This is a genomic window from Streptomyces sp. Y20 (assembly GCF_043195475.1).
Classification (GTDB): Bacteria; Actinomycetota; Actinomycetes; order Streptomycetales; family Streptomycetaceae; genus Streptomyces.
This window is the reverse complement of record NZ_JBIDDP010000010.1, coordinates 1-230,686: the sequence shown is the minus strand read 5'-3', so window position 1 is coordinate 230,686 and position 230,686 is coordinate 1. Positions and strand designations below refer to the sequence as shown.

Here is a 230,686-nt window from a genome sequence, read left to right as displayed (position 1 = left end):
CTGGGCCTGGCCATCGCGGGCGTGTGGGAGGCCCGCAACGCCGCCCAGGACTACGTGCAGTCCGAGGCCCAGGCACTGCACGAGACCTCGGAGCGGGTCCGGGTCTACCCGCCGGACGTCCGTGACGGCATCCGCCGCGACATCGACGCCTACGTCGGCTACGTCGTGCACACGGAGTGGACGGCGATGGCCGACGACGAACAGGTGACCGCCCGCGGCACCGCCCTGCTGCACAAGGTCCGCGCGGACGTCACCGACTACCGGCCGGGGAACGACTTCGAGGCCCAGACCTACCAGCCGCTGCTGGACCAGCTCGCCGCGGCCGACCAGGCGCGCAACGCGCGTGCCGACTCCACCGGGGCCACCATGCCCTCGGTCGTGTGGTGGGGGCTGATCACCGGGGGCCTGATCACGATCGGCATGGTGTTCGCGCTCCAGATCCGCCGGACCGGGCGCGAGCTGGTCCTGGCCGGACTGTTCTCGGCCACCATCGCCTTCATGCTGTTCCTCATCTGGGACCTCGACGCCCCGTACAGCCGGGGCATCGCGGTCACCGCGGAACCGTTCCTCAACCTCTTCCCGAACATCACCGGATAGCGCGACGCGCCTTCGCCCCCGCTCCCGCGAGGGACCGGGGCGAGGGCCTGTCGATGTGCGCCGTGGCCGGCCGCCGGGACGGACCCGTGGCTCGGCGGGCCGGGGGGCTCAGACGCGCTTCTCGTGCCGGCGGCGCAGCCAGAAGGCACCGCCGCCGATCAGGGCCGTTGCCACCAGGCCGCCGCCGATGGCCATGTCGGTGGGTGTCGCGCCGCTGGACCGGCTGCCGCCGATACCGCCCTGCACACCGCCGATCACGGTGAAGGCGGCCGGGCGGGTCAGGGTGCGGCCGTCGCAGCGGACGGTGATGTCGTACCGGCCGGGACGGGCGTCGCGGTCGATGGTGGCCACACCGCGCGCCGTGTCGTCGCGGAACGACGTCAGCGGGGCGGTGCCGAAGGCCCGGGAGGTCATGGTGCCGCCCCGGCAGCCGTTCACGGTGACGGTGAGACGGCCCCCGGCGGCGATGACACCGGGCGTGGCGACGATGTTGCGCGGGCCGAAGTCGCCCCCATGGCCGTTCCCGTTCCCGAAACCGCCGTCACCACGGCCGTTGCCGTTCCCGTTCCCGAAACCGCCGTCCCCACGGCCGTTCCCGTTCCCGAACCCGTTATTGAACCCGTCGCCTCCACGGCCGTTCCCGTTGCCGTTCCCGAAACCGCCGTCCCCACGGCCGTTCCCGTTCCCGAACCCGTTATTGAACCCGTCGCCTCCACGGCCGTTCCCGTTGCCGTTCCCGAAGCCGCCGTCCCCACGGCCGTTCCCGTTCCCGAACCCGTTATTGAACCCGTCGCCTCCATGGCCGTTCCCGTTCCCGAAGCCGCCGTCCCCGCGGCCGTTCCCGTTCCCGTTGCCGAATCCGTTCCCGTTCCCGTTCCCGTTACCGTTACCGAATCCGTTCCCGTTCCCGTTCCCGAATCCGTTGCCGTTACCGAAGCCGCCGTCCCCGCGGCCATTCCCGTTCCCGTTCCCGTTCCCATTGCCGTTCACGTTCCAGTTGCCGGTGCCGGTGCCGGTGCCCGGGACGATGACGGTGGTGTCGGTGCTGCTCGGCCCGCCCCCATTGCCCATGCCGTCCGCGACGGCCACGGGGGCGGCGAGCCCGAGCGCGGCGACCGCGGCGCACGCCGCCGCGAGGGCACGTTGGTTTCGCATGTGATCCTCCGCGGAAGGCGCCCCGGGTCCCGTTCCCGGTGGATCGGCGAGAAAGCACCTCCCGGACCGACCCTCCGACGTGCGGAACACGCCCGCATGTCGAGAATGGTCCGTCCTGGTGAGCCGACACGCCGACAGATATCCACACAATCTGATATTGCCGCAGGTCACGGACCATCAGAGAAATCCTCGGAACGGCAACTCGGATGGCGCACCGGAAAGCCCGCGGGCCACCCGTTCGCCTCCCGCCCCGTCGCCTCCCGCGCGCGCGGGACTTAGCGTTTTCCCATGCGCGAGGGACGTGGTACCGGCAGCGTGGAGAGGGGTTGGCGAATGTCTGCGTCCAGGCTGTCCGAGCTGGCCGAGGAGGAGGAACGGCGCAAGAAGCGCGCACCCTGGGGGGTGATAGCGCTTGTCCTGCTGACCGGCCTGGCCCTCATGCGCAACGGTTCCGGTGAGTTCGACGTCGGCCCTCCGCAGCCGGCGTCCGCGGCGGCCCCGGACACCAGCGCCGCCCCGGACACCTTCGCCGCCGCGCCCGTCACGCTGCCGTTCTCCGCCGCCGACCGGGTCCGGATCCCCGCCATCCAGGTCGACGCGCCGGTCATGCCGGTCGGTCTCGACGCGGACGGCTGGGTGGCCGCGCCGCCGCCGGAGAACCCCGGCACGGCCGGCTGGTTCACCGGCGCGGTGTCCCCCGGCGAGAAGGGCACCGCCGTCGTCGTCGGCCATGTCGACAACAAGCAGGGCCCCGCCGTGTTCTACGGTCTCGGGGCCCTGAAGAAGGGGAACCGCGTCGAGGTCGTACGGCAGGACGGACGGACCGCGGTCTTCGAGGTCTACGGGGTCGAGGTCTTCGAGAAGAACAACTTCCCCGGCGACCGCGTGTACGGCTCCAAGGGGAGGCCGGAACTGCGCGTCATCACCTGCGGCGGCGGTTTCTCCAAGCAGAACGGCTACGACGGCAACGTGGTCGTCTTCGCCCGCCTGGCCTCGGTCGGCTGAACCACCGGGCCCGGCGGGCGACGGGCGTGCGTCCCGCGTCCTCTGGCGTGTCACACGCGCCGGGGGGGCACCGTGAGGTGGTATCCGGAGTCCAGCAGATAGGGCAGGTACTCGCGGATCGCGCGGACACTTTGCGAACGGTCGCCGCCGGCGTCGTGGGAGAGCACGACGACACCGGGAGCGGCACCCTCCACCACCTGGTCGACGATGGTTTCCGTGCCGGGCACCGTCCAGTCGGTGGTGTCCACGGTCCAGGCCATCGGTTCCATGCCCATCTCGGCGCCCAGCTGGAAGGCGGCCCGGTTCCAGGCACCGTAGGGAGCGCGGAACCACTGGGGGCGCTCGCCGTAGGTGTCCTCGATGACGTCGCTGGTGCGTTCCATCTCGGAGCGGATCTCCCTGCGGCCGAGGGTGGTCAGCAGCGGGTGCGTCCAGGTGTGGTTGCCCACGACGTGGCCCTCGTCGGCCATCCGGGCCAGCAGTTCCCTGTTCTCGACGACGCATTCGCCGCACACGAAGAACATGGCCCGGACGCCGTACTTGGCGAGGGTGTCCAGGATGTGCGGGGTGTAGTTCGGGTTGGGGCCGTCGTCGAAGGTCAGCATCATGCGCCGGCCGTGTCCGGAGATCCGCACGAAGGGCTCCTTGCGCACCTTGAGCTTGCGGGGCGCGGCGCGCGGCGGGCCGTATCCGGTGAGCGGCTGGAGCCGGAAGGCGGAGGGCTTGAGCACCTGGCGGGCCTGCGGGCCGGCGACGGGGGCCGCGGCCGTTCCGGCCGACTCGCCGCCGCCTCCCGCCAGCACGGCGCCGACGGCGCCCGCGGCACCCGCGGCGCCCAGAGCGGCGGCGCCTGCGAACAGCATCCGGCGCCGTGTGGGCAACTGATCCTTCTGCATGACTCATCAGTCGCCCCGCCGGGCTCCGGCGCACCCCAACGCCACCGGTGTGGCGGCCGCATTGCACCCGAACAGCCGAACTGACGGTGCGGTCAGCGGTGCCGGACGAGCGGGAAGGGCAGCGTCTCGCGGATGGTCAGGCCGGTGAGGAACATGACGAGCCGGTCGACGCCGAGGCCGAGGCCGCCGGTCGGTGGCATCGCGTACTCCAGGGCCTGGAGGAAGTCCTCGTCCAGTTCCATGGCCTCCGGATCGCCGCCGGCGGCCAGCAGGGACTGCTCGGTGAGCCGGCGGCGCTGTTCGACGGGGTCGGTCAGCTCCGAGTAGGCGGTGCCGAGTTCCGTGCCGAAGGCGACGAGGTCCCAGCGTTCGGCGAGCCGCGGGTCGGTGCGGTGCTGCCGGGTCAGCGGGGAGACGTCGGTCGGGAAGTCCTTGTAGAAGGTGGGCTGCTCGGTGCGGTATTCGACCAGTCGCTCGTACATCTCCAGGACGATGTCACCGGGCCCGTCGTCGGGGGTGTACGGCACCCCGGCGCGGTCGCACAGCCGGTGCAGCCGCAGCAGTTCGGTGCCGGGGCCGATGTCCTCCCCGAGTGCCTCGCAGAGCGCCCCGAACACCGTCTTCACGGGCCACTCCCCGGAGATGTCGTACTCCCTGCCGTCCCTGCGAGCCACCGGGGAGCCGAAGGCGGCGGTCGCGGCGCCCTGGATCAGCTCGCGGGTGAGGTCGAGCATGACGTCGTAGTCGGCGTGGGCCTGATAGGCCTCCAGCATCGTGAACTCGGGGTTGTGCTTGTGGGAGACGCCCTCGTTGCGGAAGGTGCGGCCCAGCTCGAAGACCCTTTCCAGGCCGCCGACGCACAGCCGCTTCAGGTACAGCTCGGGGGCGATGCGCAGGTACAGGTCGAGGTCGTAGGCGTTGATGTGGGTGGTGAAGGGGCGGGCGTTGGCGCCGCCGTGGACCTGCTGGAGCATCGGGGTCTCGACCTCCAGGTAGCCGCGCTCCAGCAGGCCCTGCCGCAGCGCCTGGACGGCGGCGGAGCGGGCGCGGACGACGGCGCGGGCGTCGGGGCTGGTGAGGAGGTCGAGGTAGCGGCGGCGGACCTTGGCCTCGGGGTCGGTGAGGCCGCGCCGTTTGTCGGGCAGCGGGCGCAGGCATTTGCCGGTGAGCCGCCATGTGGTGACGAAGACGGTGGGTTCGCCGCGGTCGCTGGGCCGGGCCTGGCCGGTGGCGGTGATGTGGTCGCCGAGGTCGGCGTCGGCGGTGAAGCGGTCGAGTTCGGGACCCGAGCCGTCGCGGGTGAGCGCGATCTGGTGGTCGCCGGACCAGTCGCGCAGCACGGCGAAGACGATACCTCCGAGGTCCCGGAGCAGCATGACGCGTCCGGCGACGGTGACGTCCGTGCCGGGCGGTACGTCGGCGAGGGCGTGGGTGGGCGCGGCGGTGGCGACCGGGTAGGGGTCGGTGCCGGCGGCGCGCAGCCGGTCGAGTGTGTGGTGCCGGACGCGGACCTGGTCGGGCAGGCCCGCGTCCGGGGTCGCGGGCCCGGCCCGGTCCCCTCCGTCCGGGCCGAGCGCCGTCAGGGACGGCAGCCCCTCGATGGTGGCGGGCCGCTGCCCGGTGTTCGGGTGCCCCTTTCCCCAGAGTTTGCGCAGGGACGGTACGGACACGAATCCCTCGGCGATGCCGGAGGCGAGGCCGATGCGGGCGAGGGAGGCGGTGTCGGCGTAACAGATGAAGCGCGGGTACCACTCGGGGCGGTACTTGGCGTTGGAGCGGTACAGCGCCTCCAGTTGCCACCAGCGGGAGAAGAACAGCAGCAGGCGGCGCCAGAGCCTGAGGACGGGGCCGGCGCCGATCCGGGCGCCTTCCTCGAAGACGGACCGGAAGACGGCGAAGTTCAGGGAGATCCGGCGCACGCCCAGCTTCGGGGCGGCGGCGCACAGTTCGGCGACCATGAACTCCATCACGCCGTTGGGGGCGGTGCGGTCACGGCGCATCAGGTCCAGGGAGACGCCGTCGCGCCCCCAGGGCACGAAGGAGAGCAGGGCGAGGAGCCGGCCGTCGTCGCCGAGGGCCTCCACGAGCAGGCAGTCGCCGTCGGCCGGGTCGCCGAGCCGGTCCAGGGCCATGGAGAAGCCGCGTTCGGTCTCGGTGTCGCGCCAGGCGTCGGCCTTGCGGACGATCTCCACCATCTCCACCGGGGTGAGGACGGCGTGTCGGCGGACCCGGCAGGTGGCGCCGGTACGGCGGACCCGGTTCACGGCCTGCCGGGTGACCCGCATGTCGCGGCCGTCGAGGTCGAAGCCGGGGATGTGCAGGATCGCCTCGTCGCCCAGCTGGAGGGCGCCGAGGCCGGCGCGGGCGTAGGCGCGGGCGCCGTCCTCGGAGGCGCCCATCACGGCGGGCGCCCAGGCGTACCGGCGGGCCAGGTCCAGCCAGGCGGCGATGGCCGGCGGCCAGGCCTCCGGGTCGCCGACGGGGTCGCCGCTGGCCAGGCAGACGCCGGCTTCGACGCGGTAGGTGACGGCGGCCTTGCCGCTGGGCGAGAAGACGACGGCCTTGTCGCGCCGGGTGGCGAAGTAGCCGAGGGAGTCCCGGTCGCCGTACGCGATCAGCAGGGCGCGGATGCGGGCCTCCTCGTCGCCGTGCAGGGCGGCTTCCAGGCGCTGGGAGCGGAACAGGGTGGCCGCCGCGTTGAGCAGCGCGAGGGCGCCGAACAGGCCGAGCGCGAAGGTGACCCGGTGCGGGGGCCGGCCGTCGAAGGAGCTGTTGGCGACCAGCCCGCCGCACACCCGGTCGGCCGCCCAGGCGAGGTGCTGGCTCGCCGGGAGGGTGCCTGGGAACAGCAGCACCAGCCCCCAGCCGAGCAGGATCGCGACGACCAGCCCGGCCAGCAGCACGGCGAGCGCCCGGCGCACGGCACCGCGGCGGGAGGCGGCGTAGAACTCGCGGCGGGCCGACAGCAGCAGCAGGAGCAGCAGCGCGCACAGCACGAGGGAGGGCAGTGACTCGGCGTACAGGCCGACGGCCGCGCCGAGCGCGTCGGTGAGGACGAGCAGCCCGAGGTAGACGACGACCAGCCACCAGGCGACCTTCTTGCGGGCGGCGGTGGCACCGGCCAGCAGGAACAGGAAGACGGCGTACGCCAGGTTGGCGCTGATGGGGACGAGGAGCAGGTCGAGGGCGCGGACGGCCGGGTGGAGCAGGCGGCGCAGGGGCGGGATGAACGCGAGCACGGCGCACAGCAGGCCGAGGGCGGCGAAGAGGGCGCCGAAGGCCTCCGGGACCCAGCCGAGGCGCCCGCCGGCGAGCGGGTGGACCGGGGCGGGGGCGCCCCTTGGTGCGGCGGGCTCCGCGCTGGCAGTCATGGTTCCGACTGTAGGAAGGGGCGGCACGCCCCGCGCGTCGAGCGGCCGGCGCCGTCCGGCGGTGCGGTCCGGGCGCGGGGCCCCGCGTCTCGGTGGGAGGGAATGGTTCCGATAGCCTCACGGCCGTGACGGAACAGCACGAACAGCGCTCGCACCGGTTCGAGCGGGGCACGGACGGGCCGAAGGTCGTCCTGGTCGGCGTGGACGGCTCGGAGTCCTCGATGCGCGCCGCCGCGTACGCGGGCGGACTGGCCCGGCGCCAGCACGCGCTGCTCGCGGTGGTGTACGTGCAGCCGGTGCTCGCGGCCGGCGCGGCGCTGGGGGCGCCGGTGGCGGAGACCACCGACGAGATCGCCGACGATCTGGTGGCGCAGATCCGGGAGGCCGCCGAGCGGCTCAAGGGGATATTCGAGGTGCGTTGGGAGTTCCACACCTTCCGCGGCGACCCTTACAACGGGCTGGTGACCGCGGCCGACGAGCTGAAGGCGGACGCGGTGGTGGTGGGTGCCTCGGAGCAGGCCGGGCACCGGATCGTCGGTTCGGTGGCGGTCCGGCTGGTGAAGGCGGGACGCTGGCCGGTGACGGTCGTACCGTAACCGCGCGGGAGGGGGCCGGCGGGAGGGGGGCGGCGGCCGTCGACGGGCTGGCCTCCCGCCGCACGCCCGCGGGCTGCCGCCGGCCGGTCCGGCACGCGGGCTCCGTTTCGGGAGGTGCGCGGGCTCCGTTTCGGGAGGTGCGCGGGCTCCGTCCGCGGCTGCGAGTGGACTCGGTCCTGGGACGTGCGTGGCGTCTTCCCTGCGGGGCGGCCCTGAGCCATCATGATCCGCCGTCAGCCGTTTGCCGTCGGCGAAGAGGTGAGGCGCATGGACAGGCTCCGCGCGGGTGAGGGCATTCTCCGCCGCAAACCCATCGAGCACATCGAGGACACCGAGGTCACCGAGGGCCCCCGGCTGGAGAGGACGCTCGGGCTGTGGCAGCTCACGGCGATCGGGGTCGGCGGCATCATCGGCGCGGGCATCTTCACCCTCGCCGGTACGGTGGCCAACGGCACGGCCGGGCCGGCCGTGGTGATCTCCTTCCTCATCGCCGGTCTCGCGAGCGCCTGCGCGGCCCTGTCGTACGCCGAGTTCGCCGGGATGATCCCGAAGGCCGGTTCGGCGTACACGTACGGCTACGCGGTGCTGGGTGAGTTCGCCGGCTGGTTCATCGGCTGGGACCTGCTGCTGGAGTACACCGCGATCGTGGCGGTGGTGGCGATCGGCATCTCCGGCTACTTCGGTTTCCTGGTGACGGACATGGGCGCGCAGCTGCCGGCCTGGATGCTGGGCGCGCCCGGCACCGGGCAGGGGCACCGCGTCGACCTGTTCGCGGTGGTGCTGTGCCTGCTCATCGCCTGGCTGCTGAACCTGGGCATGCGCAGCGCGGCCCGCTTCGAGACCTTCGTGGTGGCCCTGAAGGTGCTGGTGGTGCTTCTGGTGATCGGCGTGGGCGTGTTCCACATCGACAGCGGGAACTACCACCCGTTCTTCCCGTACGGCCTCGGCGGCGCGTTCGACGGCGCGGCGCTGGTGTTCTTCGCGGTGTTCGGTTACGACGCGATGTCCACGGCGGCCGAGGAGTCGAAGGACGCGCAGCGGCACATGCCGAGGGCGATCATCTACTCGCTGGCGATCTCGATGGTGCTGTACGTGGCGGCCTGCCTGGTCCTGACGGGCATGCAGAATTACCAGGACATCGACAAGGAGAGCGGCTTCTCCACGGCGTTCAAGTCGGTCGGGCTCGGCGCGCTCGCGGACGTGATCGCGGTGGGCGCGATCATCGGCATCCTCACGGTGATGTTCACGTTCATGCTGGGCGTGACCCGTGTCTGGTTCTCCATGTCCCGGGACGGACTGCTGCCGCGCTGGTTCGCCAAGACACACCCCACCCGGCACGTGCCGACCCGGGTCACCTGGATCGTCGGTGCGGCCTCGGCGGCCATCGCCGGGTTCCTCCCGATCGCCGAGGTGGCCGAACTCACCAACATCGGCATCCTGCTGGCGTTCGTGGTGGTGTGCGCGGCGGTGATCGTGCTGCGCTACCGGCGACCGGAGCTGCCGCGCGCCTTCCGCACCCCGTGGATGCCGTTCCTGCCCGCCCTGGGCATCCTCTTCTCCATCTGGCTGGTCACGCGCCTCCAGTGGCAGACCTGGGTCCGGTTCGTGGTGTGGTTCGTGATCGGCTGCGCGATCTACTTCGGCTACTCCTACCGGCATTCGGCGCTCGCCGCGCGGCGGCCCGCCGAGTGATCACTCGGCCATGACCAGGCCGTCCTGGCCGGCCCCGCGGCTGAGCACCACGTCCCGGATCCGGTCGCGCACCCCTTCGAGATCGGCGCCCTGGGCGACGGCCCGGCCGAGGTCGACGACCCGGCCGGCGTCGAGGTCGTACAGCTGGGGGACGAACTCGGCCTTGGCGACCCGCCAGGCCCCGCCCGGCCGGTCGGGCGGGACGAAGGTGAAGCGGCCGAGTGTGGACTCGTTGCCGCGCGGGTCCTGGGCCCCCTCGCGGTTGTACATCTCGCCGGCGATCTGGTCGCCCATGCCGTAGATCACCCAGGTGCCGTTGACCTTCTCGTACGCCTGTGGGACGTGGGCGTGGGTGCCCAGGATGAGGTCGATGTCGGGGCGCCCGGCGGTGGCGGAGGCGGTGAGCCGCTGGGCGAGGGTGAGCTGGAGCCGGTCGGGTTCGTCCTGCCATTCCGTGCCCCAGTTGACGGACAGGACGACCACGTCGGCGCCGGCCCGCCGGGCGACGCGGGCGTCGGCGATGATCCGGTCCGCGTCGATCAGGTTGACCGCCCAGGGCGCGCCGTGCGGCGGCGGGTTGCCGTTGGTGCCGAGTGTGTACGACAGGTGGGCGACCTTGGCCGGTCCCGCCCGCAGGAGCGTCACCGAGCGGGCCTCGGCCTCGCTGCGGGCGGTTCCGGCGTGCCGCAGGCCGGCCGCGTCCAGGGCGTCCAGGGTGCGGCGGATGCCGGCGGTGCCGTCGTCCAGGGCGTGGTCGGAGGCGGTGGAGCAGCCGTCGTAGCCGGTGGCGGCCAGACCCTTGGCGATCTGCGGCGGGGACCTGAAGGCCGGGTAGCCGCTGTAGGCGCCCTCGACGCCGTAGACGGTCTCGATGTGACACAGCGCCAGGTCGGCGTGGGAGACGAGTGGTGCGACGCCGGAGAGCATCGGGCGGAAGTCGTGGCCGCTGCCGCCGGCGTCGTAGGAGGCCCGCTCGATCACGGAGGTGTGCGGCAGCACGTCCCCGGAGGCGACGAGGGTGAACCCGCGGGCCGCGGCGGGCGCAGGGCGCCCCTGCTGCGAGCCGGAGTCCTGCCGGTTGTGGTTCTGGCAGGCGGCCGCCGCCGTGAGAACGGCGGTCAGGGCCAGGGCCACCTGCTGTCTGCGTCCGATCATCAACTCACCCCAGGTTGTCGTATATACAGACAAGGCCGTGACGGCATATGGGTATGAATCTGACGTGCCGGATAAACGGGCCAGGGGCTCTGATTAGCCCGTCCGGTGCCGGAAGGACCGCTCGTCCGACCGTTCGCCGACCCGATCGACCGTCCGCCGCACGGCCGGGCCCACCCCCTGTCCGCCGGCCGCGCCCTGCGCTGCCATACGGCCATGACGGCCGGAACCTCACTCACCCACGGGACGACGACCGCCGGGGACGAGCTGGCCGCGCTCCAGCGCGAGCACGGCGGTCCCCTGTTCGCCCTGCTGCTCAGGCTCTGCGACGGGGACCGGCAGCGCGCCGAGGACCTCGTCCAGGAGACCCTGGTACGGGCCTGGCAGCATCCCGAGGCACTCCACGCCGACGGCTTCGACTCCGTACGGCCCTGGCTGCTGACCGTCGCGCGGCGGCTCGCCATCGACGCGCGGCGGGCCCGGCGGGCCCGGCCCCGGGAGGTCGGCGACGCGGTTCCCGAGGACGCGCGGGTGACCGCCGACCACGCCGAACGGGCCGCCGCGATGCTCGACGTCCGGGAGGCTGTGAAGACACTCACGCCGGAACACCGTGACGTCCTGGTACTCGTGTACTTCCTCGGGGCCAGTGTGGCGGAAGCGGCGCAGACCCTGGGGATCCCACCCGGTACCGTGAAGTCCCGCGCGTTCTACGCGCTGCGCGCCCTGCGCCGGGTCCTCCCCGGTTACACGGCCGACCTGCGGTGAAACCGAGTGCCGGGCCAAGACTCGGCAAAGCGCCTTGCCGCCGGACCCCCAGCGGGCATGGGCTGTCCTCATCCGCGTTCCGAGCGGGGGCCGGGCCGGGGGGCCGGGCCCGGAGGTCGGGTGGCGCGCACGCACCGGAGGAAGGGCAGGAAGGGATGCAGCACAGAGGTCACGAGAGCAAGGACGGTACCGACGACGGTGAACTGACCGTCCCGATGGCCTGGTTGTACGCCGAGTACATCGCCGACGAGCTGCTGCGCACCGGCGATCTGATGCCGCCGACGTCCTTCGAGTTCCGGGCCGGCCGGGACGCGCTGGCGCTGACCGTGTTCCTGTCCGACACCGACGGCGAACTCTCCGGCATCCGGGTGATCTCCCAGCTGGAGAACTGGCTGTCGCTGACCGCCTACGACCAGCCGTGGCAGGACTGGGTGCGGGCCCGCATGGCCGAGCTGGCCGAGGGGGCGGCCGGCTCCGGCGCCCCCTCCCCCGACCTGGCGCTGGCGGCGGACGCCTGGCGGTGGCTGGAGGAGACCGAGCTGCTCGCGCCGGACCTGGACGCCGTGCCGGGCGGTGGCGCGGTGTCCGGCGAGGACGACGGGCCGAAGGTGTGGACGCCGGCCTGGCGGCTCGGACTGCCCCTCGGGCACCTCGCGATCCACCTGTTCTGAACCGACCGGAATTCACACCAATCCGCGGGCCGTACCGCTCCGAATCCCTGTCCGCGATTCTGCGCGCGGCTTGAGTGATTCGGCGGTGGGCTGCGTACGGGTGGGAGCAAGGAGTAACCCCACCCGCACCCATAGGCACGAGGATTCGGCATGAGGTCCCTGGAAAGGCATCGCGACGTCGGCGCGTACGCGCTCGGCGTGCTGGACGAGGCGGAGGCCTTCCGCTTCGAGGACCACCTCATGGAGTGCCCCCGGTGCGCGGCACAGGTGACCGGGTTCGGGCCCACGGCCCGGCAGCTGATGCTGTACCGGCGGGCCACACCGCGCTTCGTGCACCCCATGACGCGGCCCGGCCCGCGGCTGCTGGATCGGCTGCTGGGCGAGCTGGCGCAGCGGCGGCGGGCGCGGCGCCGCCGGCTGCTGTACGGCCTGGCCGCCTCGGTGGCGCTGGCCGTGGCCGGCCCGGGGATCGTGGCCTTCGCCGGCCACGCGGAGCCGGCCGCGCACGTCATGGCGGCGACCGATCCGGACACCGGGGTGTGGGCGCGGGTCACCTCGGCGGACGCGGACTGGGGCAGCGATCTGCGGCTGGAGATCAGGGACGGCTCGGGGCGGCACACCTGCCGGCTGGTCGCGGTCGGCCGCGACGGCACCGAACAGGTCGTCGCCGGCTGGACCAGCCCCGCCGACGGCAGCCGCCCCACCCGCGCGATGGGCGCCGCCGCGCTGCACCCGGGCCAGATCGCCCGGTACGAGGTCCGCACGGACGACGGCAAGCGGCTGGTCACCGTCGACGCCCCGTAAGGGCACCGGGCCCCGGCCGACGGCCCGAGCGGGTCCGGCGGGGCGCGGCGGCCAGCCGGGCAGGGGCGGCCGGGACTGGCAGGAGCGGCGGGGCAGCAGGGGGCTCGAAAGGCCCGGGCAGGGGCAGCGCGGGCCAGCAGGAGGCCGGGGCCGGCAGGAGCGGGACCAGCACGGTCCGGGCCCGCTTCGGCAGCCGGTCCGGGCTCGCTTCGGCGACTGGCCGGGACCCGCTTCGGTGGCTGGCCCGGGCTCGGTTTCGCGCTTCAGGAGTGGGGCCGCCAAGGCCGGACAGGGGCGCGCGGGCCGGCAGGGGGCTGGCAAGGTCGGCAAGGGCGCGTCAGGGTCGGCACGGGCGGGGCCGGCACGGTCCGGGCTCGCTCCGGTGGCCGGTGCGGGCTCAGGTCCGGTGGCCCGTGCGGGCTCAGGTCCGGTGGCCGGTGCGGGCTCAGGTCCGCGGTGGGGCGGGGGTCACTTCAGGAGTCTGGACAGGCGGCGGTCGGCGAGGGGTTTGCCGCCCGTCTGGCAGGTGGGGCAGTACTGGAGCGAGGAGTCGCTGAAGGACACCTCGCGGATGGTGTCGCCGCACACCGGGCAGGCTTCGCCCGTGCGGCCGTGCACGCGCAGGCCGCTCCTCTTCTCCGACTTCAGGCGCCCGGCGGCCACACCGCGGGAGCGCTCGACCGCCTCGGTGAGCGTGCCGCGCAGGGCCTCGTACAGCCGGTGGGTCTCCTCCGGAGTGAGGGACGCGGCGAGCTTGAACGGGGACATCCTCGCGGCGTGCAGGACCTCGTCGCTGTAGGCGTTGCCGACGCCGGCGATCAGCGACTGGTCGCGCAGGGCACCCTTCAGCTGACGCCGTTCGTCCCCCAGCAGCGCCGCGAACCGGTCCTCGTCGAAGTCGTCGGCGAGCGGGTCCGGGCCGAGGCGGGCGATGCCCTCCACCTCCCGCGGGTCGCGGACGACGTACACGGCGAGTCGCTTCTGGGTACCGGCCTCGGTGAGGTCGAAGCCCTCACCCGTCTCCAGCGCCACGCGCAGCGCGAGCGGACCCTTGCCGGGCTTCGGCGGGCCGTCCGGCAGCCGGTCCCGCCAGTGCAGCCAGCCGGCGCGGGCCAGATGGGTGACCAGGTGCAGCCCGGTGTCCGTCCCGATGTCCAGGAACTTGCCGTGCCGCCGCACGGCCGTCACCTCGGCGCCCTCGACGGCGGTGACCGCAGGGTCGTACGTCTTCAGGACGCTGACGGCGACCGGCAGCACCCGCACCACCCGCAGGCCGACCAGGTGCTCGGTGAGGAAGTCCGTCAGCGCTTCTACCTCGGGCAGTTCCGGCATACGTCCAGAGTGCCATCCGGTGCCGACAACGCCCTGCGCTGCGCCGGGCCGGCCGCTACGGCATCCGGAACTCGCACCACACCGCCTTGCCGCCGCCGCGCGCCTCCACCCCCCACACGTCGGCGAGCCGGTCCACCAGGAGCAGACCGCGGCCGGAGACGCCCTGCTCCCCCGCCTCCCGGCGGCGCGGCAGGGCGCTGGAGGAGTCCTCGACCTCGATGCGCACCCTGCGGTCGCTGCCGTCCAGGGCCCGCAGGGTGACGATCGCGGAGCCCTCGGTGTGCATCAGCGCGTTGGTGATCAGCTCGTCGGCGACCAGTTCGATCTCGTCGGCGCGGTCACGGGCGCCCCAGGCGCGGACCGCGGCCCGGATCATGTGCCGCGCCTGCATGAGGGCCTCCGCGTCGCCGGGCGCCACATGCTGCCGGAGCCGGCCGCGGGCGCGGGCGGCCTCGGGGGCGCGGCGGCGCAGCAGGAGCAGGGCCACGTCGTCGTCGCCGCCCTGCTCCTCGGCCAGCCGGATCAGCCGGTCGGCGAGGTCGCGCACCTCGTCCGGGCCGTTCCCGATGAGCGTGGCGAGGCCGCGCATGCTGTCGTCGAGATCGGTGCCGGGCTGTTCGACGAGTCCGTCGGTGCACAGCAGCAGGGTGTGCCCGGGGTCCAGTTCGAGGGTGGAGACGGGGTACTCAAGCCGCCCGAACTCGGCGGACAGGCCGAGCGGCAGCCCGCCCTCGACGGGGACCCGGCCGCAGGTGCCGTCGTTGCGCCGGACCAGCGGGTCGATGTGTCCGGCGCGGACCATCTGGACGACGCCGGTGGCCAGGTCGGCCTCGGCGTACAGGCAGGTGGCGAAGCGGTCGGTGTCGAGTTCGTGGAGGAAGACGGAGGCGCGGGCCATCACGGTGGGCGGGGTGTGGCCCTCGGCGGCGTAGGCGCGCAGTACGATCCGCAGCTGGCCCATGACGGCGGCGGCGTGCGTGTCGTGGCCCTGGACGTCACCGATGACCGCGCCGACCCGGCCTCCGGGCAGCGGGATGACGTCGTACCAGTCGCCGCCGATGTCCCGGCCGAGGGCGGCCGAGCGGTAGCGGACGGCGATGTCGGCGCCGCGGACGCGGGGGATGGTGCGGGGCAGCATGGCCTGCTGGAGGCCCTGGGCGAGGTCCTTCTCCTGCTCGTAGAGCCTGGCCCGCATGAGGCTCTGCGCGATGCTGCTGCCGAGCGCGACGAGGACGGCGCGCTCCTCGGTGGAGAAGCCCCGCCGGTCGTCGTAGAGCAGGCCCATGGCGCCGATCGGCCGGGCCTGGGCGATCAGGGGCAGGTAGGCGGCCGAGGTGATGTGCAGGTCGGTGAGGTGCGGCCAGAGGATCGGGTAGTCCTCGGCGAACTCCTCCGGGGACTCGATGAACCGGGGGGTGAGCGTGCGGACGACCTCGCTCATCGGGTACGGCTCGTCGACGCGGGTGACACGGGTGCCGGGGACGAAGCTGCCCGCGGGGCCCTCGGCGACCAACCGGATACGGCCGGCCTCCACCAGGCCCATCACCAGGCTGGCCGCGCCGAGGTGGCGTACGCCGTGGGTGTCCTTGAGGACGTCGATGACGTCCTGGACGCTGCGGGCGTGGGCGAGGGCGGCGGAGATGACCTGGACGACTCCGGTCTGCTGCCGGAAGGCCTCGTCCTGGGCGGCACGGTGGCTGCGGGCCTCACTGTCGGCGAGTTCCTCGGTGGCGTCCCGGACGATGCCGACGACTCGGCGGGGGCGGCCCGAGTCGTCACGCCGGATGTAGCCCTGGGTGTGCGTCCAGCGCATGGAGCCGTCGCGGCAGCGGATGCGGAAGTAGGCGCCGTAGTTCTCGCTGCCGTCCTTGATGGCCCGGGAGACCACCGCGTCGAGCCGGGCGGCCTCCGGCGGCGGCACCCGGACTGCCAGGGTCTCCGGACGGCCGTCGTACTCCTCGGGCAGCAGGTCGAACACCTCGAAGGCCTGGGCGTCCATGTGGAAAAGACCGGCGTCCAGGTCCCAGTCGAAGCTGCCCATGCGGTTGAGCGCCAGGATCGGGTCCGGGTGGGCGGGCCAGTCCTGCGGGAGTGACAGGGCGCTCGCTCCCCGATCAGCCATGGGGCCACCTTGCCAGCATTTGTCCGATTCTTCGACTGCGGTCCAGGTCCGGGTCCAGCCACCGGGCACCGCGGCCGGACCGCTGCCGCCACCGCGACCGCCGCCGGGGCGGTGATGATCGGGGGGCACGGGAGGTGCGCCGACCGGGGCGCGGGAGGTACGCCTACCGGGTTCAGGCGCCGCCGTCCGGCGGGCCGGTGGCGGCGGGTCCGCTCCTGGCCGGCCCGGAGCGCCCTGTGGAGGGCGGCGCGGCGGGAGCGGGGCCGGTGCGCGGGAGACCTGCCGGGGCGGGGCCGGTGGGCGCGGGGCCCGACGGAAGCGGACCGCCGGTGGGCGCGAGGCCGTTGCGGTCCGGGCCGGGCCCGGGGCGGGCGGTCGCCGGTGGGGGTGGGGGTGGGGACACGACCCGGTCCCGGCCGACGTCCTGGCCGGTCCGCCGTTCTATCCAGACGCGGGCGTCGACGTCGACGATCGTGAGGGTGGTCACGGCCCTGGGTGCCGGGGTCACCGCGATCACCTGGTTCGGCCGGTACCCGGTCCAGGCGGCACCACGGGCGTCCACGCCGTCGTGGGCCGCCGTGGGCGCCTTCAGCGGGTTGCCGCAGGCGCAGCGCACCCGGGGCATACCGCGGTCGTCGACCAGGACGGCGGTGCCGGCCTGGAGCACGGCCTGGTATCCGGCCGCCCGCCGGTCGCGGTAGGCGTGACTGGTGACCCGGGTGTCCCGGCGCAGCGTGACCGGGGTCAGGCCACGCAGATAGCCGGGGAGGGCCGGCACGGGGACGCCCACCGCGTGGGCGAAGGCGTGCGCCTTGACCCGGTCCGCCGTGAGCGAGCCGATGTGCCGCTCGACGTCGCAGCCGGCGACGTGCGGGCTGCCCCGGTACAGGCCGGGGGTCGCCCCTGACAGGCTGTGCGCCGGGGGCAGCGGGGCCCAGGGCCGCCCGCCGCTCGGCAGGGCGGACGGGGTCGGTACGGAAGGGTGCGGGGAGGGCGCGGACGGGGGCGGCATCGTGGTCCCGGCCCGGTCCGGTGCCGGGCCCGTGGTGCCGGCGGCCAGGGGGTCGTCGCGGGCGGCGGGGCCGGAAGCGGTGCCGGGGGCAGTGGGCCCGGTCCCGGACCCCGTGTCGGTGAAGGGCTCGGGGCCGCGTTCGCCGGCGGCCTGGAGGAAGACCGCCTCGCCCACCCGGTCCTCCTTGACGCCGGTGCCCGCGCAGCCCGCGGCGAGGAGCGCGGCCGGGAGCACGCAGGCCGTGACGATGGATCGGGAAGGTATCCGCACCGTGCGCTCCGCATCACTCCGGGTAGTTCCTCCCTATTGTTGGCATTGCCCGTGTTGGGCTGGCAACTCGGGGAAGGTCATCTGAGAGCGGTGCCGATGTCGCCGCACGGGAGGGCGCGCACGACCGTGGACTGGTTCTCCGCACCCGGCTACTGGCTGAGCCGGCTGGTCCTCCAGCGGGCTCTGGCCGCCGTGTACCTGGTCGCGTTCCTGACGGCGGCCCTCCAGTTCCGGGCCCTGCTGGGAGAGCGCGGCATGCTGCCGATCCCCCGCTTCACGGCCCGGGTCCGGTTCCGGCGCGCCCCGAGCCTGTTCCAGCTGCACTACTCCGACCGGTTCTTCGCGGCCTGCGCGTGGGCGGGCTGCGCGGTGTCGGCGGCTCTGTTCGCCGGGGCGGACTCCGCGCTGCCGCTGTGGGCGGGGATCCTGCTGTGGCTGGTGCCGTGGGCGCTGTACCTGTCGATCGTCAACGTGGGCCAGACGTGGTACGCGTTCGGCTGGGAGTCGCTGCTGCTGGAGACGGGTTTCCTGGCCGCGTTCCTCGGCAACGGCGAGGTGGCGCCGCCCGTCGTCGTGCTGTTCCTGCTGCGCTGGATCCTGTTCCGGGTGGAGTTCGGCGCCGGGCTGATCAAGCTGCGCGGCGACGCGTGCTGGCGGGATCTGACCTGCCTGTACTACCACCACGAGACCCAGCCGATGCCGGGCCCGCTGAGCTGGTTCTTCCACCGACTGCCGGGGCCCCTGCACCGGGCGGAGGCGGCCGCCAACCACGTCACCCAACTGGTCGTGCCGTTTCTGCTCTTCGCCCCGCAGCCGGTCGCCTCGGGCGCGGCGGCCCTGATGGTCGTCACGCAGCTGTGGCTGGTGCTCTCCGGCAACTTCGCCTGGCTGAACTGGATCACCATCGTGCTGGCCCTGTCCGCGCTGCGGCTGCCGGGGTCCGTGCCGTCCGTGGGGCCGGCACCGCTGTGGTACGAGGTGCTCGTGCTCGCGATCGCCGCGCTGCTGTTGTTCCTGAGCCACCGCCCGGTGGTGAACATGGTCTCCCGCCGCCAGGTCATGAACCGCTCGTTCGACCCGCTGCACCTGGTGAACACGTACGGGGCGTTCGGCAGTGTCAGCCGGGTCCGCTACGAGGTGGTGGTGGAGGGGACGCTGGACGGCAGCCCGCGCGAGGACTCGGACTGGCGGGAGTACGCGTTCCGGGGCAAGCCCGGCGATCCGCGGCGCTGGCCGCGCCAGTTCGCCCCCTACCATCTGCGGCTGGACTGGCTGATGTGGTTCGCGGCGCTGTCGCCCGGCTACGCCGGGGAGTGGTTCGGCGGCCTGGTGGAACGGCTGCTGGAGAACGACCGTGACACGCTGAGGCTGCTCCGCCGCTCCCCGTTCCCGCCGGACACCCCGCCCCGCTACGTCCGGGCCCGGCTGTTCCGGTACCGCTACACGAGCCCGCGGGAGTGGCGGGAGACGGGGGCGTGCTGGGAGCGGACGTACGTGCGGGAGTACCTGCCGCCCACGCGGCTGGCCGGGGCGGTTCACAGGCCGTAGACGCGCCGCGCGGTGCCCTCGAAGAGCGCCGTGCGCTCCGCCTCCTCCAGATCCGCGGTCAACTCGCGGGCGAGGTGGTGCACTTCGCCGTACGACATCACGAGCGTGCACACCGGCCAGTCCGAGCCGTACATGAGCCGGCCGGGGCCGAAGGCGTCCAGGGCCGTGTCGGTGTACGGGCGCAGCGCGGCCGGGGTCCGGGCGACCGGGCCGGCCTCGGTGACCAGGCCGGAGAGTTTGGCCACCGTGTTGGGCAGCGCGGCGAGGGCGCGCAGGTCAGCCGCCCACCCCTCGTGGCCCCCGGAGGCGATGGGCGGCTTGCCCAGATGGTCGAGGACGAAGGTGAGCCGGGGCACGGCAGCCGCCGCCCGGACGCAGGCCGGGAGCTGGTGGGGCAGGACCACGAGGTCGTGGACCAGGCCTGCGTCGGCCACGGCGGCCAGGCCGCGCCGGACGTCGGGGCGCAGCAGCCACCCGGGGTCGGGTTCGTTCTGGACCTGGTGCCGGACGCCCCTGAGACAGGCGCCGCCCGGGAGGGCGCGCAACCGGGCCAGTTCGTCGGCGATGTCGGGGCGGGTGAGGTCGGTCCAGCCGACGACCCCGGCGATCAGCTCGTGCCGGTCGGCGAGGGCGAGGAGTTCGGGGGTCTCCTCGGGCACGGTGACCGTCTGGACGAGGACGGTACGGTCGACGCCGGCGGCCCGCGCCTCGGGTGCGAGGTCGGCTATGCCGAAGTTCCGCCGCAGCGGCCGGAGTCCGGGGCCGTGGAGCCACTCCTGGTCGCGGACGGACAGGTCCCAGACGTGGTGGTGCGCGTCGACGGTCACGGCGGCTCCCGGAGGTCGGACGGTTACGGGCCGGTGCTCGGTGCTGCGCGTGCGGTCCACGGGGCGGCTGTCATGCCGGCTCCCCGGGGGGCAGCAGGCCGCTCTCGCGCAGTTCCTGCCAGAAGGCGTCCGGTACCGGGGCGGCGAACCGGTCGGCGCAGTCGTGGACCTCGGCCGGCGACCGGGCACCGGCCAGCACGCTCGCCACGGCCGGGTGCGCCGCGCAGAAGGCCAGGGCGGCGGCGCGCAGGGTGGTGCCGTGCCGGTCCGCCACCGCCTTCAGCCGCAGGGCCCGGTCCAGCAAGTCCCCCGGTGCGCGCGTGTAGTCGTACGTCGACTCCGGGGTGGGATCGGCCAGCAGACCGGAGTTGAAGGGGCCACCGATGACGACGGACACCCCGCGCCGGGCGGCCTCGGGCAACAGCTCGGCCGCCGCGCTCTGGTCGAGCAGGGTGTACCGGCCCGCGCAGAGCACCACGTCCACGTCGGTGTCGCGGACGAACCGGGTGAGCATCTCCGCCTGGTTCATGCCGGCGCCGATGGCGCCCACCACGCCCTGGGAGCGGAGCCGTTCCAGGGCGGGGTAGCCCTCGCGGAACGCCTGCTCGGCATGGTCGTCGGGGTCGTGCAGGTAGACGACGTCGACGCGGTCGAGGCCGAGGCGCTCCAGGCTCGCCTCCAGGGTGCGGCGCACACCGTCGGCGGTGAAGTCCCGGACGCGGCGGTGGGTCGCGGGGACGGCGAAGCCGTGGGCGAGGTCGTCGCCGGTCCCGTCGGCCGGTTCCAGGCGGCGGCCGACCTTCGTGGACACCGTGAAGCGGTCACGGTCGTACTCGCGCAGGGCGGCCCCCAGGCGGCGTTCGGACAGTCCGAGCCCGTAGTGGGGCGCGGTGTCGAAGTAGCGGATGCCGCGCTGCCAGGCGGCCCGCACCGTCGCGTACGCCTGCTCGTCGTCCACCGCGGTGTAGAGGTTGCCGAGGGCGGCGGCGCCCAGGCCCAGGGGACCGACCTCGACGCCGCTGCGGCCCAGGGATGTCACCGGTCCACCGCCGGCCGCGGCCGCAGGCCCTGCATGCCGCCGTCCACGGCGAGGGCCGTGCCGGTGGTGGCGCCGGACAGGGGGCTGGCCAGATAGGCGACGGCGCCCGCGACCTCGGCGGCGGTGACGAGCCGCCCGGTGGGCTGACGGGCCTCCAGCGCGGCGCGTTCGGCGGCCGGGTCGGGGGCCGCGTCCAGCAGGCGGCCGACCCACGGGGTGTCCGCCGTACCGGGGTTGACGCAGTTGACGCGGATGCCCTCGCCGACGTGGTCGGCGGCCATCGCGAGGGTCAGCGAGTACACGGCGCCCTTGGTCGCGCTGTACAGGGCGCGCCGGGGAAGGCCCGCGGTGGCGGCGATGGAGCAGGTGTTGACGATGGCCGGGTGACGGGAGCGGCGCAGATACGGCAGGGCGGCGCGGGCGGTGCGGACCATGCCGAGGACGTTGACGTCGAAGACGTGCCGCCACTCGGCGTCGTCGTTGTCCTCGACGGTGCCCTGGGCGCCGATGCCCGCGTTGTTCACCAGGACGTCCAGCCCGCCCAGCGCTTCGGCGGCCTCCTGTACGGCCGTACGCACCGAGCCGTCGTCGGTGACGTCGGCGCGCAGCGCGAGAATCGGCGGCCCCACCCCGGCCGGGTCCAGGTCGAGCACGGCGACCCGGGCGCCACGGGCGGCGAGGAGGTCGGCGGTGGCCCGCCCGATGCCGGACGCGCCGCCGGTGACCAGGGCCCGCAGGCCCGTGAAGTCGCTCATTGCGCCCGTCCTCGCGGGGTGTCGGGGCCGGCGGCCCAGTAGGCGCCGCCGGGGAAGGCGTACCGCGCGAGGGACTCGGGGCGCAGGGCCGCGGAGAAGCCGGGCGCGGTGGGTGCCGTGTAGTGGCCGTCGCGGATGACGACCGGGGTGACGAAGTGCTCGTGGAGGTGGTCGACGTACTCGATGACGCGGTCCTCGGTACTGCCGGAGAGGGCCAGGTAGTCGAACATCGACAGGTGCTGGACGAGTTCGCACAGGCCGACCCCGCCCGCGTGCGGGCACACCGGGACGCCGAACTTCGCCGCGAGCAGCAGGATGGCGAGGTTCTCGTTGACCCCGGCGACGCGTGCCGCGTCGATCTGCACGATGTCGAGGGCGCCGGCCTGGAGCAGCTGCTTGAACATGACCCGGTTGTGGGCGTGCTCGCCGGTGGCGACCTTCACCGGGCTGACCGCGCGGCGGATCGCCGCGTGGCCGAGGATGTCGTCGGGGCTGGTGGGTTCCTCGATCCAGTGCAGGCCGGCCCCGGCCAGTGCCCTGGTCCAGCGGATCGCCTCGTCGACGTCCCAGCGCTGGTTGGCGTCGACGGCCAGGCGGATCTCCGGTCCGACGGCGGCGCGGGCCACCCGGCAGCGCCGGATGTCGTCGGCGAGGTCGGCGCCGACCTTCAGTTTGATCTGCCGGAAGCCGTCGGCGACGGCCCGCGCCGCGAGCCGGCGGAGCTTGTCGTCGTCGTAGCCGAGCCAGCCCGGGGAGGTGGTGTAGGCGGGGAAGCCGCGCTCCAGCAGCCGCGCCCGGCGCTCCCCGGCCCCCTGCCTGCCCCGTCTCAGCAGGGCGAGGGCCTCCTCGCGGGTGAGCGCGTCGGTGAGGTACCGGTAGTCGATCTGCCCGGCCAGCCACTCGGGTCCGGCGTCGGCGAGCAGCTGCCACAGCGGCTTGCCGGCCCGCCGGGCGGCGAGGTCCCAGACGGCGTTGACGACGGCCCCGGCCGCCATGTGCGTCACTCCCTTCTCGGGCCCGAGCCAGCGCAGCTGGCTGTCGCCGGTCAGGTCCCGCAGCAGCGAGCCGGGGTCCGCGCAGAGGTCCTCGACGGCGCGGCCGAGGACATGGCCCCGCAGTGCGTCGATCGCGGCGACCTGGAGGTCGTTGCCCCGCCCGATGGTGAACGCGAACCCGTGTCCCTCCAGCCCGTCGGCGGCATCGGTGCGCAGGACGACGTAGGCCATCGAGTAGTCGGGGTCCGGGTTCATCGCGTCGGAGCCGTCCAGCTCGCGCGAGGTGGGGAAACGGATGTCGTGGGTGTCGACCGCGGTGATGCGTGCAGGGGCGTGGGACACGGAGGCCCTTTCCGGTGACGGTGGGGGCGGTGCGGTGGCTGGCGGTTCTCCGGGGGGTGAGGCGGGTGGACGTCCGCATATTTATCAGACCACTGCGGCGACGGAACAGTCTTCCGTCCGTAAAAACCGAGGCTTCGTCGCATAGTGGTCGGACCACTGGGCTGGCTAGACTGCGACGCACCCGGCGACTGGAGGACTGGCGTGGACGAGGCGGCCCCGCGGAAGGGCACCGTGACCCAGCGCGCCATCGAGGAGATCAAGACGATGATCGCCGAGGGCCGGCTGGAGCCGGGCCAGCGGCTGCCGACCGAGCGCGAACTCGCCGTCCTGCTGGGGATGTCCCGCAGCTCCACACGGGAGGCGATCCGCGCGCTGACGGTCCTCGGCGTGCTGGAGGCCCGGCACGGCTCCGGGATCTACGTCACCGCCCTGGAAGCGGGTGACCTGCTGGAGACCTTCGGGGTGGTCGCCGGTCTGTCCCGGGGGCCGCGGCTGGTGGAGCTGCTGGAGGTGCGCCGGAGCCTGGAGTCGACGGCGGCCGCGCTGGCCGCCGCGCGCATCACCGACGCGCAACTCGCCGCTGTGGAACAGCACTTGGCGGCGATGAACGCCACCGAGGATCCCGATGAGGTCCTCACCCACGATCTCGCCTTCCACCGTGAGATCGCCCTGGCCGCGGGCAACGCGACCATGGCCGCCATCCTGGACGGCCTGTCCTCGCGGACCTTCCGCACCCGCGTCCGGCGTGGTCACCAGGAGGACGGCGCCCTCGCCCGCACCCGACGCGAGCACGCCGTCATCCACCGCGCCCTCGCCGCCCGCGACCCGGAGGCGGCACGGGCGGCGGCCGCGATCCACGTCGGCGGGGTGGAGCAGTGGCTGCGTTCGCAGCTCGACGGCTGACCCCGCTCCGGGCCGCGCCGCACACCGGCCGGCGCCCGGCTCACGCGCGTCCGTCTCCGGTCAGCTCCTGCGCAGCCGCAGCGTCATCAGCTCGAACGGCCGCAACCGTACGGTGATCCGCCCGTCCTCGCGCACCGGCGGCCGTCCGTCGCCGCCCGGCCGTTCCAGCAGGTCCGTCACCGAGACGTCCGCGACCGCGAAGTCCGCGGTGAGGGTGGCGCGGGCCCGGCCGCCGTGGGCCTCGTGGAAGCGGACGACGACGTCCCCGCTGCCGTCGTCGGCGAGTTTCACGGCCGTGAGGACCACCGCGTCGTCGTCCACCGTGACCAGCGGGGCGACCGCACGGGCACCGGTGGTGTGCCGTTCCGGCAGGTTGATCCGCCAGCCCTCGCGGACCGCGTCGGCGATCGAGGCGCCGGGGACCAGGGCGTGCCGGAAGCGGTGGACGCCCTGGTCGGTCTCCGGGTCGGGGAAGCGCGGGGCGCGCAGCAGCGACACCCGGACCGTCGTCGTCGTACCGCGGTCACCGTCGGCGCGGACCGTACGGGTCACGTCATGGCCGTACGTGGAGTCGTTGACGACCGCCACGCCCCAGCCGGGCTCCTCCAGGTGGACGAAGCGGTGGTTGCAGGCCTCGAACCTGGCCGCCTCCCAGGAGGTATTGGTGTGCGTGGGGCGGTGGACGTGCCCGAACTGGGTCTCGGAGGCGTACCGTTCGGCGTGCACGTCGAGCGGGAAGGCCAGCTTGAGGAACTTCTCCGTCTCGTGCCAGTCGACCTCGGTGCCGATGAGCAGCCGCCGCTCCCCCGGCGGCAGGGACAGCACCTGGGTGACGCGGGACGCACCGAAGGCACGCACGATCCGCACCGACGTACCGTCCTCGCCGGCCGTGACCGACTCGGCGCCGGTGAGGTCGGTGACGGTGTTGCGGTAGAAGGCGTCGACGTCCCAGGCGTCCCACATGTTCGGGAAGTCCGGGTGGAGCTGGAGGAGGTTCGCGGCGGCCCCGGGGGCGATCGACTCGCGGTCGGACGCGGGGTCGTGGACGGAGACGACCAGGCCCCGGGCGTCGACGCCGATCCGCAGCAGGCCGTTGTCCAGGGTGAACCCGCCCCCCGCGCGGGCCGCCACCGTCGTGGTGCCGCCGCTGACGGCCGGGGTGGCGGCGCCGCCCGCCGGGACGCCGTGGCGGGCGTGCGGGGCCGCGTTGAAGAGCAGCGGGAGGGCGCCGTCACCGGCCAGCGCACGCTGGGCGGACTCGATGACCGCGGTCAGTTCGGCGGCCACCCGCTCATACGTCGCGCGGGCCTCCCGGTGCACCCAGGCGATGGACGAGCCGGGCAGGATGTCGTGGAACTGGTGCAGCAGGACGGTCTTCCAGATCCGGTCCAACTCCTCGTACGGGTACGGGAACCCGACACGTACCGCCGCGGTCGCCGCCCAGAGTTCGGCCTCGCGCAGCAGGTGTTCGCCGCGCCGGTTGCCCTGCTTGGTGCGGGCCTGGCTGGTGAGGGTGGCGCGGTGCAGTTCGAGGTACAGCTCGCCCACCCAGACGGGCGGTTGGGGGTACTCGGCCTCGGCCTGCTCGAAGAACGCGCGCGGAGTCTCCCACGTGACGGTCGGGGAACCTTCGAGGTCGCGCAGCCGGGCCGCCCTGGCGACCATCTCGCGGGTCGTGCCGCCTCCTCCGTCGCCCCAGCCGGTGAGCGCGAGGGAGTGCCGGGCCCTGCCCTTCTCCTTGAAGTTGCGGGCCGCATGGGCGATCTCGCCGCCCGTCATCGAGCAGGTGTAGGTGTCGACGGGCGGGAAGTGGGTGAAGATCCGGGTGCCGTCGATGCCCTCCCACCAGAACGTGTGATGGGGGAAGCTGTTCGTCTGCGACCAGGAGATCTTCTGCGTCAGCAGCCACCGGGAGCCGGCCGCCCTGATGATCTGCGGCAGTCCCGCCGCGAAGCCGAAGGTGTCCGGCAGCCAGGCCTCCTGGTTCTCGATGCCGAACTCGTCGAGGAAGAACCGCTTGCCGTGCACGAACTGCCGGGCCATCGCCTCCGAGCCGGGCATGTTGGTGTCCGACTCCACCCACATTCCGCCGGCCGGCACGAACCGCCCCTGAGCCACCGCCTTCTTCACCAGCGCCCACACCTCGGGCCGGTGCTCCTTCACCCAGGCCCACTGCTGTGCCTGCGACATGGCGAACACGAACTCCGGCTCGTCCTCGACGAGCGCGGTCATGTTCGCCGTCGTACGGGCCACCTTGCGGACGGTCTCCCGCAGCGGCCACAGCCACGCCGAGTCGATGTGCGCGTGCCCGACGGCGCTGATCCGGTGCGCGGACGGCACGGCGGGCGCGGACAGCACCCCGGTCAGCCGCGCCCGCGCCCGGCCGGCGGTGCCGTTCACGTCCTGGAGGTCGACGGTGTCCAGGGCGCGTTCGACCGCGCGCAGGACCTCCCAGCGGCGCGCGGAGTCCACGGGCAGCTCGGCCATCAGCTCGCCGAGCACCTCCAGGTCGTGCACCAGCTGCCACACGGTCTCGTCGAAGACGGCGAGATCCATGCGGGTGAGCGTGTACTGCGGCTCCCGCCCGGCGGTGTCCTTGTCGCCGAGCGGGGTGGGCCGGAAGGCGTGGTGGCCCAGGATGACCGGGTTGGAGGCGGCCTCGATGTGCAGTCGCACCCGCTCGCCGCCCGCGACGGGGGCGCCGACGCGCACCCACTGGTTGCGCGGGTTGAGGCCCTTCACCGGGGTGCCGTCGGGCCGGTACACCAGGCCCTCGCACTGGAACCCGGGCAGGTTGTCGTCGAAGCCGAGGTCCAGCAGCGCCTCGACGGTCCTGCCGGCCCACGCCGCGGGCACGGTTCCGGTCACCCGGAACCAGCTGGTGCCCCACGGCACGCCCCACCGGGTGCCCACCGTGATCGGTTCGGGCTCGGCGGCGAGGCCTTCCGCGACCGGCACGGGTTCGCCGGGCGCGTGCCACACCGCGACCTGGAGCGGCACGGACTCGGGGTACACGGCGGGGCGGATGCGTTCGGCGAGGACGCGCCCGAGGCGGGCCTCCACCAGAGCGCGGTCGTCATGCATGCGGGTTCCTCCGTTGCTGCGCCGGGGGCCGGAGCCGCGCGGCTGACCGGGGGTGCGTGACGGCCGCGGGGGCCGACGAGATGTACAGCTCCCCCACGGCGCGCACTTCGAACCGTGCCGTCCGCCCGCTGGGCGCGCGGGACGGCCGTCCGGGCTCTCGACGTACGGCACCCCGAACGGGCAGAGTTCTCCGTGCCCGTCTTCCGTACCGATCAGTAACGAGGAGCGCCCGTGAGCAGCTGGGCCGGCCGGACCGCCGTCGAGATCGCCGCCGCCGTCCGCGAGAAGCGGGTCACGCCCCGCGAGGTGGTGGCCGACCACCTCGCCCGGATCGACCGGCTCGACCGGCGGGTCGGCGCCTTCCGGAAGGTCCGGGCAAAGGCGGCGCTCGCGGAGGCCGACGAGGTGGCCGCCCGCGGCGACCTGGGCGAACTGCCGCTGGCGGGTGTGCCGTTGGCGGTCAAGGACAACCTGTCGGTGCGGGGCGAGTCGCACCGCGACGGCTCCTCCGCCACCCCGGACACCCCGGCCGCCGAGGACCACGTCACGGTGGCCCGGCTGCGGGCGGCCGGCGCGGTGGTGGTGGGCCTGACGAACGTGCCGGAGCTGTGCGTGTTCGGCACCACGGAAGGCCCGTTCGGCACCGCCCGCAATCCGTGGGACCTCTCGCGTACGGCGGGCGGGTCCTCCGGAGGCAGCGCGGCGGCGGTCGCCGCGGGCCTGGTGCCGCTGGCGCTCGGCAACGACGGGATGGGCTCGCTGCGCATTCCGGCCGCCAACTGCGGGCTGGTCACGCTGAAGCCGGGGCACGGCGTGGTCCCGGCGGGGATCGGCAACGGCGACTGGTTCGGCATGTCGGAGAACGGCCCGCTGGCCACGACGGTCGGGGATCTGCGGCTGATGCTGGCGGTCCTCGCGGACGCGGGGTTCGAGCGCCGGGCGGAGCGGACGCCCCGGAGGGTCGCCGCCGCCGTGCGCAGCCCGCTCGCCGGGGTGAGCGTCACCCGGCCGTACCGTACCGCGGTCCGGGAGGCCGCCGGCGTGCTGGCGCGGGCCGGGCACCAGGTCCGGCGGGCGGAGCCGCCCTACCCGCTGTCGCTGGGGGTGACGGCGTTGCAGCACTGGACGGCCGGGACGGCGGTGGACGCCGAGGGCCTGGACCGGGGGCGGCTGGCCCGCCGGACCCGGGTGCACGCGACCGTGGGCCGCCGTTTCGTCGGCCCGGTCCGCACCGGTGACGCCCGCGAGCGGCTGCGCGCCCGGCTGACCCCCTTCCTCACCGCGTACGACGTCCTGCTCACCCCGGCGCTGGCCCGCCGTTCCCCGCAGGCCGGACCGTGGCACGAGCGCGGCTGGCTGCGCAACGTCCTTGTCAACACGGCGTATTCGCCGTTCACGCCGGCGTGGAACCTGACGGGCTGGCCCGCGATGTCCGTCCCGTTCGGCACCCTGCCCTCCGGCGCGCCGTGCGCCGTCCAGCTCGTGGGCCGGCCGGGCACGGAGGCCGTCCTGCTGGAGCTGGCGCAGGAACTGGAGGAGCTGAGCCCATGGCAGCGGACGGCACCCGTACCGGACCGGCCGTAGCGTTCAGTCCAGGGCCCGGTACATGATGTGCAGGCCGACCCGGCCGTGCCGGGGGTGTTCGTAGGCCTCCGGGACGGTGCCGAGGATGGTGAAGCCGAGGGAGGTCCACAGCCCGACGGCCGGGTTCGTCTCGACCACGGCGTTGAAGACCATCGCACGGTAGCCGTGGGTCCGGGCCTCGGCCAGGACGTGCTCGGCGAGGGCGCGGCCGATGCCCCGGCCGGCGTGGTCCGGGTCGACCATGAAGCCGGCGTTGGCCACGCGGGCGGCGGGGCCGCCGTAGTTGGGGGTGAGGTAGGCGGAGCCGACCACGGTGTCGGCCGGGTCCTCGGCGACGTAGACCCGCTTAACCGGGTCCATCCACAGGGCGCGGGCGGCTTCCTCGGTGGTGTCCGGGTCCCAGGTGTAGGTCTCCGCGCCGGCGACGATCCGGTGCCAGAAGGGCCAGATGCGCGGCCAGTCCGCGGCCACGGCTTCTCTGATCGGCATGGGCGTGAGTCTGCCACGCCCACGCGTGCGGCGATCGCGACGGGTCCGGCCCGGGGGTCAGTCCACGCTCGGCAGGATGTGGGGCTCGGCGAGGTCGTCCTCGTAACCCGCGAGGCGGATCGGGGCGGACCGGGCCCACACGTCCAGGCTGCCGAGTTCTCCGGGCCGGCGGCCCGCGCGCTCCGAGCGTTCCTTGGGGCGCTGTTCGCGATTCGTCTTCTCCGGTGTCACCGCGCACTCCTTATGTGTCGGTCACCCTCGGGGCGTACCGGGCGGTCTGCGCTCCGGCGTTCGACGCCCGTTCGGGTCTGGATGGAAGGCCAGTTCGGACGCGGTGGCGCCGGTATCCCAAGACGGAGCAGGCCGTTGTCGACCGGCTCACCCCAGGACGGACGATGGGTGTGGGTGGGACCCCGTGCTGCTGTCCGTCCACCCCAGATTAACCAAATGAGCAGCCATCCGCTCGATAGGGAGTGGAAACATGGTGTAACCAATACGCTTCACGCGGCTACCAATACCCCTCAATATGAGGCTTCTTGGCACAAAGCGCATCACTCGTGCGACGCAGTCAATCACCCACTCGGCCTACATCGGCGAACGCGTCGCCGGGTCGGCCCGTGTCCGCCCGAGCGGACCCGGCGCAGTTCAGGCGCCGTTGGCCGGGTGGCAAGCTCCTCATGCTCTGCTTGCGCGGCAACGGCTGACTCGCGAGAGGACTGACGCATGGAGCTGCGCAGCGTCGAGAAGCTGATGGATCTGCTGTACGCCGGCCCGCACCGGCACGCGCTGCGGACCGCGGCGCTGCTGCGCCGCGGCCGTCCCGCCGACAAGGAGCTTCAGGTGGCGGCCCTGGTGCACGGCATCGGGCCGTTGCTGGGCCCGGGAGACGAGGCGGCGCGCGCCCGCAGGGCGGCCGGGTCGGTGCGCTCCCTGCTCGGGGAGCGGGTGTACCGGCTGGTGCGCGGGGAGGCGTTCCCCGCCGACGAGGACGTGCCGCGGCTGCGGCAGGCGGCCGAGGAGGCCCGGACGGCGGGCTTCGACGCGGGCGTGCTGGAGGACTGGCGCACGGTGCTGGAGCTGGTGGCGGCCCGGCACGCACGGCTCGGCGCGGTGGACTGACGGCCGTCCGCGCGACGGCCGTACGGGTGACCGCCGTCGGGGTGACCGCCGTCAGGGCGACGGCCGTCAGGGTGATGACCGACGCGACGACGGCCGTCCGGGTGACGGCCGTCGGGGTGGCGCCCGTCCGGGTGGCGTGTCCCGGTGCCGGGCACGGCGCCCGCGCCGGTCACCACTTGCCGGGTGCGTAGTCCTTCATGAAGACGCCGTACAGGTCCTCGCCCGCCTCGCCGCGCACGATCGGGTCGTAGACGCGGGCGGCGCCGTCGACCAGGTCGAGGGGGGCGTGGAAGCCGGCCTCGGCGAGGCGTACCTTGTCCGGGTGCGGGCGCTCGTCGGTGATCCAGCCGGTGTCCACGGCCGTCATCAGGATGCCGTCCTTCTCGAACATCTCCTGGGCGCTGGTGCGCGTGAGCATGTTCAGCGCGGCCTTGGCCATGTTGGTGTGCGGGTGGCCGGCGCCCTTGTAACCGCGGTCGAAGACGCCCTCCATGGCGGAGACGTTCACGATGTAGGTGCGGGGGGACTCGGCCGCGGCCATAGCCGGGCGCAGCCGGCTGATGAGGATGAACGGGGCCGTGGAGTTGCAGAGCTGGACCTCGAGCAGCTCGACCGGGGTCACCTCCTCCACCGTCTGCACCCAGCTGTTGGTGTCGTGCAGGTCGGGCACCAGGCCGCCGGCGTCGATCGCCGTACCGGCCGCGATGCGCTCCAGCGACGCCGAGCCGGAGACCAGCGCGAGACCGGTGACGTCCTGGGCGGTCAGCGCGCCGCCGCCGGCGACCGGCAGCTGGGCGACCGCGCCGGAACCGAAGGTGCCGATCACCTCGGCGGCCGGGAGTTCACCGGCGGGCAGCGGGGCGGACTCGGCGCCGAGCAGTTCGCTGTACGCCTGCGGGGAGCGCCGTACGGTCTGGGCCGCGTTGTTGATCAGGATGTCGAGCGGGCCCTCGGCGGTGACGGAGTCGGCGAGGGCGACGACCTGGGCGGGGTCGCGCAGGTCGATGCCGACGATCTTCAGCCGGTGGATCCACTCGTCGCTGTCGGGCTGGGCCTTGAACCGGCGGATGGCGTCGTTCGGGAAGCGCGTCGTGATCGTGGTGTGGGCGCCGTCGCGCAGCAGGCGCAGCGCGATGTACATGCCGATCTTGGCCCGGCCGCCGGTGAGCAGGGCGCGCTTGCCCGTGAGGTCGGCTCGGGCGTCGCGCCGGGCGCGGTTCTCGTCGGCGCACCGCTGGCAGAGCTGGTGGTAGAAGTAGTCGACCTCGACGTAGCGCTGCTTGCAGATGTAGCAGGAGCGCGGGCGCTGGAGTATGCCCGCGATCCGGCCCTCGTCGACCTTGGAGGAGGGCAGGACGCCCTCGGTCTCGTCGTCGATGCGCTCGGCGGAGCCGGTGGCGGTGGCCTCGGTGACGGCGCGGTCGTGCGCGGTCTTGGCGGCCCGGCGCTCCTGGCGGCGGCGCTGCTTGACCGTGCGGTAGATGTGCGAGGTGGCCCGGCGCACCCTGATCGCGTCGGGGTGGTCGACGTCGAGCCGGTCCAGCTCCTCGAGCACGCTCAGGCAGACGGCCAGCCGCTCGGCTTCGATACCGGGCCCGTAGACCACCTCGTCCATGGAGGCGTCCGTGGGGACGTCCAGGGGGACCTCCATGGACGCAGACCCGTCCTCTGTCACCGTCATCGCGCTGCCGTTTCCCTGATCACCCGCGCAGCGCTCCGACTCGCGCCCGCTTTCGAACGGGGAATTTTACGGAGCGCACGGCCCCAGCACCAAATGGCCCGTTCCCGGCTGCCGGCCGCGGACCCGGCCTCAGTGCCCGCAGACCCCCAGCAGCGTCTCCAGCTCGGCCGAGACCGCGTGGGCGAACCGGTCCAGATCCGGCACGGCCTCGGCGTCGGCGACCAGCCCGTAGTGCACGTGCCCGCGGTAGGTCGAGATCGCCACCGCCAGCGCCTGTCCGGGCGGGAGCGGAGCCAGCGGGTACACCTCGGTCAGCTCATGGCCGCCGAGGCGCAGCCCGAACCCCGGCAGCGGCACGCTGGTGACGAGGATGTCGAACCACAGCCGGGCCGCCTGGCCGACCAGCGGCCCGCCGAGCCGGTGCCCGAGCGCCGGAACGTGGTCGGCGAGCAGGGCGACCGCGCCGGCGCCGCGGTCGGGCCCCGCGTCCTTGTTGCGCACCATCGCGGTGCGCACGGTGTCGAGACGGCCGAGCGGATCGGGGTCGTGCACCGGAAGCGGTATCAAGTACCCGGAGAGCCGGTTGCCCTGCGGATGCACGGCGCTCGGGCGGCGCCGGGAGACGGGGATCAGCGCGCGGGGCGCCACGCCCTCGCTGCCGTCGCCGCGCTCCTCCAGCCAGCGGCGCAGGGCGCCGGCGACGACGGCGATGAGGACGTCGTTCACGGTGCCGCCGGCGCTCTTGCGCACCCGGTGCACGTCGTCGATGTCGAGGACGACCCCGGCGGTGCGGCGGGTGCCGCTGGGCGCGGAGGCCAGCGCGGAGGTCGGCCGCATGCCGAAGACGGAGCGGGCCAGCGAGGCGCCGATGTCCAGGGCCCGGCCCGCGTCGGACAGGGCCCCCTTGACCAGCTCGGGGACGAGTCCGGGCAGCCGGCGCACGTCGGGCAGCAGGCCGCGCGGCGGCGCGGCGGCGCGGGGCGCGCGCTCGGGCAGTTCCACGGGGTCGAGGACGCCGGCGGCGAGCTTCAGTGCGCGCAGTCCGTCGGCGAGGGCGTGGTGGAACTTGAACAGCACCGCGAAGGACACCCCGTTCTCGCCGGGCAGCACGTGCGCCTCCCAGGGCGGCCGGCCGCGTTCCAGCGGGCGCTCCATCAGCCGGCCGGCCGCGGCGTGGAAGTCGGCGGTCGGGGCGTGCAGCCGTACGTGGTCGAGCGGATCGAAGTCGGGGGCGCTCTCCCGGGTGGCGCCGCCGAAGGCGAGCGGCTGCCAGACGTCGCGGATGCGCAGGCGCAGGCCGGGTACGGCGGCGGCGCGGGCGGCGAGCAGGTCGGCGGCGTGGGCCCCGGCGGTGGGCGAGTGCGCGGCGAAGAGGCCGAGCGCACCGAGGTGCATGGGGTGCCGGTCGGACTCCATGTGCCAGAAAGCCAGGTCGAGAGGGGCGAGCAGGTCGGACGTCACGGGCTTTCCTCACGCGTCGACGACGGGTGACCAGAAGTCAAACCCCGACGGGCGATTACGGTCAAGCACGATCGCGGTACACACCGTAGCCGTCGGGTGGCGGCCCGCCCCTCCGCAAGGGACGGGCCGCAGGACACGCGGGGGTCACCTCAGGGCGGGCGGCGCCGCACCGGGTGACGTACCCCACCCTGACGGGCGCGGGCCGATCGTGAACGTCAGGGAGCGCAGCGAGCGCAGCTCCCCGGTCGTCAGATAGGTCCGGCGGTGGGGCGCGCCGTCGATGCGGACGGCCTGGACGTAGCGGTCGGTGGCCGAGGTGCCGGGCGCGCGCACGGTCAGCCGGCCGCCCGGCCAGTAGGAGCGGTCCAGGGTCAGGTCGACACGGTCGAAGACCGGCGTGGTCAGGCCCCAGGTGTCGTAGCCGGGCTGGACCGGGAAGAGCCCGATGGACGACAGGACGTGCCAGGCGGACATGGTGCCGAGGTCGTCGTTGCCGGTGACGCCGGTGGGGCTGTCGGTGAACAGGGTCAGCGCCGCGTGCACCACGTCCGTGGTCTTCCAGGGCTGCCCGGTGGACAGGTAGGTGTACGGAGCGATCAGGTCCGGTTCGTTCTGCGGGTTGTAGGTGGCCGCGTTGTAGTAGGCGTACGGGTCGCCGTGCACCCAGACCTCGCGGGCGGTCCGCTCCGGGTCGGCGAGCAGCCGGTCGTAGGCGAAGAAGGCGTCCAGGCGGTCGTTGGCCGCGCGGGTGCCGCCGATCAGGCCGGTCATGCCGGGCAGGTCCTGCGGGACGAGCCACTGGTACTGCCAGGCGGTGCCCTCGTGGAAGCCGGTGCCCCGGGCGGGATCGGCCGGCCCGGTGAAGGCGCCGGAGGTGTCGCGGGCACGGAAGAAGCCGGTGGCCGGGTCGAAGATGGTGCGGTAGTTCCGCGAGCGGGCCGCGTAGCGGGCGGCGTCGTCCTCGTGGCCGAGACCGCGGGCCATCTGGGCGAGCATGGCGTCGGCGAGGGCGTACTCCAGGGTGACCGAGGCGCCGTGGTGGTAGTCGGAATCGCCCATCTTGGCGTACGGGCGGCCCTTGACGTAGGGCGCGAAACCATGGGCGAGGTACTCGGCGTTGGCCTCCCGGCCGACGCCCGGGTACGCGGCGGGCGGCACTCCGTCGGCGTTCTTCCTCAGGGCACGGTAGGCGCGCTCCTCGAAGCCCTTCAGCAGCCCCATGTGGTAGGCGGTGGTCAGGAACGGGGTGACCGGGTCACCGGTCATGATGTTCGTCTCGACGGGGCCGTAGCCCCACTTGGGCAGCCAGCCGCCGTCCTCGTCGATCGCGACCACCGACCGGGCCATGTCGCGGGCCTCGCGCGGGGCGAGCAGGGCGAGGAGCTGGGCCTGCGTGCGGTAGGTGTCCCACAGCGACCAGTTCTGGTAGTACGTGAAGCCCCGGGCGCGGTGCGTGCGCCGGTCCCAGCCGAAGTAGCGGCCGTCGGCGTCGCTGCCGACGTTGGGCGCGAGGTACGACCGGTACAGCGAGGAGTAGAACGTCCGGCGCAGCGTCGGCGTGCCACCCCGCACACGGACGGCCGCGAGCCGCTCCTCCCACTCCTCCCGGGCGCGGTGGCGTACGGCGTCGAAGCGCAGGCCGCCCTCGGCCCGCAGGTTCCCGGCGGCGCCCCGCGCGTCGACGTACGACAGGGCGGTGGTCGCCTCGACGGTGCGGTCCCCGGTGGTGTCGAAGCGGACGTAGGCGCCGCCGTGTCCGGTGCGGGCGCCCGGGGTGACGTCCTGGCCGTCCCAGGTGCCGTAGGCGGTGAAGGGCCGGCTGAACCGGGTGACCGTGTAGACGGTGTACGGGCCGGTGTCCCGGCAGAAGCCGTGGCCGGTGATCTCCGTGCGCACGGTGTGGTCGTCGAGGATCTCCACCGCGCTGCCGACGGGCCTGTGCAGCGACTGGGCGGCGTTCAGCAGGACATTGGCCTTGCGGGTGGCCGGGAAGGTGTAGCGCTGCACCCCGGTGCGGGCGGTCGCGGTCAGTTCGGCGCGGATGCCGGAGGCCAGACCCACCCGGTAGTAGCCGGGGCTCGCCTCCTCGTCGTCGTGGGAGAAGGCCGCCGCGTACCGGGCGTAGTCCGTCTCGGTGACGTCACCGGTGGTGGGCAGCACGGGCAGGTCGCCGCCGATGCGGCAGCCGACGCCCGAGAGGTGGACCAGGGAGAAGCCGCGGACACGATGGTGCGCGTAGTCGTAGCCGGTGCTGTGCCCGGTGTCCGGCGAGAGCTGCACCATGCCGAAGGGCACGGCCGCGCCGGGAAAGGTGTTGCCCTCGTTCTGGGTCCCGATGAAGGGGTTCACCAGGTCGGTGAGGTGGCCGTCGGTCCGCTCGGCGGCCCGTGCGGCGGGGGTGGCGACCAGCGCGCTCGCCGCCATCACCCCGGCCAGACACAGCCGCGTGCGCCGGGTCCCTCTCATGTCGGATGACCTCCGAAGGTTCGACGTCGTTGCCTGCATCGTGAAGGGCGAACGGCGTGAACCCGGGCATTGGCGCCAGGACGGTACAGAACGCGTCGCGGTGACCGCACCCCTGACGGGGCGTCCGTCAGGGGACCCGCTGCCCCTTGCCCAGCGCGATGACGCCCCCCTTGGAGACGGTGTACAACTCGGCGTCCCGCTCCGGGTTGACGCCGATGGTCGCGCCCGGCGGGACCTCGACGTTCTTGTCGAGGACCGCGCCACGGACCACCGCGCCCCGGCCGACGCGCACGTTGTCGTGCAGCACCGAGCCCTGGACGACCGCTCCCGGGTCGACGCGTACACCGGGTGAGAGCACCGAGCGGCTGACCTGGCCGCGGATCAGGCAGCCCGCGCTGATGATGGACTCGCTCGTGATGCCGCCCGCGTTGAACCGGGCCGGGGAGAGCTGGTAGGAGTGGGTGTAGATGGGCCACTGGCGGTTGTACAGGTTGAAGGCGGGGCGCTCGGCGATCAGGTCCATGTGCGCCTCGTAATAGGCGTCCAGGGTGCCCACGTCCCGCCAGTAGCCCTGGTCGCGGGTGGTCTCGCCGGGCACGTGGTTGTCGCTGAAGTCGTACAGCTGGGCCTCGCCGCGCGCCGTGAGCTGGGGCAGGATCGAGCCGCCCATGTCGTGCACGGACTGCGTGTCCTCGGCATCCCGGTGCAGCGCCTCGATCAGCACCTTGGTGGTGAAGATGTAGTTGCCCATCGAGGCGAACACGCACCCGGGGTCGTCCGGCAGTCCCGGCGGATCGGCGGGCTTCTCCAGGAATCGTTCCACCGTGACCCCGTCCGAGCCCGGCGTGATCACCCCGAAGGACGGGGACTCCGCGCGCGGCACCCGGATGCCGGCCACCGTCACTCCCGCGCCGCCCTCGATGTGCTGCGCGAGCATCTGCCGCGGATCCATGCGGTAGACGTGGTCGGCGCCGAACACTGCCACGTACTCGGGTTGTTCGTCGTGGACCAGGTTCAGGGACTGCAGGAGCGCGTCGGCGCTGCCCAGGTACCAGCGCGGGCCGAGCCGCTGCTGGGCCGGGACCGGGGTGACGTAGTTGCCGAGCAGGCTCGACATCCGCCAGGTGGTGGTGATGTGCCGGTCCAGCGAGTGCGACTTGTACTGGGTCAGTACGCAGATGCGCAGCACGTCGGCGTTGACCAGGTTGGACAGGACGAAGTCGACCAGGCGGTACGTGCCGCCGAAGGTGACCGCCGGTTTGGCGCGGTCCGCGGTGAGCGGCATCAGGCGCTTGCCCTCGCCGCCCGCCAGCACGATTCCGAGCACGGAAGGCCCTCCACGACGCATGCCCGCTCCCCTCAGCCCTGGTTGAACCATGGTTGCCCCGAGCGAGCCGGACTAAGCCTCCTTGAGGATCTCCTCGTACAGTCCGGCCGTGCGGCGCGCCACCGCGTCCCAGCCGAACTCGCCCACCGCGCGCGCCCGTCCGGCCTCGCCCATCCGCCGGGCCGCCGCCGGATCACCGAGCACGGCGTCCAGGGCGCGGGCGAGCCCGGACTCGAAACCGTCGTCCACGTCGACCAGGAGGCCGGTGCGACCGTCGTCCACGACCTCGGGGATGCCGCCCACCCGGGACGCGACGACCGGCGTGCCGCAGGCCATCGCCTCCAGATTGACGATGCCGAGCGGCTCGTACACCGAGGGGCAGGCGAACACGGCCGCCCGGGTCAGGAGCTGGATCACCTCCGGGCGCGGCAGCATCTGCGGGATCCAGAACACGCCCGACCGGACCCGGCTCAGCTCCTCGAACAGCTCGCGGAACTCCCGGTCGATCTCCGGGGTGTCGGGCGCTCCGGCGCACAGCACCACCTGGACACCGGGGTCGATGTCCCGTACGGCGCGCAGCAGATGGGGCAATCCCTTCTGCCGGGTGATCCGGCCCACGAACAGGACGTAGGGGCGCCCGGGATCGATGCCGTGCCGGGTGAGGGCGTCGGTGCCGTGGTCGGGGTGGTAGAGCCGGGTGTCGATGCCGTTGTGCACCACGTGGACCCGGGCCGGGTCCAGCGCCGGGTAACAGGACAGGATGTCCTCCCGCATGGCGCCCGAGACGGCGATCACGGCGTCGGCGGCCTCGATCGCGGTGCGTTCGGCCCAGCCCGACAAGGCGTACCCACCGCCGAGTTGCTCCGCCTTCCAGGGGCGCAGCGGCTCCAGCGAGTGGGCGGTGACGACGTGCGGGACGCCGTACAGCAGCTTGGCGACATGGCCGGCCAGATTCGCGTACCAGGTGTGCGAGTGGACGAGTTCGCGGCCTTCGAGGGCGGCTGCCATGGCCAGGTCCACGGAGAAGGTGCGCAGCGCGTCGTTGGCTCCGTCGAGGGCGGACCAGGGACGGTGGCGTACGACACCGTCGCCGCGCCCCTCACCCCAGCAGTGCACCTCCAGGTCCACCAGCGAGGCCAGCTCGCGGGCGAGGAACTCGACATGGACACCGGCGCCGCCGTACACGTCCGGGGGGTACTCCCGGCTCAGCAATCCCACTCGCACCCGGCAACCCCTTGGTCTCGGTGGCACGTTCTCCCTCATGGTCACCCAGATGCGGCGCGCGGGGAAGAGCGCGGGAGGCGGGTGAGGCAGCAGTCACCGCACAGTCCGCCGCCGGGGACGCGGTAGTACAGGCAGCAGCTGCGGCGGCGGAAGGCCGTGCCGGCGCGGGCACCGGTCGCGCGCAGCAGGGGGTGGGTGAACAGTTCGCCGGTGAGCGCGCGGGCCCGTTCCGCGGCGTCGGTACGGCCGTGGGCGCGGGCCCAGCGGCCCAGTTCGCGGGCCGTGGCGGCGAGCGCGCTGCCGGCGTTGCCCCGCAGGAGGCCGGTGGCGACGCCGTAGCGGGCCCGCAGGGCGGCGCCCAGGGGTTCCAGGTGGGCGTCGAGGACGACGGCGGCGACGGTGCCCGCGTCGCCGGGCAGCGTGCGCACCCCGGTGAGCCACAGGTCGTCAGGCGCGGAGGCGAGAGGGTCCCAGGACAGCAGCCCCGGGTCCAGGGAGGGCAGCCGGCCGTACAGCACGGCGCAGCCCAGCGCGGCCGACCACAGCCGGGCGGCCAGCCCCTGCTGGGCGAGGGAGGCGGCGACCCGCGGTTCGGCGGTCCGCAACCGGGCCCCGACGGTGGCGACACGCAGCGTCAGCGCGTCCTGGCGGCCGTCCGGGACCGCCCCGTCGTAGGCCTCCGCGAGGGTCGGGAGCCGCTGCGGACCGGTGCCGCCTTCGGCCGCGGCCGAAGGCGGAGGCGGGAGGGTGCGCAGGACGAAGAAGCCGCCGAGGGAGCGGAGCGCGGCGAGATCGGGGTCGAGGTCCACGACATGCACTCCTACCAGGTGCGTTCCCGGGCCGGCCGCGCGGGGCCGGATCCTGCCTCACCCTGCCAGAGGATGACCCGCCGGGTGCCTACTCCATCGGTAGTAGGACGTATTGAGGCCTCAGGTACGACGACGGGGCCGGCGCCACCCGGCAGAGTGGTCGTCATGGAAGCCGACCGCCCGTCACGCCGGGTCCCCAACCCCCGCCGTACGCGGGGGAGACGCCGATGAGCGCCCTGGCGCTGTCCGTGCTCCTGTCGCTCGTCTCCGCCGTCGCCTACGCGGGCGGGGCCATCGTGCAGGAACAGGTCGCGGTGTCCGCCCCGCACGAGGCGTATCTGCCGCTGCGCCGCCCGGGCTGGTGGGGCGCGCTGGCACTCAACGGCCTCGGCGGCGTGCTCCACGTCGTGGCGCTGGCCTGCGGTCCGCTCAGCCTCGTGCAGCCGCTGGGCGCGCTGACCATCGTCTTCGCACTGCCCCTGGCCGCGCTGTGCGTCGGCCGCCGGGCGGGCGCCACGGCCTGGCGTGGCGCCCTCATGGCCACGGTGGGACTCGCCGGGCTGCTGTCCCTGGTCGGCACCTCCGGCGCCCACTCCCTGACCCCGGCCCAGCGGGTGGCGGCCGCCCTGGTCACCGGCGGGGCGGTGATGGCCCTGATGTGCGCCGGCCTGGCCGCGCACCGGCATCCGGCCGTGCGCAGCGTCCTGCTCGCCACCGCGTCCGGCATCGCGTTCGGCATGTCGTCGGTGTTCACCAAGACCGTCGCCGTGGACCGGGCCCTGGGCTTCGGCCCGGCCGACCTGGCCTCGCTCGCGGCGATCTGCCTGTTCGCGGTCGCCGGCGTGCTGCTGTCCCAGGCCTCCTACCGGGGCGGCGGACTCACCGCCCCCCTGGCCACGCTGACGGTCGTCAACCCGGTGCTGGCCGCCGCTGTGGGTGTCCTGCTGTTCGGCGAGACGTTCCGCCACGGCAGCACGGGCACGGTGCTCGCGCTGGCGTGCGCGGTGGTGACGGCGGGCGGCCTGGTCATGCTGACGACGGAACGGACGGAGGGCACATCGGTGCCGGGCGGAGCGGTGCCTGGCGAGGCGGCTGCGGGGGCGGGGCCGGTCGCCGAGGCGGCTGCGGGTGCAGGGGCGTTCGCCGAAGCGGCTCCCGGTGCCGGGGGGGTCGCCGAAGCGACAGCGGGTGCACGGGCATCCGCCGAAGCGGCTCCCGGTGTCGGGGCGGTCGCCGGAACGCCGTCGTCCGCAGAGGCCGCGTCGGTGCGGGACACGGCGGAAGGGCTCGTCGTCGTACCGCGTCAGCGCACGGCGGAGCCCGGTGCGAGGACGGCCGGACCGGCACCACGTGAGCTGCCGGCACCGCGTGAGCTGCCCGGGCCGGGCCCGGGCGGCAGCGGGACGGACCCCGGCGGTGCGCTCCCCACGCCGTACACGCCGCTGCCCGGGGGCGTGCGGGTGCCGCTGCCGGTTCTGGACCGGCACCGCACGCGCGTCGGTTCCTGACCTGCGTGCGGCGCGCGGCGGGTGCGGCGGACCAGTGAGTGGTGCCGCGCCCGCCACCGTGCTGCGTGTCAGATCCTGACGCCGCCCGCCCGGAGATAGGCGAGCGGGTCGATGTCCGAGCCGAAGCCCGGCCCCGTCCGCACCTCGAAGTGCAGGTGCGGTCCCGTGACGTTGCCGGTGGCGCCGGAGCGGCCGAGGCGCTGGCCCGCGCTGACGCTTTGGCCGGCCCGCACGGAGATCGCCGACAGGTGGGCGTACTGCGTGTAGCGGCCGTCGGCGTGCCGGAGCACCACCTGGTAGCCGTACGAGCCGCCCCAGCCGGCGGACACCACGTGCCCGGCCGCCGCCGCCTTCACGGAGGTGCCGGTGGGCACGAGGAAGTCGACGCCGGTGTGGTAACCCTTCGACCAGTGGGAACCGGCCACGTGGTAGCCGGTGCCGACGGACGCGGTCACCGGGGCGACGAGCGCGTGCCGGGTCGGGGGCGTGCCGGGGTGGTGCGTGGTGCGACGCGGCGGAGCTGTCTTCTTCCTCGGAGCCTCGGGCGGCGCGGTCCGGGCGCGGGTGCCGCTCAGGCTGAGCCGCTGGCCGGGCACGATCAGGTCGGGATCGGTACCGATGGTCGTGCGGTTGCCCGCGTACAGCGTGCGCCAGCCGCCCCGCACCTGGTGGTCGCCGGCGATGCCGGAGAGCGTGTCGCCGTGCACCACCGTGTACATCTCGGCGCGGCCCGCGCGGGACTGCGGAGTGGTCTGCGGCCGTACGTCCCGCACGGAGCCGGACACGGGGCGGGACCGGGTGGGGTGGGCGGAGGCGGTCTCCGTGCGCACGTCGGGGCTGCCGCCGCCGCGGGTCAGCCCGGCCGACCCGGAGCACACGGGCCAGGCGCCCGGCCCCTGTCCGTCGAGGACCTTCTCGGCGACGGCGATCTGCTGGTCCCGGGTGGCCAGGTCGGCCCGCGCCGCGTACCGGGTGCCGCCGTACGCCTCCCAGGTCGACCGGGTGAACTGGAGACCGCCGTAGAAGCCGTTGCCGGTGTTGATGCTCCAGTTCCCACTGGACTCGCACGCGGCGACCTTGTTCCAGGTGGCCATGTCGGCGGCGCTCGCGGTGCCGGCGGCGACCAGCGGGATCGCGAGGCCGGCACCGCCCGCCGTGACGGTGAGTGATGCGCGGTTGATCCTGTTCGGCTGGTACCGGCGGTGCCGGCCGCGTGCGGCCATGTCCGAATTCCCCTCGGCATGCGTCAGGAGTGCGTCAGGATGTGCGTCAGAAGGTGCGTCAGGAGGGGCAAAAGTAAGTGCGGCGAACTGGCCATGACAAGACGCGATTTCGGCCGCCCGGTTCCGGAGAGTGGCCGGTAACGTCCCCCGCCCGGTCAGACGGGCCGGTGAGTGAGGCGGAAGGCGCCGTCGCCGCGTACACATGCGTGGCGGGTCGCAAGTGCGCTCGCCGTAGCGGCACGTCAGGATGAGCGAGGGCCCGTACTGACGGAGCCGTAGTCACGAGGCAACCAGGGAGCAGGCGGTATGAGCACTTCAGCGCAGATCGGTGTCACGGGCCTGGCGGTCATGGGCCGCAACCTCGCCCGGAACTTCGCGCGCAACGGTTACACGGTCGCCGTGCACAACCGTACGGTGTCGCGCACCCAGGCGCTGGTGGAGGAGTTCGGGCACGAGGGCGACTTCGTCGCGGCCGAGACCGCCAAGGACTTCGTGGCGGCCCTGGAGCGCCCGCGCCGCCTGGTCGTCATGGTCAAGGCGGGCGAGCCGACGGACGCCGTCATCCAGGAGTTCGCTCCGCTCCTGGAGCCCGGTGACATGATCATCGACGGCGGCAACGCGCACTTCGCGGACACCCGCCGCCGGGAGCGGGAACTGCGCGAGCACGGCATCCATTTCGTCGGCACGGGCATCTCCGGCGGTGAGGAGGGCGCGCTGCACGGGCCGAGCATCATGCCGGGCGGGTCGGTGGAGTCGTACGAGTCGCTGGGCCCGATGCTGGAGAAGATCTCCGCCAAGGCCGCCGACGGGGCGCCGTGCGTGACCCACGTGGGCCCGGACGGTGCCGGGCACTTCGTGAAGATGGTGCACAACGGCATCGAGTACGCCGACATGCAGCTGATCGGCGAGGCGTACCAGCTGCTGCGCGACGTCGCCGGGTACTCCCCCGCGCAGATCGCCGACATCTTCCGCACCTGGAACACCGGCCGGCTCGACTCCTACCTGATCGAGATCACCGCGGAGGTACTGTCCCACGTGGACGCCGGCGGCGTGCCCTTCGTGGACGTCGTCGTCGACCAGGCCGAGCAGAAGGGAACCGGCCGCTGGACCGTGCAGATCGCCCTGGACCTGGGCGTGCCGGTGTCGGGCATCGCGGAAGCGGTGTTCGCCCGGTCGCTGTCGGGCCACGCGGCGCTCCGGGAGGCCTCGCGGGGCCTGGCCGGACCGAAGCCGGCACCCCTCGGCGAGGCGGATGCGGCGGCTTTCGCCGACCGGGTCGAGCAGGCGCTGTACGCGTCCAAGATCGTGTCGTACACGCAGGGATTCCACGAGATCGCCGCGGGCAGCGAGGAGTACGGATGGGACATCGACCTGGGTGAGGTCGCCTCCATCTGGCGCGGCGGCTGCATCATCCGGGCGGCCTTCCTGGACCGCATCCGCACCGCGTACGACGCCAGGCCCGACCTGCCGAGCCTGCTGTCCGACGAGACGTTCGCACGGGAGATCGCCGCCGCGCAGGACGACTGGCGCGAGGTGCTCGTCGCGGCGACACGACAGGGGGTGCCGACCCCGGGCTTCGCGGCGGCGCTCGCCTACTACGACGCCCTGCGCGCCGAGCGCCTGCCGGCCGCCCTGACCCAGGGCCAGCGCGACTTCTTCGGCGCGCACACGTACCGCCGGGTGGACCGGGAGGGCGCGTTCCACACGCTGTGGGGCGGGGACCGGTCGGAGGTTTCGGCTTAGGGGGGTGGCTGCTCAAGGGGGTGGCTCGGGGATGTTTCGGGGGCAGGTCCTCCGGGGGCGCGTCAACGGGGGGGCGCTCGCGGGGTGGTGTGTCAGCGGGGTGCCGCGTACCCACGGGGATGCCGCGTACTGGCTGGGGCCGGCTGCCCGGGTGGGTACCGGCAGGCGGGGTGACCGCGGGGCTGAGCGCGGACGGAGCCGGCGCCCACCAGCCGGGCCCGGTCCCTACGGGCGGGGTGGGACGGCGATTCGGCCGCCGCTCCCCCGATGACGGGGCCCGGCGGCCGTGACGCGGACGCGGCTCGCACCGCGGCCGGCGGGCGGCCCCGGTGGGGCGGGTCGGCGGCTCTCCGGCGACGGCGGGCCGGCGTCCGTCCTCCGCAGGCCGACAGCTCGCCTGCGGCGAACCGGGCGGCCCGCCTGACGAGGGGGGCGACACGGTTCCCCCCGCCCGCCAGGACGCCGGCGCGTGCCGGTGCCGTCAGGTGAGGGGTGGACCGGGTTCGGGGTTCGGCACCGGTTCCGGACCCGGCGGGATCGGGGAAGGGGAGGGGTCCGGTGGTCCGGGCGGCCCCGGGTGGGGCGGAACCGGCGGCGGGGCCGGGTCGGGGCCCGGCGCGGGTGGTGCCGGTTGCGGACCGGGGCCCGGCGGGGCGGGCTGGGGGCTCGGTTCGGGGTTCGGGACCGGGCTGGGGTACGGATCCGGCGGGGTCGGGCCCGGTGTCGGACCGGGCGGAACCGGGTCGGGATACGGGTTCGTCATCGGTGTTGTCCTCCGGCAGTCACGAAGCGTCGCCTCTGGACTTGTCCCCCGCCTACCCGACGACCGCCCCGGCACTCACCCGACGGCGGCACCGAACGGGTCCAGGTGGGTGGCCGGCGCCACGGGAAACCACCGGCCCGCTCAGAACCGTCCCGGGTGCGCGCGCAGCCAGTCCTTCGCGGCCGACAGGAGTTCCGGGTCGGCCGGCGGGCCGACGTCGGGGTGGCGTTCGGCCCACTTGACGACGTACGGGCACAGCGGGGCCACGGGGACGCCCTCGCGCTCGGCCAGGGCGTACAGCTCGCGGGCGAGCGATCCGGCGATGCCCTTGCCCTCGTGGGCGGGCTCGACGATGGTGTGGACGGGGACCAGGGCGCGCGCGGGCGACTCCAGGACGAAGTACTCGATGTGGCCGACGACTTCACCGCCGCCGAGGGCCTCCAGGCGGCCGGCCGCCCGGTCGTCGCGAATCTCGCTGTCACCCATGGGCACGCTCCTGGTCCTGATCCTCGCGGCCGGTCAGGCCTGGACGGCCTGGGGGCTGCGCTGCTGGTCGGACCCGGGTACCGGCTCCGACGGGTCGGCGCCGAGGGACACGATCCGGTTGCCGGCGTCGACGTGCACGACCCGGGGCCGCAGCTCGCGCGCCTCGGCGTCGGTGACCTGAGCGTAGCTGATGATGATCACCAGGTCGCCGGGATGGACCAGGTGGGCCGCCGCCCCGTTGATCCCGATGACCCCGGAACCACGCTCGCCCTCGATGACGTACGTCTCCAGCCGGGCGCCGTTGGTGACGTCGACGATGTGCACCAGCTCACCGGGCAGCAGGTCCGCGGCGTCGAGGAGATCGGCGTCGATGGTCACCGATCCCACGTAGTGCAGGTCGGCCTGGGTGACGGTGGCGCGGTGGATCTTGGACTTGAACATGGTACGAAGCACGAAGAAACTCCCGATTCGTCTGCTCCCTGCCTGCTATTGCAGGTCAAGGGCGGTCTTCGGAGACTACAACTATTCGCATCTTCGGTCAGCTGTCCGCAGGTGTTTCAGGACTCACACTGACCCATTGCTGACTTCGCTGACGGGCTATCAGCCCTCGTGGTGATGATTCGCCGGCCACTGCAACCTCGCCGCACCAGTGGGCGACGCGGTGCCACCAGAGTTGCAGGAGCCTGGTCGTGACTCACGTCGCCCGGGCGTCCAGCGCCGGTGGTGACGCGGTAGTCACCTGTTCAGCAACCCGTACGGCGCCCTGTCTCGCGCAGAGCTTTCAACGACGAGGGTGACGCAGGGGGTGGCCAGGCCGGCATCCCGCACCGTGCGTTGCCGCCCCAGCCACTGCGGTCGTGAGGTCGCCTCCGGTCGGCGTCTTTGAAAGAGGGAAGGGCTCGTCCACCGGAACGCCCTCGAATTCGCGTTCCCCGGCGTCGGTGAGATCCGTGAGATCGTCACCGGCCATCGAGGCGGCTGCCTGACTTCTGACCGCCTCCCCCTTGGGCCGCCCGACCCGCACCACCACCTCGGCGGTCGCGATGGTCTCGCCCCGAATCCGTACCCCGGCCCGCAGGGCCACCACGTCCCGCGCGCAGAGTCCGGCCAGCCGGGCCGCACCGTCGAGGGCGCGCGGCGTCACATATCCCTCGGCATCCACATACCGGCCCAACAGGACCCCAACCACGCCGCCGGAAGGGAAGGCGGAACTGGACACGATTTCTTTACGAAACGATGCAACCTTTTCCGCATTCGAGCGGTCACCGTCTGCATGCGCCACCGCCCCCAGCACGGGCAGCCCCAGCCCGGCCAGCCCCTAGCGAAGCCGCTCCCGCTCGATGTCGCCGAGCCACAGCGCGCGGACCTGCTCCGCACACACGGATTCCGGCACGGCGCCGTCCACCGCCGCACGGTGCAGGCGGGTCAGCGATCCGGCCAGGGCGACTTTCAGTCCGACCGTCGCCCGCCCGGCTCCCCTGCGCGCCACCCGCGGCGGCTCGGCCGGGCTCCCGCCCCGGCGCGCCGCCTGGCACCTCAGACCCGCCGGCCGACTGGTGTCCCACACCACCCACCCCCTCCCCGATGACAACGTCCACCGCAGGGGGAAACGTTGACGATGTCAACGGACTAAAAGCATTCTGATAGTGCGCTACTTCGTGTACGGTTGCGGACACCGCGCTCCCGCTCTGCCACGATGAGCAGTGCGCGACGAATGTAGGGGGCACGTTCCGTTTCCCCGCCTCGGGCGCGGGGCGGAAACGGTACGGAACGGCAGTGGGCGAGGGGAGCGGCAGTGAGCCAGGAGCTGCTGGACGGCAGGTTCCGCATCGGGCGTGTCGTCGGCAAGGGCAACATGGGTGAGGTTCACCGGGCCGAGGATCTACAGGCCGCCGAGGGCACCCCTGAGCGCACGGTCGCCGTCAAGACCATCCTGCGCCGCCGCACGGGCACGCGGATCGACACCGGCGCCGATCCCAAGGCCACCGGGCGCTTCGCCCGCGAGGTGCGCATCATGCGCCGCCTCGACGACCCCAACCTCACACGCATCGTCGCCGGCGGGGTGGCCGAGAACCAGGACGGCCTGCCCTACCTCGCGATGGAGTTCCTGCACGGCGAGACGCTGCGCGACCTCATCGCGGAGGAACGGCAGCTCCCTGTCACCTGGGCCGCGGCCATCGGCGCCCAGATCGCGTCCGGTCTCGCCGCCGCGCACGCCGCCGACGTCGTCCACCGCGACCTCAAGCCCGCCAACGTCATGCTGACCCAGGGCGGAACCGTCAAGGTCCTCGACTTCGGCATGGGGCGCATCGTCGACGACCCCGATGACGCCCGGCTGACCAGCACCGGTGTCAGCGTGGGCACCGCCCGCTACATGGCTCCGGAGCAGTTCGAGGCCAAGCAGGTCACGCAGGCCGCCGATCTGTACGCCCTCGGATGTGTGCTCTACGAGATGCTGGTGGGCGTACCGCCGTTCACCAGCGAGTCGCCCTTCGACCTCGCCGCCAAGCACACGCGCGAAGAGCCGACGCCCATCACCCTCATTCGCAGCGAGATCCCGGCGGAGCTCGCCCGGCTCGTCGACCGGCTGCTGGCCAAGGACCCGGCGGCCCGTCCCGCGGACGCCGTGGCCGTGCGCGACGCGCTGCTTCCGCTGGCCGGGCAGGACGGGGACACCGCGCGGCTGCCGCAGTGGGGCGCCCTGGACCCGACCCGCCCGCTGCGCGACTCCGCGGCCCAGGCCTCCGCTCGGCCGGCCACCGCTCCGAAGCCTGAGCCGGCGCCGGTCACCGCCTCAGGCGCGGGTATGGACGTCTTCGGCATCCACCGCACGCTCATCCGCGACTACCGCTCCTTCACCGAGGGCGGCACCGTCATCCGCGACGACCGTATCGCGGCGTTCGTAGAGGACGACCTCAACCGCAAGTCACAATGGCCCGACCCGTGGCTGTCGCTGAACCCGTTCTTCCAGGGCGGCGGCACCGTGGTCGAGCTCGCCGGGCAGAAGGTCCTGCACGACGAGTGCGCCCGTATCTTCCAGGCGAGGAAGACCGAGGGCGGAACGGTCCCGGACGGCCGTCCGCTGACTCTCCACCAGCACCAGCGCGAGGCCATCGACGCCGCCGCCTCCGGTGCGTCGTACGTCCTGACGACGGGCACCGGGTCCGGCAAGTCGCTCGCGTACATCGTCCCCATCGTGAACAAGGTGCTCCACCAGCGGGACACCGAGGGGCCGGAGGCTCCCAAGCGAGTACGGGCGATCATCGTCTACCCGATGAACGCGCTCGCCAACAGCCAGCTCAAGGAGCTGGAGAAGTACCTGCGCGACGGCTACGGCGCCGGCCGCGAGCCGGTCACCTTCGCCCGGTACACGGGCCAGGAGGACGACGAGAAGCGCAAGGAGATCCGCGACAACCCGCCGGACATCCTGCTCACCAACTACGTGATGCTGGAACTGATGCTGACCCGCCCGGCCGACCGGGCGAGCCTCATCAAGATGGCGCGGGGCCTGGAGTTCCTGGTCTTCGACGAGCTGCACACCTACCGCGGTCGGCAGGGCGCCGACGTGGCGCTGCTGATCCGCCGCGTCCGCGAGGCCTGCCAGGCGCAGGACCTGCAGTGCATCGGCACGTCGGCCACCATGTCGACGGAGGGCACGCTCGACGACCAGAAGAAGGTCGTCGCAGGAGTGGCGAGCACCCTGTTCGGTACGCCTGTGCGCCCTGAGCATGTCATCGGCGAGACCCTGGTCCGCGCCACCCACGACACACCCGACGTCGTTCCCGCCGAGCGTCTGGGCTCCCCCGCCGCGCCGCGCGCGTACGACGATCTCGTGCGCGACCCACTGGCCCGCTGGATCGAGACCCGTTTCGGCCTGGCCACCGACGACGCCACCGGGCGACTGGTCCGGCAGCAGCCCACGAAGATCGAGGTAGCGGCGAAGGAGCTGCACGAGCAGTCCGGAGTCGCCGAGGACCAGTGCGTCGCCGCCATCCGCGCCACCCTTGAGGCCGGTTCGCAGGCGCGCCATCCGGTGACCGAGCGGCCGCTGTTCGCGTTCCGGCTGCACCAGTTCCTCTCCAAGGGCGACACCGTGTACGTCACCCTGGAGGACAAGCTCTCGCGCCACCTCACCCGCTCGTACCAACTCGAACAGCCGGGCAGCGAGGGCAAGTTGCTGATGCCCCTGGCATTCTGCCGGGAGTGCGGCCAGGAGTACCTGACGGTGTGGCGGACCGAGAAGGACGGCGAGGTCCGGTACGAGGCGCGCCGGGACACCTCCGCGACGGGCGGCCGGCAGGGCGACGGCTATCTGTACGTCGACCACGAGCGGGCGTGGCCGTCCAACGTCCAGTACGCCGTGGACGACCGCCGACTGCCCGAGTCCTGGCTGGAGCTGGACGACAAGGGCCAGGAGGTCGTGAAGAAGTCATACCGCGACCGGGTGCCGCGTGCCGTCACCGTCGATCCGCGCGGCCGCGAAGGGAGCGGCGAACTCCAGGCCGCGTTCGTCCCCTCGCCCTTCCTCTTCTGCCTGCACTGCGGGGTCGCGTACGAGCAGACGCGCGGCCGGGACTTCGCGAAGCTGGCGACTCTCGACCAGGAGGGTCGGTCCTCCGCGACCTCGCTGATCTCCGCGTCGGTGGTGCGCTCACTGAAGTCGGTGCCGGAGGAAACGCTGGACAAGGAGGCGCGCAAGCTCCTCACCTTCGTCGACAACCGGCAGGACGCGTCCCTCCAGGCGGGTCACTTCAACGACTTCGTGCAGATCACGCAGCTGCGCGGGGCCCTGTACCGGGCGGCTCTGGACGCGGGCGAGGACGGCGTCCACCATGAGGAACTGGCCTCGTCGGTGACGAACGCGCTCGCCATCGAGCCGGCCGACTACACCGGCGAGAGCGATCTTCCGCCCTCCCTCGCCCGCAACGCCGCCAAGACCCTCCGTGACGTGATCGCCTTCCGGCTCTATCTGGATCTGGAGCGCGGCTGGCGCATCACGATGCCGAACCTGGAGCAGACCGGCCTGCTGGAGATCGGCTACGAGGACCTGGACTGGGTGGCGGCCAAGCAGGACCGGTGGGCAGCCACCCACGAGGCGCTGCGCGACGCCGACCCGGCGCTGCGGGCCGAGGTCATGAAGGCGCTGCTCAACGAGATGCGCCGGTCCCTCGCCATCGACGTCTCGTACTTCCGTGACGACTTCGACTCGCTCCAGCGGGCGAGCGAGGAGCGGCTGATCGACCCGTGGGTGCTGTCCGCCGCCGACAAACCGAAGGTCGGCACGGCCTATCCGCACCCGTCCCGTCCGGGCATGGACCGTTCGGCGCTGTTCCTGTCGGCACGCGGCAAGTTCGGCAAGTACCTGCGGCGTGCGGACACCTCGTTCAAGAAGCTCGACCCGGCTGATCTCCAACTGGTCATCGAGGAGTTGCTGAAGGTCCTGGCCAAGGCGGGCCTGGTGAAGGAGGTGACGGAGGCCCCGCAGCGCGCGGGCCGCTACCGCAGGTCCTCCGCCCCGGCCGCCACGGGCTACCGCGTGGCCGCCCAGTCCCTCGTGTGGCGTGCGGGAAGGGGCGAGAGGGGCACGCACGACCCGCTGACCCGCACCTACCAGAGCGGTGACGGCCCACGCGTCAACACCTTCTTCCGCGACCTGTACAAGGACGCGGCGGGCGCCCTGTCCGGTCTGTTCGCGCGCGAACACACCGCGCAGGTCTCACCTGAGGAGCGGGAGCAGCGCGAGGAGGCCTTCCGCAAGGCGGAGCTGAAGCTGCTGTACTGCTCCCCGACAATGGAGTTGGGCGTCGACATCTCCCAGCTCAACGCCGTGATGATGCGCAACGTGCCGCCCACGCCCGCCAACTACGCGCAGCGCTCGGGCCGCGCGGGCCGAAGCGGCCAGCCCGCCCTCGTCACCACGTATTGCGCGACGGGAAACAGCCACGACCAGTACTATTTCCGCCGCTCGGAGCGCATGGTCGCCGGGGCCGTCGCCCCGCCGCGTCTGGACCTCGCCAACGAGGACCTGGTGCTCTCCCACCTGCAGGGCATCTGGATCGCGGAGGCCGGCCTGAAGCTGGGCCGCGCCGTCCCCGAGGTGCTCGACGTGTCGTACCCGGACACGGGTGACCGTCCGAACCCGGCACTGGAGCTGCTGCCGGACATCCTCGCGGCCTCCCTCGACGAGAGCGCCCGGCGCCGTACCGTGGACGCCGCCCTGCGCGTCCTCGGCCCGCTCCTGCCCGACTTCGCCGACACCACGTGGTGGCACGACGACTGGATCCAGGACCGGGTGCGGACGGTGGCGACCCGCTTCGACCGGGCCTTCGACCGCTGGCGGCAGCTCTTCCGTTCCGCGCTCGACGACCAGTACATCCAGAACAGGCGCCGCCTCGACTACAGCCTCACCGAGGGCGACCGCGTCCGCGCCAACGCCCGCCGCCGTGAGGCCGAGACGCAGCTCAATCTGCTGATGAACGAGAGCGCCGACAGCAAGTCGGTCCTCTCCGACTTCAACCCGTACCGCTATCTCGCGTCCGAGGGCTTCCTGCCCGGCTACAGCTTCCCGCGGCTCCCGCTCGCCGCGTACATCCCGACCGTCGGCCGCCGCCGTGGAGACGGGGACTACCTCCAGCGGCCGCGCTTCCTCGCGATCCGCGAGTTCGGCCCGGGCGCGCTGATCTACCACGAAGGCGCCCGCTACCAGGTGACCCGCATCCAGTTGCCGCCGGACTCCTCGGGCGAGCTGGCGACCAGCGAGGCCCGCCGCTGCGCGAGTTGCGGCTACCACCACGATCCGGAGCAGCTGGAGGACCGCTGCGCCATGTGCCACGAGCCGCTTGGCGCGGCGACGTACGGCCTGCTGCACCTGCACACCGTGTACACGACGCGGCGTGAGCGGATCTCGTCCGACGAGGAGGAGCGGCGCCGCGCCGGCTTCAAGCTGGAGACGTCGTACCGCTTCCAGGACCACGGCACCCGCAAGGGCCGCCTGGACGCGGCGGTCACCGACGCCTCGGGCGCGCCCCTCGCCGACGTGGCGTACGGCGACTCGGCGACCGTCCGGATCACCAACACCGGCCGGGTGCGCGCCAAGAACGACGAGCCGGCCGGGTACTGGCTGGACCTCGCGGACGGCCGCTGGATGAACGACAAGGACGCCTCCGAGGCGTCCGGCGACTCCAGCGAGCTGCCTGTGATCGACGCGGACGGCAACGAGCGGCGCCGCAAGAAGCGGGTCATCCCGTACGTGGAGGACCGCCGCAACATCCTCGTCGTCACCCTGGACGAGCCGCTGCCGGAACCGGTGGCGCTCTCCCTGATGTACGCCCTGGAGCGGGGCATCGAGGCCGCGTTCGAGCTGGAGGACGCCGAGCTGTCCAGCGAGCTGCTGCCGCCGGACGACGGTCCCCGCAACCGCATCCTGTTCACGGAGGCCGCCGAGGGCGGCGCGGGTGTGCTACGCCGCCTCCAGGCCGAGGAGGACGCCCTGGCGAAGGCGGCCGTACGCGCCCTGGACATCTGCCACTTCGGCGCGGACGGCACCGACCAGGGCGGCCCGCACCCGGACCGGCCGTGCGCGCTCGGCTGCTACGAGTGCCTGCTGACGTACGGCAACCAGCTCAACCACGCCCTCATCAACCGGCACTCGGTGCGGGACCTGCTGGTGCGGTTCGCGACGGCGACGGCCCGGCGGGAGTCGCGCGGCGAGTCGCGTTCGGAGCAGTACCGGCGGCTGCTCGACCAGGCCTCCCCCACCGCCGAGCCGACGCCGGTCGAGGCGGCGGTCGGGGCATCGGTAGAGGCGGCATCGGCGGCCGAGCTGGCGGCTCAGGGTGACTTCCTGGGCTGGGCGAAGGCGCGCGGCCTGCGGCTGCCGGACGAACCGGGCTCCTTCCTCACCGAGGCGATGGCGACCCCCGACTACGTGTACCGCCTGCCGGGCGTGAACGTGGCGGTCTTCGTGGACCTGCCGGACACAGAGCAGGACACCTTCCGGGACGAGGACGCCGAGGACCGCCTGTTCAACGCCCGCTGGGACGTCATCCGCTTCGCGCACGACGCCGACTGGGACGCCGTCGCCGCCGCCAACGCCCGCTACTTCGGCTCTCCGGCCGCCAACTGATCGCCCACCACGAGGACTTGAAGACACACATGGCACTCACGTACTCGGCCGGTTCACTGGTGAAGGCCCGCGGCCGCGAATGGGTCGTGCTCCCCGAGAGCAAGCCCGATCTGCTCGTTCTGCGCCCGCTGGGCGGCTCGGACGACGACATCGCCGCGGTGTTCCCGGCCTTCGAGACGGTCGACGAGGCGAAGTTCGCCCCGCCGGAGCCGAGCGACCTCGGCGACCAGCGCGCGGCCGGCCTGCTGCGCACCGCCCTGCGCGTCGGCTTCCGCTCCGGCGCGGGCCCGTTCCGCTCGCTGGCCGGGATCGCGGTGGAGCCGCGTGCCTACCAGCTTGTACCGCTCCTCATGGCGCTACGCCAGAAGACGGTCCGGATGCTGATCTCCGATGACGTCGGCATCGGCAAGACCATCGAGGCGGGCCTGGTGGCGAGCGAACTCCTCGCCCAGGGCGAGGCGACGGGCCTGGCCGTGCTCTGCTCCCCCGCGCTCGCCGAGCAGTGGCAGCAGGAGCTGCGCACGAAGTTCGGCATCGACGCGGAGCTGGTCCTCTCCTCGACGGTCTCACGCCTCGAACGGGGCCTGGACCTGGGCCAGTCCCTCTTCGACAAGTACCCGCACGTGATCGTCTCCACGGACTTCATCAAGTCCCCGCGCCACCGCGACGACTTCGTCCGCCACTGCCCCGACCTGGTGATCGTCGACGAGGCGCACACCTGCGTGGTCGCCGACGACACCTCCACGGCTTCACAGAACCAGCTCCGCTACGAGCTGCTGCGCCGCGTCTCTGCGGACGAGAACCGGCACCTGCTCCTGGTGACGGCGACCCCGCACAGCGGCAAGGAGTCCGCGTTCCGCAACCTGCTGGGCCTGGTCAAGCCCGAACTGGCCGGCGTGAGCCTGGATTCCGAGGCGGGCAGGAAGCTTCTCGCGCAGCACTTCGTGGCGCGCAAGCGGGCGGACGTCCGCCAGTACCTCACCAAGGAGGACGGTCTCACCGACGACTCCCTCGCGGAGCGGACGGCGTTCCCCTCGGACCGTTACTTCAAGGACGAGACGTACAAGCTGTCGCCGGAGTACCGGGCCCTGCTCGACGACGCGATCGCCTACGCGAGTGAGCGCGTCGAGCAGGCGGGCAACCAGGGCAAGCGGGAGGCCCGCATCGCCTGGTGGTCGGCGATCGCGCTGCTCCGCTCCCTGGTGTCCTCCCCGCGCGCCGCCGCGCAGACGCTGCGGACCCGCTCGGCGGCGGCGATCGCGGCGTCGGCGGAGGAGGCCGACAAGCTGGGCGCCCCGCTCAACAGCGACGCGGCCGACAGCGACGCGATGGAGGGTATGGACGTCGCACCGGGCGCGGAGACGACCGAGGACCCGCGCTCCTACCTCGCCGAACTCGCCGCCATCGCGGAGGAGTTGGAAGGCCCGGCCAAGGACCTGAAGCTCAAGGCGCTCATCAAGCACCTCAAGGCGCTCCTCGCGGACGGCCACAACCCGATCGTGTTCTGCCGCTACATCCCGACGGCCGAGTACCTCGCCGAGCAGCTGGAGAACGACAAGGAGTCCGGCAGGCGCGGCCCGCTCGGCGCCAAGACCGTCGTCAAAGCGGTCACCGGCACGCTCTCCCCGCAGCAGCGCCTGGAGCGCATCGAGAAGCTCGCCGAGGAGGCCGGCGAGGACGCCGCGGCCCGCCGTGTCCTGATCGCGACGGACTGCCTGTCGGAGGGCGTGAACCTCCAGCACCACTTCGACGCCGTCGTCCACTACGACCTGGCCTGGAACCCGACCCGCCACGATCAGCGCGAGGGCCGCGTCGACCGCTACGGCCAGCGCAGGGACCAGGTCCGCGTCATCACCCTGTACGGCGACGACAACGGCATCGACGGCAAGGTCCTCGAAGTCCTCATCAAGAAGCACCGCCAGATCAAGAAGGACCTCGGCATCTCAGTTTCTGTACCCGACGAACTGTCGACGGGCGTCACGGACGCGATCGTCGAGTGGCTGTTGATGCGCGGCCGCGAGGACCAGGATGCCCTCTTCAGCGCGGACGCGTTCAAGGTGAGCACGGAGAAGCTGGACAGCGACTGGAACTCGGCGGCGGAGCGTGAGAAGGCGTCGCGGTCGCGGTTCGCGCAGCGTTCCGTGCGTCCGCAGGAGGTGGCGCGCGAGGTCGCGGCGGTCCGGGAGGCACTGGGCGGCGCGGGCGAGATCGACACGTTCGTACGGGAGTCCCTGGGCGCCCTCGGCGCCGTCCTCCGCGGCGACGGCGAGGACTTCACGGCCCAGGTCGGCGGCACGCCTATCGGCCTGCGGGACGCGCTCGCGCCGACCGTCGGCGCGGAGGTGATCGAGAGGGACCGCCCGATCCCGTTCCGCGCGGACCCGGCGGTGGCGCGGGGTGAGGCGGCCCTGGTGCGGACGGACCCGGTCGTGGGCGCCCTCGCGTCCCACGTCCTGAACGCCGCCCTGGACACCCAGGCCGACGGCGCCCGCCCGGCCCGCCGCTGCGGCGTGGTCACCACGGACGCGGTCGGCACCCTCACCACCCTCCTCCTCGTCCGTTACCGCTTCCACCTCACGCTGCCCTCCCGCAGCGGCGAGAAGCAGCTGGTCGCGGAGGACGCCCGGCTGATCGCCTTCGAGGGCTCGGCCAGGAAGGCGGAGTGGCTGCCGCCGGAGCGGGCGCGGGAACTGCTCGACGCGACGGCTTCGGAGAGCACGGACCGGCACTACGCGGAGCGCACGATGACGCGCCTGCTCACCCAACTCCCGCTCGTGTACGACCATTTGGAGGGCTACGGCGAGGAGCTGGCCGCCGGGCTGGACGCCTCGCACCGCCGGGTGCGCCAGGCGTCCGGCGAGATCGTCCGGGGCCTGTCCGTCACCGTGCAGAAGCCCGCCGACATCCTCGGCGCGTATGTGTACCTGCCCGCCGCCCCTGCCGCCGCCCCGGCCGTTGCTCCTGGAGTGTCCGCCTGATGTCCGCCGTCACCCGCAACCAGGTGTTCACCGCCGTCCACACGGTCGGGGGGTTGCTGCCTGCCGACATGCTGGTGCGGATCTCCGAGGGCAAGGACGTCCCCGGCTCGAAGCCGGCCGACTACGGCCTGCCGTCGTCCCGCTCGGTACGCGACGAGGCCGAGCGCAGCTGGGAGTACCTGAAGCCGCTGTGGCGGGAGCTTCGCAAGCACCTGCCCGAGGACCGGGAGACGGGCGACCCGGCGGCCGACCCGACCGGCCGCGCCGGCAGCGACTGGCTGGCCCCGCTCTGGCGAGAGCTGGGCTTCGGCCCGCTGACGCAGGTCGGGGCGGCGGGCATCGCCGCCGACTCGGACGCGGAGAAGAAGTTCCCGGTCTCCCACCGCTGGCGGCACGCGCTGATCCACCAGACGGCCTGGAACGCCAACCTCGACAAGCGCCCTGGCGGCGTGGGCACGGTCCCGCCGCAGTCGATGCTCCAGGAGTGCCTGAACCGCACGGAGGCCCACCTGTGGGGCGTCCTCACCAACGGCCGCCAGGTCCGCCTACTGCGCGACTCCAGCGCCCTGGCCACGGCCTCGTACGTCGAGTTCGACCTCGAAGCGATCTTCGACGGCGAGCTGTTCAGCGAGTTCGTGCTGCTCTACCGGGTGCTGCATGTGTCGCGGTTCGAGGTGTCGGTGGACGCGCCGCCGTCCGCGTGCCGACTGGAGAAGTGGCGCACGGAGGCCATCGCGTCGGGAACGCGGGCACTGGACCAGCTCCGCAAGGGCGTCCAGGACGCGATCACCGCGCTGGGTACGGGTTTCTTGCGGCACCCGGAAAACACGACGCTGCGGGAGGACGTCCGCCCGAAGCCGCTCCAGGCCGCGCTGCTGCGGCTGGTGTACCGACTGCTGTTCGTCTTCGTGGCCGAGGATCGCGACGCGCTGCTGTCCCCGAAGGCGGACCCGCAGGCACGCGAGCGGTACGAGGCGTACTTCTCGTCGGCGCGGCTGCGCGCGCATGCGAGGAAGCGGCGGGGCACGGCCCACGGTGACCTGTACGAGGCGCTTCGGATCGTCCTCGACGCGCTGGGCGACGAGGCGGGCCGCCCCGAGCTGGGCCTGCCCGGCCTCGGCGGTCTGTTCAACGACACGGACGCGGACGCCCCGCTGCGCGGCCTGAAGCTGTCCAACGAAGCTCTGTTGACGGCCGTACGGCACTTGTCGCAGGTGCGGGACGGCAGCTCGGGGCGTTGGCGGGCGGTCGACTACCGTCACCTGGACGCGGAAGAGCTGGGCTCCGTGTACGAGTCCCTGCTGGAGCTGGAGCCCAAGCACAGCACGGCCGACCGTACGTTCACTTTGGTCGAGGTCGCAGGCAACACCCGCAAGACGACAGGCAGTTACTACACCCCGTCCTCACTCATCGAGTGCTTGTTGGACTCGACTCTGGACCCGGTGATACGTGACGCGGTGAAGCGGGGCGAGGAGGCGGCGTCGAAGTCGGGGGCGGCTGACCCCGCGGACTCGATCGTGGATGAGTTGCTGTCGCTTACGGTGTGCGACCCGGCGTGTGGTTCCGGGCACTTCCTGGTGGCGGCGGCGAGGCGTATCGCCAAGCAGGTGGCGGCGGTACGGGAGCGGAACCCCGAGCCGACGTTGGACGCGGTGCGGCATGCGCTGCACGAGGTCGTCGCCCGCTGTATCTACGGCGTGGACCTCAACCCGTTGGCTGTGGAGCTGGCCAAGGTGTCGCTGTGGCTGGAGGCGTTGGAGCCGGGTAAGCCGTTGGGGTTCCTGGACGCGCATGTGAAGCACGGCAACGGGCTCATCGGGGCGACGCCGAAGCTGCTGCGGGACGGGATTCCTGACGACGCGTTCATCGCCACCGAGGGCGACGACAAGAAGCACGCGAAGGCGCTTGAGAAGATCAACCTGCAGGAACGGATCGGACAGGGCAGCCTCTTCGATCTCGGCGACGAGGGAGTCCAGGTCGCCAACACCGCCTTCGCCAGTGGGCTTCGGTCCATCACGCTGGCCCAGGCGGAGGAGTTGACGGATGTGCGTCGCCAGGAGGAGGCGTACGAGAAGTGGGCCGGCTCCTCGGAGTACCAGCGTGCCCGGCGTGTCGCCGACGCCTGGTGCGCGGCGTTCGTGTGGCTCAAGGCGCCGGAGACTCCGCGCGCGGTGACGCACTCGGTGTTCAAGGCGCTGCAGGACCCGAGTGGCGGTGGTGTCGCTGCGGAGACCCGCGCCGAGATCGGGCGGCTGCGCGACCAGTACGGCTTCTTCCACTGGCACCTGGAGTTCCCCGAGGTCTTCTCCGTCCCGGAGAACGGTCAGGGGGTGTCCCTCACGACAGGCTGGGTCGGTGGCTTCGACTGCGTGGTGGGCAACCCGCCGTGGGACAGCGTGGAGTTCCGCGAGCAGGAATTCTTTGCACATCGCGCGCCGCACATCGCCGAGTCGTCCCGTACGTCCGCGCGCAAGAAGATGATCGATGCGCTCAAGGACTCCCCGGATACCTTGCCGTTGTACTCGGAGTTCGAGGCGGGCAAGCGCAAGGTGTACGCCGAGAGCCACTTCCTGCGCCGCTCGGGCCGGGTCCCGCTGACTGGGCAGGGGAACCTCAACACATACGCGGTGTTCACGGAGACGGACCGCATCCTGCTCGGGCCGAAGGGACGGGCCGGAGTGATTGTGCCGACGGGGATCGCTACCGACGCGCGGACACAGTACTTCTCGAAGGACCTGGTGCGGAGCGGGTCGGTCGCCGTGTTGTACGACTTCGAAAACGCAACGCCTCTCTTCCCCAGCGTCCACCGCTCGTTCAAGTTCAGCATCTTGTCCTTCACTGGACCGTCCCTGCGCGAACCGGCGGCGCGGTTCGCCTTCTTCCTTCGTGATCCGGCCGAACTGGACGACGGGGAGAAGTCGTTCGCGCTGGCACCAGAGGAGATTCAGCTCCTGAATCCGAACACCGGGACGCTCCCGGTCTTCAGGTCTCGGCGGGACGCCGAAATCACGCTGGGGATCTACCGACGGCTGCCGATCTTGTGGAAGGAAGCTTCGCCGGATGGCAACCAGTGGCAGATGCTGTTTCTACGCATGTACGACATGAGCCATGACTCGGCTCTCCTGCATCCCCGCGAAGAGCTAGAAGCCTCCGGCTGGAAGCTTGAGGGCAACGTCTTCACCAGGGACGGGAAACGCATGCTCCCTCTCTACGAGGCGAAGATGCTCCACCACTACGACCACCGGTGGGCCACATACGATGCCAGTGGCGGCACTCCTGCGCTCAGTCTGGACGAAAAGGACCGCGCGGATTGCCTTGCGCTGCCCCAGTACTGGGTGCCCGACGGCGAGACCCGATCCGACAAGATCGGCAAGAATGGCGAGGACATCCTCGTCCCGGGCGTCCGCAAACGGCTCACGGAGAAGGGATGGGAGCATAACTACCTGCTCGGCTGGCGGGACATCTGCCGCGCTACGGACGAGCGAAGCATGATCAGCGCTCTGATGCCGGCCGTAGGTGCCGGCAACAAGTTCCCTCTGGCACTGTCCCGGTCACCGATCTTGCTCAGCGCCGTCTGGTCGTCTTTCGCCTTCGACTATGCCGCCCGACAGAACATCAGCGGCGTCAACTTGAACTTCTTCATCGTCAAGCAGCTCCCCGTTCCGTCCCCTGCCCAACTCGCCCCCCACGCTTCCTGGATCACGCCTCGAGTCCTCGAACTGGCCTACACCGCAATTGACATGGCAGGGCTCGCAGCTGACGCGGGTGACACCAGCACCCCCTTCCGTTGGGACCAAGACCGCCGCCAGCGAATCCGCGCCGAACTCGACGCCCTCTTCTTCCACCTCTACGGCATCTCCCGCGAAGACGCCGACTACATCCTCGACACCTTCCCCATCGTCCGCCGCAAGGACGAGGCCAAGTACGGCTCGTACCGCACCAAGGAATTGATCCTCGCCGAGTACGACCGCATGGCCGCCGCCGGCCTCACCCTGGAGAACCCGCTCGTCGAGGGCGAGACCTACACCTCCACCCTCACCCCGCCCCCGGGACACGGCCCCCGTCACCCCGCCTGACCACTCGCCCCGGAGACAGGAACGCCACGGACCATGAGCAACCCGCAGCAGCCTTCGGAGTACGAACTCAACGCATGGCGTGCCATCCAGCAGTTCAAGAGCCGCCCACTGTCACAGGCGATGCAAAACGCCGGCGAGCACGTGGCAAACGGCGTCGCACAACTCGGCAAGCGTGCCGCGAAGCAGCTGGAGAACCACCCACGGGCCGCATCGGCGGTTTCGCGTGGACAGGAATTCGTCGCCAAGGGCGCTTCCAAGGTGGGCGCAACGGCTCGCGGAGCCGCCGAGGCCATGCCGGACTGGAGCGGCACCGCCGTTGAGTCCGTCCGGCGGACGGTAGGACGAGTATCGCGAGCGGGACTCTCCCCCAAGCGGGTGGTGGCGCTCCACAACAAACGCGGGCATGACGTCGCATCGCTCTCCGACCTGCGCCGCCTCGACCTCGAAAAGGTCGAGGCGGTCCGCGGCCGGGCGGCGAGCTGGTACTTTCCTGCCGCCGCAGCGCTCTCGGGAGCAGGCGCGGCATTCGCGATCTCCGGGGGACAGCTCGCGATCGCCGCCTCCGCCGGCGCCGCGGCGGCGCCTTCGGGAGGTGCGATCACCGGTGCCTTCCTCGCCGATGCCGCGTTCGTCCTCGGACTCGCGTCCCGCGCCGTCGGCCAGGTCTCACTGTTCTACGGTTACGACCCCGAAGAGCCTGCCGAGAAGCTCTTTGTGATGTCTGTGATCAACGTCGGTACGGCAAGTTCGGCCACCGCCAAGAATGCCGCCATGGCAGACCTCTCGAAGCTCACCCAAGCGCTTTTCAGAGGAAAGACGTGGAAGGTGCTGAACGAGACGTTTGTCGCCAAGGTCTCCTCTCAGTTCGCGAAGGCACTCCACTTCCGCCTCACCAAGAAGGGACTCGGCAAGGCTGTACCCGCCCTCGGAGTCGTCATGGGCAGCACACTGAACTGGGCCACTCTGGAGGGCATCGTCGACGCCGCCGAGATGGCGTACCGGCGACGGTTCCTCCTGGAGAAGTACCCGCATCTCGCTGACGAGGAAGCATCCGGATCGTTCCCCGACACCGGCCCGGACGTCCCGGACGACGCCGACGAAGCGATCAGCTTGCTCGACGAGATAGTCGAGGCGGGTGGACCCGACCTCCGCTGACATGGTGTCCCGGCGGTGGCCGTCCCCACACGACCGCCGGGACGGACACGCCTCAGGCCCCCACCACGCACCCCACGGACCGCGACCACTCCTTCCGCCTGACGGCGAAGTGATATCGCGTCGCATCCTTGGATTCGCGTACGGGCGCGGCCTGTTCGGGTATACCTCCACCCTCACCCCACAACCAGGTCCAACCCCCCGCCACCCCGCCTGACCCAACCGCCGCCGCTGCCCTAGCCAGGAGCCAGGATGGTCTCGCCCACCTCCGAAGAAGACACCCGCAAGGTTCAGACGGCGGTCATCGGTCAGGCCGAGTCGGACTGGCCGGTGTTCCTGCCCTACGACCACGACGACTTCGACGGGTTCATGCGGGGCCGGACCCGCGACGACTTCTACTGCGGTGTCCTGCTCGGCGGCTGCGGCAAAAAGCTGACTCCGAAGCGGTACACCGAGAAGAAGTGCCACTTCGCGCACCGGACGCCCGTGCACTGCCGCCGCACGGAGACCGGTGAGGCCAGCGCCGACCACCTCTACGTCGGGCAGGCGCTGCGGGGTTGGCTACTTCGGCAGGGATACCAGAACGCCGACGTCACGTACCTGGACCCCGGCTCGGTCCACGGTGGAGCCGTCGAGGTCCGGTTCGGTCAGGGCCGGTCCCGGCTCATCCGGGTCCAGTTGGCCCGCCTCTCCCTCCGCGAGTGGCAGGAGACCCGCGAACGCCTCGCCGACCGGCACACCCACGTTCACTGGGCGTACGGACCCTACTGCGGGCTCTCGCACAGCGAGGTGGACGCCGCCGGGCATGCCATCCGCATCTCCTGCCGCACCCAGGGCGATACCCGCGAGGTGTACGTCGGCACGCAGTACTCGGACAACAGCCTCGCGTGGTCGGCCCTCACCGAGTGCCGCCTGTCGAACGAGGGGATCATCACGCCCCGCCTCGACGCCGAACCGCCCGCGAGCAGCACGCCCGCTCCCGCCCCTACGCCCGTGGCCTTCCCGCTGGCTCCGGGCACCATCGCCTTTACCGCAGCGACCGAACTCCCGGCACCGCACCCTGCCCCGGACGGCACCGCCGTACGCCTCTACGAGGCCGATCTCCAGCCGCTCGGCTCGGCCCTCATCCGGGCCCGTATCACCCTGCCGCACGCTCACCCCGCCCCTCCTCCTCACCAACTGCACGTCATCTACTCCTCAGCCCACCTGCTGCCGCTCACCGAAGCGGCCCCCTCCGAGCCCGCCTGGCTCATACGCGCCGACGGCGCCCTGCCCCTACCTCAGCAGACCGACTCCCGCTGGCCGGACTTGCGCCCCGCATCGCCGCCACCCGAGCCACCCCCACCAACCCCCGCGACGACCGAACCGGCCGCCCCAACCCCCCGCCCCCTCCCCCTCGGTGAGGCCGAGACGATCCGCGTCTTCCGCTCAAGGCTGGAGCTCGTCGCCCGCGCCCGGGGCCTCGTCAACTGGGAGACGCTCGTCAGCCACGCGGGAGCGGCCCCCAGCGACATCACTGCGGAGGAACGCGTCCGCCTGCTCATCGCCGTTGACCACCCCCGAGCCGACGGCAAGCCCGTGCTCTCGGCGCTCGTCAAACCTGCCCATACCCCGGCCGCGCACGCCCCGTACTTCGCCGACGTCCTCTTCGGCCTCGGCTGGCGATCCGACCTGTCCGAGTCGAAGGTGGCGGAGATCTGGGAACGCGAGCGAAAGACCGCCTACACCCTCGCCGAATCGGCACCCGCACGGCAACAGCCCTCGGCCGGGCTGTCAGAGGTGAAGGCCAGTACCGGGCACGTGCTGAACGAGGCGCAGCTCGTAGCCTCGCTGCGCGAGCAACTCGAAGCAGTCGCCAAAGGACGCGGCCTGATCAAGTGGTCGACCCTGCTCAAGAAGCAGCGCATCTCGCCGTCCACGTTGTCCGATCAGGACCGCGTTCGGCTGCTCGCCGCAGTGGACAAGTCCTACGTTCCCGGGCGTCGGTTGTTGTCGGCCCTGGTGAAGGCGGAAGGGCAGATCCCAGGGCCGGCCCCGTTCTTCGGCGATGTACTGAAGGAGTTGGGCTGGAGGCCCAATGCCGCCACCCCGACCGTACAGGCAGCATGGCGGGCCGCCGTGGACCCCGCCTATACACGGGGCAGACAGGCCGTACCCGTGGCCCGAACCGCTCCCGCCAAGGAGGACCGCGTGGCCTGGGGTCAGCTCGGGACCACCAAGGCCGCGTTGGTGGTAGCCGTTCGGCGGGCGCTGATCGATGCCGCTCGGCGTCAGGTCTGCGTGGGCTGGCACACGCTCGCCGCTGCCGCCGGGCTCAAGCCGACGGATCTCACCGACCGGGCCAGGGAAGCGATCCTCGTAGCGGTCGACAGCCCGCCCACCTACGGGGTGTTGCTGTCCTCCCTCGTGGTCGCCTCGGAGCACACGCCTGTGCCGTACTTCGACGCCATCCTCAAACGCCTCGGACGGCCCCACGGCCTGCGCCCCATCGAGCTGGGGCAGCTCCGGAAGACGGAACAGGCCCGAGCGTTCGCGGCATACAGCGCTGCCGCCGACACCGCCGGTGACCCGAAGGAAAGAACATGAGACCGAACCGTCGTCGCGTCGCAATCGGCATAGCCGCCACCGCAGCCGTCGTCACCCTGTCCGGTGCGGCGGGAGCAGTGGCCGGCGCCTGTTTCGTCGCGACCGGCCCGACCGGCGCGCGAGGCCCGGCGGGGCCGGAAGGGGCACGGGGACCGCGAGGGCCTCTGGGTGAGCAAGGGCTGCAAGGTGAGCGCGGCCCAAAGGGTGACCATGGAGAGCCCGGCGCATCCGCTGAACCAGCCACCCTCGGCATACCGGACGCCAGCACAAGGGGTCCCGACCTCTCCGGCGGCCTGCTCATGAGTTCCGGCACGTGCCCGGTCGGAACCTCGCAGTGGGACACCGTCTACGTGGGCCGCAGCTCCGTCCTCGGGTCACCGGGCGATGTGGACATGCGTGCGATGACGCTCTGCAAGATCTTCTGAGCGCCACCGCGCACGCCGCTCCGCTCAGGCCTCCGCCGCGAACCCCACGAACCGCGACCACTCCTCACGCTTGACAGCGAAGTGAGGGCGCGTCACGTCCTTGGAGTCCCGTACACAGATGGTCTGTTCAGTGACAGCGACCTCCACGCAACTGTCGCCTTGGGTGCCGCTGTAGCTGGACTTGAACCAGGCGAGTTCTGTCGTACTCATAGCTCTCCTCGCAGTCGCTCCAGCAGACCCCGCGAGTCTTTGGGGTTCAGGGCCTGCGAGCGCAGTGTGTCATAGCACTGGTAGAGGAGGCTCACCTCTTTCGCGTCGCTGATCAGGCGGCCGTTCTGCTGTCCTTCGGAGTACGCGAGACGCCGCCGCTCAGGGGTCTCCAACAACTGCAAGGGACCATCCAGGCAAGCATGGGACTCGGCGTCCAGCGGCATCACTTGAAGCGTCACATTCCGTGGCCCGGTCAGTTCCAACACATGGTCGAGTAGACCCCGCGTCACCTCACGCCCACCGAGCCGACGCCGGAACAGGTGCTCCTCAACGATGAAGCTGAACGGCAGGTTCGGCCGCTCGCGCAGCATCTTCTGCCGGTCCATCCGCGCAACGACCTGGGCCTCCAACTGCTCATCCGACAGCGGCGGAATGCTGTTGTCGAACACCGCCCGCGCATACCCCTCCGACTGCAACAACCCCGGCACCAGCCTGCACTCGTACGTGCACAGGCTCACCGCGACCTTCTCCAGCCGGGCCCAGCGCCTGAACCAGGCCGCCAGCCCCGCCTCGCCCCGCGTCAGGTGGCCGGCCGCCTTCCGCAGTGCCCCCGTATTGCCCAGCGCCTCCTCCGCCCGCTCCACGAACGACTCGTCGGGCATCCGCCGCCCCAACTCCACAGATTCCACGGTGTGTTTGGAGAACCTGACCCGCGCCCCGAAGTCCACCCGGCTGAGCCCTGCATGCTCACGCAGAGCCTGGACGACGGCCCCGAAGGTCCGCAGACTGTCGGAGGGGTCGGGCTCGCGCTCCCAGTCGCAAGCCGTCACGTCGCTGCTGTCCGTCATACGCGGCCACCTCCAGGTGCGTACGTCCTCTGCGGCATCCCCGCGATCGACAGCACCCACAGTGACGGCAAGATCCCCGTACCGTCCACAGAGCGTGCCCGTACGCTGACGCACCGTACGGGCCGTGCTACTGGAACACACCCCCGCACGCCCGCCACGGTTTCCCCATGAACGCCTCCCCGCCACAACTTTGCGCTACCGTACGCACGTTCGCGCAGCGGCTCTCCTCCACCCGCCGCGGCGCCCGCCTCGCCCGACTCCTGGCCGTGGAACGGCTGACCGCCTGGGAGGTGTCACCCCGAGTCATCGAGCGCGCGGAACACATCGTCGCGGAGCTGGCCGCCAACGCCGCGCTGCACGGCCGCGTCCAGGGCCGTGACTTCCTGCTGGCATTGACACTGGACGAGGCGGTCGGCCCCCTGCGCATCGCGGTGAGCGACACGCGGGGCGAGTGCCGCCCTGCGATCCCCCCGGAGCAGAGCCCGGACGACGAGTCGGGCCGCGGTCTCCTCCTGGTCGACGCACTGGCCGACCGCTGGGGTACCGAGCCCCGCCCGCCCTCCGGCAAAACCGTCTGGGCGGAGATCCAGCTCGGGGTGAACGGCGCCGACTGAGCCGGGCGGAGCAACCTGCACGGCACAATGGACACCGTGAGCGACAACAGTAAGGATCTTGCCGACCTCCTGGGCACGCAGGAGTCCGCGTCCCTTGAGTTCAAGCGCACCGCGAAACGCGAGGGGAAACGCGGAGACGCCATCGGTAACGCGGTGTGCGCCATGGCCAATGATCTGTGCGGCCACGGTGGCGGCGATGTCCTCATCGGTGTGGACGACAAGGGTCATCCTGTCGACGACGTCGCCCTGAGCGACCGAGCGCTCCTTCAGCTCACTGAGCTGCGGGACGACGGTCGCATCCTCGACCGCCCTTCTCTCACCGTCGATCGGCCGTCTATCGGGGCAAGCCTGTCATCCGGCTCCATGTCGAAGCCTGCGCGACTCCGCCCGTCCGGTTCGAGGGCGTGATCTGGGTCCGTCCCGGTCCCACCACGCGCAGGGCAAGCCGCGAGGACGAACGCGTACTGGCGGAGCGGCGTCGTGCCAAGGACATCCCGTTCGACACGCGGCCGCTGCCCCGCGCCCATCTCGACGACCTGGACCTCGACCTGTTCCGGCAGTCCTACCTGCCTTCCATGGTCGCGCCGGAGGTCATCGAGGAGAACGGCCGGCCCGTGGACCTTCAACTGTCGTCCCTCCACCTGCTGACGCCGGACGGTACGCCGACCGTGCTCGGCCTGCTCACCGTGGGCCTCGACCCCGGGAGTCACATCCCCGGGGCGTACCTCCAGTTCGTCCGCTATCAGGGCACAGACCTCGACGCCCCCGTTGCCGACGAGCAGGAACTGCGGCAGAACCTGGTCGGGCTGTCAGCCCGGCTCGAACCTCTGCTGCGAAGCAATCTGCGTACCCGTCTCGTGGCGGAGGGCTTTCGCGAGAGGCCGCACCCGGACTACCCGCTGGAAGCACTTCGTGAACTGTGTATGAATGCCCTCATGCACCGGAACTACGAGACCTCCTACGCGCCGACCCGCATCGTGTGGTTCGACGACCGCATCGAGGTCACCAACCCCGGTGGGCCTTTCGGGCAGGTCCGGGACGACAACTTCGACCGGGTCACCGATTACCGCAATCCTTCGCTAGCCGCAGCGATGAAGGGCCTCGGCTATGTGAACCGGTTCGGCCGGGGCATCGGCCGGGTGAAGAAGGCGCTGGAGACGAACGGAAACCCACCCGCCGAGTTCCAGGTCGACGACGCGTCCTGGGCCGTCGTCATCCGGAGGGCCGCATGACCTCTATCGCGCTGTTCAACAACAAAGGCGGTGTGGGTAAGACGACCCTCACCTACCACCTCGCCCATATGATCTGGCGACTCGGCCTGACCGTATTGGCAGTTGACCTCGATCCCCAGGCCAACCTCACGTCGATGTGCCTGGAGGAGACCGAGATCGAAGAGCTGTGGGAGAACTCCTCGGAGCTCATCGACCAGGGCGCGGCCATGGCGGGTCTACCGGGCACCGGGAGGGTGCGGAGCGGCCAGACGATCGCCGACGCCGTCCGTCCCATCCTGGAGGGTACGGGCGACATCGCGGTCGTAGAGCCGGCGCGGCTTCAGCAGGACCTGTGGCTGCTGCCGGGCAGCCTCGACCTGAGCCGCTTCGAGGACAAACTGTCCAATGAGTGGTCACGCGCCTACGCGGGCGACGTCGCGGCCATTCGCACGTCCACTTCGTTCCACCGCATCATCGAGCAGGCGGCGCGAGCCGTGGACGCCGATATCGTACTGATCGACGTCGGCCCCAACCTGGGTGCCATCAACCGGGCGGCACTGATCTCGGCCGACACCGTGCTGATGCCCCTGGCCGCGGACCTGTTCTCCCTGAAGGGTCTGAGCAACCTGGGCCCGACGCTGCGCCAGTGGCGCACCGACTGGCAGTCCCTCGTCCTGCCCAGAGTGCCAAAAGGCATCTCGGCTCCCCGCGCGACCATGCAGCCGCTGGGGTACGTCATCATGCAGCCGGAAATGCGACTCGACAGGCCGGTCAAGGCCTATGAGCGATGGCTCCAGCGCATTCCGTGGGTCTACTCCTCGGCGGTCCTCGGCGAATCCCCGCCCTCTCGCGAGGACGACAGCCACCGCATCGCCACCATGAGAAACTACCGAAGCCTGATGCCTTTGGCGCACGACGCGCGCAAGCCCATGTTCGACCTGAAGCCGGCCGACGGCGCACTGGGCAGCACCCAGCAGTACGTGAAAACCTGCTACAAGGAGTTCAGAGCGCTGTCCGAAGGAGTCCTGGCCAAGGTCGCAGACCTTCCCCGGGACACGGGCGAGGCGCCTACGGCTGGTTGACGGTATTCCTTCGGCGGCCATGTCCAGGCAGGTTCGCCCAATGTCCCGTTATAGCCTCACCGATCCGTCTCGGCTGTCGTGTCACAGCCCGGCCCGGGCCGAAAGGATCTTCAAGGCCCCCGGCTTGACCTTCTGCACGGATCGAACCTGGCCGAGTCCCAGCTCGTCCCGGCCCACCGGGTTGCCCTGCAAGGCATCCGTGGGGCCGGGCAACAGGGTCACATCGACCCGGTAGGCGAATCGGGGATCCGGCGGGTCGGCCTCGTACGGCACATCGACGACGTCGGCCACCGCGGCGACCTCCCACTCCGGCGAGGTGAAGAAGAACCACAGGCGGTCCCCCGGGTTCATACGTGTCCGGAACCGTCGGCCCCTTGGACCTGGCCGCGTTCTTCGAGTCCCTCAACACCCGCATCGCCCGCCATCTGGACGCCGACCACCAGATCGGGCACGCCTACCTGCTGCGCGACGGTGAGCCCATCGCCACCGAGGAGGACCTGGCCGCGGCCTTCCACCACGAGGTGATCCCCCTCCTTGAGGACTACTGCCTCGGCCGCGCGGATCTACTGCACCGCATCCTCGGCGGCCTGGTCGACGCCGACACCGGGCGGCCGCTCCTCATGCCCCCGCAGGATCTGGCGGACGCGCTGGCGAGCGAGTTCACCAGCGGCGTTCCCGGCCCGGATGCCTGACCGCACCCCGGTCCGGCTGGGCGAGTACGAGTCGGCCCTGCTGGAGACCGGTCAGCTCACTCCCCGGGACGTCGACCGCCTGCACGCCCTCCAGACACGGGGCTGCCTCACCCTGACCAGGGAACGCACCGGGTGGCGGCTCAAGGCCGACGCGACCGTCGGAGTGCTGGTCCTGGACCGTGTCCGCGTGGTGATCACACCCAAGTTCGCCATTCCGGGAGAGCAGCTCATGAGCTGGCTCGCCTACGCCCTCGGCACGCCCGTCCCCGCGACGGCCCGGCAATGGGCCACCGGCCCTGCCGGTTACGCCGACCTGGTCGCCGCCGCCCTGGCCGAAGAGTGCGAACGGTTGCTGCGGGACGGACTGCGCCGGGACTACGTACGCCACCGGAGTGTCGAACCGGTGCTGCGGGGACGGCTGGACGTCGCCGCCCAGGCCACCCGCCGCTACGGGCAACTGGACCAGCTGCACGTCCGCACCTTCGACCGGGAGGCGGACATCGGGGACAACCGCGTGCTGGGTAGCGCGCTGAAGACAGCGCTCGGCATGACCGCGAGTCCTGACCTGGCGCGCGCCCTGCACGGCATTGCCGCCGCCTTCCCGCAGGCCCCGACCCCGGCCGCGGCGCTCCGCGCTCTGGACCGCACCCACTACACGCGCCTGAACGCCCGCTACCGCCCCGCCCACACCTGGGCCCGTCTGCTGCTGCGCGGTGGCGGTGTGACCGATCTGCTCACCGACCAGGGCACCACTGCGGACGGTCTCCTGCTCGCCATGCCCGCACTCTGGGAAGCCGTCGTCCGGCGCCTCGGCACAGAAGCCGTCGGCCCACACGGCGGCCACGCCGTACCCGGCGGAAGCGGCGCCGGCATCACCGTGCGCGGAGACCTGGGCAACGCCTCGACGTTCCGGCCCGATCTCCTGCTCAGCGTTCCAGAGCACGACACGGCACATCGCTCCCTGCTGCCCGTGGACGCCAAGTACAAGCGCTATGACCGCCACGGCGTGAGCGCGGCCGACGTCCACCAGCTCCTCACGTACAGCAGCGGCTATGCACCCACCGACGCCCCGGTCTCCGTCATTGTCCACCCCCAGCAGGGCAGTTACACCCGGAGGACCCTCCGGGTGCGCGGCCCGAGGGGCCTGTTGGGCAACATCCACGTCCTCGGCGTCGACACCCGCTCCACGCCGGGGCAGGCGACGGCATGGATGGGCTCAGTACTGCGCTGACCGCGACACGTTGCCCACCGGCTCACGGCAGCCGTGGCCGGTGACGGACGCATGTGGGCCCCGGCTCGGTGGATGGACCAGCGTGCGGCGTCTCACTCTCGAACCCGGGTACGACATTCGCATGCATGTACACAATCAATCTTAAGGCGAATTTACAAAGTCCGTTGACGGCGCTAACAGGCCTGCGGCATGCTCAGGTTGACAACGGCTCACCGTCCCCTCGCGCCACCTTGGGCACGATCGCCGCAGCCATCCAGGGCCCGAGGAGTCCGCACATGAGCGACACCAGCCTCCGTGACCTGCTCCTCGCCCGTTTGCCGGGTTCAGGGCTCTCTGCCGAGGAACAGACCCTGCTGCGGGATCTGCTGCCTGGCGTAGAGCCCCGCGGTGGAGGCCGTTCCGGGGCCGTGTACATCCGGTCCATCACGGCCTCCGGGTGGCGCGGTATCGGTCCCGCCGCCACCGTCCGGCTGAATCCCGGACCCGGTCTGACCCTGGTGGCGGGCCGCAACGGCTCCGGCAAGTCGAGCTTCGCCGAGGCTGCGGAGATGGCCTTGACGGGCGACAACTTTCGCTGGCAGGGCCGCACCCAGGTATGGAAGAAGGGCTGGCGCAACCTCCACCAGCATTCCACTCCCGAGGTGGCGGTGGAGCTGTGCTTCGACGCCGGCGACGACGGCGAGGACGCTAGGGAGCCCGTGACCATACGCCGGATCTGGCACGGAGAAGGGCTCGAGGAGTCCCGTACCGTCGTGGAGAAAGCCGGACAGCCCACCGGCGACGCCGTGTACGACGTGATCGACTCCGAGCAGATGTCGCTGTACCGGCCGTTCCTCCCGTACACCCAGCTCGGTGCGGTGATCAACGGACCGCTGACCGCCCTGCACGACGAGATCTCCCGGATCCTCGGCCTCGAACTGCTCAGTGAGACCGACGCGGCGGCACGGGCTCGGGCCAAGGCCCTGACCGACACCGAGAACGCCGCGAAGGCCCTCACCGCCACGGTGATCCAGGAGTTGTCGGAGGTCGACGACCCGAGGGTCAAGGAAGCGATCACGGCTCTCTCCGGTAGGAGCCCCGACCGGGACGCGGTTCGGGCCCTGTTGCAGGGCCACGGTGCCGCGGACGAGGAGCACCTCGCCCGGCTTCGTCGGCTGGCCGATCTCGAGCACCCGGACCGGGCGGCGATCGCGAAGGCCGTGACCCGGTTGCGTTCGGCCGCCGCGGTAGCCGACGACGCTCGCCACGGGTCCGCCGAGGATGCCCGGCAGTTGATCAAACTGCTCGACGCCGCGCTGGAACACCGCCGCCGCCATCCCGATGTCTCCGACTGCCCCGTATGCGGCAGCACGGACCTCTTGGACCGTTCATGGGCGGAACGGACGCGGGCGCAGGTCGAAAGGCTCCAGACGGAGGCTGCCGAGGCCGAGGCGGCACACCGCGAACTCGTGAACGCGGTGCGGGAGGTGCACGATCTGATGCGTCCGGCCCCCACCTGGCTCCAGGCCGACGAGCCCTCCCTCGCCGCGCTCTGGCGGGATCTGGTCGCCTGCCGCACGGTTCGTGACCCGCGCGAGCTGGCCGACCGTGCGGAACGCGCCGAGGCCGTCCTCGGTGAAGCCTGTGACCAGATCAGTGAGGATGCCCGCCAACGCGTCACGGCGCAGGACGGCCGCTGGCAGCCCGTGGCCGCACGCCTGTCCGCATGGCTGGGGCAGGCGGACGCCGCGCAGGCGGCGAAGCCCGCCCGTAAGCAGGTCAAGGCCGTACGCGACTGGGTACGGGCGCTCACCGACGAGTTGCGGGACGCCCGGTTCAAGCCGTTCGCCGACCAGTCGGGCCAGATCTGGCGGCTGTTGTGCGAGCGCAGCAGCGTCTCGCTGGGTGCGATCGGGCTCACGGGTGTCGGTCCGCAGCGGCAGGTCAGTCTTCCCGTCTCCGTGGACGACGCCGACGCGCCCGCCTTCGGCGTCATGAGCCAGGGCGAACTGCACTCTCTCGCCCTCTCTCTGTTCATCCCGCGAGCCACCCACCAGGACAGTCCGTTCGGTTTCCTGGTCATCGACGACCCGGTGCAGTCCATGGACCCCGAGAAGGTCGACGGCCTCGCCAAGGTTCTCGACCTGTACGCGCAGCACCGGCAGGTCGTCGTCTTCACCCACGACACCCGACTCGAAGAGGCCGTTCACCGTCTCGGTCTGAGGGCGACGGTCATGCGGGTGTCCCGGCAGACCGATTCGGTCGTTCACGTCTCCTCCGTCAGCAACCCGGTGAGCCAGGCTCTGGCGGAGGCACGGGCCGTCGCCCTCGATCCGCACCTTCCGCCGGAAGTCGCCGACCGGGTGCTGCCCTCGATGTGCCGTCTGGCCCTGGAGGCCGCCTACCAGGACACCGCGCGGCGCGTCCTGCGCAGGGCCGGCACCGGTCAGCGCGTCATCCACGAGCGGGTCACCCGGCCAGGGCCGCTCACTGGCCTGGCGGCCCTCGCTATGGGCATGCAGGGCAAGGGGCCGGGCGAAGTGCTGGACGCCGTCGCTCGCGACCACGGCCGATGGGCGAGGGAACTGATCCAGGGGCTGAACCAGGCATCGCACCAGGCGCCGACCGCGCCTGTCGGTGACCGCCTGGCCCTGGTCGACCGCACGAAACAGCTTGCGGAGGAGGTGCTGGCCCGGTGACCGCTCCCGCATGTTCCACCCGTGTTCTCCCCACGACCGGTCTCGTGGCGGCCGCGGACCAGTTGCTCAATCCCTCCCACGGCACTGCGCTCTCTCCCGGTGTCCGGGCGCGCGCCGCGGCCACTTTGCTCCGGCTGGCCCTCGACGAGACGCTCGACGCCTTCTGGCGGTCGGTCAGTCCTCGCATGACCCGCAGCACGGGCCGCACCCGCATGCTCTGCCTGCAGTGGTACGTCAGTCCCTCAGTCGCGCGTCAGTGGTACACCGTCTGGTCCGGCCTCAGCGCCGCCTGCCACTACCACTCGTACGAACTGCCTCCTACCCCCTCCGAGGTACGGGCCTGGCACCAGGACGTGAGTGAACTGCTCCGCGTCCTGGCCGCCGCCACCGCCAGTACCGCCGACACCACCTGAAGCACGCCGCCTTCCCCGTACTCGTGAGGAGCAGCACGATGGACGCCCGCCGCTACCGCATGGTGGTCACCAGCCGGACCGACTACGTACGGACCGGTGCACTCGTCGACGAGCAACTGCGCCGCTGGCTCGCCCAACCACCCAAGAGTTACAACGTCGACGCGTTCGCCGAGGGACGTAACGAGATAGCCCGGGGAGTCACACTCGATCAGCCCGCTCGATCATCATGCGGTCCCTGTGGACGGTGTGCTTTCAGGAGGCCGACACGGCCGCGAAGGCATCGACTTCGCGGCCGTCAAGAGCGACGACCCGTGCCCCGAGAAGGACGGCGGCCGTCGAGGAGGGCGACGAGTGGCGGGTGTGCTGTTCTGACCACAGCCAGGCGTCGTCATCGGCTGAATTCTTCCCGGCCCACGACGACGCCTCGCACCTGTCAGCCCGTGAGCTCAGTGGATGAGCTGGGCAGCCTCAGTCTTTTCGTCGAAGGCCGGACCGCCGATGTCGGCGTCCCGCCCGTCGGCGACCCCTTGCCAGTAGCCGGTGCCCTTGAACTTCGTCGGACGGGCCTTGTTCAGCTTCGGGTACTGGGCGGCGAGGCGCGCCTCGACCACCGTCGTCCGGTCGGCGAGGACCAGCGCAACACTGCGGCCGCTCGTCCCGTCCCCGCCCGCAACGATGCCCTCCTCGGTGGCGGACCTCGCCGTCCGCTGGGCGGCACCGATCCGTGCGGTCACCTCACGGATGAAGCCGAGCATCCAGGAACGCTTGTAGGCGCGGGCGTCCTCACGCTCCGGGCGGTGCAGGCGGTCGGCCCGGTCCGCGCCTTCAAGCATCTGCAGGCGCAGGCTAGCGAACAGCACCTCGGTGGCCTGGAGGTCGGTCTCGAAACCGAAGAGGTGGACACGGTGACGATTGTCCTTGCCGCCGGGATACACGGACCGGCAGCGCATCTCGTAGCCGATCCTGGCGAGCAGCCGGCGCCCCTCCTTGACGTAGGGCGGGTGCAGATCGACGATCCGGTCCACCGGCCGTTCCGGCTCGGCCACGACGTCGTCGAGCATGGCCTGCTCGATGCCGTACTTGGCCATGAGCTCGGTGGCCTTGTCGAGGTACGCGCGTGCCTCCACCTCGGTGGCGCCTGAGTTCTCCGCCTTCCGCAGCAGCCCCCTGACCTTGCCGAGCAGCGACTCCGGCAGTCCTTCACGCGCGCGCAGAGCAGCGGGCGCGGACGTACCGGCATCGGACGGAACGCGGCCGTCGGAGCGCGTCTGGGCGCCCGCCGCATCGTTCTCCTCCGTGCCGTTCTCGTCCTCCCGGGCGATCAGGTCAGCCAAGTCCTCCGGGTCCGGGACCAGCTCCGACAGCGCCCCAAGCGCCCAGCGCCGCCAGGCGACTGTGTCGTCCTCACGGACTCGCGCCCGGACCGAGCGAAGCCGCTGGAAACGTCCGTCGGCGCGCGGCATGATGAATTCAAGTCGTGCGTGGCCGAGTTGGGCGACCGCAAGCAGCACGCACAGGTCGAAGGCGCTGTCCGGGGTGTAGCCGATCTCGATGCCGGGTTCGGGATACCACTCCTCGTTCTCGTCGCCCAGGCCCCCGAAGAGGTCGGACAGCAAGCTCTGGGTCTCCGCGCCGGTCCGGACCCGGACGACGGACCTCGACGGCTTCCCGGAGTAGGCCAGCGCTGCTGCCCTCTCCTCCCGGGACATGACGATGCGGTACCAGACGGGGACCGTGCCGAGCATGCCGTGCCAGGTCGCCTCGCCCAGCTCATGGCGTTCCCGCGCCTGCTGTTCGACGTCCGGACTCAGTCGCTCGTCCCGCCAGGCCTCCTCTCCCGGCTGTTCCTGCGCGTCGAGGAACGCGTCCAGATAGTCGGCGGCGGAGCGCCGCGCACCGTTCCTACTGTCGTTGAGCAGGGCACGCTCACACACGGAGAGGGCGTCGATGACCGGCTGGAGTACGAGCGACATGTATCTCTTGACCGCTTCGGACAACTCCGCGAGGAACGCACGGGTGGACTCCGAGCCAGTGGCCTGATGTCTGCGGCGCCACACTTCGAGCTGTTCGACGCAGGCCTGCTGTTCGGCCAGCCATAGCAGGTGACCCGCACCCTGGAGGTGCTCCTCCCGCAGCAGCACCGCGTCCTGGACCGCGGCGGTCGTGCCCGGCGCGTCCAGCACGGCCTGCGCCAGCAGCCTCAGCGGCTCCGGCTCGCCCGCGATGAACTCCGAGGGTGTGACGAGTTGCCTGCCATGTCGACGCGGTGCCCGCTCAGGACAGTCGACAGCGCCCATCCCCGGGATGTCCGCCGACCAGCGCACCCGCCATCCCGCGAGGTCACGTGGCAGGTCGTCAGTGGCCGGCTGTGTCCACCTCCACCGCCACAGCAGCATCTTCTCCCAGCCCTCGGCGTTCCAGGACCACAGGGCCGGTTCGCCGCTCGCCGCGAGTCGGGAGCGGAGTTCGCGTACCGCTCCCTCCAGATCATGGAGGTGCCCTCCGGGGATCAGCCGCTCCAGCCACCCGGCTGTCTCAGCCACGGACTGGGCCCGCGCCTCGTCCGCAGCCACCCGCGCGACCGTCACCGCCGCGACCAGTGTCAGGTCGCCGAGATCGGTGGGAAGGAGCTTGTACAGCCGGGGTCCCGCGGTCTCCAGCACGGCGGCAAGGTCCCCGGCCCTGATCTCCAGCCACTCCGCGCGCCCCTGCCGGAACTCCTTCTCCGCCAGCCCGTCCGTACCGCTCACTGTCATGTGATCCCCTCCCGGATGCGAAAGGACATCCTAGAAAGCGGGGCCGTGGACAACGGGAGCCGGGCTGTCAGTGGGGGCCAGTACGCTGCAGGCCAGATCGGACCAATGGGTGTTGAGGGGGATTTCCATGGCCGAGGAGTACCCGGAGTTCCGGCTGAGGCTGCCGAACGGCAGGATGGTGGCCCGGGGACGGCTGCTGGCGGAGAGGGGAGCGAAGGGAAGCCGGAAGTTCCTCGTGTTGCAGGGGTCTCCGGTCCGGGCCAACACTGTGCCCTCGTTCGCCACGAGGAGGCCGCCGTCGTATTACACGCGACAGCAGCTGATCGACGCAGGGGTGATCCGCAGATCCGACCGTTGGCCCGGATGCCTGGAGACCGTGTCGGACATCGAGTGCACCTCGCCGTCGGCCGCCGCCGAAATCCTCATGGGATGCAGTGTCAACGGGTGGGGAGTGTGGAAGTCCGCCGATGGTCGCTCGCTCATCGAGTATCTCGGACAGTCGTCGGCCGTGCCCAACCGCCCCTGGCTGGTGCGCGGCTCGAACGTCACCGGCCTCGACCTGGTCCAGCGCCTGTGGCTCCCCGAGGGACTGATCACCCTCGCCGCCACCCGCATGCGCCAGGGCGTCCGGCAGGGCATCGGCAAGGACGAACTGCGCATCCTGGTCCAGGAGGACTACGAGTCCACGGCCACCTACAGCCAGCAGCAGCAACTCGTCGAGGACCTGCACGCCTTCCTTTCCCGGATGAAGCCGGGCGACACCGTGTGCACCATCTCCGGGGGGCATTTGTACGTCGGTGAGATCACCGGGGAGGCAGAGCAGACGCAGTCGGAGGACCGGCGCTCCAATCTGCGCCGGCCGGTGGAATGGCAACCGACCGGGCACCCGTACGACGAACTTCCGGAGGAGCTCCAGCAGAAGCTGTCCATCCAGCACGACGTCGTCGACCTCACCTCGGTCCAGGCCCACATCGAGGGCCTCGGCCTGACCGACGAGGAGCTGGTGGAGGAGGCGGAGGCCATAGAGCGTGACCCCAGCATGGAGATCCCGGCGCTCACCGCCCGCCGCGAGCTGGAGCTGCCCGAGCCGACGGACGAACTGTCCGCGGAACTCCTCGTGCACGAGGCCAAGTGGCTGCGCGAAGTACGCGATCTGCTGTGGGACGAACGGCAGTTGGTGCTGTACGGTCCGCCGGGCACCGGCAAGACGTACCTGGCGCTGAAGCTCGCCGAGTTCCTCGGCGGCGGCCCCGAGCAGGTCAAGCTCGTGCAGTTCCACCCGTCGTACGCCTACGAGGACTTCTTCGAGGGTTTCCGGCCCCAGGAGGACCCGCAGACCAGAGAGGTCGCCTTCCGGCTGACCGCGGGTCCGCTGCGCGAACTCGCCGACCTGGCCTCACGCGAGGGCAACCGGCACATCCCGCACTTCCTGATCATCGACGAGATCAACCGGGCCAACCTGGCGAAGGTCTTCGGCGAGTTGTACTTCCTGCTGGAGTACCGCAACAAATCGGTGCGGCTCACCTACTCCGGCGACGACTTCGCACTGCCGCCCAACCTCTTCTTGATCGGCACGATGAACACCGCCGACCGGTCCATCGCCCTCGTGGACGCGGCGATGCGCCGCCGCTTCGCCTTCGTCGAACTGTCGCCGCGTACGGAGCCGACACGCGGTCTGCTGCGGCGCTGGCTGGCCAGGGAGGGCAAGGACGCGGAGCCCGCCGACCTGCTCGAGGCACTCAACTCCCGTATCGACGACCCAGATTTCCGCATAGGGCCCTCGTACCTGATGAAGAAGGGCGTATACCGGGAGGGCGGCATGGAGCGGACTTGGCGGACGAAGATCCTGCCCCTGATGGAGGAACATCACTACGGGGAGGGCGTGGACATCGAGAAGCGGTACGGGCTGGCCGCGCTGCGGGAGTCGCTGGGGTGACTTCCGCAGTGGAGCAGTTTGGGTCCGTCGAACTGGTTGAGCACGCGCCGGCGACCCGTCTCGCCCTGCCGGATGCCGTCGGCCGTGCCCTCGCCGCCTCCGACATCGTGACCGCGACCCCCGACGCGTACATGCCCGGGCACTGGTCGCTGCGGGCCGGCAGCAAGGTCGGGGCCGTGGCCGTGACGGCACCGGGCGGCGGCGAGCCGGTCACCGTACGCGTCACACCCAAGGTGCCCATCGTCCGGCTTTTCTTCCTGCTCGGCTACAGCCTCGATCCGACGAGGAGTTGGCGAGACGGCGAGGTGGACGTCGCCGAGCACCGCGATCTGCTGCCCGCGCTCGCCCACGCCGTGGAGCGGCAGGTGGACCGGGCCCTGCGACAGGGCCTGTTGCAGGGGTACCGGCCGACCGAGGAATCCGCTTCCGTGGTCCGCGGCCGGATCAGGGAGGCCGAACAGATCCGGCGGCGCTTCGGCGCGATGCTGCCGGTCGAGGTGGCCTACGACGAGTTCACCACCGACATCGCGGAGAACCGCATCCTGGGTGCCGCGGTCGAGCGTCTGCTGCGCCTGCCCGGCGTACCGCGCGATGTGCGGCGCCGGCTGCTGCACCAGCGCGCCCGCCTGACCGACGTCACTGCGATCGTGCGGGGACAGCCGACTCCCGACTGGCGTCCGACCCGCCTCAACTCGCGCTATCACCAGGCCCTGCGACTCGCACGCGTCGTCCTGGACGGCGCCTCCGCCGAGCACGCCCCCGGCGACCTGCGCATCAACGGCTTCCTCTTCGACATGAACAAGCTCTTCGAGGACTTTGTGACGACCGCCCTGCGCGAGAGCTTTCAGGACCGGGGCCGGATCCCGGGTGGCCACACCGTCGGCCTTCAGGACCCGCACCACCTCGACGAGGCCGCCGAGATCCGCATGAGACCGGACTTCGTGCTGTACGGGCCGGACGGCATCCCGTGCGCGGTCGTGGACGCCAAGTACAAGGCCGAGCGGCCGGGCGGCTATCCGGACGCCGACCTGTACCAGATGCTGGCGTACTGCACGGCGCTCGGCCTGCGCGAGGGCCATCTCGTGTACGCCAAGGGGAATGCCCCGCACACCGCGCACCAGGTGCGCCACGCGGGCATCGTCATCCATCAGCACGCCCTCGACCTGGACCAGGAGCCCGCCGGACTGCTCACAGCCGTCGAGGGACTGGCCCAGCGGCTGGTGAACACCGCGCGCGTATGATCCACTGCGGAGTGTCCGTCCAGGGTGGGGAGTTCACCTCGTGCCGCAGCTCGCGTTCGCCAACAGCTTCTGGGAGAGCTACGACTCCCTGGAGAAGCCCGTCAAGGCCGGCGTGCGCAAGGCGATGCAGAAGTTCCAGCTGCTCTCCGTGTCCGAGTTGCACGCGGACAAAGGGCTCCACCTCGAGTCCGTACACAACGCGCAGGACACCCGCATGCGCACTATCCGCATCAACGACTTCTGGCGCGGTGTCGTCCTCGCCCCGGACGACGGCAGTGACGTGTTCCTGCTCGTCAACGTCGTACGGCATGACGACGCGTACACCTGGGCGGCCAAGCGGCTGTACACGACGAACTCCGCGACGCGCGCGCTCGAAGTCCGCAACGTGGTCGCCCTGGAGCAGCTGACTCCGGCGCTGGAGAAGGCGGCTGCCGCCGCCGACTCCCTGCTCTTCGCGAAATACTCGGACAGTGTGCTGAGCCACCTGGGCATCGACGACCAGGTGTTGCGTGCGGTGCGGACCATCGTCGACGAGGCGCAGCTCAAGGCGTTCGAAACACTGCTGCCGGAGGACCAGTGCGAGGTGCTCCAGTACCTCGCCGAGGGATTCGGCCCGGACGAGGTGTACCGGGACGTGGTGGCCGTGCGCCGTCCGGTCGACGCGGGTCCCGACCCCGACGAGAGCCTCGCCGTCGCCATCGCCAACACCAGGAGTCGCATCACCCTGGTCAGCGGCCCCGAAGAGCTCGCGGAGGTCCTGGAGAAGCCGTTCACTGCTTGGCGGGTGTTCCTGCACCCTTCGCAGCGCCGGGTCGCCTACCGCGTGTCTTTCGGCGGCCCGGTTCAGATCACGGGCGGTCCCGGCACGGGCAAGACGGTCGCGGCCCTGCACCGCGTCAAGCATCTCCTCACCCGTGCGCCCGACACCAGGGTCCTGCTGACCACCTACACCAACGCGCTGGCCGGCTCACTGCGCGAGAACCTCTCCCTGCTCCTCGACGGTGACGACTCACTGCTCGGCCGCGTGGACGTGACGACGGTCAACGCATACGCGCACGGCGTGGTGACCCGCCTCGACGGCAAGTCCTCCTCCCCCGTCAACGACCGGGAGGAACGGCAGCTGTGGCAGCGTGTGGTCAAACAGTTGGGCCTGCCGTGGACGGAGCAGTTCCTGGCTCAGGAGTACCGTCACGTCATCCTCGCCCAGGACCTGCGCACCGCCGACGCCTACCGCACCGCCCTGCGGCGCGGGCGCGGCAGCGCGCTGCCGTCGGCGCGACGCGACCAGCTGTGGTCGGGGGTCGAGCTGTTCGAAACGATGCTGCGTGCCCAGAAGGCCACCACGCATCTCAAGGTGTGCGCACGTGCGGCCGATCTGCTGGCCGGGTCGGCGCCCACGCACGACCACGTCGTGGTCGACGAGGCACAGGATCTGCACCCCGCGCAATGGCGTGTCCTGCGCGGCGCGGTGGCTCCCGGCAGCGACGACCTGTTCATCACGGGGGACCCGCATCAGCGCATCTACGACTCGAAGGTGTCGCTCGGCTCCCTGGGCATCTCGGTGACCGGTCGCACTCATCGTCTCCGCATCAACTACCGGTCGACCGAGGAGATCCTGACCTGGTCGACCGGCATCCTCAGCCCGGTGTCGGTCGACGACCTGGGCGGCGAGGGCTACGACAACCTGACCGGTTACCGCTCCCTGCTGCACGGCCGGCGGCCTCATGTCGCCGGGTACGGCTCCGAGCAGGCGGAGGTGGCGGCTCTCGTCGAACGTGTCGAGGGCTGGATCGCCCAGGGCAGCCGGCCGTCGGAGATAGGGGTGTGCGCCCGCTTCAACGTGCTGCTCGACAAGGCGTACGACAAGCTGGTCGCGGCCAAGATCCCGGTGGTCCGGGTCAAGGACAATCCGGGGCCCGGCACGGACGGGGTGCGGCTCGCCACCATGCATGCGATGAAGGGGCTGGAGTTCCGCTGCGTCACAGTCCTGGGCGTGACGGCGAGCGCGGTACCGTTCGCCCGCGAGGTGACACCCGCCTCCGTGGACGCGTTGCAGCACGAGTCGGATCTGCTGCGGGAGCGGTGCCTGCTGTTCGTGGCGTGCACGCGTGCTCGGGAGGCGCTGGCGGTGACGTGGAGCGGGTCGGCCAGTTCGTTCGTGCCGTAGCCGCGTCAGCGTATCCGGGCCGGTGATGTGATGCTCCTCGTCAGTGCTCCGGAGCGAGCGCGCCGTTGCCGAGACCGTCCCTTGCCAGGATCGCCGCGTCCCGGCTCAGCTCCGCCACTCTCCGCGCTCGCTCCTCGAACTCCTGCAGCGCGCGGAACGCCGCCCCGTACCGCCGCTGTTCGGTGATGTCCATCTGCGGGATGCGGGCGCCCTTGCCGTCGAGGCGGAAGGTGCCACTGGTGCTCGTGGAGCGTCGGGTGTTGGCCACACTGCGCAGGAAGCCCTGGAGGTAGTCCGTGTCGAGCTGGTCGCTGATCGAGACCGGTTCCGGATCGCCGTACTCGACGAGCCCCGCGCGCGCGAGGTCGGCGACGCTGACAGTAGGTCCGTCGACAGAACTGGGGCCACCGCCTTCGACCAACGCCGGCAGCAACTCGCCCAGGAGCCTCACCTGCTCGGTCAACTGCCGTCGCAGAGCCTGATACTCAGCCGCGTAGTCGCGATGAGAGTTCTCGACATGACGGCCGGGCGTGAGGTCCACAGCGTCGTCGAGCAGGTCGATCAGGGGAACTTCCGCCATCTGCTCGGGATCCGGTTCCAGTGCACCGTCCGGGTCGACGGTCGTCAGATCGACCATGCGGACACTGGTGACGGCATCCCCCTGGGCGCGTGGGCGACGCAGTTGCCAGAGATGGACGGGAAGTGCGTGCGAGGCCGCCGTGCCGGACGGCAGGGCGATGATCTGGGTGAGGACGCCCCGGCGTACGAGCTCGGCGCGGATGCGGCGGCCCGCCTTGCGATAGGCGACCGAGGCAGGCAGAACCATGAGAACGCGACCGCCTGGCGCGGTGTGCGCATACGCGTGCTGCAGCCAGGCGAGTTCGCCTTCGGCGCGGGACGGGGTGCCGAACTCCCAGCGTGAGTCGAGCAGCAGATCCTCGCGCCCCCAGTCGGATTCTGCGACCGGGGGATCACAGACGACGAGGTCGGCCATGAGGTTCGTCCACTGGTCGTCGCGCAGGGAGTCCCCCTTGACGATGCCGACACCGGTGTGCCCGGTGAGGTCGGCTCTCAGCTGCGCGAACACGGCGCTGCGGGCGTCGGACTCCTGCCCGCAGCGCCTCGGGCCTCGCTGAGGACCGATGGCGAGCAGGAGAGAGCCGATACCGCAGGCCGGGTCGAAGACGGTCGCGTCAGGTGCCACCGCACCGGCGAAGTGGCGTACGGCGCGGACGATCCTCGCGGAGGTGACCTGGTCCGATCCGGCACGGCGAACCGAGTCGGTGAAGCGCTCCGCGAGGATGCTCACCGCCTCTGCCGCACCATCGCTCTCGGCCAGGTTCCGCACGAGCCGCACGATGTCCGCCGGAAGTTCCCCGGGCGCCTTCCTCTCGGCGAGGAGACGGGCGACGTGAACGAGGCCGCCGAGCATATCGTCTCCGTACGCCCCGCGCAGCGCCTGCCACAGCTGCACTTCTACGGACACTTCCTGCCCCTTGCGCTGCTTGTCCAGCCAGGCCCGCACCTCCGCCAGGTCGAACAACGGACTGTTGACGCCCCCGCCGCTCGGCGTGGGGAAGTCCTCATAACGCCGCCGCCAGTTCGAGACGGCGGCGCGGGTGACACCTGCCAGCCTGGCGATCTCGGATCCGGTAACCAGCGGACCTGCCTGGGGGGCGGGAGTGTCCGTCATACGGGCAACCGTACACAGAGTTCATGTTGCTATCAACACTGTAGTTGTTGACGCCGTTAACAATGGATGGCGGGTGCACCTCGTGTATCCGATGTCGCCCTGCGTCCAAGGCTGGGCATCGTTGTTCGACGGCTGGTGACCGCCAAGGGGGCAACAGCCGGTAGGCCGCCTGCTCACCCCTCCGCGACCGCTGCGGCCATCCGCTCCGTTCAGCCGGCAAAAGGATCAAGTAGTGCGCCGCACGGCCGCAGCCGCTGCCGGCCGACGCCGAGCAGGTCCTGACGCGGCTGCGCCAGGGCTGGCACCATCTCACCCCGGACGAGGAGCTGGTCCACGCGCAGGCCATGGGCGCCCGGTACGCCACGGCGCTGGAAGCCATGACGCGATCCTGCGACCTGTACCGGGGGGCGGCGGTGGTTCAAGGACCTGTCCCTGCTGGCGTTCCCGGTGATGCCGGACCTCACCGAGCTCGTCTGGCAGCGCCTCGGCGGCGCCGGAGAGCCTCGCGCGGCGGTCTTCCTCGCCAGGACCCCGGCCCTCCGGGACCGGCCCGCGCCCGGCTTCTGCCGGGTGAGCGCCGCCGATCTGGACGCCTGCCTGCCCGACGCCCTGCGACCGGGAGCGGACGCGTGACCGACCGGACCACCCCGCTGTACGTCGTCCTCAACCGCTCCGGCGACGAGTTCGGCGAATGCCACCGCTTCCTCGACGGCCACCCCTGCCGGACGGTGTATCTCACCACACCCGGCGGGCTGCCCGCGCTCGACCAGGACGGGGCGACCGAGGTCCATGTGCGCGACAGCCTCGCCCACGACGGCCTGCTGCCCCTCGTACGGAAGATCGCGGACCGGCACGGCACGCCCGAGGCCGTCTTCGGCCAGTCCGAGTACGACATCCTGACGGCCGCCCGGCTCTCGGACGCACTCGGCGTCCCCGGCGGCTACGTTCGCGACCTCGTCGAGCGGTTCAAGGACAAGCCCGCCATGAAGAACGCGGTAGGCGCGGCCGGACTGCGGGTTCCCCGGTTCCGGCGCCTCGACGACACGCCGGCGATCGCCGACATCGGCGAGCTGGAGGTCGAGGGCGTCGCAGTCGACGGCCGGCAGCACGCCGAGCTGGCCCATGAGGCTCGACTTGCCGCAGCGGATGCCGGGCCACTCGCGGTCGGCGATCTCGCCATGCGTTCCACGACCCCGGTCGACAACAGAGATGCCCATTGCCGTGGCGGGCAGCAGGCTGCCGACCCGAGGCCTCCGCACTCAGTAAGGCCAGCGCGCGTCACCCTTCAGGGTTTTCGGAAAGCAACCGAGTGTCACGCCAGTGAGGTTCGCAGGCCCTCCGCAAGCTGCGTGCTGTGGTCTCGGGGACCGCCTCGCTGACGAAGGTGCCCGCACCCAGTTCACCGGCCGCCAGCCGTTTTGCCCGGTCCGGTCGGAATCGGTCCGAGATGATCTGCGCGTGCAGGTGGATCAGATCCCGCTCTCGCCGGGCCGGCGCCTGCACCCATGTCGCCATGTAGGGCAGAGGCTCTGCCGCGACGTCCTCGAAGCACCGCAGTACGGCGCGGTACACCCCGGCCAGTTCCGCCCGCTCTTCGGAGGTCAGGCCGGGGAGGTCAGGTACGTGCCTGCGGGCGTAGAGATGCACTTCGTACGGCCACCGGGCGGCGTACGGGACGAAAGCCGTCCAGTGAGCCGACCGCACCACCACACGCTCGCCGGCGTGCTCCTCGGCCGCGAGTACCTCACAGAAGAGGCAGCACTCTTCCGAATCCCGCGCCCGGCGCGCCGACTCCCTCATGCGAGCGAAGCGGGCGGGCACGAAGGGATAGCCGTAGATCTGCCCGTGCGGATGGGACTGGGTGGCGCCGATGTCGGCGCCTCGGTTCTCGAAGCAGACCACCTGCTCGACGCCGGGCGTACTGTTCAGCGCTTCGGTGCGGTGCGCCCATGCCTCCACCACGGTGGCCACCCTGCGCACCGGCAGGCGTGCGAGCGAGGTCCGGTGTTCCTCGGAGAACGAGACGACCTCACACCGGCCACCGGCCGCGGCCACGGCCCACAGCGACGCGGGCTCGTCAGGCAGGGCGCTGCCCGATCCGCGGAGAGCCGGGTACCGGTTGTCGAAGACCGCGACGTCGTAGGAGGCGACGGGAATCTCGGTGGCGGCTCCGCCGGCGCTGGGGCACAGCGCGCAGCCTGTTTCCGGCGTGTGTCCCCGCCCCATCCGGTGCGGTGCGATGACGACCCACTCGCCCATGACCGGGTCCCAGCGTGCCTCGCCCGGCGGAGGGAGCTGCGTCGGCACCCGCCGGTCGACGGGCGGGAGGCGATGCCGTGGACGATCGTCGAAGAGGTAGAGGGCCCGGCCGTCGGCAAGCGTGCCGCGCGTCGGCTGAAGCCGGTTCATGCCCTGGCTCCTGCGGCCCGTGCGAGTTCGTGCAGGGCCTCCGCAGTAGTGGCCCGCCGCAGATCGGGCTGGACGGTGCGATCGCCGGAGGCGTTCACGGCCGCCGGTCCCACCCATGCCGTGCGGCAGCCGGCGCGGTGGCCGGCCAGTACATCGCTCGCGAAGTCCCCCACCATCCACGACTGCCCGAGGTCGAGACCGAGTTCGTCAGCCGCCCGGACCAGCAGGCCCGCGTTCGGCTTGCGGCACTCGCAGTGGACGGCCAGCCCTTTGACCGTGCCCTCGGGATGGTGGGGGCACACGTAGATTCCGTCGAGACGCACTCCCGAAGCGTCCAGTAGGTCGCGGAGATGGGCGTGCATCGACTCCAGTTCGTTCCAGGTGAAGTAACCGCGGGCCAGGCCGGACTGGTTGGTCACCAGCACCAGCGCCAACCCGAGGTGTTGCAGTTCGCGCAGGGCATCGGCCACTCCGGTCTGCAGCACCAGATCGGAGGGGGAGCGAGGGTAGTGCCGCGGCTCGGTCACCGTCCCGTCGCGGTCCAGGAACACGGCGGGGCGACCGCGCGTCCTGCTCATCGCGCTCTCCTGCACGGAAGGCCGGAGTGCCTCGTCCGTCATGCCCGCTCCGGAACGGCACCGTCCGCGACGGTGATCCGGGCGCCGAAGAGGTGCACGCCCGGGTTGAGGGGCAGGCGCAAGGCGGAGCAGAGCACGGGTGAGTCGAAGTGGACCTCGACGCGCCACATCCGGGGGCCGTATCCCTGGATGTCACGCCCGTGCTCGCGCAGCACCGAGGTGGCCACCTCGCACTCCTCGCCCGCCGCGCCGGCGCGGGCCAGGAAGTCCGGAAGGCCGAAGGGCGCGGCGGCCGTGTCCGCGGGCCCGTCGCCCTCCAGCAGGATCTCGTCGTCCAGATGCCCACCGCAGCTCGCGCCCAGCAGTGTCAGTGTCCGTACGGCCAGCAGCCGGCCGAGAGCGACCTTCTGGCCGTCACAGGCCACGTTGTCCGGCGCGCCCCTCCCCCACCCGCCGGGCCAGCCGCCCGCCGGCGGGGCGACGCGGGCCAATTCCTCCACCGGATAGGTACGGCCGAAACCGTCGAAACCATCAGCGGCGTCAAACCCCCGGTGAGCGCAGCCGACATTGTTTCGGAAGGCCGCCAAATCCACCACATGCTGGACGGCGAAGGTCTTGGACAAAGCGCGACTCCTGCGAAACCGGCACTGCGGACGGGAACGGTCACTCGATCGTGCGGTGCCGAGGACTTGCTGTCAACGCCTCTCCTACCTGCACCGAGAGGCTTCCGCACAGCACCTTCGGGATCGCTGAAAAGTTTTCACGATTCCCGAAGATCATTCAACGGAAACGAACCCGGCTCCCCGCCGGTGTGAATTGGAATACAGCATCCCGAACAGAGGAACGGCCCGTTCCTTGACCCTGGCGAAAGGTGATCGCTACGGTCGTTGCCGCACTGGAAATCCAATTGCAGGCGTCGCCCCGTTCCCTCTTTCACCAGAAGGATGCATGTCCAGGCACATTCGCAGATATCTGACCACCGCCCTGGCCCTGACCCTCGCTGCCGCAGGCGCCGTCGTAGCGCCCGGTGCGGCCCAGCGAGCGAGCGCCCTGACGACAGCCGCGCCATCGGACGTGCGTCTGGCCGCAGAGCCCACCCGGCACAAACTGACGCGCGAGCAGTTCTACTTCGTCCTGCCGGACCGCTTCGCCAACGGCAGCACGACCAACGACCGCGGCGGGCTGAGCGGTGATCGGCTCAGCACCGGCTTCGACCCGACGGACAAGGGCTTCTACCAGGGAGGAGATCTCAAGGGCCTCACCCAGAAGCTCGACTACATCAAGGGCCTCGGCACCACAGCCATCTGGATGGCCCCGATCTTCAAGAACAAGCCGGTGCAGGGCCAGGGGAACGACATCTCGGCCGGCTACCACGGCTACTGGATCACCGACTTCACACAGGTGGATCCCCACTTCGGCACCAAGAAGGACCTGGCGACGCTCATCCGGAAGGCTCATGCCAAGGGCATGAAGGTCTTCTTCGACGTGATGGTGAACCACACCGCCGACACGATGTCGTACGTCGAGGAGCAGCACCCCTACAGGTCGAAGGGCGCCTACCCGTACCTGGACCGGCAGGGCAGGCCGTTCGACGACACCGTGGGCGTACCTGCTGACGGTGTGGACGAGAAGGGCCTGCCCTACGCTCCGAAGAGTGACGGCACGGTGAGGGCCCCGGCGTGGCTCAACGACCCGACCATGTACCACAACCGGGGTGACTCCACATACTCCGGTGAGAGCGTCGAGTACGGCGACCTGGTGAGTCTCGACGACTTGTGGACCGAACGTCCCGAGGTCGTCAACGGCATGAAGAAGATCTACGAGTCATGGGTCCATGACTTCGATGTGGACGGATTCCGCATCGACGCGGTCAAGCACACCGACATGGCCTTCTGGACGCAGTGGGCCACCGCGTTGGACGCCTATGCCAAGCGTCAGGGCCGCGACAAGTTCTTCTTGTTCGGTGAGTCGTACACCAACGACGCCCGCGGCATCGCCCCGTACGTCACCCAAGGGCGTCTCGATTCGATGCTGGACTTCCCCTTCCAGATCGGGGCACGGACGTTCGCCTCGGCAGGCGGCCCGGCGCAGGACCTGGCGGACGTCTACGCAACGGACTACCGCTACAGCAGCGACAAGTCCGACCCGTACGAACTGACCACTTTCCTCGGCAACCACGACATGGGCCGCATCGGCACCTTCATCCGCCAGGACAATCCGAAGGCCGACGACGCGGAGATGACGCGTCGTGCGCGTCTGGCGTACGCGAGCATGTTCCTCGGCCGCGGTAACCCGGTGATCTACTACGGCGACGAGCAGGGATTCACCGGCGCGGGCGGTGACAAGGATGCCCGGCAGACGATGTTCGCCTCCAAGGTCCCCGACTACCTCGACGACGACGAGATCGGCACCACCCGTACCCACGCCCGCGACTCCTACGACCCGAACCATCCGCTGTACCGGGCCATCGCCCAGCTCTCGGCGCTGACCAGGAAACACCCCGCCCTGCGGGACGGTGTGCAGACGGAGCGGTACGTGGCCAACGGCCCGGGCGTGTACGCCTATTCACGGACCGACCCCCGCGAGCGGGTCGAGTACGTGGTCCTGCTCAACAACGCCACCGAGGCGAAGCAGGCGGAGCTGACGACCGAGTCGGCCGGTATGACCTTCCGCACGATCTACGGAGGTCACGGCACGGTGCGCAGTGGCGCCGACGCCAAGATCTCGGTCCAGGTACCGCCGCTGTCGGCGACCGTGCTGCGGGCCGACCGTCCGCTCGGGGTTCCGGCCGGCAAACCCTCGATCACTCTGAAGGCTCCCGCGGCCGGTGCGACCGGCACGGTGGAGGTCTCGGCGCAAGTGTCCGGCGGCGGGCTGAACCGTGTCGTCTTCGCCGGGCAGACCGGGGACGGCAAGTGGCAGGTCCTGGGATCGGCCGATCACGCCCCCTACAAGGTGGTCCAGCACCTGTCCGACAAGCTCGCCGCGGGAACTCCGCTGCGCTACAAGGCCGTCGTGGTGGACAGCGCCGGCCGCACGGCACACGCTCTGGCCGACTCGACGACGGGCGTTGTCGCCGGGACCGGCAAGCCCGCGGTCGACCGGGACTACGGCGTCGTGCACTATCAGCGGCCGGACAAGGACTACGACGGCTGGCAGGTCAGGACGGCGGACGGCACCGCGCCGTTCTCCGGCCGCGACGCGTACGGTGCGTTCGCATGGGTCAAGCTCCAGCCCGGCCGGACCAAGACCGACTTCTCGCTGGAGAAGAACGGCACCGCGGACGGTGCGACACGCACGGTCGACTTCGCCCATGCGGGGGAGGTCTGGCTCGAGCAGGGTCAGGACACCGTTCTCACCGAGGCACCTGAGGGCGCCCGGGCACCGCAGGACCCGAAGAAGGTGACCCTGCACTATCACCGCACCGACGGGGACTACGACGGGTGGGGCATGCATGTGTGGGGTGGCGCCGCCTACCCCACCGACTGGGCCAAACCGCTGATGCCGGTGTCACGGGACCCGTTCGGTGTGACGTTCGAGGTTCCGCTCGTCGACGGCACGAATTCGCTCAGCTTCATCCTGCACAAGGACAACGCCAAGAACCTGCCCTACGACCAGTCCCTCGACTTCAGGACGTACGGCAGGGAGGTGTGGCTCCTGGAAGGAGAATCCGACTACCTGGTGCCCTCGGTCAGCGCCGTCGGCGACCTCGACCTGTCCAAGCGCGGGGCGCGGTGGATCGGCGACGACACGGTGGTCTGGAACGTGAAGACCAGGGCGTCCCAGAGCCAACAGCTGGTCTACGCGCCCAAGGGCGGCATCACGGTCAAGGACGGCGCGCTGAGCGACGAGGGGCACTGGCTGCGGCTGGTGCCGACCACGCTCACCGACGAGCAGAAGAGCAAGTACCCGGACCTGGCCGGAGTGCCGGCCTTCAAGGTCGATCCACGCGACCGCGACCGGGTCGGCGCGGCCTTGGCCGCCGACCAGTTGATAGCAACCCAGCGCGCGGTCAACGGCGCCCTGCTGGAAGCCACGGGGGTCGACGCCCGCTGAGCCGGTGCACCCCGTGAGACGAACGGCGGCCGTGCTCCTTCACAGGAGCACGGCCGCCCATCGGTCTCTCCACGCCGTGGCGTGCCGGCGTCACGCCGCCGGGACGCCACCCTGATCAGCCCCGGCGGCCACCCCCGTCATGCGTGTCCGGTGAGGCATGCCGAACTGAAGAACTCCTCGATGAGCAGTGCCGCGATACCCCCGACGAACACTCGGTAGCGTCTGCTCGCGCCCTCGCGCGACGGGAAGTCGTCGGGCACCGAGCAGGTGAGCAACTCCCGGAAGGACTCGACCCGGTGCTTGCGCAGGAGCCGGCCGATGGGTTCCTGCGTGGTCACCAGGTCGGTGCGCAGTGGTTCCGGCAGCGCGTCCAGCACGAGTACGGATCGCGCGTGCACATAGACGGTGCCCGAGTGCGCACCGACCAACTGGGTCGTGCGGGCGATCAGTCGGTCGTGCCCGAGGGACTGTGGCATGGCCGCGATATCCGTGCGAGACACCCTCGTGTCGTGGGAGAGCTGGGAGGTGATGATCGGTTCGCCGACCATCTGCTCCAGCATCGGCGTGACTGTGCCGTCCGTGGTCAGCAGCATCCGGGCGGCCACGCCGAGCCGGTCGAACGATCCCCTTGGAGTGTCGGGGCGGAGGGTTCGCCTGGTCATCGCAGCAGGGCCTCCACGTCGCTGCGGAGCACTTTGCCGGTGGCCGATCGCGGTATCGCGTCGAGCAGTGAGATCCTTCTGGGCACCTGATGCGGCGCCAGGCGATCACGGCACCAGCGGACCAGGTCCTCGGTGGTCACCGCACCGCTCACGGCCACCAAGGCCACCGGAACCTGCCCATGTGTCCGGTCGTCCGCAGCAGTGACGTGGTTGTCGGTGACCGCCGGATGGCGCGCCAGCACCTGCTCGACCTCCATCGGACTCACCTTCTTGCCGGCCACGTTGATCACCGATCCGAGCCGGCCGCGCAGTTGGATGCCGTCCGTGCCGGGCCGGATCCGTGCGAGGTCACCGGTGTGGTACCAGCCCCCCGCGTCGCGCTCGAGGGAAACGAGGCCGTTCCGGCTGAGTCTGCCGACGGCCAGCTGATCGGAGCGCAGCATCAGCTCTCCGCCCTCGGAGAAGCCTTCGAGTTCCGCGACCCGTGCCGAGATGCCAGGCAGTGGGCTGCCGATCCAGCCGGTGTCGGCGGTGTCGGCAGCCCGGGTCAGGGTCACGGCCCCTGCCTCGGAGGAGCCGTAGCAGGTGTAGAGCGTGAAGGTGAACCGCTCCGCGATGGCGGCCGCCACGCCGGTTCCGAGCGGGGCGCCGGCGGAGACCGCCGAGCGGAGGCTCGACAGCCCGTCCCGGAGCGCGGGGAGTGCGCTCTCGCCGGTCCGGCTGAGAAGTCCGTGGTGGAAAGGCAGCGCGATCAGTGTGCGCGCCCCGTGCTCCCCCACCATGCGCGCCAGTTGGGAGGGCAGCGAGCGTGGGGAGGCGTGGCGCACGGGTGCGCCGTGGAGGAGCGGGGCGAGGAGCCCGTAGTTGAAGCCGTAGGCGTGAAACGGCGGAGCGGCGACGGCTACGGGCGAGCCCGGCTCGTAGCCGAGGAACGCAGCGACTCTGCGCGCATCGGCGAGCACGGCGTCGACCGACCGTACGACACCGACCGGTGTGCCGGTGGAACCGGACGTCAGGAAGACCTGGGAGCGGTCGGGCAGCTCGTAGGGCCTCCGCGGGCGTTCCCTGTCATGCAGCCACATCGTGGGGTCGGTGCACAGCGCTTCGGCTGTGTCCGGCAGGCCGGCCCTGCTGTCGTACACCGTGGGCCCCTCCGGTGCGCCGGGCGTGGCGGGGTCACGGTGGATCAGGGGGATGCCCGCAAGATCGCAGCCGAGGGTGAGCACGGTCGCGGCCGTCGGGTCGGACACGTGGGCGGTCACCGCAGCACCGGCGAGCTTCCGGCGGCCCAGCCGCTCCGCGACCCGCTCCGCCGCCTCCAGCAGTTCGCGGTAGGTCCATGTTCTGCCCTGGGCGAGGACCGCCGCCGCCCCCGGTTCTCCCGCGCCCTCGCGGACTGCCTGATGGATACCTGGATTGGTCATGTGTCGGCCTTTCGAAGGTACGCGCTCAGGTCGCGCAGGGAAGCGAGCAGCGGGGCCGCCCGTGTGCCGGGCGCGGATCCCGGCCCTTGCAGCAGCAGCGTCCGCACCCCCGCGGAGCCGCCCTGACGAGCGTCTGCCTGTGTGTCCCCCACGTACAGGGCCTCATCGGGCCGCAGTCCCAGCAACTGCAGGGCCCGCAGCAGTCCGTCCGGTGCGGGCTTGGGGCGTGGGGCGTCCTCGCGGGCGATGCTCAGGTCGACGCCGAGCCCGCTCGCGTCCAGCAGGGCCTGGGCGTCCTGCCGCGAGCGTCCTGTGCACACCCCGGTCACCAGGCCGCGGTCGCGCAGCAGGGCAAGGATCTGGTGGGCGTAAGGGACGGCAAGCCCCCGCGCGGTGGCGGGGGCACGCAAGTCGTTCCTCAACGCGCGCCGATAGGCGCGCGTGGCATCGGCGAGTGCGGCCTCGCCGACCAGCGCGCGCAGGGTGTCCGTGTCGGTGGGCCGCTGGGCGAGGGCCAGCCTGGCCGCGCTGGGCTCGGCCCCGCCGGTGGCGGTGGCCGCGTACCGCAGGCAGCGCTGGTGCAGTGTCCAGGAGTCGATGAGGGTGCCGTCAAGGTCGAACACCACACCGCGGATCCGGTCGGCCCGGGCCGTCGGCGGGGTCGCACGTCCCGGTACGCTCACGGCGCCTCCGCCAGGTCGACCACCTCCGCGGCCGGCGTGCCGTCGGCCACAGCAAGGGCCGCGTTGATCAGGCCGACGGCGAGCGCGGCCCCGGAGGCCATCCCCAGACGCATGTCGAGCTGGAGCAGCGGCGGCTGGCCGAGTGCGCCGAGCAGCAGCCGGTGTGCCGGTTCGGTCGACAGATGGGCGGCGATCAGGTAATCGGCGACGGCCGGGCACAGGCGCACGGCGAGCAGGGCCGCGACGGCGGTGATGGTGCCGTCGATGACGACGACCTGACGACGGGCCGCCGCGGCCAGGATGACCCCGACGTTGCCGGCTATCTCGAAGCCCCCCAGCGCGGCGAGAAGCGTGACCGGGTCGTCGGGCAGTCCGCGGACGCGGGCCAGCGCCTGCTCGATCAGTGCCGTCTTGTGCCGGACTACGGGGATCGGCACTCCGGTGCCCCTGCCGGTGAGTCCGCCGGCGGGCATATCGAGCAGTCGAGCGGCCAGGGCGGCGGTGGCGGTCGTGTTGCCGACTCCGATCTCACCGACCGCCACCAGGTCCACGTCCGCCAGGCGGGCGTCCGCGTAGGCCATGCCGTGGCACACGGCGCGCCATGCCTGCGCAACCGTCATGGCGTCCTGCCGTGTGATGTCCCCGGTTCCCGCGGCCACCTTGTACCGCTGGTCCCCGACCGGGCGCAGCAGGCCGAAGTCGGCATGCTCGACCGGGGCCGGCAGGCGGGCCGCCAGGATGTTCACCGGAGCCTTCCCCGCGGCGATCAGTTCGAGCACCTGTCCGGTGACGGTGGGCTGGAACACGGAAGTGCCGTGGGCCGCCACACCGTGGTCCCCGGCCAGCACACTGACCGCGGCAGACACCTCGCCCGGGGATGGCCGGCGAAGGATGCCGGCGATCCGCAGGACCGCCGCGTCCAGTCGGCCCAGACTGTCGGCCGGACGGGCCCGGGTCAGCTGGCGTACCTTCGCCAGCCGGGCGGCGGTCCGGTCTGCTCTGCCGATGCGCCGGCACAGCGCGTCGACCGCCGCCTCGTCGTCGTACTCCCCGGCGGACGGACGCTCGCGGGTGTGCTCAGCCATGGATCCGTGCCGCGGTCAGCTCGTGCCCGAGCAGGGACAGTCCCCGGCCGAACCGCTCGTTGGTGAAGCGCTCGGCTACCCGGGCGCGGGCCGCCGCACCGCGTCGCCCGGCCTCCTGCGGATCGCTGAGGGCTCGGCGCAGCGCATCGGTGAGGTCCTGGGGTGCGAGGGAGCGGGCGCCCGACGGTCCGGCGACCGGCACCGGGTAGCCGAACTCCGGGGTGGGGATGAGTTCACGCAGCGAGTCGACGGCCGTGGCGACCACGGGACGGCCGAAGGCCATCATCTCCGCGCAGACGTAGCAGAAGGATTCCCAGAGGCTGGGCACCACCGCGACATCGGCCGACGCCATCCATCCGAGGGCCTCCTGTCGTGGCACGTCACCGAGGAAGGTGACCCGCGCGTCGAGCCGCAGTGCGGCTGCCAGCTCCTTGAGTCGTCGCTCCTCCGGTCCGACGCCCACGATCGCCAGGTGCGGGAGCAGGCCAGCCGCGCCGGGCCGGTCCACCGGGCCGAGCAGGTGAAGGGCGTGCAGCAGCTGTTCGAATCCCTTCACCGGTACCAGCCGCCCGCAGGCGACCAGCAGCGGCTGCTCGGGGCCGGTCGGCAGGGCGGCGCGGCGCTGGTGCCGTGCCGGGTCCTCCTCCACGCTCTTGATCTCGGCAGGGTCCACGCCGAGGTGGATGACGCTGTGGCCGGACGGGGCGTCGGGGTAGTAGCCGAGCACGGCGTCGGACAGCGCCTGGCTGATGAAGACGGTGTGGTCGCTGCCGTGCACCGACCGGCGCTCCAGCTCCAGCAGATGCGTTCGGTCCGCCGAGACGCCGCTCGTGACCTTGTGGGTGCCCCGGTCGTACGGCGTGATCGCACGGAAGTCCTGGAGCAGGACGTTCACGAGCGGAACCCGGTACCGGCGGGCGAACATGAACGCCTCGGGATAGCAGAACAGGTCGGGCAGGAGTACGAGATCCGGTGGGCCCAGTTCGGTGGCCAGCCGCTCGGCCGTCGCGTGCAGCCGCCGGTGGGTGCGCAGGCTGTCGTCGGCCAGCCCGGTACCCGCGTTGTAGACGACCTCGGTGCCGGCCCGGTGGATGGTCACCCCGTCGACCGTTTCCCGCAGGTCGCTGCTCGACCGCGGCCGGGAGGTGACGACGAGGCTCTCCCAGCCCTGCGCAACCAGTCCGACGGCGGCGTTGCGAGCGACCGTGCTGGTGCCGCCGACGGTGGTCGGCGGGTACTCCCGGGAGAAGACGAAGGCGCGCCTTGGTGTGGTCATGAGTCGCTGTCCGCCTGTCGCTCGTCGTGGGGCGTCGGTCCGGTCGTGCCGAGAAAGGCCTGGGTCTGGTGGGCCGTCGCCTCATGCGGGTCGGCTCCCTGCAGCACACGCAGCTGCCAGGCGACGATTTCCGCCGCCGACCGTTCCAGATCGAACTGGTGCCGCCAGCCGAGGGCGGCGGCGGCCTTGCGGCCGTCCAGGCGCAGCAGTTCGTCCTCCGGCAGGTGCGCCACCGGTTCGTTGATCACTTCGGTCGGTGCCCTCCCGCTGTCCGCCCAGGCCGTCATGAGGGCCTGAGCCAGCTCCTGGACGCTAGCTCCGTCGCCTGGCGGTGCGAAGTTGAAGACCTCGCCGGGCGCGACCGACCCGTCGACCAGTGCGTCGGCCAGCAACAGCAGCCCTTGGACCACGTCCAGGACGTGTTGCCAGGGCCGGATGGCCGCAGGCCTGCGCAGTCTGACCGGCCGGCCTGCGGTCAGGGCGGCGACCAGGTCGGGCACCAGTCGGTTCGCGGCCTGATCTCCTCCTCCGATGATGTTGCCGAAGCGGACGGAGGCGGCGCGCGTGGGGTTGCCGGCCGCGCGGAACAGCTCGGCGTATGACTCGAAGACCAGCTCCGCACCCGCCTTGGAGACGCTGTAGGGGCAGCCGCCGCCGAGTTCGTCGACCTCACGGTAGGGCCAGGGCCACTCCCGGTTGCGATAGCACTTGTCCGACGTGACGTGGACCAGGGCGGACGGCCCGCACCGGCGCGCGGCCTCCAGTACGTTGACCGAGCCGCCGATGTTGGTGCTGAACGTGAGCTGCGGGTCGGTCAGGCCCTTGCTCACCAGAGGCTGGGCCGCGAGATGGAAGACGACGTCGAAGGAGTGCGCCGCCATCACACCGTGCAAAGCCTCGATGTCCCGCACATCACCGACCACGCCCTTCGCGCCGAGCGCCGTGAGGTCCGCGGCGCGGGCCCGGGTGCAGGCGTCCTCGTCCGCGGAAAAGCCGATCACGTCGGCCCCCAGTTGCAGCAGGGCGGTGGTGAGCCAGGACCCGACGAAGCCGCTGTATCCGGTGACCAGTACGCGCCGCCCCTGCCAGGTGTCCGCGAACGTGCGGCTCCTTGCGTTCAGATCAGGGTCAGCCACGGGAACCCCTCCTTCGCCACCATCGCCTCGGCGTCCAGAAAATCCTTGTAGGTGTCCAGCGGCAGCCACAGTCCGTCGTGCACCACGGCGTTGACTTCTCCCCGCGCGGCGAGCGCGGGCAGCACGTCCTCCTCCAGCCCCAGCTCCGGTGCGAGGAAGTCCAGCACCTTCGGCGAGCAGGCGAAGTATCCGGCCGAGATCAGCGCCGCCTGAAGCGGCTTCTCCTCGAACCCGGTCACGGTCAGATCGGGGGTGACCTTCAGTTCTCCGTAGCGGGACCGGACCCGGGTGGCCACCAAGGTGAGCGCCGCCGACGTCTCCCTGTGACGGTCGACGAGATTCTGCAGGTCGAAGTCGGACAGTACGTCTCCGTAGCCGAGCAGGAAGGGCCCGGAGCGCAGATGGCCGGCGGCGGCTTGCAACCGCACGCATTTGTCCGCCTCGGGGCCGCTGTCGACCAGAGTGATCCACACCCCGTCGGCGGTGAAGCGCCGCCAGTCGGGACCCGTTTCGGTCTCCTGGAGCGGCACCTGGAACTCGTCGAGCAGCAACGCCTCCACGGCGTGAGCGGCGTACCCGACGCAGACCACGAAGTCGTCGAGCCCGAAGGACCGGTAGTAGTCCAGCACGTGCAGCAGCAGAGCCCGGCCGTCGGGCAGCGGCCGCAGCGGCTTGGGCAAGTCGTCGCTCTCGCTGCGCTGACGCAGCCCCAGCCCGCCGCACAGCAGCACCACCGTCGGCGGGTGCGGCAGCCATGATCTGCTCATATGCCGACCGCCTTGCGGACGACGAGGTCGCCGAGGACCAGCAGATCGAGATCGGTGCTGAGGAAGCAGCGCACGGCGTCTGCGGGCGTCTCCACGATGGGTTCCTCGTTGTCGTTGAACGAGGTGTTGAGAAGCACCGGCACCCCGGTGATCCGGTCGAACGCGTTCAGCAGCTCGCACAGCCGGGGATTCAGATCGGCAGCGGCGGTCTGCAGTCGGGCCGATCCGTCGACATGGGTGACCGCGGGGATCACCGACCTCTTGTCGGCCCGCACCTGGGGGACGAGGAGCATGTACGGAGCGGGGGTCTCCGAGTCGAAGAACTCCGCCTGCCGGGCCGCCGGCACCACCGGCGCGAAGGGCCGGAACGCCTCGCGGTGCTTGACCTTGGCGTTGATCCGGTCCTTCATACCGGGGTCACGGGGATCGGCGAAAATGCTGCGGTTGCCCAGGGCGCGGGGTCCGATCTCCGAGCGTCCCTGGAACCAGCCGACCACGGATCCTGCGGCCAGTTCCCGCGCCACGTGCGCGAAGAGGTCGTCCGGACGCTCCACCTCCACCCGTGGACCCGCCCCTGCCAGGGCTGCCGCCATCTCCTCCGCGCTGTATTCACGGCCCAGGTAGGGCGAGAACGGCTCCGGGGACGGCTCCCAGGGGTTGCCGCCCAGCGCGTAGTGTCCGTGCAGGGCCGCACCGATGGCGGTTCCGTTGTCCCCGGCGGCAGGAAAGACGTGCAGTTCCTCGAACGGGGTCTGCTCCAGGATCTTGTAGTTGGCCACACTGTTGAGGGCCACACCGCCGGCCAGGCACAAGTTCTTGGACCCGGTGGTGTGGTGCAGCCAGCGCGCCAGCTCGATCATGATCCGCTCGGTGTTGGCCTGCACCGCGTAAGCGAAGTCGGCGCGGATCTCCTCGGCGGCCTGGTCACTGCCGGCCCGGGCGAGTTCGTCGGCGATCAGCGCCGTCACGGCGGCCTGCTGCTCGACGGTCTGGCGGAACTCGCCCTCGCCCAGGTGGTACAGCTCGGCCAGGGCCTTGACGTAGCGCGGGGTGCCGAAAGGGGCCAGACCCATGGTCTTGCCCGGTGCGCCCATGCCGCCGACCGTGAGGAAGCCGATCGACTTGGACACCGCCTCGTACATCCAGCCGACCGAGTTCTCATAGGTGTCGTCGAGTCGGCGCTGCGCGGTGGTGACGCGTCCGTGCACGCCGGACAGGACGCCCAGTCCCTGGGCGTCACCTTCGTAGAAGGTGATCGTCTCACCGTGCCGTTCCCCGTTGTGTTCCAGCTCGGACCCTCGGCCGTCCAGCACCATGACCGCCGAGCGCTCGAACGGAGATGTGTAGAAGGTGCTGGCGGCGTGCGAGAGGTGGTGGCCGATCCACTCGATCCGGTCACGGTAGCGCAACGCGTAGACGCGGTTGAGGAAGTCGTTGGCTATGACGAGATCGACCTCCTCCGCCGTGGTTCCGGCCTGCTCGAGAACGTAGTCGGCGGCCCGGCACTGCTGGAGGCGGGGGCCGAGGCCGAAGGCGATCTTCACGCGGGTGAGGCGTTCCTCCTCCACGGCCGACACGATCCGGCCGTCCTCCACCAGGCATGCGGCGAAATCATGGTGGGATCCTCCCAACCCGAGTATGCGCACGAGGTGCATCTCCTTTCTCAGACGCGCAGCAGAGTGCAGGCCCAGTGCATGCCGCTTCCGGTGCTGGTGAGGGCCACGAGTTCCCCTGGCGGAATCCGGTTGTCGTCGAGCATCTTTCCGAGGCTGAACAATTGGTCGACACAGCCCAAGTGACCGTGATCCAGTGCCACTTCGGCGTTGGTGCGGTGCATCGGGATGTGGAAGTCCCGGGAGAACTCCTCAAGTCCCTTTGCGGTGCCGTTCATGTGGAGGACGTAGCGGACGTCTTCCACGGGCACCTTCGCGTGAGCGCAGGCCTTCTCCAGTACGCGGTGGCTGTTGTCCCGGGTCTCCCTGAGGAACCGGACCTTGGCGCGCAGGTCGTGGCCCAGGAACTCGTTCATCAGGTCCACGGGGTTGCCGACCCGGCCCGGATCCGGGTGGTCCGGGGTGACCGGGAGCGCGGCCCCGCCACCCGGCAGGTAGGCGACGTTGGCGTACCGGCCGTCCGAGATGACCTCGGTGGCGAGCCAGCGACAGCTGTCCGCGCCGCGCACCAGCACCGCCGCGGCCGCACCGTCGGAGGTGATCGCGGTACTGGAGTCCATGCGGTTCCAGTAGGCCTCGCACACCCGGTTCACCGTGATGAGCAGGGCGACGCGGTAGTCAGGGTGCGTCGCGAACTTGCCCGCCGCGGCGTCGAACCCGAGCACACCGCTGCTGCACGCCTGGTTGATCAGCAGCGCCTCGGCGCGCCGTGCCCCCACCTTGTCCTGTGTGGCGGCGGCCGGGTCCCAGTACAGGTAGTCCGGAATGTCGGCCATGGCCAGGATCAGCAGGTCGACCTCGTCCGCCGGAATGTCAGCGCGTTTGAGGGCCTGCTCGGCGGCCGCGGCGGCCAGATCGGTCAGTCCCACGTCGTCCGCTGCCCGGTAGTAGGTCCGGTAGCCCCAGTCCTCGATCTTCTTGTGGTCGTCCGTGTAGGCGGCGACGGTCTCCGCGACCGAACAGGGCTCGCCCAGCGCATAGCCGATTCCCGTGATTCCGTACGTCATGTGAGCGCGTCCGATCGGCCCAGCCTGCGCTGCAGATAGAGGCGGCGGGACTTCGCCATGAGGTAGTCGCCGGCCCGCACGGGCGCATGCCGAGGGGGATTGTCCGGGTCCGTGCAGGTGTCCAGAGGGACGATCTCCGCATCGGGATTCGGCTGGTAGAAGAACGCGATGGAGATGCGGTCCCCGTCCGCCAGCTCGTCCGGTGGGTTCACTACGCGGTGCATCGTGCTGGCCCAGCGGTCGTTGGTCCAACGGGACATCAGCGAACCGAGGTTGACCACGAAGGAGCCCGCCAGCGGAGGCACGTCGAGCCACTGTCCGGTCGGGTGCCGAACCTGCAGCCCACACGGTGTGTCGTCCTGGTGGAGCACGGTCAGGCATCCGATGTCGATGTGCGGGCTGTTGCGATACGGGCTGCTCCACCCGCCCAGGGGCCGGGATGGGTAGTAGTTGGCCGTCAAGTGGCTGACGTGGTGGTCGAATTTGTCGTCGAACCACGTTTCGGGAAGCTCCAGACCCAGCGCGAACAGCCGCATGATCTGCAGCGACACCTCGCTGACCGCGGAGTGGTACTCCAGGAACAGCTCACGGAACCCGGGTAGCCGCGGCCATCGGTTGGGGCTGCCGAGCGCCGCGAAGTCCTCGCCGGCCGCCGTGCCGGGCCAGCCGCCCTCGCCCGCCAGGCTCGCCGCGAACAGCTGCATGCGCGGGTTGGCCCCGAATCCGTGCTGCATCGGGTCGACGGGGTCGTTGGCCACCCGCTCCTTCTCCTCGGGGGGCCCGGTGAAGAACGCCCTGGTCATGTCGTGCAGCCTCGACACCAGGGCGCCGGGGACCCCGTGACCGACCACGACGAGGAAACCGCTGGCCTCACAGGCCCGGCGGATCGCAGCGGCGACACCGGCCCGGTGGGCGGGGTCGCGCACGTCGAGTCCCAGGTCGATGACCGGGACATAGCCGTCCAGCAGCGTGACACGGTCACGGCCGGCATCGTTTCCCACGGCCGTGGGAGGTGTGTGGGGGGTGTGTGGCATTCGGGCTCGTTCTCCAGAAGAGGTGGGGGGCAGGTCACCACGTCACGTCCAGCGCTCGCAGGCCGTACACGAGCATGTCCGCCAGGAAGTCCGTGTCCCTGGGCGGATTCACCAAGCGGAGGCCGGGCAGCCGGCGCATGAGCTCCGCGACCGCCAGTTCGGCCTGGGCCTGGGCGATGAAGCTGCCGAGACAGCGGTGGATACCGTGGCCGAAGGCGAGTTGGCCGCGCGCCTCACGTCTGAGGTCGAAGCGGTCCGGGTCCGTGAAGACCGCGGGATCACGGTTGGCTGCCGCCACATTCACCACCAGGCCGTCGCCCGCCCGGATCGTCCGGTCGGCCAGCTCGACGTCGCAGGTGGCGACACGGGCCACACCGTGCTGGACCAGCGTCCAGTAGCGCAGGGCCTCGCCGACCGCCGCGGGAGCCCAGCGCTCCGGGTCGGACCGCACGAGGTTCCCCTGTTCCTCGTCACTCAGCAGCGACAGCATGGTCAGCGACACCAGTCCTGCGGTGGTCTCCAGACCGGCGACGATGATGAGGTTGGCGACACCGACGAGTTCGGCCATGGTCAGGTCCTCGCCGAGACTCCGGGCCAGACGGCTGAAGAGGTCGCCCGCCTCTCCCTGGCGCTTGGCGGCGAACAACCCCTGGAGGTACCGGCTCATCTTCCCGGCTGCCAGGACCCGTTCGGCGATGCTGGCGTCATGGCGCTGCATGTCGCGGGTGCAGGCGAGGAAGAAGTCCCGGTCCGCAAGGGGCGTACCGAGCATGTCCGATGCGCTGAGGGCCGGCAACGGCACGGCCACCGCCGAGACGAGGTCGACGGGACCGCCCGCCTCGATCACCGCGTCGACCAGCTGAGCCGCGTTCCGGGTGAGTGCCGGGCGAAGCCCCTTGACCCGGCTGCCACTGAACTCCGCCGCCACCAGGCGGCGCAGCCGGGTGTGCTCGGGCTGGTCCATCGACAGGAAGTGACCGGGGATCGTCCGCTTGGAGGACAGAGGAAACGCCGGGTAGCCCGGCAGGGTCGAGTCGGAACTGAAGCGGACGTGGTCGGCGAGGACTTTCCTGGCGGTGGCGAAGTCGGTGACCAGCCAGGCCTCGCCGCCGTAGCTGAGCGGCACCCGGCGGACCGGCTGCCCGGGTTCGGCCCGGTATTCGGCCGGCGGATGCCACGGGGTCCTGCGCGGCGCGGGAAAGGACCAGGGGCAGCCTGCGGGGGACGGCGCGGCGGCGGTACCCGTCGGAGAATCGGCAGACGCTGTCATGACGGGGCCTCCTCCAGGGCGGGCAGCCGCTCTGCCGCCCGGTCCAGACCTAGGACGAGGGCCTTTTCCAGCTGTGCCATGTCCTCGTCGTCGTAGACGAGGGCGGGAGCCAGTTGGACGCAACTGGGCCCCGGGGACAGCAGGGCCCCGGCTTCCCGGATCTCCTCGAGGACCGCCGTGACCGCGTCGTCGCCGAGCGGAGTGCCGTGCTGGGCGAGCCGCAGGGCGCGGAAACAGCCGGCCCCGTCGCTGCCCGCGACCAGCGGGTGATCGGCGAGCCGGACGAAGAGGGCGTCGAGACGGCGGCCGACCTCGGCCGCGGCGTCCAGCGCCCGCAACCGTTCCATCTCCTCCAGGGTGGCCAGGATCGCGGCGCATGTGGCCGGCGTGCCCGCCTGGGTCTCGGCGTGGGTGAGGACCGCGTCATGCCGGTCGAAGAGATCACAGATGTCGTGGCAGACGATCACGGCCGCCGCGGCGCAGGTGCCATTGGTGAGTCCCTTGGAGGCGAGCAGTACGTCAGGCGGACGGGTCCAGTTCAGCGAGGCGAAGCAGGGACCTGTCCGGCCGAAACCGGTGGCGACCTCGTCGGCCACCAGCAGGAAGCCGTACTGGACACGCAGCCGTTCCAGCCCTTCGAGCATCTGCGGGGACAGCGGGTAGGCGCCGGTGCCCAGCACCGGCTCCACCACGACGGCGGCGACCTGTTCGCCTTCTCGCTGCAGCAGTTCCTCCAGCTCGGTGATGTCCTGGTGGCTCACGTGCCGGATCAGCCGTTGATCGACGCTGTAGTAGCTCTGTCCCAGGGACGTCCCGGTGAGGCCGTGGCTTCCGTATGTCAGTCCGTGGTAGCTGCCCTTGAGTCCCACCACGACGCGGCGGCGGAACTGCCGCCGCAGCGACCAGTACTGCCGTACGAGCTTCATCACCAGGTCGTTCGCCGACCCCCCGGAGGTGGTGTGGGCCACCCGTCCGAACCAGTCGGGACCGCTGAGGTCGAGCAGCGCCCGGGAGGCCGCGACGGCCGGCTCGTGTCCGGTGCGGAAGAGTGAGAAGTACGAGGCCTCCAGCAACGCGGTCCGCACGGCTTCGGCCACTCGCCTGTTGCCGTATCCGAGGTTGACGTTCCACAGGCCGCTGGTGCCGCACTGACGCCATCTGCCGTCCGCGAAGAGGACCTTCGTCCCCTCAGCCCGCACCGCCGAGTGCGACCGGCGTCCGAAGCGGCTGGGCTGGTGCAGCGGTTCCCACAGCGGATAACGCCCGGCTCTGTCTGTCATGGCATCTTCCCTTGCCCTGAGTGATGGGTGAACGTGGGGCGTCGTCGTTGTCGTGAGGTGCTCAGAGATCCCCTCACGCCACGCGTGCGCGGAGTTCCGCGAGATGGGTGAGGCCGTGCAGGACCCGGTCCGTGGAGACCCCGAAGTCGATGAGACAGGCGATCTCGTCGACTCCGATCCGCTCGCACTCCCGCACCACTTCCTCCGCCCGGTCTGTGGTGCCGAGGAGAGCGCACCCTTGGTGGAGGTAACGCTGCAGGGCGGGACGGACGGCGAGCCGGGCCCGCTGCCCACTCGTGCCACGGGCACTGCCGCCCTGTGGGTTGAACAGGTTCAGGGCACTGATCAGGTAGTTCTCCAGCGGCTCGCGGACCTCGCGCTCGATGGCCGCCTGATCCGCTCCGAGAAAGGTGTGCAGCATCAGCACCACGTGGCCGGTGCCGGCTCCGCCGGCGGAGGTGAACGCCTTGCGGTACTGGGTGATCCGGTCCGCGAGTTCGTCCATCCCTTGACTGGCCAGATGGGTCAGCACGCCCACCCGGGCCCGGCCGGCCGCGCGGAAGGTGTCCGGATTTCCCGCCGCGGTCAGCCACAACGGGATCTCGCTCTGGACTGGCAGCGGGTGGATGCGGGGTCCTTCGCCGTCGAGCGCTTGCGGATCCGTGAACGGTTCGCCGCGCCAGAGACTGCGCAAAGTGTTGATGTGGTCGAGCACGGTCCGGCTCCGGTCCCCGAAGCGTCCAGGCCCGAGGATGAAGTCCTCGGGGTTCCAGCCCGATGCGAGGGAGATGCCCGCGCGGCCGCCGGAGAGGTTGTCCACCACCGCCCAGTCCTCGGCGATCCGCAGCACGTGGTGGAGCGGAGCGACGACACTGCCCGCGCGGATCTGGATGCGCTCGGTCACGGTCGCCACTGCGGCCCCGGTGACCGCCGGGTTGGGGTAGTTGCCCCCGAAGGGGTGGAAGTGCCTCTCCGGTGTCCACACAGCGCTGAAGCCGTGCGTGTCCGCGTATCGCGCGCCCTCCAGCAGAAGCCGGTAACGGTCCTTGTGCCCGCCGCCGCGGGCCTCGTCGGCGAAGTAGAACAGGCTCAAATCCACGGGCTCATGCCTCCTGCCGTACCCGGCACCGGTCACCGCCGGTCATCGCCCGGACTCCGCGAGGAGGCCCTCGATCAGTGCGCTGATCCCGTGAACCGTGTTGAAGGAGGGATCGGCCAGTACATCGTCACCGAGCTGCAGGTCGAACTGATTCTCGATGAAAGCGATGAGGCGCACCGTGCCGAGCGAGTCCAGGTACCCGGATGTAAACAGGTCCACATCCCGGCTGAAATCCGGGTCGTCGTCGACGATGCGCCCTTCCCTGCGCACGAACCTCTCCAGTATCTCGGCGACTCCGCTCGTCACACCGCGCATGGCGACACTGCCTCTTCCCTCGGTTCCCTGCGTCATCGATTGCTCCGGGCCGCCTCGTCATCGGCCTGCTCCAGGACCGCGCGGAGGCTGCGGCCCACGTCCTGCAGCCGGTCCGGTCCCACGTTGAGCGCGAGCCGGAAGTAGCCGGGCTCGTGAAAGAGCGAGGACGGCATGGCCAGCAGTCCGTTGCGCGCCAGCCGGCTCACGAAGGCCCAGTCGTCGAAGCCGTCCGGGCACCGCGCGTAGACGAAGGCCGTGGCCCGGCCGGGCACCGTCTCGTAACCGAGCCGGGCCAGCGTCTCCCGCAGCAGTACCTGATCCCGGTGCAGCGGCCCGCAGTCCGGTGTGAGGTCCGCCAGCTCCACGACCAGTCGCTGCATGAGCGCGGTGGGCGCGCAGAAGCCCGTGGACCGCAGCGCCCGCTCGGCGCGGGCGACCACCTCGGCACGGCCGTCCAGCGCTGGACCGAACGCGGCATACCCCGTCCGCTGCCCCTGAAGGGACCACGCTTTGCCGAACGAGTACAGGCTGACCGTGTCCGAGTAGACCTGCACCGGGCTGGTGAACCCGTCCGTGTCCCATGTCTGGTCCCGGTGGACCTCGTCACTGATCAGGACCGGTGCCCTGCCGTACCGCGCCCCGGCCGCGCGCAGCACGTCGGACAGCTCGGCCAGCTCCTCGGCGCTGTGCAGCACGCCCGTGGGGCAGACCGGCTGGCTGATGATCACGCCGGCCGTGCGGGGGCCTATCGCCGAAGCGAGAGCGGCCAGGTCGAGTCGCTTGTCCGCGCCGCACGGCACCGCGACCGGCCGCAGTCCCAGCCGCCGCAGGTAGAGGAAGTAGTCCATCCAGCACGGAGTGGGCACGACCAATTCGTCGCCAGGGCGGAAGAGTGCCGTGAGGACCACGTTCAGGGCCGCCGTCGCCCCTGGCGTCAGCAGGACGTCACGGAAACCGAACGGCAGTCCGAAGCGGCGGGATAAGGAGGCGGCCACACGGCGCCTGACCACCACACCGCCGCCGAAGGGCGTGTATTGCAGGTCCGCCTGGTCCGTCTCGGCGAGAACGCCACGCAGCAGGTCGAAGGCCCGTGGGTCGCGGTGCACCAGCGGGTTCGGGTACGACATGTCGATCAGGCCGGGTCGCGAGGCGCGCAGGGCCGCCGCGTGCAGGGCGGCGAAGCGCTCCAGCGGCTCGAGCAGTCGCTGTTCCTCGTCATCCGGCAGCACGGTGGTCTCCCGCCCGCGCCGTAACGACGCCCCCGGCGTCCTCGGTCCGGGTCCAATCCTGCTTCACCCGCGCGCGGTCCACCTTGCCCGACGGCGTCCGCGGCAGCGTGGTCAGCACGTGGATGCGAGTGGGCTGCTGATGATCCGGCAGCTCCTTTGCACAGTAAGCCTCGAGCCGCGTGAGCCGGAACTCCGGAGTGCCGGCCGGCACGACGGCCGCCGCGACCACGGTCTCGCCGGTGTCCGACGCGTCGGCGAAGACCACTGCCTCGGTCACCAGCGTGCTGGCGAGCAGGACGGTCTCGATCTCGGTGGGATTGACCCGGAATCCGCGGGACTTGAACTGCTCGTCCCGTCGGCCAACGTAGGTCAGCCAGCCTTCTTCGTCGGCGTGGACGTAGTCGCCCGAGTGCACCACGTACTCTGGCACGGCTCCCTGTGGGGCGAATGGGTAGGGCCTGAAGACACGCGCGGTGGCCTCCGGATCACGCCAGTACCCTGCGGCGACGGTCGGCCCCCGGTGCACGAGTTCGCCGACCTCGCCCGGCGCGCAGCGCTGACCGGCCTCGTCCAGCACCAGGATCTCGGTGTCGGGGATCGCCCTGCCGATGGCTGAGGCAGGTGCTCCGGTCCGCTCTGGCGGTAGGTACGTGGACCGGAAGGCCTCGGTCAGCCCGTACATCAGATAGAAGTCCGTGCCGGGATGCGCCCGCCGGATCCGCTCCAGTGTCTCGCTGCGCAGTGCTCCGCCGGTGTTGGTCGCGTAGCGCAGATCGGGCAGCTGCTGATCCAGGAACGTCGACGGACGTCTGGTCAGCATCTCCCACAGCGGCGGGACTCCGGCCACACCGGTGATCCGCTCCGCTGCCAGCTCACGGCAGATCTGGGGTGCGTGAGCCGTGCTGCCGATGATCACGGTGCCGGCGGCCCAGAAGGTGGCCAGCACCTGGTTCAGTCCGGCGTCGAAGCTCCAGGGCAGCAGCGACAGAGTCCGGTCGGCGGGGGTGAGTTCCAGATAGGTCGCCACAATCCGGGCGCCGGCCAGCAAGTTGGCGTGCGTGACCATGACGCCCTTGGGACGTCCGGTGGATCCCGAGGTGTAGATCAGTGCAGCCAGGTCGCGGCCTACGACCGGTCTCGCCCAGTTCGTCGTCACCGCCGGGGGCACGCCGTCCATCGACACCTGGGCCACGTCGATGACCACCGCAGCCGCGGCCTCAGGATGCTCCAGCAGCGCGCCGAGCCGACGGTTGGTCACCACTGCCCTGGCGTCGCAGTGCCCGACGATGTGCCCGACCTGCCGTGGCTTGAGCCTGTCGTTCACGATCACTGCCGCGGCCCCCAGGCGTACGACAGCGAATAAGCAGACCAGGGCGTCGATCGAGTTGGGCAGCAGCACGACCACCCGGTCGCCGGCCCGGGTGCCGCGTTCGGCCAGCGCCTGGGCGAACCGCCCTACAGCGTCCTGGACTTGCCGATATGTGCGGGTCTCCCCGTTGTGACTCACCGCGACCTTGTCCCCGTGGCTCTCGGCTCGGGCGTCCAGCAGGTCGGAGAGGGTGAAGATCTCCATCGTCCGCCTTCTCATGCGAGGCGCCGCGGGCCTACGCCCACCGCGCAGTGCTCGACTACCGGTGGGCTATGACGTAGTCGACGATCATCCCCACCGACTTGAAGTTCTCCACGCGCAGCTCCTCGTCGGGGATGGAGACGGCGAACTCGTCCTCCAGCCAGACCAGCACCTCAAGGATGCCGAGCGAGTCGAACTCTGCGTAGTCGCGCAGATCCTTGCTCTCCAGGTCCGGCTCCTCGCGCAGCTGCGGGATCATCTTGCTCAGCCGGAGCGCGACAGAGTCCACGATTTCCTGACGGTCGTTCATAGAAAGACCTCCGAATACAGGGTTACACACAGCTGGTATACGACCGGACGGCGCTCTGCATTTCAAGGCGCCACTCACTCATCGCCAGATGCGGCTAATGCCGATGCACCATCGCAGTCCATGTGAGCAGCAGTCCCACCACTCAGCGAATCGCCGGTCCCGGTGGGAGGTGCGCCTGATCACTGACGGGCCAGACGGAATGTCTGCCTTATGTGCAGCTTTCCGTCGCCGCGCTGCGCCACCGGCACATCCTGCGCACGCTTTCCAGATTGGGATAAGCAGCCACTCAGATCAAGCAGATTGAACCCTACCCCACACCGAAACCCCTCGAACGTGACACAGATCACACGTTGTTGATCTTGTCCTGCGACACTACTATCAGAGACTCTGCAAGCTGCTGGACGCCCGCCGCGCATTGCCGCACCCGACTGGGTTTTTTCGCATCAAATCATGCGTTCCGGTACACACCCCTCGGGCTTGCGCAGGCAAAATGGCCACCCTTTACGAACTCTCCGACGGGAAATGCCACCCTATGCAGAGTCAAAAGAGTTGGGTCGATCTACGTAGTTTTGCAGCCGTGGACGACGCCGCCGACCCGACCCCCCTGATCCGCGCGTTGGAGGTCGGCAAGGCCTCACCCGCCATGCGCGAAGTCGGCGTCGCGGTAACAAAGCAGTTGCAGCTTGCACACGCATGCGCTGTACTTGACCTCGGGTGCGGGCTGGGCTCCGACGCCCTGGCCATGGCTGCGGAACTGCCCACGGGAGGGCGGGTCGTGGGGGTGGACGCCAGTCGCACCATGGTCGCCGAGGCAACCGCCCGCGCCGCCGGCTCCGGCGCTCCGGTCTCGTTCACAGTGGGCTCCGCCCTCGCCGTCCCGTTTCCGGACCAGGCCTTCGACCGGTGCCGCGCGCAGGCACTCCTGCAGCACGTTCCGGACCCGCCGGGAGTGATCGGCGAGGTTTACCGCATACTGCGACCGGGCGGGCGGGCCGTGGCCTTCGAGTTCGATCTGGGCACAACCGTGCTCGACCATCCGGACCGGTCTACAACGAGGACAATCCTCGACTTCGTCACCGATTCCGCGCTGCAAGGGTGGATCGGCCGCCAACTGCCCCGCCTTTACCGCGAGGCCGGCTTCTCCGACATCACCGCCGTTCCCTATCCTGTACCCAATGACTACGACCTCTTCATGTTCACGATGCGACGGCCACTGGCCCAGCTCGTGCACGATCGCGTGCTCGACGCCCGCGACGTGGTCCGTTGGCTGCGAGAACTCGAGGGGCTGCACGACGCCGGTCACTATCTCGGTGGCTCCGTCGGCTATCTGGTGACCGCGGCAAAGAACTGATCCGCTTCGTACCGCTTCGCGGGTGCTCCGCAGCGGGACCAGTTATCGAGAGAGTTGTACTTCGTGCCCAAACGGCGACACGGAAAGCTGTCCGTGAACGAAAAGAGATTCCCGGACGCGGGAGCAGCAGGCTCTGCGGAAGCAGCGCAGCCGCAGTGGCGCCGGTTATGGGTGAACCTGCGCGGCCGGAACGAATGGAAGCTTTTCGCCCTGTTTCCGAAGGCGCATCTGCTGCTGGCCGTCGGCTGGTGGGTGCTCATCGCGGTCCGCGGCGTACTGCCGGCGGTTCTGGTGGTCGCCGTCGGCTCGCTCGTGAACGACGTGAATGACGGCTCAAGTCTCATGGTGCCGCTCACCCTGATCGCGGCAGTCTTCGTTTCGATGCAACTGGTCGTTCCCATCCATGCGCAAACGTCGGCCGCATTGGGCGAGCGCGTCTCGTGCCTGCTGCACGACATGCTTCTGGACACCACCACGCGGCCGGGCGGTCTCGCGCACCTGGAGGCACGCGAACTGGTCGACCGGCTTACCGACGCCCGGGCCTTCGACCAGGGGGTCGCCGGACCTCCGCTGAACATCTCGCTGGGCATCATCGCCGGCGGCCTCGTCCAGACGGCCGTCGGTCTGGGACAGGTGGCCGTCCTCGCCGGCTACGCCTGGTGGGCTCCGCTGCTGATCGGAGCGGCGTGGCTGTCCACGCACTGGCTGCTGCGGGAGAGCAGCTTCTGGGACCGCAACACCGGGGAAGTCCTCGACGCACAGCGGCGCTCCGACTACACGTACCGGCTCGCCGTGGACGCACCGGCTGCCAAGGAAGTCCGGCTCTTCGGTATCAGCGACTGGATCGTCCGTCAGTTCGCGTCCAACCGCCGAAGGCTGGTCGAACTGCGGTGGCAGGAGACCCGGCTGCGCCAGAAGCCGCTGCGGTGGGCGATCACCGTCCTGGTAGTGGCCAATGGTCTGCTGCTCTTCCGACTGGCCGCGGACGCGTCCTCCGGGGAGCTGGGCACGGGCGCGGTGGCTGTCTTCGCCCAAGCGGCCGTGGGCGCCAGCGCTCTGGCATTCGGTGGTCTGAGCTGGGCGTTGCCACCCACCGCACAGTCCGCGGCGGCCGTCCTCGCACTCAGGGACCCGATGCTGGAGGCCGGTCGGATCGCCGACGGCGAGAAGAAGGCCCACGGCATGCCGCAGTCCCGGATCCGCTTCCGGAACGTGCACTTCACGTATCCCTCGGACACGAAACCGGTCTTCGAAGGGCTGGACCTCACTATCGAGGCCGGGACGTCGCTCGCGGTCGTCGGGGTGAACGGGGCCGGCAAGACGACGTTGGCCAAGCTGCTCTGCCGGATGTACGAGCCGACGCAGGGCGCCATAGAAGTGGACGGCACCAACCTGCGGGAGCTGGACCTGGGCTCCTGGCGGCAGCGACTGACCGCCGTTTTCCAGGACTTCATCCGCTACGAGATGCCGCTGCGCACCAACGTGGCCCCGCTGGGTGCCTCGGACGAGATGATCACCGCCGCGCTGGCCGACGCCGGCGCGACCGACCTCGCGGATCTGGACACGGTGCTGTCTCCCGGCTACGACGGCGGCACCGACCTCTCCGGTGGCCAGTGGCAGCGTGTCGCGGTGGCGCGGGCACTGTGCGCCGTGCGCCAGGGAGCGGGAGTCATCGTTCTCGACGAGCCCACCGCCCAACTGGACATACGGGGTGAGGCGGAGATCTTCGAGCGCATCCTCGGCGCCACCCGAGGATGCACGACCATCCTCATCTCCCACCGGTTCTCCACCGTGCAGCATGCGGACCGGATCTGCGTCCTGGAGGACGGGCAGGTCGCGGAACTCGGCACGCACGACGAACTCATGGCCGCCAACGGACGCTACCGGCAGATGTTCGACCTGCAGGCGTCCCGCTTCGAAGCGGAGGACTCCGATGACGTCGCCGTCTGACGCACTGCCCCCGTCCTTCAACGCGCTCGTCCGCTCCCTGCGACTGGGCTATCGGGCCAGTCCGCCGCTGATCGTCGTGGCCTTCGTGACGACCGTCTCGGCTGCCGTGCCCGACGCGTTGTTCGCGGCCGGTCTGGCCATGCTCGTGCATGCTGTGATCGAGGGGGACGGCGGCCGGATCACGCTGGTCGCTGCCCTCCTCGGGCTGCTCACCACCGGTAGCTGGCTCCTGGGCGTCGTCAGTGAACGGGCCAACCGGCGCTTCGCCGACCGGGCCGCCGTCTTCGTCGAGTCGCACGTCGCGCGGCTGCAGTCGTCGGTCTCCACGCTGGAACACCACGAGCGCGCCGAACACCTCGACCGGATCTCCGTGCTGCGCGACCATGCGGGGGCACTGAGCTACCTCTACCAGCAGCTCTTCTCGACCATCGGTGCGGTGGTCCGGCTGATGATCACTCTGGGCCTCCTGATGTCCGTGGACCCCCTCCTCGGACTGCTGGGTGCCGTCGCCGTGCCAGGGGTACTCATCTCCCACTGGCGCTCGGGCGTCGACAAGGCCGTCGAAGAGGCCGGTGCCCAGCACGACCGGCGAGCGCGGCACCTGTTCTCCCTCGGCGTCTCCGCTTCCGCCGGGAAGGAGATCAGGGTGGGTGGTGTGCAGCAGTGGCTGCACACCACGCGGCGGGCCGCCTGGGAGCAGCGCCACGTTCCGCTTTCTCGCGCCAAGTGGACCACGGCCGGCTGGGAGGTACTGGCTCAGGCTGTCTTCGCGGCCGGCTTCGTCGGGGCCGTGATGTACACCGCCACCAAGGACGGAGCGGGCCCCGGAGACGTCCTGCTGGTCCTCACCGCCGGGAGCAGACTGGCGGAGTACGTCAACAGCACGGTCACGCAGACGCAGTTCTACCGCTCGATCTGGCTGGACGTGTCACGACGGCTGGCCTGGCTGGAGGATTTCGTCGCGGCGGACCTCGCCGATGCCGACCTGTCAGCGCCCGAACGCCTCGACCAGGGCATCCGGCTGGAGAACGTCTCCTTCCGCTATCCCGGGAGCGAGAAGCCCGCCCTGGAGGACATCAGCCTCGATCTCCCCGCGGGCAAGGTGATCGCCCTGGTCGGCGAGAACGGGGCGGGCAAGACCAGCCTCGTGAAACTGCTGTGCCGGTTCTACGCGCCGGCCGCCGGAACCATTCGCGTGGACGGCAGGGACCTCACCAGGATCTCCCCGGTCGACTGGCGCATGCGCATCAGCGGCGCGTTCCAGGACTTCTTCCGCTTCGAGTACCCCGTGCGTCAGTCGGTCGGTCTCGGCGACCTGCCGCGTATGGACGACGTCGTGGCCACTCAGACCGCGCTGGCCCGCGCAGGCGCCGAGGACATGGTGTCCCAATTGCCCCACGGAGTGGACACCCAGCTGGGCGCGGCCTGGGAGAAGGGTGTGGACCTCTCGCACGGCCAGTGGCAGAAGATCGCACTGGCTCGCGGCTTCGTCCGGGATACCCCGCTGCTCCTGGTGCTCGACGAGCCGACATCGGCGCTCGACGCCGAAATGGAGCACGCGCTGTTCGAACGGTACGCGCAGGCGGCCCGGGACGAGCAGCAGCGCGGCTCCGGGCAGATCACCCTGCTGGTCTCGCACCGTTTCTCCAGCATCCAGATGGCGGATCTGATCGTCGTACTCGATGGCTCCCGCCTGGTCGAGTACGGAACGCACGAGGAACTCATGGCCCGCGGCGGCCAATACCACGAGTTGTACACCCTCCAGGCGTCCTCGTATCAGGCAGGTGCCCGTCCATGAACCGCCCGCCGGCGCCCCTTCGACGCACCACGGTGCACAACCACCCTCCTGGAGGCCCGGACCGCCCTCGCGCCGTGACACAGCCGACCCGCTCAGACCAAGGAGAGGTGTGATGACCCGGGACCGGGCTTTCACCGACCCCAGTTGTTTCCACGCCACACTGGCCACACTCCTCCTCGACCGGGACCCCACGGTTCCCCCGGCCGCTGTACTGGGGAACGCGACGGCGACCGCCGCCCACCGAGGCGCGGATGGCACCGCCGTCTTCGGTGACACGGTGGAGCCGCTTATGACGGCCCTGCGTGCCCGCGGCCATCACCTGCTCCATCGCCGGCTGCGCGAGCCCGGTGAACTGGACGCCCTGACCGACGCCCTGCACGGTGGCCTGTCGGTCATCACGGTCGTCGACACCTTCCACCTTCCGCACTACTGGGTCGATCGCGGTCGCATCCACGGACTGCACGCCCTGGTCCTGCGGCAGTTCGACCCCGCAGACGGCACGATCCGCATGACCGACGCGGTGGACACGACCTTCTTCGACCAGCGGGTCACCCTGGCGTCCTTGGACGCCGCGCTACGGGACGAGCGGCAGCTGCAGACCTGGATGCGGCCGATGTCCTGGGGCTCCGGCCAGGAACCTGCACCCGAGGACCTGATGCGCGAACTGGTCGGGCACGCCGAAGCCCTCGCCGGTGCCATACCGGACGGGCTGAGCGGGACCGAGCTCGTCCGCGCCCTCGGACAGGACATCGACCAGCTCGTCTCGGCCCGTTCCACGCCGAGGTCCGCGGGGCTACGGGCCGACGACACGGACTCCGACCGGATCACCGAAGTGATGACGGGCATGTGGTCGTACCACCACACCCTGCGCTGGTTCGGCGCATATCTCTCGCTGCTGCGCCTCCCGGACACCGATGCCGCACTGCGGCAAGCGTCAGCCGACGTCACCGGGGCCGCGCAGAACCTGCTGGCCGTCCGAGGTCTCGTGATGCGCTGCGGAGTCAGCGGTCCGGACCGGGTGGCCGTCTACCGGGCGGAGATGGCCCGGCGGCTGGGCCGGGTGGAGTCGGACCTCGGCAGAGCGGCCGACGCACTGCGTTCCGCCACGGCCGCCTTTCCCGCCCGCCACCCGGAGAGTGCGCCGCGATGAGGGTTCTCTACATCACCCAGGAGTACGCGCCCTACTTCACCGAGGGCGGACTGGGCCTCACCAGCCGCGCCCTTCCAGCCGCGCTGCAGACCGAGGCGGGCGTCACCCACGATCTGGTTCTCCCCTACTACCCCTGGCTGATCGAGCGGCACGGGCTGTCCGTCGAGGCGGTGTGCCGGCTGCCCCGGGCACCGGGCACGCCGGAGGGCGGCGAGGCCACGGTGTACCGTCTCCTCGACCACGGCGGGCCCTGCGAGGTGTTCCTCTTCCGGCTGGACAGCCGCTACGGCCGGGCCGGCATCTACCGGGACGAGAACTACGTGGAGTTCGCGGACGCGGTGGAGCGGGCTGCCATCTTCGGGCGCGGTGTCGCGGACTGGGTCGGGCTGTCGGGCCGTTCGTACGATCTCGTGCACGCCAATGACTGGCAGTCGGGCGCGGCGCTCGCGCACCTGCGGGCCCGACGGACGCAGACACCGACAGCTCTTGTCATGAACGTGCACAGCGCCGCCTACCAGGGCGAGTTCACCCGCCGGCAGGGGCCGGAGCTGGGTCTGCCCGCGGCGGCACTGCACCGCCTGCGCGAGCAGGGTGCCGACCGGCCCAGCCTGCTCCTGCTGGGGCTGTCGTCCGCCGACGCGGCCGTCACATGCAGCCCCACCTACGACCGCGAGTTATCCGCACAGCTTTCCGGCACGGCCCTCGGTGACACCTGGCAGGCCCTGCCGACGGCGGGCGTCGTCTCCGGGGTCGACCCGCGGGTGTGGGACCCGGCCGTGCCCGACCGGCCCTCGAAGCCGTACGACGCCGCCACCGTCGACGCGGGCAAGCGGGACAACAAGGCACTCCTGCAGAAGGCGCTGGGCCTGCCCCTGGACACCTCCGTGCCGGTGCTGGGCGTCTGCTCCCGGTTCGTCGCCGAGAAGGGCACGGACCTGCTCCTGGAGGCCGTCGCGCCCCTGCTGGCCGAGGGGGCGGCGCAGATCGCCCTGGTCGGTCCCGCCGCGCCCGGGATGCGCGAGCTCATCACGGCCGCCGTACGCGAGGCACGGGGCCGGCTCGCGTACGTGCCGCGCTTCGAGCAGGACATCGCCTGGCTGCTGTACGCCGGAGCGGACTTCACCGTGATGCCGTCGCGGATCGAGCCGTGCGGGCTGAATCAGCTGATCGCGTTGGCCTACGGCACCCTGCCCGTCGTCAGCCCGGTGGGCGGCCTCCGGGACACCGTGCTCGACCTGCGGGCCGAACCCGACCGCGGCAACGGCTTCCTCATTTCCGAGCACACCCCCGCCTCGGTCCGCGACAGCGTTCGAGCCGCCCTGGACTGGGCGGCCTCGTCCCCCGGGCGGCTGACCGAGGTGCGGCGCCGCGCCATGGCTCAGGACTGGTCCTGGTCCCGTACGGCCCGCGAGTTCGCCCAGCTGTACCGCGGCTGGGCCGAGAGCCCCACGGCCTCCCCCATGCCCATCCGATCGAAGGAAGACGAATGAAAGTCCTGGTAAGCGGCGGAGCCGGGTTCATCGGGTCGCACACGGTCGACGTACTGCTGTCCGAGGGCCACCAGGTACGCGTCCTCGACGCTCTGCTCCCGCCGGTGCATCGAACGCGACGATTCCCCCAGGACCTCCTGGACCGCGGGGTGGAGTGGATCGACGGGGACGTGCGCGACCGGGAGGCCTGGCAGCGCGCGTTGACGGATGTCGACGCGGTCTTCCATCTGGCCGCCTACCAGGACTACCTCCCCGACTTCTCGACCTTCTTCACCACCAACACGGCCTCCACCGCACTGCTGTACGAGGTCCTCGTCGCGCGCGGACAGCGTCCGGACCGTGTCGTGGTGGCATCGAGCCAGGCGGTCTACGGCGAAGGCGCCTACCGCTGTCCGAACTGCCCGGGCCAGGGCACCGTACGCCCCCGGCCGAGGAGCGAGGCGGACCTCGCCCGCGGCAGCTGGGACCTGCCCTGCCCCCGGTGCGGGCAGGCGCTGGTGCCCGAGTGGACCGACGAGGGCGCGGTCAGTCCGCACAACTCCTATGCGATGTCGAAGCACGCGCAGGAAACGGCGGCTCTCACGCTCGGCGAACGGTACGGCATCCCCACAGTCGCCCTGCGCTACTCCATCGTCCAGGGCAGCCGGCAGTCCTTCCACAACGCCTACTCCGGGATTCTTCGCATCTTCAGCCAGCGTGTGCTGCACGACAAGCCGCCCGTGTGCTACGAGGACGGGCGTCAGTTGAGGGACTACGTGTCGGTGCACGACGTGGTGCGGGCGAACCTGCTGGCGCTGCACGACGAGCGCGCGGTGGGCAGGGCGTTCAACGTGGGCGGTGGGCGGCAGGTCAGCATCCTCGACTACGCCGGCCTGGTCATCAAGGCGGCGAACGCCGACGTGGAGCCCTCGGTACCGGGCATCTACCGGTACGGCGACACCCGGCACGTGTTCTCCGCCATCGACAGCATCTCGGAGCTGGGCTGGCGGCCCGAGGTCCCTCTGCAGGACGTCGTCGAGGAGTACCTGGCCTGGGCCATGTCCCGCCCGGACTTCGCCGACGGCACCGAGGAGGCGGACGAACGCATGCACGTGCTCGGCACTCTTCGGCGGACCGCCCGATGAGCACCGCACACGCCTGGACCCCGGCCCACGACGGCACCGAGGCGATGCACTCCTATCTGGAGCGGCTCAGCCGTGCCGTCACCGAGATCGCCCTGCCCGACCTGATGCGAGCGGCAGGCGTCCTGGAGCGCGCCCACGCCGGCGGCCATATGATCTTCACCTGTGGCAACGGCGGAAGCGCGGCCACGGCCTCGCACTTCGCGCTCGATCTGACCAAGAACACACGGCTGCCCGGGGTGCCACCGATGCGCACCATGTGCCTCGCGGACCAGATACCGGCTCTGACCGCGTGGGCGAACGACGTCGGCTATGAGGCGGTGTTCAGCGGCCAGCTCGCGGCCCTGTGTCGGCCCGGTGACGTGTTGGTCGCGATCAGCACGAGCGGCATGTCACCGAACGTCCTGGCCGCGCTGCGCCTGGCCCGTGACTGCGGCGTCAGCACCATCGGCCTGCTCGGTCCGACAGGTGGCAGTGCGGGCCCGCTCTGCGATGTGTGGATAGCGGCGCCCGCCCCCTCGATCGAGGAGCAAGAGGACCTGCACATGTCCATGGCACACATCCTGACCCGGCACATGCGCAACCATCTCAGCCGGATCGCCGCGTCTCACGTGGAGGACAGGGCGTGAGCGGCCCTCCGACGCCCGGTTTCGATACACACCCCGACGGCCCCGAGGTCCGTCCCGAGGCGGACCGGGACCTGTGGACGGCCGGCGCCCCTCTGCGGATCTCGCTGGCCGGGGGCGGAACCGACCTGCCCAGCTACGCGCACCGTTTCGGCGGTGCCGTACTGGCCGCGGCCGTCGACCTGCGGGTCACGGTGACCGCGCGGCGTGGTGTCCGGCCAGGCGTACGGGCCTGCCTCGATGTCTGCGGGCACGCCCGCGCGGCCGACGATCTGGCCAACCCGTTCGCCCGGGAACTGGTCCGGCGGCACTGGAAAGGCGGTGCCCTCGAGCTGGTGTCCGAGGGAGACGTGCCCCCGGGCACGGGCCTCGGCAGTTCGGCCGCCTTCTGCGTGGCCCTGCTCGCCGGGCTCCGGGGCCGGACGCACGACCGTGTCGGCCTGGCGGAGGAGGCTGGCGCAGTCGAGCATGTGGCTCTGGGCCGGCCGGTGGGGCGGCAGGACCACTACCTGTCGGCACTGGGTGGCTTCCGGCTGCTCCACTTCGCCCACGACGGCGGCGTGGAGGTGGAGGACGTGGAGGTGCCGGAGGAGGTGGCCGGACGGCTGGCCGGTGAACTGCTGCTCTTCTCCAGCGGGGTGTCGCGCGACGCGGGCAAGGTCCTCGGCGATCAGCACCGGCGAGTCGTCCGCGGCAATGAGGACACGCGGAACCGCCTCCACGAGATCAAGGCGCTCGTCCCCGCCGCCGTCTCGGCCCTGCGCCGGGGAGACGGCCCCGCGCTGGGCGAGGTGCTGGCGAGGCACTGGGCGCTCAAACGGGGACTCGGCGACGGTGTCTCGCTCCCCCTGGTCGACCTGGCCTACCGGGACGCCCTGGAGGCCGGGGCCACGGGCGGCAAGCTGCTCGGGGCCGGAGGCGGTGGCTTCATGCTGGTACACGCCCGTCCCGAGGTCCGTGACCCGGTGTGTGCCGCGCTGTCGGCCCACGGGTTCACCCGGCAGCACTTCGCCTTCTCCCGTACGGGAGTCGAAGTCGGCCCGGCGGTCGGCCGTCCGCGGCCGCACACGCACCGGGGTGCACCGGGATGACCGCTTCTACGACGTGTGTGGCGGCGCGTCCCATGACGGCGCCGTGTACGGAGGACACGCAGAAGGAGAGGGTGATGTCATGAAGTGGCATCTACGGAAGGCGGCGGCGAACCGGGAGGTATGGACGGCCACGGAACTCAACCGCCGGCTGGCCGCCCACGGACGGCCCATGTCGGCCGGGAAACTGTCAGGGCTGTGGTCCGGTCAGCCCGTAAGTCTGAAGCTGGCCGATCTCGACGCCATTTGCACGGTGCTGGACTGCGGCATCGCGGACCTGCTGACCCCGGAAACCGACCGCGTCAGCGTCGGCGAACACTGACACTCCGCCGGCTGGGCCGACACATATGGCGTCGGCCCAGCCGGCGGAGCTCGTCTCCGGGCCTTGTGGGCCGACCCGGCCGCCACGGAACCGCCACCCGTTCACCCGGTCCCCACCGAGCGCGGCTACCCGGCCCCCCGCAGGGCGCGGCCCTGGCGGCGCAGCGCTCGCGGATCACGAATCTCATGGGCGAGGAGGCGGTCGGCCATCGCGGCGCGCCCGTCCGGGGAGAGCGCCCTCAGCCTCCCGAGCAGCTGTAGGACGGTCGCCAGGTCGAGGGTCTCCGGTGAGGCCGCCGCATGGCCGTCGTCGTGCCGCTGGTAACCGAGGACGATCGCGGTCTCGGCGTCCAGCGGGGCGGACGTGTCGATGTCCTCCCGTCCCGTCCCGGCCGCACGGCGCAGCAGTTCACCGGTCTTCTCCGGGAGCAGGGCCGCGTACCGGGGCAGCTCGGAGTCGTCGGAGACGAGCAGCAGGTGCTTGGCCGTCAACGCCGCCTCCGGGAAGGGCGTGCGCACCGCCAGCGGAGCGAGTGTGTCGGGCGGCAGGGCGAGGACACAGCCGGCGTGCAGGAGGATCTCGCGGACCCGGCCGGCACCGGGCGCGTCGGGCAACAGGGCCGCCGTACACCGCAGGAAGCGGCTGATCAGGCTGTGGGCGTCCGCCACATCGGCCTGGTCGCCGCCTCGGTAGTAGCGCGCCAGGTAGCTCTGCCACCAGGCCAGCTGGACGCCGTACAGGTCGGTGACCACCGACTCGTAGGCATCGGGCGCGATGAGCCGTTCTTCGGCCAGGGCCCGCAGGGCGGGGACGAGGTCGCGGTACACCAGGCGCATCCAGGTGTGCGGCGACCGCTGGATGCCCCAGCATTCGTCGGACGCGTGATCGGCCAACAGCTCGGCGAGGCTGATCTCCCCCGCGTGGAACTCGGTCCGGATGCCCGTCGCGGTGGTCTCGAAGCGGTACAGGTGATCGGAGCTGAGCGGCGCCCGCGGCGTGGGCAGGGCCTGGTCGATGAACCGCTCGAGCTCCTGGTACCGCTGGCGCAGTTGCCCGTGGTCGAGGTCGAGGCGCGGGTACAGAGGGTCGGCGAACCGGACCTTGATCTTGGCGATCTCCTCGGACAGCGCCTGGTAGAGGAAGATCTTGTCGAAGCGGTAGCTGAAGGAGAGTCCGATGTAGGGGAAGACGGTGCAGCTGCGGCATTCCGACCGGTTGCCGACCTCCTCGTCCCGTACGCGCAGGAACTCGGGGTCCCGCACCAGCTCGCTCAGCGGCCGGTCCCACTGCACGGAGTTGTCGAAGGCGTGGTAGCAGGGCAGGACCAGGCGGCCGTCCGGGCCGACGGTGAGGATGCGCTTGTTGGCGAAGCAGTCCGTCGGCGCGGTGGGGTCGAGCGTCTCCATGTACTTGCGGAAGTGCAGGTTGATCAGCGCGTACGGCTGGTAGAGCAGCCGCATCAGCTCGGCGGCGATGGGTCCGCCGGTCGGTTCCGAGGCATCCATGCGGTCCGACCGGCCGGCGTCTGCCAGCGGCTTGCCGTTCTGCTCGATCAGCTTCAGCTTGCGGGCCGTCCGGTTCATGTCCCGGACGGTGTCTTGTTCGTCGAAGTACTCGAACATCCCGGAGAAGTAGACGGTGGTCCGGTTCTCGTGGGCGAATCTCAGCAGGTCCGGTATCTCGTCCACGTTCTCGCGTGTGACCACGCAGATCAGTTTGAGGTTGCCGGAGCCGGTGGCGATGATGCGCTGGATGACGTCCAGGGCCCGATCCAGGGTGGGTACGCCCCGGATCTGCTTATAGCGCTCGGGGCGGAGGGTGTCCAGCGAGACGTTCATGGTGTCGACGTGCGGGACGATCGCGTCGATGTGCTGGGCGAAGCGGATGCCGTTGCTCGTGATCTCCACCGTCATGCCCAGCGACTTGGCGTACTGCACTATGCCGTCGATGTGCGGGTGCAGCACCGGCTCGCCGCCGGTGAAATCGATGTAGCGCACGCCGAGTTCGTACAGCTCGTCGAGGATTTGGCGGGCCCGTTCCAGGGTCAGCTCCTCGTAGCCCTTGAACTTGTCGTCCTGCCAGACATTGCAGTATCCGCACAGGGAGTTGCAGCGGAAGGTGATGTAGAAGCGGGCCGACTGGAGCCGGCCGGAGTCTGTGGTGGTGTGTACGGTGGTCGCGGTCACTGTCTCTCTCCGTCGTACGGCAGGGTGCGGTGCTCGGGGCGCATCAGGGCAGGGGGGCGCCACGGGCGGCGATCCACAGCTCGTACCACTCCTCGTGGTCGAGACCGGGCTCGCGCAGCGCCGCGTCCCGGCAGGCGCGGATCCGGTCGGGACGGCTGGTGCCGACGACCGGCACGATGTGCGCGGGATGGCGCTGGAGCCACCACAGCAGGACCGTCTCCGGGGTGGTGTGGTGGCGGCGGGCGAGCCGTCGGAGCAGCTCCCCCGCCTCGGACGGCTCGTCGCGGCCGTAGCGGCCCCGGGCCAGCGCTCCCCAGGCCTGGAGCTCGATGCCGTGGTCCGTGCAGTACTCCAGGGTGCCCGCCGGGAAGCCGCACTCGGCCGCACCGGAGGTGTTCACCAGAACGCCCGCCTCGACCCAGTCCCGCCGGGCGAGGCTCATCTCCAGCTGGTCGACGGTCAGAGGGACGTCCACACGGGCTTGGAGGTGGGCGATCTGGGCGGCGCTCATGTTGGACACGCCGAACCGCCGTACCAGACCTTGGTCGTGCAGCTCGTGCAGGGCCTTGGCGATCTCCTCGGGGGTGGCCAGCGGATCGGGGCGGTGCAGCAACAGGGTGTCGATCACATCGGTGCGCAGCCGGGTCAGGCTCTCCTCCACGCGCCGGACTATGGTCTCGGCCCCCAGGTCGTACCGCCCTGGTCGGTCTCCTTCGGGTAGGCGGATGCCGCACTTGGTCTGGAGCACGATCCGCTCGCGGAGTCCGGGCGTCCGCGACAGCACCTCACCGAAGACGGCTTCGGACTTGCCGAACCGGTAGATGTCGGCGTGGTCGAACGTGGTGATCCCGCACTCCAGGGCGGCCTCGACCGCGGCCTGGGCGTGGTCGATGTCGTCGGCCGTGTACGGGGTGCGGTCCCAGCCGCCGCCGAGGCCCATGCAGCCGTAGATCAGGCGGCCGTTGCTCCCCGGGGCGGGGGCGGGGGCGTCGGGGAGGGACCGGGGTGTCGGCGCGGTCATCGGGCGTCGGCCTCCTTCACCAGGTCGGCGAGAAGTTCGGCCGCGGCGAGCACCGGCAGCTGGGTGTTCGCCGCGGGGACGGTGCGCAGGATGGAGGCATCGGCCACCCGTAGGCCGGCCACGCCCCGCACCCGGCCCTCGCCGTCGACGACGGCGAGGGGATCGTCGGACGGGCCCATGGCGCAGGTGCCCACGGGGTGCCAGTAGGTGCCCAGCCGAGCTCGTAGCTGATCATCCGTCAGTTCGCACGAGGGCCGGCCGGGCGGTGGCCCGGCGAGCGGCTTGAGCGCGGCGGTCACCGCCATCCGCTCCGCGATCTCCAGTCCCGAGCGCAGGGCGGCCATGTCGTGTCCGTCCGGGTCGGACAGGAACGCCGGGTCGATGTCCAGGGGTGCGGCGGGATCGGCGGAACGCAGTCGGACCGTGCCCCGCGAGGTGGGTTTCATGAGGAAGGCCGAGACGCCCGCCTCGTACTCCCCGTGCGGCAGCGAGCCGAAGAGCGGGTCGCCCGCCGTGGGCAGGATGTGCAGGTCCCAGGTGTTCTCGGGGCAGACGGTGCTGGACGCTCTGACCAGCATGCGGCTGACGTAGAGTTCGCCCACCTCATCCTTGGCCGCGAGCGCCGCGTTCAGCTCTGGCGTCGGCGTGAGCGGCAGGAAGACACCGGGTTGATCGGTGAGGTTGGCTCCGACTCCGGGCAGGTCGGCCTCGGGTCGAATGCCGGTCTGCCGCAGGTGCTCCGCGGGACCGAGGCCGCTGCGCAGCAGCAGCCCGGCCGAGCCCAAGGCTCCGCAGGCGGCCAGGTAGGTGTCCGCGGTCAGGGTCTCGCGCCGGCCGTCGACGACGACCTCGGCACCGCGGACCCGGCCGCCCCGGACCACCAGCCGGTCCGCGAGGGCGTCGGCGAGGATGGTCAGGTTGGGCCGGGACCGGGCGTCGGCCAGGTAAGCGAAGGCCGCGTTCCAGCGGACGCCGTCGAGAGCGTTGATCAGGGGGGTGCCGCAGCCCGGTGCGCCGCTGGTACCCATGTCGACTTCTCGATAGCCGAGTTCACGTGCCGCGGCGAGGGCGGCGCGGCCGAAGACGTTCAACTCGCGGTCGGGTACGTTCCGCAGCCGCATCTGCCGCACGGCCCGCTGCCGGTACGGCTCCATGGCCGCCTCCGACCAGCGGGAGCCGCCCGCTTCGGCCCACTGCTCGTGGTCGGCCGCCGAACCCCACGTGTGCCAGCAGCCGTTGATGCAGGAGGAGCCGCCGAGCACCCGGGCGCGGATGCGGTGGACCTCGGTGCGGCGCTCCCAGACGTCGTCGCGTGGCAGGGCGTGCGCGTCGAGCAGCTTGGGGGGCCAGGACCGCCAGTCCGGTCCGTAGTCGGGGCCGGCCTCCACCAGGCAAACGGTCCGGGCGGGGTCCTCGCTCAGCCGGGAGGCCAGCACGCAGCCGGCGACTCCGCCGCCGAGGATCACCACGTCGTACCCGTGGCCCCGCTCCCGGTGTGTGGCCGTCATAGGCGGCCCTCGGCCGGCGCGGTGCCCTCGGCCACGGGCGGCGCGGCGGGGATGAGCTCCGGCTCCGCCGCCCGGGCGAGGAGTTCGGCCCGGGTGATGACATCGGTGCGGGTCGATGGGACGGTGCAGGCGTGGGCGCCGGCGATCGCTCCGTACCGGGCGCAGCGCCGCGGGTCCTCGCCGTTCAGCCAGCCGAGCAGGAAGGCGGCGGCGAACGCGTCGCCCGCGCCGTTGGTGTCCACCACCGGGGCGGGCGGCGTGACGGCTGGGACGTGCGTCAGCTCGCCGTCCGCCAGCAGGTGGGCGCCCTCGGCGCCGGCGGTGGCCACGACGATCCGGGCCCGGCCGCGGGCTGCGATGTCGCGCATGGTGCGCTCCGGGTCGGCCAGGGCGGTGGTGGACAGGAAGACGACGTCCGCCTCCCGGGCGAACGGCTCGTGGTACGGGTTGACACCGTCCCAGTTGTGCAGGTCGGTCGAGAGGGTGACACCGGCCTCGCGGAGCAGGGGCAACGCCTGCGCACAGGGCTGGGTGATGACGACGTGCGCGTGGCGGCTGGTGGCGGCGAGTTCGCGGATCGTCGCCTCGGGCAGCCGGTGCGACTCGTGGAAGCGGGTGTCGTCGTAGAGGGACAACCGCCGCCCGTCGGGGCCGACCAGGTTGACCGCGCGCTTGGTACCCGCGGGCTGCGGGACTGCGGTGAGGGCGATGCCGTGGTCGCGGTGGAGGGCGCGGACGAGGTCGCCCTCGTGGTCGTCGCCGATCATGTCGAGGTGGTGAGTGCGCAGCCCCAGGGCGGCAACGCCGAGCGCGACGAAGTCCCCGCTCTGTCCCGCCCGGGTGGTGATACCGGGGCGGATCATGTAGCTGTCGGCGAAGGGGAGCGGCAGTTCGGAGACGTGGACGATCGTGTCCACACCCGCGCCGCCCAGGACCAGGACGTCGGTGTCGGTGGTCATCGGGTTCCTCTCGGGCCGTTGTGATCAGCCGAGTCAACCAGCAGGCCGACATCGCAGCAAGAAGTTGCTGCAATTTTCGGCAAGCTCGTCGGGCCAGGTCGGGGCGCAATCACGGCGGTTCCGGGCAGGTCCCGGTAGAGGGCGGCGACCGCGGCGGGACCAGGGTGCGCCCGCACCTCTTCCAGAGTGAGCGCATGACCGTCCGGACCGGCCACCGGCAGCCGCCAGTTGGGGTACTCGTCGGTCGTCCCGGGCAGGTTCTGGGGGCGCCGGTCGCCGACGGTGTCGGGCAGCCAGACGCCCACCAGCTGCGCGGGGGTGCGGGCCAGGAAGCGGTGCAGGGCCAGGGTCTCGGGACCGGGCACCGGTGTGCCGGTCCCGTCCGGCGGGTCCGTGTCCACGCCGCCCGGCCTTCCATCAGCGTTCAGCACACCGGAGCGGGCCAGTTCGGCCAGCCAGCCATCGCGCTCGGCCGCCGCCGCGGCTTCGGCCTCGCGCAGCGGCCGCGTGAGCAGGCCGAGCCGGTCGTGCAGCCGCACGTACTCACCGTCCAGCCATGCGGCGGTGCTGGGCAGGTCGTGGGTGGTGAGGGTGGCCAGGGAGCCGGCCCTCCAGCGCTGGGCCGGCAGCGGGCCAGAACGCTCCTCGGAGCCGCCCTCGTACTCGAACCGCAGCACCGACGTGCCGAGGATGCCGCGCTCGGCCAGTTCCTCGCGCACCCCCTCCTCGACCGTGCCCAGGTCCTCGCCGATCACCATGCTGCCGGTCCGGTGGGCTTCGAGAGCGAGCACGCCGAGCATGGCGTCGTGGTCGTAGCGGACGTACGTGCCCTCGCCGGCGCCCGCGCCCTCGGGGATCCACCAGAGCCGGAACAGGCCCATGATGTGGTCCACGCGTAGCGCGCCCGCGCGGCGCAGGTTGCAGCGCAGCACCTCGGCGAAGGGCGCGTAGCCGGCTTCCGCGAGGGTGTCGGGCCGCCAGGGCGGCATGTTCCAGTCCTGGCCGCTGCGGTTGAAGTCGTCGGGCGGGCAGCCGATGGTGACGCCGTCGGCAAGGTAGCACTGGAAGTGCCAGGCGTCGGCGCCTTCCGGATGGACACCCACGGCGAGGTCGTGCATCAGCCCGATCGCCATGCCCGCGCCGGCCGCGGCGCGCTGTGCCCCCGCCAGTTGCTCGTCGGCCAGCCAAGCGAGCCACTGGTGGAATTCAACGCGGTCGGCCAGCCGGGCGCGGGCCGCGCGGATCCCCGGCCCGTTGGGACTGCGCAGCCCGGCGGGCCAGGTGCGCCAGCGCGGGCCGTGCTCCTCGGCGAGCGCGCACCACAGCGCGTAGTCCGAGAGTCCGGCTCCCTCTGCGTCGGCGTACCGCCGGAAGGCCTCCTTGCGTGGGGGCGTGAGTGGGACCCGGTGCAGCAGCTCCAGGGCGCGCAGCTTCAGTGTGCGCGCGGCCTCGCGGTCGATGAGCCCGCCCGCAAGCACCCCGTCGGTCATCTCGCGTGCCCGCGTGCATAGTTGATCGGCCTGCTCGCGCTCCTCGCGCGGCAGGGCGGCGAACTCGGGGACGTCCCCGACGCTGAGGTACAGCCAGTCGGGGTAGCGGCGGCTGCCGGGCCGGTACGGGGAGGGGTCGGTCGCCGGCCCGGGGACGTACGCGTGCAGCGGGTTGATCAGCACGAAGTCTGCCCCCAGGCTGCCGGCCCAGTCCGCCAGAGTGGCCAGGTCCCCGAGTTCCCCCATGCCCCACGAGCGCCGGGACAGCAGGGAGTACAGCTGGACCAGGAAGCCCCAGGAGCGGCATGCGGGGCCCCGCAGACGATCGGGGACGGCCAGCAGGGGTACAGCGGCTGCGCGGGTGCCGCGCTCGGCGTGCAGCGTGTAGCGGCCCACCGGCAGCCCCGCCAGTTCCCGGCCGGAATCGGTGATCCGGCGGCGTCGGCCGTCCTCGGACTCGACCCACAACTCGGTTCCAGGCGGGGCGATCGGTGCCGTCGGGGGGCGGCCGGAGCGCAGGACGACGGTGGGCGGCAGCAGTCGCCTGGCGAGCGCCTGCCGCCGTATCGCCAGGGCTTCCCGGACGCTGCCGGGCGTGCTCGCGTCGACGCCCAGGGCGGTGAGGACCGCGCGCAGGGTGTCGGGAGAGATGTCCGCTCGGCGACCGCGGTCGGTCGTGTAGTGGGTCGCGACGCCGTGCAGGCTGGCCAGGTCGGTCAGCTCGTTCAGGACACGGGCGGCTCGGGCAGTGAGCATAGGCGCGGCTCGGCTCTCGGTCAGGGGATGGGTGGAAAAAGGCGTTCCAGGACCGCCGCGACGCCGTCCTCCTCGTTCGTCGGGGCGATCTCTGCGGCGTGGCGGCGCAGTTCCGCATGCGCGTTGCCCATGGCCACGCCGTGACCCGCCCAGGAGAGCATGGGGATGTCGTTGGGCATATCACCGAAGGCGATGGTGTCGGCGGCGCCGAATCCGAGCCTGCGGGCGGCCTCGGCCAAGCCGCCCGCCTTACTCACCCCCGCGGGCAGCAGTTCGATCATGCCCTCCCCGGAGTGGGCGACGCCGACCCGGCCCGCGCAGATCCGCTCGGCCAGCGCGGCCAGCCGGTCGTCGTCCAGCCGGCGGCTGCGGATGAGCACCTTCTCCATGGGGCGTTCCCACATGGCCGCATACTCTTCGACGAGCCGCCAGCCGTGCCGGACACGCTCCCCGAAGCCCCGGGTGACCAGGAACTCGCCGTCCAGGCCGGCGGTGACCACCGCGAACTCGAGCGGACCCGCCACCGCGGCGATGCGCTCGGCCAGTGCCCGTACCGCCGGACGATCCAAGGTCGCCGAGGACAGCAGGCGGTGGCGACCGGCGTCGTACAGTTGGGCCCCCTGGCCGCAGATCGCCAGGCCCGTGTAGTCCAGGGTCTTGAGCAGGTGACGGCAGGCCGCGGCCGGACGGCCGGTGACGACCAGGTGCCGTGCGCCGGACGCCGTTGCCCGGGCGAGGGCCGCGCGGGTGCGCGCGGAGATGGTGCGATCGCCTCGTAGCAGCGTGCCGTCCAGGTCGGTGGCGACCACTCGGAAGCGCGCCGGGCGCGCATGCGCGGTCATGGCCCGCCCACCGGACGCGCGCCGTCGTCCCGCGGATGCGGTGTCTCGCCGCTCGCCGCGTCCGGCTGGTTCTCCTCGTGAAGCCTCAGCAGGGTGTAGGCGGCGAGCGTCGCCGCGTCGGTGATCCTTCCGCTCCGCAGGAGTGCGCGCCATTCCCCCGCGTCCGCCCAGCGCTGGCGCATGTCCTCCTCGCTGGGTTCGCGCTCCGGCTCGCCCTGGGCCAGTTCTTCGGCGAGGAAGACGTGGCAGCCCTGGCTGGCGTAGCCGTAGGCGACGTGGACCCGGCCGAGATAGGTCATCCGGGCGGCCCGCAGCCCAGTCTCCTCACGCAGTTCGGCGCGGGCGAGGTCGAGCGGTGCCGCGCCCTGGTGGTCCTCGGGCCAGGAGCCCTGCGGGAACTCCCAGTAGCGGCCCTGGACCGGGTAGCGGTACTGCTCGACGAGATGCAGCCGACCGTCCTGACGGGGGATCACCAGAGCGTAGTCGGGCTTGTCGACCACCCCGTACCGGCCGGTGCTGCCGTCCGGGCGAAGGATGTCGTCTTCGCGGACACTCATCCAGGAGTTGCGGTAGACCTGGCGAGAAGCGACGGTACGGATCACCGGGCGGCCTCCAGCAGATCACGGACGCCCTCGGCGACACCCCGCACCCGCAGTCCGTGCCGGTGCAGGAAAGGCTCCAGCAGCGTGCTGGTCAGACAGGTGTTGGCGGGGCGGCTGGCATACCGTCCCCGGGCTCTGGGCGTCGGGACGACGAGGGAGCGCGGAACGCCCAGTCCGTCGGCAATCGCCTGCGCCCATCGGGCCCGGGAGACCCGGTCGGGGCCGCCCAGGTGGAGAAGTCCGGGCGTGCCCGGAGTCAGGGCGGCGGCGGTGACGGCGGCGACGTCGTCGACCAGGACCGGGGTGGTCCACTGGTCCCCCGGAGCCTCCACCGGCTGTCCTGCGCGCAGCCGGTGCGCGCAGGCGGCGAAGAAGTTCAGCCACTTGACGGACTCTGCGGGCTCCCAGCCGTACACCAGGCTGACCCGCAGCACGGTGGCGTCGGTGGTGTCGCGCACGATCCGCTCGGCGGCCAGTTTGGCCCGGCCGTAGGCGTTGACCGGGGCTGTGGGGGCGGTTTCGCCGTTGGCCGGGGAGGTGCCGTCGAAGACGTTGTCGGTGGAGATGAGAACCGTGCGGAGGCCAGGCGCGGCCTCGGCGAGCCGGGCGGCGCCCGCGGTGTGCAGCTCGCGGGCGCGCTCGGGGTTGGCCTCGCACCAGGTGGCGTCGGAGGGGCCGTGCACCAGGACCAGCCGGTCGGGCCGAACCACGTCGACGACGTGGGCGCACGCGCCGGCATCGGTGACGTCGAGCCGTATCCAGGGCGCGGACGTCCCCGCGGGCCGGTTCCGGGAGGCGAGGATGGCGGTGCCGCCGTCCGCCCTGAGGCGGCGGGCGACGGCGCGGCCCACGAAGCCGCTGCCCACGATGAGGGTGGTGGCGCCGTGCGCGGTCTCCCGAAGGGACGTGGGGGTCACGCCGCGCTCACCGCCGTTCGTCCGGCGCCGCGCGCGGCGAGCAGGCGTCCGGCGCCGACGAGACCGTGGTCGTCGTCCGGAGCACCCAGGACGACCATGCGCCGGATCTCCGCCGGGTCGAGGCCGAAGCAGCCCAGCCGCTCCAGCTCCTCGCCGAGCAGCCGGACGTAATGCGTTCCGAGGGCGAGGGCGAAACCGCCCATGAGGATGTAGCGGCGCACGCCGATCGAGGTGAACACGGCGGTGACGGCGGAGGCCAGGTGAGCCACCGCGCCGCGCAGCACGGCGGTGGCGAAACGGTCCCCGGCGCGCACCGCGGCGACGAACGCGGGGCTGTCCAGCCGCGCCGGGTCGGGAGCGGGTCGGGCGAGGGCCGACCGGGCGTAGCCGCCGGGGTCGGCCTGGGCCGCACGGCGAGCCGCGGCCAGAACGCCCCGGCCGGAGGCGATGCCGCCCAGGTGACCCCGGCCGCCGCAGTCGCACAACGGGGCGTCCGGCGCCGGATCACAGGTCCAGTGGCCCAGTTCGCCACCGTGGCCCTCGGCGTCGAGCAGTACCTCTCCCCCGCGGTACACCTTGCAGCCGATGCCCGAGCTGACGGTGATCAGGCAGAACGGCTGCTGGTCCGGGTCCGCGACATAGCGCCAGACGGCGGCCGTCAGGTCGTTGACGACGACCACGGGCACGCCCAGGCGCTCTTCGAGGAGCTGTCGCAGCGGCAGGGGCGCGCCGCCGCCTCCCCAGACGGTGGGCGCGGCCAGGACCTGGCCATCGGCGGTGACCGGTCCGGCGAAGGCGACGCCGAGCGCGGTCGAGCCGTGCCGTTCCACGGCGTCTGCGGCCAGCGCGGAGAGCTGGTCGACGACTTTGGGTTGCAGGTCGGCTGCGGGCACGCCAGGGTGCTGCGCCAGGCCGGCGGTCGGCACACGGTGGACGGCGGAGACCACGCCCGTCGCGCCGTCGTAGCGGGCGATGCGCAGGGTGGTGCCGCCAAGATCCACAACGGTGAAGACGGGTTCAGTCACGGTCCCCTCCGGCGGGCACGGCGGACGGTGCGGCGGTGTCGGCGTGTGGGTCGGGCAGGTGCTGCACGGTGCCGTTCTCCAGGACGATCGCCGAGTCGATCTCGGCTCCGGCGGGTACGGTCGCGCCGGGCAGCAGCACGCTGCGGCGCACTCGCGCGCCCGCACCGACGCGAACGCCGGGGAAGGCGACGCTGTGCTCCACCTGCCCCTCGTTGACCAGGTCGGCGGTGATCAGGCTGCGGTCGATACCCGGGGCGGCGGACACGATCTCGCGCGGCACCTCGGGCCGAATGGTGCGCGGGAGCCGCTCCGGCGGCAGGGGGGCGTTCTCCGCCAGCAGGGCCATGTGTGCCCGGTGGTAGCGGTCGACGGTGCCGATGTCCTCCCAGTGGCCTGGCACCTCGTGGCCGACGATGCGCTCGCCGCCGGCGAGCATGGCGGGGATGACGTCCCGGCTGATGTCGTGCTGCCAGTCGGTCCCGTCCAGCTTCTCCAGATAGTGGTGCAGCCGGGCCGCGTCGAAGACGCAGAAGGCGGCGAACACCAGGTCGCTCGTGGGCTCGGCGGGCTTCTCCACGAATGCGGTGAGCTGCCCGTCCGGGTCGAACTCGACCATGCCGAAGAGGTGGACGTAACGCCAGTGGATGCGTTGGTAGGCGAGGGTGAGCGCGGCGCCGGAGCGTCGGTGGGCCGCGATCAGGGGCCCGTAGTCGAAGCGGTAGACGTGGTCGGCGTGCAGCACCAGCACCTCCGAGATCCCCGCCCCGAAGAGGTACGGGGCCTTGCGGATCAGCGCGTCGGCCGTGCCCCGCTCCGGCGGTCCGGGGAGGTCGAGCGTCCGGTGCCCGGCGCCCTCACGGTACGCCCGGTCGTGCGGCCCGAAGTGCACCCGGAAGCCGGGACGCCACCAGTTGCGGTGCAGGTCGTCCATCAGTTGCCGCTCCTCGTACTGCGACAGCAGCAGCACCTCCCGCAGGCCGGATGCCTCGGCGTTGGCCAGCGAGAAGTCGATCAGCCGGCAGTAACCGCCGAAGGGCACCAGAGGCTTGAGCCGGCCGTGGCCGAGCGGGCCCATGCGGCGGCCCTCGCCGCCCGCGAGCAGCGCGGCGCGAACTCCGTCAGTCATGACGCACCACGTCCCACGCGGAGCGACCGGAGGCCAGGGTGAGCAGGAGATGCGACGCGTCCGCGGTGTCCGGGACGTCGACGGCCAGGACGCCGGGAGCCAGGCGGTCCAGCGGGCGTACGGTCACGCCTCTGCGTCCGGGTCCGGGTGGCGCGAGGCCGACCAGCTCGGCATGCCGGACGTGGGGATGCCGGTAGACGAGCCGGCCCCCCGTGACCGTGGCGCGGCCGTCGAGGCGTGCGCGCAGTTCCGGGTCCGTCTCGGCGAGGCGCGCACAGCGGGCGAAGTCGGCACGCTGCCACGCGGTCTCGAACAGGGAGCGGACGGCGGTGGTGTCCAGCGGCCGGCAGAGCGCGTAGGTGTCGACGTCCGCGAACCGGGCGGCTGCCTCGGCGATGTCCTCGCGCCGGGTGTCGTACGCATGGTCCGGCAGCAGGTCGAACCAGCCGTGCCGCAGCAGCAGGTCGACGTCCGGTTCGGGGCGTCTCCCCTCCCAGATGGCGGTGAACGCCTGCAGGTGGAGACGGGCGACGCGGTCCCAGGTGAAGGTCCGTGCGACGGCGATGGCGGTGGCCCGCAGCCGGCGGTACACCTCGGGGCGGTCGCGCAGCAGGCCGGCGGCCTGGTGAATGCGGTTGGCGAGGGCGTCGACGAGCAGCGGGTCGTCCTCGGAGAAGGACCGGTTGACGGCGAACCCGGTGGCGCGGTCGGCTTCGGGGCCGTCCACCGGATCAGCGACGTGTCCGAAGTGGGCCATGCCGAGCTGGGCCGTGGCGATCGGCACGGCACCCATGGCCATCGCCTCGCCCTGGGCTATGAGGAAGGTGTCCATCTCGAACTTGGACGGGAACAGGCAGAAGTCGGCGCTCGCCGCGTACTCGACGATCCGCCGCTCCTCGACGCGCTCGCACTCCAGGTGGACGCGGTCCTTGTGGCGCTCGAGGACCTCGCGGACGTACGGGTCGTCGATACCGCCGTCGCTGAGGCAACGCAGCACGAAGTTGGCAGCCAGGCCCTCGCCGAGCACACGGTCGACGGCTCGGAACAGCTCCGTCTGGCCCTTGTGGTTCACGGCGTACCGGGCGTTGTGGAAGAACGTGGGCAGAGCCGGGTCGAGCCCGAGCCCGCGGAGCACGGCCGTGCGGTCGACGGCGGGCGGCTCCCCGGCCGTCCAACGGTCGCCGATGGCGCACCCGCCGACGAAGCTCTTGGCCGCGTTGCGGCGCACGGTGCCGTGCACGGGCAGCCGGGTGAAGAGCTGTTCGAAGGGGGTATCGGCGAAGTCGGTGTAGAAGGCGAGGTGACCGGGTGAGAGGAAGTCGACCAGGTCGGCGTGGTCGGCCACCAGATCGTAGACGCGGATGTGTCCGGGCCCGTACTCGTAGTGCAGGTGGGTCCTCTGCTGGTAGGCGCTCATGATGGCGTCGTGCGCCGTGCTCGCCCGGTCGGGGGCCTCGTCCTCGGGCGGCAGCGGGACGCGGACGCCGAGGAAGTCGAGGAGGCGCTCGACCTTGGGCCGGTACACCTTCTTGGTGATCGGCATGTTGCTCTGCACGGTGCCGACCACGAGCTTGGACGGATCGTCGCGGAAGGCCGCCGGCATCAGATAGTGGTAGTACGGCTCGTGCGCGTGGAGGAGGGCCTTCTCCTTTTCGAACCGGCTGCGCACGAACCGGATGGTGTCCACCTGGTACGCGAGCGGTTTGAAGAAGACCAGGTCACGGCCCTTGCTGTCGTACGGCGGGTAGAACCGGTCGGGCAGCTGGTCGAGAAGCTCGTTGGACAGGAAGTACAGGTCGACGCCGTCCAGGCGCAGCAGGTGCGCGGTGGTGGTCAGCGGGATGTGCGCTTCGGCCCCGTAGCGGTCGCCCCAGACGTCGGGGTCGAGGACGAGGGGGAGTTCGTAGCTGTCCTTGTAGTCGAGACGCTCCAGGTCGTAGGAGGACCGCAGATCGTCGAGGCGACCGTGGGCCGGGGTGACGACGCTGACCCGGTGGCCCTGGGCGGTGAGCGCCTTGGAGAGGTTCCAGAGGTAGACCGAGATGCCGCCCTGGAGGAAGCGGTGGTCGAAGCCTCCGCACTCGAAGTACGTCTCGATGATGTGCACGGGTGGTGTCCGTCCTTCACCCGGCCGCCGGGAGACCGCTGGCCTCCACGGCGTGCCGCAGGTTGATCGCCGCGTGGTAGGCGCGGTCGTGGGCGTACGCGTAGTCCAGTTCGTGGATCAGCCGGCGCAGCCGGAACAGCCGCCACGCGGGATGGCCAGCCAGGTCCGGGCCGAAGCCGGTGAGCAGGCTGCCCGCGCGGGCGGCCCAGTCCCGGGCGGCCGAGCGCAGCTGCTCCAGCTCGGCAAGCTTGCGCGGGCTCCAGGCAGGGCTGTCGGGCCGGACACCGGCGGCCTGGAACAGGGCTGTGCGGCACGTGTCCTCGGGGTCCATGCCGAGACGGTCGGCAGCCTCGTCGGCGAACTCGTCCGCGGTGAAGATCTCCAGGCCACGTCTGAGGGCGGCCAGGTCCTGCCAGGGTGACTGGGCGGTGGCCGGGTCGGCCGGGTCCGGCACCGGGGTGGATAGGTCGATCACGCACAACTCCCATGTGCCGTCGCCGCGTTCGCGGCGCAGAACATGCGAGAGGTGCAGATCTCCGTGACAGGGTCCGACCGGCCACGGCTGTCCCGCCGGCAGAGCGGCGATCTTGGGTACCTCACCAGCCAGACCGGTGGCCGCGGCCTCCCGTACGGCGGCGGGTATGCGCACATCCGCGAGGATCAGCGGGGTGAGTCCGGCCAGCTTCTCCACGGCCTCGGTCAGACAGGCCGTGACGGGGAACTCGGGGTGCGGGCCGAGCCGTTCGGCGAGGTCCTGGTGAAAGGCCTGCAGGAAGCGGCCCGTGGCGCGCAACGGTTCGGTCAGCCCGTGCAGGGACTGCGCGACGGCGCTGCCGGTGTCGGCACCCGAACGCAGCCGGGCCCACAGATCTCGTATGCCGGCGCGCAACGGTACGTTGAGCCCTTCCCCTTCCGCATAGCGGTAGAGCACGCCGAGCGGATCGCGCCGTCCGGTGACGGTGTCGACGTAGGCGTACTCGCCCACGGGTTGCTGGGTGCGGCCGCTGTCCGCCATCAGGCGCAACAGCTCGGGTTCTCGGGTGCCGGTGCCGATCCTCCGGTAGGTCTTGTGGGCGTGCGCTGTGCCGCCCAGGTCGAGAAGCGACACCGCGTTGGAGCACCAGCCCGGGTCGAACGGCAGCCGGTCGCGGTACGGCGCGGGTCGGCCACGGAACTCGACGACATTGCCGCGGCGGGTAGGCAGCCGCAGGCCCTCGCGAAGCGCGGTGACCACCTGCCGGTCGAATGCGGCGGTGTCGACGGCACTGCGGCCGGGGTCGGCGTCGAGGACAGGGACGAACCAGCGAGCGCTCCCGGGGCCGGGCCGGCCGGTGCCGACGATGAGCAGCCGGACATCGCCGAGGACGGCTTCGTCGAGGAGGTGGAAGCGCCCGGTGCCGCGTCCGGCCTCGTCCATCCAGGGGGCGGCCCGCAGCAGTTCGACCGTGCCGGGCGGGGGGCTGCCGAGCAGCAAGGTGTCCAAGATTCAGCTCCCGGTCATCTCGTAGCGGTCGACGCCCCGGTGCCAGACGAGCAGGGCGAGCGTGACCGATGCCGCGGTCACCACGAACAGCCACGGCAGCATGTGGGTACTCCCGAAGACCAGGTAGGTCGTGGGGACGTAGGCGGTGAAGGCGTACGGCAGCAGCCAGGTGAGCAGCCACTGCAGGGAGGGGTGGTAGAGGTCCAGGGGATAGCCGGAGAACTCACCGAGCTGGTTGGCCGCGTAGAGGGCGGGGAAGCTGTTGGTGGTCCAGAACGCCAGTGACGCGAACAGCGTCTTGATCGAGGCGAGGATCAGCGTGCCGCACAGCACCAGCAACGGCGCGAGGAGCAGCTGGCCGGTGCTCGGGCCGTGTTCCAGGTGTGCGGCGGCGTACCAGGTCAGGGCGGCGCCGGTGAGCAGTTCCCCGAAGCCGTCCGGGTAGAGGAAACGCTCGGACAGCAGCGAGAACAGCGGATGCACGGGCCGGATGAGATAGCGGTAGAACTCGCCGTTCTGCACCAGCTTGCGGGCCAGGATCCACAGCTGGTCGGTGAACATGCGGTCCAGTCCACGCGGCATCAGGGAGAAGCCCAGCAGGAACAGCACCTGGTGGTATTGCCAGCCCGCGATCACGGGGACCTGCCGGAAGACGGTTCCGATCACGGTGATCTGGCAGATCACCCGCAGCAGCAGTCCGCCCGCGCCGAGCAGGAAGTCCATGCGGTACTCGGTCAGCCGGTGCACGCTGACGGCGCTCAGCTGCCAGGTGAGCCGGGTGTAGCGGGTCAGCGTGGACAGCGCCCCGGTGCGCGGACTCCGGGAAGCGAGCGGGGCCTGTACGGGAACCGCCGGGCCGCGGGAAGGGGGTGTGGTGCCGGACCGTGTCATCCGCCGAGCACCTCCACCCGGCGAACGGCCCTGTTCCAGGCGAGCGCGGCCAGTGCGCTGAGCACCACGGCCCACAGGATCTGGACGGCCAGAATCCCGACGGCGTCGAGCGGGCTGTCGTAGCGACCGAGCAGCAGCCGCAGCGGGCTGTCGACCATGCCCTGGAAGGGCAGGACACGGGCGAGCGCGGCGAGCGGCCCGGGGAGCAGGGCCAGCGGCACGACCTGCCCCGCGAAGAACGCCACGACGCTGTCCTTCACAATCCGGACGCCCCAGGTGTTGGTGGTGACGAATCCGGCGAGCCCGACCACCAGGTTCACTGCGAACCCGATGACCAGGGACAGCGCAGCCGAGCAGCCGAACATCACGGCTTCGATCCAGCTCGGCTTGGCGAGCGGCATCAGCAGCGCGTACGCCAGGACGACGGGCACGGCGACCAGGGTGGCGTTGGTGAGCGAGACCGGCAGCCCCGCCGCGAACCGCGTGAGCGGGTAGCTGACCGGGCGCAGCAGGGACACGGCGATGTCCCCGCGCTGCACTTCTCCGGAGACCTCCTCGTCGACGCGGTTGGCCTGCATCAGGCCGAGCACCTGGGCCAGCAGCACATAGGTGGTGAGCTGGGGCAGGTCGTAGCCACCAGGCAGGCCGCCGGCGCTCCCCGCGTAGACGGCCCGCCACAGGAAGACCTGGACTCCCGCCAGGCTCGCTGCGGTGAGAGCGCTGATCAGGAACATGGAGCGGTACTGGAGCAGGCCCTGCAGGGAGGCCGTGGCGAACGGCGTGTAGCGGCGCGTGGAGAAGGGGACCGTCATGCCACGGTCTCCGGCCTCTTGGCGGGCTGCCCGGTGTAGATGCGGCGCAGCACCATCTCCAGGTCGGGTTCGGGGGCCACGCAGTCCACGACGTCGAAACGCTCCAGGAGAAAGCCCATGACCTGGCGGGCCGACCAGCGGGCGACCGGGTACTCGATGCGGATCCGCCCGCCGTGCACGACCCGGGCCGAGGCGCCCGCGAGATGCGTCTCGATCAGCGCGACCGCCGCGTCGGGACCGGTGCCGGTTTCGCGGTGCTCGAAGACCACGGCGCGGGTGTCGGCGGTGGCCCGCAACTCTTCCATACTGCCGCGGTGCACCACCTCGCCCTCGTTGACGACGAGCACCCGGTCGCAGATGGCGCTGATGTCCCCGATGTCGTGGCTGGTGAGCAGCACGGTGGTGCCGAGTTCGGCGTTGATGTGGTTGATGAGTTCGCGCACGGCCTCCTTCAGCACGAGGTCGAGGCCGACCGTGGGCTCGTCGAGGAAGATCACCTTGGGGTCGTGCACCAGGCAGGCCGCGACTTCGGCGCGCATCCGCTGGCCCAGGCTCAGCTGCCGTACCGGGGTGTTGCCCAGGGCTTCGAGGTCGAGCAGGTCGCGGTAGAGGGCCATGTTGCGCCGGTAGACGGCGTCGGGGATGTCGTGGATGCGGCGCAGGATCCGGAAGGAGTCGAGCACCGGCAGGTCCCACCACAGCTGGCTGCGCTGCCCGAACACGACCCCGATGTTGGCGGCGTTGCGCCGTCGTTCCCGATACGGCTCCAGGCCCGCGACCAGGGCACGGCCCGAGGTGGGGGTCATGATCCCGGTGAGCATCTTGACGGTGGTGGACTTCCCGGCGCCGTTGGCGCCGATGTAGGCGGCCTTGACCCCGGCCGGGATCTCGAAGCAGACGTCGGAGACCGCTCGCACCAGCCGGTACTCGCGGCTGAACAGCGTGCTCAGGCTGCCCAGCAGTCCCGGCCGACGTTCGGTGACCCTGAATTCCTTGACAAGGTTTTCCGCGACGATCACCGCTGCGCTCCCGTGACGTGTTCCAGGGCGCGGCCGAGAAGGGCGACGCCTTCCGACAGCAAGGTGCGGTCGATGGTGAACGGAGGGGCGAGCCGAATGATGTGGCCGCCGATGGAGGTGCGCAGGCCGAGGTCGAGTGCCGCCAGATAGACGGCGCGGGCCACATCGGGCGCGGGTTCCCGGGAGTCGCGGTCGCGCACGAACTCCAGCCCGTACAGCAGGCCTATGCCGCGTACGTCGCCCAGCACCTCGAACTTCTCCTGCAGTTCGGCGAGGCGCTCGTCCAGCAGCGCGCCCAGGGCGTCGACGCGCTCGATGAGCGTGTCACGCCGTACGATGGTCAGGGTGGCCTTGGCCGCCGCGATGCTGAGCGGGTTGCCCGCGTAGGTGGAGGCGCTGGACCCGGCGCGGGCCGCGTGCGGGTGGCGTAGCACGCCGGAGCGTCCGGCCAGCACGGCGAACGGAAAGCCCGAGGCCATGCCCTTGGAGAGGGTCACCAGATCCGGCTCGATGCCGAAGCGCTCGCTGGCCAGGAAGGTGCCGGTTCGGCCGCCGCCGGTGAGGACCTCGTCGGCCACCAGGAGCACGCCGTTCTCGCGGCAGCTGTCGGCAATCTGCTCCCAGTAGCCGGGCGGTGGCACGATGACCCCGGCGGCGCCGAGCACCGGTTCGAAGACGAGTGCGGACACATTGGCCTTCTCGGCAATGTGCCGGCGGACCAGGGCGGCGCAGCGCACCCCGCAAGACGGGTATTCGAGTTCGAGCGGGCAGCGGTAGCAGTAGGGCGCGTAGCCGAGCACGCTGTTGCCGGCGAAGGCCTGGTTGCCGATGTCCCAGTGGACGAGCATCCGGGCGCCCAGGGTCTTGCCATGAAAGCCGTGGCGCAGGGCACCGATACGGTTGCGGCCGGGCTCGGCGACGGCCTGGACAGCCCGCAGCGCCGCCTCGACGACCTCCGCGCCGGTGGAGAAGAACGCGTAGGTGTCCAGCTGCTCCGGCAGCAGGTCGGCGAGCAGGTCGCACAGAGCGGCGCGGTCGGCGGTGGCGAAGTCGTGCACGTTCCACAGCCGCCCGGCCTGTTCGGTGAGCGCGGCCACGACCTCGGGATGGCAGTGGCCGAGCGACTGGGTGAGGGTACCCGCCGCCAGGTCGATGTACTGATTGCCGTCGAGGTCCGTGAGGACGGCGCCTTTCCCCTCCACGAAGACCCGACGGCCCAGCGCGGACTCCTCCGAGGCGCCGGGAGCCAGCCGGCCGGCCTCTTGGGCCAGCAGCTCCCGTTGGCGCGGGCCGGTCATCGGCCGTCACCCAGCGGGCCGACCTCGAAGACCAGCAGTCGCAGCAGGCCCTCGGAGTCATTGGTGAGCCCGTGCTCGCCGTAGGGGCGGTTGGGAATCACGTCCCCCTCCCGCACCTCGAACACCTCGCCGTCCAGGGTCATCCGGCCTCGCCCGGCAAGGATCACGTACGTCTCCCGGTCGTCGGCGTGGCGATGCCGGCCGATGGAGGTGCCGGGCGGTAGCTCGACCAGGTCCACGAAGGCGATCGGTGCCGGGGTGTCCTCCCTGTGGTACGCCCGGTGGACGAGGATCGTGCCCTCACCGCCGTGGTCGCTGGAAACCTGCCGCAGCAGCCCGTTGTACAGATTGCTCACCCGGGTGCGGGCGGAGCCGGGAGAGGAGGTGTCACGGTCGAGGTGCGTCGGTGCCGGCTCCGGGTGGACAGGATTCATCGGGGTTCGGCTCCCATCGGCGTGCGGGTCTGGGGATGGCGAGGCCAGCCGCGCGCCATGCGGCGTGGCCGCGGGGCAAAGGGCGTGCGGCGTGGGGCGTCAGGCACGGACGGAGAACCGCGTGCTGGGGGCGGGCGGGCAGAATGTACGAGCGCGGTGTGGGGGGCCAGGCCCGCATCGGGCCGGTCCGGCACGAGCCGGCAGAACGGTCGTGGCTAGCGGGCCGCCAGGAGTGGATCGGGCAACAGCGCGGCGCGGTCCGCGAGTCGCCGCAGCGCCTCCTCCAGGGCCGCGGGCGGGATGTCGTCGAGGTCGTTCACGAAGACTGCCGATCCGATGCCGTTGGGCACGACGAGGTACAGCTGGCGTCCGCGGCGCTCCCAGGAGGCCTTGAGGGCCCGGTGCATCAGTTCCGGGGTGCAGGTGGCGGTGTCGTGGACAGGCAGGTTCAGAGCGACGAGCAAGCGGATGATGCGCTCGCAGCCGGCCTCCTCGATCAGGCCGAGAACACAAGCGAGTTGACTGGACAGGGCCATGTCGATCGCCACGGACTCGCCGTGTGCGATCCGGTATCCGCTGGCCGTCTCTATCAACGGGCCGAAGGTGTGCCCGAAGTCGACCAGTCGGGCCAGGTCGCGCTCGCGGAGGTTGGGGCAGAGTTCCTCCATCATCAGGGCCATGGAGGTGCGCAGCACATAATCCTCGACACCTCGCTTCCCGAGCCCGGCCTTCGACAGCCAGGACGGAGCCTCGTACGACCGCTGGAAGATCTCCGGGCACTCCTCCAGCACCCGGAAGAGTGCGGCGTCCTTGATGATGGCCATCTTCGCTATCTCACCGAGTCCGCAGCGTATGTGACGCTCCGACAGCGTTCTGAGAAAGCTCGGGTCGTTCAGGGAGGCGTGTGCCGGGTGGTAGGCGCCCAGCATGTTCTTGGTACCCAGGGCATTCACGCCCGTCTTGACCCCGACGCCCACGTCGACCTGGCCGACGAGCGTGGTGTTGACCTTGATGTAGTCGACGCCCCGGCAGTACATGGCCGCGGCGAAGCCCACCAGATCGCAGGTGACGCCGCCTCCTACGGCCAGCATCACACCGCGCCGATCGAGCCCTGCCAGCTTGGCGTGGGCGCAGATCTTCTCGACCGAGTCCATGGTCTTGCTGTCCTCGCCGCCCTCCAGGACCACCACGCTCCAACTGTCCGGGACGAGCCGGGCGGCCAGATAGGCACGTAGCCGCGGCCCGTACAGCCGATCGACGGTCGGCCCGACGAAGGCGACGACCCGACGGTCCGCGCAGTACTCCGCCAGCAACGGGTTCCCGGGGGCGAGGACGTCGCTGGTCAGGTCGACACGGTACGACGTTCCTCCCGGCGCGTGGAGCGAGAAGCCACTGTCGTCCCCTATGACCCCGGGCTCGACGACGGATGCCTGCACCGTCACGACACTCCTTGGATAGGCCGGTTGGGCAACCGGGCTGGCCGTCAGTTGTGATCAACGGGCTGAGTTAAACAGTGCGGGGCGGGATGCTGCAAGAGAGTCGGGTTTACTGAATCTCCTTGCAAGCATCCGTCTCAGCATGCCCCGGACCAGCGTCTCCGCCTTGAAAGAACCTGACAGGGCCGGGCCGGACCGCCCCCTGTCAGGCACCTCGCTCCTGTGCCGACGCGGCTTCGGGCGTCGGACAGCGGGCCGAGGTGGACCCGCGCACGATGAGCTCCGGCATGAGCAGGAACCCATCGTTGTGCGTCCCGTTGGTCCCGCCGTCCGAGAGCAGTGTGGCCACGGCAGCCATGGCGATCGCCCCGACCGGTTGGCGCACCGCGGTGAGCGGCGGCTTGATGAACTCCATGAACTGCGAGTCGGTGAACGTGACCACCGAGACGTGCTCGGGCACCGAGAGTCCGCGCTCGCGCAGTGCCTGCATGATGCCGAGGGCCGTCAGGTCGCTGTCGCACAGAACTCCTGTGCAGCCGTCTTCCAGGAGCGTACCCACCATCACCCGGCCGCCCGCCACTGTGGGCAGCGTGTGATAGACGCGATGCGCTTCTGCCACCGCGTCAGGACTGCGTACCTCTTCCAACGCGTCGAGGAATCCGTCGATACTGCTGGCGGGCGAGAGGGGATGCCGGCTGTTTCCGACGACCATCCCGATGCGGACGTGCCCGAGTTCGTTGAGATGCCGGGTAGCCATCCGCACGGCCGCACGATTGTCGACGGAGATGGAGGGAGCGTTGCCCAACGTGTCCTGGCCGTTGACGAACACGTAGGGAAGTCCCTGTCCCTTCAGCTCGGCGAGGGTGTCCTCGGAGAACACAGTGGTGTCGGGCCAGCCGGACACGAACACCGCGCCTGCCGCGCCGTGCTCAATGAGCAGGTCGAACGACTCGTGCGCCAAGGCAGCGTCGGACGGCTGGACGTAAACGGCTGGCACATAGCCGTACCGGCGGACCGCCTGTTCGAGCTCCTGGACCAGAGCGGCGACGACCGGCATGCTCGTCAGCTCCGTGGTGACGAGCGCGATGATCCGCGACGTATCGCGCACCGAGCGATCGGTTTCCGCTCCTGCCTCATGCAGTGCGTCGAGCACGGCCTGCCGCATCTTGTGGGAGACACCTTGCCTGTCGTTGAGAACGCGGGACACGCTCGCTTCGCTCACCCCCGCCTTCCTCGCTATGTCCGCCAGCCGCACCCGAGCCATCGACTCCACTCCCACGCTCAGTAACCACCGCAGTACATCCTGGCCAAAGGCTTGTTCGTTTGGAAGTGTTCGCCTAAGTGGCCACCGCCCCACGCTCTCACGCCCGTTCGCCGCGCCCCCTGGACGGTGGCCGCCGGCGACGCCGTGTTGCCGCCGCCCGTAGCACACGGTTCCGGTCCGGCATCTTTCAGCAGGAACGCCCCGGTGAAATGGCCCCGCAAGTGCGCTGAAAGGTCGTCCATGGATATTGGAGACCTCGTTGAGCCAATTGCGTCGGCCCCCGTTTCCCGTGACGGCGCCCGGTCTTTCGGAGCAGACATCCATGAAGTGTCTCTACATCACTCAGGAATACGCCCCGCTCTTCTCCGAAGGCGGGCTGGGGCTGTCGAGCGCGGCCCTACCGGCCGCCCTCGACGGTGGTCACGGCACACACCACGATCTGGTTCTGCCCTACTATCCACGCCTGGTGGACCGCCTGGCGCTGCGGACCGAGGAGGTCTGCGTTCTTCCCGAACGCCGGGTGACGGGCATCCGGGCCGGCGCGACAGTCCACCGGCTCCTGGACCACCAGCACAGCGGCGACATCTTCTTGATACGCGCGGACGCCTGGTACGACCGGCCGGGGATGTACCGGGACGAGCAGTACCGCCCCTTCGCGGACGAGGCCGCGCGAGGCGCCTTCTTCGGCTGGTGCGTGGCGGAGTGGGCGGCCGTGGAACAGCGGGGCTACGACCTCGTGCACGGCAACGACTGGCAGTCCGGGGCGGCATTGGCCCACTTTCGCGACCGCTTTCCCGACCTGCCGCAGATCCTGACGATTCACAATGGCCTGTACTCAGGTGACCTGCGAACCGAAGAGCTGGACGCCCTCGGTCTGCCTGCGAGCGCTCTGCGGATGCTGCGGGAGCACGCCGACGGGCGGCCCAGTCTGCTGCTCGCCGCGCTCCTCGCGGCCGACACCGTGGTGACCTGCAGCACGGGCTATGTCGACGACCTGCTCCGGGAGACGAGGGGTACGGCGGTCGGAGCCGCTCTGGAGCGGGCGCGCCCGACCGGCATCGTCTTCGGTGTCGATGCCGGGCTGTGGGATCCGGCCGCCGCCGACCGGCCGACCTATCCCTACGACGCATCGACCGTGCAGTTGGGCAAGCAGCTGAACAAGCAGGAACTGCAGAAGACACTGGAGCTTCACGCGGACGAGCACGTGCCGGTGATCGGAGTGTGCTCGCGGCTCGTGCACGAGAAGGGCAGCGACCTGCTGCTGGAAGCACTGGAGCCGATGCTGCGCGGGCAGACGGCACAGCTCGTGCTCATGGGTCCCGCCGACGGCCACCTCAAGGAGACGCTGGGTGCGCTGCGCGCGGACGTCCCCGAGTTCCTCGCCTATGTGCCGCGGTTCGACCAGGACATCGCCTGGCTCACCTACGCCGGTGCCGACCTCACCGTGATGCCCTCGCGGGTGGAGCCCTGCGGCCTCAACCAGCTTATCGCCTACCGCTACGGCACCCTTCCAGTGGCCAGCCCGGTCGGCGGGCTCCGCGACACCGTGGTCGACGTACGCGTGGATCCGGTCGACGGAAGCGGCTTCCTGATCCCGGAGCACAGCGTCCAGGCCGTGCGCAGCACCGTCGGCGAGGCACTCGCCTGGCTGGAGCGACCCGACGTGCCTGCGGCGGTCCGCACCCGTGTGATGCGCCAGGACTGGTCGTGGGCGAGAACGGCCAGGCAGTACGCGCAGGTCTACGCCCGTCTCGGCGGGCGGGCCGCGTGATGCCGGCCGGGCGGACCACCGTGGTGGCGACGGACCTGGACGGCACTCTGCTGCGCAGCGATCTCACGGTCTCCGCGTACACCCGGACCGTACTGCGGCGCCTGGACGAGACAGGGGTCCGGCACGTCATCGTCACGGGCCGCCCCGCGTCGGGATGCGGTCCCTTGTTCCGGGCTCTCGGGTACCGGGGTCTCGCCGTCTGCGGTCAGGGCGCCCAGGTCTACGACGTCGACCGGGACCTCCTCCTCTCCCACACCGAACTGGACCGGGCCGCCGCGCAGGCGGTCGTGGCCCGGCTGACCCGTCGGGTCGGACACCTGCACCTCGCTGTCGTCACCTCCGGCCCTCTGGGTGAGTTCGTCATAGCACCTGGTTTCAGCCGGGGTGACGAACGCGAGCTGTCGCCCTTCCGCCTCGTGCCCGACGAGGATCTGTGGAGCCGGCCCGTCGACAAGGTTCTCTTGCGCCACGATGTGCTGTCCGACAGCGAACTGGCCGCCGAGGCCCTCGCGCGCTGCGGGCCCGGACTGAGGGTGATGCACGCCGGCCCCGGGATCGTCGAACTCCTCCCGGCGGGCTTCGACAAGGCCACCGGTCTGTCACAGGTCTGCGCGGTGCTCGGCGCCACCCCAACGGACGTCGTCGCGTTCGGGGACATGCCCAACGACGTCCCGATGCTCAAATGGGCTGGTCACGCGGTCGCCATGGCGAACGGCCATCCGGAACTGAAGGCCGTGGCAGATGAGATCGCACCCTCCAACGACGATGACGGAGTTGCCGTCGTACTCGACCGGCTTCTGCACGAGGCGCTGCCGGAGCCCAGCACGACGTCGGCCGCGGGCTGAGTGCCCGGCGCAGACGACGGTGCCGCTCTGCGATGCGCGGAGCGGCAGTGGTCAGCGTGTGCTCAGAGTTCCAGCAGGATCACCGCCGGTCCCGGCCCCGAAGCCACAAGCCGCTCACAGCGACCGCGGCGAGCACGGGGAGGGTGGCGGCGAGTATCGCCGCCCGGTAGCCGCCGGTGAGGCCCGCGAGTCCCGTATCCCGGGTGAAGGTGGCGGCGACGGTGCTCAGGAGCGCAAGGCCCAATGCGCTGCCGACCTTCTGGGCCGTGGTGAGCAGACCGGAGGCGGCGCCGGCGTCGCGTGCGTCGAGCCCACTCGTCCCGCACACGGTGAACGTGACGAAGACGAGCCCTCCCCCGAAGCCGATGAACAGCTCGGGCCCGAGCACCTCGGCCCAATAGGCGGCACCGGACATGCACCCGAGCCACAGCAGACCAGCCGAGAACAGGGACAACCCGCAGATCATCACGGGGCGGACGCCGAAGCGTGAGAGCAGGGATCCCGTGAGCCGTGAGGACACCGTTATCGCGGCGACGATAGGCAGAATGGCCAGCCCCGCCGCCAACGGGTTCAAGCCCAGCACCTGCTGAACGTAGAGGCTGAGGAAGAAGATGACGGGCCCGATGGCCATGTTGATCAGCGCTGCGACAAGGTTCGCTCCGCGGATCTCGGGGATACGCAGGATGCGCAGCGGAAACAGCGGATCGGCACTTCGGTTCTGACGTACCACCACGATCGACAACACCGTCAGGGAAATCAGCACCAGGCCACACGTCCGCACCGAAAGCATGTTCGATGGCTCGGCATCGACGAGGGCGTACACCAAAAGGGCCATTCCAACGCTGACCCCCACGGCGCTGACGAAGTCGACCCGCGCCCGTCCCGAGCCCCCGGTATCCGGGGGCAGGAGCCGCTGCGAGAAGCAGGCCAGTGCCAGCGCCGCGGGGACGTTGACCAGGAATGTCGCCTCCCAGCCCACGAGGTCCGTCAGCAGCCCGCCCAGGAAATACCCCGCCGAGCCGCCGACCGCGGCGACTGCACCCAGCGTGCCCAGGGCCTTGTGGCGTTCTCTGCGTTCCCCGGCCGTGCGATCCGGGAAGAGTCCCACCAGCAAGGACAGTGCCGTGGGCGAGACGACAGCGGCAGCGAGGCCCTGGGCGCCCCGGGCCAGGATGATCACCTCCGGCGAGGAGGCGAGGCCACCCAGCAACGAGGCGAGCGCGAAGCCCACAAGTCCACCCGCGAACACCTTGCGACTGCCGAGTACGTCTCCCAGCCTGCCCCCCAGCAGCAGGAAACCGCCGAAGGTGAGGATGTAGCTGTTGGCCACCCAGGACAGACTGGAGACGGAGAACCCCAGTTGTTCCTTGATGGTCGGCAGGGCCACCTCGATGATCGCGGAGTCCATGTTGAGGAGGAAGTGACTGCTCACCAGAAGCACCAGCGCGGTGGCGCGTCCGGTGCCCGGTGGATCGAGGGTCACGGCGGATTCGTTCGCCCCTTTATCTGTCAGTGACACGCGGTTCCCTCACGACTCGATGATCGGAGCGCGCATGGGACAGCGGCTCCCGACCCGGGCAAGGTACTGACCGACGCGGCGCCTGACACGGGGTGTTCGACTGTCCAACTGCTGCAGTGCAGCAGTTGGACAGTCGAACACCCCGTGTCACAAAGCGCAGGACTCCTTGGGGTGGCTGACGGACAACCAGCCACCGTGTCATGATCTGCGCCGTGAAGTTCTACGTTCTCGGTTCGTTGCGGATCTCCTCCGCTGCATCGCCACCCATAACTCCGGCCGGAACAAGGGACAGAGCATTTCTGGGCGAATTGCTTGCCCACACGGGACACGCGATTTCCGTCGGCCATATCGTTGAGTCGGCATGGCCTGACCGTCCACCGGTCAACCGCGAGAACGCCGTGCACGTCAGGATATCGCGCCTCAGATCCCTTTTCCGGTCCCTGGCCGGCCGGGAAAGCGCCAAGGCCGTGATCACCACAGAGAACGGCGCTTATCGTCTCACCCCTGAGGAAGTGGACGCCGACCGGTTCGAGCGGCTTCTGGCAGCCGGGACCCGTGCCTACGACAAGGGTTTCCCTGATACCGCAGCATCCCTTCTGGACCGTGCGCTGGGGCTCTGGGAGGGTGACGCGTTCGCCGATGTCGCCGCCGGGGACTGTGTCACGGCGGAGGCGAGCAGGCTGGGCGAGCTGCGCCTACTCGCCTTCGAACGGCAGGCGGAAGCGATGCTGGCACTCGGAGCGTGCTCCAACGTGGTGAACACGCTTACTCCCCTGACCGAGCAGTTTCCCCTCCGGGAGACCTTGCACGGCCATCTCATGACCGCGCTCAACGAACTGGGCCGAACGGCCGAGGCCCTCACGGTGTACGCCAGGATGCGCTCGTCCCTCATCAGGGAACTCGGTACGGAACCCGCCCCCGGCCTGCGCGAACTGCACTGGAGCATATTGCAGCAACGCGCCGCCGACGTCGACGCGCCAGCGGTACGAACCACAGCGGCCGTGACCGCGAGAAACTGGACCCCTCCTGCCCAGCTACCGCGCGGGGTAACCGACTTCGTGCCCACGCAGACCGCGGAAGCAATGGCGCACGCGTTGTCGCGCAGCGATCGTACGACCCCCGTCGTGACGGCGATCACGGGTCAGGGCGGAGCCGGGAAGACCACCCTCGCCGTGCATGTCGCCCGGCGTCTGCGTTCCTCCTTCCCCGACGGGCAGCTCTACATGGACCTCAGCGGCAGCGGCCCTCACCCGACAGACCCCGACGAGGCACTCGCCCAGATGCTGCGCTCCATCGGTCACCCGCCATGGGGCCTGCCCCGGGGCACCGAGGCGCGCGCCGCATGCTTCCGCGACCGCCTCGACGGCCGACGTGTCCTCATCGTGCTCGACGACGCCACGGACGAGACGCAGGTGCAGCACCTGCTACCCGGCAACGCCGAGAGCGGGGTCATCGTCACCAGCAGGGCCTGGCTCACCGGCATGCCCTTCGACGTGCGGCTGGAACACAACCGCCTGGAACCACAAGCGGCACGCTCCCTGTTCCGTCAGGTCGTCGGAGCCACCCGCACGGACCGCGAGCCGATGGCCGTACAGGAGGTGACACGCCTGTGCGGCTATCTGCCGCTCGCCCTGCGCCTGGCGGGCGCCAGGCTGGTCGCGCGAGCGCACTGGAGCGTGGGTGACCTGGTCCAGCGCATGACCGCTCACACCGGCCTCCTGGACGAACTCACCCATGGCTCGCTGACCATGCACTCCTGCTTCGAGCCAGCCTATAAGCGCCTGTCCGAGGAAGAACGCCGGCTGTTCCGCATGCTCGGACTGTGCGGGGCTGGAATGTACTCCGGATTCGACGGAGCACAACTGCTCAGCCGATCGGAACTGGAGGCCACCGAGATACTCGAACGGCTCGCAGAGGCGCGGTTACTGAGCGTCACGCGATCCAAAGTGGCAGGCGCCGGCCCACTGTTCGGGCTGCAGCTCCTCACTGGCGCCTATGCCAGGGAACGGGCGGACTCCGAGTCGTCGGACAGCGAGCGCGCGGCAGCGGCACATCTTCGAGGCTGGCGAACGGATCCGTCCGAACTGCTGGAGGTGCCATGGGCGCCCCCGGGGCAGCGGACAACGACTTCGACTTTCCGTTCCGGCGTGAGGTTATGAGTCAGGAGCACCTGATCGCGTAGTGGCCGCCTTGGCGGCGTGCCGCCGCCGTCGTCCCGGCCGCAGGGACATCGACGACATCGGCTGGACCCGGGTCGGTCGACCCAACCATCGTCCAGGTCCACCAGCACGCCGTCGGAGCGCTCAGAAGGGGGCAGGCCGCGACGAGTCGGCCGGCCACGCACTCGGATGCTCCCGCGGCGGCCCGAGCGCCGAAATCCACCTGGCCGTAGACGGCCATGCACGGCTTCTCGCTCAAGCCGTCACAGCGGGCCGGGCCGGTGACGCGCCCTCCTTCGAGACGGCCATGGCCCCGCATCCGAGTGCCGAGAACCGACCCCGGCTGGCCGGACCCGCACCACCATGGCCCTGGCTGACCGCGCCTGCTCATCCCGCGCGACCCGCAGCCACCTGCGCCGCCGGCGGATCCGCGCGGTCATCCCGCAGTCGTCGAAAGATCGGCCGCCGTCTGCGCGGGCCTCCAGGGTGGGCGCCGCCCGGCCTCCATGCGGGTGCCTACAAGCAGCGCGACACCGTCGAGTGGTGCATCAACCTCAAACTACGGCGCGGCCTGGCCACACGAACCGACACGACCTCGCCGCCATCCTCATCTGGGTGCAGTGCTGACCAAGGAGGCCGAATCCAGCTGACGCAACACATCCTGATCCGTCAAAGCAGGATGCGGGCAACCACGAGCGGATGCCGGCGTGACACGCCCGGGCATCACACGACGCTTCGATAGATCTCGGCGACCTGGCGTGCCACCCGGTCCCACGTGAAGTGGGACAGCACTCGGCGTCTGCCGGCCTGGCCCATACGTTCAGCGCTCGCTGAGTCCGTGAGGAGCGCGTTCACCCGGACAGCCAGCTCCTTGGCGAATACGGAGTACTGGTCCACGCCACCGCCACCTGTCGGCGCGGTCTCCAGTGGCACCAGGTAACCGGTCTCAGCGTCCACCACTGCCTCTGGTATGCCCCCGGTCGCCGTCGCGACGACCGGAGTTCCGCAAGCCATGGCTTCAAGGTTGACGATACCCAGTGGCTCGTACAGTGAGGGGCAGACGAAAACCCGAGCGTGACTGAGGAGCTGGATCAAAAATCGTCTCGGAACTGGACCACTGACCCAGTGCACCTCAACCGGGCTGTCTTCCATCGCGGCAACCGCTTCGGCGAACTCCGCACGGTGGGCCGCCGTGTCGGCGGACTGGGCGACCACCACCAGCTGGGTACCCGGGATGAAGTTCCACGCCGCTTGCAGAAGGTGCAGCAGGCCCTTCTGGGGGCTGATGCGCGCCACACAGGCCACAATGGGGCGCTCGACGCTTATTCCCTGTTCCTCAAGAGCGTCCGTTCCGAGGTCGGGCGCGTACTGGCTGGCGTCGACGCCGTTGTGGACAACGGTGACACGCCCGGGGTCCACGTCCGAGTAGACCTCCATGATGTCGCGGGCCATGGCATGCGACACCGCGATGACCCTGTCCGCACGGATAAGGGCCTCGCGCTCCATGAAACAGGAAATCTCGTACCCGCCATCCAATTGCTGAGATTTCCAGGGCCTCAATGGTTCCAAGCTGTGCATCGTGATCACATGCGGTATGCCATGCAGTTGCTGAGCAAATCGCCCGGCCAGGTTGGTGTACCACGTGTGACTGTGCACCAGAGAGGCGCCCGCAACGGCGTGTGACATAGAGGCATTCACGGCGAGTGCCTGGAGGGAGGGATTGGCCGCCGCAAGAACACTCGGCACGTCATGTGCCAGAACCGATGCGTTTCCCTCACCCGGCTCGAAGCAGTGAACCCGCAAGTCAACCAGATCACGCAACCGGTCGGCCAGTGACCCTACATGAACGCCCGCACCTCCGTACACGTGGGGCGGATACTCGCGAGTAAGCAAATCCACACGCATCGACGTCCCCCTCTTGCTCATATCGCCTGACGCGATGTGACGCGTTGGCCTTCGTTCAGCTCCGCCGCGATGCCTTGCCATATCTCGGCGTAGCTCAGCAGAAGTTCTGCGACCTGCTCGCGGCAGTGCGCCGGTACGTTGTCAACAATCCGGCTTCTATGCCGGGTGGCAGCCGCGCAAGAGTCAAACAGCCGCAAAACGAGTCGACCGGTTTCACTGAATCGGAGCGAGGGGTCCTTGCACAAGGCATCAAAAATCGGCACGAGGTCGGCGAACGGCCGAGTTCGACGCCGAGGAACGGCGTCAACGGCAGCTTTCCTGTCCTGCTGGTCTCGACGCACCACCTCCTCCCGCAACCTCACGGGAACCGGGTCGTGTCCCTGTCGCAGACGTTTCCGGACGTCGGCCGCAGTACCCGGAGAAATACCTGCAGCCTTGGCGATTTGACGCAGGGAGGCCTCGGGGTTCGCTTTTATGAGTTCAACCGCCAACTCGCGCCCTTGCACTCGGTTCACGGGCCGTACACGACCGTCGATGCCTACGCGGACCCTGGAATCGGCCTCCGCACCCGTTCGCCGGCGGCGCATCTCGGCCACGTTCCTGGCCGACAGTCCGGTCACCGAGGCGATCACACGGTCAGACCATTCAGGGTGAGAGCCGAGGATACGACTCGCAGCGGTGAGCCGGTCTGCCCGGGAAAGCGGCAGGCCATGATCGGCGTTCGCCGCCACGGACAATACAAAAGCATCCTCCTGTTCACCGTCGAAGAATCTGACCGCGATGTGAGTATGGCCTCGCAATTGTGCGGCTCTGAGACGATGCCCCCCGTCGATCACCCGCATCGTTCCTCGATGCACCATGATGGGCGGGTAGGCGTGCTCACTCTCCGCTAGAGTCCTCACATGCCCGTCGTCTTCTCCCGCCGTACGGGGAGAGTCATCGGCGACAAGTGTCGTGATCGGAACTGTCACCACAGGCGATTGCACCACCGACTGCTGACACCTGGCAATGTAGGCCAGCACATTACATGCAGGATCCCCCGCCAGTCCCGCAGAACTCAACACATCTCCTTCTATCGACTACTGAAGGGCTCAGCTGCAACTACTTGGAAACCGTGCGGAGGCACAGTCATGCACAACCGGGCAAAGTAGCTGCAAAGTAAGGCAGCGGCTGAAGTAACTGTCGAAAAGCGAGCAGATCACTTCTGCCATCGTTGATGCCGACACTAGTTAACATCAACTTCAGACGATCACTTGCATCATTTTCGGCCAGTCGGATCATCGTAAGATCCGGACATTTGGGTGTGTACTCCTCGCGAGTCGACCGGAGGTCTACAACGCGGCCGGGCTGGAGAGCATTGAGGGCCACCGCGCCACCGCTTCGGCACTTCCCTCGCGTGGTTACCGGCCCGGCGCGCGGGCTTCACTCGATGCGCTGGCTTGAACGCGTCGCTCCACTAACCCTGTCGAGACGACTCTTAACCCACTACTTGCCGCGTACACCGAGGTCAGGCCGACTTAGAACTGACAGTCACCCAGAAACCTTCAGATCTCTCAGACAGCAGGATGAGCTTCGCTTACCCGGCACCTTCAGACATCGATATAATTGTAGACACCATTGGGACGAACCCCCGCTTCGGGGCCGGAGAAGACGATGTGGCCTCACACACCGCCTCCCTCATCCAGCAGTAACGGCGGGATCTCCTGAATCGGCTGCTCGCTCAGCCCTGCTTCGCCGACAGAGTGGGGGGCACTCTCTCGCACGGCCGACGCATCCGCAGACAGCCGACAAGAACCGAGTTCCCCCAGTCTTTTGCTGATGTGAGGTTGTAGGCGCGTGCACCGGACGCTGTGCGTGAGCGGTTCATGCTGCCCGCGCCGGAGCAGGAGGCTGCCGGTGCTGGGCGGCCAGGCGGCCAGCGGCGGCTCATGAGCATGGTCATCGACCACAGGATGAGGGTCTCGCTGGTGTCGGTGCGTCGTTCGTAGTCACGGACCAGGCGTCGGTTGCGCAGGAACCAGGCGAAGGAATCGCACCCTGCCCCTACGAACCGTGCCAGTCGGCTCAGTCGCTGGGCCGAGCGGGAGTGATTCGGGCCATGTCAAGAGTGGAACGCTTCCCAGCGACACGCCGGACCGGCACCCTCATCGCGGTGCCTGACTTCAACGTGGCACCACCAGTCACGTAGCCGGACCGCGCTGACCCCGCCACTGTTCGTCAAGGCCGGCAGGACGGCCGGACGCTGCGCAGCTCGGTCCGCAGCACGGGCGTGCCGTCGACAGGCACCGGGTCCTGCGCGGTCGGCTCGATACCGCCGGCTGCGATCTTGTCGAGCGTCTCCAGACCGGTGGCGCCGACCGTGCCGAACACCGTGTAGTTCGGTCGCAGCGCGGAGTCGCCGTAGACGACGAAGAACTGCGAACCGTTCGTGTCCGGCCCAGCGTTGGCCATCGCCAGCAGGCCGCGCCCATAGAGGCGACGCACGCCGGTCGGATCGCTCGGTGCCGGCGGGAGGTCCACCGGCAGCTCGTCCTTGTACTTGTACCCCGGCCCACCCTCGCCCGTGCCGGTCGGATCGCCGCACTGCAGGACCTTCAGCGTCGGATACGCCGTCAGCCGATGGCACACCGTACGGTCGTAGAAGCGGTGCTGCGCCAGATGCACGAAACTCTGAACCGTGCACGGCGCCTTCGCCCGATCGAGGTGCAGCGGGAGCGGGCCCTGGCTGGTCGGGACAGCCATGTCGACCGCGCCGTGACCGGGGGTGTGCCGCGGGTCGGGCGGCAGGGGAACCGGACGAGCCGCCGGCTCGTCCGGGGTCTGGGTGTACCGGCAGGGGCCATGCGTGGTTCGCGGCGGGGCGTCGGAAGCGGAGGCGGTACTGCCCCCGGACGTGACCAACGCCAATGCCGCCAACGCGGTCATGAGTGCTCGGTTCATCCTGCACACCCTCCCGAAGATCGCCAGTTTCGGAGCGCTCGCAGTCTAGGGCCGCGCCCGGAGGGGCGGGAACCCGCTCTCCGAGCCACATCCGCTGTTGCTCAGGTCGTTCGCGTTCCCTGGCGGGAAGAGCGCTCCGATGTCGCGCCGGTGGACCGGCAGCAGACAGGCGCCGAACCCGCCGGAACTCGCCGGGCCGACCACGGCCAGCAGGATCGGGACGAGCATGGTGCCCGCTTTCCCCGCCACTGCCTGGATCGCCGCGGCCGCCAGCGTCACCGCCGAGGTGATCAGCCGGAAGCCCGGCAACAGGGGCCAGAACTGGCTGCCGGAGCGCGCGCCGCCGCGCGCCTTCTCATCGGCCGGTGCCCCGGCATCAGCCACCGGCCCTCACATCCCCGCACCTCCAAAGCGGTACGTCCCGTCAACGGCCTCGCGCGGCTGGACCGGGACAGCACCGGTTGCCACCCCACCACGCGCCGCCCGAGGCGGTATCACCACAGACCCAGAAGGGGTGTCGGCCGCCCATCCGGGTTGCGGCGTCGTTGCCGCCGTTGCCGCCCGGGAGTGCGCGTGGTCATCGACACGAGCCGGACATCGACATCATCAGTGACACGTCGGTGTCTCCCGCCGCGGGGCCGGCGTAGCCCGACGGTGTGACGTGCCCGGCCGAAGTGCGGCCGGGCTGCGTGCCGGTCCGTCTCACCCGCGGCGCAGGGTGCTTTCGTCGGGGGGCCGGGTATCCGACCGCTCCTGGTCCGTCCTGGCGGGCCGGCCGACGTCCAGCCTTTCTCGTGCGCGTCGTTCCGGATGCTGAGGGCGCCGTCCGAAACGCACAGGGAGAGATCGTGGTGGCAGCGAAAGTCGAGAACCGCGGGACGATGACCGCGCAGCTTCTCAGGGGCCAGAAGGCGCTGGTGACCGGTGCCAACTCGGGGATCGGCCTGGCGACCGCACTCGCCCTGGGCCGGGCCGGAGCGGACGTCGTGGTGAATTACGTCGTCGGTGCGCACGAGGCAGAGGACGTCGTGAAGGAGATCGAGGGCTTCGGGGTCCGCGCCTATGCCCACGAGGCCGACGTGTCCGACGAGGACCAGGTGACAGCCATGGTCCAGCGGATGGTCGAGGAGTTCGGGACCATCGACATCATGGTGGCCAACGCGGGCCTGCAGCGGGACGCGGCCGTGACGGAGATGACGCTCGCCCAGTGGCAGAAGGTCATCGACGTCAACCTGACCGGTCAGTTTCTGTGCGCGCGGGAGGCAGCCAAAGAGTTCATGCGGCGCGGTGTGGTGGAGGAGGTCTCCCGTTCGGCGGGGAAGATCATCTGCATGAGCTCGGTCCACCAGATCGTCCCCTGGGCGGGGCACGTGAACTACGCCTCCTCCAAGGGCGGGGTGGGCATGCTGATGCAGACCCTCGCCCAGGAGCTGGCCCCGCATCGGATCCGGGTCAACGCGGTCGCGCCGGGCGCCATCCGCACGCCGATCAACCGCGACGCCTGGTCCACCCCCGAAGCCGAGGCGGAACTGCTGCGCCTCATCCCGTACCGCCGCGTGGGCGACCCGGACGACATCGCCAACGCCGTCGTCGCCGTGGCGTCCGACCTGCTCGACTACGTCGTCGGCAGCACCCTCTACGTCGACGGCGGAATGACGCTCTTCCCCGGCTTCGCCACCGGGGGCTGAGCCACGATGCAGGATCACGTCACGCCCCGCCGGGTGGTGATCCTCGGTGGGGGGTTCGCGGGGCTGTTCGCCGCCCGTGCCCTACGGATGTCACCGGTGGCCGTGACCGTGGTCGACCGACGTGCCCACCATCTCTTCCAACCGCTGCTCTATCAATGCGCCTCCGGGATCCTGTCCGAGGGGCAGATCGCGCAACCGCTCCGCGGGGTCCTTCGGCGCCATCACAACGTGAGGTGCGTGCTCGCCGAGGCCACCGACGTGGATGCCGGCGCCCGGCTGGTGCACGCCCGGCGGCCCGGGGGCGAAATCGTTCAGCTGCCCTACGACGAGCTGATCGTCGCGGTGGGCATGCGCCAGTCCTACTTCGGGCACGACGAGTTCAGCGCGCACGCTCCCGGCATGAAGACGCTGGACGACGCGCTGGACATCCGCCGACGGATCTACCGGGCGTTCGAGATGGCCGAGACGGCGGCGAACGACTGGGAACGGCAGCAGTGGCTCACCTTCGCGCTCGTCGGTGGTGGGCCGACCGGTGTGGAACTCGCGGGACAGATCCGGGAGATCGCCGGACACACCCTCGACCGGGAGTTCCAGACGATCGATTCCGCCAAGGCCCGGGTGCTGCTCTTCGAGGGGTCCGACGCGGTGCTGGGTGCTTTCGGCCCTCCGCTGGCCCACCGTGCGGCCCGGACCCTGCAGGGGCTCGGTGTGGAGCTCCACCTCGGCACGATGGTCACCGACATCGACGCGCACGGCCTGACGGTACGAGACCACGACGGCAGGACGACCCGGTTCGGCGCACGCACCGTCCTGTGGACGGCGGGCGTCGAGGCACCGCCGATCGCTGCTGCGCTGGCCCGGGCGACCGGCGCCACGCAGGACCGGGCCGGACGCATCCTCGTCGAACCCGACCTCACCGTCCCCGGCCATCCGGAGATCCGCGTCACCGGCGATGTGATGAGCCTGAACAGGCTGCCCGGCCTGGCCGAGGTCGCCATGCAGTCGGGTGCGTACGCCGGCCGGCGCGTACGCCACGCCGTCGAGGGCAGGACGAAGCAACCGAAGCCCTTCACCTACGTGGATCTTGGCAGCGCCGCCTACATCGCCCGGGGCCGGGCCGTCGTCAAGGCCGGGCCGTTGCATCTGTCGGGCTTCATCGGCTGGCTGGCCTGGCTCTTCATCCACCTGGCCTTCCTCACCGGCTTCCGCAGCAGGCTGGGCGCGGTGCTCAGCTGGTCCGTCGCGTTCGCCACCGGCTCGCGCCGCGAGCGCGCTTTCACCCTGCCCGACACCGACGCGTCGGCCGCCCGGGCACCCGGGGCGAAGCCGCCCCCGCCACCTCCCTGAGGACCGGCCGACCCGTCGCGGGGCGCACCTCCGCATCCTGTCCCTCCTCAGCCCGGCTCTGCAGGGCAGACCATCGAGGCGCACATGCTCAGTACCGCCGCCCTTCTGGCGAGCAACGTCCCGGCCCAACTCCTACCGGCTCGCGAACTGATGGCCTTCACCCTGGCCTCGCACATCCTGCTGGTCCCGTTCGGGGTGGCACTGCCGTTCATCACTTTGCTGATGCACCACCGGGGGCTGCGCCGCGACGATCCCGTCGCCCTCAAGCTCGCCCGGCGCTGGTCGGCGGTGATGGCGGTCCAGTTCGCCATCGGCATCATCACCGGCACCGTGCTGTCCTTCGAGTTCGGACTGCTGTGGCCCGGCATGATGGGCCGCTGGGGCGATGTCTTCGGCCTCGGGTTCGGCGTCGAGGCCTGGGCGTTCTTCCTCGAGGCCGTCCTCATCGCGATCTACCTCTACGGATGGCGCCGCCTCAAGCCCTGGACCCACTTCTGGCTCGCCGTACCGCTGCCGCTGGCCGCCCTGATGGGCGCCTTCGGCATCATCGCGGCCAACTCCTGGATGAACACCCCCCAGGGATTCGGCCTCGATTCCCGGGGCAAGCCGGTCGACGTCGACGTGCGACAGGCGATCTTCACCCCGATCTTCGGCCCGGAGTACTGGCACTTCGTGGTCGCGATGCTCCTGACCGCCGGCTACGTGGTCGCCGGTGTGTACGCGGTCGGCTGGCTGCGCGGGCGCCGTGACCGCTACCACCGGCTCGGATTCACAGTGCCGTTCACGGTGGCCGCGATCCTCACTCCGATTCAGTTCATGCTCGGCGACTCCGCCGCTCGCGCCGTCTTCCACAAGCAGCCGATCAAGTTCGCCGCCACGGAGATCGTCTGGAAGACCGACACCCACGTACCCGAGTACATGTTCGGGCGGCTGAACAGTGACGGGACGATCTCCGGCGGACTCAAGATCCCTCAGCTGGACTCGATCCTCGCCGGCTTCAAGCCCAGCACCCAGGTGACCGGGCTGACATCGGTGCCTGCCTCCGACCGCCCCACCGCCGTCCAGGCCACCATCGCGCACTGGGCCTTCGACATCATGGTCACCATCGGCAGTGTGCTCATCCTGCTCGCACTCTGGTACGCCTGGTCCTGGTGGAGACACCGGGACAACCCGCGCGGCCGCTGGTTCTACCGCTGCGCCGCGCTCGCGGGAGCCGCCTGCCTCGTCACCGTGGAGTGCGGCTGGATCACGACGGAGGTCGGCCGCCAGCCCTGGATCGTCTACGACCACATGCGGGTCTCGGAGGCGGTGACCAGCACGCGCGCCGGATCTCTGTGGGCGATGCTCGGCATCGTCATGGCCGTGTACGTGGCCGTTTTCAGCGCGTTCCTCGCGGTCGTCCTGAAGATGCGCACCCGGTGGCGTATCGCCGACGAGGGCGCGGCGGCCCCGCGCGCCGAACTGCCGCCAGAGACCGACACCCCGTACGGGCCCAGAAGCGAGCCCGAGCCCACGACCACCGGGGCCGCGCCCGACGGCCGGTCCGGCCGCACCTCCGGCGGTGCGTCGTGATGGCCGCGTTCATCGCGTGGGTGCTGGTGGTCGTGATCGCCGCCTACGCGTGCGCCGGGGGCACCGACTACGGCGCGGGCTTCTGGGACCTCATGGCCGGCGGCCCGGAGCGCGGCAAGCGGCCCCGCTGGCTCATCGACCACGCCATGGCGCCGGTCTGGGAGGCCAACAACGTCTGGTTGATCTTCGTCCTCGTCGTCATGTGGACCGGCTTCCCGACGATGTTCCAGGCCGTCTTCTCCGCGATGTGGCTGCCGCTGGCCCTTGCCGCCGTCGGACTGGTGCTCCGCGGCGCTGGGTTCGCCCTGCGCAAGCCGACCCGCCGCCTGGCCCAACAACGGGTCTATGGCGCGATGTTCGCCGTCTCGTCCCTCGTGACGCCGTTCTTCCTCGGAGCAGTGCTCGGCGGCGTCGCCTCCGGCCGGGTCAAGGTCGGCACGACCGCTTCCGCGGACGCCTGGGCCAACGGGACCTCCGTCCTCACGGGACTGCTGGCCATCGCCGCCACCGCGTTCCTCGGAGCGGTCTTCCTCTGCTCCGACGCCGTGCGGTTCGGCGCGGACGACCTCGTCGACTACTTCCGTCTGCGGGCGATGATCGCCTTCGCCGCGGTCGTCGTCCTCGCACTCATCGCCCTGCCCGTCACCCACGACGACGCCCGGTACGTCTGGGACGGCCTCACCGGTGGCCTGGGACTGCTGCTGATCATTCTGGCCGCGGTGGCCGGTCTGGCCACGATGCTGCTTCTGTGGCGCCGGTCCTTCGGCTGGTCCCGCTACACCTCGGTGGCGAGCGTCGCCCTGACCGTCGGCGCCTGGGGCTTCGCGCAGCGGCCCTACGTGCTGCCCACCTCGCTGACGGTGGCCGAGGCGGCCGGGGCCGCTCACACCCTGCGCTGGCTGGTGATCGTCACGGGCATCGCGATCGTGCTGGTCGGTCCGGCGCTCGTGCTGCTCTACCGGCTCGACACCATGGGCGAGCTGGAGGAGCTCACCGACGCCGACACCGGGGCCGCCAGAACGCCTGGGGACAACCTGTAGCGGCGCGGGACCGGTTCGCGCAACGAGGGGACCGGCGGGCGGGTGGCACGTGCACCCGCCGCCGGCTCCGACGCCGTGTGCGACTCCCCGATCAGTTCAGCCGGGCGGCGATGTGGTCGCCGACCCGCAGGGCGTTGGCGATGGCGGTCAGTGACGGGTTCACCGCGCCGATGCTGGGGAAGAAGCTGGTGTCCACGACGTAGAGGTTGTCGAGGTCGTGGGCCTTGCAGTTGACATCGAGGGCCGAACTGCGCGGGTCGTCGCCGAACCGCACGGTGCCGGCCTGGTGCGCGGTGGCGCCGATCGGCATGCCCTTGTGCAGGTAGATGCTGTGATCCAGGAGGTGGTGCTCGTGCATGCCCAGGTGTCCGAGCATCCCCCGCAGCTTGTGCTGGAGGCGCTTGAGCCCGGCGATGTTGTTCTTCTCGTCGAGAGCCAGGTGGATGGCGTCGTCCTTGTCCAGGGTGACCCGGCTTTCGGGCAGGGGGAGGTCCTCCCCGCACAGCCAGAAGTCGACGGCGTGGTGCGCCAGTACCTCGAAAGGCATGTCGGGCATGACGGTACCGGCCCAGCGCGGCGCCTCGCCATGGATCTGGTCGGCGTCGGACTTGCCGAGCATCTGGATGCCGCCGAGCGGATACTCCCAGTCGTCGGCGCCCAGGTACCAGTCGTTCAGCGCCAGGGTCTTCTGGAATCTGGTGGGGTTCGGTTCCTTCGACACCGCCATCAGCGCCAGGTTGTTGTGGCGCATGTAGTGGCGTCCCACCACGTCCGAGCTGTTGGCCAGGCCGCCGGGGTGCTTGTCGTTGGCCGAACGAAGCAGCAGAACGGCGGAGTTGACCGCGCCGGCGGCGACCACCACGATGTCGGCGCCGAACGTCTCGGTCGCTCCGTTCTCCAGCTCGGCGACGACCCTGGTGACGGTGCGTCCGGTCGGGTCGGTCTCCAGCCGCCGCACGTTCGCGCCGGTCACCATCGTGACGTTGTCGTACTCCAGTGCCGGATCCACACAGATCACCTGCGCGTCGGACTTGGCGCTCATCAGGCAGGGGAAGCCGTCGACCCGGTCGCAGCGGATGCAGGCGCTGGCGTGGGTGGCCCGGCCGCGCTCGTCCTGGGCGAGGTTCACGCCGATCGGCAGGTGGAAGGGGTGCAGGCCGATTTTCCCCAGATCGTCGCTGAGCTGCTGGATGCGCGCCTCGTGCTCGACCGGCGGGTAGGCGTACTGCGCGCTGCTGGGCCCTGCGGTGGGGTCCTCACCGTGTCGGCCGTGCACCAGGTAGAGGTGTTCGGCCTGGGCGTAGTACGGCTCGAGGTCCTCGTAGCGCAGCGGCCAGGCCGGAGAGACGCCGTCGTGGTGGCGCAGTTCGCCGAAGTCCTCGGGCCGGAGCCGGAAGAGAGCGGCTCCGTAGAACTTGGTGTTGCCCCCGACGTAGTAATTGACCTCCGGGGGGAACTGGTTGCCATGCTTGTCGTACCAGAACTCCGGGGCACGGTACTTGCCCTTGACGAAGACGGCGGTGGAGTCCCAGTTGTCGCGCTCCCGCGGCAGGTAGCCGCCACGTTCCAGGATCAGGACCCGCTTGCCGGTGGGGGCCAGCCGGTGGGCGAGCGTACCGCCGCCCGCTCCCGTACCGATGACGATGACGTCGTAGTGCTGATCGTCGGCCATGAGAGGGTCCCCGTTCTGGGAGTCGTCGGCTGTCCTGGTCGTAGCGCCCGTCCGGGGGGTCTCCGGGGCCGCGCTGTTCCGTACGGATAATTCGCGCCATCGGGACATTCAGTGCCAGTCAACAAGATATCGGGTGGACCGGGTGGCGGCGACCCGGCGAAGTCGAACAGGCACGCAGTCATCTCACGGCCGGAACGGCGCGCACCGCCCGGACGGCGATGGCCGACGGGGCGGCCACCGCGTCGACGGCCGGACCGGGCTCGTCCGACCGCGGCGGTTCGAGATCGGCGCGTGCCACCACCCGGCGCGAGCCGGCGTCGGTCGCCTCCCGGATCCATCCGGCGGTGGACGGCAGCCGCGGCCGGCGATCCTCGTCGTCGAGCGGGCGACCCGCGGCCGTCCTGGCGCGTTCGCGGCCGGGTGGACGCCGTCCGCCTCCGGGAAGGGCACCATGTGCCGCTGCGCCGGCAGCAGTCCCACGGTGGATGTGCCCGACCCCGAGACACCCATGGCCACCACGACCGTGGGCGCCGGGGTCACAGGACGGCGATCGGGTTGACCGGTGAGCCGGTGGCGTCCGGCAGCCTCAGCGGGGCGATCACGCAGAGGAAGGACCAGCGGCCCTCCGCCTCGCAAACCGGCGCCAGATCCTCGAACTGCAGGTAGTCCAGCAGGTGAAGGCCCATGGCGTGGACCGCGAGGACATGCACGGGGAAGTCGACGCCCTCCGTGGAACTCGGTGCTGTGTCGTTGTTCCCGTCACCGCCGAGCACAGCGACCCGCCGGTTCGCCAGGAACTCCAGCGCGGACGGATGGAGCCCAGCGCGCTCACGTGCCGCGTGCCACGGCCCGAGTTCGGCGCGGCGTCGGCGGTGGCCGACGCGGACGAAGAGGAGGTCGCCCTCTCCCACGCGGAGGCGCTGGGCGGTCTCCGCCGCGGCGAGGTCGTCGGCCGTCACGTGATCACCCGGTTCCAGCCACGGCACGCCACGCAACCGCGGGATGTCCAGCAGCACGCCACGTCCGACGATCCCGTCGCGCGCCGCTTCTACGGAGAGCGTCGTGGCACCGCTCGCCGTGACGCTGTTCGCGGACACGCCGCCGTGCAGTGTGCCGTCGTAGATCACGTGGCAGAGGGCGTCAAGGTGGCTGTCGGCGTCGCCGTGCACGTTCATCGTGAAGCTGTCCATCGCGAAGTGGAGCCCGTTCGAGGTGTCTTCCTGCGGCTGCCCTCTCATCCGGTGCTTCGCGGGCTCGGGATTGTCCGGGCCAGGCAGCGTTTCCACCGGCGCGGCGAGTGTGACCGTCCGGCCGGTTCGCACCTCGCGGGTCGCGGCCAGCACCAGGGCGGGAGTGAGCGCGGCCAGAGCGCCCCGGTCACCCGCGGCCCAGGCGGAGCGCGCGTGCAGGCGCCGGTACAGCACGCCGAACTCGTCCTCGGTCAGCCGTGGCGGTTCTGCCGGACGGGCATGCGTGACCATGGGTCAGCGCCCGTTCTCCGCGTCGAGTGCCTCGTCGAGAGTGGTGGCCGCCATAATGAGCGACAGATGGGTGAACGCCTGAGGGAAGTTGCCCAGTTGCTCCCCGCTCGGACCGACCTCCTCGGCGAAGAGGCCGACGTGGTTGGCGTAGGTCTGCATCTTCTCGAAGGTGTAACGGGCCTGGGACAGGCGCCCCGCCCGGGCCAGCGCGTCGACGTAGAGGAAGGTGCACAGACTGAAGGTGCCCTCCGAGCCGCGCAGCCCGTCCGGCGATGCCGCCGGATCGTAGCGGTAGACGAGGCTGTCGGAGACGAGCTTGCGGTCCATCGCGTCAAGCGTGGACAGCCAGGCCGTGGTCCGCGGAGCGATGAAATCGACCCTGGGCATGAGCAGCAGCGAGGCGTCCAGGACGTCGCCGTCGTAATGCTGGACGAAGGCGCGCTCCCTCTCGCTCCAGCCGCGTTCCATGACCTGATCGAACACGGCGTCCCTCGCCTTGCGCCACCGCTCCACGTCGGCGGGCCGGCGGAAGTGGTCGGCCAGGCGCAGCCCGTGGTCGAAGGCGACCCACGACATCACCCGGCTGTAGGTGAAGTTCTGGCGGCCGCCGCGGGTCTCCCAGATGCCTTCGTCCGGCCGGTCCCAGTTGTCGGCCAACCAGTCCAGCGTCCTGGCGAGCGTCTGCCATCCCTCGAAGCTGGCCTGCTGGGCGATCTCGCGCCCCTGGGACACCGCGTAGAGGGCCTCGCCGTAGATGTCCAGCTGCAGCTGGTCGGCGGCTCCGTTGCCGACGCGGACCGGGGAGGAGCCGCGGTAGCCCTCGAAGTGTTCGAGTGTCTCCTCCGGCAGGTCGGGATCGCCGTCGACCCGGTACATCGTCTGGAGCGGCTCCTCCTCCTTGCCCTCGCGCTCACACAGCCTGTCCACCAGCCAGTGGACGAACGCGGTGGCCTCCTCGACGAAACCGAGGTCCAGCATGGCCCGCACCGACAGCGCGCCGTCGCGTACCCAGGTGAACCGGTAGTCCCAGTTGCGCTCTCCGCCCACCTGCTCGGGCAGGCCCATGGTCGCCGCCGCGATGAGAGCGCCGGTGGGGGCGTAGGTGAGGAGCTTGAGGGTGATGACGGAGCGGTGCACCAGCTCGGGCCAGCGGCCCCGGTAGCGGGACTGGTGCAACCAGGTCTGCCAGAACAGGCTGGTGTCATCGAGCTGTGCGGTGAGCCCTTCGTCGGTGAGGGGTGCGGGTGCCTCGCCGCCGGACGCGCAGACGGTGAACACGGCGCCGCCCGACTCGCCAGCGCTCAGCGTCACCCGGCCGCGCACGTCCTGGCCGTCCCGCTCCAGCGGGAAGGAGGTCTGCAGGTGCGCGTCCATCCCCGGGGACCGGAACAGGCCGGTGTTCCCGTCGAGCTCCAGCTCGTGTTCGGCCCGGCCGTAGTCGAAGCGCGGCCGGCACTCGAGCGTGAAGCCGACGGTCCCCCGCACAGCGCGCACGACGCGGATCAGGGTGTGACGGTCCGTCGCGGTGCGGGTCCGGTCCGCAGGCATGAAGTCGACCACCTCGCCCACTCCGTCCGGCGACATGAACCGGGTCACCAGAATGGCCGTGTCGGGGTAGTAGAGCTGCTTGCAGGTCACGTCGGGGTGCTCGGGGGCCAGCCGCATGTACCCGCCACCGTCGTGGTCGAGCAGCGCCGCGAAGACGCTGGGCGAATCGAAACGGGGAGCGGCGAACCAGTCCACGACACCCTGTGACGAGACGAGCGCGGCGGTCTGCAGGTCGCCCACCAGGCCGTGTTCGGCGATGGGAGGGTAGCGGTCCATGGCTGCTCCGAAGTCCGGGAAGATCCCCCTGCTCCCACTATCGGCCACTCGGATGGCCCCTGCGCGTCGGAAGCGGTCGACGACCGCTCGCCCCACGGCAGCCGGTGAGGACATTCCGCCGGCCGGCACCCGCACTCCTTCGGCGCAACGGCGGCCTGCCGCAGGCCGGCCGCGGCCATGGGCCTTGGCCGGGCGACCGAAGCGACCGGGGACGCCAGAGCCGCTCACCGCACCCGGCTTGCCGCCCACAACCATCGGGCGTTACTGATAGGAGTCGGCCGGTCACAGATTGGCCGGCCCTGCGCTCGGGCACCGTGGCGCCTCGGGGGGTCCGCCGACCGGGCGAGGGAGGTTTGTGCATGGAGATGATCCACGTCCGGCTCGTGAGCCCGCCTGATCTCACCCACCGGGCAGTCGGGTTGCTGAGCGACGAGCGCTATGTCTTCAACCTGGTCGTCCTCGCCGAACTGGCGCACAACCCCGACGGCGACGCGATCGAGTGCGACGTCCTGGCGGGCGCGGCCAACGCCGTGCTGCGCGGTCTGCGCGAGCTGGAACTCGACCGCCACGGATCCATCGTCATCGAGCCGGTCGAGATGGCCTTCTCGGGCACCGCCGCCGATGCCGAGCGGCGGCAACTCGGGGCGCTCGCGCACGCGCCGGTCTGGGAGGAGGTCGAAGCGCGCATTCGCGCCGAGGGCACCTACCTGCCGAGTTTCTACGTCTACCTGGTCATCGCAGGCGTCATCGGGGCGGTGGGCATCATCACCAACTCCCAGATCCTGATCGTCGCGGCGATGGTCGTAGGACCGGAGTACGGCGCCATCACCAGCGTTGCGCTGGGCATCGACCGGGGCAACGGCACCAGGGTCCGGCAGGGCCTGTTCGCCCTGACCGTGGGATTCCTGGTGGCCGTCCTGGTGACCTTCCTGTTCTCGTGGGCGATCCGGGGGCTCGACCTCCAACCCAGGGCGTTCGAGCTGGGCATCAGGCCGGTCTCCACGCTGATCGACGCCCCCGACGTCTTCTCCGTCGTCGTCGCGGTACTGGCCGGCATCGTCGGGATCATGTCCCTGACCCAGGCCAGGACGAGCGCGCTGCTCGGCGTCTTCATCTCGGTCACCACCATCCCGGCCGCCGCCGACATCGGCGTCTCCTGCGCGTTCTCCAGCTGGAGCGAGGCGCGCGGATCCCTGGTCCAGCTCCTGCTCAACATCGTGCTGCTGATCGCGGTGGGCGTGCTGATGATCAGATTCCAACGGGCTGTCTGGCGGCGCATCGGCCGTCGCAGCGGGCGCACGGGCAGCGGTTGACGCCGCCGTCCCCGTCCGGGAGAAGGCACGAGCGCCCGTGCGTCGGCCACCGCCTTCCCCTGCCTGTCGTCCCAGCAGGCGAACCTGCCCGGCGATTCCGCCGGTGGGAACGTGTCGCACTTGACCGGGCCGGAGGGGGGCCGCACGCTCCCGACGAGGAGGCCGAAACCACAGGCCACCAGGACGCCGCGTCCGAGGACGCCGGCCGGGCGGACCGAGGAGGCCACGCGTGCAGGAGAGCCGCACCGGACGGCAATGCACCCTCCGCCACGGTAGGCACCGTGCCGTCGTCGTCGAGCTGGGCGCGGCCCTTCGCTCGTACACGGCCGGGGAACGCACCGTCGTCGACGGGTTCGCCGAACAGGACCGGATCACGGGCGGGCGCGGCCAGATCCTGGTGCCCTGGCCCAACCGGATCCGCGACGGCCGCTACCCCTGGGCAGGGCAGAACCTGCAGCTGCCGCTCACCGAGCCGGCCGGCGGCAACGCCATCCACGGGCTGCTCCGATGGGTCGCCTGGCGGATCGTGGAGGAGAGCGACAGCCGGGCCGTCCTGGAGGTTCCGCTGTGGCCGCAGCCGGGATATCCGTTCCACCTCCACGTCCGCGCCGAGTACGCCCTCGGCGGGAGCGGGCTCGAAGTCGCCGTTACCGCGCGCAACCTCGACGTGACCGCCGCACCCTACGGCTTCGGCCAGCATCCCTACGTCACCTCGGGCACCGCTGCCGTCGACCAGGCGGTGCTGACCGTCCCCGCACGGACATGGCTGCGCACCGACGAGCGCGGCCTGCCGGTGGCCGCCGAGCCGGTCGCCGGGACCGAGTACGACCTGCGAACTCCACGAACCGTCGGCGCTCTCCAGCTGGACACTCCCTTCAGCGACCTCGACCGGGGCGCGGACGGTCGGGCCGTGGTGCGCCTGGCCCACCCGTCGGGGGCGTTCGGCACGGACGTGTGGCTCGGTGAAGGCGCCGACTACGTGCAGCTCTACACCGGCGACACCCTTCCGCCAGGGGAGCGCCGGCGCGCCGTCGCCATTGAGCCGATGACCTGCCCGCCGGACGCCTTCCGCAGCGGCACGGGGCTCGTCAGCCTCGGTCCCGGCGAGCAGCACACCGTCCGCTGGGGGATCACGCCGTGGGGAGAGTGACAGCGCCGTCACCGTCCCCGACGTTCACGCGGCACTCGGCGGAGGCCTGACCCGCCCGGCCGTGCAGCCGGCCGACAAGAGCACCGGCTCGTCCCGCCACCACACCTCGAAGGACCGCTTGTGACGACGAACCAGGTGCTCATCGGTGTGGGCCTGATCGTGGTCCTGGCCGTCGGATCGCAGCTCCTGGCCGGTCGCCTGCGCGTCCCCGCCCTCATCGTCCTGCTGCCGGTCGGCTTCGCCGCCGGCGCGCTGATCGACGACGTCGACCCCGAGCGGCTGCTGGGGGTGGCGTTCTCACCGCTGGTGTCGCTGGCCGTCGCCGTGATCCTCTACGACGCCGGCCTCGGACTGGACATGGCGAAGCTGAAGGGCCACACCCGACGCGTCGTCGTCCGGCTGATCTGGATCGGTGTCCTGATCACCGGGCTGCTCGGCACGCTCCTCGCCGCGCCGCTGCTGGGCATGTCCGGGCGGGCGGCCGTCATGACCGGCGCGATCCTCGTGGTCTCGGGGCCGACGGTGGTCGGACCGCTGCTCGGCTTCGTGCGACCCAAGGACCGACTCCAGCACATCCTGATCTGGGAAGGCTCCCTCATCGACCCGGTCGGCGGCGTCCTGGGGGCCTTGGTCTTCCACGCGGTCGTCGCGAGCTCGGGCCACCACCTCGGCAGTGGGACGGCGCAGTTCCTGGCCAGCGTAGGAGTAGGAGCGGCCGGAGGGGCCTTCGGAGCTGCCCTGCTGTGGGTGCTGTTCCGGGTGCTGCGGCCCGGCGAGGTCCTCGGCACCACGGCGCAGCTTGCCGCGGTCATCGGTGTGGCGGCGCTCTGCGACGTCCTGCGCGACGACACGGGACTCATCGCGGCCGTGGTGATGGGCCTGGCCCTGGCCAACCTTCCCATCACGGACGTACCCGCGCGTCGGCCGTTCTTCGAGACCCTGGTCAGCCTGATCCTCGGCCTGCTCTTCATCTCGATCTCGGCCACTGTCACCCCGCACTCGCTGCGCCACGTCTGGCTGCCCGCGCTCGGGCTCGCCGCCTTTCTGGTACTGGTCGTCAGGCCGCTGGTCGCGGTCGTGTCCACCCTCGGCACCGACCTGACACGCGGCGAGCGGGGCTTCATCGGCTGGATGGCACCGCGCGGCATCGTCGCGGCCGCCACCGCTTCGACGTTCGCGGCCGACCTGGTGGCCAAGGGGATCGGCGGTGCGTCGAAGATCCTTCCGGCCACCTTCGTGGTCATCGTCGCGACCGTGACGCTCTACGGCCTGACCGCCGCGCTCGTCGCCCGGCGCCTGGGCGTCGTGCGCCCGTCCCGCTCACGGCCCCTGCTGGTCGGCGGCGACCCCTGGGTGGTCGACCTGGGCGTGGTCCTGAAGTCAGCCGGCCTTGAGGTGCTGATGTGGGCAGGTGAGGAAGAACAGCGCGAACGTGTCCGGCAGGCCGGGATCGAACTCGCGCCCGGTGAGCTGCTGGGCGCCGCCACGGGTGGGGCCGCCGAGCTGGAGGGCATCACGGCGGTGTACTTCCTCACCGCCGAGGACGACTTCAACGCACTGGCGGCGGTCCTTCTGCGAGGCAGCGTGGAGGGTGCGGTCCACCGCCTCAACGCACCGGCCGACAGCCACGGCGTGGTGGCGCCGTTCATCGGCGGCGAGGTTCTGTTCGGCCCGGATCTGACCTGGCCGGCCATCGCCCGCAGGTACGCGGAGGGGGCAGCCGTTCTCGGGCAGCCCGCCCGGGACGCTCTACCGCCGAGCAGCGATCTGCTGTTCCTCGTGCGCCGGGACGGCCGCCTCGATCCGGTCACTGGAGGCAGTGCACCACTGCCCCGGCCGGGGGACACGGTCGTCCTGCTGGCCCCGGGCGCACGGGGTACCGAGAGCCCTCGTGAGTGATGAAGAGAATGCTGCGACAGCGGCGAACCACGCGCAGGCGAGGCACCCCGCCGGGGCTGGGCGCCGCCACGGGATCAGGCGGTCGGCAACCGACCCCGACAACTACGCACGCGCCCGCGACGGGTTGCTCCCCGTCCTGCGCGGCCACAAGATCTTCAAGGCTTCCTTGAGCCTGATGCGGGCACTGGAGCACGTCTCAGTCGACGGGGAGACGAACGCGGCCGACGATCGGAACTCCTGGTCGGTCGATATGGGCCGGCAGCTGACAGGGCAGGGCGGCTGTCAGCACTTGCGGGCATGGGTGAGGCCACATGCTCGGCAATTGCTACGGAATTGCCGGAGAATTCGGCCAGTTGTTATGTCGTACGCGTCAATGAGGTTCGTCGGCTGCGGCTTCGCGTCGCGGGGATTCTTCGGCACCACACCGGGCGACTGCCGGTCAGGGAGCCTGCGTTAAGGTTGGCCGGTCTGCCGCCTCGCCCCGACGAACGGTGCCTCATGCTCAACAGGATCGTGCGATACCTCGCTTGCCCTCACTGCGGCGCCTCGCTGGCGATGGGCGACCGTGCACTTTCCTGCCCCTCCAGACACTCCTTTGACATCGCAAAGCAGGGCTATGTGAATCTGCTTCCCGGGGCGACCAAGCTGCGCGCGGACACAAAAGAAATGGTGGAGGCCCGTGACGCATTCCTGTCGGCGGGACACTACGCCCCCGTGATGGATGCGCTGGTCGATCTGGCGCGGCGGACGGCTGATCCGGCCGTGCCCGGCTGTGTCGCCGACATCGGTGGTGGAACGGGGCACTACCACGCCAAGGTCATGAACGCGTTCCCCGATGCCGAAGGCCTGCTGCTGGACATTTCCAAATACGCCGTACGACGTGCCGCCAAGGCCCATCCGCGGATCGCGGCCGCCGTTACCGACGCCTGGCAGACGCTTCCGTTGCAGAACGGCGCCGCTGCCATGGTGATCAACACGTTCGCTCCCCGCAACGGTCCTGAACTGCATCGGATCCTCCATCCCCGTGGCGTCCTCCTCGTCGTCACTCCCCTGCCTGACCACCTGCAGGAACTGATCGGCGCCCTCGGCCTCATGCACGTGGACCAGGCCAAGGATTCGCGTCTCGCGGAGCAGCTCGCCCCGCACTTCTCGGCCGTCGCCACGGAGCGGCTGACCCGGACCATGGCGCTCGACCATCAGGCTCTGGCCGATCTGGTCGGTATGGGGCCCAATGCCTGGCACAGTCATGCGCAGGAGGACTACGAGACGATCCAGCGGTTGCCGACGCCGGCCCAGGTCACGCTTTCCGTGCGGCTCTCCGCCTACCGGTTGTCGGCGTAGCGGCCCGGGTCCGCGGACCGTCGGCCGGCCGGCGGGGGCCGACCGGAAACTCGACGACGCCGACGCCATCGCCTCTTACGGGGATCCGCGGCTGAAGTCCTCCCAGGCGCTGGCCACCTACCTGGCCACGGTCCCCGCGGGCGTGGAGCGGCTCGGGTGGAAGCTGCGCACACTCGGCGTGGTCCGCGAGGAGCTGGCCCGGCTCGGTCCTCGTGCACCACCCGGAGGGCGGCCACGTCCACTTGCGCGTACGGTCTCCTTCGTCGCCGGGCGGCATCCACCCGGTGGCCGGCAGGGGGGTCGTCATCGCCCTGCTCCCTTGACGAGGTCGGCCGCCTTCTCCGCGGCCATGATCGTGGGCGCGTTGGTGTTCCCGCGCGTCACCGCCGGGAAGACCGAGGCGTCGACGACCCGCAGGCCCGCCACGTCGAGTACCCGCAGCTCCGGGTCGACCACCGTGCCGATGGCACAGGTCGACGTCGGGTGGTACAGCGTCTGCCCGGAACGCTGCGCCCAGGCGAGCAGGTCCGCGTCCGAGTGCGTGGCCGGCGCGTCGCCGTACACTCCCGTGACCAGATCCGTCACCGCCGGTTGCGCGGCGATCTCCAGGGCGATCCGGAGACCGGCGACGATGACGTCCCGGTCCGCAGCGGTCGTGAGGTAGTTGTGCACGATCCGGGGCGCGACGTCCGGGCGCGAGGAGCGCAGGGACACGGCGCCGCGGCTGGTCGGGGCGAGCACGCACGGGCCGAAGGCGAAGCCGTGCTCGGTGACCGGGCCGAGCCCCTCCTGGTGGAAGAGCACGGGGGCCGCGTGGAACTGCAGGTCCGCGGCGTCCAGGCCGTCGCGGCTGCGGAAGAAGCCGCCGGTCTCGCCGATGTTGGAGGTCAGCGGGCCGCGCCCCTCGTCCTGCAGCAGCGCGGCGTTCTTTGGACTTGCCGCGCTGATCAGCGACTCGACGTCGGTGCGGAAGTTCAGCAGCGTCATGTAGTGGTCCTGCAGGCCCTCGCCGACCGGCAGATCGCGCACGACGTCGATACCGAACGCGCCCAGGGTGGCGGCGGGCCCGATCCCGGACAGCATCAACAGCTTCGGGGACTCGTAGGTGCCCGCGGACAGGATGACCTCGCGCTCGGCGCGGACGACCTCGACGGTGCCGCCCCGCTCCACCGCCACGCCCCTCGCACGGCCGCCCTCGATCACCACACGGTGCGCGCGGGCCGAGGAGAGCACGGTGAGGTTCGGGCGTTCGAGCACGGGGTGCAGATAGGCGACCGCAGCGCTGCAGCGCATGCCGCCGCGCTGCGTCAGCTGGTAGCGCCCGACACCGAACTGCGTCTCACCGTTGAAGTCGTCGTTCGCCTTGTGCCCGGCCTGCACCGCGGCCTGCACGAAGGCCGCGGAGAGGGGGTGCTCGGACCGGCCGTCGCTGACCGTCAGCGGTCCCCCCACGCCGTGGAAGGCGTCTTCGCCGCGCTCGTTGTCCTCGGCACGCCGGAAGTACGGCAGCACCTCGTCGTAGGACCAGCCCGTGGCCCCGGCCGCTGCCCAGCCGTCGTAGTCGGCGCGGCTGCCCCGGATGTAGATCATCGCGTTCATCGAGCTGGAGCCGCCGAACATCCTGCCCCGGGGCAGGTAGGCCCGCCGCCCGCCGAGCCCGGGCTCCGGGTCGGTGTCGAGGTCCCAGTCGAGGCCGGACTTGAACAGCTGGGGGAACGCGGCCGGAACGTGCACTTCCTGCGCGGAGTCCGGGCCGCCCGCCTCGATCAACGCGACCCGGGCCTCCGGGTCCTCCGACAGGCGTGCCGCCAGCACACAGCCCGCCGATCCCGCGCCGACGATGACATAGTCGTACACGCTCATTCCAAGTCCTCTGCTCGAAACGCACTGCTGGAGAAGACACAACCGAAAGGACGTGTCTCTGGAAAGGCGCTTTCACGCCCTCGCCGGACGGAGAGCGCGGGTGAGGAAGGGGAGCCGATCGGCCTGGCGTCCGCGTCGTCAGGGGACTGTGGGAGGACCTCACCGAACAGCTGCCGCAGCGGCCCGGCCGGCCCGGGCACCCGCGCCGGCCGGATCCTCGGCCCTGTGCCCGAGGCAAGCGGTACGACCCGGACGGAGCACATGTGCGGCGCCGGGTGGCGGAACCGGCGGACGTGAGGGTGACGTCGTGCACGAGCCGTGGAAACGTCCCGCACAGGAGCGCTCGACCACCGGACACCCCGAGCCGGTGGCGTCCTGTCCCCGGCGGAGGGCCCGGACCGCTGCCGGCGCGCCCGGGCGCTTCCGAGGAATCCGGCGGAAGGACGTCCGCCGGGCCGCCGCCCCACGCGCGACAGCTCGTACGCGCACGCCGTTCCTGCCTCGCACGGAAGGTGCCCCTGCCATGACCACCCCGCACTGGATCTTCGGCGACCAGCTCGGCCCGCACTTCCTCACGCCGGCCGGCGAGGACGGGCCCGACCCTGGGGCGCCCGTGGTGATGATCGAAGCCAGGTCGGTCTTCCGGCGGCGGCGCTACCACCGCGCCAAGGCACACCTGGTGCTGTCCGCGATGCGGCACCGCGCGGCGGAACTGGGTGGACGGGTGACGTACGTCCGGGCCGAGACCTACCGCGAGGGGCTGCGCCGCGCGGCGGGCGGTGCGTCGGTCACGGTGTGCCATCCCACCTCCCACGCGGCGCTCCGGCTGGTGCGCTCACTGCCCCGGGTACGGGTGCTGCCCGCCCGCGGCTTCCTGGTAGCGCGCGAGGAGTTCGCCGGCTGGGCCGAGGGGCGCGGTGGGCGACGGCTGCTCCAGGAGGACTTCTACCGCTGGGTGCGCCAGGAGCACGACCTGCTGATGGAGGGCGGCCGCCCGGCCGGCGGCCGGTTCAACCACGACCACGCCAACCGCGAGCCCCCGCCGAGCGGCACCCGGGAGCTGGGCGTGCCGGGCCCGTACGTGGCGCGGGAGGACGACATCGACGCCGGGGTGCGCGACGACCTCGACCGGTGGGAACGTGAGGACGGGGTGCGGTTCGTCGGCCGCGACGGGCCCCGCCGCTTCCCCGCCACGCGACGGGAGGCGCTGTCGGCCCTGCGCCGTTTCGTGGACCGCCGGCTGGCGTCCTTCGGGCCGTACGAGGACGCGATGCTCACCGGTGATCCGGTGATGAGCCACAGTCTGCTGTCGTGTTCGCTGAACCTCGGGCTGCTGCACCCGGCGGAGTGCGTGGAGCGGGCCGAGCGGGCCTGGCGGAAGGGCGCCGTCCCGGTGAACAGCGCGGAGGGCTTCGTCCGGCAGGTCGCGGGCTGGCGGGAGTACGTCTGGCAGCTGTACTGGCACTTCGGCGAGGACTACCGGCACGGCAACGCGCTCGGCCACACGGAGGAGCTGCCGGAGTACTTCACCGAGCTGGACGCGGACGCGGTCACCGCGAAATGCCTGGCCACCGTGCTCGCCCAGGTGCGCGACACCGGGTGGACGCATCACATCCCCCGGCTGATGGTGCTGGGCAGCCACGCCCTGCAGCGCGGCTGGGACCCGGCCGCGGTGACCGACTGGTTCCACCGCTGCTTCGTAGACGGCTACGACTGGGTGATGGTGCCGAACGTGGTGGGCATGTCCCAGTACGCGGACGGCGGCCGGATGACCACCAAGCCGTACACCTCGGGCGGCGCGTACATCCACCGCATGAGCGACCTGTGCGACGGCTGCGCCTACCGGCCCACCGAGCGCACAGGTCCGCACGCGTGCCCCTACACCGCCGGCTACTGGGCCTTCCTGCACCGGCACCGCATGCTGCTGTCCGGCACCCCCCGCATGCGGCGCGCGGTACAGGGCCTGGATCGGCTCGCAGACCTGGAGGAGGTGCTCCGGCAGGAGCACCGGCGCGCGTCGGAGGTGCCGTGAGGGAGCGGCTCCTGGTGGTCCGGGCGGCGCGGGTACTCGGATCGGCTACTCGGGTGACGCACTCCGGCCCCGCGCCCGGTTCAGCCGCTTCAGTTCGATGATGGTCGCGACGGCGTGCAGCCAGGTGGCCGCGGCGTCGTCGGCGGGGATTCCGCCCGCGAGTTGGGTGCCGGCCCGCAGCCACTCCCGTATGAGGACGGCCGCCTCCCGGCGGGGCAGGGGCTCGGGCAGCTCCGCCGCGCGGGCGAGTCCGCCGGCGCGCACGGTCTCGGCGAGGAAGGCGACCGAGCGGGGCTGGGTGCCGAGGCGGTCCAGGATGACGGCCGCGGCCGCGGCGCCGTCGCCGAACAGGGCGGTGCGCCGGGCGCCGGGCTCGGCGGTGAGGCCGTACCGCAGCAGGACGGTGATGTCGAGCCGGGCCAGCTCGTCGTCCGTGCGGTCCGGCGGGTACGGGGTGTCGTCGTTCATGGCGGGGCCTCGGGTGTCTCGTCTCATCTGACTGGTCCGCCGCGGCTCAGTCGACGGTGACGGTGTAGGTGATGCGCTCGGGGGCCCGGGAGGGGGTGGCCGGCCTCGTGGCCGGGGTGGCGGAGGGTCCGGTCGTCTCGGGGGGCCGGGTGGAGGTGTTGCCCTGGCAGGTGGTGAACGTGCAGTGCAGCAGCGTGAACCGGGTGGTTCCCTTGCGCTTGGCCTCGAAGGTGAAGGTGAGCCGGCCGCCGGCACCGTCCACCGGTTCTTCGCCGGACTCCGACGTGTAGTGCCGGCCGCGGCTGACCAGCACCGAGCTGTCGGGCTCGGGGCCGATCAGGTACCAGTACTCGCGGGTGGAGGCGTTCTGGTCGACGGTGAGCGTGAAGCGTTCGCCCGGCTCGGCGGTGATGCTGGTGTCCTTCACCGGGTGGCTCGTCGGGCGGATCGCGGTGCTCCGGGAGCCGCCCGCCGGTTCGTCGGTGCCCGGGCCGCAGCCCGTGGTCAGAGCGAGGAGCGCGGTCGCCGCGATCGCGGCACCGCCCCTGCTACCGCGGAAGATAGACGCTGTACGCGTTGGGGAGATCACTGGTGGAAGCCTTGCCCATGTGGCCGTTGATGAAGTCGTCCTCGCTGACCCAGGTGGTCGAGCCCCAGGGGTTGTACACCTGAAGCTTGTCACCCTCCTGGGCGATGATGGTCATCGCGTGGGCGCCCTCCTTGCCCGAGACGTCGACCGGCACCGGCCGCCCCTGCGCCACCGCCTTCTCGACGTCGGTGAGGACGGCCCTGCGGTCGGCGGCGCTGTTGAGGTCCTGGCGCTCGTAGTCGCTGCCGGTGGCGCTGCCGACGGTGGTGTCGTTGATCCGTTCCTGCCCCTCGGGTCCCATGCCGCCCCAGTGCTCGCCACCGTGGCCTTCGGTGTGCAGCCGGTGCTGTTCGGCCACCAGGCGCTGCTTGAAGGCGTCGGGGTCGTCCTGCTGCCCGTCGGGGCCGCCGGTGAGGCCGAGCGCGTACAGGGGGTCGACCATGGCGCGGGAGGTGACGGTGGACGAGGCCACGCAGGTGCCCTCGTGGCCGTCGCCGCCCTGGATCCACCGCTGGCCGTCGAACGTGACGTAGTCCTTGTTGTTGTTCGAGCCGTCCGGCGCCAGGCCCTCGTCGTCCATGCTGTCCGCGGCGGTGACCACCGGAGTGAGGTGCCGGCGCAGCCAGTCGGGGTCCTTGCCGTGGATCTTGTTCTGGAAGGTGCCGATCTCGGCGACGCTGTGGCCGGCGGCCAGGGCCTTCATCAGGTAGGCCCGCTCCTGCGGGGTGTCCGACGTGGCCAGCATCCGCTCCATGGCCGTCTCGTCGTCGAGGCTCAGCAGGTCCATACGTGTCGACGCGCGCGCCAGGTCGCCGGCCGTGAGGATCTCGTTCAGCTCGGTGTCGGCGCCCGCGACGCCGGTGTCGGCCAGCATCAGCTTGTCGACGGCGGTGAGTTCGCTGGTCCCCATCTTCCCGGCCCGTGCCTCGGCGGCCCACTTGTTCAGGTCCCGGGCCGCGACGCGGGTGGCCTCCTGGGCGTCGGAGACGGCGGCGTGCATCAGGCCGACCGCGTAGGAGCCGAAGTGGGCGGCGTTCTTGCGGTCCCACTCCTCCTCGTCGTTCTCGTGCAGGTCGTCGAAGAAACCGTCCCTGCCGCCGAGCGTCTTCTTCTGCTCCAGCAGTTGTCCGCGGCCCTGCTCGTCCTTGCGCTGCGCGGCGCCGATCGCGTCGGCCAGCGTCAGCAGCACCGTCGCGCATCCCTGGAACGCCTCGCTCATCCGGGTCACGGACCGCCCGGCGGCGTTCACCGCGTCGGAGGCGAGGACGCTCGTGTCGCCGACCCACACCTCCGGAAGACCCTTGCGGGCCACCCGGTCGACCTGGTCGAAGACGCCGCCGACATGGCCGACCTGGCCGCGGTAGAGGCCTGCCAGGCCCTCCAGCACGCCCTGGTCGCCCCCCGGTTCGGGCACCGAGAGGGCGTCGTCGATCAGGTCGAGGAGGTCGTTCTTGCTCCCGGCACCGAGCATCTTCTCGGACAGCCCGGCGAGCCACGCGAGGCGCAAGGAAGGGGAGTCGAGGGGAGAGGAGAAGAAGGACACCGGCTTGTTCCTCAGTAGCTCGACAGGACCGAGGCACGCCCGCCCTGCGCCGACGTGCCGGTGAGGCTGCTCGCGCCGCCGGCGGGAACGCTGTCCGCGCGCGCCTTCACCCCGCCGTCGGTGCCGTGGTAGGTCTTCTTGGCCAACTGCACCTTGCCGCCCAGCTCGTGCAGCGCCGACGCCAGTGTCCTGGCCTCCGCCTCCCACGCGTCGACGAACGCGTTCAGCGCCGACGCGGCGTCCTCGCCGCCCGCATCGCCGTAGGAGTAACTCGCGCGGGACCTGACGGCCGAGCTGACGCCGTCCATGTCCGTCCCGGCGTCGTCGAGTTGCCGGGCCTGGCCGGTCATACCTGCCTTGACCTGGTAGCCGTCCGAGCCCACCGTGCCTCCCCCGTACGCGATCGATCGTGACCGCGGGCAGGCTAACACGCACTGTATGTACGAAAGGATCACCGGTCGCCGGCCCCACACCTCCTCCACATCATCCGCCGCACGGCCTGCCCGGGCGCTCGTCCCGGCCCGGGTGATCGGCTGCGACTCACGCGGGAGTACGGCGTGCACGAACCGACGCCGCGTCCCGGTCGGCCCGATGGCCGGCGTCCGCGGCCGCACCGGGCCGGGGGCGGACGGAGTTGACGTACACAGGCGGTAACCGGCCCGACCGGGTCGGCCGGTGACCGGTGCGGAAGGTACGTAACCGATGTACGTAGATCCACGGTTGCCAGGTGTGCACGCGGCTCGGAGGCTCGTCCTCATGACTCCACTCACCCCCGCGTCGCCCGAGGTCGCCGACCTGGCCGCCCGCCATCGACTGGGGACGCTCCAGGGCGTGTTCGCGCCGAAGCGCCTGCGTCGGACGGTGTTCGCCGCCCATGTCTTCAACTGCTGCATGCTCCTGCCGTTCTTCCTCGTCCCCGGGCTGCTGTACTACTGGTTCCGGATGCGCCGCTTCCCCGACTTCAGCCGGAAGCGGGCCGCCCAGCGGCTGCACCTGTTCGAGGAGGGGCTGGTCGTGCACCCGCCGTCCGGCGGCGAGCCGGTCGTCCTGCGCTGGGACTCCCTGCGCCTCCAGCAGGAGATCGTCCAGCTGATCGTCAACGGCCACCCCGCGCCGACCAAGTACATCTACTCGGCGAGCTCCCCCGGCCAGGGATCGGTGCGGATCACGGAGTTCTACGAGGATCCCGACGTCTGGGGCCCCTGGATGCAGGACGCGGTGGAGCGCGCGCAGCGAGCGGCTGTGCTGGAGACGCTCCGCGAGGGCGGCACGGTCCCGTTCGGACCGCTCTCGCTGTCCCGCACGGCCGTGTGCGTGCCCGGGAAGGGCAACCTGCCCTGGCCGAAGGTCCGGGAGGTCCGTGCCGCGGGCGGCCTGGTCGGCATCATGACCACCGACTCGGCGGGCGGCCCCGTCCGCTGGTCCAATCACCTGGCCAGGGACATCACGAACCTCCAGCTGTTCCTGGTGGTCGCCCACGGCCTGCACGAGGGGTCCGCCGCGTGACGCCTCCGCCGGACTTCTGTGGTTTCCGTAGCCGGAGAGCGGCCGCTCAGAGGATCGGCCGGTGCGCCGTTCGGCCGAGGGCGCGCGGCAGCGCCGCCCGGGAGGGGATGTCGAGCTTGCGGTAGATACGGCCGAGGTGGGTTTCGACCGTCCTGGTGCTGACGAAGAGCTGCTCCGCGATCTCCTTCGTGCGTCTGCCCCCTGCCGCCAGCTCAGCGATCTCCCGTTCCCGCTCGGTGAGAAGGGCCATCGTCGCCCGGGTGGTCGCGTCCTGCGCCCTCGCGACCGCCGTACCGGTGGCGGCGCGGGACGCCGGCAGCAGGGTCCTGACCCTGGCCGCCTCCTCGCGGATCCGCTGGGCGCCACAGGCCCGAGCGGCCTTTCCCGCCGTATCCAGCCACTCCAGCGCCTGCTGGGTGCCCTGGGCCGCGTGGACCGAAGGCGCCCCGGTCACCAGGGTCCAGGCGTGTTCCACCGGCAGCCCCGCGCGACGGAACGACTCCGCGGCCTCGTGGAACATCGCCGCCGCCAGGCGGTGTTCGCCCTCGGCGGCGTGGAGCGCGGCCCGGGCTCTGCGCACATGCTGCTGTTGCAGCGGCAGCCCCAGCCGCTCGGCCACGGCCTCCCCCGTCCTGACCCAGTCGCGTGCGGCGCCGACGTCCGCGCAACGCAGGGCCGCGAGGGAGGCGAGGGCCACAAGAGAGGGCTGCCAGGCCCGCGGCAGCCGCTGGAGCTGCGGGCCGCCCTCCTCGACGAGGGTGCGCAGGCAACCTGCCGGGTCCCCGCCGAGGAGCTGGGTGTGGGCGCGCAGGCCGACCGCCACGGCTGCCCGCCAGCCCCGCTTGCGCAGGGCGAGGGAGAACCCCTCCTCGGCGAGTTCGAGCAGCCTGTCGGTGTCCCGCCGCGGGCGTGTCCACAGCAGCCCCGTCGCCCGAAGGAGCATGGCGACCCCGGCTGCTTCGTCGGCCCCGCTCATCCGGGCGAGCAGCTCGGCCTCCCCGGCGCGGCGGCAGAGCGGCTCCAGCCGCCCGGTCAGCTGGTCGAGATGGCACAGGGCCACCAGCTGGTTGATCCGGATGAACCTCCGGGTGGCACCGGTGGTCGCCTGCAGTCCTCGTTCCAGATGCCGGTAGGCGTCGTGGAACCGCTCCTGGAACAACTCCGCGCAGCCGAGCATCGCCAGGACGTCGGGCATGGTGACGGCAGCGGCGTCCGGCAGGGCGTCCACGATCCGCGCGCACTCGGTGACCTCGGCGACGGCCTCGGGCAGCAGCCCGAGCTGGGTGTCGCCGAGGGCGCCCAGGGCCCGCAGGTACGGCACCGCCGGGCCGACGGCTCCGGCGGCCTCCGCCGCCTCGCGGACCAGGTCACGTGCCTCGCCGTAGGCACCCCGGAACAACTGCACCCGCCCGTACGTGGTGATCAGTTCGGCCGCCGGTGCCGGCAGCGGAACCGGCAGTGGGCGTGGTACGAGGTCGAGCGCCGTCCGGACCACTGCCTCGGCCTCCTGGTGCCGGCCCAGCAACCGCTCCAGCTCCCCGCAGACGGCGTAGGCGCTCAGCCGCAGGTCGTCGGAGAGATCCGACTGGTGACGGAGCAGGTCGTGCACCAGGGAACGGGCTTCCTGCAGGCGGCCTACGGCACTGAGGGCCCGGCAGTGGTCGAGCACCAGGACGACCCGGGGGGCGCTGGTCCGGTCCCCGGCCGGCAGGTGGTCCAGCGCCAGGCGCAGCCAGCGGGCAGCGACGGCCGGGGACCGGGCCATCACCTCCGCCGCGCCCTCGACCAGGACCCGCCGCGCCTGAGCCCCGCCCGCGCCCACCAGGTGCTCCGCCTGCCGGGCACGTCGGAGCGCCGACGCTCCGCGTGTGGTGAGCAGCTCCAGGGCCCGCCTGTGGGCGGTGACGCGCAGGGACGGCGTGGCGTGTTCCAGGGCGACGTGGCCGAGCACCGGGTGCCGGAAGACGTAGCCGCCGCCCCGGGCCGGCGGCCGTATCAAGTCCGCTTCGACGAGTTCGGTGAACGCTGCGAGGGTCCGGTCCAGGCCGAGACCGGAGACCGCGGCGATGTCGTCCGGCAGGAAGGGCTCGCCGAGAACGGCGGCGACCTGGACCGTGTGTGCGGCGTCAGCGGAGAGGGAGTCCAGCTCGGTGACGACGGAGACGGCCTCCCGGAGCATGCCGTCCCGGTCCGGACCGGCACTCAGCGGCCACTCGTCCGGGTCCCACCGCGCGGCGACCAGGATCCGCAGCATCCTCGGGTTGCCGCCGGAAGCGGCGTGCAACTGCTCGGCGTACGTGCCGTCGACCACGGGTGCCGGGGAGGCGCGCCACTCGGTGTACGCGTGGTCGCGCGCCGGGTGGGAGAGCGCGTGCGGGAAGGCGGTGGCAGTGTGAGACCCCCCGTGGCCGAGCAGGGCGGAGATCGCCGGGAGGTCCAGGGAGGCCGGGGCCAGGCGGATGACCGAGCCGGTCTCGACTCCGCGTTCGAGTGCTCCTCTCAGTGCCGGGCCGGACTGCCGCGGGCGGTGGGCCAGCGCCAGGACGAACGGGCCGGGCGGGGGTGTCCGCACGAGCTGCGCGATCAGTCCGGCGGACCGCTCGTCGCACAGGTGCACGTCGTCGAGGACGAGCACGCCGCCGCGCCGCGCCGCCCAGTGCCTCAGTACGCTCCGCACCTCGGCATCCGCGCCCGCGCCGAACTCCCGGGCGATCGGTGCGTCCCGCACCTCCAGGGCGTCCAGCACCTCTGCGACGACCTGGCCGGGTCGTGTCGCGCCGTGCGCGGCGTGGGCTCGCGCCACCGCCGCGCCTGCTGCTGCTGCCCGCCCGGCGAGCAGGCCGAGCAGGGTGGTCTTGCCGCTCCCGGGCTCACCGGTGACCTCAAGGACCGCTCCCCGGCCGTCGGTCAGATCCTGTACGACGGCGGACAGGCACTCGATCTGCGTGTGTCTGCCGACGACGACGCCGCCGCTCTCCTGGGCCGCGTCCTTGGGAGGCAAGTGGTCCTCTCCCTTCCCATGGAGTGCGCACGAGCCAGGGCGCCCTCTGTCGCCGACTCGGATAGTAGGCCATCGCCCGGGCCGGCTTGCGGCCCGCGAGAAGGACGAGGGCGGCGGCGGAGGTTGACCCTCGACCTTGTCGAGGGCTCAGGGTTCGGGGTGTGGAGAACGACATGCGCAGCATCGGGGAGATGGCCCGGGACGGCGGACTGAGCGTGAGCGCGCTGCGGTTCTACGACCGGGCCGGTGTGCTGGTCCCCGCCTGGGTGGACCCGGCCAGCGGCTACCGCTGGTACGAGCCCGGGCAGCTGGACGAGGCCCGGCTGCTCGCCTGCCTGCGCCGGGCCGGCATGCCCCTGGCGGACATCCGGCTCGTCCTGGCCGGCTGGGCCGGCACGGACACGGACCTGGTGCGCGGTCTTCTCGAGGCCCACCTGCGCCGTCTCGAACGGGGACTGTCCGGCGCCCGCGGCGAGTTCTCCACGCTCCGAGCCCTACTCGACCACCGGGAGAACCCCATGACCTCGCTCCGCGCCACCACCGTACGGCTGTCCGTCCCGGCGCCGGAACTGGCCGCCGCGCTGGACGCGGTCCGCTTCGCGGCCGGTACCGGCACCCAGCTGCCGATGCTCCGCGGGATCCTGTTCGACATCGAGGGCGGCGAACTGCACCTCGTGGCCACCGATCGGTACCGGATGGCTGTCGCGCGGGCACGCACCACGGGGCACGGCGTTCCCCGTACACAGGTCGTCGTGCCTCTTCCCCTCGCCGACGCGATGCGGGCGCTGCTCACCGGCGAGGAGCCCGTCCAGCTCACGGTGGACGGCGACCGCGTGTCGCTGGAGAGCGGGGACCGGCAGACGGCCGGCCAGAGCCTCGGCCGCGAGTTCCCCGACTACCGCCGCCTCGTCCAGCTGCCGGCCGGACGCCGGGCCCCCATCGACACGGCGGCCTTCCGGGAGGCCCTGGAGACCGGTCCGGTCCGCGCGAGCGAGACCCGTGAGCAGGACGGCGAGCGTCACGACCTCAGTGTGCTCCGGGTGGCGGACGACGGGTCCGTGCTCGTGTGCGACGACGGTGACGACGACAGGGACGATGTCGCCGTCGACCGCGAGTTCCTGCTGCACGCGCTGACCGCCGGAGCCAGGGACCGACTCGTCCTGGAACTGCGTGCCCCCACCGCACCCCTGGCGATCCGCCGACCCGACGACGAGACCGCCTTCTCCCTCCTGATGCCGGTCCGTCAGGAGGGCTGAATCCCTCGTGCGGGGCTCCGCTACATCATCCGGCGGCCCGCCGCGCCCCCGTCCGGATCGTCCGCCAGCGTCACCGTCGCCGTGACGCGTTTGCCCATCGGCTCGCGGTGGACGGCGAAGCTCTGGCTGACCGCCATCACGATCTCCAGTCCGTGCTGGCCGATGCGGCCCGGGTCGGGCGCCAGGACCGCCGGGAGCGTCGGGTCGCTGTCCCACACGCTCACCTGGACCGCGCCGTCCTCGACCGTCAGCGTCAGCAGGCAGGGCCCGGGGGCGTACTTGCGGGCGTTGGTCACCAGCTCGCTCACCACCAGCTGCACCATGCCCATGACGCGGCCGGACACGGGCAGCCCGTGCACGGCCTGCACGTCGGACAGGAAGGAGCGGGCCAGGTCGCGTGCCGCGGCGATGCCCTCGTCCCCTTCGAAGGCAGCGGACACCGACCCGACGGCATCCTGCCGTGACCGCCGGCCTTCACCGTCCTCGGACAGGTGCATACAGTCGCCTCACTTCCGAAGCGTCTCTCGTCATCGAGCCGATTACCCTGAGAACGTCAACTCGTCCCCCGACCTCTCACGCGATCCGGCGCGTGCTGGTTGCACCGACCGTATCGGTACGTGCGTCCGCGCGGTCACTCGCCTCTCGCCGGCGCCGGGTTTCCGGGCCGCCGTGGCGACGGAACCGCGAGCGAGGAGGAGCATCGTGCCGCCACCGGACGAAGTGCCGTTCGAAGAGCTGCTCGCCTTCGACACCGGTGACCTCGAGGACTGGGACGAGGGGCGGGCGCTGGCCGCCCTCGGCGGGAGACACGGTGCTCTGTACCGCAACCATCTGCTCATCGCCCTGCGTCTGGACGCGTGGGCGGAGGCGGAGAGCCGGCGCACGGACACCGACGCGCGCTACCGGGCCGGATACACGCGGGCGCTCCAGGACATGGCCGCCTTCCTGCGGCAGACCTATTACCTCCCCGAAGGCCCGGACTGACCGTCGGACCGGGAGGACCTAGGCGGACGGTCCGCCGTCCTCGGCGTCCCGGTCCCGCTCGGGTCGGTCCTCGGCCTCGACGCCCTCCAGGGGCTTGCCCGCCGTCGTACCGCGTTCCGTCCGGTAGCCCTCCTCGGCACTGGCCGTGCCCGGCACCACCCGCTCCCGTGCCTGGCTCTCCGAGCCCGAGTGCGCTCCGGGCTCCTCCGGGCTGCGCGCCCGGTCGAAGCGGTCCTCGCGATGATCGTTCCGGTCGGTCATGTTCCTCACTCCCCTCTGCGCCGGGTTGCCGCCGGGTTCCCTGGGGCGGGCGCCGGAAACAGCCGTGCGTCAGCCGGCGGAGCGGTCCTCGCCCGGCCTGCGCACCACCGTGAGCAGGTCGTCGCGCCCGGCCACCGCCTCCAGCGCGAGCGTGCGGTACCCGGCCTGGTCGAACAGCACCGTGATGCGGTCCTGGTCCTCGCTGAGCACGGTGCCGTCACCCCACTGCCCGTGCCGTACCTCCGTGCCGACGGGGTAGGACGCCGCCGCGGGGTGAGCGGGCCGCTCCTGCCCCTGCCCGGCGTCCTCGTCGTCGCAGATGTCGCAGTTCCCGCACGGGGCCGTGTAGTCCTCACCGAAGTAGCCGAGCAGGAAGTCCCGTCTGCAACCGGTCGTCTCGGCGTACGCACGGGCCATCTCGACCCGCGTGCGGTCGGTCAGGCGATGCGCCTGCGCGGTCCGCGCGGCCCGCTCGGCCGCCTGGCCGGGAGACAGGTCGGGGGCCGGGAGGACCTCGCCCTCCTCCCCCGTGGTGACGGCTTCGGCCTCCTCCAGCAGGTTCACCGCAGCGGTGACCCGGTTCCGGGACAGGCCGGTGTCCTTGTGCAGCTCGTCCAGGTCGGCGGGGTCCTCGCCGCGGTCATGGACGGCGTCGGCCACCTCGGACAGGACGTCGTGGCTCGGGGAGCGACCGGCGAAGTAGGTCTGCATACCCGTGTCCTGCGGCCGGTAGTGCAGTACGGCGAGGGACGGGCGGCCGTCCCGGCCGCCGCGGCCGATCTCCTGGTAGTAGGCGTCCAGGGACCCGGGCAGCGAGGCGTGGACCACGAACCGTACGTCCTCCTTGTCGATCCCCATGCCGAACGCCGAGGTCGCCACGACGACGTCCGCGGCGCCGGAGAGGAAGGCGTCGTGGACACGGGCGCGTTCGGCGGCCCGCAGCCCGGCGTGGTAGGCCTCGGCGGCCAGGCCCAGCGAGGCCAGTTCCGCGGCGTAGTACTCGCTGTCCTTGCGGGTCGCGGCGTAGACGATGCCCGGCTTGGGTTCGGCGGCGGCCCGCTCCACCACGGCCCGGCGCCGGTCGTCGTCGTCGAGGAAGCGGCGGACCTCCAGCCGGATGTTCGGCCGGTCGAAGCCGGTCACCAGCTGCCGCGGCCGGCGCATGCCGAGCCGCTCGGCGATCTCCTTGCGCACCGGCGGCGCGGCGGTGGCGGTCAGCGCGAGCAGAGGCGGCCTGCCCACCCGGCGTACCGCCTGTTCCAGGCGCAGGTAGTCGGGGCGGAAGTCGTGGCCCCACGACGACACGCACTGCGCTTCGTCGACCACGAACAGGGCCGGTTCCACCTCCGCCAGCCGCTCCGCCACCTCGTCCTTGGCCAGTTGCTCCGGCGACAGGTACAGCAGGCGCGCCTCGCCCCCGCGCACCGCTTCCCAGGCGGCTTCCGTCCCGGCCGCACCGAGATCGGAGTTCAGCGCGACCGCGCCGGGGCCGTGGCCGCCCTCCGGCAGGCCGGCGATCTGGTCCCGCTGGAGGGCCAGCAGCGGCGACACGACCACGACCGGCCCGGACAGCATCAGGGCGGGCACCTGGTAGACGGCGGACTTGCCGGACCCGGTCGGCATGACGACGAGGGCGTCCGCGCCGTCCAGCACCCACTGCATGGCGGTGAGCTGCTCGGGCAACAGGGTGTCCCAGCCGAACACGTCGGCGGCGATCTCCCTCAGGCGCGCCGCCCGGTCCTGCTCCGTCCGCGGCTCCTTCCCTGCCATGACCCACTCCCTCACCGCTCGGTGCGGACGCGGTGTGTCGCGCCCGTCGCGCCGACCTGGGTACCCGCCGGGCCGGCCGCGATACCGGCTGGACCGGGCCCGTACGGCGGTCAGGTCGCCGGAGGTGTGCCGCTCGGCGGAGGAGACGTCCCGAAGGGGCCTGCCCCGGGGCGCGGCACGGCGCGCTTCCGTCCCGCACGCCGGTGCCGTACGGCCGTCGCGGCACCCCGGCAGCGCACGGCCGTCGCGGCGCCCCGACCAGCGCACGGCCGTGCCGGCGCCGGGCCTCCGTTCCGCCGACCGTCCAGCTGACCGGGAAAGAACGCCCCCGGCGGGGAGATCGCGGGGAATGCGGGGATACTGGGGGTTGGCAGGGCCGTCACTTCCGTTCCCCAGGGGCGGGCCGGCCGGTTTCGCCGGAGTTTCTCTTCGGGGCTGGATCCCCGTGGTCCCGGCGGCGCACAGGATGCCGACCCTCGGGCACGGCCCGGAAGGACGCAGCATCATGACCGAACAGCCGTCTGTGCTCCCCGACCTCACCTCCCTCCTCTTGAGCACCGACTCCGTGGAACGGTTCCTCCAGGCACTCGCGGACCGGGCGCCGGGCCTGGCGCCCGCCGCCCAGGGCGTCGGGATCACCCTGCAACGGCAGGGCCGGCCGCTGACGGTGGTCAGCTCCGGTGTCGGCGCCTCCGACCTGGACGAGGCCCAGTACGGGCAGGACGACGGGCCCTGTCTCCACGCGCTGCGCACCGGCGAGGAGGTGGAAGTGGCGGACATGCTGGACGAGGAACGCTGGGGTCCGTATCCGGCCTACGCCGCCGCCTGCGGGACCCGCTCGTCGCTCTCCCTGCCGATCGCCGCCCACACCCACACGGCCGGTGCGCTCAACCTGTACTCGCCGAAGGTGCTCGGTTTCGCGGACGCGGATGTCGCCGGTCTGCGCGCGCTCGCCGCGCAGGCCACCGGAGCCATCGCGCTCGCGCAGCGCATCGCCGACGCGCAGCAGTACGCCGACGATCTGCGCACCGCGATGGAGTCCCGCGCCGTCATCGACCAGGCGATCGGGGTGATCATGGGCCAGCGGCGGTGCCGGGCCGAGGAGGCGTTCGACCTGCTGCGTACGGCTTCGCAGCGCCGCAACATCAAGCTCCGTGACCTGTGCGGGGAGTTGCTCGCCGGCATCGGCGGCGGTCCGCCGTCGGACGGGCGCCCGCTGCGCCCCCGGCCCTGAGCGGTTCGCCGTCCGCGCGCGCCACCGAGTTGCCGGGCCGGCCGGGGGCGAAAGGTACAAGTGGCGGGATGCAGTGACATGGGGACGGATGGGACGCAAGGGAGGTGTGCCATGACGGGGCGGGACCGAGCGGTGCGGTGCATGCTGGCGGGACTGCTGGCCGAGAGCCATGTGCTCTCGTTCGAACGCCTGCCGTCACGGGTCGCGGAGCACGCCGCGACGGCCGGTTTCTCCGAAGTGCTCATCTACCTGGGAGATCTACGGCGCGACGTTCTGCGGCTGCTCACCGGCAAGGGGCTGGACGCCCACGCCGGCGCACCCGAGGGCAAGGCGGAGCTGTCCGTGGAGGGGACCGTCGCCGGGCGTGCCTTCCAGTACGGGTGCGTGGTGCCCGCCGCCGACACCGGTGGCGGCCTCCGGGCATGGTGGGTGCCGCTCCTGGACGGCACCGAACGCCTCGGCGTACTGCACGCGGCCTGCGCCGAGGACGGGGAGGGCCTCCGCGAGGACATGCTGGCGCTGGCCTCCCTGGTGGCGATGCTGGTGGTCGGCAGCCGGGACACCAGTGACTCCTACGCCCGCCTGACCCGCATCCAGCCCATGAACGTCGCCGCGGAGATGCAGTGGACGCTGATGCCGCCCCGCACCTACACCGACAGCCGGGTGGTCGTCGGCGCCGTGATGGAGCCCGCGTACGAGGTCAGCGGGGACGCCTACGACTACGCCACCGCCGCCGACGTCCTCCATCTGTCGATCTTCGACGCCATGGGCCACGACACCTCGGCCGGTCTCACCGCCGCCCTCGCCATGGGCGCCTGCCGCAACCACCGCAGGCAGGGAACGGACCTGGGTGATCTCGGCGACGCCATCGAGGGGGTGCTGGTCGAACAGTTCGGCCGGACCCGTTTCGTCACCGGCGTCCTCGCCGACCTCGACACCTCCACCGGCGTGCTGACCTGGGTCAACCGCGGCCACCATCCGCCCGTGCTGATCCGGGACGGACGCTGGACCACCCTTCTGCGGTGTCCGCCGGCGCATCCCATGGGGACCGATCTGCGGCTGCCCACCAAGATCTGCCGCGAACAGCTCCAGCCCGGTGACCGGCTCGTCCTGTACACCGACGGCATCACCGAAGCCCAGGTGACCGGCGGTGAGGAGTTCGGACTCGCCCGCTTCGTCGACATCCTGGTCCGCCATCACATCGACGGCCTGTCCGTCCCGGAGACCCTGCGCCGCCTCATCCAGACGCATCTGCACCACAGCCGGCTGCGGGACGACGCCACCATCGTGGTGTGCCAATGGCTCGGTCCCCGGGTCGATGCCACGGCCGACACAGCGGCGCTGGCCGGGGTGCCCGACGGCATGACCGCCGCCTGGCCCGGCAACCGGTGAGCGCGGCGGGCCCGCGCCGGGTTCACGGCGGCGCGCCGGCATCTCCGGCCCCCTCGTCCCGCCCTCCCTCGCGGAGCAGGCCGAGGGTGATGCGGGCGAGGGCCTCCGGTGCGGAGAAGTTCAGGGCGTGCCCGGCTCCCGGTACCGTGACCAGACGGCCGTGGGGAAGCAGTGCGGTGACCTCCCTGGCCCACGCCTGCGGCACGACCGGGTCCCGCGCCCCGCGGGCCACCACCACGGGCGTGCGCAGCCGGTGCAGCTTGTGTTCCACGGGGTCGCGCAGCGCGTACCGGCACGTGTGCAGGGCGCGGCGCACGCCGCACTCGGCGTAGCTCATGAGCAGCGGCGGCCCGAGTGACGGCCGCTCCCACGGGACGTCCCGCAGCAGCCGGACCCCCTGGGTCCACAGTGAGCGGGCGCGAGGGTCGAAGGTCGGCCCGTTGAGCACCACGGGCCCCACCAGCTCCGGCGCGTGCACGGCGAGGTCGACGACGATCTGACAGCCGATCGAGTTGGCCACGAGGGTCGTCGGCCCCCGGCCGGTGGCGCGGAGCCAGTCGGCCAGTGCGAGCGAGAGCTGCCGCACGTCGAGGGCGTGGTCCGGACCGCGGGTGCGGCCGAAGCCGGGCAGGTCCACGGCGACGGTCCTGGCCCGCGGCGCGAGGGCCCGGGCGAACGGCAGCCAGTAGCGGTAGGAGCAGCCGAGGCCGTGGACGCACACCACCTCGGGGGCGTCGCAGGGGCCGAGCGCGGCCGAGTGGACGCGGGTGCCGGCGGCGGTCGTGAACTCCTGGCTGTCCCAGCGGCTCAACGGGTCCGGCCCCGGCGCGCGAGACCCGCCGCCGCGCCGGTCGGCGGGGTGGCGGTGGCCGGCCGGCGGACCGCGGTGCGGCGGCGTCCACCCCCGTCGCGGACCGCTTCGGTGGTCGCCGCGTCCGCGCCGTCCTGCTCCGGCGACCGGCAGGCCTCGCGTACGGGCAGTCCGCGCTGCTCGGCGCCCGGCTCGTCGCGGTGGGCCGGGCCGGAGTACACGGTGGCGTACGGTCCGGGGCGGTCGAAGAGCGGATGCGGGAAAGGCAGGTGCACGCTTCCTCCTCGTGGCGCTTACTTCTCCTCGAAGTCGTCGGGGCTGATCCCCGCCTCCTCCAGTGCTTCCTCGACCGTGCGGCCGGTCGCGCCCTCGGCGGGCCGGTCGGTGGCGTCCGTGTCCTTGAGGACCTCGTCGGTCGACTCGGTCTTCGGCCGGTTCTCCTCGGGAACGGTCATGACGACTCCTTTTCTGTACGACGGCACGGGATCGACTTGCCTCGCTTTCACCCTGTAAACACCAGTTTGAGTAGGCGCTTCCACAGGAGTGGGGAGGTTCAGGCGATGATCGCCGCCCGGGTCCCCCGCGGGTCCCGGGGCAAACGGCCGGGGCGCGCGGGGCGGACGGGCCGGTCAGTCGTGCCATCGGCCGGCGGCCGGCTGACCGGCCCGGTCGGCGACAGGGGCCGCCAGTGCCTCCAGGAGGCGGTCGGCGCCGTCCCCGACGACGCCCTCGCGGAACTCGGCGGCGATCTGCCCGGCGGTCACCCGCCCGGCGGTCAGGCACCAGTGCCACCAGCGTTCCAGCCGGGCCCGGTCCAGCCGTTCCGCGGGCACCAGGGCGGGCCAGTCGCAGGCCCGTGCCTGCGCGGTCAGCTTCGCCCCGCCCTCGACCGGGTCGACGGCCAGTGCCGGTACGCCCGCGCGCAGCGCGAGGACGAGTCCGTGCAGACGGTCGGTGACGACGAGGTCCAGCCGGGTGAGCACGGCTTCCAGCTGGGCGGGCGTCGCGCACAGACGCCAGTCGCGGATGTCGAGCCGGGTGTCGATCTCCAGCCGGGCGCAGTCCTTGGCCGCGAGCCAGCGGGTGACCTGTTCGGCGACCTGGCCGTGCCGCCGCTGCCGCCCGTACTCGTGCTGGCCGTGGGTGAGCACCAGGCCGACGACCGGCCGCGGCGGGAGGGCGGGTGCCCGGGCCGCCAGATCCCGGCCGGGCTCGGCGGTCCCGGCGTCCCGGGCCAGCACCCGGTGGAAGCCCGTCACGGCGGGACTGTCCGGGGCGATGACGGACGTCCCGACGGCGATCCGCGCGCAGTGCGCGAACCGCCGGTGGAGGTCTTCGATCTGCCGGCCGTGCAGCGGGCCGCACACGAACACGAGGTGGGAGTAGTCCTCGGGCCGTACGTCCGCCAGATGGAGGGCCCCGGGACGGAAGCCGGGGCTCCAGGCGACGTCATGAGCGACGCCCGCGCGCCCCAGCACGTCCCGGACCCGCTCCAGGGCCAGCACGTCCCCGGCGGTCGCCTCGCCGTGCAGGAAGCTGAACCACCCGGTCAGCAGCACTCTCCGGGGTGTGTCCGGGGGTGCCCCCGGCAGTTGTCCGCGCACAGTGCGGGCGGGCTCCCTTCGGGGTGGAGGGCAAGCGCCGAGGCCGGCGAGATGACCCGTCCGGCGGACGGCCGCGTGGGCTACTCGTTTTCGAACACTGCCTTCTGGACGTCGTTCGGACCGTCGAACTGGTCCGTCGGGGCGTCGGACAACTTCTCGACGAGGGTGTCGTCCGCGCCGTTGTCCTTGGCCAGCGTGACGAGGTCGTCCCGGCTGGCGGGGTAGTTGGCGCCCTTCAGCGCCTTCTGGAGGTCGATCGGGCTGATGCTCGCCATGGTGGTCTCCTTGCCGTGTCGAGGGAGGGTGCGGCGTCGGCTCCCGTCGTGCCGGGCCGGCCGACAGGTGCATCGTGCGCACACGGCGCTGATCTCCGCACGTCGGCTCTGGGACGGGGCCGTCCGGTTCGCCAACACGCGCACCGGCGCTTTGCGGTGGCGGTGGGCGGGGCGCGGGTGTAGCGTCGGAATCCAGCAGTCGTGGTTCCGAAGTCCCGTTCGCCCGTGATCGCAAACCACGGGCGTTCTTGCTGTTCAGCGTCTTACGAACCAGGGCGGCTCCTGCCGGGGCCCGAGAACGCGGGCCCGGTTCGCTCGAAGGAGATAGTGATGGCCAGCGGCACGGTCAAGTGGTTCAACAGCGAAAAGGGCTTCGGCTTCATCGAGCAGGACGGTGGCGGCCCCGACGTCTTCGCCCACTACTCGAACATCGCCACCCAGGGTTACCGCGAGCTCCAGGAAGGCCAGAAGGTGGAGTTCGACGTCACCCAGGGCCAGAAGGGTCCCCAGGCGGAGAACATCCGTCCGGTCTGATCCGGCCGGCCGGGCACGGCACTGCCGGCCCACCCCTCACCCCTATCGGTGACGCCCCCGCAGCGGGGCACGAGACCGGTCGGGCGGTTCGCCGCCCGGCCGGTCTCGCATGCCGGGGAGGAAGCGGCCGTGCGCGCCGCGGCCAACGGGTCCGGACGCGAGGGGTGTTGATGAACCGGCGGATCGCGGGCATCCGTCCCTGGTGATCTTCGTATCCAGCCGGGAGAGAGGGGCGTCACCACCGTGACCATGCCCGTACGCCGCATGAGCCGCCCCACCGGCGGGACCCGCCGGCCGTTCGACCTGCGCGCCACCGCCCTGTTCTTCGCGGTCCTCGCCCTCGCCCTGTGCGTGCTCGGCTTCGCCGCCCGGACAGCGGCCTCGGCCGCCGAGCGGCGCCCCGTCTGGGTGGCCGTCCTGTGTCTGCTCGCCGTGTCCGCCGCACTGGCGCTGCGCCGCCGGCGGCGCCGCCTGTCCCCCGCGCGGACCGCCCAGCGGGCCGCCGCGGCGCTGGAGGAGGCGGCGCACACGGCGCTGGAGGAGCTGGAGGCACCCGCGCCCGTGGCCCCGGCCGCGTTCGTGCCCCGGCAGGCCGGGGCGGCCGGCCCTGACCTCTCCTCCCCCGCCGGGCTCCACGCCCCTGACACCGTCGACTACGGCGCCCTGGACCCCGACGCGTTCGAGCAGGCCGTGGCCGCGCTGTGCGAACGGGACGGCTGTACGGCTGTCGAAGTCGTGGGCGGCGCGGGTGACTTGGGCGCCGACGTGCTGGCGGTGGCCCCGGACGGACGGCGGCTGGTCGTCCAGTGCAAGCGGTACGGCGATGCGAACCGTGTCGGCTCGCAGGACCTCCAGCGCTTCGGCGGTACCTGCTACACCGTGCACGAGGCCGATGTCGCGGTCCTCGTCACCACCAGCGACTTCACGGCGCCGGCCGTCGAGTACGCCGAGCAGTGCGGGATATTGTGCCTGAACCGCGCGGCCCTGGACGCCTGGAGCGACGGCACCGGACCGGCGCCGTGGATGCTCGTGGACGTCAGTGGTCCTTGCTGACCGAGGTCGTGGCCCTGCGCAGGCCTCGGTGGCGGTCGGGATTCACCGCGGCGGACAGGCCGTTGAGCTGGAGCCGGGTGCCGCCGCGCAGATGGGCGAGGTCCTGGCTGCCGTCTCCGGTGGGGACGAGCCAGGTGAACTGCTCGGTCCAGGTCAAGCGGGATCCGGCGGGGTCGTCGGCCAGTTCGACGGTGACGAGGGAGACCCAGCGGCGGCTGCCGTCGACCTCGGCCTCGTAGACGTACAGGATGCGGGAGTCCGGCACGATGTCCAGGAACCGCGAGCGGTAGGCGAGGTGTTCCTCGGTGTCGCCGTTGACGAAGACGTTACGGGCGCTCTCCCCGCCGCCGACCCGGAAGTCCAGCTCGTGCTCGGCGGTGGAGGAACGGCCCGGGAGGCGGAACCAGCGCCGGCGCACGGACGGGTCGGCGAAGCCCCGGAAGACCTCCGCCCGCGCCACGGTGAAGTCCAGGTCGAGGGAGAACGAACCGTGTAACGCGGGTGGTGGTGTGTCACCGGTGGAGGAAGAGTCCGTCTCCGCCCGTGTGACCTGACCGGCAGCGTCCATTGGATCAACGTAACACAGGCCGTCAGAGCCAGCCTTCCAACGACTTGAGGAAGCCGTCGACGTCGTCCCGGTGGATGCAGTGACCCGTGTCCGGCACGTACACCACCTCGAAACCGCGCTCGCGGAGCCGCTCGGCCAGCTCGTCGGGTACGAGGTGGTGGTCGCCGGCGCCCTGGACGAGTGAGGGCACCTCGGCGCGCGCGGGGATCAGGTCCCGGTCGCTCCGGAGCCACTCGATGGCCCGGACGTCCCAGCGTGCGTAGCCGGTCAGTTCGGCCTCGATGTCCTCGGGCAGCCAGCGCGGGCACAGCCGGCGGATGCTCTCGGCGGTGGCCGACTTGGTGGCCTGCGCGAACTCCCGCACCTCGTCCACCGACTGGGCGCCGAGCCGCCATGCGGGGTCGCTGTACACGACGCGGGCCGGGCGCAGACCGGGCAGCGCGAGGGCGAGCACGGGCGCGCCGAAGGAGTGGGCGAGGGCGAGGTCGACGCCCGCCGGCACGGATTCGACCAGGTCGGCCGCGAGCAGCTCGGGCGTGTACTCGTCGGCGTGCGGGCTGTCGCCGTGGCCGCGCAGATCGGGCATGATCACGCGGTAGCCGCGCGCGGTGAGCAGCGGGGCCACCCGGCGCCAGGTGTCCGCCGACGACATCACGCCGTGGACGAGCAGCGCCGTCCGGTCTCCGTCGCCGGCCTCGTGCAGTGCGAGCTTCATGAGCGGGGTCCTTTCGACACGCGGTGGGCAGGTGCTTGCGCGGCGGGGGCCGCCCCGGCGGGCGTCAGCGCTCTGCCCCGACGAGTTCGAGCAGGGCGGTCGCGGCCAGCCGGTAGCCCATCGGGCCCAGGCCGGCCACGACGCCGGAGGCCAGCGGGGCGATCACGGACTCGTGCCGGAACCTCTCGCGCGCCCACACGTTGCTGAGGTGGACCTCGATCCAGGGGCGCGGGTAGGCGGCGAGCGCGTCGCGCAGGCTCCATCCGGCGATCATCAGCGCACCGGGGTTGACGATGGCGCCGACGGTGTCGGAGTGGTGCCGGTGGATGTCGCGGACCAGATCGCCCTCCGAGTCGTGCTGGAGGGACAGCACGTCCCAGCCGGCGCCGCTCACCTCGGCGGCGACGGCCTTCTCGATGTCGGCAAGGGTGTCGGTGCCGTAGATCTCGGGTTCGCGCCGGCCCAGGATGCCCAGGTTGGGTCCGTTCAGCAGGAGCAGGGTGGTCATGGGGTCACCTCACTGTTGGGCGTGTCGCTGTGGGGCGCGCCGCCGGGCGCGCCTGGCCGGCCGGAGCCGTGCGAGGGCCGGGGTCCGTCCGCGTCCCGGTCCGCGAGGACGGGTCCGGCTTCGGCGAGCGTCACGGGCTTTCCCCTCGTCGGCACGGGCGATGGAGATCAGTGGGCGGTGCCGGCATCCTGTCCGCTCAGGCTGCGGGTCAGGAGCGCGAGGACCTCGGCGCTCCGCTCGACGTGGAAGAAGTGACCGCCGGAGAAGACGCGCAGGTCGGTCGGCCCGGTGGTGTGCTCCTCCCAGGCGCGTGCCTCGTCGAGTGTCGTCCTGGGGTCGCTGTCGCCGGTGAGGACCGTCACCGGGCAGTCGAGCAGCCGGCCCGGTTCGTGCCGGTAGCGTTCGATCGCGGTGTAGTCGCTGCGGATCGCCGGGAGGAACATCGCCAGCACCTCGGGGTCGGCCAGGATCGCCTGGTTCGGTCCGCTGAGGGCGCGCAGTTCCGCCAGCACCTGCTCGTCGGTGGCCGCGTGCACGTGCTCGTCGCGGTAGCGGGAGGGGGCGCGCCGGCCGGAGGCGAACAGCCTGACCGGGGAGGGCAGTCCGGCGTCCCGCATGCGCAGGGCCACCTCGTAGGCGAGCACCGCGCCCATGCTGTGCCCGAACAGGGCGAGCGGCTGGTCGTCCAGGTGGCGCAGCGCCGCGAAGATCTGGTCGGCGTACTCGGGGATGTTGTCGATGGCGGGGTCCTGCCGGCGCGTCTGCCGGCCGGGGTACTGGACGGCCAGGACCTCCACCGCGGGGGCGAGGGCCGTGGCGACCGGGAAGAAGAAACTCGCCGAGCCGCCGGCGTGCGGCAGGCAGACGAGGCGTACCGCGCTGTCCGGCGAGGGGCGGAAGACGTTGACCCACTTCTCGAACTGCGCGGTTGCTCCAGGCATGCCGAGGGGCTCGCTTTCGCGTCGGGGACCAGCGTCCGGGCGGGACGTCCGGCAGCGTAGGCCGGGGCGGCTCGGGGCCGGTATCCCCCAACCTGATAGCCCGCGGCGGATTCCGGCCGGTATCGGCCGCCGGGCCCTTACGCTCGCCACGAGTCATCCGAGCAGGCCCGCCAGCCAGGCACCACCGAGGGGGTTCACATGTCCGATGCGTCACCGTCCGCGGCGTCACCGCGCGATGCGTCCCGGCCCGCCGTGTCACCGAACGGCGGCGAGGCGTCCGGCGGTTCACCGGGAGGCGGGCCGGGGACGGACGTGGTGGTCGTCGGGTACGGGCCGGTCGGCTCGGTGCTGTCCCTGCTGCTGGCGCGGCGCGGCTGGCGGGTGACGGTCCTCGAACGCCGCCGACGGCCGTACACACTGCCCCGGGCGACGAGTTTCGACGGGGAGACGGCACGGCTGCTGGCCGGCACCGGCATCGGCGGGGAGCTGGGCCGGATCACCGAGCCGGGCACCGGGTACCAGTGGCGCACGGCGGAGGGAAAGCCGCTGCTGGACATCGAGTTCACCACGCGGGGCCCGTACGGCTGGCCCGACGCCAACACCATGCACCAGCCCGCGCTGGAGGAACTGCTCGCCGCCCGTGCCGCGCGACTGCCGGGCATCACGGTGCTGCGCGGCCGGCAGGTGGTGGACGTCGCGGACGGTCCGGCCGGGGTGACGGTGACCGCCGAGGACGAGGACGGGACGGCCGAGACGTTCCCGGCGCGGTGGGTGGTCGGCTGCGACGGCGCCAACAGCTTCGTCCGTGAGCGGATGGGCGTGTCCGTCACCGACCTCGGCTTCTCCTACGAGTGGCTGCTGTGCGACGTGGAACTGCGTGAGCCGAGGGAGTTCACGCCGACCAACGTGCAGATCTGTGATCCGGCCCGGCCCACCACGCTGGTGGGGAGCGGGCCCGGGCACCGGCGCTGGGAGTTCATGCGGCTGCCGGGCGAACGGGCGGCCGACCTGAACCGGGAGGAGACCGCCTGGCGGCTGCTGGCCCCGTTCGGCGTCACTCCTCGGACCGCGCGGCTGCTGCGCAGCACCACGTACATCTTCCAGGCGCGGTGGGCCGACGCCTGGCGGGCGGGTCACACACTGCTGGCCGGGGACGCGGCACACCTGATGCCGCCGTTCGCGGGGCAGGGCATGTGCTCGGGAGTACGGGACGTGGTGAACCTGGCCTGGCGGCTGGACCTGGTGCTGCGCGGCACCTCACCGGAGTCCCTCCTCGACACCTACACCGAGGAGCGCCGGACGCAGGTGCGCGAGTCCATCCTCGCCTCGGTGCAGCTGGGGCGGCTGATCTGTGTGACGGACCCGGCGGCAGCGGCGGAGCGCGACGCGACGGTGCTGGCGAACCGGCGCGGGCGGGGGCCCGGCCGGCCCGATCCGGCGCGGCCGGTCACCTGCGGGCTGCTGCACCGCCCGGCGGGCGCCGGCGTGGAGAGCCGCGTACCCCCGGCGGGCGAGGTCCTGCCGCACGGCCGGCTGCACCGCCCGACCGGCGGGGAGCCGCTGGACGACGTCGTGGGCGGCGGCTTCGTCCTGCTCACCCGCGCCGGGACGGAGCCGGGCCTCGGCCCGGACCGGCTGGCCTTCCTGCGGGACCTCGGCGCCCCGGTCGTACGGCTGTGGCCGGCCACCGGCCCGTACGACGGGACGGCGCACGGCACGGCCGGTGTGGTGGACGCGGTGGACACCGACGGGGTGCTGTGCGCGTACCTCGAGCGGTACGGCGCTACCGCGCTGGTGGTGCGCCCCGACTACCACGTCTTCGGCGCGGCGTCCGACCCGGCGGGAGTGACCGCCCTGGTGGACGGCCTGCGCACCGCCCTGACCGCCCCGGCCCCGGCGGTCACCGCGGGCGTGAACTGAACGAGACGGCCCGGCCGGGCGTGAGCACGACGCCCCGCCTCCCGCGACGGGGGGCGGGTCACAGCCGGCGGGCCAGGAGCAGTGCGCCGCGCAGGGACGACAGTCCGCCCAGGCGGGCCGGGGTGAGGGGCGGGGTGGGGTGGCCGGGGCGGCCGAGGGCCGTCAGGTGGGCGGCGACCGTGTCGAGCAGGGCGGGGATGCCCGCGGCGAAACCGCCGCCGAGCAGGGCGCGTTCGGGTCGGACGAGTTCACCGACGCCGGCGATCGCCGTGGCGAGGGCGCGGGCCGTCCGGTCCAGGGCGGCCTCGGCCCAGGGCAGGTGGTCGCTCAGCCCGTCCCGCAGGGCGTCGAAGGTGACGGGCCGGCCACGCAGCCGGGCCGCGCGAGCGAGGGTCGCCGGTCCGGAGGCGGTGGCCTGGAGGCAGCCCCGCCGGCCGCAGACGCAGTCGGGGCCGTCCTGGTCGACGACGAGGTGGCCGATCTCGAAGGAGCCCCGGCCGGGCCCGGGGCAGAGCGCGCCGTCGAGCACGAGTCCGCCGCCGACTCCGGTACCGACGCCGACGTAGAGCAGGTGGGGGCAGCCGGCGGCGTCCGCTTCGGCGAGGGCGCCGAGGTCGCCGTCGTCCGCCCAGGCGACGGCCGCCCCGGGGAACAGCTCCCGCAGCGCCGGGCCGACGGCGAGGCCGGTCCAGGCCGGGCGACTGGGCCAGGCGGTGATCCGTTCGCCGGGGCCGACGGTGGCCGGCAGCGCCACGCCGACGGCCCGTACGTCCGTGAGGGCGGACGACTGACGCAGATGCGCGGCGAGTTCGGCAAGGTCCCGGCCGGCGTCGCGGTGCGGGCCCCAGGTGAAGGTGGACTCCTCGACGCGGCCGTCACCGGTCTCGGCCCGGAAGGCGACCTTGGTGCCGCCGATGTCGACGCCGAGACGGCCCGGCGCCGGACCGGCGGCGGGGAGCCGGCCCCGGGGAGCGGGCACGGTCAGGCGCCCGGCACGGCGGGGCACAGGGCGAGGAGGTCGAGCGGGCGGCGCAGGACCGCGTCGGGCCCGGCGGCGAGCAGTTCCGCCTCGTCGGGGCCGACCCACAGGGCGGCGGCCGAGGCGACACCGGCGTCGCGGGCACTGGCCAGGTCGGTGGGCGCGTCACCGACCATGATGGCCTGCCCGGGCCCCACGTCCAGCAGTTCCAGGGCGCGCAGCACGATGTCGGGCGCGGGCTTGGGCCGGGCCACCTCGTCGGAGCCGATGACATGCGCGAAGAACGGCAGCAGGCCGAGGCCGTCGAGGAGGGAGCGGGCGCGTTCGCCGCTCTTGCCGGTGGCCACGGCCAGCCGCAGGCCCCGTACCCGCAGGGTGAGGAGGAGTTCGACGACGCCGTCGAACACCTCGACGCGGTGGGCGAGCCGGTAGCTCTCGCGGACGAAGGGCTCCTCCATCTCGGGGGGCAGTCCCATGATCCGCATGATGTCGGGGAAGTAGCGTCCCTGGTGGCGCACATACTCCTCGAACGGGGCCGGGCCGTCGCCGACGGTCTCCGCGTAGGCGACCGCGAACGCCTCCCGCATGACCGCGAAGCTGTCCACGATCACCCCGTCGAGGTCGAAGACGACCGCCGTCCGGGTCGCCGTGAGGAGGCCGGCCGCGGCGACGGGCCGGTCGGTCGAGGGGGTTGTCATGGGGTCCTCATCTGCTCGTGATCCGCTGGTACACGGGCTCGCTCGGCCCCGTCGCGATCGGCCCGCGCGGAGGCGTAGAGCCGCTCCACGAGCCGTACGGTGGTCCGTGCCTCGGCGATGGCGCGGCCCCGGCCGGCCGGGTCGGCGAGGAGGGCCGGGACGCCGTCCAGCTGCCGGGCGTACTCGGCGCCGACGGGTTCGGCGGGCACCGGCAGCCGGCGGGTGGTGCCCTCACGGGTGAGGGTCAGGACGGACTCGGGCTGACGGTTGGGGCTGAAGCCGAAGGTGCAGCGCAGTTCGGCGGTGCCGGCGCTGCCCTCGACGCGGACGAGGGTGAGGTCCCGCGCCTCGTGCGAGGCCCAACTCGCGTGCAGCGAGACGGAGATGCCGTCCTCGCGGAGCAAGAGGCCCCGGGCGGTGTCCTCCACGTCGCCGGTGGGAGCGGTGACGGGTTGTTCGCGGCGCCAGGCGGCGGACCACTCGCCGGTGTTCAGGAAGTCGTCCGAGGTGGCGCCGACGGCCTGGCGGACCGGGGACGGACCGAGCAGGGCGGTCAGGGTGTCGACGAGATGCCAGCCGAGGTCGACGAGGGCGCCGCCGCCGGCCTCGCTGCGCCGGGTGAACCAGCCGCCCGCGCGCGGCACGCCACGGGCCCGGACCCAGGCCAGGTCGGCATGCCGGATCCGCCCCAGGCCGGGCACCAGCCCGGCCAGTTCGTGTACGTCGGCGCGGTGCCGGGCGGCGCTGCCGGCCAGCAGCGTGCCGCCGCCGTCGCGCTCGGCCGCGGCCAGCACGTCGGCCTCGGCGCTGGACAGGCACACCGGCTTCTCCAGGAAGACGGACACGCCCCGGCGGAGCAGCCCGGCGGCGACCGTGGTGTGCAGGTGGTTGGGTACGGCGACGACGGCGAGGTCGACGGACCCGGCGTCGAGCGCGTCCGGGGTCGCGTGGGCGGGCGTGCCCGTCGCCGCGCCGACGGCCGCCCGCGCGGCGGGGTCGGGGTCGGCCACGGCGACCAGCTCGAAGTCCGGGTGGGAGGCCAGCCGGGGCAGCCACAGCTCACGCCCCGCCCAGCCGAGCCCCACCACGGCGGCCCGCACGCTCATACGGCGGCCACGGCGTCCGCGACGATCTCGGCCGTGATCTCCAGGTCGGGTTCGTCGGCGAGGAGCACCCGGTGGTGCAGCCAGACGCAGTCGCCGCTGATGGCCTCGGTGTGCGGGCAGCGTTCGGCGATCTGCTCGACGCTCTCGTCGGGGGCGCCGGTCTCCCAGAAGGCGTCGGTGCGGTAGACGGCACGGAACGCGGCGAAGGCGGGCAGCCCGGCGTCCACCAGCCGGTCGACGAGGGCGTTGCGGTCCGCCTCGGAGATGCCGGGGATGCGGAACATCGCCATGTAGTGCGTGTTCTGGTCGGCGCGGACATCACTGCCCTGCGGTACGACCCCGTCGACGGCACCGAGCAGCCGGGACAGCAACGCCCAGCGCTTGTCGCGCAGTTCGGTCTGGGCAGGCAGGCGGCGCAGCTGGGCGCGGAGCACGGAGGCGGAGAACTCGTTGAGCCGCATGTTGGTGCCGGCGACCTGGTGCATGTAGCGGCGGTCGGCGCGCGGCCGGCCGCAGCTGTGCCGCAGGAACGCCGCCTCGTAGAGGTCGCTCTCGGGGAAGAGGACGGCGCCGCCCTCGCCGGCGGTCATCAGCTTGCCGTTCTGGAAGGAGAACGCGGCGACCGAGCCGAGTTCGCCGACCCGCTTTCCCTGCCAGCGGGCGCCCTGGGCGTGGGCCGCGTCCTGGAGGATCGGTACGCCGGTGTCGGCGGAGAGCTTGCCGAGGGCGTCCATGTCGGCGACCAGGCCGGCCATGTGCACGGGCATGATCGCCCGGGTGCGCGGGGTGATCGCGGTGGCCACCGCGGCGACGTCGATGTTGTACGTGTCCGGGTCGACGTCGACGGGGACGGCGACCGCGCCGATGCGCTGGGCGGCCTGCGAGGAGGAGATGAAGGTGAAGGCCGGCACGATGACCTCGGTGCCGGGGCCGGCGCCCAGACACTGGAGGGCGAGTTCGAGGGCGTGGGTGCCGTTGGTGACGGCGAGGGCGTGGGGGGAGCCGTGGAAGTCGGCGAACTCGCGCTCGAAGAATTCGACTTCCTGTCCGCCCATGCGCCACCACTGGCCCTGTTCGAGGGCGCGGATCAGTCCGGTCCGCTCGTCGTCGTCGTACTGGGGCCACTCGGGGAACTGGGGTGCCGGTCGCGCGTTCATGGTTCTCCAAATCTCCGTCGGGAACGGGCTGGTGGAAGGTGAGCGGGCGAGGCGAGGGGCGGAGTGCCGGTCCGGACGGGTCGCGCGGCGCTGGCCGTCCTCAGCCTAGGTGCCGGTGTGCGGGCCCTTCCATCCCTCGGTCTGGTAGTCGGCCGGTGCCGCTCCCCTCAGGGGGTGTGCAGTGCGAAGAAGGCGCGGTAGGAGTCGAGTTGCCCGGTGAGCATGTGGCTTCCGTGGTGCACGGGGAGTCCGTATGCCGCGGCTTCGCGCAGCAGCCGGGTGTCGCGGGGTTTCATGATGATGTCCGCGACGACGGCGCCGGGCCGCAGCTCGCGGGGTTCGAAGGGCAGCGGGTCGTCGGGGCGCAGGCCGAGCGGGGTGGCGTTGACGGCGATGGCGGTGTCGTCCAGGGGCGGCCGGCCGACGGCGTGGACCCGGCCGGGCCAGTGCGCGGCCAGCCGGTCGACGAGCGCGGTCAGCCGCGGGGTGTCGGGGTCGGTGATCGTCAGCCGGTCCACGCCCGCGTCGAGGAGGGCCGCCGCGATGGCGCTGCCCGCTCCGCCGGCGCCGACGAGGGCCACCCGGGCGTCCTTCGGCGGGTGGCCCGCCGAGGCCAGGCCGGTGACGAACCCGGAGCCGTCGAAGTTCTCGGCGAGCCAGGCTCCGTCGCTCTCGCGCCGCAGCACGTTGGCGCTGCCGGTGATCTCGACGGTGCGGCTGCGCCGGTCGGCCAGCAGGGCCGCGGCCGTCTTGTGCGGGACGGTGACGAACAAGCCGTCGAGGTTGCCGACGCGTTGCAGTCCCCGGACGACGCTCTCCAGGTCGGCGGGGCGGACGTGCACGGGGACGAGCACGGCGTCGATGCCGAGCCGGGCGAAGAGCGGGTTGAGGAGCCCGGGCGACTGGACCTGCTCCACCGGGTCACCGAGGACGGCGTAGAGCCGGGTGCTTCCACCGACCAGGCTCTGCCGGGGGGCACCCGCGGTGATGGCGCTACCGGTGCCGGCCGTGAGGGCGGTGCCGGGGCTGGCACTGGTGCCGGTGGTGGTACCGGAGCCGGTGGCGGTGGTGCCCTTGGTGGTGCGGGTAGTCGTGCCGGTCTCGTTGCCGGTGGCGGTGATGCTGCGGGCCTCGGTCGGTCGCGGGGTGTCGGTCATCGTGGTGTCTCCGGGCTGGGGGCCGGGCCGGCCGCGAACAGCTCCGCCACCGCGAAGGCGAGTTCCATGGCCTGTTCGGCGTTGAGGCGGGGGTCGCAGGCGGTGAGGTAGCGAGTGGGCAGGTCGTTCTCGGTCAGACCGCGGGCGCCGCCGACGCACTCGGTGACGTCCTCGCCGGTCGCCTCCAGGTGCAGGCCGCCGGGGTGGGTGCCCAGGGCCCGGTGCACGTCGAGGAAGCCGGTGATCTCGGCGAGGATGTGGTCGAAGTGCCGGGTCTTGAGGCCGCCGGCCGCGGTGCGGGAGTTGCCGTGCATGGGGTCGCACTGCCAGATCACCTGGCGGCCGGAGGCGGTGACCTTCTCCACGATCGGCGGCAGCACCTCACGCACCCGGTCGTGGCCCATCCGGCTGATCAGGGTGACCCGGCCGGGAATGCCGTGCGGATCGAGCCGGCGGACGTAGTCCACGGCCTGCTCCGGTGTGGTGCCCGGGCCGATCTTCACGCCGACGGGGTTGGCCAGCAGCTCGGCGAAGGCGAGGTGCGCTCCGTCGGGCTGCCGGGTGCGTTCCCCGATCCACAGGAAGTGGGCCAGCCCGCTGGACAGTCGGGGCTCGGCCCCCTCCGCGTCGATCCACAGCAGGGTGCGTTCGTGGTCCAGCAGCAGCGCCTCGTGGCTGGTCCAGATCTCGCCGAGCCGGGGGGCGGGGGCGCCGATGCCGGTCATGAAGCGCAGGCCGCGGCCGATCTCCGCGGACCGGGCGGCGTGCCGGCGGCCTCCCGGCGCGGTGTCGGTGAAACGCCGGTTCTCCTCGTGCAGGGCGTGCGCGTCGGCGAGGTCGCCGCGTGCGAGCCGGCGGACGACGGTCATCGCCTCGCGGGCGTGGGCGTGGGCCCGCGCCATGCGTTCCGGGTCGGGGGCGCGGGCGGCGTGGGTCGCCTCGGCGGAGTTGACGATGTCGCCGCGGTACACCGGGAGTCCGTGGGCGTCGGCGGGGTCGGAGCGGGGCTTGGCGTACTGGCCGGCGGCGCGGGCCACCGTGACCACGGGCAGGCCGGCGCCGTGGGTGAGGACGAGCGCCATCCGCCGGAGCAGTGCGAGGTTGCCCCGCAGGTGGGCCTCGGTGCTGTCGGCGAAGGTCTCCACGCAGTCGCCGCTCTGGAGCAGGAGTGCCTCGCCCCGGGCGACGGCTTTGAGCCGGTCGAGGAGCCGCCGGGTCTCGGCGGGGGTGACGAGGGGTTCGCCGGCGCTCAGCCGGCGGACCACGGCGCGGGCCCGGGCCGGGTCGGGCCAGTCGGGCTGCTGTGCGGCGGGCCTGGCCAGGGCCGCGTCGAGCCGGTCGGCGAGGGTGCGTTCGACGGCTCGCCGCCGGATCCGGGCCGGGGTGTCCGGCGGCCATCGCGGGGGGTACGTCATGTCACCGCCGCCTCCGTTCCCGCGCTGCCGGCCGGGCTGACGGCGAGGAGCCGGTCGAGGGGGGCGCGTTCCATCCGGGCGAGGGCCTCGGTGACGGCCGGCTCGGGCACGTCGGCGACGAGTTCGGCGCCGGCCGGGCCGTCGAGGACGAAGGTGAGGCCGGCGCGGGCCTTCTTGTCCCGGCGCATCAGGCCGATCAGTGTGCCGGGTTCGGTGGTGTCGGGCAGTGCGGTGGGCAGGCCGTAGGCGGCGACCACCTCCTGGTGCTCCCGGACCCGGTCGGGGGTGATCCGGCCGAGCACTCCGGCGAGGCGGCCGGCGAAGACGGTGCCGACGGCGACGGCCTCGCCGTGCCGCAGGGCGAACCCGGTGGCCGCCTCCAGGGCGTGGCCGAGGGTGTGGCCGTAGTTGAGCAGGTGCCGGGGCCCGGTGTCGCGTTCGTCGGCGGAGACGATGCCGGCCTTGAGGGTCACGCTGGCCGCTATCTGCTCGGTGAGCGGCAGTCCGTGCAGGCCGGGGGCGCCGATGAAGTGGCAGCGGGCGATCTCGCCGAGCCCGTTGCGCAGTTCACGCGCCGGCAGGGTGGTGAGGTAGTCGGTGTCGCACAGGACGGCGGCGGGCTGCCAGTAGGCGCCCACCAGGTTCTTGCCCTCGGGCAGGTTGACGGCGGTCTTGCCGCCGACGCTGGCGTCGACCTGGGCGAGGAGGCTGGTCGGCAGGTGGACGACGGGTATGCCGCGGTGGTAGAGCGCGGCGGCCAGGCCGGCGACGTCGGTGGTGGTGCCGCCGCCGACGGAGACGACGGCGTCGGAGCGGGTCAGCCCGAACCGGACGAACGCGGCACACAGCGCCTCGACGGTGGCGAGGGTCTTGTCCCGTTCGCCGTCCCGGGCAGGCAGCAGCAGGGTTTCCACGCCCGTGTCGGGCACCCATGGGGCGGGCCGCGCCGAGACCACCGCCACGCGCCGGGCGCCCAGCTTCTCGATGACCCCGGGCAGCGCGGAGCGCACTCCGGGGCCGATGAGCACCTCGTAGGATCGGTCGCCGAAGCGCACCGGGACTTGTCTCGTCACTTCCGCTTCACCTTGTTCGGTTGCGCGCGGGCTGGGGTCGGTCGCCCGGAGTCCCGGCCGGCGGCGGTGCCGCGGCCGGGACTCCGTGGCGGGGCGGGCTCCGGCGGGCTACTGGCCGGCGGTCACCCGGCGGATGCGGGACTCGGCGCGTTCCTTGCGGTCCTGCTCGTCCAGGTGCGGGTAGGACGGGCAGCCGAAGACGCGCTGGAACGGCGTGAAGGTGTCCCATTCGGCCCGCCGGCGCATCTCCTGGGCGACCGCGTTGTGCTCGCTCCAGAAGTCGCCGCCGATGAGCCGGATCAGATAGCGCTCCAGTGTCTCCCGGTCGGTGGTGCGGCCGGCGTCGGCGGCGACCGCGACGAGCTCACCGTCGTAGAAGGCGTGGATGAGCCGGATGTAGGTGTCGTAGCCGGTCTTGAAGAAGTTGGCGTACTCGTCGATCAGCCGGTCGGCGTCCTGCGGGCTGCGCAGGGCCTCGCCGACGGTCTCGGCGGCGCGGACGGCGGTGGCCGAGGCGACGAGGACACCGCCGGAGAACATGGGGTCGCCGAAGCAGCCGGCGTCGCCGACCATCAGCCAGCCGGGGCCGGTGACGGTGTCGGTGTGGTAGCAGTAGTCGGTCTCGACCTTCAGGTCCATGACCGGGCGGGTGCCGGTCAGCCGGGTGGTGACCCGTGGGACCCGGGCGAGGTGCTCCTCGAACACCTTCTCCGGCGTGGAGGCGCGGAAGACGTCGCGGGGCATGACGGTGCCGACGCTGATGAGGTCCTTCGACAGCGGGATGGCCCACACCCAGCCGTCACCGTGCGCGCCGACCTGGATGTCGCCCTCGACGCCGGGGTTGTGCTTCTCGTCCAGGCCCTCGTAGTGCCGGAACACCGCGACCATGCGCAGCTTCTCCAGCGTCTTGCGCAGCCCGAACTTGTGGGCGATGCGGCCGGCGCGTCCGCTGGCGTCGATCACGTACCGGGAGCGGACCTCGTGCTCCTCGCCGTTCTTGGTGTAGCGGACGCCGGTCATGCGGTCGCCGTCCATCAGCAGGTCGCCGGCGGTGGCGCCGAGGTGGACCTCGGCGCCGGCCTTGCCGGCCTCCTCGACCAGCATGCTGTCGAACCTGGCCCGCTGCACCTGGAACGCCCGGTCGTAGCGGCCCTCGCCCTGCAGGCCGAAGTCGGCGCGGAACACGCCGGAGAAGAACTTCTTCTCGGTAGGGTCGATGAACTCGCCGCCGAACTTGGGGACGTAGCCCCCGGCCTCCATGGCGTCCCGGAGGCCGATCCGGTCGTACAGGCCCATCATGTAGGGCAGCAGCGATTCGCCGATGTGGAAGCGCGGGGCCTCCTCGCGTTCCAGGAGCACCACGGAGTGCCCCTGCTTGGCCAGCACATAGGCGCTGACCGCGCCGGCGGGCCCCCCACCGATGACGACCACGTCGGCCGAGTTGTTCCCCATGAGTTGTCCTTCCGTCTTCTGGCTGGTGCCGTTGGTTCGGTTGGTCCCTCTCCGGGTCACGCGAGGTCCCCGGAGTCGAGGTCGCCGGTGAGCAGGGCGGCGACGAGCCTGCGGTGTTCGGTGTCGTCGACGACGGTGCGGACGCGTTCGCGTCCGTCCCGCACGACGAGGTAGCGGCGGCCCTTGAGCACGGCCTGGCCGTTGTCGAAGGTCCGGCCGCACAGGATGCCCTGGCCGTCGTCCTGGGAGGCGGTGGCGTGGTGGGCGCGGGCCCGGTCCTCCAGTTCCTTCCAGTCCTGCCACTGGCGGGCCTGCGGCCGGAACGTGTAGACGGTGCCCCACCGGGTCACGCGTCCGCGTCGCTGCACTGCGGTGGTGCCGTCCTCGGCGCCGACGAGCCGGTACTGGCAGCCGTACTGGGTCTGCACCTCGTCGCTGACGCGCAGCGGTTCGAGGTACGACGGTCCGGGGTAGCCGACGTCGACGAGCCAGTCCTGGCCGTCGACGGCGGCCCGGATGAACATGTGCTCGATCTCGGTGCCGAAGTTCTCCCGGCCCTCGGCGGTGCTCGCGGCCAGCAGGGTGACCTCGTAGCCCAGTTCGGTCAGGAGCCGGAAGAAGAGCCGGTTGAGTTGGAAGCAGGTGCCGCCCAGTCCTTCCAGGACGCCGGTGCGGAACACCTCGTCCTCGTCCACGTCCACGAGGTGGACGCCGTCGGCGAAGCCCTGTCCGGCGACGTTGTACGGCAGTGTCATCAGGTGGCGTTTGTGCAGGGTGCGCAGGGTGTCGAGGTCCGGCCCCGGCTGCGGTCCGGGCAGGCCGAGGCGGCGGAGGTAGGCATCCACGTCGAACATGCGGTGATCTGCTCCCTTCGGTCGGGGTGGTGGGTGGACGCCTCAGACGGAGAGGGCCACGGGCCCGCTCGTGTCCTCGCCGTACAGGCGCTCGGCCAGATGGGCGACGATCATCGCGGGGGTCGGATGGTCGAAGACGAGACCCGCGCCGAGCTTGGTCCCGGTCAGTTCGCCGAGCCGGTTGCGCAGTTCGAGGGCGGTGAGCGAGTCGAAGCCGATCTCGAACAGGCCCTGACCGGCGTCGACCTGGTGGGTGGCGGCGTAGCCGAGGACGACGGCCACCTGGGTGCGCACCAGCTCCAGCAGGGCCTCGGCCCGCTCCCCCGCCGGCAGCCCGGCCAGGCGTTCGGCCAGCCGTCGCCGCTCGTCCCCGCTGACGGCGGCCCGTGCCGCCTGCCGGCCGGCGCGGACGAGCCCGCGCAGCAGGGGCGGTACGGCCGTGCCGGCGGCCGCGTCGGCACGCAGGCCCCGCAGGTCCAGCCTGGCCGGCACGAGCAGGGTCCGGTCGCTGCCCAGTGCCGCGTCGAACAGCTCCATGCCCTCCTCGGGGCCGAGGGCGAGGACGCCGCCGCGGCGGCTGAGCCGGCCGCGGGTCAGTTCGTCGGTGCGGGCGGCCATGCCCGTGGTCTGCTCCCACAGGCCCCAGGCGAGCGACCGCGCCGGGAACCCGGCCGCGCGGCGGGCCAACATGAGGGCGTCCATGGCGGCGTTGGCCGCCGCGTAAGCGCCGGTGCCGGCGCCGAGGAACACCGCCGAGACGGAGGAGTAGGTGAGGAAGGCGTCCAGATCGGGGGCGAGTTCGCGGGTCAGTTCGTCCAGGTGCCGCACGGCGGTCACCTTCGGCGCGAACACCCGGGCCAGCCGCCCGGGTTCGATCTCACCGACCACGCCCGCGTCGTACAGGCCGGCCGCGTGGACGACGGCGGTGAGCCGGGGCCCGGTCAGCCCGGTCAGCAGGGCCGCCACCGCGTCCCGGTCGGTGACGTCGCAGGCGGCCACCGACACGGACTCCGCGCCCAGCCCCTCCAGCTCCGCCACCGACTCCCGCGCCCCGACGGCCTCCAGACCGCTCCGGCTCACCAGCACGAGGTGCCGGACACCGTGCCGGATCACCAGATGCCGGGCCAGGAGACCGGCCAGGGACCCGGTGCCACCCGTGATCAGCACCGTGCCCTCCGGATCGAGCACCGGCTCCGTGCCGGGCGCCGGAACCGCCCGGGTCAGGCGGGGCACATACCACGCGTTTCCACGTACGGCGAGTTGCTGCTCGCCGGTGGCGAGGGCCGCGCCGAGCAGGGAACCGAGGCGGTCCGCGTCCTCCGCGTCCGTGCCGGTGCCCTTACCGCTGTCCATGTCCAGCAGCACGATCTGGTCGGGGTTCTCGGCCTGCGCGGCACGCACCAGCCCCCAGACAGCCGCGCCGCCCGGGTCGGTGACCTCCGCGTCGCCGCCCGCGGGCACCGCGCCCCGGGTGAGCACGACCAGCCGGGTGTCCTCCAGGCCGCCGCCGGCCAGCCAGGTCTGGACGACCTCCAGCGCGCGGTCCGTCACGGCGAGCGGGGTGTCGTCCGGGCCGGCGGTCACGGCCTCCACGACGACCGCGCGGGGCAGCTCGGCGCCGCCCGCGGCGTCCTCGGCGAGGGTCGCCACCTCCTCCGCCGTGGACAGCCGCAGCCAGGACGGGGTCCGCGGGTCCTCGGGCCGGGGCAGCGGGACCCAGTCGACGCCGAAGAGCATGCCGCCGCCGGTGGTGCGCAGCTGGTCCGGGGCGACCGGGCGGAACACCAGCGAGCCGGCGCTGAGGACGGGGCTGCCGGTGTCGTCGGCGGCCTCCAGGGACAGCGCGTCCGGGGCGGGCCGGGTGACCCGGATCCGCAGGGATGCCGCCCCGGAGGCATGCAGGGTGAGCCCGTTCCAGGCGAAGGGCAGCATCGTGCGGTGCTCGCCGTCGCTGAGGAACGCCTTGGTGTGCAGGGCGGCGTCGAGGAGCGCCGGATGGATGCCGTATTCCGTGGCGGTCTCGTGCTCCCGCTCGGGCAGGGCGATCTCGGCGAAGAGTTCCCCGCCGCGCCGCCACACCGCGCGCAGGCCGCGGAAGACGGGCCCGTAGTGGTAGTCGTGGTCGCGCAGTCCGGCGTAGAAGTCCTGCGCGCTCACCTCGACGCGTTCGGCGCCGGCCGGCGGCCAGGTGGTCAGGTCCGGGTGGGCCGGGGTGCGGGCGGGCGGCGCCGGGGCGAGGACACCGGTGGCGTGCCGCGTCCACCCGTCGGCGCCGGCCGCCCCGTCGGTCGTGGAGTGGACGGCGACCGTGCGGGTGCCGTGTTCGCCGGGGCCGCCGACGCTCACCTGCACGCGTACGCCGCCCTGTGGCGGGAGGATCAGCGGGGCCTCGATGACGAGTTCCTCGAGGGTGGAGCAGCCGGCCTCGTCGCCGGCGCGGACGGCGAGTTCGACCAAGCCGGTGCCGGACAGCAGGACGACGTCGCCGACGGCGTGGTCGGCCAGCCAGGGGTGGGTGCGCAGCGACAGGCGGGAGGTGCACAGCACGCCGCCGGTGTCCGGGACCTCGACCACCGCGCCGATGAGCGGGTGATCGGCGCCGGCCAGTCCCAGCGAGGCGGCGTCGCCCGCGGCGGCGGGTGCGGGCAGCCAGTAGTGCTGGTGGTCGAAGGCGTACGTGGGCAGGTCGACGGGGTGGTTGGTGGCCGGCAGGGCGCCCGCCCAGTCCAACGGCACGCCCCTGACGAACAGTTCGGCCATGGAAGCCAGCAGCCGCCGGGGGCCGCCGTCGTCGCGGCGCAGCGAGCCGGTGACGAGCACGTCGGCGCCGTCGGCGGTCTCGCTGATGGCTTGGACGAGCACCGGGTGGGAGCTGACCTCCACGAACACGGTGTGCCCGGACTCCAGCAGGGCGGTGACGGCGGGGGCGAAGCGGACCTGCCGGCGCACGTTGCGGTACCAGTAGTCGGCGTCCAGTGTGCCGGCCTCGGTGACGCGCTCACCGGTGACGGTCGAATGGAAGGGGATGACGGGGGCCTGGCCGCGGACGTCGGCGAACGCCTTCATGAGCGGTTCGCGTACCGCCTCCACGTGCGGGGTGTGCGAGGCGAAGTCGGCCGCGATGCGCCGGGCCCGGACGCCCTCGGCCGTCAGCGTCTCCACGACCTCGTCCAGCACGCCGGCGTCTCCGGCCACCACCACCGAGGACGGCGAGTTGACTGCGGCGACGTGCACGCGGCCCGCCCAGCGGGCCACGGCCGTGGTCGCCTCGGCCTCGGGCAGGGCGACCGCGACCATGCCGCCGAGCCCCGACAGCCGCTCGGTGATCACCTGGGCGCGCAGCGCCACGAGCCGTGCCGCGTCCTGAAGTGACAGCGCTCCGGCGACGCAGGCCGCGGCGATCTCGCCCTGTGAGTGACCGGTCACCGCGTCCGGTACGACACCCACCGACGCCCAGACGGCCGCCAGGCCGATCATCACGGCGAAGCCCGCCGGCTGGACGACGTCGGTGCGTCGCAGCAGCTCGGCCGGTGCCTCACCGCGCAGCACGTCCTCCAGTTCCCAGTCCACCCAGGGTTGCAGGGCCCGGGCGCACTCCGCGATCCGCTCCGCGAACACCGGGGAGGTGTCCAGCAGTTCACGGCCCATCCCGGCCCACTGGGAGCCCTGGCCGGGGAAGACGAGGACGACCTTGCCGGTGCCGGCCGTGGCGGCGGGGCTGCCGGTCACGACCGCGGGGCTGCTCTCGCCGCGGGCCAGCGCGCCCAGCCCCGCCACGGCCTCCTCCCGGGTGCCGGCCACGACGACGGCCCGCTCGGGGAGGACGGCCCGCCGGGTCACCAGGGCCGCCGCGACGTCGGCCGGTGCGGCGTCGGTGCCGTCGAGGAACGCGGCGAGCCGTGCGGCCTGCCCGGCGAGCGCGCCGGTGCCGCGTGCGGACACCGCCAGCGGCACCACACCGGCCGGGGCCGGCTCGGCCCCGGGCGGCTGCTCCGGCTCCTCGGAGACCTCCTCCAGGATCACGTGCGCGTTGGTGCCGCTGAGCCCGAACGAGGACACCGCGGCCCGGCGCGGCCGTCCCGGGTCGGCCCATTCCCGGGCCTCGGTGAGCAGGTTCACCGCGCCGGCCGACCAGTCGACCTGGGAGGACGGCGTGTCGACGTGCAGCGTGGCGGGCATCACCCGGTGCCGCAACGCCTGTACGGCCTTGATGACACCGGCGACTCCGGCGGCCGCCTGGGCGTGCCCGATGTTCGACTTCAACGAGCCCAGCCACAGGGGCTCCTCACGCTCCTTGCCGTAGGTGGCGAGGAGGGCCTGTGCCTCGATCGGGTCGCCGAGGACGGTACCGGTGCCGTGGCCCTCCACCAGATCCACGTCCGCGGGGGTCAGGCCCGCGTTCGCGAGGGCCTTGCGGATCACCCGCTGCTGCGACGGCCCGTTGGGAGCGGTCAGCCCGTTGGACGCACCGTCCTGGTTCACCGCACTGCCCCGCACGACCGCCAGGACCCGGTGCCCCTTGCGCCGCGCCTCCGACAGCCGCTCCAGGACGACGACACCCGCGCCCTCCGCCCAGCCCGTGCCGTCGGCCGCGTCCGCGTACGACTTGCAGCGGCCGTCCGTGGCCAGCGCCCGCTGCCGCGAGAACTCCATGAACATCCCGGGTCCGGCCATCACGGTCGAGCCGCCGGCCAGGGCCAGGGAGCACTCACCGTTGCGCAGCGCCTGGGCGGCCAGATGCAGGGCGACCAGGGACGACGAGCAGGCGGTGTCCACGGTCACCGCCGGCCCTTCGAAGCCGAAGACGTACGACACCCGGCCCGAGGCCACGCTCGCCCCGGCACCGGTCAGGGCGAAGCCGCCCACCTCCTCCGGGACGTCACCGCCGGAGTAGTAGTCGACGCCCATGATGCCGCTGAACACCCCGACGTCCGTGCCCTTGAGTCCGGTCGGGTCGATACCGGCCCGCTCCAGCGCCTCCCACGAGGTCTCCAGCAGCAGCCGCTGCTGGGGGTCCATCGCCACCGCCTCACGCGGCGAGATGCCGAAGAACACCGGGTCGAACAGCGGTGCCTCGTGCAGGAAGCCGCCCTGCGCGACGTACGACGTCCCGGCGTGCTCGGGGTCGTCGTCGAGCACCCGGTCCAGGTCCCAGCCGCGGTCCGTCGGGAACCCGGTGACACCGTCGCGGCCCTCGCTGACCAGGCGCCACAGGTCCTCGGGGCTGCCGACCCCGCCCGGCAGCCGACAGGCCATGCCCACGACGGCGATCGGCTCCTCCGGGTCACGCGGCGCGACCACCGGCGCGGACGCGGCCGGGGTCACACCCTGGAACTCCTCGTGCAGGTGGCGGGCGAGGGCGAGCGGGGTCGGGTAGTCGAATACGGCGGTCGCGGGCAGGCTCAGGCCGGTGGCCTCGCGCAGCCGGTTGCGCAGTTCGACGGAGGTGAGGGAGTCGAATCCGGCGTCCTTGAAGGCGGTCTCGGCCCTCACCCGGTCCGGCCCGGCATGCCCGAGGACGTTCGCGACATGGGTACGGACCAGGTCCAGCAGCAATGCCTCCCGCTCGGCCGCGGCCAGCCCGGCCAGCCGCCCGGCCAGTCCGTCACGCCCCTCCCGGCCGGCTCCGCGCGCGGCACGCCGGCCCGCGCGGACGAGCCCGCGCAGCAGGGGCGGTACGGCCGTGCCGGCGGCCGCGTCGGCACGCAGGCCCCGCAGGTCCAGCCTGGCCGGCACGAGCAGTGTCTGATCGCTGCCCAGCGCCGCGTCGAACAGCTCCATGCCCTCCTCGGGGCCGAGGGCCAGCACACCACCACGGCGGCTCATGCGGCTGCGGGACAGCTCGTCGAGGCCGGCTCCCATGCCGGTGGTCTGCTCCCACAGGCCCCAGGCGAGCGACCGCGCCGGGAACCCTGCCGCGCGGCGGACCGACATAAGGGCGTCCATGCAGGCGTTGGCGGCGCCGTAACCGCCGGTGCCGGCGCCGAGGAAGACACCGGAGACGGAGGAGTAAGTGAGGAACGCGTCCAGATCGGGGGCGAGTTCGCGGGTCAGTTCGTCCAGGTGCCGCACGGCGGTCACCTTCGGCGCGAACACCCGGGCCAGCCGCTCGGGCTGGATCTCACCGACGACCCCGGCGTCGAAGACCCCCGCCGCGTGGACGACAGCGGTGAGCCGGGGCCCGGTCAGCCCGGTCAGCAGGGCCGCCACCGCGTCCCGGTCGGTGACGTCGCAGGCGGGCACCGACACGGACTCCGCGCCCAGCCCCTCCAGCTCCGCCACCAACTCCCGCGCCCCGACGGCCTCCGGACCGCTCCGGCTCACCAGCACGAGGTGCCGGACACCGTGCCGGATCACCAGATGCCGGGCCAGGAGACCGGCCAGGGACCCGGTGCCGCCGGTGACCAGGACGGTGCCTTCCGGATCGAGCACCGGCTCGGTGGTGGGGGCGGGCAGGGCGCGGGCGAGGCGGGGCACGTACATGGCCGTGCCGCGCAGGGCGAGTTGGGGTTCGCCGGTGGCGAGGGCGGGACCGAGATCGGCTGCGGTCACGCCTGCGGCGAGGGCTGCGGTGTCGCTATAGGCGTCGATGCCGGTGTCGGTGCCGGTGTCGGTGTCGGTGTCGGTGTCGATCAGGATGATCCGGTCGGGGTTCTCGGCCTGCGCGGCACGCACCAGCCCCCAGACGGCGGCGCCACCCGGATCGGTGACCTCCGCGTCACCACGGGCGGGCACGGCCCCCCGGGTGACCACCACCAGCCGGCCGTCCTCGGCCGCCTCGTCCGCCAGCCACGCCTGCACCGCCTCGACCACCCGCCCCACCAGCACCACCGGGGTCTCACCGTCCCCACGGGTACGGGCATCGACCACCGTCACCACCGGCACCTCACCGACACCCGGCACGGAAGGCAGCTCACTCCACTCCACCCGGAACAGCGCGTCCGAACCGGAAGCGCCGGCCGCCGCGTCGAGCTGCTCCGCGGAGACCGCCCGTGACACCAGGGAGTCCAGGGTCAGCACGGGATCGCCGGAGTCGTCGACGGCTTCCAGGGACAGCGTGTCCGGGTCGGGCCGAAGGAGCCGTACCCGGATCGACGCGGCACCGGAGGCGTGCAGCGTCAGCCCGTTCCACGCGAACGGCAGCCGTACGACCGGGTCGTCCTCCACCACGGCTCCGTCGGCGACCTCGGCGGCCGCGTCCAGGATGCTGGCGTGCAGGGCCGCGTCGAGCAGCGCCGGGTGGATGCCGAACCCGGCGGCGTCCTCCCGCTGTTCCGGGGGGACGACGACCTCCGCGAACAGCTCCGTGTCGCGTCGCCAGACCTTGCGCACGCACTGGAACGCCGGGCCGTACGCGTATCCGGCGCGGGTCAGCTTCTCGTAGCCGCCGGAGATGTCGACCTGCCGGGCGCCGGGCGGGGGCCACGCGGTGAAGTCGTGGGTCCCGGTGGGGGCGGTCGCGGTGCTCAGGGTGCCGCTGGCGTGCCGGGTCCAGGCGTCCGGCCCGCTCTCCGCGCCGGCGTCGTGGCGGGTGGAGTACACCTCGACACTGCGCGCTCCGGTCCGGTCCGGGCCGCCGACGGCGACCTGGACACGTACGGCGCCCTGCTCGGGAACGACCAGGGGCGCCTCGATGACCAGCTCGTCCAGCACTCCGCAGCCGACCTCGTCACCGGCGCGCACGGCCAGTTCGACCAGGCCGGTGCCGGGCACCAGGACCACTCCCCCGATGGCGTGGTCGGCCAGCCAGGGGTGGGTGCGCAGCGACAGCCGGGAGGTGAGCACCAGCCCGTCCGACTGCGGCAACTGAAGCACCGCGCCCAGCAGCGGGTGGTCCACCGCGTCCTGACCCAGGGCGGTGGCGTCCAGGAGCGGCCGGGGGGCGGGAAGCCAGTAGTGCTGGTGGTCGAAGGCGTACGTGGGCAGGTCCACGTGGGTGGCGGTGGCACCCTCGGGCAGCACCGCCGCCCAATCCACCTTCGCCCCGCGCACGAACAACTCCGCGACGGACAGCAAAAGGGTCTGTTCCTCGTCGCGGTCATCGCGCAGGGCGGGAACACTCACCGCCTCCTCGGCCGCGGACTCGGTGATCGCGCCGGTCAGGGCACCACCGGGACCCAGTTCCAGGAACACCGACCCACCCGAGGCGGCGATCCCCTCCGCGAAACGCACCGGGCGGCGGACGTGGTCGACCCAGTAAGCCGGGTCGGTCAACTGACCCCGCTCAGCCAGCCTTCCCGTCACGTTCGACACCACCGGGATGACCGGCTCATTCCACGTCAGCCCCGACAGCACCTCACCGAACCCGGCCAGCATCGGCTCCATCAACACCGAGTGGAAAGCATGGGAGACGGTCAGCCGCTTGACCCGGCGGCCCTCCTCCCTAAGCCTCCGCGCCACCGCCACCACGGCTTCCTCGTCACCGGAGAGCACCACCGAACCCGGCGCGTTCACCGCCGCCAGATCCACACCCCCACCCAAATACTCGGCGACCTCCCCCTCACTCGCCGCCACCGCCACCATCGCCCCACCCGGCGGCAGCGCCTGCATCAACCGCCCCCGAGCCGCCACCAACGCCGCCGCATCCCCCAGCGACAACACCCCCGCCACATGCGCGGCGACAACCTCACCGATCGAATGCCCGGCCACCACATCCGGCCGCACACCCCACGACTCCACCAGCCGGAACAACGCCGACTCCACCGCGAACAGACCCGCCTGCGTGAACACCGTCCGATCCAGCAGACCCCCATCACCCACACCGAAGACCACATCCCGCACCGACCGCCCGACCACCCCCGCAAGCCGCGCGTCCAAAGCCGCACACGCCTCGTCCAACGCCCGAGCGAACACCGGGAACCGCTCATACAACCCCGCACCCATACCCACACGCTGCGAACCCTGACCGGGGAAGACGAACACCGTCCTGCCCCCGGTGGCCGACCCCGTGATCACCGAGGGAGCCGGCTGCCCGTCGGCCAGTGCGCGCAGCCCGGTGAGGGCCTCGTCGCGGGATCGGGCGAGGACCACGCCTCGTTCGGGCAGTGCTGTCCGCCGCGAGACGAGCGCACCGGCGACGGTCGGCAGTGCGGGGCCGGTGCCGGCGACGAACTCGGCGAGCCGTCCCGCCTGTCCGGCCAGGGCCCCGGCGGTGCGCGCGGAGACGACCACCGGGATCGCGCCTTCGGCCGGAGCGGCCACCGGCTCCGCGACGTCCTCCTCCGGCGCCTGCTCCAGGATGACGTGCGCGTTCGTACCGCTCACGCCGAACCCGGACACGCCCGCCCGGCGGGGCCGGTTCACCTCCGGCCACGCACGGGCCTCCGTCAGCAGCCGTACGGCGCCCGATTCCCAGTCGACGCGCGGGGAGGGCTCCTCGACGTGCAGGGTGGCCGGGAGCACGCCGTGGCGCATCGCCTGGATCATCTTGATGACGCCGGCGACTCCGGCGGCGGCCTGGGTGTGGCCCAGGTTGGACTTCAACGAGCCCAGCCACAGGGGCTCTTCACGGTCCTTGCCGTAAGTGGCGAGGAGGGCCTGTGCCTCGATCGGGTCGCCCAGGGTCGTGCCGGTGCCGTGGCCTTCCACGGCGTCCACGTCCGCCGGGGTCAGCCCGGCCGCGGCCAGCGCCTTGCGGATCACGCGCTGCTGCGAAGGTCCGTTGGGAGCGGTCAGCCCGTTGGACGCGCCGTCCTGGTTCACCGCACTGCCGCGCACGACCGCGAGGACCCGGTGCCCCTTGCGCCGCGCCTCCGACAGCCGCTCAAGTACGACGACTCCGGCGCCCTCGGCCCAGCCGGTGCCGTCCGCGGTCGATGAGTAGGCCTTGCAGCGGCCGTCGGCCGCGAGGCCGCGCTGCCGGGAGAAGTCGATGAACAGGCCGGGCGTGGCCATGACCGTGGCGCCGCCCGCCAGGGCCATCGTGCATTCCCCTCGGCGCAGTGCCTGCACGGCGAGGTGGATGGCGACCAGGGAGGACGAGCAGGCGGTGTCGAGTGTGACCGCCGGGCCTTCGAGTCCGAAGACGTAGGAGATGCGGCCGGACGCCACGCTGGAGGCGGCGCCGGTGCCGGTGAAGCCCTCCAGTTCGGGGGGGACGCTTCCGCCGGCGAAGTAGTCGACGCCCATGATGCCGTTGAAGACGCCGACGTCGGTGCCCTTGAGGGTCGCCGGATCGACACCGGCCCGCTCCAGCGCCTCCCATGAGGTCTCCAGCAGCAGCCGCTGCTGCGGGTCCATCGCGAGTGCCTCGCGCGGCGAGATGCCGAAGAACTCCGCGTCGAACCGGCCGGCGCCCCGCAGGAAGCCGCCCTGGTCGACGTAGGAGGTGCCGGTCTTCTCGGGATCGGCGTCCAGCAGGGTGTCCAGGTCCCAGCCGCGGTCGTCGGGGAAGCCCGACACTCCGTCGCGGCCCTCGGCGACCAACTCCCAGAGGTCCTCGGGGGTGTCGACGCCGCCGGGCAGCCGGCAGGCCATGCCCACGATCGCGACCGGCTCACGCGACGCGCTGAGAAGCTGCTGGTTCCGCTTCTTCAGCGTGCCGACCTCTTCCAGTGACTTCCGCAGCGCCTCGACAAGCTTCTCGTAGGAAGCACTCACTTTCCCTGCCCCAATCAGTCGTGTGCCGCGTCAGCCTTCGAGGGATTCGCCGTCGCCGAGCGCGAGTTGTACGAGGTCGTCGACGTCCAGATCGGCCAGCGCCCCGTGGGCGGCGTCCGGTGCGCCCGGTGCGGGCGCACCGGGTTCGTGGGCGGCCAGTTCGACGAGCGCGTCCAGCAGTCCGGCCTCCCGGAAGCGTTCCAGTGGGAGGGTGAGCAGGGCGTGGCGCAGCCGTTCCTCGTCCGCCTGCGCCGCGGGGCGGCGCCCGGCGCCCTCCGGGGTGAGCGCACCGTGCAGATGGCGGGCGAGCGCGAGCGGCGTGGGGTAGTCGAAGACCACGGTGGCGGAGAGGTTGACGCCGGTCGCGCCGCGCAGCCGGTTGCGCAGCTCCACGGAGGTGAGGGAGTCGAACCCGGCGTCCTTGAAAGCCGTCTCGGCTCCGACGCCGTCCGCCCCGGAGTGCCCGAGCACGCCGGCCACATGGCCGCGGACGACATCCAGCAGCAGGGCCTCCTGCCGGTCGCGGTCCAGCCCGGCGAGCCGGCGCAGCAGACCGTCCCCGCCGTCACCCGCGGTCCCTCGCGCCGACTGCCGTCCTGCGCGCACCAGTTGGCGGAGCAGGGGAGGTACACCGGTGCCGGTGGCCGCTTCGGCCCGTACGGCCCTGAGGTCCAGCTTCACCGGGACGAGCAGCGTGTCGTCGCCGGCCAGCGCCGCGTCGAAGAGCGCCATGCCCTCCTGCGGGGTGAGCGGCAGGACGCCACCGCGCCGGTTGCCACGGGTGCGGGCCGCCGCTTCCGTGCCGGTGGTCATTCCGGTGGTCTGCTCCCAGGGCCCCCAGGCCAGGGAGCGGGCCGGCAGGCCGGCCGCCCGGCGGCGGGCCATCGCGGCGTCGAGCCAGGCGTTGGCGGCGGCATAGTTGCCCTGGCCGGCCGAGCCGAACAGTCCGGCGGCGGAGGAGAACACCGCGAATTCCGCCAGTTGCGGGGCGCGTACCCGGGTCAGCTCGTCCAGGTGCCGTACGGCCACGACCTTCGGTGCGAAGACGTGGGCCAGGCGAACCCGGTCGAGGGCGCCGATCACGCCGTCGTCCAGGACGCCCGCGGTGTGCAGGACGGCGGTGAGCGGGTGCTCGTCCGGTACGGAGTCCAGCAGCGCCACCACCGCCTCCCGGTCGGCGAGATCGCAGGCGGCGACGCGTACGGTGGCCGCGCCGAGCGCCGTCAGATCGTCCACCAGCTCCCGGGCGCCCGCCGCGTCCGGACCACGCCGGCCGGCCAGCAGCAGGTGCCGTACGCCGCGCCGCTCGACCAGATGCCGGGCCAGCAGGGCGCCCAGCGAGCCGGTGCCGCCGGTGACGAGGACGGTACCGTCGGGGTCCCAGTGCGCGCCGTCCGCGCCGGTGCCCGCGGACGCGGCCCGGACCAGGCGCGGTGCGCGCACGGCCGTACCGCGCAGCGCGAGCTGCGGTTCCCCGGCCGCCAGCGCGGTGCCGAGGAGCGCGGCGAGGGATTCGTCCCCGGTCCGCGGGTCCCGGGGATCGCCGCTACGGCTGTCGTCGGCGTCGATGAGGACGATCCGGTCGGGATTCTCCGCCTGGGCGGCACGGACGAGGCCCCACACCGCGGCCCCCGCCGGGTCGGTCACCGTCTCGTCACCACCGGCGGGTACCGCGCCCCGGGTGACGACGGCGAGCCGCGACTGCGCGAGCCGCTCGTCGGCCAGCCAGGCCCGCAGGACGTCCAGCACCCGGGAGGTGCGGTCCAGGGCGTCGTCGGGACCGTCGGCCGGCACGACCAGTATCCCGGGCACGGCGTCCGTCCTGGCCGGTTCGGCGAGGTCCGCCGCGGTGGCTACCCGCGCCCAGGACGGTAGCGGTGCAGCCGCACGAGCGGCCACGGACAGGTCGGTCCACTCCACACGGAACAGCGCGTCGGTACCGGGCGCACCGGCCGCCGCCTCCAGCTGTTCCGCGCTCACCGCGCGGAACACCAGCGACTCGGTGGTCAGCACCGGGTCACCGGTCTCGTCGGCGGCCTGCACGGATACCGCGTCGGGTCCGGACGGTGCCACGCGCACGCGCAGTGCCGAGGCGCCGGAGGCGTGCAACGCGAGCCGGGTCCAGGCGAACGGCAGCACCGTGCGCGGCCCGTCGCCCGCAGGGGGCGCGTCGGCCGGGGCGACGAAGCCGTTGGCGTGCAGGGCGGCGTCCAGCAGAGCCGGGTGGATGCCGAACCGCGCGGCTTCCTCCCGCTGCCCCTCCGGGAGGGCGACCTCGGCATACACCTCGTCGCCGCGCCGCCACACCGCCCGCAGTCCCTGGAACACCGGACCGTAGGTGTAGCCCTGCTCGATGAGGCCGGAGTAGAAGGCGTCGGCGTCCACCTCGACCCGTTCGGCGCCGGGCGGCGGCCAGGCGGTGAAGTCGAACGTGCCGGTGCCGGTGCCGGGGAGCGTGGTGGTGAGGGTGCCGGTGGCGTGCCGGATCCAGGCGTCGGCGCCGACCTCGTCGGCCGTGTCCTCGCGCGCCGAGTAGACGGCGACGGTCCGCAGTCCGCTGTCGCCGGGTCCGCCGACGGCGACCTGGACCCGGACGCCGCCCTGCTCGGGAACGACCAGGGGTGCTTCGATGACGAGTTCGTCCAGCACTCCGCTGCCGACCTCGTCACCGGCGCGCACGGCGAGTTCGACCAGGCCGGTGCCGGGCACCAGGACCACGCCCCCGACGGCGTGGTCGGCCAGCCAGGGGTGGGTGCGCAGCGACAGCCGGGAGGTGAACAGCACCCCGCCGGTCTCCGGGACCTCCACCACCGCGCCCAGCAGGGGATGGTCCGCCGTGCCCTGGCCCAGGGCGACCGCGTCGGTGGCGGGAGCCGCCGGAAGCCAGAAGTGGCGGTGGTCGAAGGCGTACGTCGGCAGGTCCACGCGGGCCTCGGTGGCACCCTTCGGCAGAGTGGCCGCCCAGTTCACCCCGGCACCCCGTACGAAGAGGTGGGCCACGGCCGCGAGCAGGGTCTGCTCCTCGTCGCGGTCATCGCGCAGTGCGGGCACGCTGACCGCGTCGTCACCGGCCGATTCCGTGATCGCGCCGGTCAGGGCACCACCGGGACCCAGTTCCAGGAACACCGACCCACCCGAGGCGGCGATGCCGTCGGCGAAGCGGACCGGGCGGCGGACGTGGTCGACCCAGTAGGCCGGGTCGGTCAACTGACCCCGCTCGGCCAGCCTTCCCGTCACGTTCGACACCACCGGGATGGCCGGCTCGTTCCACGTCAGCCCCGACAGCACCTCACCGAACCCGGCCAGCATCGGCTCCATCAACACCGAGTGGAAAGCATGGGAGACGGTCAGCCGCTTGACCCTGCGGCCCTGTTCGCGCAACTTCTCGGCGACGGCCGTGACAGCTTCCTCGTCACCGGAGAGCACCACCGAACCCGGCGCGTTCACCGCCGCCAGATCCACACCCCCACCCAGATACTCGGCGACCTCCCCCTCACTCGCCGCCACCGCCACCATCGCCCCACCCGGCGGCAGCGCCTGCATCAACCGCCCCCGAGCCGCCACCAACGCCGCCGCATCCCCCAGCGACAACACCCCCGCCACATGCGCGGCGACAACCTCACCGATCGAATGCCCGGCCACCACATCCGGCCGCACACCCCACGACTCCACCAGCCGGAACAACGCCGACTCCACCGCGAACAGACCCGCCTGCGTGAACACCGTCCGATCCAGCAGACCCCCATCACCCACACCGAAGACCACATCCCGCACCGACCGCCCGACCACCCCCGCAAGCCGCGCGTCCAAAGCCGCACACGCCTCGTCCAACGCCCGAGCGAACACCGGGAACCGCTCATACAACCCCGCACCCATACCCACACGCTGCGAACCCTGACCGGGGAAGACGAACACCGTCCTGCCCCCGGTGGCCGACCCCGTGATCAGGAGCGGCGAGGACCCGCCGACGGCCAGCGTCTCCAGTCCGGCCACCGCTTCCTCCGGCGACCCGGCGACCACCACGGCCCGCTCGGACAGCAGCGCCCGCCGGGACACCAAGGCTCCCGCGACGGCGGTCAGCGGTGCGCCGGTCCCGCGGACGAACTCCGCCAGCCGGTCAGCCTGTCCGGCGAGTGCGCCGGCGCTGCGTGCGGAGACGACCACCGGGATCGCGCCTTCGGCCGGAGCGGCCATCGGCTCCGCGACGTCCTCCTCCGGCGCCTGCTCCAGGATGACGTGCGCATTCGTACCGCTCACACCGAACCCGGACACGCCCACCCGGCGGGGCCGGTTCACCTCCGGCCACGCACGGGCCTCCGTCAGCAGTTCGACCGCGCCGTCCGCCCAGTCGACCTGGGAGGTCGGGGTGTCGACGTGCAGCGTGGCGGGGAGCACGCCGTGCCGCATGGCCTGCACCATCTTGATCACGCCGGCCACGCCCGCGGCCATCTGGGTGTGTCCGATGTTGGACTTCAACGAGCCGAGCAGCAAAGGTCGTTCACGCTCCTTGCCGTAGGTGGCGAGGAGGGCTTGTGCCTCGATCGGGTCGCCCAGGACGGTGCCCGTGCCGTGGCCCTCGACCGCGTCCACGTCCGCCGAGGTCAGGCCCGCGTTCGCGAGGGCCTTGCGGATCACCCGCTGCTGCGACGGCCCGTTGGGAGCGGTCAGCCCGTTGGACGCCCCGTCCTGGTTCACCGCACTGCCCCGCACGACCGCCAGGACCCGATGCCCCTTGCGCCGCGCCTCCGACAGCCGCTCCAGGACGACGACACCCGCGCCCTCGGCCCAGCCCGTGCCGTCGGCCGCGTCCGCGTACGACTTGCAGCGGCCGTCGGAGGCCAGGCCCCGCTGCCGCGAGAACTCGACGAACGTACCCGGGGTCGCCATGACGGTGGCACCACCGGCGAGGGCCATCGAGCATTCGCCGTTGCGCAGGGCCTGGGCCGCGAGATGGATGGCCACCAGGGACGAGGAGCACGCCGTGTCCACGGTCACCGCGGGGCCCTCGAAACCGAAGACGTAGGCGACGCGCCCGGAGGCCACGCTGCCCATGCCTCCGGTACCGGTGAAGCCCTCCAACTCGGGCGGTACCGGCCCCGACGTGCCGTAGCCCTGGCCCATCAGGCCGGAGAACACGCCGACGTCGGTGCCCTTCAGGGAGGTCGGGTCGAGGCCGGCGCGCTCCAGGGCCTCCCAGGAGGTCTCCAGCAGGAGCCGCTGCTGCGGGTCCATCGCCAGCGCCTCACGCGGGGAGATCCCGAAGAAGGCGGCGTCGAACAGGGCGGCGTCGTAGAGGAATCCGCCCTGGCTCACGTAGGACGTGCCGGTCTGATCCGGGTCGTCGCTGAAGAAGCCGCCGAGGTCCCAGCCGCGGTCCTCGGGGAAGCCGGACATCGCGTCCCGTCCCTCGGACACCAACTGCCAGAGCGCGTCGGGGTCGTCCACACCGCCGGGCAGCCGGCACGCCATGCCGACGATCGCGATCGGCTCATCGGGATCGGCGGGCGCGCTGAGCGTCGCGCTGGGCGGCACCACCACCGTCTCCCCCAGTTCGCCGCGCAGGTGGCGGGCGAGGGAGAGCGGGTTCGGGTGGTCGAAGACGACGGTGGCGGCCAGTTTGAGGCCGGTGGCCTCACGCAGCCGGTTGCGCAGCTCGACCGAGGTGAGCGAGTCGAACCCGGAGTCACGGAACGCCGTGTCCGGTTTGACACCCTCCGGACCGGCGTGCCCGAGCACGGTCGCCGCGTGCGTGCGGACCAGGTCCAGCAGCAGCGCCTCCTGCTCCGCCGTGCCCAGCCCGGCCAGCCGGTCCGCGAGGCCGCCGCCGCTGTCCCCGGCCGCGGCCCGCACGGTCTGCCGTCCGGTGCGCACCAGGCCGCGCAGGAGTGTGGGGACGGCGCGGCCGGCGGCGGCGTCGGTGCGCAGTTGCCGCAGGTCCAGTTTGGCCGGGACGAGCAGGGCCTCACCGGTGCCCAGGGCGGCGTCGAAGAGGTCCATGCCCTCCTCGGGCGTCATGGGCAGGACACCGCCTCGCCGGTTCATCCGGCTGCGGGTGAGGTCGTCCATGCCGGCCGCCATACCGCCGGTGGCCTGATCCCACAGGCCCCAGGCGAGTGAGGTGGCGGGCAGGCCTTCGGCCCGGCGCTGGTGGGCCACGGCGTCCAGGAAGGCGTTGGCCGCCGCGTAGCTGCCGGTGCCCGCACCGAGGAAGACGGAGGAGACGGAGGAGAAGACGACGAACGCGGCCAGCTCCGGCACGAGTTCACGGGTCAGCTCGTCCAGGTGCCGGACCGCCGTCACCTTCGGTGCGAACACCTGCGCCACCTGCTCCGGGCGGATGGTGCCGATCACGCCGGCGTCGGCGATGCCCGCGGTGTGCACGATCCCGGTGAGCGGGCGCCCGGCACGGCGCGTCCCGGCGAGCAGCGCGGCGACCGCGGCGCGGTCGGTGACGTCGCAGGACGCGACCGTGACCTCGACGGCGCCCGATCCGGTCAGCTCGGCCACCAACTCGGCCGCCCCCTCGGCGGCTTGGCCCCGCCTGCTGGCCAGCACCAGATGGCGTACGCCGTGCCGGGCGACCAGGTGCCGGGCCAGCAGTCCGCCGAGCGAGCCCGTGCCGCCGGTGATCAGTACCGTGCCCTCCGGGTCCAGCCGCACGGGCTTTGCGGCCACGGGCGCGGAACGGTCGAGCCCCGCCGCGGTCGCCCGGGTGAGCCGGGGAACGGACAACGTATCGCCGCGCACGGCAAGTTCGGGTTCCGCGTCGGACAGCAGCCGGTGCAGGACACGGTCCAGGGTGGCGTCGGCGGCCAGGCCCGGGGTGGCACCGGGCCGGAGCCCCGGGTCAAGGTCGAGCAGCACGATCCGGTCGGGGTTCTCGGACTGTGCGGCCCGGACGAGACCCCACACCGCGCCGCCCGCCGGGTCGCTCACCGCGCCGTCGGCGCCGGCCGGGACGGCGCCCCGTGTGGCCACGACCAGCCGGGTCGGCTCAAGGGCGGGCGCGGCCAGCCAGGCCTGCACGGCCGCCAGCACCCGGTTCGTCAGGGCCAGCGCCGGGTCACTCCGGTCCTCGGCAGCGCCATCAGCCTCGGCCTGGCCTCGGTCCACCATGGCGTCCAGCACGATCAGCGCCGGAAGCTCCTCCGCCGTGCTCGCGCTGTCCGCCAGGGCGGTGACGTCATCGGCGGACCACACCCCGGTCCAGGACGGCGGCTCCTCGGGCACCTCACCGGCCGCGGCCGTCTCGGTCCAGTCGACGCGGAACAGCGAGTCGTCGCTCACCGTGCCCACGGCGGCCTCCAGCTGCTCGGCGGACAGCGGCCGAAGCTCCGCCGACTCCGCCCGCAGCACCAGCCCGCCGGCCTGGTCGACCGCTTCCAGGGCCAGGGCGTCCGGGCCGTGCGGCGTGATCCGCACCCGCAGCGACGTGCCTCCGACGGCGTGCAACGCGAACCCGCGCCAGATCAGGTACTGCCACACCCGCGTGCCGCCATCGGCCACGGCCGCGTCCAGCAACGCCGGATGCAGCGCGGCGTCCAGCAACGCCGGGTGGAGCCCGAACCGGCCGGCCTCCTCGCGCCCGTCCTCCGGCACGGCGACCTCGGCGAGGATCTCCTCACCGTGCCGCCAGAGTGCCCGTACGGCCTGGAAGAGGGGCCCGTGCTCGTACCCGCGCCGGGCCAGACCGCCGTACAGCCCCTCCACGTCGGCGCGCTGGGCACCGGGTGGCGGCCAGACGCCGAAATCGCCCTGCGGGCTCTCGCCGGACTTGGGCGTCGCCGTCAGCACACCTGTGGCGTGCCGGACCCAGGCCTCCGCCCCGCTGACCTCGCCCGCGTCCTCCCGTGTCGAGTACACGGTGACCGCACGGCTGCCACTGTCGTCCACACCCCCGACGGCGACCTGGACGCGTACCCCGCCCTGCTCCGGCAGCACCAGCGGCGCGACGACGACGAGCTCGTCCACGGTCCCGCACCCGACCTCGTCACCGGCCCGTACGGCCAGCTCCACGAGCGCCGCCGCTGGGACCAGGGTCACTCCGCCGACGGCGTGGTCCGCCAGCCAGGGATGGGTGCGCAGCGACAGCCGCGAGGTGCACAGCACCCCGCCCGTCCCGGGCACTTCCACGATCGCGCCGAGCAGGGGGTGGTCCGTGGGGGCCTGTCCGAGGGCGGTGGCGTCCGTCGCTCCGTTCAGCCGGAGCCAGTAGTGCCGGTGGTCGAAGGCGTACGTCGGCAACTCCACGTCCGCGGCCCCGGCACCCTCGGGCAGCACACCGGTCCAGTCGACCGCCACACCCCTGACGAAAAGCTCCGCCATCGACGCCAACAACCGCCGAAGACCACCCTCATCACGACGCAAAGAGCCTGTGACGACCGCCTCGCACTGCGCCTCGTCCACGATCTCGTTCACCGGCTGCACAAGAACCGGGTGGGCGCTGGACTCCACGAACACCGTGTACCCCTCGGCGACAAGGGAGGCGACCGCCGGACCGAAACGGACCTGACCACGCAAGTTGCGATACCAGTAACCACCGTCCAGAACACCCGCCTCACGCACCCAGCCACCGGTCACCGTCGAGAAGAACGGCACCACCGGCACCCGACCACGAACCTCCGCGAACGCCTCCCCCAACGCCCCCTCGATCGCCTCCACATGACGGGTGTGCGAGGCATAGTCCACCGCGACACGACGCACCCGCACACCATCCGCCTCCAACACGGCCAACACCCCGTCCAAGGCCTCCGCGTCACCGGCGATCACCACCGACGAAGGACCGTTCACCGCCGCGACCTCGACCCGCCCCTCCCACCGGCCGATCCGGCCCACCGCATCAGCCTCCGACAACGCCACAGAGGCCATACCACCCCCACCCGCCAACTCCCCCGCGATCACCCGACTACGCACCGCCACCACCCGCGCCGCATCCTCCAGCGACAACGCACCCGCCACACAAGCCGCAGCGATCTCACCCTGCGAATGACCCACCACCGCATCCGGCACCACACCCACCGACGCCCACACCGCCGCCAACGCCACGTTCACCGCGAAACTCGCCGGCTGCACCACATCCACCCGCGCCAGCAGATCGACATCGCCCCGCAGCACGGCCAACAAGTCCCAATCCACCCACGGCTCCAGAGCCTGGGCACACTCCCCGACCCGCTCCGCGAACACCGGTGAGGACCCCAGCAACTCCCGCCCCATGCCCAGCCACTGCGAACCCTGACCCGGAAACACCAGCACCGTCCGCCCGGGCGCAGCCACCGCACCGCTCACCACCGCGGGACTGCTCTCCCCGCTCGCCAGCGCGCCCAGCCCGGTCGCCGCCTCCTCACGCGAACCCGCGACGACGACGGCGCGCTCGGACAGCAGGGCCCGCCGGGAGACGAGCGCGCCCGCGACGTCGGCGAGGGGCGTGTCCGTGCGGGTGACGAGTGCGGCCAGGCGGCCGGCCTGGCCCGCCACCGCACCCTCGGTGGCCGCGGACACCACCAGCGGGACCACGGACGGGACCACGGACGGAGCCACCTGGTCGGCCGGTGCGGTCGGCTCCGCGGCCGGTTCCTCCGGTGCTTCTTCCGGTGCCTCCTCCAGGATCAGGTGGGCGTTGGTGCCGCTGACGCCGAATGAGGAGACGCCGGCCCGGCGGGGTCGGCCGGTCCGGGGCCAGTCGCGTTCCTCGGTCAGCAGCTCGATGGCCCCGGCCGACCAGTCGACCTGGGAGGAGGGCGTGTCGACGTGCAGCGTGGGCGGCAGGACGCCGTACCGCATCGCCTGCACCATCTTGATGACGCCGGCGACTCCGGCGGCGGCCTGCGTGTGCCCGATGTTGGACTTCAGGGAGCCGAGCCACAGGGGTCGTTCACGATCCTGGCCGTAGGTGGCGAGCAGGGCCTGCGCCTCGATCGGGTCACCGAGGACCGTGCCCGTGCCGTGGCCCTCGACCGCGTCGACGTCGGCGGAGGTCAGGCCGGCCTCGGCCAGCGCCTTGCGGATGACACGCTGCTGCGAGGGGCCGTTCGGCGCCGTCAGACCGTTGGAGGCGCCGTCCTGGTTCACGGCGGACGCGCGGACGACGGCCAGGACCCGGTGGCCGTTGCGACGTGCGTCGGACAGGCGCTCCAGGACGACGACACCGGCGCCCTCGGCCCAGCCGGTGCCGTCGGCCGCGTCCGCGTACGACTTGCAGCGGCCGTCGGCGGCCAGCGCCCGCTGCCGGGAGAACTGCATGAACATGCCGGGGCCGGCCATGACGGTCGCGCCTCCGGCCAGTGCCATGGTGCACTCCCCGCGCCGCAGCGCCTGGGCGGCCAGATGCATGGCGACCAGGGACGAGGAGCAGGCGGTGTCCACGGTCACCGCAGGGCCCTCGAGTCCGAGGACGTACGAGATGCGGCCCGAGGCCACGCTCCCGGTGGTGCCGGTGCCGGTGAAGCCCTCCAGCTCCGGTGGGACCGGACCGCCGGTCGCGTACCCCTCGTTGATGACCCCCACGAAGACACCGACGTCGGAGCCCTTGAGGGCGGACGCGTTCAGTCCCGCCCGTTCCAGCGCCTCCCACGACATCTCCAGCAGCAGTCGCTGCTGGGGGTCCATCGCCACCGCCTCACGCGGGGAGATCCCGAAGAGGCCGGCGTCGAAGAGGGCCGCCTCGTGCAGGAACCCGCCCTGGCTGACGTAGGACTTGCCCGTCTTGTCGGGGTCGGAGTCGAACAGCTCCTCCAGGTCCCAGCCCCGGTCGGTGGGGAACCCCGAGACGCCGTCCCCGCGTTCGCGGACGAGCCGCCACAGGTCTTCGGGTCCGCCCACCCCGCCGGGCAGCCGGCATGCCATGCCCACGATCGCGATCGGCTCCGCCTTCTCGGCCTCGAGTTCACGGACGCGTTGCTGGGAGCGGCGCGCGTCGGCGAGAACACGCTTGAGATAGTCGCGAAGCTTGCTTTCATCCGCCATTGCGGGTCAGCTCCTAGTGGGGCTACGGCGTCAGGTGGACGGCGGGGCGGGCGTGGACGTGGGGTGCGGGCGGTGCCGGGCGGCTCGCCGCCGGCTAATGGCCGAACTCCGTGTCGATGAGTTCGAAGAGTTCGTCGTCGGACGCGGACGTGAAGTCGAGGTCCTCCTCGGCTTCCTGCGCCGTGCCGTTCGCCGTGGACCAGGCGGTCAGCAGGCCCTGGAGCCGGGTGGCGACCTGGGCGCGCGTGGCGTCGTCGGAAGCCGCGTCGGCCAGCAGCGTTTCCAGCCTGCTGAGTTCGGCGAGCAACGGGTGCGTGGCCGGTACGGCGTCGGTGCCCGGGGCCAGCCGGTCGTGCAGGTAGCGGGCGAGGGCGAGCGGGGTCGGGTAGTCGAATACGGCGGTCGCGGGCAGGCTCAGGCCGGTGGCCTCGCGCAGCCGGTTGCGCAGTTCGACGGAGGTGAGGGAGTCGAACCCGGCGTCCTTGAACGCCGTTTCGGCCCTCACCTGGTCCGCTCCGGTGTGCCCGAGGACGGCCGCCACCTGGCCCTGTACCAGCCCCAGCAGCAGGGCTTCCTGCTCGGCCGGGGCCAACGGGGCCAGTCGGCGGGCCAGTCCGCCGGAGTCACCGGCACCGGCCCGCGCGGTCTTGCGACCGGTCCGCACCAAGCCCCGCAGCAGAGGCGGGACTCCGCCGCCGAGTGCGGCATCGGCGCGCACCGCCCGAAGGTCCAGCCGCGCCGGCAGCACCAGCGCCTCACCGGTCCTGAGCGCCGCGTCGAGCAATTCCATTCTCTGCGGAGGCGTGAGAGGTACGACACCTCCGCGGCGGCCGGTCCGGCTCCGGGAGGCCTCGCCGGTGCCGGTTTGCTGGTCGCCCGGCCGCTCCCACGGTCCCCAGGCCAGCGAGACAGCCGGCAGACCGGCCGCCCGGCGCTGATGGGCCACCGCGTCGAGGTAGGCGTTGGCCGCCGCGTAGCAGCCGGTACCGGCGCCCAGGAAGACCGAGGAAGCGGACGACATCAGGACGAAGGCGGCGAGAGACGGCGCGAGTTCGCGGGTCAGCTCGTCCAAATGCCGTACGCCGGTCGCCTTGGGCGCGAAGACCCGAGCCATACGGTCCTGGTCCACCTCGCCGATCACTCCGGCGTCGAAGACGCGTGCCGCGTGGATGACCGCGGTCAGCGGATGCGCGTCCGGTACGGCGGTCAGGAGCGCGGCGACCGCGTCCCGGTCGGTGACGTCGCATGCGGCCACCGAAACGGCGGCACCGAGCTCTTCGAGTTCGGTGACGAGCGCGGTCACTCCCTCGGCGTCCGCGCCGCGCCGTCCGGCCAGCACGAGGTGGCGTACGCCGTGCCGCCCGACCAGATGCCGGGCGACCTCGGCGCCCAGCGCCCCGGTGCCGCCGGTGACCAGGACGGTGCCTTCCGGATCGAGCACCGGCTCGGTGGTGGGGGCGGGCAGGGCGCGGGCGAGGCGGGGCACGTACATGGCCGTGCCGCGCAGAGCGAGTTGGGGTTCGCCGGTGGCGAGGGCGGGACCGAGATCGGCTGCGGTCACGCCTGCGGCGAGGGCTGCGGTGTCGCTATAAGCGTCGGTGCCGGTGCCGGTGCCAGTGCCAGTGCCAGTGCCAGTGCCAGTGCCGGTGCCAGTGCCGGTGTCAGTGTCGGTGTCGGTGTCGGTGTCGGTGCCGGTGCCGGTGCCGGTGCCGGTGCCGGTGCCGGTGCCGGTGTCGATCAGGATGATCCGGTCGGGGTTCTCGGCCTGCGCGGCACGCACCAGCCCCCAGACGGCGGCGCCACCCGGATCGGTGACCTCCGCGTCACCGCGGGCGGGCACGGCCCCCCGGGTGACCACCACCAGCCGGCCGTCCTCGGCCGCCTCGTCCGCCAGCCACGCCTGCACCGCCTCGAGCACCCGCCCCACCAGCACCACCGGGGTCTCACCGTCCCCACGGGTACGGGCATCGACCACCGTCACCACCGGCACCTCACCGACACCCGGCACGGACGGCAGCTCACTCCACTCCACCCGGAACAGCGCGTCCGAACCGGCCGTCGTGGTCAGCTGCTCGGTCGAGAGTGGTCGCAGTGTGACGGTCCCGGCGGTCACGACCGGTCCACCGGACTCGTCGGCGGCCTGGACCGCCAGCACGCCGGGAGCGGTCCGAAGGAGCCGCACGCGCAGCGCCGTGGCACCCTCCGCGTGCAGCACCAGGCCATGCCATTCCAGTGGCTGCCACACCTGCTCGTCGTCGGTCGCCGTGATCTCCAGCAATGACGGGCGCAAGGCGGCTTCCAGCAGTGCCGGGTGGATGCCGAACCGGGCCGCCGCGTCTCGCTGCCCGTCCGGCAGGGCGACCTCGGCGAACAGTTCGTCACCGCGCCGCCACACCGCCCGTAACCCCTGGAGGACCGGGCCATACTCGTAACCGTGCCGGAGCAGCCGCTCCTCCGCGCCCGAAAGATCTTCGGATTGGGCGCCGGGCGGGGGCCAGGCGGTGAAGTCGAAGGTCTCGGCGGTAGCGGGTGACGTACTCAGGGCGCCGGTGGCGTGCCGGGTCCAGGCGTCGGCACCGACGTCACCGACCGTGTCCTCCCTCGCGGAGTGGATCGCCAGCGGGCGACGGCCTTCCGCGTCGGGCGCCTCGACGGTGACCTGTACCCGCACACCGCCTTGTTCGGGAACGACCAGCGGTGCCTCGATGACGAGTTGCTCCACTCCACCGCAGCCGGCCTCGTCGCCGGCCCGCACGGCCAGCTCGACCAGCCCCGCACCGGGCACCAGAACCGTTCCCCCGATGGCGTGGTCGGCCAGCCAGGGGTGGGTGCGCAGCGACAGCCGGGAGGTGAGCACCAGCCCGTCCGACTGCGGCAACTTGAGCACCGCGCCCAGCAGTGGATGGTCCGCCGTGCTCTGGCCGAGGGCGACCGCGTCCGTGGCGGGAGCCATGCGCAGCCAGTAGTGCTGGTGGTCGAAGGCGTACGTGGGCAGGTCCACGTGGGTGGCGGTGGCACCCTCGGGCAGCACCGCCGCCCAATCCACCTTCGCCCCGCGCACGAACAACTCCGCGA

At 71.6% G+C, this 230,686-nt stretch carries 164 protein-coding genes and 5 pseudogenes (1 of these 169 cut by a window edge); 62 read left to right on the top strand and 107 right to left on the bottom strand.

Going from position 1 to position 230,686, the window contains the following annotated elements:
• Positions 1–597: the 3' portion of a hypothetical protein gene (locus ACGFT1_RS25085; protein WP_373911218.1), read on the top strand. The gene continues 168 nt to the left of window position 1, outside the view; only the last 597 of its 765 coding nucleotides appear in the window; the start codon falls outside the window, past its left edge; the stop codon is at positions 595–597.
• Between the two features lie 108 nt (positions 598–705).
• On the opposite strand, the pseudogene ACGFT1_RS25080 reads toward ACGFT1_RS25085, so the two are convergent.
• Positions 706–1,145: pseudogene (locus tag ACGFT1_RS25080) on the bottom strand (hypothetical protein).
• A gap of 940 nt (positions 1,146–2,085) precedes the next feature.
• Here ACGFT1_RS25080 and ACGFT1_RS25075 point away from each other — a divergent pair.
• On the top strand, positions 2,086–2,757 hold the full coding sequence (locus tag ACGFT1_RS25075) for a class F sortase (protein ID WP_373911217.1): 672 nt from the start codon (positions 2,086–2,088) through the stop codon (positions 2,755–2,757).
• Between the two features lie 50 nt (positions 2,758–2,807).
• On the opposite strand, the gene ACGFT1_RS25070 is transcribed toward ACGFT1_RS25075, so the two are convergent.
• Both ACGFT1_RS25070 and lysX read right to left on the bottom strand, forming a co-directional pair.
• Positions 2,808–3,653 carry a polysaccharide deacetylase family protein gene (locus tag ACGFT1_RS25070; protein ID WP_373911215.1) on the bottom strand — a complete coding sequence of 282 codons (846 nt, stop codon included), beginning with the start codon at positions 3,651–3,653 and terminating at the stop codon, positions 2,808–2,810.
• A 92-nt stretch (positions 3,654–3,745) separates the two neighbouring features.
• Complete coding sequence (gene lysX, locus ACGFT1_RS25065; RefSeq protein WP_373911214.1) at positions 3,746–7,024, bottom strand: bifunctional lysylphosphatidylglycerol synthetase/lysine--tRNA ligase LysX; 3,279 nt, start codon at positions 7,022–7,024, stop codon at positions 3,746–3,748.
• Between the two features lie 125 nt (positions 7,025–7,149).
• Here lysX and ACGFT1_RS25060 point away from each other — a divergent pair, with 125 nt between their 5' ends.
• The gene (locus ACGFT1_RS25060; protein ID WP_373911213.1) at positions 7,150–7,620 is read left to right on the top strand and encodes a universal stress protein; all 471 of its coding nucleotides are present in this window, start codon (positions 7,150–7,152) and stop codon (positions 7,618–7,620) included.
• Between the two features lie 267 nt (positions 7,621–7,887).
• Complete coding sequence (locus ACGFT1_RS25055) at positions 7,888–9,312, top strand: amino acid permease (RefSeq protein WP_373911212.1); 1,425 nt, start codon at positions 7,888–7,890, stop codon at positions 9,310–9,312.
• On the opposite strand, the gene ACGFT1_RS25050 is transcribed toward ACGFT1_RS25055, so the two are convergent.
• On the bottom strand, positions 9,313–10,467 hold the full coding sequence (locus ACGFT1_RS25050; protein ID WP_373911211.1) for a CapA family protein: 1,155 nt from the start codon (positions 10,465–10,467) through the stop codon (positions 9,313–9,315).
• A 213-nt stretch (positions 10,468–10,680) separates the two neighbouring features.
• Between ACGFT1_RS25050 and ACGFT1_RS25045 the strand changes: the two genes are divergently transcribed.
• The 3 genes from ACGFT1_RS25045 (at position 10,681) to ACGFT1_RS25035 (ending at position 12,704) form a co-directional block, all read left to right on the top strand.
• Positions 10,681–11,229 (top strand): sigma-70 family RNA polymerase sigma factor, encoded by a 549-nt coding sequence (locus ACGFT1_RS25045; protein WP_373911210.1) that lies wholly within the window; start codon positions 10,681–10,683, stop codon positions 11,227–11,229.
• Positions 11,230–11,384: 155 nt separating this feature from the next.
• Positions 11,385–11,900 carry a hypothetical protein gene (locus ACGFT1_RS25040; protein WP_373911209.1) on the top strand — a complete coding sequence of 172 codons (516 nt, stop codon included), beginning with the start codon at positions 11,385–11,387 and terminating at the stop codon, positions 11,898–11,900.
• Positions 11,901–12,050: 150 nt separating this feature from the next.
• Positions 12,051–12,704 (top strand): zf-HC2 domain-containing protein, encoded by a 654-nt coding sequence (locus tag ACGFT1_RS25035; protein ID WP_373911208.1) that lies wholly within the window; start codon positions 12,051–12,053, stop codon positions 12,702–12,704.
• 468 nt (positions 12,705–13,172) lie between these two features.
• Here ACGFT1_RS25035 and ACGFT1_RS25030 read toward each other — a convergent pair whose 3' ends face one another.
• The 3 genes from ACGFT1_RS25030 to ACGFT1_RS25020 all read right to left on the bottom strand — a co-directional run bounded on the left by ACGFT1_RS25030 (position 13,173) and on the right by ACGFT1_RS25020 (position 17,440).
• The gene (locus tag ACGFT1_RS25030; protein WP_373911207.1) at positions 13,173–14,036 is read right to left on the bottom strand and encodes an Fpg/Nei family DNA glycosylase; all 864 of its coding nucleotides are present in this window, start codon (positions 14,034–14,036) and stop codon (positions 13,173–13,175) included.
• Positions 14,037–14,091: 55 nt separating this feature from the next.
• Entirely contained in the window at positions 14,092–16,158 is a 2,067-nt protein-coding gene (locus tag ACGFT1_RS25025) for a SpoIIE family protein phosphatase (protein WP_373911206.1), read from the bottom strand.
• A 172-nt stretch (positions 16,159–16,330) separates the two neighbouring features.
• Positions 16,331–17,440: a DUF6777 domain-containing protein gene (locus ACGFT1_RS25020; protein ID WP_373911205.1), complete on the bottom strand. Its 1,110-nt coding sequence runs from the start codon at positions 17,438–17,440 to the stop codon at positions 16,331–16,333.
• Between the two features lie 126 nt (positions 17,441–17,566).
• Here ACGFT1_RS25020 and ACGFT1_RS25015 point away from each other — a divergent pair, with 126 nt between their 5' ends.
• Positions 17,567–18,988 carry a lipase maturation factor family protein gene (locus ACGFT1_RS25015; protein WP_373911204.1) on the top strand — a complete coding sequence of 474 codons (1,422 nt, stop codon included), beginning with the start codon at positions 17,567–17,569 and terminating at the stop codon, positions 18,986–18,988.
• On the opposite strand, the gene ACGFT1_RS25010 is transcribed toward ACGFT1_RS25015, so the two are convergent.
• The 4 genes from ACGFT1_RS25010 to ACGFT1_RS24995 form a co-directional block, all read right to left on the bottom strand.
• On the bottom strand, positions 18,976–19,815 hold the full coding sequence (locus tag ACGFT1_RS25010; protein WP_373911203.1) for an amidohydrolase: 840 nt from the start codon (positions 19,813–19,815) through the stop codon (positions 18,976–18,978). The genes ACGFT1_RS25015 and ACGFT1_RS25010 overlap by 13 nt on opposite strands.
• 70 nt (positions 19,816–19,885) lie before the next feature.
• The gene (locus ACGFT1_RS25005; RefSeq protein ID WP_373911202.1) at positions 19,886–20,854 is read right to left on the bottom strand and encodes an aldo/keto reductase; all 969 of its coding nucleotides are present in this window, start codon (positions 20,852–20,854) and stop codon (positions 19,886–19,888) included.
• Positions 20,851–21,609, bottom strand: coding sequence for an SDR family NAD(P)-dependent oxidoreductase (locus ACGFT1_RS25000; protein WP_373911201.1), 759 nt, complete (start codon positions 21,607–21,609; stop codon positions 20,851–20,853). The genes ACGFT1_RS25005 and ACGFT1_RS25000 overlap by 4 nt, the downstream gene beginning before the upstream one ends.
• Positions 21,606–22,946: an L-fuconate dehydratase gene (locus ACGFT1_RS24995; protein ID WP_373911200.1), complete on the bottom strand. Its 1,341-nt coding sequence runs from the start codon at positions 22,944–22,946 to the stop codon at positions 21,606–21,608. The genes ACGFT1_RS25000 and ACGFT1_RS24995 overlap by 4 nt, the downstream gene beginning before the upstream one ends.
• Before the next feature lie 201 nt (positions 22,947–23,147).
• On the opposite strand from ACGFT1_RS24995, the gene ACGFT1_RS24990 reads away from it, so the two are divergent.
• Entirely contained in the window at positions 23,148–23,849 is a 702-nt protein-coding gene (locus tag ACGFT1_RS24990; RefSeq protein ID WP_373911199.1) for a FadR/GntR family transcriptional regulator, read from the top strand.
• Between the two features lie 60 nt (positions 23,850–23,909).
• On the opposite strand, the gene ACGFT1_RS24985 is transcribed toward ACGFT1_RS24990, so the two are convergent.
• The gene (locus tag ACGFT1_RS24985; protein WP_373911198.1) at positions 23,910–26,933 is read right to left on the bottom strand and encodes an alpha-mannosidase; all 3,024 of its coding nucleotides are present in this window, start codon (positions 26,931–26,933) and stop codon (positions 23,910–23,912) included.
• Positions 26,934–27,164: 231 nt separating this feature from the next.
• Here ACGFT1_RS24985 and ACGFT1_RS24980 point away from each other — a divergent pair, with 231 nt between their 5' ends.
• Positions 27,165–28,517 carry an amidase gene (locus ACGFT1_RS24980; RefSeq protein WP_373911197.1) on the top strand — a complete coding sequence of 451 codons (1,353 nt, stop codon included), beginning with the start codon at positions 27,165–27,167 and terminating at the stop codon, positions 28,515–28,517.
• A gap of 3 nt (positions 28,518–28,520) precedes the next feature.
• Here ACGFT1_RS24980 and ACGFT1_RS24975 read toward each other — a convergent pair whose 3' ends face one another.
• Complete coding sequence (locus ACGFT1_RS24975; protein ID WP_373911196.1) at positions 28,521–29,006, bottom strand: N-acetyltransferase family protein; 486 nt, start codon at positions 29,004–29,006, stop codon at positions 28,521–28,523.
• A 57-nt stretch (positions 29,007–29,063) separates the two neighbouring features.
• Positions 29,064–29,237, bottom strand: coding sequence for a hypothetical protein (locus tag ACGFT1_RS24970; RefSeq protein WP_356822114.1), 174 nt, complete (start codon positions 29,235–29,237; stop codon positions 29,064–29,066).
• Between the two features lie 492 nt (positions 29,238–29,729).
• Here ACGFT1_RS24970 and ACGFT1_RS24965 point away from each other — a divergent pair, with 492 nt between their 5' ends.
• The gene (locus ACGFT1_RS24965) at positions 29,730–30,125 is read left to right on the top strand and encodes a hypothetical protein (RefSeq protein ID WP_373911195.1); all 396 of its coding nucleotides are present in this window, start codon (positions 29,730–29,732) and stop codon (positions 30,123–30,125) included.
• A 169-nt stretch (positions 30,126–30,294) separates the two neighbouring features.
• Here the strand turns inward: ACGFT1_RS24965 and ACGFT1_RS24960 are convergent, their stop codons facing one another.
• The 6 genes from ACGFT1_RS24960 to ACGFT1_RS24935 all read right to left on the bottom strand — a co-directional run bounded on the left by ACGFT1_RS24960 (position 30,295) and on the right by ACGFT1_RS24935 (position 39,093).
• Positions 30,295–31,806, bottom strand: a complete 1,512-nt coding sequence (locus ACGFT1_RS24960) for an SDR family NAD(P)-dependent oxidoreductase (RefSeq protein ID WP_373911194.1) — start codon at positions 31,804–31,806, stop codon at positions 30,295–30,297.
• A 129-nt stretch (positions 31,807–31,935) separates the two neighbouring features.
• On the bottom strand, positions 31,936–33,267 hold the full coding sequence (locus tag ACGFT1_RS24955) for a wax ester/triacylglycerol synthase family O-acyltransferase (protein ID WP_373911193.1): 1,332 nt from the start codon (positions 33,265–33,267) through the stop codon (positions 31,936–31,938).
• Positions 33,268–33,411: 144 nt separating this feature from the next.
• Positions 33,412–35,733, bottom strand: coding sequence for a GH92 family glycosyl hydrolase (locus ACGFT1_RS24950; protein WP_373911192.1), 2,322 nt, complete (start codon positions 35,731–35,733; stop codon positions 33,412–33,414).
• Positions 35,734–35,860: 127 nt separating this feature from the next.
• On the bottom strand, positions 35,861–37,081 hold the full coding sequence (gene glgC / locus ACGFT1_RS24945; RefSeq protein WP_373911191.1) for a glucose-1-phosphate adenylyltransferase: 1,221 nt from the start codon (positions 37,079–37,081) through the stop codon (positions 35,861–35,863).
• Between the two features lie 51 nt (positions 37,082–37,132).
• On the bottom strand, positions 37,133–38,284 hold the full coding sequence (gene glgA / locus ACGFT1_RS24940) for a glycogen synthase (protein WP_373911190.1): 1,152 nt from the start codon (positions 38,282–38,284) through the stop codon (positions 37,133–37,135).
• 41 nt (positions 38,285–38,325) lie between these two features.
• Entirely contained in the window at positions 38,326–39,093 is a 768-nt protein-coding gene (locus tag ACGFT1_RS24935; protein ID WP_373911189.1) for a (2Fe-2S)-binding protein, read from the bottom strand.
• A gap of 227 nt (positions 39,094–39,320) precedes the next feature.
• Between ACGFT1_RS24935 and ACGFT1_RS24930 the strand changes: the two genes are divergently transcribed.
• Positions 39,321–40,601 (top strand): DMT family transporter, encoded by a 1,281-nt coding sequence (locus ACGFT1_RS24930; protein ID WP_373911188.1) that lies wholly within the window; start codon positions 39,321–39,323, stop codon positions 40,599–40,601.
• A gap of 68 nt (positions 40,602–40,669) precedes the next feature.
• Here ACGFT1_RS24930 and ACGFT1_RS24925 read toward each other — a convergent pair whose 3' ends face one another.
• Positions 40,670–41,824: a transglycosylase family protein gene (locus tag ACGFT1_RS24925; protein WP_373911187.1), complete on the bottom strand. Its 1,155-nt coding sequence runs from the start codon at positions 41,822–41,824 to the stop codon at positions 40,670–40,672.
• A gap of 306 nt (positions 41,825–42,130) precedes the next feature.
• On the opposite strand from ACGFT1_RS24925, the gene gndA reads away from it, so the two are divergent.
• Entirely contained in the window at positions 42,131–43,567 is a 1,437-nt protein-coding gene (gndA, locus tag ACGFT1_RS24920; RefSeq protein ID WP_373911186.1) for an NADP-dependent phosphogluconate dehydrogenase, read from the top strand.
• 904 nt (positions 43,568–44,471) lie between these two features.
• Here the strand turns inward: gndA and ACGFT1_RS24915 are convergent.
• The 4 genes from ACGFT1_RS24915 to ACGFT1_RS24900 all read right to left on the bottom strand — a co-directional run bounded on the left by ACGFT1_RS24915 (position 44,472) and on the right by ACGFT1_RS24900 (position 46,305).
• Positions 44,472–44,816 (bottom strand): GNAT family N-acetyltransferase, encoded by a 345-nt coding sequence (locus ACGFT1_RS24915; protein ID WP_373911185.1) that lies wholly within the window; start codon positions 44,814–44,816, stop codon positions 44,472–44,474.
• 33 nt (positions 44,817–44,849) lie between these two features.
• Positions 44,850–45,269 (bottom strand): aspartate 1-decarboxylase, encoded by a 420-nt coding sequence (gene panD / locus ACGFT1_RS24910; protein ID WP_373911184.1) that lies wholly within the window; start codon positions 45,267–45,269, stop codon positions 44,850–44,852.
• 328 nt (positions 45,270–45,597) lie between these two features.
• A complete protein-coding gene (locus tag ACGFT1_RS24905) occupies positions 45,598–46,098 on the bottom strand; it encodes a hypothetical protein (RefSeq protein ID WP_373911183.1) in 501 nt (166 codons plus the stop codon).
• Positions 46,099–46,134: 36 nt separating this feature from the next.
• A complete protein-coding gene (locus ACGFT1_RS24900; RefSeq protein ID WP_373911182.1) occupies positions 46,135–46,305 on the bottom strand; it encodes a hypothetical protein in 171 nt (56 codons plus the stop codon).
• Positions 46,306–46,611: 306 nt separating this feature from the next.
• On the opposite strand from ACGFT1_RS24900, the gene ACGFT1_RS24895 reads away from it, so the two are divergent.
• The 5 genes from ACGFT1_RS24895 to ACGFT1_RS24875 all read left to right on the top strand — a co-directional run bounded on the left by ACGFT1_RS24895 (position 46,612) and on the right by ACGFT1_RS24875 (position 63,733).
• Positions 46,612–52,941 carry a protein kinase gene (locus ACGFT1_RS24895; RefSeq protein WP_373911181.1) on the top strand — a complete coding sequence of 2,110 codons (6,330 nt, stop codon included), beginning with the start codon at positions 46,612–46,614 and terminating at the stop codon, positions 52,939–52,941.
• Positions 52,942–52,970: 29 nt separating this feature from the next.
• The gene (locus ACGFT1_RS24890; protein ID WP_373911180.1) at positions 52,971–55,919 is read left to right on the top strand and encodes a DEAD/DEAH box helicase; all 2,949 of its coding nucleotides are present in this window, start codon (positions 52,971–52,973) and stop codon (positions 55,917–55,919) included.
• On the top strand, positions 55,919–59,995 hold the full coding sequence (locus tag ACGFT1_RS24885; RefSeq protein WP_373911179.1) for an Eco57I restriction-modification methylase domain-containing protein: 4,077 nt from the start codon (positions 55,919–55,921) through the stop codon (positions 59,993–59,995). Before ACGFT1_RS24890 ends, ACGFT1_RS24885 begins: the two co-directional genes overlap by 1 nt.
• A 33-nt stretch (positions 59,996–60,028) precedes the next feature.
• The gene (locus ACGFT1_RS24880) at positions 60,029–61,150 is read left to right on the top strand and encodes an EcsC family protein (protein ID WP_373911178.1); all 1,122 of its coding nucleotides are present in this window, start codon (positions 60,029–60,031) and stop codon (positions 61,148–61,150) included.
• A 249-nt stretch (positions 61,151–61,399) separates the two neighbouring features.
• Positions 61,400–63,733 carry a competence protein CoiA family protein gene (locus ACGFT1_RS24875; RefSeq protein WP_373911177.1) on the top strand — a complete coding sequence of 778 codons (2,334 nt, stop codon included), beginning with the start codon at positions 61,400–61,402 and terminating at the stop codon, positions 63,731–63,733.
• Between the two features lie 449 nt (positions 63,734–64,182).
• Here ACGFT1_RS24875 and ACGFT1_RS24870 read toward each other — a convergent pair whose 3' ends face one another.
• Together ACGFT1_RS24870 and ACGFT1_RS24865 are read right to left on the bottom strand one after the other, a co-directional pair.
• The gene (locus tag ACGFT1_RS24870) at positions 64,183–64,368 is read right to left on the bottom strand and encodes a DUF397 domain-containing protein (RefSeq protein WP_373911176.1); all 186 of its coding nucleotides are present in this window, start codon (positions 64,366–64,368) and stop codon (positions 64,183–64,185) included.
• On the bottom strand, positions 64,365–65,216 hold the full coding sequence (locus tag ACGFT1_RS24865; protein WP_373911175.1) for a Scr1 family TA system antitoxin-like transcriptional regulator: 852 nt from the start codon (positions 65,214–65,216) through the stop codon (positions 64,365–64,367). The genes ACGFT1_RS24870 and ACGFT1_RS24865 overlap by 4 nt, the downstream gene beginning before the upstream one ends.
• 167 nt (positions 65,217–65,383) lie before the next feature.
• Here ACGFT1_RS24865 and ACGFT1_RS24860 point away from each other — a divergent pair, with 167 nt between their 5' ends.
• Genes ACGFT1_RS24860 through ACGFT1_RS24845 form a run of 4 tightly spaced genes read left to right on the top strand, consistent with a single transcriptional unit; the run spans position 65,384 to position 68,123 of the window.
• The gene (locus tag ACGFT1_RS24860) at positions 65,384–65,830 is read left to right on the top strand and encodes an ATP-binding protein (protein WP_373911174.1); all 447 of its coding nucleotides are present in this window, start codon (positions 65,384–65,386) and stop codon (positions 65,828–65,830) included.
• Positions 65,831–65,866: 36 nt separating this feature from the next.
• On the top strand, positions 65,867–66,238 hold the full coding sequence (locus tag ACGFT1_RS24855) for a helix-turn-helix domain-containing protein (RefSeq protein ID WP_373911173.1): 372 nt from the start codon (positions 65,867–65,869) through the stop codon (positions 66,236–66,238).
• Complete coding sequence (locus ACGFT1_RS24850) at positions 66,235–67,062, top strand: ATP-binding protein (protein WP_373911172.1); 828 nt, start codon at positions 66,235–66,237, stop codon at positions 67,060–67,062. The genes ACGFT1_RS24855 and ACGFT1_RS24850 overlap by 4 nt, the downstream gene beginning before the upstream one ends.
• Positions 67,059–68,123: a ParA family protein gene (locus ACGFT1_RS24845; protein ID WP_373911171.1), complete on the top strand. Its 1,065-nt coding sequence runs from the start codon at positions 67,059–67,061 to the stop codon at positions 68,121–68,123. Before ACGFT1_RS24850 ends, ACGFT1_RS24845 begins: the two co-directional genes overlap by 4 nt.
• 81 nt (positions 68,124–68,204) lie before the next feature.
• Here the strand turns inward: ACGFT1_RS24845 and ACGFT1_RS24840 are convergent, their stop codons facing one another.
• A complete protein-coding gene (locus ACGFT1_RS24840) occupies positions 68,205–68,474 on the bottom strand; it encodes a hypothetical protein (protein ID WP_373911170.1) in 270 nt (89 codons plus the stop codon).
• 2 nt (positions 68,475–68,476) lie between these two features.
• Here ACGFT1_RS24840 and ACGFT1_RS24835 point away from each other — a divergent pair, with 2 nt between their 5' ends.
• The 4 genes from ACGFT1_RS24835 to ACGFT1_RS24820 all read left to right on the top strand — a co-directional run bounded on the left by ACGFT1_RS24835 (position 68,477) and on the right by ACGFT1_RS24820 (position 73,137).
• Positions 68,477–68,815: a hypothetical protein gene (locus ACGFT1_RS24835; RefSeq protein WP_373911169.1), complete on the top strand. Its 339-nt coding sequence runs from the start codon at positions 68,477–68,479 to the stop codon at positions 68,813–68,815.
• On the top strand, positions 68,808–70,046 hold the full coding sequence (locus tag ACGFT1_RS24830; RefSeq protein WP_373911168.1) for an McrC family protein: 1,239 nt from the start codon (positions 68,808–68,810) through the stop codon (positions 70,044–70,046). Before ACGFT1_RS24835 ends, ACGFT1_RS24830 begins: the two co-directional genes overlap by 8 nt.
• A gap of 275 nt (positions 70,047–70,321) precedes the next feature.
• Complete coding sequence (locus ACGFT1_RS24825) at positions 70,322–72,724, top strand: AAA family ATPase (protein WP_373911167.1); 2,403 nt, start codon at positions 70,322–70,324, stop codon at positions 72,722–72,724.
• A complete protein-coding gene (locus ACGFT1_RS24820) occupies positions 72,721–73,137 on the top strand; it encodes a hypothetical protein (RefSeq protein WP_373911166.1) in 417 nt (138 codons plus the stop codon). The genes ACGFT1_RS24825 and ACGFT1_RS24820 overlap by 4 nt, the downstream gene beginning before the upstream one ends.
• 446 nt (positions 73,138–73,583) lie before the next feature.
• On the opposite strand, the gene ACGFT1_RS24815 is transcribed toward ACGFT1_RS24820, so the two are convergent.
• On the bottom strand, positions 73,584–75,893 hold the full coding sequence (locus ACGFT1_RS24815; RefSeq protein ID WP_373911165.1) for a DUF2786 domain-containing protein: 2,310 nt from the start codon (positions 75,891–75,893) through the stop codon (positions 73,584–73,586).
• A 127-nt stretch (positions 75,894–76,020) separates the two neighbouring features.
• Here ACGFT1_RS24815 and ACGFT1_RS24810 point away from each other — a divergent pair, with 127 nt between their 5' ends.
• The 3 genes from ACGFT1_RS24810 to ACGFT1_RS24800 are packed head-to-tail and all read left to right on the top strand — an operon-like array spanning position 76,021 to position 81,237.
• Positions 76,021–77,829: a DUF4357 domain-containing protein gene (locus ACGFT1_RS24810; protein ID WP_373911164.1), complete on the top strand. Its 1,809-nt coding sequence runs from the start codon at positions 76,021–76,023 to the stop codon at positions 77,827–77,829.
• Positions 77,826–79,070: an McrC family protein gene (locus tag ACGFT1_RS24805; protein WP_373911162.1), complete on the top strand. Its 1,245-nt coding sequence runs from the start codon at positions 77,826–77,828 to the stop codon at positions 79,068–79,070. Before ACGFT1_RS24810 ends, ACGFT1_RS24805 begins: the two co-directional genes overlap by 4 nt.
• 40 nt (positions 79,071–79,110) lie before the next feature.
• Entirely contained in the window at positions 79,111–81,237 is a 2,127-nt protein-coding gene (locus ACGFT1_RS24800) for a UvrD-helicase domain-containing protein (RefSeq protein WP_373911161.1), read from the top strand.
• 40 nt (positions 81,238–81,277) lie between these two features.
• On the opposite strand, the gene ACGFT1_RS24795 is transcribed toward ACGFT1_RS24800, so the two are convergent.
• Complete coding sequence (locus tag ACGFT1_RS24795; RefSeq protein WP_373911160.1) at positions 81,278–82,930, bottom strand: N-6 DNA methylase; 1,653 nt, start codon at positions 82,928–82,930, stop codon at positions 81,278–81,280.
• Between the two features lie 450 nt (positions 82,931–83,380).
• Here ACGFT1_RS24795 and ACGFT1_RS24790 point away from each other — a divergent pair, with 450 nt between their 5' ends.
• Entirely contained in the window at positions 83,381–83,563 is a 183-nt protein-coding gene (locus ACGFT1_RS24790) for a hypothetical protein (RefSeq protein ID WP_373911159.1), read from the top strand.
• On the top strand, positions 83,560–84,309 hold the full coding sequence (locus ACGFT1_RS24785; RefSeq protein ID WP_373911158.1) for a hypothetical protein: 750 nt from the start codon (positions 83,560–83,562) through the stop codon (positions 84,307–84,309). The genes ACGFT1_RS24790 and ACGFT1_RS24785 overlap by 4 nt, the downstream gene beginning before the upstream one ends.
• Here ACGFT1_RS24785 and galT read toward each other — a convergent pair.
• From galT to ACGFT1_RS24770, 3 genes are read right to left on the bottom strand one after another with little or no spacing between them, the layout of a single operon-like run.
• On the bottom strand, positions 84,209–85,339 hold the full coding sequence (galT, locus tag ACGFT1_RS24780) for a galactose-1-phosphate uridylyltransferase (RefSeq protein ID WP_373911157.1): 1,131 nt from the start codon (positions 85,337–85,339) through the stop codon (positions 84,209–84,211). The two genes, ACGFT1_RS24785 and galT, sit on opposite strands and share 101 nt — an antisense overlap.
• The gene (locus ACGFT1_RS24775; RefSeq protein WP_373911156.1) at positions 85,336–85,917 is read right to left on the bottom strand and encodes a D-glycero-alpha-D-manno-heptose-1,7-bisphosphate 7-phosphatase; all 582 of its coding nucleotides are present in this window, start codon (positions 85,915–85,917) and stop codon (positions 85,336–85,338) included. The genes galT and ACGFT1_RS24775 overlap by 4 nt, the downstream gene beginning before the upstream one ends.
• A gap of 38 nt (positions 85,918–85,955) precedes the next feature.
• A complete protein-coding gene (locus ACGFT1_RS24770) occupies positions 85,956–86,540 on the bottom strand; it encodes a hypothetical protein (protein ID WP_373911155.1) in 585 nt (194 codons plus the stop codon).
• Positions 86,541–86,865: 325 nt separating this feature from the next.
• On the opposite strand from ACGFT1_RS24770, the pseudogene ACGFT1_RS24765 reads away from it, so the two are divergent.
• A pseudogene (locus ACGFT1_RS24765) lies at positions 86,866–89,961 on the top strand (alpha-amylase family glycosyl hydrolase); the annotation flags it as partial.
• A gap of 149 nt (positions 89,962–90,110) precedes the next feature.
• On the opposite strand, the gene ACGFT1_RS24760 reads toward ACGFT1_RS24765, so the two are convergent.
• The 17 genes from ACGFT1_RS24760 to ACGFT1_RS24680 all read right to left on the bottom strand — a co-directional run bounded on the left by ACGFT1_RS24760 (position 90,111) and on the right by ACGFT1_RS24680 (position 107,772).
• Positions 90,111–90,635, bottom strand: coding sequence for a chorismate pyruvate-lyase family protein (locus tag ACGFT1_RS24760; RefSeq protein ID WP_373911154.1), 525 nt, complete (start codon positions 90,633–90,635; stop codon positions 90,111–90,113).
• Entirely contained in the window at positions 90,632–92,059 is a 1,428-nt protein-coding gene (locus ACGFT1_RS24755; RefSeq protein WP_373911153.1) for a class I adenylate-forming enzyme family protein, read from the bottom strand. Before ACGFT1_RS24755 ends, ACGFT1_RS24760 begins: the two co-directional genes overlap by 4 nt.
• On the bottom strand, positions 92,056–92,742 hold the full coding sequence (locus tag ACGFT1_RS24750) for an HAD family hydrolase (RefSeq protein ID WP_373911152.1): 687 nt from the start codon (positions 92,740–92,742) through the stop codon (positions 92,056–92,058). Before ACGFT1_RS24750 ends, ACGFT1_RS24755 begins: the two co-directional genes overlap by 4 nt.
• Positions 92,739–93,827 carry a nicotinate-nucleotide--dimethylbenzimidazole phosphoribosyltransferase gene (locus ACGFT1_RS24745; protein WP_373911151.1) on the bottom strand — a complete coding sequence of 363 codons (1,089 nt, stop codon included), beginning with the start codon at positions 93,825–93,827 and terminating at the stop codon, positions 92,739–92,741. Before ACGFT1_RS24745 ends, ACGFT1_RS24750 begins: the two co-directional genes overlap by 4 nt.
• On the bottom strand, positions 93,820–95,103 hold the full coding sequence (locus ACGFT1_RS24740; protein ID WP_373911150.1) for a glycosyltransferase family 4 protein: 1,284 nt from the start codon (positions 95,101–95,103) through the stop codon (positions 93,820–93,822). The genes ACGFT1_RS24745 and ACGFT1_RS24740 overlap by 8 nt, the downstream gene beginning before the upstream one ends.
• Positions 95,100–96,239 (bottom strand): CDP-glucose 4,6-dehydratase, encoded by a 1,140-nt coding sequence (gene rfbG / locus ACGFT1_RS24735; protein WP_373911149.1) that lies wholly within the window; start codon positions 96,237–96,239, stop codon positions 95,100–95,102. The genes ACGFT1_RS24740 and rfbG overlap by 4 nt, the downstream gene beginning before the upstream one ends.
• On the bottom strand, positions 96,221–97,006 hold the full coding sequence (locus tag ACGFT1_RS24730) for a sugar phosphate nucleotidyltransferase (RefSeq protein ID WP_373911148.1): 786 nt from the start codon (positions 97,004–97,006) through the stop codon (positions 96,221–96,223). The genes rfbG and ACGFT1_RS24730 overlap by 19 nt, the downstream gene beginning before the upstream one ends.
• Complete coding sequence (locus ACGFT1_RS24725; RefSeq protein ID WP_373911147.1) at positions 97,003–98,652, bottom strand: carbamoyltransferase; 1,650 nt, start codon at positions 98,650–98,652, stop codon at positions 97,003–97,005. The genes ACGFT1_RS24730 and ACGFT1_RS24725 overlap by 4 nt, the downstream gene beginning before the upstream one ends.
• A 17-nt stretch (positions 98,653–98,669) precedes the next feature.
• Positions 98,670–99,686 carry a 3-oxoacyl-ACP synthase III family protein gene (locus tag ACGFT1_RS24720; protein ID WP_373911146.1) on the bottom strand — a complete coding sequence of 339 codons (1,017 nt, stop codon included), beginning with the start codon at positions 99,684–99,686 and terminating at the stop codon, positions 98,670–98,672.
• A complete protein-coding gene (locus tag ACGFT1_RS24715) occupies positions 99,683–100,687 on the bottom strand; it encodes an isopenicillin N synthase family dioxygenase (RefSeq protein WP_373911145.1) in 1,005 nt (334 codons plus the stop codon). The genes ACGFT1_RS24720 and ACGFT1_RS24715 overlap by 4 nt, the downstream gene beginning before the upstream one ends.
• A 67-nt stretch (positions 100,688–100,754) precedes the next feature.
• Entirely contained in the window at positions 100,755–101,990 is a 1,236-nt protein-coding gene (locus tag ACGFT1_RS24710) for a cytochrome P450 (RefSeq protein WP_373911144.1), read from the bottom strand.
• Positions 101,987–103,270: a daptide-type RiPP biosynthesis aminotransferase gene (gene mpaD, locus ACGFT1_RS24705; protein WP_373911143.1), complete on the bottom strand. Its 1,284-nt coding sequence runs from the start codon at positions 103,268–103,270 to the stop codon at positions 101,987–101,989. Before mpaD ends, ACGFT1_RS24710 begins: the two co-directional genes overlap by 4 nt.
• 73 nt (positions 103,271–103,343) lie before the next feature.
• Positions 103,344–104,369, bottom strand: coding sequence for a MupA/Atu3671 family FMN-dependent luciferase-like monooxygenase (locus ACGFT1_RS24700; RefSeq protein ID WP_373911142.1), 1,026 nt, complete (start codon positions 104,367–104,369; stop codon positions 103,344–103,346).
• 42 nt (positions 104,370–104,411) lie between these two features.
• Positions 104,412–104,720, bottom strand: coding sequence for an acyl carrier protein (locus ACGFT1_RS24695; RefSeq protein WP_373911141.1), 309 nt, complete (start codon positions 104,718–104,720; stop codon positions 104,412–104,414).
• Complete coding sequence (locus tag ACGFT1_RS24690; RefSeq protein WP_373911140.1) at positions 104,717–105,913, bottom strand: aminotransferase class I/II-fold pyridoxal phosphate-dependent enzyme; 1,197 nt, start codon at positions 105,911–105,913, stop codon at positions 104,717–104,719. The genes ACGFT1_RS24695 and ACGFT1_RS24690 overlap by 4 nt, the downstream gene beginning before the upstream one ends.
• Positions 105,900–107,486: an AMP-binding protein gene (locus ACGFT1_RS24685; protein WP_373911139.1), complete on the bottom strand. Its 1,587-nt coding sequence runs from the start codon at positions 107,484–107,486 to the stop codon at positions 105,900–105,902. The genes ACGFT1_RS24690 and ACGFT1_RS24685 overlap by 14 nt, the downstream gene beginning before the upstream one ends.
• Before the next feature lie 55 nt (positions 107,487–107,541).
• On the bottom strand, positions 107,542–107,772 hold the full coding sequence (locus ACGFT1_RS24680) for a phosphopantetheine-binding protein (RefSeq protein WP_373911138.1): 231 nt from the start codon (positions 107,770–107,772) through the stop codon (positions 107,542–107,544).
• A 598-nt stretch (positions 107,773–108,370) separates the two neighbouring features.
• On the opposite strand from ACGFT1_RS24680, the gene ACGFT1_RS24675 reads away from it, so the two are divergent.
• The 9 genes from ACGFT1_RS24675 to ACGFT1_RS24635 all read left to right on the top strand — a co-directional run bounded on the left by ACGFT1_RS24675 (position 108,371) and on the right by ACGFT1_RS24635 (position 118,689).
• Positions 108,371–109,144 carry a methyltransferase domain-containing protein gene (locus tag ACGFT1_RS24675; protein ID WP_373911137.1) on the top strand — a complete coding sequence of 258 codons (774 nt, stop codon included), beginning with the start codon at positions 108,371–108,373 and terminating at the stop codon, positions 109,142–109,144.
• 93 nt (positions 109,145–109,237) lie between these two features.
• Complete coding sequence (locus ACGFT1_RS24670) at positions 109,238–111,094, top strand: ABC transporter ATP-binding protein (RefSeq protein ID WP_373911136.1); 1,857 nt, start codon at positions 109,238–109,240, stop codon at positions 111,092–111,094.
• A complete protein-coding gene (locus tag ACGFT1_RS24665) occupies positions 111,078–112,892 on the top strand; it encodes an ABC transporter ATP-binding protein (RefSeq protein WP_373911135.1) in 1,815 nt (604 codons plus the stop codon). Before ACGFT1_RS24670 ends, ACGFT1_RS24665 begins: the two co-directional genes overlap by 17 nt.
• Before the next feature lie 112 nt (positions 112,893–113,004).
• Positions 113,005–114,042: a hypothetical protein gene (locus tag ACGFT1_RS24660; RefSeq protein ID WP_373911134.1), complete on the top strand. Its 1,038-nt coding sequence runs from the start codon at positions 113,005–113,007 to the stop codon at positions 114,040–114,042.
• Positions 114,039–115,532, top strand: coding sequence for a glycogen synthase (locus ACGFT1_RS24655; RefSeq protein ID WP_373911133.1), 1,494 nt, complete (start codon positions 114,039–114,041; stop codon positions 115,530–115,532). The genes ACGFT1_RS24660 and ACGFT1_RS24655 overlap by 4 nt, the downstream gene beginning before the upstream one ends.
• Positions 115,529–116,656 carry an NAD-dependent epimerase/dehydratase family protein gene (locus tag ACGFT1_RS24650; RefSeq protein WP_373911132.1) on the top strand — a complete coding sequence of 376 codons (1,128 nt, stop codon included), beginning with the start codon at positions 115,529–115,531 and terminating at the stop codon, positions 116,654–116,656. The genes ACGFT1_RS24655 and ACGFT1_RS24650 overlap by 4 nt, the downstream gene beginning before the upstream one ends.
• Complete coding sequence (locus tag ACGFT1_RS24645; RefSeq protein WP_373911131.1) at positions 116,653–117,282, top strand: SIS domain-containing protein; 630 nt, start codon at positions 116,653–116,655, stop codon at positions 117,280–117,282. Before ACGFT1_RS24650 ends, ACGFT1_RS24645 begins: the two co-directional genes overlap by 4 nt.
• A complete protein-coding gene (locus ACGFT1_RS24640; RefSeq protein WP_373911130.1) occupies positions 117,279–118,370 on the top strand; it encodes a hypothetical protein in 1,092 nt (363 codons plus the stop codon). The genes ACGFT1_RS24645 and ACGFT1_RS24640 overlap by 4 nt, the downstream gene beginning before the upstream one ends.
• A 79-nt stretch (positions 118,371–118,449) precedes the next feature.
• Positions 118,450–118,689, top strand: coding sequence for a helix-turn-helix domain-containing protein (locus tag ACGFT1_RS24635; RefSeq protein WP_373911129.1), 240 nt, complete (start codon positions 118,450–118,452; stop codon positions 118,687–118,689).
• Positions 118,690–118,814: 125 nt separating this feature from the next.
• Here ACGFT1_RS24635 and ACGFT1_RS24630 read toward each other — a convergent pair whose 3' ends face one another.
• The 19 genes from ACGFT1_RS24630 to ACGFT1_RS24540 form a co-directional block, all read right to left on the bottom strand.
• Entirely contained in the window at positions 118,815–120,875 is a 2,061-nt protein-coding gene (locus tag ACGFT1_RS24630; protein ID WP_373911128.1) for a radical SAM protein, read from the bottom strand.
• A 43-nt stretch (positions 120,876–120,918) separates the two neighbouring features.
• Positions 120,919–121,896, bottom strand: a complete 978-nt coding sequence (locus ACGFT1_RS24625; protein WP_373911127.1) for an aldo/keto reductase family oxidoreductase — start codon at positions 121,894–121,896, stop codon at positions 120,919–120,921.
• Positions 121,893–123,404 (bottom strand): GMC family oxidoreductase, encoded by a 1,512-nt coding sequence (locus ACGFT1_RS24620; RefSeq protein ID WP_373911126.1) that lies wholly within the window; start codon positions 123,402–123,404, stop codon positions 121,893–121,895. The genes ACGFT1_RS24625 and ACGFT1_RS24620 overlap by 4 nt, the downstream gene beginning before the upstream one ends.
• Positions 123,401–124,363, bottom strand: coding sequence for an adenosine kinase (locus tag ACGFT1_RS24615; RefSeq protein WP_373911125.1), 963 nt, complete (start codon positions 124,361–124,363; stop codon positions 123,401–123,403). The genes ACGFT1_RS24620 and ACGFT1_RS24615 overlap by 4 nt, the downstream gene beginning before the upstream one ends.
• The gene (malQ, locus tag ACGFT1_RS24610; protein WP_373911124.1) at positions 124,360–126,609 is read right to left on the bottom strand and encodes a 4-alpha-glucanotransferase; all 2,250 of its coding nucleotides are present in this window, start codon (positions 126,607–126,609) and stop codon (positions 124,360–124,362) included. Before malQ ends, ACGFT1_RS24615 begins: the two co-directional genes overlap by 4 nt.
• Positions 126,610–126,629: 20 nt before the next feature.
• On the bottom strand, positions 126,630–127,451 hold the full coding sequence (locus ACGFT1_RS24605) for an HAD family hydrolase (RefSeq protein ID WP_373911123.1): 822 nt from the start codon (positions 127,449–127,451) through the stop codon (positions 126,630–126,632).
• Positions 127,448–128,053, bottom strand: coding sequence for an NUDIX domain-containing protein (locus tag ACGFT1_RS24600; protein WP_373911122.1), 606 nt, complete (start codon positions 128,051–128,053; stop codon positions 127,448–127,450). The genes ACGFT1_RS24605 and ACGFT1_RS24600 overlap by 4 nt, the downstream gene beginning before the upstream one ends.
• Entirely contained in the window at positions 128,050–128,970 is a 921-nt protein-coding gene (locus ACGFT1_RS24595) for an NAD(P)-dependent oxidoreductase (protein ID WP_373911121.1), read from the bottom strand. Before ACGFT1_RS24595 ends, ACGFT1_RS24600 begins: the two co-directional genes overlap by 4 nt.
• Complete coding sequence (locus tag ACGFT1_RS24590) at positions 128,967–129,995, bottom strand: ROK family protein (protein WP_373911120.1); 1,029 nt, start codon at positions 129,993–129,995, stop codon at positions 128,967–128,969. Before ACGFT1_RS24590 ends, ACGFT1_RS24595 begins: the two co-directional genes overlap by 4 nt.
• The gene (locus ACGFT1_RS24585; protein WP_373911119.1) at positions 129,988–131,121 is read right to left on the bottom strand and encodes a sugar phosphate nucleotidyltransferase; all 1,134 of its coding nucleotides are present in this window, start codon (positions 131,119–131,121) and stop codon (positions 129,988–129,990) included. The genes ACGFT1_RS24590 and ACGFT1_RS24585 overlap by 8 nt, the downstream gene beginning before the upstream one ends.
• Positions 131,114–133,228, bottom strand: coding sequence for a glycosyltransferase (locus ACGFT1_RS24580; protein ID WP_373911118.1), 2,115 nt, complete (start codon positions 133,226–133,228; stop codon positions 131,114–131,116). The genes ACGFT1_RS24585 and ACGFT1_RS24580 overlap by 8 nt, the downstream gene beginning before the upstream one ends.
• A gap of 16 nt (positions 133,229–133,244) precedes the next feature.
• Positions 133,245–134,711, bottom strand: a complete 1,467-nt coding sequence (locus tag ACGFT1_RS24575) for a hypothetical protein (protein ID WP_373911117.1) — start codon at positions 134,709–134,711, stop codon at positions 133,245–133,247.
• A gap of 3 nt (positions 134,712–134,714) precedes the next feature.
• Positions 134,715–135,602, bottom strand: a complete 888-nt coding sequence (locus ACGFT1_RS24570; protein WP_373911116.1) for an ABC transporter permease — start codon at positions 135,600–135,602, stop codon at positions 134,715–134,717.
• A complete protein-coding gene (locus ACGFT1_RS24565; RefSeq protein WP_373911115.1) occupies positions 135,599–136,414 on the bottom strand; it encodes an ABC transporter permease in 816 nt (271 codons plus the stop codon). Before ACGFT1_RS24565 ends, ACGFT1_RS24570 begins: the two co-directional genes overlap by 4 nt.
• Positions 136,411–137,433, bottom strand: a complete 1,023-nt coding sequence (locus ACGFT1_RS24560; protein WP_373911114.1) for an ATP-binding cassette domain-containing protein — start codon at positions 137,431–137,433, stop codon at positions 136,411–136,413. The genes ACGFT1_RS24565 and ACGFT1_RS24560 overlap by 4 nt, the downstream gene beginning before the upstream one ends.
• Entirely contained in the window at positions 137,430–138,731 is a 1,302-nt protein-coding gene (locus ACGFT1_RS24555; RefSeq protein WP_373911113.1) for an aspartate aminotransferase family protein, read from the bottom strand. Before ACGFT1_RS24555 ends, ACGFT1_RS24560 begins: the two co-directional genes overlap by 4 nt.
• Positions 138,728–139,165, bottom strand: coding sequence for a cupin domain-containing protein (locus ACGFT1_RS24550; protein ID WP_373911112.1), 438 nt, complete (start codon positions 139,163–139,165; stop codon positions 138,728–138,730). Before ACGFT1_RS24550 ends, ACGFT1_RS24555 begins: the two co-directional genes overlap by 4 nt.
• Positions 139,166–139,380: 215 nt before the next feature.
• Positions 139,381–140,607, bottom strand: coding sequence for a sedoheptulose 7-phosphate cyclase (locus tag ACGFT1_RS24545; protein WP_373911111.1), 1,227 nt, complete (start codon positions 140,605–140,607; stop codon positions 139,381–139,383).
• 199 nt (positions 140,608–140,806) lie between these two features.
• Complete coding sequence (locus ACGFT1_RS24540) at positions 140,807–141,865, bottom strand: LacI family DNA-binding transcriptional regulator (RefSeq protein ID WP_373911294.1); 1,059 nt, start codon at positions 141,863–141,865, stop codon at positions 140,807–140,809.
• 322 nt (positions 141,866–142,187) lie between these two features.
• On the opposite strand from ACGFT1_RS24540, the gene ACGFT1_RS24535 reads away from it, so the two are divergent.
• Together ACGFT1_RS24535 and ACGFT1_RS24530 are read left to right on the top strand one after the other, a co-directional pair.
• Positions 142,188–143,636 carry a glycogen synthase gene (locus tag ACGFT1_RS24535; RefSeq protein ID WP_373911110.1) on the top strand — a complete coding sequence of 483 codons (1,449 nt, stop codon included), beginning with the start codon at positions 142,188–142,190 and terminating at the stop codon, positions 143,634–143,636.
• A gap of 23 nt (positions 143,637–143,659) precedes the next feature.
• Positions 143,660–144,481, top strand: coding sequence for an HAD family hydrolase (locus tag ACGFT1_RS24530; RefSeq protein WP_373911109.1), 822 nt, complete (start codon positions 143,660–143,662; stop codon positions 144,479–144,481).
• A 79-nt stretch (positions 144,482–144,560) separates the two neighbouring features.
• On the opposite strand, the gene ACGFT1_RS24525 is transcribed toward ACGFT1_RS24530, so the two are convergent.
• Positions 144,561–146,000 carry an MFS transporter gene (locus ACGFT1_RS24525; RefSeq protein WP_373911108.1) on the bottom strand — a complete coding sequence of 480 codons (1,440 nt, stop codon included), beginning with the start codon at positions 145,998–146,000 and terminating at the stop codon, positions 144,561–144,563.
• Positions 146,001–146,212: 212 nt separating this feature from the next.
• Between ACGFT1_RS24525 and ACGFT1_RS24520 the strand changes: the two genes are divergently transcribed.
• Together ACGFT1_RS24520 and ACGFT1_RS24515 are read left to right on the top strand one after the other, a co-directional pair.
• Positions 146,213–148,159 carry a BTAD domain-containing putative transcriptional regulator gene (locus tag ACGFT1_RS24520; protein WP_373911107.1) on the top strand — a complete coding sequence of 649 codons (1,947 nt, stop codon included), beginning with the start codon at positions 146,213–146,215 and terminating at the stop codon, positions 148,157–148,159.
• 32 nt (positions 148,160–148,191) lie between these two features.
• Positions 148,192–148,748 (top strand): annotated as a pseudogene (locus ACGFT1_RS24515) (transposase); the annotation flags it as partial.
• Positions 148,749–148,882: 134 nt separating this feature from the next.
• Here ACGFT1_RS24515 and glgA (ACGFT1_RS24510) read toward each other — a convergent pair.
• The 4 genes from glgA (ACGFT1_RS24510) to ACGFT1_RS24495 all read right to left on the bottom strand — a co-directional run bounded on the left by glgA (ACGFT1_RS24510) (position 148,883) and on the right by ACGFT1_RS24495 (position 153,388).
• Positions 148,883–150,064: a glycogen synthase gene (gene glgA, locus ACGFT1_RS24510; protein ID WP_373911106.1), complete on the bottom strand. Its 1,182-nt coding sequence runs from the start codon at positions 150,062–150,064 to the stop codon at positions 148,883–148,885.
• Between the two features lie 17 nt (positions 150,065–150,081).
• Positions 150,082–151,086 carry a ParB N-terminal domain-containing protein gene (locus ACGFT1_RS24505; RefSeq protein WP_373911105.1) on the bottom strand — a complete coding sequence of 335 codons (1,005 nt, stop codon included), beginning with the start codon at positions 151,084–151,086 and terminating at the stop codon, positions 150,082–150,084.
• Between the two features lie 1,195 nt (positions 151,087–152,281).
• Positions 152,282–152,989 (bottom strand): peptidylprolyl isomerase, encoded by a 708-nt coding sequence (locus tag ACGFT1_RS24500; RefSeq protein WP_373911104.1) that lies wholly within the window; start codon positions 152,987–152,989, stop codon positions 152,282–152,284.
• A 60-nt stretch (positions 152,990–153,049) separates the two neighbouring features.
• Positions 153,050–153,388 carry a hypothetical protein gene (locus ACGFT1_RS24495; protein ID WP_373911103.1) on the bottom strand — a complete coding sequence of 113 codons (339 nt, stop codon included), beginning with the start codon at positions 153,386–153,388 and terminating at the stop codon, positions 153,050–153,052.
• Positions 153,389–153,885: 497 nt separating this feature from the next.
• Between ACGFT1_RS24495 and ACGFT1_RS24490 the strand changes: the two genes are divergently transcribed.
• The 4 genes from ACGFT1_RS24490 (at position 153,886) to ACGFT1_RS24475 (ending at position 158,651) form a co-directional block, all read left to right on the top strand.
• Complete coding sequence (locus ACGFT1_RS24490) at positions 153,886–154,692, top strand: SDR family oxidoreductase (protein ID WP_373911293.1); 807 nt, start codon at positions 153,886–153,888, stop codon at positions 154,690–154,692.
• A 6-nt stretch (positions 154,693–154,698) separates the two neighbouring features.
• Positions 154,699–156,039, top strand: a complete 1,341-nt coding sequence (locus ACGFT1_RS24485; protein WP_373911102.1) for an NAD(P)/FAD-dependent oxidoreductase — start codon at positions 154,699–154,701, stop codon at positions 156,037–156,039.
• 84 nt (positions 156,040–156,123) lie between these two features.
• Positions 156,124–157,611 carry a cytochrome ubiquinol oxidase subunit I gene (locus ACGFT1_RS24480; RefSeq protein WP_373911101.1) on the top strand — a complete coding sequence of 496 codons (1,488 nt, stop codon included), beginning with the start codon at positions 156,124–156,126 and terminating at the stop codon, positions 157,609–157,611.
• Positions 157,611–158,651, top strand: coding sequence for a cytochrome d ubiquinol oxidase subunit II (locus ACGFT1_RS24475; RefSeq protein WP_373911100.1), 1,041 nt, complete (start codon positions 157,611–157,613; stop codon positions 158,649–158,651). Before ACGFT1_RS24480 ends, ACGFT1_RS24475 begins: the two co-directional genes overlap by 1 nt.
• Before the next feature lie 91 nt (positions 158,652–158,742).
• Here ACGFT1_RS24475 and ACGFT1_RS24470 read toward each other — a convergent pair whose 3' ends face one another.
• From ACGFT1_RS24470 to ACGFT1_RS24460, 3 genes are all read right to left on the bottom strand, one after another.
• The gene (locus ACGFT1_RS24470) at positions 158,743–160,323 is read right to left on the bottom strand and encodes a GMC oxidoreductase (RefSeq protein ID WP_373911099.1); all 1,581 of its coding nucleotides are present in this window, start codon (positions 160,321–160,323) and stop codon (positions 158,743–158,745) included.
• Positions 160,324–160,859: 536 nt separating this feature from the next.
• The gene (locus ACGFT1_RS24465; protein WP_373911098.1) at positions 160,860–161,804 is read right to left on the bottom strand and encodes a cyclase family protein; all 945 of its coding nucleotides are present in this window, start codon (positions 161,802–161,804) and stop codon (positions 160,860–160,862) included.
• Between the two features lie 3 nt (positions 161,805–161,807).
• Complete coding sequence (locus tag ACGFT1_RS24460) at positions 161,808–163,628, bottom strand: glycoside hydrolase family 15 protein (RefSeq protein ID WP_373911097.1); 1,821 nt, start codon at positions 163,626–163,628, stop codon at positions 161,808–161,810.
• Positions 163,629–163,987: 359 nt separating this feature from the next.
• Between ACGFT1_RS24460 and ACGFT1_RS24455 the strand changes: the two genes are divergently transcribed.
• The 4 genes from ACGFT1_RS24455 to ACGFT1_RS24440 all read left to right on the top strand — a co-directional run bounded on the left by ACGFT1_RS24455 (position 163,988) and on the right by ACGFT1_RS24440 (position 169,331).
• On the top strand, positions 163,988–164,941 hold the full coding sequence (locus ACGFT1_RS24455) for a DUF389 domain-containing protein (RefSeq protein ID WP_373911096.1): 954 nt from the start codon (positions 163,988–163,990) through the stop codon (positions 164,939–164,941).
• Between the two features lie 229 nt (positions 164,942–165,170).
• Positions 165,171–166,091: an aldose 1-epimerase family protein gene (locus ACGFT1_RS24450; protein ID WP_373911095.1), complete on the top strand. Its 921-nt coding sequence runs from the start codon at positions 165,171–165,173 to the stop codon at positions 166,089–166,091.
• Between the two features lie 120 nt (positions 166,092–166,211).
• Positions 166,212–167,990 (top strand): cation:proton antiporter, encoded by a 1,779-nt coding sequence (locus tag ACGFT1_RS24445; protein WP_373911094.1) that lies wholly within the window; start codon positions 166,212–166,214, stop codon positions 167,988–167,990.
• 498 nt (positions 167,991–168,488) lie between these two features.
• Positions 168,489–169,331, top strand: a complete 843-nt coding sequence (locus tag ACGFT1_RS24440) for a putative RNA methyltransferase (RefSeq protein ID WP_373911093.1) — start codon at positions 168,489–168,491, stop codon at positions 169,329–169,331.
• A gap of 303 nt (positions 169,332–169,634) precedes the next feature.
• Here ACGFT1_RS24440 and ACGFT1_RS24435 read toward each other — a convergent pair whose 3' ends face one another.
• Entirely contained in the window at positions 169,635–171,194 is a 1,560-nt protein-coding gene (locus ACGFT1_RS24435) for a GMC family oxidoreductase (protein WP_373911092.1), read from the bottom strand.
• A 523-nt stretch (positions 171,195–171,717) separates the two neighbouring features.
• Here ACGFT1_RS24435 and ACGFT1_RS24430 point away from each other — a divergent pair.
• On the top strand, positions 171,718–173,226 hold the full coding sequence (locus tag ACGFT1_RS24430) for a cryptochrome/photolyase family protein (protein ID WP_373911091.1): 1,509 nt from the start codon (positions 171,718–171,720) through the stop codon (positions 173,224–173,226).
• A 45-nt stretch (positions 173,227–173,271) separates the two neighbouring features.
• Here the strand turns inward: ACGFT1_RS24430 and ACGFT1_RS24425 are convergent, their stop codons facing one another.
• The 4 genes from ACGFT1_RS24425 to ACGFT1_RS24410 all read right to left on the bottom strand — a co-directional run bounded on the left by ACGFT1_RS24425 (position 173,272) and on the right by ACGFT1_RS24410 (position 176,209).
• Entirely contained in the window at positions 173,272–173,694 is a 423-nt protein-coding gene (locus ACGFT1_RS24425) for a hypothetical protein (RefSeq protein ID WP_373911090.1), read from the bottom strand.
• A gap of 46 nt (positions 173,695–173,740) precedes the next feature.
• A complete protein-coding gene (locus ACGFT1_RS24420) occupies positions 173,741–174,121 on the bottom strand; it encodes a protease inhibitor I42 family protein (protein WP_373911089.1) in 381 nt (126 codons plus the stop codon).
• A gap of 121 nt (positions 174,122–174,242) precedes the next feature.
• Positions 174,243–175,826 (bottom strand): peptidoglycan-binding protein, encoded by a 1,584-nt coding sequence (locus tag ACGFT1_RS24415; RefSeq protein ID WP_373911088.1) that lies wholly within the window; start codon positions 175,824–175,826, stop codon positions 174,243–174,245.
• 11 nt (positions 175,827–175,837) lie between these two features.
• Complete coding sequence (locus tag ACGFT1_RS24410; protein ID WP_373911087.1) at positions 175,838–176,209, bottom strand: hypothetical protein; 372 nt, start codon at positions 176,207–176,209, stop codon at positions 175,838–175,840.
• Positions 176,210–176,582: 373 nt separating this feature from the next.
• Between ACGFT1_RS24410 and ACGFT1_RS24405 the strand changes: the two genes are divergently transcribed.
• Positions 176,583–177,332 (top strand): DUF6585 family protein, encoded by a 750-nt coding sequence (locus ACGFT1_RS24405; protein ID WP_373911086.1) that lies wholly within the window; start codon positions 176,583–176,585, stop codon positions 177,330–177,332.
• Between the two features lie 46 nt (positions 177,333–177,378).
• Here ACGFT1_RS24405 and ACGFT1_RS24400 read toward each other — a convergent pair whose 3' ends face one another.
• Complete coding sequence (locus ACGFT1_RS24400; protein ID WP_373911085.1) at positions 177,379–180,333, bottom strand: LuxR C-terminal-related transcriptional regulator; 2,955 nt, start codon at positions 180,331–180,333, stop codon at positions 177,379–177,381.
• Between the two features lie 173 nt (positions 180,334–180,506).
• Between ACGFT1_RS24400 and ACGFT1_RS24395 the strand changes: the two genes are divergently transcribed.
• Positions 180,507–181,589 carry a MerR family transcriptional regulator gene (locus ACGFT1_RS24395; protein ID WP_373911084.1) on the top strand — a complete coding sequence of 361 codons (1,083 nt, stop codon included), beginning with the start codon at positions 180,507–180,509 and terminating at the stop codon, positions 181,587–181,589.
• A 20-nt stretch (positions 181,590–181,609) separates the two neighbouring features.
• On the opposite strand, the gene ACGFT1_RS24390 is transcribed toward ACGFT1_RS24395, so the two are convergent.
• Positions 181,610–182,086, bottom strand: a complete 477-nt coding sequence (locus tag ACGFT1_RS24390; RefSeq protein WP_373911083.1) for an ATP-binding protein — start codon at positions 182,084–182,086, stop codon at positions 181,610–181,612.
• 205 nt (positions 182,087–182,291) lie between these two features.
• Between ACGFT1_RS24390 and ACGFT1_RS24385 the strand changes: the two genes are divergently transcribed.
• Entirely contained in the window at positions 182,292–182,573 is a 282-nt protein-coding gene (locus tag ACGFT1_RS24385) for a hypothetical protein (RefSeq protein WP_373911082.1), read from the top strand.
• A gap of 18 nt (positions 182,574–182,591) precedes the next feature.
• On the opposite strand, the gene ACGFT1_RS24380 is transcribed toward ACGFT1_RS24385, so the two are convergent.
• Together ACGFT1_RS24380 and ACGFT1_RS24375 are read right to left on the bottom strand one after the other, a co-directional pair.
• Entirely contained in the window at positions 182,592–182,834 is a 243-nt protein-coding gene (locus ACGFT1_RS24380) for a hypothetical protein (RefSeq protein WP_373911081.1), read from the bottom strand.
• A 69-nt stretch (positions 182,835–182,903) separates the two neighbouring features.
• Positions 182,904–184,604, bottom strand: a complete 1,701-nt coding sequence (locus ACGFT1_RS24375) for an ATP-dependent DNA helicase RecQ (protein WP_373911080.1) — start codon at positions 184,602–184,604, stop codon at positions 182,904–182,906.
• Positions 184,605–185,109: 505 nt separating this feature from the next.
• Here ACGFT1_RS24375 and ACGFT1_RS24370 point away from each other — a divergent pair.
• A complete protein-coding gene (locus ACGFT1_RS24370; RefSeq protein WP_373911079.1) occupies positions 185,110–185,838 on the top strand; it encodes a GAF and ANTAR domain-containing protein in 729 nt (242 codons plus the stop codon).
• A gap of 111 nt (positions 185,839–185,949) precedes the next feature.
• The gene (locus tag ACGFT1_RS24365; protein ID WP_373911078.1) at positions 185,950–187,230 is read left to right on the top strand and encodes a PP2C family protein-serine/threonine phosphatase; all 1,281 of its coding nucleotides are present in this window, start codon (positions 185,950–185,952) and stop codon (positions 187,228–187,230) included.
• A 22-nt stretch (positions 187,231–187,252) separates the two neighbouring features.
• Here the strand turns inward: ACGFT1_RS24365 and ACGFT1_RS24360 are convergent, their stop codons facing one another.
• From ACGFT1_RS24360 to ACGFT1_RS24340, 5 genes are all read right to left on the bottom strand, one after another.
• Complete coding sequence (locus tag ACGFT1_RS24360; protein WP_373911077.1) at positions 187,253–188,041, bottom strand: alpha/beta fold hydrolase; 789 nt, start codon at positions 188,039–188,041, stop codon at positions 187,253–187,255.
• Positions 188,038–188,316 carry a hypothetical protein gene (locus ACGFT1_RS24355; RefSeq protein WP_373911076.1) on the bottom strand — a complete coding sequence of 93 codons (279 nt, stop codon included), beginning with the start codon at positions 188,314–188,316 and terminating at the stop codon, positions 188,038–188,040. The genes ACGFT1_RS24360 and ACGFT1_RS24355 overlap by 4 nt, the downstream gene beginning before the upstream one ends.
• Positions 188,317–188,334: 18 nt before the next feature.
• The gene (locus tag ACGFT1_RS24350; protein WP_373911075.1) at positions 188,335–188,496 is read right to left on the bottom strand and encodes a hypothetical protein; all 162 of its coding nucleotides are present in this window, start codon (positions 188,494–188,496) and stop codon (positions 188,335–188,337) included.
• 174 nt (positions 188,497–188,670) lie between these two features.
• On the bottom strand, positions 188,671–189,594 hold the full coding sequence (locus ACGFT1_RS24345) for a polysaccharide pyruvyl transferase family protein (protein ID WP_373911292.1): 924 nt from the start codon (positions 189,592–189,594) through the stop codon (positions 188,671–188,673).
• Positions 189,595–189,725: 131 nt separating this feature from the next.
• On the bottom strand, positions 189,726–189,920 hold the full coding sequence (locus ACGFT1_RS24340) for a DUF2795 domain-containing protein (RefSeq protein ID WP_373911074.1): 195 nt from the start codon (positions 189,918–189,920) through the stop codon (positions 189,726–189,728).
• 330 nt (positions 189,921–190,250) lie between these two features.
• On the opposite strand from ACGFT1_RS24340, the gene ACGFT1_RS24335 reads away from it, so the two are divergent.
• Positions 190,251–190,454, top strand: coding sequence for a cold-shock protein (locus tag ACGFT1_RS24335; RefSeq protein WP_121785754.1), 204 nt, complete (start codon positions 190,251–190,253; stop codon positions 190,452–190,454).
• 264 nt (positions 190,455–190,718) lie between these two features.
• Complete coding sequence (locus tag ACGFT1_RS24330; RefSeq protein WP_393733949.1) at positions 190,719–191,507, top strand: restriction endonuclease; 789 nt, start codon at positions 190,719–190,721, stop codon at positions 191,505–191,507.
• Here the strand turns inward: ACGFT1_RS24330 and ACGFT1_RS24325 are convergent.
• The 4 genes from ACGFT1_RS24325 to ACGFT1_RS24310 form a co-directional block, all read right to left on the bottom strand.
• A complete protein-coding gene (locus ACGFT1_RS24325) occupies positions 191,491–192,075 on the bottom strand; it encodes an SRPBCC domain-containing protein (protein WP_373911072.1) in 585 nt (194 codons plus the stop codon). The two genes, ACGFT1_RS24330 and ACGFT1_RS24325, sit on opposite strands and share 17 nt — an antisense overlap.
• A gap of 22 nt (positions 192,076–192,097) precedes the next feature.
• Positions 192,098–192,790 (bottom strand): alpha/beta fold hydrolase, encoded by a 693-nt coding sequence (locus tag ACGFT1_RS24320; protein WP_373911071.1) that lies wholly within the window; start codon positions 192,788–192,790, stop codon positions 192,098–192,100.
• Positions 192,791–192,854: 64 nt separating this feature from the next.
• A complete protein-coding gene (locus tag ACGFT1_RS24315) occupies positions 192,855–193,298 on the bottom strand; it encodes a type II 3-dehydroquinate dehydratase (protein ID WP_373911070.1) in 444 nt (147 codons plus the stop codon).
• Between the two features lie 167 nt (positions 193,299–193,465).
• Complete coding sequence (locus tag ACGFT1_RS24310) at positions 193,466–194,239, bottom strand: thioesterase II family protein (protein ID WP_373911069.1); 774 nt, start codon at positions 194,237–194,239, stop codon at positions 193,466–193,468.
• Between the two features lie 198 nt (positions 194,240–194,437).
• Here ACGFT1_RS24310 and ACGFT1_RS24305 point away from each other — a divergent pair, with 198 nt between their 5' ends.
• Positions 194,438–196,159, top strand: a complete 1,722-nt coding sequence (locus ACGFT1_RS24305; protein ID WP_373911068.1) for a bifunctional 3-(3-hydroxy-phenyl)propionate/3-hydroxycinnamic acid hydroxylase — start codon at positions 194,438–194,440, stop codon at positions 196,157–196,159.
• 58 nt (positions 196,160–196,217) lie between these two features.
• Here the strand turns inward: ACGFT1_RS24305 and ACGFT1_RS24300 are convergent, their stop codons facing one another.
• The 12 genes and pseudogenes from ACGFT1_RS24300 to ACGFT1_RS24245 form a co-directional block, all read right to left on the bottom strand.
• Entirely contained in the window at positions 196,218–197,138 is a 921-nt protein-coding gene (locus ACGFT1_RS24300) for an ROK family protein (protein ID WP_373911067.1), read from the bottom strand.
• Between the two features lie 2 nt (positions 197,139–197,140).
• Positions 197,141–197,836 (bottom strand): HAD-IA family hydrolase, encoded by a 696-nt coding sequence (locus ACGFT1_RS24295; protein WP_373911066.1) that lies wholly within the window; start codon positions 197,834–197,836, stop codon positions 197,141–197,143.
• Entirely contained in the window at positions 197,833–198,942 is a 1,110-nt protein-coding gene (locus ACGFT1_RS24290) for a Gfo/Idh/MocA family protein (protein ID WP_373911065.1), read from the bottom strand. The genes ACGFT1_RS24295 and ACGFT1_RS24290 overlap by 4 nt, the downstream gene beginning before the upstream one ends.
• A complete protein-coding gene (rifK, locus tag ACGFT1_RS24285) occupies positions 198,939–200,099 on the bottom strand; it encodes a 3-amino-5-hydroxybenzoate synthase (protein WP_373911064.1) in 1,161 nt (386 codons plus the stop codon). Before rifK ends, ACGFT1_RS24290 begins: the two co-directional genes overlap by 4 nt.
• Before the next feature lie 167 nt (positions 200,100–200,266).
• A complete protein-coding gene (locus ACGFT1_RS24280; protein ID WP_373911063.1) occupies positions 200,267–201,256 on the bottom strand; it encodes a shikimate dehydrogenase in 990 nt (329 codons plus the stop codon).
• On the bottom strand, positions 201,253–202,671 hold the full coding sequence (locus tag ACGFT1_RS24275; RefSeq protein WP_373911062.1) for a 3-deoxy-7-phosphoheptulonate synthase: 1,419 nt from the start codon (positions 202,669–202,671) through the stop codon (positions 201,253–201,255). The genes ACGFT1_RS24280 and ACGFT1_RS24275 overlap by 4 nt, the downstream gene beginning before the upstream one ends.
• Positions 202,668–203,744 (bottom strand): 3-dehydroquinate synthase, encoded by a 1,077-nt coding sequence (locus tag ACGFT1_RS24270; protein ID WP_373911061.1) that lies wholly within the window; start codon positions 203,742–203,744, stop codon positions 202,668–202,670. Before ACGFT1_RS24270 ends, ACGFT1_RS24275 begins: the two co-directional genes overlap by 4 nt.
• A 108-nt stretch (positions 203,745–203,852) precedes the next feature.
• Entirely contained in the window at positions 203,853–205,196 is a 1,344-nt protein-coding gene (locus ACGFT1_RS24265) for an NAD(P)/FAD-dependent oxidoreductase (RefSeq protein WP_373911060.1), read from the bottom strand.
• Positions 205,197–205,252: 56 nt separating this feature from the next.
• Positions 205,253–206,050 carry an arylamine N-acetyltransferase gene (locus tag ACGFT1_RS24260; protein ID WP_373911059.1) on the bottom strand — a complete coding sequence of 266 codons (798 nt, stop codon included), beginning with the start codon at positions 206,048–206,050 and terminating at the stop codon, positions 205,253–205,255.
• Between the two features lie 42 nt (positions 206,051–206,092).
• Positions 206,093–216,646: pseudogene (locus ACGFT1_RS24255) on the bottom strand (type I polyketide synthase); the annotation flags it as partial.
• 33 nt (positions 216,647–216,679) lie between these two features.
• Positions 216,680–227,611 (bottom strand): annotated as a pseudogene (locus tag ACGFT1_RS24250) (type I polyketide synthase); the annotation flags it as partial.
• Between the two features lie 94 nt (positions 227,612–227,705).
• On the bottom strand, positions 227,706–230,686 hold a 2,981-nt coding region (locus ACGFT1_RS24245), incomplete at its 5' end, for an SDR family NAD(P)-dependent oxidoreductase (RefSeq protein WP_373911058.1).

Excerpts from the sequence above, each read along its gene's own strand:
- ACGFT1_RS25075 (WP_373911217.1), top strand. The coding sequence starts at position 2,086 with ATGTCTGCGTCCAGGCTGTCCGAGCTGGCCGAGGAGGAGGAACGGCGC.
- ACGFT1_RS25070 (WP_373911215.1), bottom strand. The coding sequence starts at position 3,653 with ATGCAGAAGGATCAGTTGCCCACACGGCGCCGGATGCTGTTCGCAGGC.
- lysX (WP_373911214.1), bottom strand. The coding sequence starts at position 7,024 with ATGACTGCCAGCGCGGAGCCCGCCGCACCAAGGGGCGCCCCCGCCCCG.
- ACGFT1_RS25055 (WP_373911212.1), top strand. The coding sequence starts at position 7,888 with ATGGACAGGCTCCGCGCGGGTGAGGGCATTCTCCGCCGCAAACCCATC.
- ACGFT1_RS25050 (WP_373911211.1), bottom strand. The coding sequence starts at position 10,467 with ATGATCGGACGCAGACAGCAGGTGGCCCTGGCCCTGACCGCCGTTCTC.
- ACGFT1_RS25045 (WP_373911210.1), top strand. The coding sequence starts at position 10,681 with ATGACGGCCGGAACCTCACTCACCCACGGGACGACGACCGCCGGGGAC.
- ACGFT1_RS25040 (WP_373911209.1), top strand. The coding sequence starts at position 11,385 with ATGCAGCACAGAGGTCACGAGAGCAAGGACGGTACCGACGACGGTGAA.
- ACGFT1_RS25035 (WP_373911208.1), top strand. The coding sequence starts at position 12,051 with ATGAGGTCCCTGGAAAGGCATCGCGACGTCGGCGCGTACGCGCTCGGC.
- ACGFT1_RS25030 (WP_373911207.1), bottom strand. The coding sequence starts at position 14,036 with ATGCCGGAACTGCCCGAGGTAGAAGCGCTGACGGACTTCCTCACCGAG.
- ACGFT1_RS25025 (WP_373911206.1), bottom strand. The coding sequence starts at position 16,158 with ATGGCTGATCGGGGAGCGAGCGCCCTGTCACTCCCGCAGGACTGGCCC.
- ACGFT1_RS25000 (WP_373911201.1), bottom strand. The coding sequence starts at position 21,609 with ATGAGCGACTTCACGGGCCTGCGGGCCCTGGTCACCGGCGGCGCGTCC.
- ACGFT1_RS24985 (WP_373911198.1), bottom strand. The coding sequence starts at position 26,933 with ATGCATGACGACCGCGCTCTGGTGGAGGCCCGCCTCGGGCGCGTCCTC.
- ACGFT1_RS24975 (WP_373911196.1), bottom strand. The coding sequence starts at position 29,006 with ATGCCGATCAGAGAAGCCGTGGCCGCGGACTGGCCGCGCATCTGGCCC.
- ACGFT1_RS24965 (WP_373911195.1), top strand. The coding sequence starts at position 29,730 with ATGGAGCTGCGCAGCGTCGAGAAGCTGATGGATCTGCTGTACGCCGGC.
- ACGFT1_RS24960 (WP_373911194.1), bottom strand. The coding sequence starts at position 31,806 with ATGACGGTGACAGAGGACGGGTCTGCGTCCATGGAGGTCCCCCTGGAC.
- ACGFT1_RS24950 (WP_373911192.1), bottom strand. The coding sequence starts at position 35,733 with ATGAGAGGGACCCGGCGCACGCGGCTGTGTCTGGCCGGGGTGATGGCG.
- glgC (WP_373911191.1), bottom strand. The coding sequence starts at position 37,081 with ATGCGTCGTGGAGGGCCTTCCGTGCTCGGAATCGTGCTGGCGGGCGGC.
- ACGFT1_RS24930 (WP_373911188.1), top strand. The coding sequence starts at position 39,321 with ATGAGCGCCCTGGCGCTGTCCGTGCTCCTGTCGCTCGTCTCCGCCGTC.
- ACGFT1_RS24925 (WP_373911187.1), bottom strand. The coding sequence starts at position 41,824 with ATGGCCGCACGCGGCCGGCACCGCCGGTACCAGCCGAACAGGATCAAC.
- gndA (WP_373911186.1), top strand. The coding sequence starts at position 42,131 with ATGAGCACTTCAGCGCAGATCGGTGTCACGGGCCTGGCGGTCATGGGC.
- ACGFT1_RS24915 (WP_373911185.1), bottom strand. The coding sequence starts at position 44,816 with ATGGGTGACAGCGAGATTCGCGACGACCGGGCGGCCGGCCGCCTGGAG.
- ACGFT1_RS24890 (WP_373911180.1), top strand. The coding sequence starts at position 52,971 with ATGGCACTCACGTACTCGGCCGGTTCACTGGTGAAGGCCCGCGGCCGC.
- ACGFT1_RS24885 (WP_373911179.1), top strand. The coding sequence starts at position 55,919 with ATGTCCGCCGTCACCCGCAACCAGGTGTTCACCGCCGTCCACACGGTC.
- ACGFT1_RS24880 (WP_373911178.1), top strand. The coding sequence starts at position 60,029 with ATGAGCAACCCGCAGCAGCCTTCGGAGTACGAACTCAACGCATGGCGT.
- ACGFT1_RS24875 (WP_373911177.1), top strand. The coding sequence starts at position 61,400 with ATGGTCTCGCCCACCTCCGAAGAAGACACCCGCAAGGTTCAGACGGCG.
- ACGFT1_RS24870 (WP_373911176.1), bottom strand. The coding sequence starts at position 64,368 with ATGAGTACGACAGAACTCGCCTGGTTCAAGTCCAGCTACAGCGGCACC.
- ACGFT1_RS24865 (WP_373911175.1), bottom strand. The coding sequence starts at position 65,216 with ATGACGGACAGCAGCGACGTGACGGCTTGCGACTGGGAGCGCGAGCCC.
- ACGFT1_RS24860 (WP_373911174.1), top strand. The coding sequence starts at position 65,384 with ATGAACGCCTCCCCGCCACAACTTTGCGCTACCGTACGCACGTTCGCG.
- ACGFT1_RS24845 (WP_373911171.1), top strand. The coding sequence starts at position 67,059 with ATGACCTCTATCGCGCTGTTCAACAACAAAGGCGGTGTGGGTAAGACG.
- ACGFT1_RS24840 (WP_373911170.1), bottom strand. The coding sequence starts at position 68,474 with ATGAACCCGGGGGACCGCCTGTGGTTCTTCTTCACCTCGCCGGAGTGG.
- ACGFT1_RS24830 (WP_373911168.1), top strand. The coding sequence starts at position 68,808 with ATGCCTGACCGCACCCCGGTCCGGCTGGGCGAGTACGAGTCGGCCCTG.
- ACGFT1_RS24825 (WP_373911167.1), top strand. The coding sequence starts at position 70,322 with ATGAGCGACACCAGCCTCCGTGACCTGCTCCTCGCCCGTTTGCCGGGT.
- ACGFT1_RS24815 (WP_373911165.1), bottom strand. The coding sequence starts at position 75,893 with ATGACAGTGAGCGGTACGGACGGGCTGGCGGAGAAGGAGTTCCGGCAG.
- ACGFT1_RS24810 (WP_373911164.1), top strand. The coding sequence starts at position 76,021 with ATGGCCGAGGAGTACCCGGAGTTCCGGCTGAGGCTGCCGAACGGCAGG.
- ACGFT1_RS24795 (WP_373911160.1), bottom strand. The coding sequence starts at position 82,930 with ATGACGGACACTCCCGCCCCCCAGGCAGGTCCGCTGGTTACCGGATCC.
- ACGFT1_RS24790 (WP_373911159.1), top strand. The coding sequence starts at position 83,381 with ATGCCGGACCTCACCGAGCTCGTCTGGCAGCGCCTCGGCGGCGCCGGA.
- galT (WP_373911157.1), bottom strand. The coding sequence starts at position 85,339 with ATGAACCGGCTTCAGCCGACGCGCGGCACGCTTGCCGACGGCCGGGCC.
- ACGFT1_RS24775 (WP_373911156.1), bottom strand. The coding sequence starts at position 85,917 with ATGAGCAGGACGCGCGGTCGCCCCGCCGTGTTCCTGGACCGCGACGGG.
- ACGFT1_RS24760 (WP_373911154.1), bottom strand. The coding sequence starts at position 90,635 with ATGACCAGGCGAACCCTCCGCCCCGACACTCCAAGGGGATCGTTCGAC.
- ACGFT1_RS24755 (WP_373911153.1), bottom strand. The coding sequence starts at position 92,059 with ATGACCAATCCAGGTATCCATCAGGCAGTCCGCGAGGGCGCGGGAGAA.
- ACGFT1_RS24745 (WP_373911151.1), bottom strand. The coding sequence starts at position 93,827 with ATGGCTGAGCACACCCGCGAGCGTCCGTCCGCCGGGGAGTACGACGAC.
- ACGFT1_RS24740 (WP_373911150.1), bottom strand. The coding sequence starts at position 95,103 with ATGACCACACCAAGGCGCGCCTTCGTCTTCTCCCGGGAGTACCCGCCG.
- ACGFT1_RS24730 (WP_373911148.1), bottom strand. The coding sequence starts at position 97,006 with ATGAGCAGATCATGGCTGCCGCACCCGCCGACGGTGGTGCTGCTGTGC.
- ACGFT1_RS24720 (WP_373911146.1), bottom strand. The coding sequence starts at position 99,686 with ATGACGTACGGAATCACGGGAATCGGCTATGCGCTGGGCGAGCCCTGT.
- ACGFT1_RS24710 (WP_373911144.1), bottom strand. The coding sequence starts at position 101,990 with ATGACAGCGTCTGCCGATTCTCCGACGGGTACCGCCGCCGCGCCGTCC.
- mpaD (WP_373911143.1), bottom strand. The coding sequence starts at position 103,270 with ATGACAGACAGAGCCGGGCGTTATCCGCTGTGGGAACCGCTGCACCAG.
- ACGFT1_RS24695 (WP_373911141.1), bottom strand. The coding sequence starts at position 104,720 with ATGACGCAGGGAACCGAGGGAAGAGGCAGTGTCGCCATGCGCGGTGTG.
- ACGFT1_RS24685 (WP_373911139.1), bottom strand. The coding sequence starts at position 107,486 with ATGGAGATCTTCACCCTCTCCGACCTGCTGGACGCCCGAGCCGAGAGC.
- ACGFT1_RS24665 (WP_373911135.1), top strand. The coding sequence starts at position 111,078 with ATGACGTCGCCGTCTGACGCACTGCCCCCGTCCTTCAACGCGCTCGTC.
- ACGFT1_RS24660 (WP_373911134.1), top strand. The coding sequence starts at position 113,005 with ATGACCCGGGACCGGGCTTTCACCGACCCCAGTTGTTTCCACGCCACA.
- ACGFT1_RS24655 (WP_373911133.1), top strand. The coding sequence starts at position 114,039 with ATGAGGGTTCTCTACATCACCCAGGAGTACGCGCCCTACTTCACCGAG.
- ACGFT1_RS24650 (WP_373911132.1), top strand. The coding sequence starts at position 115,529 with ATGAAAGTCCTGGTAAGCGGCGGAGCCGGGTTCATCGGGTCGCACACG.
- ACGFT1_RS24645 (WP_373911131.1), top strand. The coding sequence starts at position 116,653 with ATGAGCACCGCACACGCCTGGACCCCGGCCCACGACGGCACCGAGGCG.
- ACGFT1_RS24635 (WP_373911129.1), top strand. The coding sequence starts at position 118,450 with ATGAAGTGGCATCTACGGAAGGCGGCGGCGAACCGGGAGGTATGGACG.
- ACGFT1_RS24625 (WP_373911127.1), bottom strand. The coding sequence starts at position 121,896 with ATGACCGCGCCGACACCCCGGTCCCTCCCCGACGCCCCCGCCCCCGCC.
- ACGFT1_RS24620 (WP_373911126.1), bottom strand. The coding sequence starts at position 123,404 with ATGACGGCCACACACCGGGAGCGGGGCCACGGGTACGACGTGGTGATC.
- ACGFT1_RS24615 (WP_373911125.1), bottom strand. The coding sequence starts at position 124,363 with ATGACCACCGACACCGACGTCCTGGTCCTGGGCGGCGCGGGTGTGGAC.
- malQ (WP_373911124.1), bottom strand. The coding sequence starts at position 126,609 with ATGCTCACTGCCCGAGCCGCCCGTGTCCTGAACGAGCTGACCGACCTG.
- ACGFT1_RS24605 (WP_373911123.1), bottom strand. The coding sequence starts at position 127,451 with ATGACCGCGCATGCGCGCCCGGCGCGCTTCCGAGTGGTCGCCACCGAC.
- ACGFT1_RS24585 (WP_373911119.1), bottom strand. The coding sequence starts at position 131,121 with ATGACTGACGGAGTTCGCGCCGCGCTGCTCGCGGGCGGCGAGGGCCGC.
- ACGFT1_RS24570 (WP_373911116.1), bottom strand. The coding sequence starts at position 135,602 with ATGACACGGTCCGGCACCACACCCCCTTCCCGCGGCCCGGCGGTTCCC.
- ACGFT1_RS24565 (WP_373911115.1), bottom strand. The coding sequence starts at position 136,414 with ATGACGGTCCCCTTCTCCACGCGCCGCTACACGCCGTTCGCCACGGCC.
- ACGFT1_RS24555 (WP_373911113.1), bottom strand. The coding sequence starts at position 138,731 with ATGACCGGCCCGCGCCAACGGGAGCTGCTGGCCCAAGAGGCCGGCCGG.
- ACGFT1_RS24550 (WP_373911112.1), bottom strand. The coding sequence starts at position 139,165 with ATGAATCCTGTCCACCCGGAGCCGGCACCGACGCACCTCGACCGTGAC.
- ACGFT1_RS24540 (WP_373911294.1), bottom strand. The coding sequence starts at position 141,865 with ATGGCTCGGGTGCGGCTGGCGGACATAGCGAGGAAGGCGGGGGTGAGC.
- ACGFT1_RS24535 (WP_373911110.1), top strand. The coding sequence starts at position 142,188 with ATGAAGTGTCTCTACATCACTCAGGAATACGCCCCGCTCTTCTCCGAA.
- glgA (WP_373911106.1), bottom strand. The coding sequence starts at position 150,064 with ATGCGTGTGGATTTGCTTACTCGCGAGTATCCGCCCCACGTGTACGGA.
- ACGFT1_RS24500 (WP_373911104.1), bottom strand. The coding sequence starts at position 152,989 with ATGACCGCGTTGGCGGCATTGGCGTTGGTCACGTCCGGGGGCAGTACC.
- ACGFT1_RS24490 (WP_373911293.1), top strand. The coding sequence starts at position 153,886 with ATGACCGCGCAGCTTCTCAGGGGCCAGAAGGCGCTGGTGACCGGTGCC.
- ACGFT1_RS24485 (WP_373911102.1), top strand. The coding sequence starts at position 154,699 with ATGCAGGATCACGTCACGCCCCGCCGGGTGGTGATCCTCGGTGGGGGG.
- ACGFT1_RS24480 (WP_373911101.1), top strand. The coding sequence starts at position 156,124 with ATGCTCAGTACCGCCGCCCTTCTGGCGAGCAACGTCCCGGCCCAACTC.
- ACGFT1_RS24475 (WP_373911100.1), top strand. The coding sequence starts at position 157,611 with ATGGCCGCGTTCATCGCGTGGGTGCTGGTGGTCGTGATCGCCGCCTAC.
- ACGFT1_RS24470 (WP_373911099.1), bottom strand. The coding sequence starts at position 160,323 with ATGGCCGACGATCAGCACTACGACGTCATCGTCATCGGTACGGGAGCG.
- ACGFT1_RS24465 (WP_373911098.1), bottom strand. The coding sequence starts at position 161,804 with ATGGTCACGCATGCCCGTCCGGCAGAACCGCCACGGCTGACCGAGGAC.
- ACGFT1_RS24460 (WP_373911097.1), bottom strand. The coding sequence starts at position 163,628 with ATGGACCGCTACCCTCCCATCGCCGAACACGGCCTGGTGGGCGACCTG.
- ACGFT1_RS24455 (WP_373911096.1), top strand. The coding sequence starts at position 163,988 with ATGGAGATGATCCACGTCCGGCTCGTGAGCCCGCCTGATCTCACCCAC.
- ACGFT1_RS24440 (WP_373911093.1), top strand. The coding sequence starts at position 168,489 with ATGCTCAACAGGATCGTGCGATACCTCGCTTGCCCTCACTGCGGCGCC.
- ACGFT1_RS24435 (WP_373911092.1), bottom strand. The coding sequence starts at position 171,194 with ATGAGCGTGTACGACTATGTCATCGTCGGCGCGGGATCGGCGGGCTGT.
- ACGFT1_RS24430 (WP_373911091.1), top strand. The coding sequence starts at position 171,718 with ATGACCACCCCGCACTGGATCTTCGGCGACCAGCTCGGCCCGCACTTC.
- ACGFT1_RS24425 (WP_373911090.1), bottom strand. The coding sequence starts at position 173,694 with ATGAACGACGACACCCCGTACCCGCCGGACCGCACGGACGACGAGCTG.
- ACGFT1_RS24405 (WP_373911086.1), top strand. The coding sequence starts at position 176,583 with ATGACTCCACTCACCCCCGCGTCGCCCGAGGTCGCCGACCTGGCCGCC.
- ACGFT1_RS24395 (WP_373911084.1), top strand. The coding sequence starts at position 180,507 with ATGCGCAGCATCGGGGAGATGGCCCGGGACGGCGGACTGAGCGTGAGC.
- ACGFT1_RS24390 (WP_373911083.1), bottom strand. The coding sequence starts at position 182,086 with ATGCACCTGTCCGAGGACGGTGAAGGCCGGCGGTCACGGCAGGATGCC.
- ACGFT1_RS24380 (WP_373911081.1), bottom strand. The coding sequence starts at position 182,834 with ATGACCGACCGGAACGATCATCGCGAGGACCGCTTCGACCGGGCGCGC.
- ACGFT1_RS24375 (WP_373911080.1), bottom strand. The coding sequence starts at position 184,604 with ATGGCAGGGAAGGAGCCGCGGACGGAGCAGGACCGGGCGGCGCGCCTG.
- ACGFT1_RS24370 (WP_373911079.1), top strand. The coding sequence starts at position 185,110 with ATGACCGAACAGCCGTCTGTGCTCCCCGACCTCACCTCCCTCCTCTTG.
- ACGFT1_RS24365 (WP_373911078.1), top strand. The coding sequence starts at position 185,950 with ATGACGGGGCGGGACCGAGCGGTGCGGTGCATGCTGGCGGGACTGCTG.
- ACGFT1_RS24350 (WP_373911075.1), bottom strand. The coding sequence starts at position 188,496 with ATGACCGTTCCCGAGGAGAACCGGCCGAAGACCGAGTCGACCGACGAG.
- ACGFT1_RS24340 (WP_373911074.1), bottom strand. The coding sequence starts at position 189,920 with ATGGCGAGCATCAGCCCGATCGACCTCCAGAAGGCGCTGAAGGGCGCC.
- ACGFT1_RS24335 (WP_121785754.1), top strand. The coding sequence starts at position 190,251 with ATGGCCAGCGGCACGGTCAAGTGGTTCAACAGCGAAAAGGGCTTCGGC.
- ACGFT1_RS24330 (WP_393733949.1), top strand. The coding sequence starts at position 190,719 with ATGAGCCGCCCCACCGGCGGGACCCGCCGGCCGTTCGACCTGCGCGCC.
- ACGFT1_RS24325 (WP_373911072.1), bottom strand. The coding sequence starts at position 192,075 with ATGGACGCTGCCGGTCAGGTCACACGGGCGGAGACGGACTCTTCCTCC.
- ACGFT1_RS24320 (WP_373911071.1), bottom strand. The coding sequence starts at position 192,790 with ATGAAGCTCGCACTGCACGAGGCCGGCGACGGAGACCGGACGGCGCTG.
- ACGFT1_RS24315 (WP_373911070.1), bottom strand. The coding sequence starts at position 193,298 with ATGACCACCCTGCTCCTGCTGAACGGACCCAACCTGGGCATCCTGGGC.
- ACGFT1_RS24310 (WP_373911069.1), bottom strand. The coding sequence starts at position 194,239 with ATGCCTGGAGCAACCGCGCAGTTCGAGAAGTGGGTCAACGTCTTCCGC.
- ACGFT1_RS24305 (WP_373911068.1), top strand. The coding sequence starts at position 194,438 with ATGTCCGATGCGTCACCGTCCGCGGCGTCACCGCGCGATGCGTCCCGG.
- ACGFT1_RS24295 (WP_373911066.1), bottom strand. The coding sequence starts at position 197,836 with ATGACAACCCCCTCGACCGACCGGCCCGTCGCCGCGGCCGGCCTCCTC.
- ACGFT1_RS24290 (WP_373911065.1), bottom strand. The coding sequence starts at position 198,942 with ATGAGCGTGCGGGCCGCCGTGGTGGGGCTCGGCTGGGCGGGGCGTGAG.
- rifK (WP_373911064.1), bottom strand. The coding sequence starts at position 200,099 with ATGAACGCGCGACCGGCACCCCAGTTCCCCGAGTGGCCCCAGTACGAC.
- ACGFT1_RS24280 (WP_373911063.1), bottom strand. The coding sequence starts at position 201,256 with ATGACCGACACCCCGCGACCGACCGAGGCCCGCAGCATCACCGCCACC.
- ACGFT1_RS24275 (WP_373911062.1), bottom strand. The coding sequence starts at position 202,671 with ATGACGTACCCCCCGCGATGGCCGCCGGACACCCCGGCCCGGATCCGG.
- ACGFT1_RS24265 (WP_373911060.1), bottom strand. The coding sequence starts at position 205,196 with ATGGGGAACAACTCGGCCGACGTGGTCGTCATCGGTGGGGGGCCCGCC.
- ACGFT1_RS24260 (WP_373911059.1), bottom strand. The coding sequence starts at position 206,050 with ATGTTCGACGTGGATGCCTACCTCCGCCGCCTCGGCCTGCCCGGACCG.